213 protein-coding genes and 7 tRNA genes (1 of these 220 running past the window's edge) are annotated in these 226229 nt (G+C 59.9%); 101 read left to right on the top strand and 119 right to left on the bottom strand.

Annotated elements, in window-relative coordinates; translation table 11 throughout:
* Nucleotides 1-265: 265 nt before the first annotated feature.
* Together ACSQ3J_RS00005 and ACSQ3J_RS00010 are read right to left on the bottom strand one after the other, a co-directional pair.
* Nucleotides 266-339: transfer RNA gene (locus ACSQ3J_RS00005), tRNA-Gly, on the bottom strand.
* Between the two features lie 23 nt (nt 340-362).
* Nucleotides 363-447: transfer RNA gene (locus ACSQ3J_RS00010), tRNA-Tyr, on the bottom strand.
* Between the two features lie 218 nt (nt 448-665).
* Here ACSQ3J_RS00010 and ACSQ3J_RS00015 point away from each other — a divergent pair.
* Nucleotides 666-1547 (top strand): TrmH family RNA methyltransferase, encoded by an 882-nt coding sequence (locus ACSQ3J_RS00015; protein WP_060502072.1) that lies wholly within the window; start codon nt 666-668, stop codon nt 1545-1547.
* 7 nt (nt 1548-1554) lie between these two features.
* Here ACSQ3J_RS00015 and ACSQ3J_RS00020 read toward each other — a convergent pair whose 3' ends face one another.
* The 3 genes from ACSQ3J_RS00020 to ACSQ3J_RS00030 all read right to left on the bottom strand — a co-directional run bounded on the left by ACSQ3J_RS00020 (nt 1555) and on the right by ACSQ3J_RS00030 (nt 2866).
* A complete protein-coding gene (locus ACSQ3J_RS00020; protein WP_060502073.1) occupies nt 1555-1827 on the bottom strand; it encodes a hypothetical protein in 273 nt (90 codons plus the stop codon).
* Nucleotides 1828-1920: 93 nt separating this feature from the next.
* Entirely contained in the window at nt 1921-2085 is a 165-nt protein-coding gene (locus ACSQ3J_RS00025; RefSeq protein ID WP_060502074.1) for a PhnA domain-containing protein, read from the bottom strand.
* Between the two features lie 154 nt (nt 2086-2239).
* Nucleotides 2240-2866, bottom strand: a complete 627-nt coding sequence (locus ACSQ3J_RS00030; RefSeq protein WP_060502075.1) for an FMN-dependent NADH-azoreductase — start codon at nt 2864-2866, stop codon at nt 2240-2242.
* 160 nt (nt 2867-3026) lie between these two features.
* On the opposite strand from ACSQ3J_RS00030, the gene ACSQ3J_RS00035 reads away from it, so the two are divergent.
* The 6 genes from ACSQ3J_RS00035 (at nt 3027) to ACSQ3J_RS00060 (ending at nt 7799) form a co-directional block, all read left to right on the top strand.
* Nucleotides 3027-3971, top strand: coding sequence for a LysR family transcriptional regulator (locus ACSQ3J_RS00035; protein ID WP_060502076.1), 945 nt, complete (start codon nt 3027-3029; stop codon nt 3969-3971).
* A gap of 82 nt (nt 3972-4053) precedes the next feature.
* On the top strand, nt 4054-4785 hold the full coding sequence (locus ACSQ3J_RS00040) for a YoaK family protein (RefSeq protein WP_060502077.1): 732 nt from the start codon (nt 4054-4056) through the stop codon (nt 4783-4785).
* Between the two features lie 233 nt (nt 4786-5018).
* Nucleotides 5019-5094: transfer RNA gene (locus ACSQ3J_RS00045), tRNA-Thr, on the top strand.
* A 202-nt stretch (nt 5095-5296) separates the two neighbouring features.
* Nucleotides 5297-6142 (top strand): hypothetical protein, encoded by an 846-nt coding sequence (locus tag ACSQ3J_RS00050; RefSeq protein WP_060502078.1) that lies wholly within the window; start codon nt 5297-5299, stop codon nt 6140-6142.
* 148 nt (nt 6143-6290) lie between these two features.
* On the top strand, nt 6291-7064 hold the full coding sequence (locus ACSQ3J_RS00055; RefSeq protein WP_060502079.1) for an NAD kinase: 774 nt from the start codon (nt 6291-6293) through the stop codon (nt 7062-7064).
* Between the two features lie 303 nt (nt 7065-7367).
* Nucleotides 7368-7799: a hypothetical protein gene (locus tag ACSQ3J_RS00060; protein WP_244481900.1), complete on the top strand. Its 432-nt coding sequence runs from the start codon at nt 7368-7370 to the stop codon at nt 7797-7799.
* Nucleotides 7800-7880: 81 nt separating this feature from the next.
* Here ACSQ3J_RS00060 and prfB read toward each other — a convergent pair.
* The 4 genes from prfB to ACSQ3J_RS00080 form a co-directional block, all read right to left on the bottom strand.
* Nucleotides 7881-9012 (bottom strand): peptide chain release factor 2 gene (gene prfB / locus ACSQ3J_RS00065; protein ID WP_112834605.1). Its coding sequence is split into 2 segments (ribosomal slippage): nt 7881-8942 and nt 8944-9012, totalling 1131 coding nucleotides; the frame shifts between segments, so codons are not numbered across the junction.
* Between the two features lie 99 nt (nt 9013-9111).
* Entirely contained in the window at nt 9112-11565 is a 2454-nt protein-coding gene (locus tag ACSQ3J_RS00070; RefSeq protein ID WP_060502081.1) for a penicillin-binding protein 1A, read from the bottom strand.
* Between the two features lie 372 nt (nt 11566-11937).
* On the bottom strand, nt 11938-13161 hold the full coding sequence (locus ACSQ3J_RS00075; protein ID WP_060502082.1) for an N-acetylmuramoyl-L-alanine amidase: 1224 nt from the start codon (nt 13159-13161) through the stop codon (nt 11938-11940).
* A gap of 247 nt (nt 13162-13408) precedes the next feature.
* Nucleotides 13409-13708 carry a hypothetical protein gene (locus ACSQ3J_RS00080; RefSeq protein ID WP_060502083.1) on the bottom strand — a complete coding sequence of 100 codons (300 nt, stop codon included), beginning with the start codon at nt 13706-13708 and terminating at the stop codon, nt 13409-13411.
* A gap of 242 nt (nt 13709-13950) precedes the next feature.
* On the opposite strand from ACSQ3J_RS00080, the gene ACSQ3J_RS00085 reads away from it, so the two are divergent.
* Together ACSQ3J_RS00085 and ACSQ3J_RS00090 are read left to right on the top strand one after the other, a co-directional pair.
* The gene (locus ACSQ3J_RS00085; protein ID WP_060502084.1) at nt 13951-16830 is read left to right on the top strand and encodes an Rne/Rng family ribonuclease; all 2880 of its coding nucleotides are present in this window, start codon (nt 13951-13953) and stop codon (nt 16828-16830) included.
* Nucleotides 16831-16992: 162 nt separating this feature from the next.
* On the top strand, nt 16993-17208 hold the full coding sequence (locus tag ACSQ3J_RS00090; RefSeq protein ID WP_060502085.1) for a hypothetical protein: 216 nt from the start codon (nt 16993-16995) through the stop codon (nt 17206-17208).
* Between the two features lie 151 nt (nt 17209-17359).
* Here ACSQ3J_RS00090 and ACSQ3J_RS00095 read toward each other — a convergent pair whose 3' ends face one another.
* A complete protein-coding gene (locus ACSQ3J_RS00095; protein WP_436038957.1) occupies nt 17360-18472 on the bottom strand; it encodes a pyridoxal phosphate-dependent aminotransferase in 1113 nt (370 codons plus the stop codon).
* Between the two features lie 265 nt (nt 18473-18737).
* Here ACSQ3J_RS00095 and ACSQ3J_RS00100 point away from each other — a divergent pair, with 265 nt between their 5' ends.
* From ACSQ3J_RS00100 to aat, 5 genes are all read left to right on the top strand, one after another.
* Nucleotides 18738-19505, top strand: coding sequence for a DsbA family protein (locus tag ACSQ3J_RS00100; protein ID WP_060502086.1), 768 nt, complete (start codon nt 18738-18740; stop codon nt 19503-19505).
* 121 nt (nt 19506-19626) lie between these two features.
* A complete protein-coding gene (aroQ, locus tag ACSQ3J_RS00105; protein ID WP_060502087.1) occupies nt 19627-20073 on the top strand; it encodes a type II 3-dehydroquinate dehydratase in 447 nt (148 codons plus the stop codon).
* A 23-nt stretch (nt 20074-20096) separates the two neighbouring features.
* Nucleotides 20097-20561 carry an acetyl-CoA carboxylase biotin carboxyl carrier protein gene (gene accB, locus ACSQ3J_RS00110; RefSeq protein ID WP_060502088.1) on the top strand — a complete coding sequence of 155 codons (465 nt, stop codon included), beginning with the start codon at nt 20097-20099 and terminating at the stop codon, nt 20559-20561.
* Between the two features lie 9 nt (nt 20562-20570).
* The gene (gene accC / locus ACSQ3J_RS00115) at nt 20571-21914 is read left to right on the top strand and encodes an acetyl-CoA carboxylase biotin carboxylase subunit (protein ID WP_060502089.1); all 1344 of its coding nucleotides are present in this window, start codon (nt 20571-20573) and stop codon (nt 21912-21914) included.
* Between the two features lie 8 nt (nt 21915-21922).
* Nucleotides 21923-22537: a leucyl/phenylalanyl-tRNA--protein transferase gene (gene aat, locus ACSQ3J_RS00120; RefSeq protein ID WP_060502090.1), complete on the top strand. Its 615-nt coding sequence runs from the start codon at nt 21923-21925 to the stop codon at nt 22535-22537.
* A gap of 30 nt (nt 22538-22567) precedes the next feature.
* Here aat and ACSQ3J_RS00125 read toward each other — a convergent pair whose 3' ends face one another.
* The 5 genes from ACSQ3J_RS00125 to gatB all read right to left on the bottom strand — a co-directional run bounded on the left by ACSQ3J_RS00125 (nt 22568) and on the right by gatB (nt 26255).
* A complete protein-coding gene (locus tag ACSQ3J_RS00125) occupies nt 22568-22933 on the bottom strand; it encodes a DUF2155 domain-containing protein (protein WP_244481906.1) in 366 nt (121 codons plus the stop codon).
* Nucleotides 22934-23141: 208 nt separating this feature from the next.
* Nucleotides 23142-23537, bottom strand: a complete 396-nt coding sequence (locus ACSQ3J_RS00130; protein WP_037107890.1) for an NADH:ubiquinone oxidoreductase subunit NDUFA12 — start codon at nt 23535-23537, stop codon at nt 23142-23144.
* Between the two features lie 106 nt (nt 23538-23643).
* Nucleotides 23644-24117: a GNAT family N-acetyltransferase gene (locus ACSQ3J_RS00135; protein WP_060502091.1), complete on the bottom strand. Its 474-nt coding sequence runs from the start codon at nt 24115-24117 to the stop codon at nt 23644-23646.
* A gap of 87 nt (nt 24118-24204) precedes the next feature.
* Nucleotides 24205-24690 carry a GNAT family N-acetyltransferase gene (locus ACSQ3J_RS00140; RefSeq protein WP_060502092.1) on the bottom strand — a complete coding sequence of 162 codons (486 nt, stop codon included), beginning with the start codon at nt 24688-24690 and terminating at the stop codon, nt 24205-24207.
* A gap of 62 nt (nt 24691-24752) precedes the next feature.
* Nucleotides 24753-26255 (bottom strand): Asp-tRNA(Asn)/Glu-tRNA(Gln) amidotransferase subunit GatB, encoded by a 1503-nt coding sequence (gene gatB / locus ACSQ3J_RS00145; protein ID WP_060502093.1) that lies wholly within the window; start codon nt 26253-26255, stop codon nt 24753-24755.
* A gap of 148 nt (nt 26256-26403) precedes the next feature.
* Here gatB and ACSQ3J_RS00150 point away from each other — a divergent pair, with 148 nt between their 5' ends.
* From ACSQ3J_RS00150 to ACSQ3J_RS00165, 4 genes are all read left to right on the top strand, one after another.
* Nucleotides 26404-26712, top strand: a complete 309-nt coding sequence (locus ACSQ3J_RS00150) for a DUF1294 domain-containing protein (protein ID WP_200954933.1) — start codon at nt 26404-26406, stop codon at nt 26710-26712.
* A gap of 82 nt (nt 26713-26794) precedes the next feature.
* Nucleotides 26795-27247: an Rrf2 family transcriptional regulator gene (locus ACSQ3J_RS00155; RefSeq protein ID WP_060502094.1), complete on the top strand. Its 453-nt coding sequence runs from the start codon at nt 26795-26797 to the stop codon at nt 27245-27247.
* 78 nt (nt 27248-27325) lie between these two features.
* Nucleotides 27326-28231 (top strand): NAD(P)/FAD-dependent oxidoreductase, encoded by a 906-nt coding sequence (locus ACSQ3J_RS00160; protein ID WP_060502095.1) that lies wholly within the window; start codon nt 27326-27328, stop codon nt 28229-28231.
* A gap of 196 nt (nt 28232-28427) precedes the next feature.
* Nucleotides 28428-28685, top strand: a complete 258-nt coding sequence (locus tag ACSQ3J_RS00165) for a YjhX family toxin (protein ID WP_060502096.1) — start codon at nt 28428-28430, stop codon at nt 28683-28685.
* 47 nt (nt 28686-28732) lie between these two features.
* On the opposite strand, the gene ACSQ3J_RS00170 is transcribed toward ACSQ3J_RS00165, so the two are convergent.
* The 5 genes from ACSQ3J_RS00170 to ACSQ3J_RS00190 form a co-directional block, all read right to left on the bottom strand.
* Nucleotides 28733-29242, bottom strand: coding sequence for a GNAT family N-acetyltransferase (locus tag ACSQ3J_RS00170; RefSeq protein ID WP_060502097.1), 510 nt, complete (start codon nt 29240-29242; stop codon nt 28733-28735).
* 31 nt (nt 29243-29273) lie between these two features.
* A complete protein-coding gene (locus ACSQ3J_RS00175; RefSeq protein WP_156393934.1) occupies nt 29274-29762 on the bottom strand; it encodes a GNAT family N-acetyltransferase in 489 nt (162 codons plus the stop codon).
* Between the two features lie 23 nt (nt 29763-29785).
* Entirely contained in the window at nt 29786-31267 is a 1482-nt protein-coding gene (gatA, locus tag ACSQ3J_RS00180) for an Asp-tRNA(Asn)/Glu-tRNA(Gln) amidotransferase subunit GatA (protein ID WP_060502099.1), read from the bottom strand.
* A 49-nt stretch (nt 31268-31316) separates the two neighbouring features.
* Nucleotides 31317-31604 (bottom strand): Asp-tRNA(Asn)/Glu-tRNA(Gln) amidotransferase subunit GatC, encoded by a 288-nt coding sequence (gatC, locus tag ACSQ3J_RS00185; protein ID WP_060502100.1) that lies wholly within the window; start codon nt 31602-31604, stop codon nt 31317-31319.
* 86 nt (nt 31605-31690) lie between these two features.
* On the bottom strand, nt 31691-32395 hold the full coding sequence (locus ACSQ3J_RS00190; RefSeq protein WP_060502101.1) for a metal-dependent hydrolase: 705 nt from the start codon (nt 32393-32395) through the stop codon (nt 31691-31693).
* A gap of 95 nt (nt 32396-32490) precedes the next feature.
* On the opposite strand from ACSQ3J_RS00190, the gene ruvX reads away from it, so the two are divergent.
* On the top strand, nt 32491-32985 hold the full coding sequence (gene ruvX, locus ACSQ3J_RS00195) for a Holliday junction resolvase RuvX (protein ID WP_060502102.1): 495 nt from the start codon (nt 32491-32493) through the stop codon (nt 32983-32985).
* On the opposite strand, the gene ACSQ3J_RS00200 is transcribed toward ruvX, so the two are convergent.
* Together ACSQ3J_RS00200 and ACSQ3J_RS00205 are read right to left on the bottom strand one after the other, a co-directional pair.
* Nucleotides 32922-33266 (bottom strand): DUF6105 family protein, encoded by a 345-nt coding sequence (locus ACSQ3J_RS00200; RefSeq protein ID WP_060502103.1) that lies wholly within the window; start codon nt 33264-33266, stop codon nt 32922-32924. The genes ruvX and ACSQ3J_RS00200 overlap by 64 nt on opposite strands.
* Nucleotides 33263-33406 (bottom strand): hypothetical protein, encoded by a 144-nt coding sequence (locus tag ACSQ3J_RS00205; protein ID WP_156393935.1) that lies wholly within the window; start codon nt 33404-33406, stop codon nt 33263-33265. Before ACSQ3J_RS00205 ends, ACSQ3J_RS00200 begins: the two co-directional genes overlap by 4 nt.
* 185 nt (nt 33407-33591) lie before the next feature.
* Between ACSQ3J_RS00205 and ACSQ3J_RS00210 the strand changes: the two genes are divergently transcribed.
* Complete coding sequence (locus ACSQ3J_RS00210; protein ID WP_060502220.1) at nt 33592-34527, top strand: AEC family transporter; 936 nt, start codon at nt 33592-33594, stop codon at nt 34525-34527.
* On the opposite strand, the gene ACSQ3J_RS00215 is transcribed toward ACSQ3J_RS00210, so the two are convergent.
* Nucleotides 34509-36158, bottom strand: coding sequence for an acyl-CoA dehydrogenase family protein (locus ACSQ3J_RS00215; protein WP_060502104.1), 1650 nt, complete (start codon nt 36156-36158; stop codon nt 34509-34511). The genes ACSQ3J_RS00210 and ACSQ3J_RS00215 overlap by 19 nt on opposite strands.
* A gap of 199 nt (nt 36159-36357) precedes the next feature.
* On the opposite strand from ACSQ3J_RS00215, the gene ACSQ3J_RS00220 reads away from it, so the two are divergent.
* The 4 genes from ACSQ3J_RS00220 to dprA all read left to right on the top strand — a co-directional run bounded on the left by ACSQ3J_RS00220 (nt 36358) and on the right by dprA (nt 40513).
* The gene (locus tag ACSQ3J_RS00220; protein WP_037107845.1) at nt 36358-37299 is read left to right on the top strand and encodes an aspartate carbamoyltransferase catalytic subunit; all 942 of its coding nucleotides are present in this window, start codon (nt 36358-36360) and stop codon (nt 37297-37299) included.
* Nucleotides 37296-38585 carry a dihydroorotase gene (locus ACSQ3J_RS00225; protein WP_436038512.1) on the top strand — a complete coding sequence of 430 codons (1290 nt, stop codon included), beginning with the start codon at nt 37296-37298 and terminating at the stop codon, nt 38583-38585. The genes ACSQ3J_RS00220 and ACSQ3J_RS00225 overlap by 4 nt, the downstream gene beginning before the upstream one ends.
* 155 nt (nt 38586-38740) lie before the next feature.
* Entirely contained in the window at nt 38741-39355 is a 615-nt protein-coding gene (gene plsY, locus ACSQ3J_RS00230) for a glycerol-3-phosphate 1-O-acyltransferase PlsY (protein ID WP_060502106.1), read from the top strand.
* A gap of 6 nt (nt 39356-39361) precedes the next feature.
* On the top strand, nt 39362-40513 hold the full coding sequence (dprA, locus tag ACSQ3J_RS00235) for a DNA-processing protein DprA (protein ID WP_060502107.1): 1152 nt from the start codon (nt 39362-39364) through the stop codon (nt 40511-40513).
* Here the strand turns inward: dprA and ACSQ3J_RS00240 are convergent.
* Both ACSQ3J_RS00240 and ACSQ3J_RS00245 read right to left on the bottom strand, forming a co-directional pair.
* Nucleotides 40442-40699, bottom strand: a complete 258-nt coding sequence (locus ACSQ3J_RS00240; protein WP_060502108.1) for a hypothetical protein — start codon at nt 40697-40699, stop codon at nt 40442-40444. The two genes, dprA and ACSQ3J_RS00240, sit on opposite strands and share 72 nt — an antisense overlap.
* 153 nt (nt 40700-40852) lie before the next feature.
* A complete protein-coding gene (locus ACSQ3J_RS00245) occupies nt 40853-41002 on the bottom strand; it encodes a hypothetical protein (RefSeq protein WP_156393936.1) in 150 nt (49 codons plus the stop codon).
* Between the two features lie 57 nt (nt 41003-41059).
* Between ACSQ3J_RS00245 and topA the strand changes: the two genes are divergently transcribed.
* The 6 genes from topA to rpmG all read left to right on the top strand — a co-directional run bounded on the left by topA (nt 41060) and on the right by rpmG (nt 48809).
* The gene (gene topA / locus ACSQ3J_RS00250; RefSeq protein ID WP_060502109.1) at nt 41060-43756 is read left to right on the top strand and encodes a type I DNA topoisomerase; all 2697 of its coding nucleotides are present in this window, start codon (nt 41060-41062) and stop codon (nt 43754-43756) included.
* 2 nt (nt 43757-43758) lie between these two features.
* Entirely contained in the window at nt 43759-46134 is a 2376-nt protein-coding gene (gene rnr / locus ACSQ3J_RS00255) for a ribonuclease R (protein ID WP_060502110.1), read from the top strand.
* Between the two features lie 46 nt (nt 46135-46180).
* On the top strand, nt 46181-46642 hold the full coding sequence (locus tag ACSQ3J_RS00260) for a DUF983 domain-containing protein (protein ID WP_060502221.1): 462 nt from the start codon (nt 46181-46183) through the stop codon (nt 46640-46642).
* An 86-nt stretch (nt 46643-46728) separates the two neighbouring features.
* Nucleotides 46729-47349 carry an NUDIX hydrolase gene (locus ACSQ3J_RS00265; protein ID WP_060502222.1) on the top strand — a complete coding sequence of 207 codons (621 nt, stop codon included), beginning with the start codon at nt 46729-46731 and terminating at the stop codon, nt 47347-47349.
* A 13-nt stretch (nt 47350-47362) separates the two neighbouring features.
* Nucleotides 47363-48547, top strand: a complete 1185-nt coding sequence (locus tag ACSQ3J_RS00270) for an MFS transporter (protein WP_060502111.1) — start codon at nt 47363-47365, stop codon at nt 48545-48547.
* A gap of 94 nt (nt 48548-48641) precedes the next feature.
* Nucleotides 48642-48809, top strand: a complete 168-nt coding sequence (gene rpmG / locus ACSQ3J_RS00275) for a 50S ribosomal protein L33 (protein ID WP_060502112.1) — start codon at nt 48642-48644, stop codon at nt 48807-48809.
* Between the two features lie 721 nt (nt 48810-49530).
* Here the strand turns inward: rpmG and ACSQ3J_RS00280 are convergent.
* Nucleotides 49531-50898: a PleD family two-component system response regulator gene (locus ACSQ3J_RS00280; RefSeq protein WP_060502113.1), complete on the bottom strand. Its 1368-nt coding sequence runs from the start codon at nt 50896-50898 to the stop codon at nt 49531-49533.
* A gap of 114 nt (nt 50899-51012) precedes the next feature.
* Nucleotides 51013-51384, bottom strand: a complete 372-nt coding sequence (locus ACSQ3J_RS00285; RefSeq protein WP_003547430.1) for a response regulator — start codon at nt 51382-51384, stop codon at nt 51013-51015.
* Between the two features lie 158 nt (nt 51385-51542).
* On the opposite strand from ACSQ3J_RS00285, the gene ACSQ3J_RS00290 reads away from it, so the two are divergent.
* From ACSQ3J_RS00290 to ACSQ3J_RS00305, 4 genes are all read left to right on the top strand, one after another.
* Nucleotides 51543-51821, top strand: coding sequence for a DUF3572 domain-containing protein (locus ACSQ3J_RS00290; RefSeq protein WP_436038513.1), 279 nt, complete (start codon nt 51543-51545; stop codon nt 51819-51821).
* A gap of 2 nt (nt 51822-51823) precedes the next feature.
* Nucleotides 51824-52465, top strand: coding sequence for a hypothetical protein (locus tag ACSQ3J_RS00295; protein WP_060502114.1), 642 nt, complete (start codon nt 51824-51826; stop codon nt 52463-52465).
* Nucleotides 52466-52607: 142 nt separating this feature from the next.
* Nucleotides 52608-53897, top strand: coding sequence for a DNA polymerase IV (locus tag ACSQ3J_RS00300; RefSeq protein ID WP_060502115.1), 1290 nt, complete (start codon nt 52608-52610; stop codon nt 53895-53897).
* A 103-nt stretch (nt 53898-54000) separates the two neighbouring features.
* Nucleotides 54001-55224: a L,D-transpeptidase family protein gene (locus ACSQ3J_RS00305; protein ID WP_082511970.1), complete on the top strand. Its 1224-nt coding sequence runs from the start codon at nt 54001-54003 to the stop codon at nt 55222-55224.
* 10 nt (nt 55225-55234) lie between these two features.
* On the opposite strand, the gene dnaE is transcribed toward ACSQ3J_RS00305, so the two are convergent.
* Nucleotides 55235-58741, bottom strand: a complete 3507-nt coding sequence (gene dnaE, locus ACSQ3J_RS00310; RefSeq protein ID WP_060502116.1) for a DNA polymerase III subunit alpha — start codon at nt 58739-58741, stop codon at nt 55235-55237.
* A gap of 161 nt (nt 58742-58902) precedes the next feature.
* Here dnaE and ACSQ3J_RS00315 point away from each other — a divergent pair, with 161 nt between their 5' ends.
* Both ACSQ3J_RS00315 and ACSQ3J_RS00320 read left to right on the top strand, forming a co-directional pair.
* Nucleotides 58903-59136 (top strand): hypothetical protein, encoded by a 234-nt coding sequence (locus ACSQ3J_RS00315; protein ID WP_156393937.1) that lies wholly within the window; start codon nt 58903-58905, stop codon nt 59134-59136.
* A 67-nt stretch (nt 59137-59203) separates the two neighbouring features.
* Complete coding sequence (locus ACSQ3J_RS00320; protein WP_112834603.1) at nt 59204-59785, top strand: hypothetical protein; 582 nt, start codon at nt 59204-59206, stop codon at nt 59783-59785.
* A 38-nt stretch (nt 59786-59823) separates the two neighbouring features.
* Here ACSQ3J_RS00320 and ACSQ3J_RS00325 read toward each other — a convergent pair whose 3' ends face one another.
* From ACSQ3J_RS00325 to ACSQ3J_RS00435, 23 genes are all read right to left on the bottom strand, one after another.
* The gene (locus ACSQ3J_RS00325) at nt 59824-60507 is read right to left on the bottom strand and encodes an ABC transporter ATP-binding protein (protein WP_060502118.1); all 684 of its coding nucleotides are present in this window, start codon (nt 60505-60507) and stop codon (nt 59824-59826) included.
* Between the two features lie 18 nt (nt 60508-60525).
* The gene (locus ACSQ3J_RS00330; RefSeq protein ID WP_060502119.1) at nt 60526-61833 is read right to left on the bottom strand and encodes a lipoprotein-releasing ABC transporter permease subunit; all 1308 of its coding nucleotides are present in this window, start codon (nt 61831-61833) and stop codon (nt 60526-60528) included.
* Between the two features lie 11 nt (nt 61834-61844).
* Nucleotides 61845-63173, bottom strand: a complete 1329-nt coding sequence (gene proS, locus ACSQ3J_RS00335) for a proline--tRNA ligase (RefSeq protein WP_060502120.1) — start codon at nt 63171-63173, stop codon at nt 61845-61847.
* Nucleotides 63174-63859: 686 nt separating this feature from the next.
* Nucleotides 63860-64129, bottom strand: coding sequence for a DUF1467 family protein (locus ACSQ3J_RS00340; protein WP_060502121.1), 270 nt, complete (start codon nt 64127-64129; stop codon nt 63860-63862).
* Between the two features lie 129 nt (nt 64130-64258).
* Entirely contained in the window at nt 64259-64663 is a 405-nt protein-coding gene (gene mce / locus ACSQ3J_RS00345; RefSeq protein ID WP_060502122.1) for a methylmalonyl-CoA epimerase, read from the bottom strand.
* 20 nt (nt 64664-64683) lie between these two features.
* Entirely contained in the window at nt 64684-66351 is a 1668-nt protein-coding gene (locus ACSQ3J_RS00350; RefSeq protein ID WP_060502123.1) for a ribonuclease J, read from the bottom strand.
* A 35-nt stretch (nt 66352-66386) separates the two neighbouring features.
* Nucleotides 66387-67154: a biotin--[acetyl-CoA-carboxylase] ligase gene (locus ACSQ3J_RS00355; RefSeq protein WP_060502124.1), complete on the bottom strand. Its 768-nt coding sequence runs from the start codon at nt 67152-67154 to the stop codon at nt 66387-66389.
* On the bottom strand, nt 67151-68593 hold the full coding sequence (gene nuoN, locus ACSQ3J_RS00360; protein ID WP_060502125.1) for an NADH-quinone oxidoreductase subunit NuoN: 1443 nt from the start codon (nt 68591-68593) through the stop codon (nt 67151-67153). Before nuoN ends, ACSQ3J_RS00355 begins: the two co-directional genes overlap by 4 nt.
* An 18-nt stretch (nt 68594-68611) precedes the next feature.
* Nucleotides 68612-70123, bottom strand: coding sequence for an NADH-quinone oxidoreductase subunit M (locus ACSQ3J_RS00365; RefSeq protein ID WP_060502126.1), 1512 nt, complete (start codon nt 70121-70123; stop codon nt 68612-68614).
* Nucleotides 70123-72120, bottom strand: coding sequence for an NADH-quinone oxidoreductase subunit L (gene nuoL, locus ACSQ3J_RS00370; RefSeq protein ID WP_060502127.1), 1998 nt, complete (start codon nt 72118-72120; stop codon nt 70123-70125). Before nuoL ends, ACSQ3J_RS00365 begins: the two co-directional genes overlap by 1 nt.
* Nucleotides 72121-72127: 7 nt before the next feature.
* Nucleotides 72128-72436: an NADH-quinone oxidoreductase subunit NuoK gene (nuoK, locus tag ACSQ3J_RS00375; RefSeq protein WP_037169335.1), complete on the bottom strand. Its 309-nt coding sequence runs from the start codon at nt 72434-72436 to the stop codon at nt 72128-72130.
* 27 nt (nt 72437-72463) lie between these two features.
* Nucleotides 72464-73078: an NADH-quinone oxidoreductase subunit J gene (locus ACSQ3J_RS00380; RefSeq protein WP_060502128.1), complete on the bottom strand. Its 615-nt coding sequence runs from the start codon at nt 73076-73078 to the stop codon at nt 72464-72466.
* 140 nt (nt 73079-73218) lie between these two features.
* The gene (nuoI, locus tag ACSQ3J_RS00385) at nt 73219-73710 is read right to left on the bottom strand and encodes an NADH-quinone oxidoreductase subunit NuoI (RefSeq protein ID WP_037107770.1); all 492 of its coding nucleotides are present in this window, start codon (nt 73708-73710) and stop codon (nt 73219-73221) included.
* 64 nt (nt 73711-73774) lie between these two features.
* Nucleotides 73775-74818, bottom strand: coding sequence for an NADH-quinone oxidoreductase subunit NuoH (nuoH, locus tag ACSQ3J_RS00390; protein WP_060502129.1), 1044 nt, complete (start codon nt 74816-74818; stop codon nt 73775-73777).
* 21 nt (nt 74819-74839) lie between these two features.
* Nucleotides 74840-76921 carry an NADH-quinone oxidoreductase subunit NuoG gene (gene nuoG, locus ACSQ3J_RS00395; protein WP_060502130.1) on the bottom strand — a complete coding sequence of 694 codons (2082 nt, stop codon included), beginning with the start codon at nt 76919-76921 and terminating at the stop codon, nt 74840-74842.
* Between the two features lie 107 nt (nt 76922-77028).
* Nucleotides 77029-77715 (bottom strand): hypothetical protein, encoded by a 687-nt coding sequence (locus tag ACSQ3J_RS00400; protein WP_082511967.1) that lies wholly within the window; start codon nt 77713-77715, stop codon nt 77029-77031.
* A 5-nt stretch (nt 77716-77720) separates the two neighbouring features.
* Complete coding sequence (gene nuoF / locus ACSQ3J_RS00405; protein WP_060502132.1) at nt 77721-79025, bottom strand: NADH-quinone oxidoreductase subunit NuoF; 1305 nt, start codon at nt 79023-79025, stop codon at nt 77721-77723.
* 12 nt (nt 79026-79037) lie between these two features.
* The gene (gene nuoE / locus ACSQ3J_RS00410) at nt 79038-80141 is read right to left on the bottom strand and encodes an NADH-quinone oxidoreductase subunit NuoE (RefSeq protein WP_436038514.1); all 1104 of its coding nucleotides are present in this window, start codon (nt 80139-80141) and stop codon (nt 79038-79040) included.
* Nucleotides 80142-80156: 15 nt separating this feature from the next.
* Nucleotides 80157-80420 carry a hypothetical protein gene (locus ACSQ3J_RS00415; RefSeq protein WP_436038515.1) on the bottom strand — a complete coding sequence of 88 codons (264 nt, stop codon included), beginning with the start codon at nt 80418-80420 and terminating at the stop codon, nt 80157-80159.
* Nucleotides 80420-81610, bottom strand: a complete 1191-nt coding sequence (locus ACSQ3J_RS00420; protein ID WP_037107744.1) for an NADH-quinone oxidoreductase subunit D — start codon at nt 81608-81610, stop codon at nt 80420-80422. Before ACSQ3J_RS00420 ends, ACSQ3J_RS00415 begins: the two co-directional genes overlap by 1 nt.
* A gap of 56 nt (nt 81611-81666) precedes the next feature.
* Complete coding sequence (locus ACSQ3J_RS00425; protein ID WP_060502135.1) at nt 81667-82272, bottom strand: NADH-quinone oxidoreductase subunit C; 606 nt, start codon at nt 82270-82272, stop codon at nt 81667-81669.
* 17 nt (nt 82273-82289) lie between these two features.
* Nucleotides 82290-82868, bottom strand: a complete 579-nt coding sequence (locus ACSQ3J_RS00430) for a NuoB/complex I 20 kDa subunit family protein (RefSeq protein WP_037107732.1) — start codon at nt 82866-82868, stop codon at nt 82290-82292.
* Entirely contained in the window at nt 82859-83224 is a 366-nt protein-coding gene (locus tag ACSQ3J_RS00435) for an NADH-quinone oxidoreductase subunit A (protein WP_037107729.1), read from the bottom strand. Before ACSQ3J_RS00435 ends, ACSQ3J_RS00430 begins: the two co-directional genes overlap by 10 nt.
* Before the next feature lie 546 nt (nt 83225-83770).
* Between ACSQ3J_RS00435 and ACSQ3J_RS00440 the strand changes: the two genes are divergently transcribed.
* Nucleotides 83771-84034: a DUF982 domain-containing protein gene (locus tag ACSQ3J_RS00440; protein WP_060502136.1), complete on the top strand. Its 264-nt coding sequence runs from the start codon at nt 83771-83773 to the stop codon at nt 84032-84034.
* 261 nt (nt 84035-84295) lie between these two features.
* Here the strand turns inward: ACSQ3J_RS00440 and ACSQ3J_RS00445 are convergent.
* Nucleotides 84296-84372, bottom strand: a tRNA-Asp gene (locus tag ACSQ3J_RS00445).
* Between the two features lie 51 nt (nt 84373-84423).
* Nucleotides 84424-84500, bottom strand: a tRNA-Asp gene (locus ACSQ3J_RS00450).
* A 407-nt stretch (nt 84501-84907) separates the two neighbouring features.
* On the opposite strand from ACSQ3J_RS00450, the gene ACSQ3J_RS00455 reads away from it, so the two are divergent.
* A tRNA-Val gene (locus ACSQ3J_RS00455) sits at nt 84908-84983 on the top strand.
* A gap of 193 nt (nt 84984-85176) precedes the next feature.
* Nucleotides 85177-85434 (top strand): lipoprotein, encoded by a 258-nt coding sequence (locus ACSQ3J_RS00460; protein ID WP_060502137.1) that lies wholly within the window; start codon nt 85177-85179, stop codon nt 85432-85434.
* 62 nt (nt 85435-85496) lie between these two features.
* Here the strand turns inward: ACSQ3J_RS00460 and ACSQ3J_RS00465 are convergent, their stop codons facing one another.
* The 4 genes from ACSQ3J_RS00465 to ACSQ3J_RS00480 form a co-directional block, all read right to left on the bottom strand.
* The gene (locus ACSQ3J_RS00465; RefSeq protein WP_060502138.1) at nt 85497-85871 is read right to left on the bottom strand and encodes a hypothetical protein; all 375 of its coding nucleotides are present in this window, start codon (nt 85869-85871) and stop codon (nt 85497-85499) included.
* A gap of 146 nt (nt 85872-86017) precedes the next feature.
* Nucleotides 86018-86416 (bottom strand): (R)-mandelonitrile lyase, encoded by a 399-nt coding sequence (locus ACSQ3J_RS00470; RefSeq protein ID WP_060502139.1) that lies wholly within the window; start codon nt 86414-86416, stop codon nt 86018-86020.
* A gap of 121 nt (nt 86417-86537) precedes the next feature.
* The gene (locus ACSQ3J_RS00475; protein WP_060502140.1) at nt 86538-90011 is read right to left on the bottom strand and encodes an ATP-binding protein; all 3474 of its coding nucleotides are present in this window, start codon (nt 90009-90011) and stop codon (nt 86538-86540) included.
* The gene (locus ACSQ3J_RS00480) at nt 90011-91288 is read right to left on the bottom strand and encodes a metallophosphoesterase family protein (protein ID WP_060502226.1); all 1278 of its coding nucleotides are present in this window, start codon (nt 91286-91288) and stop codon (nt 90011-90013) included. The genes ACSQ3J_RS00475 and ACSQ3J_RS00480 overlap by 1 nt, the downstream gene beginning before the upstream one ends.
* Nucleotides 91289-91485: 197 nt before the next feature.
* Between ACSQ3J_RS00480 and ACSQ3J_RS00485 the strand changes: the two genes are divergently transcribed.
* Entirely contained in the window at nt 91486-91956 is a 471-nt protein-coding gene (locus tag ACSQ3J_RS00485) for a MarR family winged helix-turn-helix transcriptional regulator (RefSeq protein WP_060502141.1), read from the top strand.
* Nucleotides 91957-92053: 97 nt separating this feature from the next.
* On the opposite strand, the gene ACSQ3J_RS00490 is transcribed toward ACSQ3J_RS00485, so the two are convergent.
* From ACSQ3J_RS00490 to ACSQ3J_RS00520, 7 genes are all read right to left on the bottom strand, one after another.
* Nucleotides 92054-94246, bottom strand: a complete 2193-nt coding sequence (locus tag ACSQ3J_RS00490) for an esterase-like activity of phytase family protein (protein ID WP_060502142.1) — start codon at nt 94244-94246, stop codon at nt 92054-92056.
* 212 nt (nt 94247-94458) lie between these two features.
* Nucleotides 94459-94731 carry a DNA-binding protein HupB gene (gene hupB / locus ACSQ3J_RS00495; RefSeq protein ID WP_037107702.1) on the bottom strand — a complete coding sequence of 91 codons (273 nt, stop codon included), beginning with the start codon at nt 94729-94731 and terminating at the stop codon, nt 94459-94461.
* 230 nt (nt 94732-94961) lie between these two features.
* A complete protein-coding gene (gene lon, locus ACSQ3J_RS00500; RefSeq protein WP_060502143.1) occupies nt 94962-97382 on the bottom strand; it encodes an endopeptidase La in 2421 nt (806 codons plus the stop codon).
* Nucleotides 97383-97852: 470 nt separating this feature from the next.
* Nucleotides 97853-99130 carry an ATP-dependent Clp protease ATP-binding subunit ClpX gene (gene clpX / locus ACSQ3J_RS00505; protein ID WP_060502144.1) on the bottom strand — a complete coding sequence of 426 codons (1278 nt, stop codon included), beginning with the start codon at nt 99128-99130 and terminating at the stop codon, nt 97853-97855.
* A gap of 300 nt (nt 99131-99430) precedes the next feature.
* The gene (gene clpP / locus ACSQ3J_RS00510; RefSeq protein WP_060502145.1) at nt 99431-100063 is read right to left on the bottom strand and encodes an ATP-dependent Clp endopeptidase proteolytic subunit ClpP; all 633 of its coding nucleotides are present in this window, start codon (nt 100061-100063) and stop codon (nt 99431-99433) included.
* 271 nt (nt 100064-100334) lie between these two features.
* The gene (locus ACSQ3J_RS00515) at nt 100335-101894 is read right to left on the bottom strand and encodes a phospholipase D family protein (RefSeq protein WP_060502146.1); all 1560 of its coding nucleotides are present in this window, start codon (nt 101892-101894) and stop codon (nt 100335-100337) included.
* 18 nt (nt 101895-101912) lie between these two features.
* Nucleotides 101913-102761: an endonuclease/exonuclease/phosphatase family protein gene (locus ACSQ3J_RS00520; RefSeq protein WP_060502147.1), complete on the bottom strand. Its 849-nt coding sequence runs from the start codon at nt 102759-102761 to the stop codon at nt 101913-101915.
* A 213-nt stretch (nt 102762-102974) separates the two neighbouring features.
* Between ACSQ3J_RS00520 and ACSQ3J_RS00525 the strand changes: the two genes are divergently transcribed.
* A complete protein-coding gene (locus ACSQ3J_RS00525; protein WP_060502148.1) occupies nt 102975-104222 on the top strand; it encodes a cytochrome P450 in 1248 nt (415 codons plus the stop codon).
* Nucleotides 104223-104263: 41 nt separating this feature from the next.
* On the opposite strand, the gene ACSQ3J_RS00530 is transcribed toward ACSQ3J_RS00525, so the two are convergent.
* The 4 genes from ACSQ3J_RS00530 to ACSQ3J_RS00545 all read right to left on the bottom strand — a co-directional run bounded on the left by ACSQ3J_RS00530 (nt 104264) and on the right by ACSQ3J_RS00545 (nt 107422).
* A complete protein-coding gene (locus tag ACSQ3J_RS00530; RefSeq protein WP_060502149.1) occupies nt 104264-105109 on the bottom strand; it encodes an oxidoreductase in 846 nt (281 codons plus the stop codon).
* 71 nt (nt 105110-105180) lie between these two features.
* Nucleotides 105181-105525 carry a cupin domain-containing protein gene (locus tag ACSQ3J_RS00535; protein WP_060502150.1) on the bottom strand — a complete coding sequence of 115 codons (345 nt, stop codon included), beginning with the start codon at nt 105523-105525 and terminating at the stop codon, nt 105181-105183.
* A 55-nt stretch (nt 105526-105580) separates the two neighbouring features.
* The gene (locus ACSQ3J_RS00540) at nt 105581-106861 is read right to left on the bottom strand and encodes an O-acetylhomoserine aminocarboxypropyltransferase (protein ID WP_436038516.1); all 1281 of its coding nucleotides are present in this window, start codon (nt 106859-106861) and stop codon (nt 105581-105583) included.
* Nucleotides 106862-106993: 132 nt separating this feature from the next.
* Nucleotides 106994-107422, bottom strand: coding sequence for a CoA-binding protein (locus ACSQ3J_RS00545; RefSeq protein ID WP_060502152.1), 429 nt, complete (start codon nt 107420-107422; stop codon nt 106994-106996).
* A 233-nt stretch (nt 107423-107655) separates the two neighbouring features.
* Between ACSQ3J_RS00545 and ACSQ3J_RS00550 the strand changes: the two genes are divergently transcribed.
* From ACSQ3J_RS00550 to ACSQ3J_RS00560, 3 genes are read left to right on the top strand one after another with little or no spacing between them, the layout of a single operon-like run.
* Entirely contained in the window at nt 107656-108492 is an 837-nt protein-coding gene (locus ACSQ3J_RS00550) for an EamA family transporter (RefSeq protein WP_060502153.1), read from the top strand.
* A gap of 48 nt (nt 108493-108540) precedes the next feature.
* Nucleotides 108541-108807: a type II toxin-antitoxin system Phd/YefM family antitoxin gene (locus ACSQ3J_RS00555; RefSeq protein WP_060502227.1), complete on the top strand. Its 267-nt coding sequence runs from the start codon at nt 108541-108543 to the stop codon at nt 108805-108807.
* Entirely contained in the window at nt 108804-109073 is a 270-nt protein-coding gene (locus ACSQ3J_RS00560; RefSeq protein WP_060502154.1) for a Txe/YoeB family addiction module toxin, read from the top strand. Before ACSQ3J_RS00555 ends, ACSQ3J_RS00560 begins: the two co-directional genes overlap by 4 nt.
* Here the strand turns inward: ACSQ3J_RS00560 and ACSQ3J_RS00565 are convergent.
* Complete coding sequence (locus ACSQ3J_RS00565) at nt 109064-109891, bottom strand: enoyl-CoA hydratase (protein WP_060502155.1); 828 nt, start codon at nt 109889-109891, stop codon at nt 109064-109066. The genes ACSQ3J_RS00560 and ACSQ3J_RS00565 overlap by 10 nt on opposite strands.
* A 160-nt stretch (nt 109892-110051) precedes the next feature.
* Here ACSQ3J_RS00565 and ACSQ3J_RS00570 point away from each other — a divergent pair, with 160 nt between their 5' ends.
* The 3 genes from ACSQ3J_RS00570 (at nt 110052) to rpsI (ending at nt 111645) form a co-directional block, all read left to right on the top strand.
* On the top strand, nt 110052-110483 hold the full coding sequence (locus ACSQ3J_RS00570) for a PaaI family thioesterase (RefSeq protein ID WP_060502156.1): 432 nt from the start codon (nt 110052-110054) through the stop codon (nt 110481-110483).
* Between the two features lie 227 nt (nt 110484-110710).
* Nucleotides 110711-111175 carry a 50S ribosomal protein L13 gene (gene rplM, locus ACSQ3J_RS00575; RefSeq protein WP_060502157.1) on the top strand — a complete coding sequence of 155 codons (465 nt, stop codon included), beginning with the start codon at nt 110711-110713 and terminating at the stop codon, nt 111173-111175.
* 2 nt (nt 111176-111177) lie between these two features.
* The gene (gene rpsI, locus ACSQ3J_RS00580; protein WP_060502158.1) at nt 111178-111645 is read left to right on the top strand and encodes a 30S ribosomal protein S9; all 468 of its coding nucleotides are present in this window, start codon (nt 111178-111180) and stop codon (nt 111643-111645) included.
* A 63-nt stretch (nt 111646-111708) separates the two neighbouring features.
* Here rpsI and ACSQ3J_RS00585 read toward each other — a convergent pair whose 3' ends face one another.
* Complete coding sequence (locus ACSQ3J_RS00585; protein WP_060502159.1) at nt 111709-112170, bottom strand: Lrp/AsnC family transcriptional regulator; 462 nt, start codon at nt 112168-112170, stop codon at nt 111709-111711.
* A 122-nt stretch (nt 112171-112292) separates the two neighbouring features.
* Here ACSQ3J_RS00585 and ACSQ3J_RS00590 point away from each other — a divergent pair, with 122 nt between their 5' ends.
* From ACSQ3J_RS00590 to ACSQ3J_RS00605, 4 genes are all read left to right on the top strand, one after another.
* A complete protein-coding gene (locus ACSQ3J_RS00590; RefSeq protein WP_060502160.1) occupies nt 112293-113084 on the top strand; it encodes a phenylalanine 4-monooxygenase in 792 nt (263 codons plus the stop codon).
* Between the two features lie 81 nt (nt 113085-113165).
* Nucleotides 113166-114122, top strand: coding sequence for an agmatinase (gene speB / locus ACSQ3J_RS00595; protein ID WP_060502161.1), 957 nt, complete (start codon nt 113166-113168; stop codon nt 114120-114122).
* Between the two features lie 93 nt (nt 114123-114215).
* Nucleotides 114216-115148 (top strand): N-acetyl-gamma-glutamyl-phosphate reductase, encoded by a 933-nt coding sequence (gene argC, locus ACSQ3J_RS00600; RefSeq protein WP_060502162.1) that lies wholly within the window; start codon nt 114216-114218, stop codon nt 115146-115148.
* 63 nt (nt 115149-115211) lie between these two features.
* A complete protein-coding gene (locus ACSQ3J_RS00605) occupies nt 115212-116003 on the top strand; it encodes a sulfite exporter TauE/SafE family protein (protein ID WP_060502163.1) in 792 nt (263 codons plus the stop codon).
* Here the strand turns inward: ACSQ3J_RS00605 and ACSQ3J_RS00610 are convergent, their stop codons facing one another.
* The gene (locus ACSQ3J_RS00610) at nt 116004-117107 is read right to left on the bottom strand and encodes a COX15/CtaA family protein (RefSeq protein ID WP_060502164.1); all 1104 of its coding nucleotides are present in this window, start codon (nt 117105-117107) and stop codon (nt 116004-116006) included. It abuts the gene before it with no gap.
* Between the two features lie 176 nt (nt 117108-117283).
* Here ACSQ3J_RS00610 and ACSQ3J_RS00615 point away from each other — a divergent pair, with 176 nt between their 5' ends.
* Both ACSQ3J_RS00615 and ACSQ3J_RS00620 read left to right on the top strand, forming a co-directional pair.
* Nucleotides 117284-117496 carry a DUF2842 domain-containing protein gene (locus ACSQ3J_RS00615; protein ID WP_037107608.1) on the top strand — a complete coding sequence of 71 codons (213 nt, stop codon included), beginning with the start codon at nt 117284-117286 and terminating at the stop codon, nt 117494-117496.
* A 16-nt stretch (nt 117497-117512) separates the two neighbouring features.
* Nucleotides 117513-118256 carry a metallophosphoesterase family protein gene (locus ACSQ3J_RS00620; RefSeq protein ID WP_060502165.1) on the top strand — a complete coding sequence of 248 codons (744 nt, stop codon included), beginning with the start codon at nt 117513-117515 and terminating at the stop codon, nt 118254-118256.
* Here ACSQ3J_RS00620 and ACSQ3J_RS00625 read toward each other — a convergent pair.
* Nucleotides 118253-118903, bottom strand: coding sequence for a CatB-related O-acetyltransferase (locus tag ACSQ3J_RS00625; protein WP_060502166.1), 651 nt, complete (start codon nt 118901-118903; stop codon nt 118253-118255). The genes ACSQ3J_RS00620 and ACSQ3J_RS00625 overlap by 4 nt on opposite strands.
* A gap of 327 nt (nt 118904-119230) precedes the next feature.
* On the opposite strand from ACSQ3J_RS00625, the gene ACSQ3J_RS00630 reads away from it, so the two are divergent.
* The gene (locus ACSQ3J_RS00630) at nt 119231-120502 is read left to right on the top strand and encodes a GNAT family N-acetyltransferase (protein WP_082511971.1); all 1272 of its coding nucleotides are present in this window, start codon (nt 119231-119233) and stop codon (nt 120500-120502) included.
* 15 nt (nt 120503-120517) lie between these two features.
* Here ACSQ3J_RS00630 and ACSQ3J_RS00635 read toward each other — a convergent pair whose 3' ends face one another.
* Nucleotides 120518-122707 (bottom strand): GumC family protein, encoded by a 2190-nt coding sequence (locus tag ACSQ3J_RS00635; RefSeq protein WP_436038517.1) that lies wholly within the window; start codon nt 122705-122707, stop codon nt 120518-120520.
* A gap of 231 nt (nt 122708-122938) precedes the next feature.
* Here ACSQ3J_RS00635 and ACSQ3J_RS00640 point away from each other — a divergent pair, with 231 nt between their 5' ends.
* From ACSQ3J_RS00640 to ACSQ3J_RS00660, 5 genes are all read left to right on the top strand, one after another.
* Nucleotides 122939-123499 (top strand): polysaccharide biosynthesis/export family protein, encoded by a 561-nt coding sequence (locus ACSQ3J_RS00640; RefSeq protein ID WP_244481908.1) that lies wholly within the window; start codon nt 122939-122941, stop codon nt 123497-123499.
* A 4-nt stretch (nt 123500-123503) separates the two neighbouring features.
* Nucleotides 123504-124679: a glycosyltransferase family 4 protein gene (locus ACSQ3J_RS00645; protein ID WP_060502229.1), complete on the top strand. Its 1176-nt coding sequence runs from the start codon at nt 123504-123506 to the stop codon at nt 124677-124679.
* A gap of 57 nt (nt 124680-124736) precedes the next feature.
* Complete coding sequence (locus ACSQ3J_RS00650) at nt 124737-126299, top strand: undecaprenyl-phosphate glucose phosphotransferase (protein WP_060502169.1); 1563 nt, start codon at nt 124737-124739, stop codon at nt 126297-126299.
* A gap of 41 nt (nt 126300-126340) precedes the next feature.
* Nucleotides 126341-127567: an O-antigen ligase family protein gene (locus tag ACSQ3J_RS00655; RefSeq protein ID WP_060502230.1), complete on the top strand. Its 1227-nt coding sequence runs from the start codon at nt 126341-126343 to the stop codon at nt 127565-127567.
* Nucleotides 127568-127632: 65 nt separating this feature from the next.
* Nucleotides 127633-128799, top strand: coding sequence for a glycosyltransferase family 4 protein (locus ACSQ3J_RS00660; protein WP_060502170.1), 1167 nt, complete (start codon nt 127633-127635; stop codon nt 128797-128799).
* A gap of 111 nt (nt 128800-128910) precedes the next feature.
* Here ACSQ3J_RS00660 and ACSQ3J_RS00665 read toward each other — a convergent pair whose 3' ends face one another.
* A complete protein-coding gene (locus tag ACSQ3J_RS00665; RefSeq protein WP_060502171.1) occupies nt 128911-129588 on the bottom strand; it encodes a hypothetical protein in 678 nt (225 codons plus the stop codon).
* Between the two features lie 205 nt (nt 129589-129793).
* On the opposite strand from ACSQ3J_RS00665, the gene ACSQ3J_RS00670 reads away from it, so the two are divergent.
* A tRNA-Pro gene (locus ACSQ3J_RS00670) sits at nt 129794-129870 on the top strand.
* A gap of 188 nt (nt 129871-130058) precedes the next feature.
* Here the strand turns inward: ACSQ3J_RS00670 and ACSQ3J_RS00675 are convergent.
* The 10 genes from ACSQ3J_RS00675 to ACSQ3J_RS00720 all read right to left on the bottom strand — a co-directional run bounded on the left by ACSQ3J_RS00675 (nt 130059) and on the right by ACSQ3J_RS00720 (nt 137129).
* Nucleotides 130059-131357: a calcium-binding protein gene (locus ACSQ3J_RS00675; RefSeq protein WP_060502172.1), complete on the bottom strand. Its 1299-nt coding sequence runs from the start codon at nt 131355-131357 to the stop codon at nt 130059-130061.
* Between the two features lie 147 nt (nt 131358-131504).
* Complete coding sequence (locus ACSQ3J_RS00680; RefSeq protein WP_060502231.1) at nt 131505-131771, bottom strand: hypothetical protein; 267 nt, start codon at nt 131769-131771, stop codon at nt 131505-131507.
* A 5-nt stretch (nt 131772-131776) separates the two neighbouring features.
* Nucleotides 131777-132127 (bottom strand): hypothetical protein, encoded by a 351-nt coding sequence (locus ACSQ3J_RS00685; RefSeq protein ID WP_060502173.1) that lies wholly within the window; start codon nt 132125-132127, stop codon nt 131777-131779.
* A 122-nt stretch (nt 132128-132249) separates the two neighbouring features.
* Nucleotides 132250-132495, bottom strand: a complete 246-nt coding sequence (locus tag ACSQ3J_RS00690) for a DUF982 domain-containing protein (protein ID WP_060502174.1) — start codon at nt 132493-132495, stop codon at nt 132250-132252.
* A gap of 95 nt (nt 132496-132590) precedes the next feature.
* Nucleotides 132591-133124, bottom strand: a complete 534-nt coding sequence (locus ACSQ3J_RS00695) for a MerR family transcriptional regulator (RefSeq protein ID WP_060502175.1) — start codon at nt 133122-133124, stop codon at nt 132591-132593.
* Between the two features lie 155 nt (nt 133125-133279).
* Nucleotides 133280-133618, bottom strand: a complete 339-nt coding sequence (locus ACSQ3J_RS00700; protein ID WP_037107559.1) for an integration host factor subunit alpha — start codon at nt 133616-133618, stop codon at nt 133280-133282.
* Nucleotides 133619-133712: 94 nt separating this feature from the next.
* Nucleotides 133713-134684: a beta-ketoacyl-ACP synthase III gene (locus ACSQ3J_RS00705; RefSeq protein WP_060502176.1), complete on the bottom strand. Its 972-nt coding sequence runs from the start codon at nt 134682-134684 to the stop codon at nt 133713-133715.
* 5 nt (nt 134685-134689) lie between these two features.
* Nucleotides 134690-135748: a phosphate acyltransferase PlsX gene (gene plsX / locus ACSQ3J_RS00710; protein ID WP_082511968.1), complete on the bottom strand. Its 1059-nt coding sequence runs from the start codon at nt 135746-135748 to the stop codon at nt 134690-134692.
* Between the two features lie 202 nt (nt 135749-135950).
* On the bottom strand, nt 135951-136502 hold the full coding sequence (locus ACSQ3J_RS00715) for a YceD family protein (protein WP_060502232.1): 552 nt from the start codon (nt 136500-136502) through the stop codon (nt 135951-135953).
* A gap of 87 nt (nt 136503-136589) precedes the next feature.
* Nucleotides 136590-137129, bottom strand: a complete 540-nt coding sequence (locus ACSQ3J_RS00720; RefSeq protein ID WP_060502233.1) for a ubiquinol-cytochrome C chaperone family protein — start codon at nt 137127-137129, stop codon at nt 136590-136592.
* Nucleotides 137130-137260: 131 nt separating this feature from the next.
* Here ACSQ3J_RS00720 and ACSQ3J_RS00725 point away from each other — a divergent pair, with 131 nt between their 5' ends.
* The gene (locus ACSQ3J_RS00725) at nt 137261-137785 is read left to right on the top strand and encodes an outer membrane protein assembly factor BamE (RefSeq protein ID WP_060502234.1); all 525 of its coding nucleotides are present in this window, start codon (nt 137261-137263) and stop codon (nt 137783-137785) included.
* A gap of 119 nt (nt 137786-137904) precedes the next feature.
* On the opposite strand, the gene ACSQ3J_RS00730 is transcribed toward ACSQ3J_RS00725, so the two are convergent.
* The 4 genes from ACSQ3J_RS00730 to ribH form a co-directional block, all read right to left on the bottom strand.
* Entirely contained in the window at nt 137905-140043 is a 2139-nt protein-coding gene (locus ACSQ3J_RS00730; RefSeq protein ID WP_060508659.1) for a sodium-translocating pyrophosphatase, read from the bottom strand.
* A 219-nt stretch (nt 140044-140262) separates the two neighbouring features.
* A complete protein-coding gene (locus ACSQ3J_RS00735; RefSeq protein WP_112834532.1) occupies nt 140263-141498 on the bottom strand; it encodes an MFS transporter in 1236 nt (411 codons plus the stop codon).
* 9 nt (nt 141499-141507) lie between these two features.
* Entirely contained in the window at nt 141508-142002 is a 495-nt protein-coding gene (nusB, locus tag ACSQ3J_RS00740; RefSeq protein ID WP_037107532.1) for a transcription antitermination factor NusB, read from the bottom strand.
* The gene (gene ribH / locus ACSQ3J_RS00745) at nt 141999-142460 is read right to left on the bottom strand and encodes a 6,7-dimethyl-8-ribityllumazine synthase (protein WP_037107528.1); all 462 of its coding nucleotides are present in this window, start codon (nt 142458-142460) and stop codon (nt 141999-142001) included. The genes nusB and ribH overlap by 4 nt, the downstream gene beginning before the upstream one ends.
* A 207-nt stretch (nt 142461-142667) precedes the next feature.
* Here ribH and ACSQ3J_RS00750 point away from each other — a divergent pair, with 207 nt between their 5' ends.
* On the top strand, nt 142668-143171 hold the full coding sequence (locus ACSQ3J_RS00750; protein ID WP_060508770.1) for a cupin domain-containing protein: 504 nt from the start codon (nt 142668-142670) through the stop codon (nt 143169-143171).
* A gap of 42 nt (nt 143172-143213) precedes the next feature.
* Complete coding sequence (locus ACSQ3J_RS00755) at nt 143214-143732, top strand: GNAT family N-acetyltransferase (RefSeq protein ID WP_060502180.1); 519 nt, start codon at nt 143214-143216, stop codon at nt 143730-143732.
* Between the two features lie 110 nt (nt 143733-143842).
* On the opposite strand, the gene ACSQ3J_RS00760 is transcribed toward ACSQ3J_RS00755, so the two are convergent.
* The 5 genes from ACSQ3J_RS00760 to ACSQ3J_RS00780 form a co-directional block, all read right to left on the bottom strand.
* On the bottom strand, nt 143843-144463 hold the full coding sequence (locus tag ACSQ3J_RS00760) for a riboflavin synthase (RefSeq protein WP_060508661.1): 621 nt from the start codon (nt 144461-144463) through the stop codon (nt 143843-143845).
* Nucleotides 144463-145575 (bottom strand): bifunctional diaminohydroxyphosphoribosylaminopyrimidine deaminase/5-amino-6-(5-phosphoribosylamino)uracil reductase RibD, encoded by a 1113-nt coding sequence (gene ribD, locus ACSQ3J_RS00765; protein ID WP_060508772.1) that lies wholly within the window; start codon nt 145573-145575, stop codon nt 144463-144465. Before ribD ends, ACSQ3J_RS00760 begins: the two co-directional genes overlap by 1 nt.
* A gap of 70 nt (nt 145576-145645) precedes the next feature.
* Nucleotides 145646-146119, bottom strand: coding sequence for a transcriptional regulator NrdR (gene nrdR / locus ACSQ3J_RS00770; protein WP_037107514.1), 474 nt, complete (start codon nt 146117-146119; stop codon nt 145646-145648).
* A gap of 27 nt (nt 146120-146146) precedes the next feature.
* Complete coding sequence (gene glyA / locus ACSQ3J_RS00775; RefSeq protein WP_060502182.1) at nt 146147-147448, bottom strand: serine hydroxymethyltransferase; 1302 nt, start codon at nt 147446-147448, stop codon at nt 146147-146149.
* A 188-nt stretch (nt 147449-147636) separates the two neighbouring features.
* Nucleotides 147637-148962 carry a L,D-transpeptidase family protein gene (locus ACSQ3J_RS00780; RefSeq protein ID WP_060502183.1) on the bottom strand — a complete coding sequence of 442 codons (1326 nt, stop codon included), beginning with the start codon at nt 148960-148962 and terminating at the stop codon, nt 147637-147639.
* Nucleotides 148963-149424: 462 nt separating this feature from the next.
* Between ACSQ3J_RS00780 and ACSQ3J_RS00785 the strand changes: the two genes are divergently transcribed.
* The 4 genes from ACSQ3J_RS00785 to ACSQ3J_RS00800 are packed head-to-tail and all read left to right on the top strand — an operon-like array spanning nt 149425 to nt 163852.
* The gene (locus tag ACSQ3J_RS00785; RefSeq protein WP_436038519.1) at nt 149425-156996 is read left to right on the top strand and encodes a hypothetical protein; all 7572 of its coding nucleotides are present in this window, start codon (nt 149425-149427) and stop codon (nt 156994-156996) included.
* A 2-nt stretch (nt 156997-156998) separates the two neighbouring features.
* The gene (locus ACSQ3J_RS00790) at nt 156999-162626 is read left to right on the top strand and encodes a hypothetical protein (RefSeq protein ID WP_436038520.1); all 5628 of its coding nucleotides are present in this window, start codon (nt 156999-157001) and stop codon (nt 162624-162626) included.
* Nucleotides 162623-163579, top strand: coding sequence for a hypothetical protein (locus tag ACSQ3J_RS00795; protein ID WP_060502187.1), 957 nt, complete (start codon nt 162623-162625; stop codon nt 163577-163579). Before ACSQ3J_RS00790 ends, ACSQ3J_RS00795 begins: the two co-directional genes overlap by 4 nt.
* A 27-nt stretch (nt 163580-163606) precedes the next feature.
* The gene (locus ACSQ3J_RS00800) at nt 163607-163852 is read left to right on the top strand and encodes a hypothetical protein (protein ID WP_060502188.1); all 246 of its coding nucleotides are present in this window, start codon (nt 163607-163609) and stop codon (nt 163850-163852) included.
* Between the two features lie 75 nt (nt 163853-163927).
* Here the strand turns inward: ACSQ3J_RS00800 and ldtR are convergent, their stop codons facing one another.
* The 3 genes from ldtR to ACSQ3J_RS00815 form a co-directional block, all read right to left on the bottom strand.
* Complete coding sequence (gene ldtR / locus ACSQ3J_RS00805) at nt 163928-164440, bottom strand: transcriptional regulator LdtR (RefSeq protein ID WP_037107503.1); 513 nt, start codon at nt 164438-164440, stop codon at nt 163928-163930.
* A 131-nt stretch (nt 164441-164571) separates the two neighbouring features.
* Entirely contained in the window at nt 164572-165009 is a 438-nt protein-coding gene (locus ACSQ3J_RS00810) for a DUF6163 family protein (protein ID WP_060502189.1), read from the bottom strand.
* Between the two features lie 143 nt (nt 165010-165152).
* Entirely contained in the window at nt 165153-166094 is a 942-nt protein-coding gene (locus tag ACSQ3J_RS00815) for an adenylate/guanylate cyclase domain-containing protein (protein ID WP_060502238.1), read from the bottom strand.
* Nucleotides 166095-166287: 193 nt separating this feature from the next.
* Between ACSQ3J_RS00815 and ACSQ3J_RS00820 the strand changes: the two genes are divergently transcribed.
* Nucleotides 166288-166521 (top strand): hypothetical protein, encoded by a 234-nt coding sequence (locus tag ACSQ3J_RS00820; protein WP_156393789.1) that lies wholly within the window; start codon nt 166288-166290, stop codon nt 166519-166521.
* Between the two features lie 48 nt (nt 166522-166569).
* Here the strand turns inward: ACSQ3J_RS00820 and ACSQ3J_RS00825 are convergent, their stop codons facing one another.
* Nucleotides 166570-166908 (bottom strand): hypothetical protein, encoded by a 339-nt coding sequence (locus tag ACSQ3J_RS00825; RefSeq protein ID WP_060502190.1) that lies wholly within the window; start codon nt 166906-166908, stop codon nt 166570-166572.
* Between the two features lie 243 nt (nt 166909-167151).
* On the opposite strand from ACSQ3J_RS00825, the gene hemB reads away from it, so the two are divergent.
* Nucleotides 167152-168165 (top strand): porphobilinogen synthase, encoded by a 1014-nt coding sequence (gene hemB, locus ACSQ3J_RS00830; RefSeq protein WP_060502191.1) that lies wholly within the window; start codon nt 167152-167154, stop codon nt 168163-168165.
* Nucleotides 168166-168202: 37 nt separating this feature from the next.
* Here the strand turns inward: hemB and ACSQ3J_RS00835 are convergent, their stop codons facing one another.
* Complete coding sequence (locus tag ACSQ3J_RS00835; RefSeq protein ID WP_060502192.1) at nt 168203-169912, bottom strand: GGDEF domain-containing protein; 1710 nt, start codon at nt 169910-169912, stop codon at nt 168203-168205.
* Nucleotides 169913-170134: 222 nt separating this feature from the next.
* Here ACSQ3J_RS00835 and ACSQ3J_RS00840 point away from each other — a divergent pair, with 222 nt between their 5' ends.
* The 3 genes from ACSQ3J_RS00840 (at nt 170135) to ACSQ3J_RS00850 (ending at nt 172449) form a co-directional block, all read left to right on the top strand.
* A complete protein-coding gene (locus tag ACSQ3J_RS00840; RefSeq protein ID WP_060502193.1) occupies nt 170135-170599 on the top strand; it encodes an RDD family protein in 465 nt (154 codons plus the stop codon).
* A 170-nt stretch (nt 170600-170769) separates the two neighbouring features.
* Nucleotides 170770-171516: an arginyltransferase gene (locus ACSQ3J_RS00845; protein WP_060502194.1), complete on the top strand. Its 747-nt coding sequence runs from the start codon at nt 170770-170772 to the stop codon at nt 171514-171516.
* Nucleotides 171517-171543: 27 nt separating this feature from the next.
* Complete coding sequence (locus ACSQ3J_RS00850) at nt 171544-172449, top strand: DMT family transporter (protein WP_060502195.1); 906 nt, start codon at nt 171544-171546, stop codon at nt 172447-172449.
* A gap of 289 nt (nt 172450-172738) precedes the next feature.
* Here ACSQ3J_RS00850 and parC read toward each other — a convergent pair whose 3' ends face one another.
* Nucleotides 172739-175015, bottom strand: coding sequence for a DNA topoisomerase IV subunit A (parC, locus tag ACSQ3J_RS00855; RefSeq protein WP_060502196.1), 2277 nt, complete (start codon nt 175013-175015; stop codon nt 172739-172741).
* A 409-nt stretch (nt 175016-175424) separates the two neighbouring features.
* Between parC and ACSQ3J_RS00860 the strand changes: the two genes are divergently transcribed.
* Together ACSQ3J_RS00860 and ACSQ3J_RS00865 are read left to right on the top strand one after the other, a co-directional pair.
* Entirely contained in the window at nt 175425-176618 is a 1194-nt protein-coding gene (locus ACSQ3J_RS00860; RefSeq protein WP_060502197.1) for a hypothetical protein, read from the top strand.
* A gap of 511 nt (nt 176619-177129) precedes the next feature.
* Nucleotides 177130-177492 carry a hypothetical protein gene (locus ACSQ3J_RS00865; protein WP_060502239.1) on the top strand — a complete coding sequence of 121 codons (363 nt, stop codon included), beginning with the start codon at nt 177130-177132 and terminating at the stop codon, nt 177490-177492.
* A gap of 60 nt (nt 177493-177552) precedes the next feature.
* On the opposite strand, the gene aspS is transcribed toward ACSQ3J_RS00865, so the two are convergent.
* Nucleotides 177553-179346 (bottom strand): aspartate--tRNA ligase, encoded by a 1794-nt coding sequence (gene aspS, locus ACSQ3J_RS00870; protein ID WP_060502198.1) that lies wholly within the window; start codon nt 179344-179346, stop codon nt 177553-177555.
* A 304-nt stretch (nt 179347-179650) separates the two neighbouring features.
* Here aspS and ACSQ3J_RS00875 point away from each other — a divergent pair, with 304 nt between their 5' ends.
* The 4 genes from ACSQ3J_RS00875 (at nt 179651) to rnd (ending at nt 184714) form a co-directional block, all read left to right on the top strand.
* Nucleotides 179651-180601 (top strand): GGDEF domain-containing protein, encoded by a 951-nt coding sequence (locus ACSQ3J_RS00875; protein WP_060502199.1) that lies wholly within the window; start codon nt 179651-179653, stop codon nt 180599-180601.
* A 149-nt stretch (nt 180602-180750) separates the two neighbouring features.
* Entirely contained in the window at nt 180751-181983 is a 1233-nt protein-coding gene (locus tag ACSQ3J_RS00880; protein ID WP_037107441.1) for an MFS transporter, read from the top strand.
* 95 nt (nt 181984-182078) lie between these two features.
* On the top strand, nt 182079-183482 hold the full coding sequence (locus ACSQ3J_RS00885) for a multicopper oxidase family protein (protein ID WP_060502200.1): 1404 nt from the start codon (nt 182079-182081) through the stop codon (nt 183480-183482).
* Between the two features lie 86 nt (nt 183483-183568).
* Nucleotides 183569-184714, top strand: a complete 1146-nt coding sequence (gene rnd, locus ACSQ3J_RS00890; protein WP_060502201.1) for a ribonuclease D — start codon at nt 183569-183571, stop codon at nt 184712-184714.
* Between the two features lie 9 nt (nt 184715-184723).
* On the opposite strand, the gene ACSQ3J_RS00895 is transcribed toward rnd, so the two are convergent.
* Entirely contained in the window at nt 184724-185131 is a 408-nt protein-coding gene (locus ACSQ3J_RS00895) for a DUF2000 family protein (protein WP_060502202.1), read from the bottom strand.
* A 100-nt stretch (nt 185132-185231) separates the two neighbouring features.
* Between ACSQ3J_RS00895 and ACSQ3J_RS00900 the strand changes: the two genes are divergently transcribed.
* The 3 genes from ACSQ3J_RS00900 to ACSQ3J_RS00910 all read left to right on the top strand — a co-directional run bounded on the left by ACSQ3J_RS00900 (nt 185232) and on the right by ACSQ3J_RS00910 (nt 188657).
* Nucleotides 185232-186038 (top strand): AraC family transcriptional regulator, encoded by an 807-nt coding sequence (locus ACSQ3J_RS00900; RefSeq protein WP_060502240.1) that lies wholly within the window; start codon nt 185232-185234, stop codon nt 186036-186038.
* Between the two features lie 87 nt (nt 186039-186125).
* Nucleotides 186126-187193 carry an adenylate/guanylate cyclase domain-containing protein gene (locus ACSQ3J_RS00905; protein WP_060502203.1) on the top strand — a complete coding sequence of 356 codons (1068 nt, stop codon included), beginning with the start codon at nt 186126-186128 and terminating at the stop codon, nt 187191-187193.
* Between the two features lie 105 nt (nt 187194-187298).
* Complete coding sequence (locus ACSQ3J_RS00910; protein WP_060502241.1) at nt 187299-188657, top strand: esterase-like activity of phytase family protein; 1359 nt, start codon at nt 187299-187301, stop codon at nt 188655-188657.
* Nucleotides 188658-188738: 81 nt separating this feature from the next.
* Here ACSQ3J_RS00910 and ACSQ3J_RS00915 read toward each other — a convergent pair whose 3' ends face one another.
* The 5 genes from ACSQ3J_RS00915 to ACSQ3J_RS00935 all read right to left on the bottom strand — a co-directional run bounded on the left by ACSQ3J_RS00915 (nt 188739) and on the right by ACSQ3J_RS00935 (nt 195496).
* Complete coding sequence (locus ACSQ3J_RS00915) at nt 188739-189797, bottom strand: calcium-binding protein (protein ID WP_060502204.1); 1059 nt, start codon at nt 189795-189797, stop codon at nt 188739-188741.
* Nucleotides 189798-189886: 89 nt separating this feature from the next.
* Nucleotides 189887-191407 (bottom strand): exopolyphosphatase, encoded by a 1521-nt coding sequence (gene ppx, locus ACSQ3J_RS00920; RefSeq protein ID WP_060502205.1) that lies wholly within the window; start codon nt 191405-191407, stop codon nt 189887-189889.
* A 12-nt stretch (nt 191408-191419) separates the two neighbouring features.
* On the bottom strand, nt 191420-193606 hold the full coding sequence (locus ACSQ3J_RS00925; protein ID WP_060502206.1) for an RNA degradosome polyphosphate kinase: 2187 nt from the start codon (nt 193604-193606) through the stop codon (nt 191420-191422).
* 67 nt (nt 193607-193673) lie between these two features.
* Nucleotides 193674-194360, bottom strand: a complete 687-nt coding sequence (hdaA, locus tag ACSQ3J_RS00930) for a DnaA regulatory inactivator HdaA (protein WP_060502207.1) — start codon at nt 194358-194360, stop codon at nt 193674-193676.
* Nucleotides 194361-194365: 5 nt separating this feature from the next.
* Nucleotides 194366-195496, bottom strand: a complete 1131-nt coding sequence (locus ACSQ3J_RS00935) for an AI-2E family transporter (RefSeq protein ID WP_060502208.1) — start codon at nt 195494-195496, stop codon at nt 194366-194368.
* Between the two features lie 218 nt (nt 195497-195714).
* Here ACSQ3J_RS00935 and purM point away from each other — a divergent pair, with 218 nt between their 5' ends.
* Together purM and purN are read left to right on the top strand one after the other, a co-directional pair.
* Complete coding sequence (gene purM, locus ACSQ3J_RS00940) at nt 195715-196785, top strand: phosphoribosylformylglycinamidine cyclo-ligase (protein ID WP_060502209.1); 1071 nt, start codon at nt 195715-195717, stop codon at nt 196783-196785.
* Nucleotides 196786-196793: 8 nt separating this feature from the next.
* Nucleotides 196794-197414 carry a phosphoribosylglycinamide formyltransferase gene (gene purN / locus ACSQ3J_RS00945; protein ID WP_060502242.1) on the top strand — a complete coding sequence of 207 codons (621 nt, stop codon included), beginning with the start codon at nt 196794-196796 and terminating at the stop codon, nt 197412-197414.
* 31 nt (nt 197415-197445) lie between these two features.
* Here the strand turns inward: purN and ACSQ3J_RS00950 are convergent, their stop codons facing one another.
* Both ACSQ3J_RS00950 and ACSQ3J_RS00955 read right to left on the bottom strand, forming a co-directional pair.
* Nucleotides 197446-198060 carry an NUDIX domain-containing protein gene (locus ACSQ3J_RS00950; RefSeq protein ID WP_060502210.1) on the bottom strand — a complete coding sequence of 205 codons (615 nt, stop codon included), beginning with the start codon at nt 198058-198060 and terminating at the stop codon, nt 197446-197448.
* A gap of 6 nt (nt 198061-198066) precedes the next feature.
* Nucleotides 198067-200199, bottom strand: a complete 2133-nt coding sequence (locus tag ACSQ3J_RS00955) for a molybdopterin-containing oxidoreductase family protein (RefSeq protein ID WP_060502211.1) — start codon at nt 200197-200199, stop codon at nt 198067-198069.
* A gap of 67 nt (nt 200200-200266) precedes the next feature.
* Here ACSQ3J_RS00955 and ACSQ3J_RS00960 point away from each other — a divergent pair, with 67 nt between their 5' ends.
* From ACSQ3J_RS00960 to ACSQ3J_RS00975, 4 genes are all read left to right on the top strand, one after another.
* Nucleotides 200267-201133 (top strand): 23S rRNA (adenine(2030)-N(6))-methyltransferase RlmJ, encoded by an 867-nt coding sequence (locus ACSQ3J_RS00960; RefSeq protein ID WP_060502212.1) that lies wholly within the window; start codon nt 200267-200269, stop codon nt 201131-201133.
* Between the two features lie 90 nt (nt 201134-201223).
* Entirely contained in the window at nt 201224-201673 is a 450-nt protein-coding gene (locus ACSQ3J_RS00965) for a hypothetical protein (RefSeq protein WP_060502213.1), read from the top strand.
* Nucleotides 201674-201681: 8 nt separating this feature from the next.
* A complete protein-coding gene (locus ACSQ3J_RS00970) occupies nt 201682-202440 on the top strand; it encodes a ribonuclease T2 family protein (protein ID WP_060502243.1) in 759 nt (252 codons plus the stop codon).
* Nucleotides 202441-202480: 40 nt separating this feature from the next.
* Nucleotides 202481-203071, top strand: a complete 591-nt coding sequence (locus tag ACSQ3J_RS00975) for a glutathione S-transferase (RefSeq protein WP_060502214.1) — start codon at nt 202481-202483, stop codon at nt 203069-203071.
* A 77-nt stretch (nt 203072-203148) separates the two neighbouring features.
* Here ACSQ3J_RS00975 and ACSQ3J_RS00980 read toward each other — a convergent pair whose 3' ends face one another.
* Nucleotides 203149-203790 carry an outer membrane protein gene (locus ACSQ3J_RS00980; protein ID WP_060502215.1) on the bottom strand — a complete coding sequence of 214 codons (642 nt, stop codon included), beginning with the start codon at nt 203788-203790 and terminating at the stop codon, nt 203149-203151.
* A 333-nt stretch (nt 203791-204123) separates the two neighbouring features.
* Between ACSQ3J_RS00980 and ACSQ3J_RS00985 the strand changes: the two genes are divergently transcribed.
* Together ACSQ3J_RS00985 and uvrC are read left to right on the top strand one after the other, a co-directional pair.
* Nucleotides 204124-204912 carry an SDR family oxidoreductase gene (locus ACSQ3J_RS00985; RefSeq protein WP_060503499.1) on the top strand — a complete coding sequence of 263 codons (789 nt, stop codon included), beginning with the start codon at nt 204124-204126 and terminating at the stop codon, nt 204910-204912.
* Nucleotides 204909-206936, top strand: coding sequence for an excinuclease ABC subunit UvrC (gene uvrC / locus ACSQ3J_RS00990; RefSeq protein ID WP_436038522.1), 2028 nt, complete (start codon nt 204909-204911; stop codon nt 206934-206936). The genes ACSQ3J_RS00985 and uvrC overlap by 4 nt, the downstream gene beginning before the upstream one ends.
* Nucleotides 206937-206999: 63 nt before the next feature.
* On the opposite strand, the gene ACSQ3J_RS00995 is transcribed toward uvrC, so the two are convergent.
* The 3 genes from ACSQ3J_RS00995 to ACSQ3J_RS01005 all read right to left on the bottom strand — a co-directional run bounded on the left by ACSQ3J_RS00995 (nt 207000) and on the right by ACSQ3J_RS01005 (nt 208885).
* The gene (locus ACSQ3J_RS00995) at nt 207000-207686 is read right to left on the bottom strand and encodes an alpha/beta hydrolase (RefSeq protein WP_060503501.1); all 687 of its coding nucleotides are present in this window, start codon (nt 207684-207686) and stop codon (nt 207000-207002) included.
* Between the two features lie 108 nt (nt 207687-207794).
* The gene (locus ACSQ3J_RS01000) at nt 207795-208526 is read right to left on the bottom strand and encodes a helix-turn-helix transcriptional regulator (protein WP_156393790.1); all 732 of its coding nucleotides are present in this window, start codon (nt 208524-208526) and stop codon (nt 207795-207797) included.
* Nucleotides 208499-208885 carry a hypothetical protein gene (locus ACSQ3J_RS01005; RefSeq protein WP_060503503.1) on the bottom strand — a complete coding sequence of 129 codons (387 nt, stop codon included), beginning with the start codon at nt 208883-208885 and terminating at the stop codon, nt 208499-208501. The genes ACSQ3J_RS01000 and ACSQ3J_RS01005 overlap by 28 nt, the downstream gene beginning before the upstream one ends.
* Before the next feature lie 214 nt (nt 208886-209099).
* Here ACSQ3J_RS01005 and pgsA point away from each other — a divergent pair, with 214 nt between their 5' ends.
* From pgsA to ACSQ3J_RS01020, 3 genes are read left to right on the top strand one after another with little or no spacing between them, the layout of a single operon-like run.
* The gene (gene pgsA / locus ACSQ3J_RS01010) at nt 209100-209687 is read left to right on the top strand and encodes a CDP-diacylglycerol--glycerol-3-phosphate 3-phosphatidyltransferase (protein WP_060503504.1); all 588 of its coding nucleotides are present in this window, start codon (nt 209100-209102) and stop codon (nt 209685-209687) included.
* Nucleotides 209687-209947, top strand: coding sequence for a molybdopterin converting factor subunit 1 (moaD, locus tag ACSQ3J_RS01015; RefSeq protein WP_060503505.1), 261 nt, complete (start codon nt 209687-209689; stop codon nt 209945-209947). The genes pgsA and moaD overlap by 1 nt, the downstream gene beginning before the upstream one ends.
* A gap of 4 nt (nt 209948-209951) precedes the next feature.
* Complete coding sequence (locus ACSQ3J_RS01020; protein WP_060503506.1) at nt 209952-210416, top strand: molybdenum cofactor biosynthesis protein MoaE; 465 nt, start codon at nt 209952-209954, stop codon at nt 210414-210416.
* Between the two features lie 12 nt (nt 210417-210428).
* Here ACSQ3J_RS01020 and ACSQ3J_RS01025 read toward each other — a convergent pair whose 3' ends face one another.
* Nucleotides 210429-211325: a branched-chain amino acid ABC transporter permease gene (locus ACSQ3J_RS01025; RefSeq protein WP_060503507.1), complete on the bottom strand. Its 897-nt coding sequence runs from the start codon at nt 211323-211325 to the stop codon at nt 210429-210431.
* Nucleotides 211326-211390: 65 nt separating this feature from the next.
* Here ACSQ3J_RS01025 and ACSQ3J_RS01030 point away from each other — a divergent pair, with 65 nt between their 5' ends.
* Nucleotides 211391-211951, top strand: a complete 561-nt coding sequence (locus tag ACSQ3J_RS01030; RefSeq protein WP_060503508.1) for a CGNR zinc finger domain-containing protein — start codon at nt 211391-211393, stop codon at nt 211949-211951.
* Nucleotides 211948-212457 (top strand): hypothetical protein, encoded by a 510-nt coding sequence (locus ACSQ3J_RS01035; RefSeq protein WP_060503509.1) that lies wholly within the window; start codon nt 211948-211950, stop codon nt 212455-212457. The genes ACSQ3J_RS01030 and ACSQ3J_RS01035 overlap by 4 nt, the downstream gene beginning before the upstream one ends.
* Before the next feature lie 90 nt (nt 212458-212547).
* Here the strand turns inward: ACSQ3J_RS01035 and ndk are convergent, their stop codons facing one another.
* Nucleotides 212548-212970 (bottom strand): nucleoside-diphosphate kinase, encoded by a 423-nt coding sequence (gene ndk / locus ACSQ3J_RS01040; protein ID WP_037108924.1) that lies wholly within the window; start codon nt 212968-212970, stop codon nt 212548-212550.
* A 99-nt stretch (nt 212971-213069) separates the two neighbouring features.
* On the bottom strand, nt 213070-213759 hold the full coding sequence (locus ACSQ3J_RS01045) for a glutathione S-transferase family protein (RefSeq protein ID WP_060503510.1): 690 nt from the start codon (nt 213757-213759) through the stop codon (nt 213070-213072).
* 142 nt (nt 213760-213901) lie between these two features.
* Between ACSQ3J_RS01045 and ACSQ3J_RS01050 the strand changes: the two genes are divergently transcribed.
* Nucleotides 213902-214417, top strand: a complete 516-nt coding sequence (locus ACSQ3J_RS01050; protein WP_060503511.1) for a DinB family protein — start codon at nt 213902-213904, stop codon at nt 214415-214417.
* A 116-nt stretch (nt 214418-214533) separates the two neighbouring features.
* Nucleotides 214534-214755, top strand: coding sequence for a hypothetical protein (locus ACSQ3J_RS01055; protein ID WP_060503809.1), 222 nt, complete (start codon nt 214534-214536; stop codon nt 214753-214755).
* 11 nt (nt 214756-214766) lie between these two features.
* Here the strand turns inward: ACSQ3J_RS01055 and ACSQ3J_RS01060 are convergent, their stop codons facing one another.
* Complete coding sequence (locus ACSQ3J_RS01060; RefSeq protein ID WP_060503512.1) at nt 214767-215945, bottom strand: low temperature requirement protein A; 1179 nt, start codon at nt 215943-215945, stop codon at nt 214767-214769.
* Nucleotides 215946-216198: 253 nt separating this feature from the next.
* Here ACSQ3J_RS01060 and ACSQ3J_RS01065 point away from each other — a divergent pair, with 253 nt between their 5' ends.
* From ACSQ3J_RS01065 to ACSQ3J_RS01075, 3 genes are all read left to right on the top strand, one after another.
* Nucleotides 216199-217278, top strand: coding sequence for a GGDEF domain-containing protein (locus tag ACSQ3J_RS01065; RefSeq protein WP_060503513.1), 1080 nt, complete (start codon nt 216199-216201; stop codon nt 217276-217278).
* Between the two features lie 58 nt (nt 217279-217336).
* A complete protein-coding gene (locus ACSQ3J_RS01070) occupies nt 217337-219226 on the top strand; it encodes an ABC-F family ATP-binding cassette domain-containing protein (RefSeq protein WP_060503514.1) in 1890 nt (629 codons plus the stop codon).
* Between the two features lie 218 nt (nt 219227-219444).
* The gene (locus ACSQ3J_RS01075) at nt 219445-220464 is read left to right on the top strand and encodes a SphA family protein (RefSeq protein WP_060503515.1); all 1020 of its coding nucleotides are present in this window, start codon (nt 219445-219447) and stop codon (nt 220462-220464) included.
* Between the two features lie 181 nt (nt 220465-220645).
* Here the strand turns inward: ACSQ3J_RS01075 and ACSQ3J_RS01080 are convergent, their stop codons facing one another.
* Both ACSQ3J_RS01080 and ACSQ3J_RS01085 read right to left on the bottom strand, forming a co-directional pair.
* A complete protein-coding gene (locus ACSQ3J_RS01080; protein WP_060503516.1) occupies nt 220646-221551 on the bottom strand; it encodes a DMT family transporter in 906 nt (301 codons plus the stop codon).
* A gap of 134 nt (nt 221552-221685) precedes the next feature.
* The gene (locus tag ACSQ3J_RS01085; RefSeq protein WP_060503517.1) at nt 221686-222549 is read right to left on the bottom strand and encodes a DMT family transporter; all 864 of its coding nucleotides are present in this window, start codon (nt 222547-222549) and stop codon (nt 221686-221688) included.
* Nucleotides 222550-222631: 82 nt separating this feature from the next.
* Here ACSQ3J_RS01085 and ACSQ3J_RS01090 point away from each other — a divergent pair, with 82 nt between their 5' ends.
* Nucleotides 222632-224050, top strand: a complete 1419-nt coding sequence (locus tag ACSQ3J_RS01090) for a PLP-dependent aminotransferase family protein (RefSeq protein WP_060503518.1) — start codon at nt 222632-222634, stop codon at nt 224048-224050.
* 17 nt (nt 224051-224067) lie between these two features.
* On the opposite strand, the gene ACSQ3J_RS01095 is transcribed toward ACSQ3J_RS01090, so the two are convergent.
* The gene (locus tag ACSQ3J_RS01095) at nt 224068-225285 is read right to left on the bottom strand and encodes an MFS transporter (protein ID WP_436038523.1); all 1218 of its coding nucleotides are present in this window, start codon (nt 225283-225285) and stop codon (nt 224068-224070) included.
* Between the two features lie 119 nt (nt 225286-225404).
* Between ACSQ3J_RS01095 and gcvA the strand changes: the two genes are divergently transcribed.
* A protein-coding gene (gene gcvA, locus ACSQ3J_RS01100) for a transcriptional regulator GcvA (RefSeq protein WP_060503520.1) crosses the window boundary here: on the top strand, nt 225405-226229 show its 5' portion. The gene runs 90 nt beyond the window's last position; the window shows 825 of its 915 coding nt (coding positions 1-825); its start codon is at nt 225405-225407; its stop codon lies off the right edge, out of view.

Below are 226229 nucleotides of genomic sequence, written 5' to 3' on the forward strand. Positions count from 1 at the left end.
GGGGTCAAGTTTCCTGTGATCAATGAAAATGCACCATACCGGCGGCGCCGGTTTGGGGAGGCGTTTAAGGGTTTCGGGCGGAATGCGCAAGACTTAATTATTTTGCGCTCCGTCAGGCCCTTAAGGCCCGGATGATGCCTATGTGGGGATGACAGGATACATTTCCAATGGCCATCACGCCAAACGCGGAAACGCGATCAAATCAGCCATTTGCCGGCTTGTCTTAAAGCAGCACAACAAAGACCGGAGATATTGGGGCATTTAGTGGAGCGGGTAGCGGGAATCGAACCCGCGTATTCAGCTTGGAAGGCTGCTGCTCTACCATTGAGCTATACCCGCGGGTCAAGATCCGTGTGACAGAATGGTGGAGGGAGTTGGATTTGAACCAACGTAGGCTGAGCCAACGGATTTACAGTCCGTCCCCTTTAACCACTCGGGCATCCCTCCATTATTCTGTCGGGATCAATCGACCAAGTATTGCAGATCAAGGTGTTGTTTGCCGGGGCAATCCGTTCCCTCAATCTGCGCCGGGTATATGACGGCCCCGTTTCATCCTGTCAACACGGCGCCTCAGAAAAAGTTGGGAAAATCGCGATAAAGATTGCAAGCCGCCGATTTCGCGAAAAACGGTTCCACGCGAACGGCATCATCAGTATAAGACAAGCATGAGCAAAGATAATCCGGGCGACAAGAACGCCAAAGACACCCATTACGCCACTCTTCGCCGTGCGCATCGCGACGCCAAGCGCGAACGCGGCGAAATCCCGACCCCCGTACAGGACAAGCGCAAGAGAAGTGCTGCACCTGACTGGAAGGCGCCGCAACTGGCGCCCGACCAGGTGCTGCTCTACGGCATTCACACGGTGCGCGCCGCCCTCGACAATCCCGAGCGCAAAATCACCAAGCTTTCGGTGACGCAGAATGCGTTGGTGCGGCTGGAAACAGGCCCGGTCGAAGAACTGGATTTTCCGGTGGAGATCGTCACGCCGCAGGATCTCGACAAGATCCTCGGACCGGACGCCATCCATCAGGGCGCAATGCTGGAAACCGTTCCGCTGCCTGTGCGCCGTCTTTCGGCACTCAACGACAGCCCGTTGATTCTCGTCCTCGACCAGGTGACCGATCCGCACAATGTCGGCGCCATCATGCGCTCCGCCGTTGCCTTCAACGCCGGCGCCCTGATCACCACGCAGCGTCACAGCCCGACAGAATCAGGCGTCATGGCCAAATCGGCCTCTGGCGCCCTGGAAATGATCCCCTATATCCAGATCACCAATCTCGCCGATGCGCTGGAAGAACTGCACAAGCTCGGCTTCGTCTCGATCGGTCTTGATTCGGAAGGGCCGGCGCCACTTGAACAGACATTTTCTGGCGCAAAGATCGCGCTTGTTCTGGGAGCCGAGGGCAAGGGACTGCGGCAGAAGACCCGCCAGACCGTCAACGCGCTTGCCCGCCTCGACATGCCCGGCGCCATCAAGTCGCTGAACGTCTCCAATGCGGCCGCGATCGCCATGTATGCGGCCCGCGGTCACCTGACCAAGGCCTGACCGGCCGCTACTGCGTCAAAGGCAACGCGGCAACCGACAATCGCGCTTCGGGACATTCGTCCCGCAGCTTGCGCCAGGTCATGACATTGAGTTCTTTTTCGCACCGCGCCAGATAGGCGGTGTCGCCCACGCGGATGCACGCGGTCTGTCCAAGTTCGAGTTTCGAACCATCCTTGTTTCTGCAGGTGCAGATCGGATCGGCGGCAAAGGACGCGCCAGAAGACGTTCCGGCAAGGACCGGAACAAGCGCGACCATCAAAAGTGCCGGAACGCTTTTCATAAGCGAAGTGTAATACAAAAAATCCGGACGTCCAGCGGATTGGCGCCCGGTACGCAACGGCGCGCCGGTGCTAGTCTGCAGACCGACGGCAACTCAGGCCTTCTTCAGAAACTCCGTGCGCAACACCAGGCCCTTGATCATCATGCCGCGCTTCAAGGTCTCGGAAGTGCCCTTGACCTTGAGATCCTTGATCAGGCTGACATTGTCTCCCTCGGAGAGGATTGTGCCGTTGCTGTCCCTGACATCCGTCAGTGTCATTCCAATCTTTAATCTGAGGGCAAGGCCCTTCGGTGCGGCTCTATCCCCTCAATGCAGGCCTGTCCAGCCTCTGCTACCGTGGGTGCAGCGCGCAACGAAAAAGCCGGGCAAAGAACGGTGCCCGGCTTTCTATCACAGGGATCAGGATGAAGGATCAGGCGGCGATATCGAAATGGCCGCGGCCGGCAATGGCCTTTTCAGCCTCGGTAATCGCGGCTTCCTTGGAATCCGGGCTGATGGCAAGGCCTTCGGCGCGGACGAATTCGACATCAGTGATACCGATGAAACCGAATACCGTGCTAAGATAGGTTTCCTGGTGGTCCATGGCACTGATCGGCGAGGAACCGGAATAGTGGCCGCCACGGGTCGAAGCGACGATCACTTTCTTGCCCTTGGCAAGGCCTTCGACGCCTTCCGCGGTGTAGCGGAATGTGGTGCCGGCAACGAGAATGCGGTCAATCCAGGTCTTCAACTGGCTCGGAATGGCGAAATTGTACATCGGTGCGCCGATGACGACGACATCAGCGGCAAGAAATTCGTTGAGCGAGGCGCGGCCGGCATCAAGCTCGGAAACCAGCGTCGCATCGAGACCTTCCGGATTGGCGGAAGCGGCCATCAGGTGCGAACCGCTGAGATGGGCAAGTGGGGCGGCGGCAAGGTCGCGATAGGTAACAGTGTCAGAGGGACGCTCTGCCTTGATCCGTGCGACGATCGATGCGGTCAGGCGGCGGGAAACGGAATGATCGCCGAGAATACCTGAGTCGATATGGAGAATGTTCATGGTAGGCACCTTCGTTTGATTGTTTGGTGTACGCTCGGGTGGCGTTTGGTGCATCACATATGATTTTAAAACAATCGACTGATAAGCCGGCCCTTTTTCGACAAGCCGTTTCCTGATAGAAACAATGATGGTCAATTTTCGATGGACATGAAGGTGTGACATGCAGGACCTGAACGATCTCGCGCTGTTTGCCGCCGTGGTGAAAAACAAGGGTTTTTCCGCCGCTGCCCGTGCCCTCAACATTCCGAAGTCCAAACTCAGCAAGCATGTTGCCCGGTTGGAGCAGCAGCTTGACGTACGTCTTCTCGAACGGTCCACCCGCAAGCTGCGGGTAACCGAGATCGGGCAGGCCTTCTATGAACGTTGCGAAATGATCTTGTCTGGCGTCGAGGCTGCTGAAGCAGTGGTGGCTGCGGCCAAAAGTGAACCGGCCGGGGTAGTTCGCCTCGCCTGCCCGATCGGTTTCACGCCGATGGTCGCCGCCATCCTGCCGGCCTTTCATCGTCACTATCCGGGTGTCCGCCTGCTGATCACCACCACCAACCGCCGGATCGATCTGGTCGAAGAACGCATCGACATCGCGCTCCGCGCCCGCGCTCAACTGGACACGGACCACAACCTGATCATCCGCAAGCTCGGCGAAGCCAGCCAGTTTCTCGTGGCAAGTCCAGCGCTGATGGCGCGGATCGGCAATGTAACGATCGATACGCTGGGCAGCATGCCGACGCTGTCGATGAACGAGCAGCATCCAACCGATACCTGGCAGCTGAACCATACCGACGGAACGAAACGCGACATCAGTCATCAACCCGTCATTGGATGTGGCGATTTCGGCATTCTCGAACGGGCAGCCATCGAAGGCGTCGGCATTGCGCTCCTGCCAGATCATCTTTGCAATCGGGGGATCCGGACCGGTGTGCTGGTGCCGGTATTGCCGGAGTGGTGCTCGAACACCACCATCGCCCATCTGGTCTTCACGTCGCGCCATGGCTTGCTGCCGTCGGTCCGCGCGCTCATCGACTTCTTGGCCGACAATCTGCCGGGCGCAATGTCGCGCTGCACGGAAATCGACCCTAAACCGGCAATGCTCGACGCTGCGGAATAGATAGCGCCTCTCAGGCTGCCCAACATATGATGACGGACGTTTCAGACGACCGAATCAGAATTGACGGGGGAAAGTCATAGTCATGACTCGAGAGCGGCGGCGGGGCATCATCTTAAGACAGCGCACGGTCACCGGCATCATTCTCGTCGCAGCCATCTCGTTTCTGGCCGGCATGACGGATGCTGCCGGCCTGTTGATCGCCGGTAGCTTTGTCTCCTTCATGAGCGGCAATACCACCCGCGCCGCCGTGGCGCTTGTGGATGGGCAAGCAGTTGGGGCGGCTATTCTGGTGGGTGGTCTTGCCATGTTCGTCGCTGGCAACGCACTTGGGGTCGTCATTGCCCACAATGCAGCCCGGCGTGCGTTCCGCATCCTCATCGGCGCGGCCTTGCTTTTGGCGCTGGCTGCCATCATCACTGAACCGGGCCTTGCTACACTGCAATTCTACGCAATCGTGCTGGCCATGGGGCTGGTCAATGCCGCAGTCGAACATATGGCGGGATTGCCGGTCGGGCTGACCTATGTCACCGGCGCCCTCTCCCGCTTCGGCAAAGGCATCGGCAACTGGATAATCGGGACGGCACGGCCAGACTGGGGCCTGCAGATCGTTCCCTGGCTCGGAATGATATCCGGCGGCATCTGCGGCGCGTTTCTCGAACGGGCGCTAGGCGCGGATGCGCTGTGGATAATATCCGCCTTTGCGGCGGTATTTGCGATTCTTGCGTTCTTCATCCCACCGCGGCTGCAGAAACGCCTCGCCCTGCGTACGCCGCCCCAAGCCACAAATTTTCGGCCAGCAAGACCTGGCCTTTGACCACCAGTCCCACACGAGTGCAAAGACAACCAGGGCCGCACGGTATTCATGGCGTGCACGACGCGCCGCAGCGCTTTAGATTCGCTGCATAACTCCCAAAATTCACTTCGATTCAGGGTGCCGTGCAGCAGCCCACCGCGCACCAAACAGGTCAATCACTGGAAAAGCAGCCGCCGAGCCGTATTTTCGCTTTACACGCGATCAGAATATGGTAACTCCCTGCCGCAAGTGCTGCCCTTATAGCTCAGTTGGTAGAGCACCTGATTTGTAATCAGGGGGTCCCGGGTTCGAGTCCTGGTGGGGGCACCATTTTTTTCTGCTTAAATTTCCCGGCTATCGGACTTCTTTGGCAAGCTTGCTGTTTATTTTGCCAGATTTTCGCGCCTCTGCAGGATTTGCACCTCCCACTTAGAATCAGAGCGCTGTAAGCCTATATGCAATCGCGATATACCGCCGGTATGGGCTTGAGCGCGGATGCGGCAAGCCCGGCGCGAAATGAGGAATGACAAGCATGACGGCGGACGTTCTGGCTGCAAGCGGCGGCGTGAAGCAGATTATCTGCATCAATTGGGGTACAAAGTACGGCGCGCCGTTTATCAACCGGCTTTATGCAATGGTGGCACGCAACATCACTCCCCCTTTCACATTCACCTGCTTCACCGATAACAGGGAGGGCTTGCGGCCGGAAATTCACCTGGAGGACTTGCCGCCGCTGGACATCGAAAAGATGCCGGTCAAGACCAAGGGTATCTGGCCCAAGGCACGCCTTTGGGGACCGAAACTCAGCAACCTCAGCGGCCCGGTCCTGTTCCTGGACCTCGACCTGGTGATCGTCGGCTCGCTTGATGCCTTCTTCGAAACAGGCGGACCGGATGACGTGATGATCGCCCAGAATCAGACGACGCCATTCGAGCGTCTCGGCCAGACGTCGCTGTTCCGGTTCCCGGTCGGCAAACTTGTTCCGCTACAGGAAAAGTTCCGCGCCGACCCGCAGGGCGTCGCCGACAAATATGAATTTGAGCAGCGGTTCGTTACCCGAAACGCGCCGGGCGGCGTCAAGTTTTTCCCGCGCCGCTGGGTCCTGCATTTCAAACAGGATTGCCGCTGGCCGTTTCCTCTGAACTATTTCCTCGCTCCGCGTCTCCCCTCGGATGCCAGGGTCGTCCTATTCCCGCGCAACTTTTTCCCGCAGCATGCAATCGACGGCCAATTCGGCTTGAAGGGACGTGCCACAACCCCTCTCAACCACGTTTTGGGGGTGTTTGATGCCAGCCGAAGGAAAGGCAAGGCGCCGTTCAAATACCTGCGCCAGTATATCCTTCCAACGCCGTGGGTCGCCGATCATTGGCGGGAATAGCCTCAATCCTCCCTTCCCCATAATGTTCTTTTGTGCATGATAATGGCGGCATTCTCCGCAGCGACGCCTTCTGTCGGACTTACAGGTGGACCATATTTCGGGCCTCTCCTCATTGAGCGGCCCATTTTATAAAACAGACAGGCATTTCATGGCTCGCACGTTCAAAACCATCGCCTTCGCCGCTTCGGCAACCGACGAGGCACAGGCGGCAGAAGCGGCACTGATCGCTCTGTACGGCCAGGAAGACCCGGCGGAAGCGGATGTGATCGTGGCGCTTGGCGGCGACGGCTTCATGCTGCAGACGCTGCACAAGACGATGAATTCCGGCAAGCTGATCTACGGCATGAACCGTGGCTCGATCGGTTTTCTGATGAACCGTTACAGCACGGAAAATCTGCACGAGCGCTTGGCTGCGGCCGTCGAGAATACGTTCCGGCCGCTTGAGATGAAAACCACAGACGCTGACGGCAACACGTTCAAGGCGCTGGCGATCAACGAGGTCTATCTTTTCCGGCAATCCTATCAGGCAGCCAAGCTCCGGGTCGTCGTTGACGACCGGGTGCGGCTCGAAGAGCTTGTCTGCGACGGTGTCCTGCTTTCCACGCCCGCCGGTTCGACAGCCTACAATCTCTCCGCCCATGGGCCTATCCTGCCGCTGGAAGCCCCCCTTCTTGCCCTGACGCCGGTCAGTCCATTCCGGCCACGGCGCTGGCGCGGCGCACTTTTGCCCAACAAGGTCACCGTCGATATCGACATTCTCGAACCCGAAAAACGTCCGGTCAACGCGGTCGCCGATCATGTCGAGGTCAAATCGGTGGTGAAGGTTCGCATTGCTGAATCGGAAAACAAGACGGCGCACATCCTTTCCGATCCGGATTACTCCTGGTCGGACCGTATCCTGGCCGAACAATTTTCCAACTAGAAGCGATAGACGCGGTCTCCTGCCGCAATGCCTTGATTTCGAATCGATTCCCGCCAAAAATTGTGGCAGAGTTGAGCGTGCCTTGATGCCTGCAACGGATCGAGGTGAGAGCATCCAGCTGTTTACACGAACCTATCTAAGGCGACGAAGATGCTCCCTATCCAACGTTTCAACACGCCTGAGCTGCGTGTGTCTGGCGCCACGCCGCGCACAGCCTTGCTTTCCATTCAGTGTCTTGTAGCCCTTGTTCTGTTTCTGCCATTTGCTGAGGGATCCGCTGCCCGCGCGGATGAAACCGTCCTGATGCCTGCCAACATTATCTTCGTGACAAGCACGGGATATTGGGAGGAAAGCGGCGATCCGCTATCCGCCCTGGATCCAAAGGCCGGCACGGCTACAGACAATCAATCGGCAACGATATCTCCCACGCAACGGGGTTATTACAAGCTCGTTGCGGTGCGCCAGCCGGAGGGCAACGCGCACATATTCCTGCAGCAGGTGGTACTGGATGCTGCAGGTCCCAAGGTTATTTCCTCAGCGGAGCTTGAGGAATTTTCTGCGATGAAGGCCTATGTCACGGATATCAGGCCGGACACATCCGATGGCGTTGCCGCCCAGCCGGGATTGTTTGCCACGGTCTATCTGAAAACGGACCCGACCGCATTGGAACCCGAGACCTGGACCGTGCTGATCGATGATATCGGCGATATCAAGGTCGAGCGGGAGACGAACTGACCACACGGACATAACCAAAAGAAAAAGCCGGGCAATGGATGCGCCCGGCTTTTTTTATTTTTTTGGAGATGGAAACCCGGCTTAGGCCAGATCGTCGACCACGGCATCGGCGCCGCCGTTGACACGGTGTGCGAGTGCAGCTTCCATGAACTCGTTCAGATCGCCATCGAGCACATCGTCAGGCGCTGTGCTGGCGACGCCGGTACGCAAGTCCTTGACCAGCTGATACGGCTGCAACACGTAGGACCGGATCTGGTGACCCCAGCCGATATCGCTCTTCGATGCGGCTTCAGCATTGGCCGCGTCTTCACGCTTTTTCAGCTCCGCTTCGTAGAGGCGGGCACGCAACATGTCCCAGGCCTTGGCCTTGTTCTTGTGTTGCGAACGCTCCTGTTGGCACTGCACGACGATTCCGGACGGAATATGCGTGATACGCACGGCCGAATCGGTGGTGTTGACGTGCTGGCCGCCGGCGCCGGACGAACGGTAGGTATCGATACGGCAATCGCTCTCGTTGATATCGATCTGGATCGAATCGTCGATGACCGGGTAGACCCAGATCGACGAGAACGAGGTGTGGCGGCGGGCATTGCTGTCGAATGGCGAAATACGAACAAGGCGATGAACACCCGATTCGGTCTTCAGCCAGCCATAGGCATTGTGCCCCTTGACCAGCAGCGTCGCCGACTTGATGCCCGCTTCTTCACCGTCATGAACTTCGAGAAGCTCGACCTTATAACCCTGGCGCTCAGCCCAGCGCGTGTACATACGCAAGAGGATGTTCGCCCAATCCTGGCTCTCGGTACCGCCGGCACCGGAATGGACTTCGAGATAGGTATCGTTGCTGTCAGCTTCGCCGGAGAGCATCGCTTCCACCTGGCGACGGGCGGCTTCAACCTTCAGTGCGCGCAGCGCATCTTCGGCTTCCTTGATGATGTCAGCGTCACCCTCTTCCTCACCGAGTTCGATGAGGTCGATGGCATCCTGCATCTGCCGCTCGAAAGCACGAACGCCATTGATGCCGTCATCCAGCTGCTGGCGTTCGCGCATCAGCTTCTGAGCTTCCGACGCGTCGTTCCAGAGGTTTGGATCCTCTGCCTTGTTGTTCAACCAGTCCAGCCGTCTTACCGCCTGATCCCAGTCAAAGATGCCTCCTCAGCAGGCTTATGGCCTGCTTGATTTCGTCGACAATGTTCTCGATTTCAGTCCGCATGGTTCCGCTTCTTGCGTTCGTATGGAATGTGCGCCGTGAATAACGGCGCCCGCCGCTCGTGTAAAGAGCGGCGGGCGCCGGTGAATGGGAAGGGGCTGGTTAAAACAGGCCGCTGGAACCGCGATTGATCGCATCATTGGCCTGCGGCGACGCCTTCAGGATTTCTTCCGGCGGGATGTACTGATCGGCACCACCGATGACCGAGAAGGTATCGGCCGGGCCGGTGCCGGGCTTGAAGGCCTCGATGATCGTATCCGGATCGCCGTCTGCCGCCGCCATACCGGTCTTGCGGTTGACGGGGATGAGGCTCATGCCTTCCGGCACAACGAACTTGCTTGGGCGGGTACCCTGCGTTGCGGCCTGCATGAAATCATTGAACACGGGAGCCGCCAGACCGCCACCTGTTGCACCGCGGCCGAGCGGCGCCGGGCTGTCGAAACCGAGATAGAGGCCAGCCACCATGTCCGGCGTATAGCCGACGAACCAGGCGTCCTTTTCGTCGTTGGTCGTTCCGGTCTTGCCGGCAACCGGACGGTCGAGCTTGATCTTGCCGGCCGCAGTACCGCGGGAAACCACGCCTTCCATCATCGATGTGATCTGGTAGGCGGTCATCGGGTCAAGAACCTGCTCGCGGTTGTCGGTGAGAACCGGCTCTTCCTGATCTTCCCAATCAGCCGCATTGCAATTGTCACAGGTGCGCTCTTCGTGGCGGAAGATCGTCTTGCCGTAGCGGTCCTGGATGCGGTCGATCATCGACGGCTTGATCTGCTTGCCGCCATTGGCGAGCACCGAATAGGCCGACACCATGCGCAGAACCGTCGTTTCGCCTGAACCGAGCGACATTGCGAGCACCGGCAGCATCTTGTCGTAGATGCCGAAACGTTCGGCATATTCGGCCACCAAGTTCATGCCCATGTCGTTGGCAAGCCGCACCGTCATCAGGTTACGCGACTTTTCGATGCCGAGACGCAGTGTCGAAGGGCCGGCCGAACCGCCGCCATAGTTTTCCGGACGCCAGACCTGACCGCCGGTTACGAGTTCGAATGGCGCGTCGAGAATGACGGATGCGGGCGTATAGCCGTTGTCCAGTGCTGCCGCGTAAACGAAGGGCTTGAAGGACGATCCCGGCTGACGCATGGCCTGCGTTGCACGGTTGAATTCAGACTGGCCGTAGGAAAAGCCACCCGTCATGGCCAGAACACGGCCCGTATGCGGGTCCATGGCGACAAGGCCGCCCTGCACTTTCGGCGGCTGGCGCAGGCGATATTCTCCGGCAGCATCAGTCGGCTCGACATAAACGACATCGCCCGGACCGACGACGCCTTCCGGCGACTTTGCCGTCTTACGCTCACCGGTCGAAGAGCGGTAGGCCCATTGCATGTTCTTGGCGGTGATATGGCCGGTCACGCGGTCGGCGCCGATTTTGCCGCCGGCCTCTTTTTCCGGCTGGATGCCGATGTCGGCACCGTTACCGTCAACGGAGAGTACGACGGCCAGTTTCCATTCGGGCACATCAGACAAAGCATTCAGCTTGCCGAGCGGCTCGCCCCAGTCTCCACCAATTTCGATCGACTTCATCGGGCCATGGAAACCGCGGCGCTCGTCATAGGAAACCAGCGCGTTCTGCAGCGCCCGGCGCGCTTCCACCTGAATGCGCGGGTCGAGTGATGTGCGGACCGACAGGCCGCCCTCGTAAAGCGCGTTGTCGCCGTAGCGCTGGATGATCTGGCGGCGAACTTCCTCGGCGAAATAGTCAGACGCGAACAGATGCGATCCACCGCGACGAACACTGACACCCAGTGGCTGCTTCTTTGCCTCATCGCCATCGCTTTTGGCGACGTAACCGTTTTCGACCATGCGATCGATGACCCAGTTGCGGCGCTCGATGGCAGCTTCGGCCCTGCGGAATGGATGATAATTAGCCGGCCCCTTCGGCAGTGCTGCGAGATAGGCCGTTTCAGCAATGGTCAGCTCGGTGACCGACTTGTCGAAGTAAGTCAGTGCGGCGCCAGCGATACCGTAGGAATTCAGACCGAAGAAGATTTCGTTGAGATAGAGTTCGAGAATACGATCCTTGCTGTAGGCCTGCTCGATGCGGAACGACAGGATGGCTTCCTTGACCTTGCGGTCGATCGTCTGGTCGGAGGAGAGAAGGAAGTTCTTGGCAACCTGCTGGGTGATGGTCGAAGCGCCGACGGGACGGCGGCCGGAGCCGAAATTCTGCAGGTTGACGAAGATGGCGCGGCCAAGGCCGGTGATATCGACGCCTGGATGCTGGTAGAAGTTCTTGTCTTCGGCCGAGATGAAGGCCGCCTTGACGCGATCGGGAATGGCCTGGATCGGCAGATAGAGGCGGCGTTCACGGGCATATTCAGCCATCAGCGCGCCATTGCCGGCGTGGACGCGGGTTGTTACCGGAGGCGCATAGCTGTTGAGGACCTCATAGTCTGGCAGGTCCTTGGTCACATGGCCAAGATAGATGGCAGCGGCTGCGGCAACGCCGAGCACCAGAAATGCGCCAATGCCGAAGAAATATCCAATCAGTCTGATCATCAGCCAGGTACCGGTATCCAGTTATCGTTTATCTATGCGGAACATACGCTGCCGGTGGGCCTACCCCGCACCTTGCCCGAATGCAATCACGCCAACGCATTAAACAACGAATGAAATGCGTTCCGGATGGCCGGCGGCGCTTCCCCACGTTGCATGTTTACGGCCAGCGATCGTCTTTCGGATCACCGCCGTGCAATTCAGACTTCCGGATAGCGACCGGATTGTGAGTAAAATAGGGCTTGCAGCAGATTAAACATGGGTCATCCCGTTGAAAACGATATCGCTGTTACTCCGGCGACACAAATCACAACAGACGTTATTACCGGTTCACGCCATTGAGCGGCAACGGATGGAACTTCCTCCAAACCATGCTCAACCACCGTTTGCGACGGCCTCGCCGCGATAGCCGCGCACGGCAGCCGCAATAAGATCTGCAACCTTGCTGCGCCAGACCGGATCGACAAGGAGCTTTTCATCTTCCTTGTTGGACAAAAAACCCAATTCCAGCAGAATCGATGGCACATCCGGCGCCTGCAGAACCCGGAATCCCGCATGGCGGTGTGGATTGTTGATCAGGTTGATCTGCCCCTCGAAGGACGAAACGACGGAACGGGCGAGATTGACCGAGAACGCCTGCGTTTCGCGGCGCGTCAGATCGATCAGAATGTCGGCGACTTCGGCCGGTTCGCTCTTGAAGGTGACCCCGGCAATCTCATCCGACAGGTTTTCGCGGGCTGCAAGATTGGCTGCCAGATGGTCGGATGCCTTGTCGGAGATCGTGTAGACGGTGGCGCCACGAATATCACGCTGCTTCAGCGTATCGGCGTGAATGGAGATGAACAGGTTGGCGCTGTGCTGACGGGCAACCTGGACGCGTTCCGGCAAGGACAGGAACTCATCCTTGTCGCGCGTCAGGAATGCCTTGACGCCCTTCTCCTTGTTGAGCGTCTCGACAAGCTGCGCGGCGAAGGCAAGCGTGACGCTCTTCTCTTCCATCTTGGTCTCGCTGCCGATGGCGCCGGTATCGATACCGCCGTGACCAGCATCGACGGCAATAATGAATGCTCCGGGTGCGGCCGGCTCGACCAGCCTGTCGGTCTTTGCAGCGCTGACAGTACCGGTCCATGTCTGCTCTGCGATCAAGCTGGAAAAACGCGCCTCGGTCACCCGTTCCGCATCAAGCACCAGGCGAAATCCCTTGCCTTCCTCATCCGCCTTCACATCGGCGACCGTGACGGCGACGGGTTTGCTTGCAGTGAGCACCACGCGGGCGCTGCCCGGCCCCATCGCGCCATAGCGAATTTCGGTGAACAGACCGCGCGCTTTCAGATCCTCGGGTTTCAGACCAAAGGAGGTCTCAGGCAAATCGACGATGACACGGGGCGGATTGGCGACATAGTGGACGAAGAAAACGGGCTTGCGGTCGAAATCAATCACCACCCTGGTGCGGGCGTCGTCGCCGGCAATCCGCGCACCGTAAGCGAGCAATGGTGCATCGGCAGCATGAGCGACCGGCGCCGCCGAAAGAAGCAGGAGGCCCAGCAGGCACCGTCGTATCATCGCTGACAGGATCAAATCCGCTCTTCCTTGTTGCATACGCCCACCGGTACCGCGGTGGTAGCGTCGCCGACGACCAGGTCGCGACATCTCATTTCGGGACATGGCCCGTACACTTGGCGCGTTGCTGCCTGCAGTATCCATGACGCCATATGGTTAACCAAACCTTGCGCTCTCCATATTCAAGGGACGCCGCCTGCCCTTTTCCAGCGCCGTTAACGAGCCTCAAGACCGCAGCAAACCAGCACTTCGCCAGTACACACCCCGACAAGCGAATCAATCAATATTATGGCGCTTCCGGCTTTTCCCTTGCCATTGTGACATAGAAAACATAAAAGCCTTGCAGGGAGAAAGTGTTGACGGGATAGAATCGACGACCGGCAGCCAAAGGGTGTTTAAAACCCTGGCGCCAGAGCGTGATCGGGACGGGTAAAACCGCTTCAACGCAGATCACGTCTCGGACAAGCAGTCGCGCTTCATCCGCCGTCGCTCCACTTTTTCTTCGCATGCTGAATCGAGAAATTCCGGCGGTGGCCGGAGCGTTTATGGTGACGATCACCGCAGGCCCGTGACCGGGCACATTCATCGGGCCTTCAGGGCCTACTACATTGGCATTCTTGTTTGGTCATTAACGTTGTCCCAGCAGTATCGGTCAGAAGTAAACAGGCCCCGGAACGCAAGTGTTCCGGCTGCCGTCTGGCTGTTGGACGATCTCCCCAACCTTACAGGAACATTCACATCCGGCGAAAAACCTGAACTGCATGGAAAGTCTCCTCCGGGACGCTATTTTCCTGCTGTTTCCAGGGTGCGCCGAGGAGCACCACTTCCATGGCAGAGAAAATGCTTATCGATGCGTCTCACGCTGAAGAGACGCGCGTCGTTGTCGTACGCGGAAACCGCATAGAAGAATTCGACTTCGAATCCGAACACAAGAAACAAATCCGCGGCAACATCTATCTCGCGAAAGTAACGCGCGTAGAGCCGTCGCTGCAGGCGGCCTTTGTCGACTACGGCGGCAACCGCCACGGCTTCCTAGCGTTCGCTGAAATCCACCCCGACTATTATCAGATCCCGCTCGCCGATCGTCAGGCCCTCCTGCGGCAGGAAGCCGAGGAAGCGCGCCGTGACGACGACATCGAGCATGTCGAAACCGGCACGGATCTCGGCCCTGATTCCGAAGAGGAAACAGTCGAGGCGGTTGTAGAGAACGTCGTCGAGGTCATTGAAACGGCGGCCGAGCCGGTCGAGACCGTGGAAATGGCCGCTGAGACCGAAGAAGAAAAGCCGAAAGCAAAGGCCAAGCGTCCGCGCCGCACCAAGAAGGCTGCCGCCGCCGAAGCCGAAGCCGCTGCTGCCGACGCAGATGGCGAAGAAGGTAATGGCGGCGAAATGGCTGCCATGGTCGATACCGACAGCATTTCGGAAGACACGCGTGGTGGACGCCGCGGCCATGATGACGACGATGATGACGACGGTCATCACGAAGAAAAGGAAGTCATCGAATCCGTCGGCGCCGAAGACGCGATGGAAGAAGTGCCGGACCGGCAGGTCAACCGCCGTCCGCGCAAGCAGTACCGCATCCAGGAAGTCATCAAGCGCCGCCAGATTCTTCTGGTGCAGGTGGCCAAGGAAGAACGCGGCAACAAGGGCGCAGCCCTCACCACCTATCTGTCGCTGGCCGGCCGGTATTCGGTCCTGATGCCGAACACGGCGCGTGGCGGCGGCATTTCTCGCAAGATCACCAACCTGCCGGACCGCAAGCGCCTGAAGGAAATTGCCCGCGCGCTCGACGTGCCGCAGGGCATGGGCGTCATCCTGCGCACCGCCGGTGCCAACCGCACCAAGGTCGAAGTCAAGCGTGACTTCGAATACCTGATGCGCCTGTGGGAGAATGTTCGCACCCTGACGCTCTCCTCCACTGCCCCTTGCCTCGTCTATGAGGAAGGCTCACTGATCAAGCGCTCGATCCGCGACCTTTACAACAAGGATATCAGCGAGATCATCGTCGCCGGTGAAGAAGGCTACAAGGAAGCCAAGGGCTTCATGAAGATGCTGATGCCGAGCCACGCCAAGGTGGTTCAGCCTTACCGTGACGTCCACCCGATCTTCTCGCGCTCGGGTATCGAAGCCCAGCTCGACCGCATGCTGGTGCCGCAAGTAACGCTGAAGTCCGGCGGCTACATCATCATCAACCAGACCGAAGCGCTGGTCGCCATCGACGTGAACTCGGGCCGTTCGACCCGCGAGCACTCGATCGAAGACACGGCCCTCCAGACCAACCTCGAAGCTGCCGAAGAAGTCGCCCGCCAGCTGCGCCTGCGTGACCTTGCCGGTCTCGTCGTCGTCGACTTCATCGACATGGAAGAAAAGCGCAACAACCGCGCTGTCGAGAAGCGTCTGAAGGATCATCTGAAGAACGACCGCGCCCGCATCCAGGTCGGCCGCATCTCGCATTTCGGCCTGCTCGAAATGTCGCGCCAGCGGATTCGCGCCTCGGTACTCGAATCGACGATGCAGGTCTGCTCGCATTGCAACGGCACGGGCCACGTGCGTTCGCAGTCCTCTGTTGCCCTGCATGTCCTGCGCGGCGTCGAAGAATATCTCTTGAAGAACACCACGCACAACATCACCGTGCGCACAACGCCGGATATTGCGCTCTACCTGCTCAACCACAAGCGCGGCACGATCATCGATTATGAAGAGCGCTTTGGCGTTCAGATCATCATCGAGGCGGACGCCCATGTCGGTGCGCAGCATTTTGCCATCGATCGCGGCGAAGCTGTCGAGAACCCGGTCAAGATCGAGCAGATCATCCAGTTCGAGCCGGAAATCGATGAAGACGACGATATCATCATCGAAGAGGATATCGAGGACGATGAAGAACTCGTGGCCGAAGCCAAGCCGGAACGCGCAGAACGGGCCGAGCGCAGCGAACGGGCACCTGCCGCCGAGGGCGACGAACAGGGCAACCGCAAGCGCAAGCGCCGCCGGCGCCGGCGTGGTGGCCGCCCGGGCGGCGACCAGGGTGCTGAGGCCGGTGTGCGCTCCGAGGATGCCTCCGATGAGGATGGCGACGAGGACGAAGCTGATGACGTTGCAGCACAGGCGGGTGCCGAAGACGCACAGGACGCAGGCCTGAGCGAAGAAGAGCGTCAGAAGCGCAAACGCCGCCGTCGTGGCAAGCGTGGTGGTCGCCGCAACCGTCCGGACGAGGCAGAAGGTGAAAATCTGGCAGCCGACGACGAGACCGCTGGTGAAGAAGCCTCGGTGGATGCACCGGAAGCGGAGGCCGTGGCTACCGTTTCAGCCGAAGACGCTGTTTCAGTTGTAGCCGCCGAAGAAATCGTCGAAATCCCGGTTGTTGCCGTGGAAGAAGCCAAGCCCGCCAAGCCGAAGCGCAGCCGCAAGAAAGCCGTCGCTGCTGTTGAAGAGGCCGTTGCCGAACAGGCACCTGTGATGACTGCCGATGCGGATGCTCAGGCTGCAGTCGAAGCGAAGCCGGAAACGGTTGCCGCCATCGAGGAACCGGCTGTCGAGAAGGCTGCTGCCGACCTCGAAGATACCAAGCCGGTGCGCGCCAACCGCGACATCGACGCGATTGCCAGCGAGCCGGTCGTCAAGTCGTCCACCGTCAAGAAGGACGAAGGTGATACCGAGCCGGCAAAGCCCAAGAAGGGCGGCTGGTGGCAGAAGCGCGGCTTCTTCTGAGCCGAAACAGATATCTGAAAGATGAAAAACCGGCCAAGCGATTGGCCGGTTTTTTCATGTTTCGGCCTGTTACATCAGGAACTGTGAAAATACATCGGCTGCGGCAGAGTGTTCTCTGTTGGACGAGATGGGCTCGTCCAGTGCCAACAGGAGGAGGCAATCATGCGACGTTTCCTTGTCGCAGCCGCGCTCGTCGCCATTCCCACGATTTCGCTTGCAGCGACATCACAAGCTGACAGCACGAGCCGCCAGCGCTACAACGACTTTTACTACAAGAGTTATGACACGGCCTTTGAACCAGTCTGTGTGATCAGGACAGTCCGCAAGACGGACGAGTACGGTAACCGCGTCATCCGGAAGATTCGCATTTGCCGCTGAGCTAGCCCCTTAGACATCCATTGCCGGCATGCGCGTCCGCTGGGCGCGCATGAGCACGGGTGGATCGAAGTCAGGCCACTTCCCAATCCGATTCACAGCCGTGACAGACAGAATCCGGAAAGTCCGCTAACAGCCTGAAATTTCTACGGGATCACGCCAGCCAGCGGGCGATGCGATCCATCGCATCGACCATGTCGGCGCGTGCACCAGCATAGGAAAACCGCATCATGCGATGGCCTTCGACAGGATCGAAATCCAGCCCCGGCGTTGCCGCGACATTGATCTCAGCCAGCATCTTGCGGGCAAAATCCATGCTGTCATTGGTGAAACGGCTGACATCGGCATAGGCATAGAAAGCCCCGTCCATCGGCGAGGCGATGGTAAAGCCGATCTCCGGCAAGCGCTTCAGCAGCAGGTCGCGATTAACGCTATAGGACCCCTTGTAGACATCCAGTTCCGTCTCACAGCCGAGTGCCGCTTCAGCAGCGATCTGCGACAGTTCCGGCGGTGAGATGTAGAGGCTCTGGGCGATCCGCTCGAAGGCGCGGACCTGGGATTCGGGCAGGACCATCCAGCCGATCCGCCAGCCGGTCATGCAGTAGTATTTCGAGAACGAGTTGATAATCACGGCCTCGCCTGTCACCGCAAGTGCAGTCGTCTCTTCGCCGGCGAATGTCAGGCCATGGTAAATCTCGTCCGAGATGAAGGCGATATTATTGTCGTGGCAATAGGAGGCAAGTGCTTTCAACCCTGCCCTGCCCGTGACCGTGCCGGTCGGATTGGCCGGGCTGGCGAGCAGAACGCCGCTCAGCGGCCTTCCCGCCTTCTTGGCCGCAGCTTCCAGGTTCTGCGGCGTCAGCGTGAAACCGCTCTCGGCATCCGCTTCGACTTCCACAACAGTCAGGCCGAGGGCTGCCAGGATATTGCGATAGGCCGGATAACCCGGGCGGGCGATGGCCACGCAATCACCTGGATCGAACAGCGCCAGGAAGGCCAGATTGAAGCCGGCCGACGATCCCGTTGTCACGGCAACGCGCTGCGGGTCGATATCGACGCCATAGCGGGTGCGATAATGGCGAGCGATTGCCAGCCTCAATGACGAGGTGCCGAGCGCATCGGTATAGCCGAGGCGTCCGTGATCGAGTGCGGTTCGCGCGGCCTCCAGTGCGGCCTTCGGTGCGGGATGGCTCGGCTGGCCAACGGCCATCGAGATCACCGGATAACCCGCCTCGCGGCGTTTTGTAGCCTCGGCCAGAACGTCCATGGCATGGAACGGTTCGACGGAACTGCGAACGGAAAGGGGCTTCAACGGCACATCCTCGATATTTTTGACGTGACAGGCATGTGCCTGATCGCAAAGGGCTTCACAAGTGCGCGAGCGCCGCATTTCCGCCGATTTTGCGGTTTCGTTTGGCGCCGCGCCACCCTATGGTCGGCGGCGATATTCTGTTGTCCTTCAAACACGCCTGTTGACGTGGCCTTAGTACTTGAACGACAGACTGCAGCAACGAAAGACAACGAGGACCATCATGGCATTTAACGCCCGCAAGATCATCACCGCTTCGCTTATCCTGTTGACGGCAAGCGCCGCGACCACTCCGGTAGCTTACGCGCTGGATGCCAAACAGAAGCAGGAAATCGGTGACTTCATCCGGGAATACCTCGTCGCCAATCCGGAAATCCTGCTCGAGGCCCAGCAGTCGCTGAAGAAGAAGCAGGCCGACGAACAGTCGGCGCAGGCGCAGGCCGCCATCACCGACAATGAAAAGGCGATCTTCCAGTCGCCCTATGACGTGACGCTCGGCAATCCCAACGGCGATGTTACCATCGTCGAATTCTACGACTACAATTGCGGCTATTGCAAACGCGCCTTGTCCGACATGGAAACCATTCTCGAAAAGGACAAGAACGTCCGCTTCGTCTTGAAGGAGCTGCCGATTCTCGGACCGGACTCGATGGCGGCGCATAAGGTCAGTACCGCATTCCGCGCCATCGCGCCGGAAAAATACGGTGATTTCCATCGCGCCCTGCTCGGCGGAGAAGACCGCGCCAACGAGGAGACCGCAATGGCGGTGGCGACCGGCCTTGGCGTTTCCGAAGCGGATCTGCGCAAGAAGATGGCAGAAAACACGCAGGACGACGCCGTCAGGGAAGTTTATACGCTGGCCAACGATCTCGGCATCACGGGCACTCCGTCCTACGTGATCGGCAAGGAAGCCGTCTACGGTGCCGTCGGCGCCGAAGAGATTGAAACGAAAGTCACCAACGTCCGTACCTGCGGCAAGACCGTTTGCTAAGCCCACTTTGAGCAAAGCAGCCCGTTATGGCTTGTGGACAAATGCCGAGGGGGGTCAAAGGGCTTTTCCTCGGCTGTTCGCCGGTCTATAGGTAGCGCTCGACTATCGGACCGGATCCCATATGCCATCGACCATTTTCGTGCTGAACGGCCCCAACCTCAACGCGCTCGGCAAACGCGAGCCCGGTATTTATGGGGGCCAGACACTGGCCGACATCGAGGCGATGTGCGTCGAGCATGGCAATTTGCTGGGGCTCAATGTTGTCTGCCGCCAGAGCAATCATGAAGGCGACCTCATCGACTGGTTCCATGAAGCAGGCAGCGTCGCACAGGGCATCGCCATCAATGCCGGTGCCTACACCCACACATCGATCGCGCTGCACGATGCGGCCAAGGCGATCGGCATTCCGGTCGTCGAAGTACATCTCTCCAATGTTCATGCCCGCGAGGAATTCCGGCACAAATCGATGCTGGCACCAGCGGCGAAGGGCGTGATTTGCGGCTTTGGCGCCGACAGTTACATTCTGGCGCTCAATGCGCTAAAGACACTCACACAACAGACGAAATAAAAAGAACACGAGGCTCATATCCCATGGCTGACAAGAAACCCGGCATCGACCAGTCGCTGATCCGCGATCTCGCCAACATCCTGAACGAAACCGATCTCACCGAGATCGAAGTGGAACAGGACGATCTGCGTATCCGCGTTTCGCGCGCCGGTACGCCGCAATACGTGTCCGCTCCGGTTCCGGTCGCAGCACCGGCCCAGATCGCCTCCGCTGGCATTTCCGCGGTTTCGGCTGCGGAACCCGCACGGACCTCCAAGAACGCGGTTACCGCACCGATGGTCGGCACGGCCTACCTGTCGCCTGCCCCCGGCTCGCGTCCGTTCGTTGAAGTCGGCGCGACCGTCAAGGAAGGCCAGACCATCCTGATCATCGAAGCCATGAAGACGATGAACCAGATTCCGGCGCCGCGCTCCGGCAAGGTCACCGAAATCCTCGTTGAAGACGGCGCACCGGTCGAATACGGCGAAGCGCTTGTCGTCATAGAATAGGCCGCGCCGATGATTTCAAAGATCCTCATCGCCAATCGCGGCGAAATCGCCCTTCGGGTGTTGCGCGCCTGCAAGGAACTCGGCATCGCCACCGTTGCGGTTCATTCGACCGCCGACGCCAATGCGATGCACGTGCGCCTTGCCGACGAGAGCGTCTGCATCGGCCCGCCGCCATCGCGCGACAGCTATCTGAACATTCACCAGATCGTTGCCGCCTGCGAGATCACCGGCGCCGACGCCGTGCATCCGGGGTACGGTTTCCTGTCGGAAAATGCCAAGTTCGCCGATATCCTCGACGCGCACGGCATTACCTTCATCGGACCGACCGCCGATCACATCCGCATCATGGGTGACAAGATCACCGCGAAGGAAACCGCGAAATCGCTCGGTATTCCTGTCGTTCCGGGCTCTGCCGGCGAAGTGAAGCCGGAAAACGCGCTGGAAATCGCCCGCGAAATCGGCTTCCCCGTGCTGATCAAGGCGACTGCCGGCGGCGGCGGTCGCGGCATGAAAGTGGCAAAGAACGAGGAAGAACTTTCCGAGGCAGTATCGACCGCCCGTGCCGAGGCGCTTGCCGCTTTCGGCAATGACGCCGTCTACATGGAAAAGTATCTCGGCAAGCCGCGCCATATCGAGGTCCAGGTCGTCGGCGACGGTGAAGGCAATGCCATTCATCTCGGCGAACGCGACTGCTCGCTGCAGCGCCGCCACCAGAAGGTCTGGGAAGAAGCCAATTCACCGGCGCTCAATGTCGAGCAGCGGATGAAGATCGGCGAAATCTGCGCTGATGCCATGCGCAAGCTGAAATACCGCGGCGCCGGCACGATCGAATTCCTCTACGAAAACGGCGAGTTCTTCTTCATCGAGATGAACACCCGCCTGCAGGTCGAGCATCCGATCACCGAAGCCATCACCGGTATCGACCTCGTTCACGAGCAGATCCGCGTTGCTTCCGGCGGTGGTCTCTCGGTGACGCAGGACGAGATCGTCTTTTCCGGCCATGCCATCGAATGCCGTATCAATGCCGAGGATGCGCGCACCTTCGTGCCCTCGCCCGGCACGATCACGCATTTCCATGCGCCGGGTGGCCTTGGTGTTCGCGTCGATTCGGGCGTCTATCAGGGCTACAAGATCCCGCCCTATTACGACAGCCTGATCGGCAAGCTGATCGTGCACGGACGCACCCGCGTCGAGTGCATGATGCGCCTGCGCCGCGTGCTCGATGAATTCGTCATCGATGGCGTCAAGACGACCTTGCCTCTGTTCCAGGACCTGATCAACAATCAGGACATCGCCAACGGCGACTACGATATCCATTGGCTGGAAAACTACCTGGCCAAATCGGCCGAATGAGGTTTTGAATGAAAGGGACCCGCAGCAGGCAGCCGGACATTACACCGGATTTGCTGTTGCGGGCCTATTCCATCGGGCTGTTCCCGATGGCCGACAGCGCTGACGATCCCGAATTGTTCTGGGTCGAGCCCGAATTGCGCGGCATCATCCCGCTCGACGATTTCCACGTTTCCAAAAGCCTTGCCAAGACGATCCGCCGCGTACCGTTCGATATCCGTTACGACACGGCGTTCGAACATGTCATGGAAGGATGCGCCGCCCCTGCCCCGGATCGCCCGACCACCTGGATCAACGCCAAGATCCGCTCGCTCTACACGACGCTGCACAGCATGGGCCACGCGCATAGTGTCGAGGCATGGGAGAACGATGAGCTGGTCGGCGGCCTCTACGGCGTCTCGCTCGGCTCGGCCTTCTTCGGCGAAAGCATGTTTTCACGCCGCACGGACGCCTCGAAGATCTGCCTTGTGCATCTGGTCGAACGTTTGCGAAAGCGGGGCTTTCTCCTGCTCGACACACAATTCACCACCGAGCATTTGAAGAATTTTGGCGCGATCGACGTGCCGAAGGCGCGCTATGAAAAGATGCTGGCGCGCGCAATCGCAACGCCGCATCTGAAATTCTGACAATCGAAAACTGGGTTGCCGAAAACCGGTTTACTGCTTGGCTGCGGAATCCGGTGGCGGCAGGTCGGATTTTGCCTTGCAGCTGTTCAGCCAGACGTCGTAGACGGGGTGCTCGACGGCATTCAGGCCCGGGCTGTCGGCAAACATCCAGCCGGTGAAGATGCGGCGGATCTTGCGGTCGAGCGTGATCTCGTCGACTTCGACGAACGTGTCGGTCTTCGGCGCTTCGGTATCGTCGCGGCTATAACAGACGCGCGGCGTTACCTGCAGCGCGCCGAACTGCACGGTTTCGCCGATATAGACATCAAAGGTGGTAATGCGGCCGGTGATCTTATCGATGCCGGAAAAGACGGCGACCGGATTGGTAATTCGGGCTGCGTCGGCGGCCGTCACCATGGAAAGAACGGCGGTGCCGGCAATCGCGAACAGCGAGGCTGCCGCAAAAAACCGGCGCTTTAGAATTCGCTGACTTGAAACTACCATTCTAACGCCCGTCTCCCGCGCAATCCCCGGCCATATCACCGGGTATCAGGCGCTAAACATCAAATGTGGCCGCGGCATGATGCCTGCGGTGCAATCGCGAACAACTGTTTGCAGATCCGGTTCAGGAGCGTGGCGTCCAGGCATCATAGTCGCCGGTGACGCGCGGACGCTCGCCGGTGGCGTTGATCGAGCCCGGCGGCCGGTAGGCCTGAGCGGAGCCAGTGCCGTTCGGCTGGTGCGGCTTCTGCCACTCGCGCGCCTTGTAGCTTTCATCAGCCGGCGAAACGTCGGTGCGGTGATGCATCCAGCCGTGCCAGCCCGGAGGGATGGCGGAAGCGTCGGCATAACCGTTGTAGATCACCCAGCGGCGCGTGCGGCCTTCGGAGTCCTTGCCACCCTGATAATAGACATTACCGGCCGCATCTTCGCCCACCCTTTTGCCGAAGCGCCAGGTGTGAAAGCGGGTACCGATCGTCTGTCCATTCCACCAGGTAAAAATCTGCAGCAGAGACTTCATGATGTCCGTCCTTGACCGCGCCAAACAATGCGCGGAATGTCCTAGAATACTGCCCCGCTTATGCCGCGCAGGCCGCCGCTTGTCCAGCGTTTCCGTGGCAAAGCCGCTATTTCAACCGAATCTTGAAGGCCAGATGCGAAGGTTCGAACCCGACCCGCTCGTAGAACCGGTGAGCATCGACACGCGCCTTGTTTGAACTCAGCTGGATCTTGGAAAGACCCTGCTGACGGGCTGATTCGATGGCAAACCGCATCATTGTCTCTCCAATCCCCCTGCCACGCATATCCTTCCGGGTCTGCACCGCTTCGATCAGCAGGTTGGAGCTACCCCGGCCGGAGAGTGTCGTCAGCACCGTGGTTTGAAACGTACCGACCACCGCGCCATCAAGTTCGGCGACATAGAGCGACTCGTTCGGTGTGGCGATGATCCGGTCAAATGCTGCGAGATAGTCAGGGAAGGCATCTGGAGCGGTGGTATCGCCATGACCGCCGATCATGTCGGCAGCGAATAGGGCGATGATGTCGGTGAGGTCTTCGCGTTTGGCCAGCCTGATCGACACATTGAGCTTTGGTGCGTGCATGTCTTCCGATTCCCGATTTCTACCCGTGGCTTGCCAGCGGATGAAGAAGGAAATGTGACAAGGGCGCGGCCAGCACTCAGCTCAGCCTCAGTCGAGAGGCTTTTCCATCACGATCGTCGCAATGCCCCAGGTATCTGTTCCGGTCCCTGCCCTGACGAAGCCATGCGCCTCGTAGAACCCGATGGCTTTCGCGTTGTTCTCCTCGACTTCCACCAGCATCGTACCTGCATAAGGGAAACAGGTTTCGAGTTCGGCGAAGATATCGCGGGCAATTCCCTGCCGCTGGAATTGCGGCAGGACATAAAGTTGGTGCAACACGGCAGTTTCATGCAGCGTTTCCGACATGGAGGCAAAGCCCATACCGCCGAGCACCTTGCCGTCGTCGGCGACAAGGAATTCGCCGTTCTTGCGTTGAAGATTGGCCTTCAGCGCCGCCACGGAGTGCCACTTCGCCGTCATCTCGTTGATTTTTTCGGCACCGTATTGCGCATCATAGGTGGCGTGGGCAGTCTCGCCGAGAAGCGCCGAGACTTTCGCCAGATCCCGCTCCGTGGCTGTGCGGACGAAGAACATGTTTTGGGCCTTTCAATCGCAATTCCGGACGGAAAACCGCGTCACACTTTTCCTGGAATTGCTCAGTCCTCGATGCCGAGCTTGGCCTTGACCAGCGCCTGCACGGCCTGCGGGTTGGCCTTGCCACCGGTTGATTTCATCACCTGACCAACAAACCAGCCGGCCAGCGACGGCTTGGCCTGAACCTTGGCGACCTGATCCGGATTGGCGGCAATGATTTCGTCGACGGCCTTTTCGATGGCGCCAGTGTCTGTCACCTGCTTCATGCCACGGCTTTCGACCAGCTCGGCCGGGTCACCGCCCTCGGTCCAGACGATTTCGAATAGGTCCTTGGCGATCTTGCCGGAGATGACTTCCGACTTGATAAGGTCCAGGATGCCGCCGAGCTGGGCCGGCGAAACCGGAGTCTCTTCAATGGCTTTGCCAGCTTTGTTCAAGGCGCCGAGCAAGTCATTGATCACCCAGTTGGCGGCAATCTTGCCGTCGCGGCCAGCGGCTACAGCCTCGAAATAATCCGCAATCGCCTTTTCCGAAACGAGCACGGAAGCATCGTAGACGGAGAGACCGAGATCGCGGACAAACCGCTCCTTCTTGTCATCGGGCAGTTCCGGCAGATCGGCCTTCAGCGCCTCAACGAACGCATCGTCGAATTCCAGTGGCAACAGGTCCGGATCGGGGAAATAGCGGTAATCATGCGCATCTTCCTTGGTGCGCATCGAGCGGGTCTCGCCCTTGTTCGGGTCGAACAGGCGGGTTTCCTGATCGATCGAGCCGCCCTCTTCCAGAATGCCGATCTGACGGCGGGCTTCGTATTCGATCGCCTGACCAATGAAACGGATGGAGTTGACGTTCTTGATTTCACAGCGCGTGCCAAAGCCTTCGCCCGGGCGGCGCACGGAAACGTTGACGTCGGCGCGCATCGAGCCTTCGTCCATGTTGCCGTCACAGGTGCCGAGATAGCGCACGATCGAGCGCAGCTTGGTCATATAGGCCTTGGCCTCATCCGACGAGCGCATGTCCGGCTTGGAGACGATTTCCATCAGCGCCACGCCGGACCGGTTAAGATCGACATAGGACATGGTCGGGCTCTGGTCGTGCATCGACTTGCCTGCGTCCTGTTCCAGATGCAGGCGTTCGATGCCGATCTCGACATCCTCGAACTGGCCTTGGCGGTCCGGGCCGACCGAGATGACGATCTGGCCTTCGCCGACGATCGGATCCTTGAACTGGGAAATCTGGTAGCCCTGCGGCAGATCCGGATAGAAATAGTTCTTGCGGTCGAAGATCGAACGCTTGTTGATCTGCGCCTTGAGGCCAAGACCGGTGCGCACGGCCTGCTTGACGCATTCTTCGTTGATGACGGGCAGCATGCCAGGCATGGCGGCATCGACCAGCGACACATTGGAATTCGGCGCATTGCCGAACGTTGTCGAGGCACCCGAGAACAGTTTCGAATTGCTGAGCACCTGCGCATGGACTTCCATGCCGATGATAACTTCCCAATCGCCAGTGGCGCCAGGAATATAGCGTTTCGGTTCGGAGATGCGGACGTCGACGAGTGTCATGGAATGCTCTTCTTTAAGCTTCAATTCGTGTGTCTCTGGGTAGAACAATTGGCTATGGCGTGCAAGGCTTGTCACATCCGGTGTGACGGTTTGGGCCTTATCGCCGGGCGTTTGCGATCTGTTCAATTTTTTGCGGCACTCTATCGGCATGACCACCTGTCTCTCGCTCATCGCCCTGTTTCTTGTCTTGAACATCGTGACGTTCTGCGTCTTCTGGTGGGATAAGGCTGCGGCGCGCGGCGGAAAATGGCGCGTTCCGGAAAACAAGCTTTTAAGCCTGGCGTTTCTCGGAGGAAGCCTCGGCGCCTTTGCCGCCCAGCGGCTGTTGCGTCACAAGACGCGCAAGGAACCCTTCCGCACCCGACTGACGGCGATCCTCGTTCTGCACGCCGCCGTTGCCTCCGTGGGACTTCTGGCTCTGCCATGGGTGCTCGCCGGCCATGTTTTTCATTCTTGAAGGCTGCCTCACCGCTGACTGATTTCCCTCACCTGGCCATCGCAACTTGACTTACGCCTCGATTCGTAACTATTATTATTACATGAAAAGAAACAGCCGACTTTCCGCAGTGCTGCATGCGCTGCTCCATATGGCAGAACGCGAGCGCCCGATGACGTCGGACGAGCTGGCCGCCTGCCTGCAGACAAATCCTGTCGTTGTCCGGCGTACCATGGCCGGACTGCGCGAAGCAGGTCTCGTCACCTCCGGCCGCGGCCATGGCGGCGGCTGGACGCTTGCACGGCCGTTGGACGATGTAACCATGCGCGACATCTATACAGCACTTGGCGAACCGATGCTCTTCCAGATGGGCAACGCCATGGAAAACCCTGCTTGCCTTGTCGAACAGGCGGTCAACCACGCGCTTGACGACGCTTTTCGCGATGCCGAGGCCATGCTGATTGCACGGCTTGGCGAGGTGACGCTCGCAACCCTCGCCGCTGACTTCAAACGGCGCTTTGCCGAACATCGGGCCGCACTGAACCAGCCCGGCTGACATTCAACACCGACAAAAAGTCTCCCGCCCCCGGACTTCCCAAAACTTCCGGCGGGCGGAGCTATGGAAGGAACAAGCATGCAACAGGACGCAGTCATCATCGGTGGCGGTTTCGCCGGATTATCCGCCGCCTATATCCTCGCCCGAGCCCGGCGCCACGTCACCATCATCGACAGCGGTACGCCACGCAACCGTTTCGCAGCCCATTCTCACGGCGTTCTGGGACATGATGGCAAATCCGGCCTGGAGATACTGGCCGATGCGCGGGCTCAGCTGGCTGCCTACCCCACCGTAACCTTCATCGAGGGCGAGGCTGACTCTGCGGGAGGCAAGATCGATGACTTTCATGTCAGCATAGCCGGCCACGGCACGGTTGCCGCAAGACGACTGCTTCTGGCCAGCGGCATCGAAGACCGCCTGCCCGGCATCCCCGGCCTGGCCGAGCGTTGGGGCAAGACGGTTTTGCATTGCCCCTATTGCCACGGTTACGAAATCGGCGGCGGGCCGATCGGGGTTCTGGCGACCCAGCCGATGTCGGCGCATCAGGCAGCTGTGGTTGCCGACTGGGGCGATGTCACCCTGTTTACCAATGGCATGCCGGAGCCGGACGAGGAGGCACTTGCCCTTCTCGAACGCCGCAACGTCAGGCTCCAGCCCGGCACGGTCAGCGTGGTCGAGGCAGGCACCTGCGACAGGCTGCGCGTGCGGCTGGAGAGTGGCCGGACCTTCGACGTCAAGGCACTCTTCGTCGCGGCTGAACTGCATATCCGCGGTACGATCGCCGAATGCCTTGGCTGCACCCTGCAGGACACACCTGCCGGAAAGATCCTCACAATCGATGCCGTCAAGGCAACCAACGTCGCCGGGGTCTATGCGGCCGGGGATAATGCCCGCGCCTTCGGCAACATCACGCTTGTTTCCGCCGATGGCGTCATGGCCGGTCTTGGTATGCATCAATCGCTCATGTTCGCAGGGCATTCTTGACGGCATCGTTGTGCTTTGCTTAAAAGTGACCGTCCCTTTTGGAGTTTTGATGTTCTCGATATCCGAGATTGCCTGAAGGCCCCTGCGCGCAAGTTTGCTTGTGCGCTCGGGCCACGAAAACGAAGCCCTGACGTTCGACTGAACGGCAGACCCGTTTTCATGCGTTCATGCGAACGCTTTTCGGATCTCAACATCAATGGATATTTCACGCGACGAACAGCGTATTCTTCACCTTATGGCCCAAGGCGGCCGCATCGAAATCCTGCGCCTGGACGGTAAAACCATCGGCGGCGCCCGGTGCTTCACCCGTGACGGCTGGCTCTATCCCGGTTTCGGTTTGGAGATGTTTCGTAAATTGAAACGAAAGAAGGCGATCTCATCGTCCGGTGGCAAGCCCTATCGGATTACTGAGCGCGGCCTCCTTCTCGTGCGTGCGCAGTTAAACAACCGCTGACAAAACAAAACCGGCGGGGCCGTTCATTCGGTCTCGCCGGTTTCTCTTCAGAACCATTGCTGGCCCTGTTGAGCAGCCACCTCCACAAACATCTTCGTCATACCAACAGACTCGACATCGCGATCGAGCTTCGGCGCGTAGGCGGTCGACAGCGAGCTGATCGCGTATCCGTGCTTTTGGAAGAAACCGATAGCCTGGGCATTCTGCACATGAGTTCTGATCATGGCAGCCTCGAAACCACCGGTGAAAATCCTCTGCTCCAGATCGGCAAGCAGCGACGAGCCAAGGCCGTTTCGCTGCAGAGATGGCTCAACCCAGAGATCAGAGATCGTGCCGTCCTTATCTTCACGCGCGGCCCATCCCGCCACGGCACCGCCCGTTTCAATGACGCTCACCGAAAACCAGTTCGAACGCAGGAAGGACAGGAAGGACAATTCGGCGACGCGGCGCATGGCTTGCGCATCGGCAACACCGGAAACCGCCTTTTCCCAGGCATCAAGCCCGATCGCGGCCAGAGCCGGAACCTCATTTTCGCGCGCGAGGCGAACAATCATCATGCAGCGATCCCCTTCCGCCGCAAGTAGAGCATCACGGAAGCGGTTTTTCCAGACGCACCTTGGTCTGATCGAGACCGAGCGACGGAGAAAAATCGGTGCCGTGCCAGACCTGCATAAATCCCAGTCTTTTATAGAGAGACAGAGCCGCATCGTTGGACGCATCAGTCTCGATGCCGGCGACACCGAGATCTTCAACCCGCATCCGCGCAAGAAGTTCGCCAATCAGCGCCGAGCCGACTCCCTTGCCCTGCCAATGCGGAGCAATCCAGATGTCTGAGATATAATTCCAGCCGCGAGACCGGTCACCGGGATGTTCGCGGCTATCGCGGGCGCCCCAGCCGATAATCTCGCCTGCAGCTACAGCGACAATGACGTCAGCATCCGGATTGCCGGCGAAGGTCAGAAAACCATCTTCGACACGCGTTTCGACGTTGGGTTCAAACCAGCTCTGGTGAACACGGTTCGATTTCCAGGCTTCATATCCGATCCGCGCAACTGCCCCGGCGTCCGAGGCAGTCATGTTGCGAAGATGGAAGGCCGTCTTTACCACCACTTGGCAGGCTGGAACTTTCCCGCGGCCTGTTCGATGACATGCGCTGTCTTGAACAACGTTTCTTCCTCGAACGGCTTGCCGATCAGTTGCAGGCCGAGCGGCAGGCCCTTGTGGTCGAGACCGGCGGGGACGGCGATGCCCGGCAGGCCGGCCATGTTGACCGTCACGGTGAAGATGTCGTTGAGGTACATCTTGACCGGATCGGATGCCAAATCCTCGTCGGCAATGCCGAAAGCGGAGGACGGGGTTGCTGGTGTCAGGATCGCATCGACACCGGCGTGGAAGGCCAGCTCGAAGTCGCGCTTGATCAGCGTGCGGACCTTCTGGGCCTGCAGGTAATAGGCATCGTAGTAGCCTGCCGAAAGGACATAGGTGCCGATCATGATGCGGCGCTTGACCTCGGTTCCGAACCCTTCAGCGCGGGTCTTTTCATACATGTCGGCAATGTCCTTGCCATCGACACGCAGGCCGTAGCGGACGCCGTCATAGCGGGCAAGGTTGGACGAGGCTTCTGCCGGGGCGACGATGTAATAGGCCGGGAGCGCATATTTCGTGTGCGGCAGGCTGATATCGACGATCTCGGCACCGGCGTCCCTTAGCCAGGCAATGCCCTGTTGCCAGAGCGTTTCGATTTCGCCCGGCATGCCATCGACGCGGTATTCCTTCGGAATACCGATCTTCATGCCCTTCAGCGACTGACCGAGCGCGGCTTCGTAATTGGGGACCGGTAGATCGACGGAGGTCGTATCCTTGGCATCGACCGATGCCATCGACTTCAGCAGGATCGCCGCATCGCGCACGTCGCGGGCGATCGGGCCAGCCTGATCGAGCGACGACGCGAAGGCGACGATGCCCCAGCGCGAGCAGCGGCCATAGGTCGGCTTGATGCCGACGGTGCCGGTGAAGGCGGCAGGCTGGCGGATCGAGCCGCCCGTGTCGGTCGCGGTCGCACCGGCGCAGAGGAAGGCGGCCACGGCAGCAGCGGAACCACCGGAGGAGCCACCCGGAACCAGATCAAGGTTCGAGCCATTGGCGCGCCAGGGGTTTTTCACCGGGCCGTAATAGGAACTCTCATTCGACGAACCCATGGCGAACTCGTCCATGTTGAGCTTGCCGAGCATGACGGCACCGTCGTTCCACAGGTTCTGGGTGACGGTCGACTCATAGCGCGGCTTGAAGCCGTCGAGAATGTGGCTGCAGGCCTGGGTGTGGACACCTTCTGTGCCGAACAGATCCTTGATGCCGAGCGGAATGCCTTCGAGCGCGCCGGCCTTGCCGCTGGCGATACGGGCATCCGACGCCTTGGCCATCTCGCGGGCCTTGTCCGGCGTGGTGACGACATAGGCATTCAGCGCGCCATTGGCCGCGTCGATCGCGCCGATATAGGCCTCGGTCAGTTCGACGGCGGAGATTTCCTTGGAGCTCAGCTTGGTACGCGCTTCAGCGATGGTCAGGCGGGTCAGGTCGGTCATGGGCAGGCTTTCAAAATCGGGTGCGTTCGGGCGGCGGCAGCGGCAAAGATTACTCGACAACCTTCGGGACGAGGAAGAAATTGCGATCCTCGATCGGCGCATTGGCGACAATGTCATCCGCCTTGTTGCCGTCGGTTACGGCGTCCGTGCGCTTCTTCATTGCCATCGGAGTTACGGATGTCATCGGCTCGACGCCATCGACATTGACCTCGGAAAGCTGCTCGACGAAACCGAGAATGCCGTTCAGTTCGCCGGTCATGCGCTGCGCTTCCTCTTCGGTGACGGCAATGCGGGCAAGGCGCGCGACGCGCTTCACGGTGGCGAGGTCTACGGACATGGGTGTCTCCGGTCTTCAAGGAACTTTCCCCCCGCTATAATAGCCGCGGTGCGCCCACGCAACGGGGGAATGCATGCCGAGCCGTCTTAGACGGCAACAATGCCGCCAACAGCCGGCGCTTCCACCTTCACTGACGCGCCATCCATGCCGGCGATGAACAGATCCGGCGTCTGGTCGATGATGCCGAACGAACCATAGTGGCAAGGCAGAACCGTTGCGAACTTGAAAAAGCGCTGGCAGGCAAGGGCTGCCACGGCACCGCCCATGGTAAACCGGTCGCCGATCGGAACGAGACCGATTTCCGGCTGGTGCAGTTCGTGGATCAATCCCATGTCAGAGAAGATGTCGGTATCGCCCATATGATACAGCGTCGGTTCGTCCTCGAAATGCAGGACAAGACCGTTGGCGTTGCCGAGCGAATGTGAGACGCCATCTTCAGTCAGTTGCGCCGAGGAATGCAGCGCATTGACGAAGGTGGTCGAAAAACCATCGAGATGGATGGTGCCACCGGTATTGCCCATTTCGAGCGCATGGACGCCCTTCGAGCCCAGCCATGCCGCGAGATCAGCATTGGCAACGACGGTCGCACCGGTTTCCCTGGCAAGCGCAATCGTATCGCCGACATGGTCGCCATGACCGTGGGTCAGAAGAATGTGGGTCAGGCCAGCAGCCGCATCCTTGCGCGAAGATTCGTCAAAGGACGGATTGCCGGTGAAGAACGGATCGATGAGGATTTTCGATTTGGCGGTTTCCAGATGGAACGCGGAATGTCCGAGCCACTTGATCTTCATGACAATACTCCTTGATTTACAGCGGGGATGATTTGGCGGCAGGATAGGGATATGGATCACCCGAGTAATCCTAAAAGACCGAATCGGCAAATCACATGGCTGTTCTCAGCATCGAAGACCTCGCAACCGCCCTCCTGCCCAATCAGGCCATCGCCGGGCTCGACCTTGGCACCAAGACTATCGGCATTTCGGTTTCCGATCTCGGACGCCGCTTTGCAACGCCGCGTGAGGTGATCAAGCGGGTGAAGTTCGGGCTGGATGCGGAAGCGCTACTTGCCGTCGCGGAGAAGGAAAGGATTGCCGCCTTCGTCATCGGCCTGCCGATCAACATGGACGGCTCCGCCGGTCCCCGCGCCCAGGCGACCCGGGCATTCGTGCACAACATGGCGCAAAAAACCGCTATCCCGTTCATCTACTGGGACGAACGGCTATCGACGGTGGCGGCCGAGCGGGTGCTGATCGAGATGGACGTTTCGAGGAAGAAGCGGGCGGACCGGATCGATTCGGCCGCCGCCTCGTTCATTCTTCAGGGCGCGCTCGACAGGTTGGCATCCTTGGCAAAGGCTGCGGAACCCGATTCGTCCTTCTGAGCCGGCGGAAAACGCTTGTTATACCAGGCGCGGATGTCGCGGCGCTTGCGGTAGGCAATGATGGCAAACACCAAAAAGCTGTCGAAGACGATGGCGCGCGCCACCAGCGGCGGAATGGTTTCCGGCGGAATACCGAGCACATTGCCATAAATCGCAAACACCAGATCATGCGCCTGACGCGTCAGCATGAAGATGCCGAAGCTCATGTCGTAATAGGATAGCCCGTACCAGCCGGTGAGCAGGATGACCGGGCAGGCCCAGAGGATAAGGAACCACTTCATACTGTTCTCCCCTCCACGAATATGCCGTGCTTGATCTGCGCCGACAGCCAATCCAGAGCGAGCAAGCTCACGAGGATTAGAGCCGGAACCGCCAGATCGAGCGCAAGGCTTACAAAAAACATCGTCATGATGATGACCAAGCCAGTTCTCACCGAACGTGCTCCATTCCGAAAGCGTTAAAAATCTCTTCAGTGCCACTCTTGCCCGTTAACCCTGTCCGCGCAACGTAAACCAATTGTTAAGGTTAATTTCCGGGCGGCGCGGTTGCCGCTTTGTGAGCAAGCGGCTATCGGTGGGCTCCTCCCTTATTCAGGCCGCCTTTTTCATGACGATCATCTTCGAAAGCATCCTGCCGATCTTCCTGCTCGTCTCGCTGGGCGTCTGGCTGAAACGCTCATCGCTGGTCGACAACACATTGTGGGAAGGGCTGGAACAGCTCGGCTACTACGTCCTGTTCCCGGCCCTGTTGTTTTCGACGCTGGCGACGGCCGACTTTGCCGGTATGAAGACGGATGCGACAGCACTGGCAACAATCGGCAGCATCACGTTGATGTCGGCGTTTTTGCTGCTGCTCTGGCCGCTGCTGCGTGCCCGCCACGTCTCGTCCGCCGCCTTCACCTCGATCTTCCAGACGGCGACGCGCTGGAACGGCTTCATGGCGCTGGCGATCGCCCAGAAACTCTATGGGCCACTGGGCCTCAGCCTGACGGCGCTGGTGATGACCCTGGTGATCATCCCGATCAATCTCTACAATATCGGCGTGCTGATCGGCTTCAACGGCGGTCCGAAGGGCTTGCGATTCTTTGCCTTCAAGATCGCCACCAACCCGCTGATCGTCGCCTCGGTGCTGGGTATCGTGCTGAACTTCGTCCAGGTTCCCGTCTACGGGCCAATCTTGACCGCCGTCGAGATGCTGGCGAGCGCTTCGCTCAGCCTCGGCCTTGTGATGGTCGGGGCGGGTCTCAAGGTTTCCGACGCGCTGCGGCCAAGCATGACCGCCCTGCTCGCGGTCTTTCTAAAACTGATCGTCATGCCGGTGTTCATGGTCGGTGCCGCCTATTCTCTCGGCATTCGCGGCGATGCCCTGCTGGTGATCGCGCTTGGCGCCAGCGTACCGACGGCTATGAACGGATATCTGCTGGCCAAACAGATGGGTGGCGACGCGCCGCTCTATGCCGCTGTCGCCACCATCCAGACAGTCGTGTCGTTCTTTACGATTCCGCTCGTCCTGACGGTGACCGGTTATATCGCCGCCGGATAAAGCAGGTCGACGATATAGGTGGAATCAAAACGCGAATCGAGCATGCCATAGGTCGAGCGCCAACCGGCAGCCAACCGCGATTCCAGGAACGCGTCGGCAATCCGCCCTGCCCCCAGACGGTAAAGTTCTGCGGCCGCGGCAGCCAGTGCCAGCTGCTCGACCAGCATGCGGGCGGCCCCTTCGTCACGCTCGCAGAGTGATGCCGCCGCGCGCAGCACGTCGACGGTCTTCTTGGCGGATGGGCCGAGATCGCGGCTGATCACCTGGAACAGCAGTTCGAACAGATCCTTGCCGCGGGTGAGCACGCGCAAAACATCCAGCGCCATGACATTGCCGGAGCCTTCCCAGATCGCATTGACCGGAGCTTCGCGATAATGCCGGGCAATCGGCCGTTCCTCGACATAACCGCTGCCGCCGATGCATTCCATCGCCTCGGCGATCAGCCCGGGCGCAATCTTGCAGCTCCAGTATTTCGCAACCGGCGTCATGATCCGCGCATAGGCCGCGTCTTCTGCGCTGTCGCGCGCCTTGTCAAAGGCTTCCGCAAGACGGAACGACAAGGCGCTGGCGGCAGCGACATCGAGCGCCATATCGGCCAGAACCCGCGTCATCATCGGCTGAGCGACCAGCGGCTTGCCGGAGACCTTGCGGCCGCGCACATGATGCACCGCCTCGGCCAGCGACGCCCGCATCATACCGGCGGAGGCCAACGCGCAATCCAGCCGCGTCAGCGTCACCATGTCGAGGATGGTGCGGATGCCGGCATCCGGCGAGCCAAGCACGAAACCGAACGTATCGGAAAATTCCACCTCGGATGAAGCGTTCGAGCGGTTACCGAGCTTGTCCTTCAGGCGCTGGAAGCGGAGGCCATTGGCTGACCCATCTTCGAGAAGACGCGGAACAAGGAAGCAGCCGAGACCATCACGGGTCTGTGCCAGCATGACGAAGGCATCGCTCATCGGCGCCGACATGAACCACTTGTGGCCGTTGAGGCGATAGATCCCCTCGCCCACCCGTTCCGCCGTCGAGGTGTTGGCGCGCACATCCGTACCGCCTTGCTTTTCCGTCATGCCCATACCAACGGTCACGGAGGCTTTCTGCATCCACGGACGATTGGACGAATCATACTTTCGCGACAGGATTTTTGGAGCCCATTCCTTCTGAACAGCCGGCGACGCCGAGATCGCGGCGACCGACGCGCTGGTCATGGTCAACGGGCAGAGATGGCCGCATTCCAACTGCGCCGTCAAATAGAAGCGCATCGCCCGTGCCTTGTGCGAACGTCCGCGCTCATCGGCGATGTTTTCCCAGGCAGACGCATGCAGACCAGATGTTACTGACCGGCGCATCAGCGCGTGCCAGGCGGGGTGGAATTCCACCTGATCCAGCCGCTCGCCGCGCGGCCCATGGGTGCGCAGCTTCGGTACGCCCTCATTGGCCATGCGCGCCAGATCCTGCGCTTCCGGTGAGGTCACGTAACGGCCGATCGTCTCGAAATCGTCGCGCAAGGAGCGCGGCATCGACGCGGCAATGTCGACCAGCAGCGGGTCGGAGCGGAAGGCATTGATCCCCGACCAGGGTTTCGGCTGGTTCAGATCGGCGAGTTTCTGTTCGGTGCGGTTCAGAGTCATGCCGCGTTTCTAACCCAAGTCCACATGCTTAGGAACAGCATCGCGACGGGATAAATGCCGCTTCCCGCAACAATTTGCGCGCGGTGCGTTATGGCCACAAAAGCGTGGGTATGCGGCGGGTTTGCGCAGCCTTTGCCTTGCCGGGTGACGCCGCAGTCATTATAGACCCTCGCAACTTCACCAAATGAGGCGGCTCCCCATGGATTTCTTTCCGCATCGCCACCTGCTCGGCATCAAGGGCCTGAACGAACAGGATATCACCGTCCTGCTCGACCGGGCCGACGAAGCCGTCAAGATTTCCCGCCAGAGAGAGAAGAAGACAACGACTCTGCGCGGCCTGACGCAGATCAACCTGTTCTTCGAGGCCTCGACGCGGACACAATCCTCCTTCGAACTCGCGGGCAAACGGCTGGGTGCCGACGTGATGAACATGTCGGTCAGCAATTCCTCGGTAAAGAAAGGCGAAACGCTGATCGATACGGCGATGACGCTGAATGCGATGCATCCGGATGTGTTGGTGGTGCGCCATTCGTCCGCCGGTGCGGCAGCGCTGCTTGCCCAGAAGGTCTCCTGCTCCGTTGTCAATGCCGGCGACGGACAACACGAGCATCCCACCCAGGCGCTGCTCGACGCGCTGACCATCCGCCGCGCCAAGGGCAAGCTGTCGCGCATCATCGTCGCCATCTGCGGCGACGTCCTGCATTCGCGCGTTGCCCGCTCCAACATTCTTCTGCTGAACCAGATGGGCGCCCGCGTCCGTGTCGTTGCCCCGGCAACTCTCCTCCCCTCCGGCATCGCCGACATGGGTGCCGAGGTCTATCACTCGATGGAAGAAGGCCTGAAGGACGCCGACGTGGTGATGATGCTGCGCCTGCAGCGTGAGCGCATGGCCGGCTCCTTCGTTCCTTCGGTGCGCGAATATTTCCGCTATTATGGGCTTGATGCCGAAAAGCTGAAAGCTGCCAAGGAAGACGCGCTCGTCATGCATCCCGGCCCGATGAACCGCGGCGTCGAAATCGCCTCGGAAATCGCCGACGGGCCGCAGAGCGTCATCGAGCAGCAGGTTGAAATGGGGGTCGCGGTGCGCATGGCGGTGATGGAAACGCTTCTTCTTTCGCAGAACCAGGGGCCACGCACATGAGCAACGCCCTCGTCCTGAAAAACCTGCGCATCATCGACCCCTCCCGCAATCTCGATGAAACCGGCACTGTTATTGTCGAAAACGGCCTGATCGTTGCTGCCGGACAATCCGCCCAGAACCAGGGTGTTCCGGATGGTGCTGAGGTCAAGGATTGCACCGGCCTCGTTGCCGTGCCCGGCCTGGTCGATGCCCGCGTTTTTGTTGGCGAACCCGGCGGCGAATATCGCGAGACCATAGAATCAGCATCGCGGGCTGCCGCTGCCGGTGGCGTCACCTCTATCATCACCATGCCGGATACCGATCCGGTCATCGACGATATCGCGCTGGTGCAGTTCGTTCAGAAGACGGCGCGCGACAAGGCGCTGGTCAATGTCTACCCGGCCGCAGCACTGACCAAACATCTCGATGGCGAAGAGATGACCGAATTCGGGCTGTTGCGCGAAGCCGGTGCCGTCTGCTTCACCAATGGCCGCCGCCCGATGCACGACACGCTCGTCCTTCGCCGCGCCATGACCTATGCCCGCGAATTCGGCGCCGTCATCTCGCTCGAGACGCGCGACAAATATCTCGGTGCCGGTGGCGTCATGAACGAAGGACTGCTTGCCAGCTGGCTCGGCCTTTCCGGCGTGCCGCGCGAAGCCGAGATTATTCCGCTGGAGCGCGACCTGCGCATCGCCGGACTGACCAAGGGCGCCTATCATGCGGCAAAGATCTCGCTGCCGGAATCGGCAGAAGCGATCGCCACCGCTCGCAAGCGCGGCGCCAACGTTACCTGCGGCATCTCGATCAATCACCTGACCCTCAACGAAAACGACATCGGCGAATACCGGACCTTCTTCAAGCTCTCGCCGCCGCTGCGTGGCGAAGACGACCGTGTCGCTATGGTCGAGGCGCTGGCCAATGGCACGATCGACATCATCGTCTCATCGCACGATCCGCAGGACGTCGACACCAAGCGTCTGCCATTTGCCGACGCTGCCGACGGCGCGATCGGGCTGGAGACGTTGCTGGCTGCTGCGCTCCGCCTCCATCACAGCGGCTCCGTGCCGCTGATGCGGCTGATCGATGCCCTATCGACACGCCCAGCCCAGATTTTCGGGCTCGATGCCGGCACACTGAAACCCGGCGCCAAGGCCGACATCACGCTGATCGATCTGGAAGAGCCCTGGATTTTCGGCAAGGATGCGATCGTGTCCCGTTCGAAAAACACACCGTTTGAAAATGCCCGCTTTACCGGCCGGGCCGTTCAAACCTATGTTGCCGGAAAACTGGTTCATTCGCTTTAATTGAGCGCGTGGCTTGCCCCTCATCCGCCCTAACGGGCACCTTCTCCCCGCAGACGGGGAGAAGGAAAAACGGCAAGCTTCGTCGTTCCCTCGTCCCACTTGCGGGGAGAGGATGAGGGGCAATATCCGTCGCGGCGGAATTGGGGAGGCAATAGGTGTCTGACATATTTTCCTGGCAACTCGGGCTGGCGCTGACGGCCGGTGTTGCGATTTTCGGCTATCTGCTCGGCTCCATCCCCTTCGGCCTGATCCTCACCCGCATGGCCGGACTTGGCGACGTCCGCAAGATCGGCTCCGGCAATATCGGCGCGACCAATGTTTTGCGCACCGGCAACAAGAAGCTCGCCGCGGCCACGCTGCTACTGGATGCCCTGAAAGGAACTGCCGCTGCGGCAATTGCCTCACGCTGGGGGATCGAAGCGGGTATTGCCGCCGGCTTTGCCGCCTTCCTCGGCCATCTCTATCCTGTCTGGCTCGGCTTCAAGGGCGGCAAGGGCATTGCAACCTATATCGGCGTCCTGCTCGGCTTAGCCCCCATCATGGTTCTGGTGTTTGCCGCGATCTGGCTGACTATGGCCAAACTCACCCATTATTCCTCTCTTTCGGCACTGGTTGCAACCGTGATCGTTCCGGTTGTATTGTTAGCCTCAGGCTACGGAAAGATCGGCCTGCTGTTCGTGGTGATGAGCATCATCACCTGGATCAAGCACCGCGAAAACATCCGGCGGCTCCTGGCCGGGACGGAAGGCCGGATCGGCGAAAAGGGATAGGTCAGAATGTCGAACGGCAGCGCAGGACGAAACGGGATTGCGCTTTCGGAACGACAAAGAACGGCCTGGCTGAGGCTGATCCGCAGCGACAATGTCGGGTCTGCGACCTTTCGCGACCTCATCAACCATTTCGGCTCAGCCGAAACAGCGCTTGAAATGCTGCCCGAACTGTCGCGGCGCGGTGGTTCAACCCGTACGATCCGCATCGCCTCTGTGGCAGAGGCTGAGAAAGAACTCGCGGCCGCCCATCGGTTCGGCGCCCGTTTCATCGGCATCGGCGAGCCCGATTACCCCCCGGCCCTGCGCCAGATCGATGGCGCACCACCGTTGTTGGCGGTCAAGGGCAACGCGATCACCGGCACCGTCCCTTCCCTCGGCCTCGTCGGCTCGCGTAATGCCTCGATCAGCGGCACGAAATTTGCGGCTATGATCGCGCGCGATGTGGGACGGGCCGGATACTCCATTATATCGGGGTTAGCGCGGGGCATCGACACGGCAGCGCATCGCGCCAGCCTGGAGACCGGAACGATCGCAGCGCTGGCCGGTGGTCTGGATCAACCCTATCCGCCCGAAAATATCGGTCTTCTGGACGAGATCACGGATGGTAATGGCCTCGCGATCAGCGAGATGCCATTCGGCTGGGAACCCCGTGCCCGCGATTTTCCCCGGCGCAACCGGCTGATCGCCGGTGTCAGCCTCGGGCTTGCCGTCGTCGAAGCGGCCTCACGGTCCGGTTCGTTGATTACCGCGCGTTATGCCGCCGATTTCGGCCGGCTGGTCTTTGCCGTGCCGGGTTCGCCGCTCGATCCGCGCTGTCACGGTACCAACGGGCTTTTGAAGGATGGCGCGATCGTGACCACGGAAGCGGCGGACATATTGCAGGCGCTTGCACCGCTCAGCCGCATCGATCTGTTCACGCCACCGCAGGCGGAGGAGCCGGGCGAACATGATGCTGGACCGATGGCACCGCCGCCGAACGAGAACGATCGGGCGCAGATCACCGATGCGCTGGGACCAACGCCCGTCGAGATCGACGACATCATCCGCCACACCGGCCTTTCGGCATCGGCCGTCTATCTGGTGCTTTTAGAACTGGATCTTGCCGGACGGCTTCACCGGCATCCCGGCGGCCTTGTTTCCCTCAGCATTGGAGAATGACAACTGCCTTTTGCCGGACAGGATATCGCCGGCTTCGACAAACGCCATTTCGATCAGGTAGCACAGCATATCGGCGCGCTCGTTGGCGGCGACACCACGGAGTTCTCCGAGCATATGCCGGATATAGGCGACCTTTTCGCGAGCCTGTGCTTCTCGTCTGCCGGCCCCCGTTGAATTCGGAATCATCGGTTTTCCCTGTGGTGCATTCAAAATCCGCCCGTAGACAGGCACGCATTGGTCGAGCGGAACGCCATACAGCACCGTTCGGTCGTGTGGACTGCCACCGCGAGACAAGAGTGCAGAAGCATCGCTTTCTGCCAGTGCCCCGCGAGATGGAAATTACACTTCAAAGACGATATCGTATTTATCTTTAATTGCAATACGCACGTAATCACTTATAGGTTGCATCGCGTTGTGGCCGGTTATTTTGGGCGCAGCACTTGACCGCAGACGAATCCCTGTCCATGTCGGGGCATCGATATTTCCCATTGTGCCGCCTCTTCCCGGCCTGGCACAGCTTTGAACGGTTGCTTTGAGAATATGACCATGAATGTCGTCGTCGTGGAATCGCCTTCAAAGGCGAAGACCATCAACAAGTATCTGGGCCCCGGTTACAAGGTTCTCGCCTCCTTCGGTCACGTCCGCGATTTGCCGGCCAAGGACGGCTCGGTTCTTCCGGATGATGATTTTTCCATGCTCTGGGAAGTCAGCACCAAATCCGCCAAGCACATGAAAGATATCGCCGACGCCCTGAAATCGGCTGATCGTCTCATTCTCGCAACCGACCCGGACCGCGAAGGGGAAGCCATTTCCTGGCACGTGCTGGATCTTCTGAACAAGAAGAAACTGATCGCCGGCAAGCCTGTCCAGCGCGTCGTCTTCAATGCGATTACCAAAAAGGCCGTGCTCGACGCGATGGCCAATCCGCGCGACATCGATATCCCGCTGGTGGACGCCTATCTGGCGCGCCGGGCGCTCGACTATCTCGTCGGTTTCAACCTGTCGCCGGTCTTGTGGCGCAAGCTGCCGGGTGCCCGTTCGGCAGGGCGTGTGCAATCTGTCACGCTGCGCCTCGTCTGCGACCGCGAAGCCGAAATCGAGCGTTTCGTGTCCGAGGAATACTGGAATCTTTCGGCGCTTTTGAAGACACCGCGTGGCGACGAGTTCGAGGCCCGCCTGGTTTCCACCGGCGGCAACCGTCTGCCGCCCCGCGGCGTGACCAATGGCGAGGACGCCGGCAAGCTGAAAGCCTTGCTGGATGGGGCCGCCTATACGGTCGAGAGCATCGAAGCCAAGCCGGTCAAACGCAATCCGTCGCCGCCGTTCACCACCTCGACGCTGCAGCAGGCTGCGTCTTCCAAGCTCGGCTTTTCAGCGTCGCGCACCATGCAGGTCGCGCAGAAGCTCTATGAAGGCGTGGAACTCGGCGGCGAGACCGTCGGTCTCATTACCTATATGCGTACCGACGGCGTGCAGATGGCGCCTGAAGCGATCGATGCTGCGCGCAGCGCCATTGGCGACCAGTTCGGCAGCCGCTATGTGCCGGAAAAGGCCCGCCTCTATTCGACCAAGGCAAAGAATGCCCAGGAAGCCCACGAGGCGGTTCGCCCGACAGACTTCACCCGCACTCCCGACCAGGTGCGCAACTTTCTCGACGCTGACCAGCTACGACTCTATGACCTGATCTGGAAGCGCGGTATTGCCAGCCAGATGGCGTCAGCCGAGATTGAGCGTACCACGGCCGAGATCACCGCCGACAACAAGGGCGAGAAGGCTGGCTTGCGCGCCGTCGGATCGGTCATCCGTTTCGATGGCTTCATTGCGGCCTATACCGATGCCAAGGAAGATGGCGAGCAGAGCGACGATGAAGATGGCCGCCTGCCGGAAATCAACGCACGCGAAAACCTCGCCAAGCAGAAGATCAACTCGACCCAGCATTTCACCGAGCCGCCGCCGCGCTATTCGGAAGCATCGCTGATCAAGAAGATGGAAGAGCTCGGCATCGGCCGCCCTTCCACCTATGCCGCGACCGTAACGACGCTGCTTGATCGCGAATACATCGTCAACGACAAGCGCAAGCTGATCCCCGAAGCCAAGGGCCGGCTGGTCACGGCGTTCCTTGAGAGCTTCTTTGCGCGCTATGTCGAATATGATTTCACGGCGTCGCTGGAAGAAAAGCTCGACCAGATCTCTGCCGGCGAACTCGACTGGAAGGACGTTCTTCGCGATTTCTGGAAGGATTTCTTCGCCCAGATCGAAGACACCAAGGAATTGCGCGTCACCAACGTGCTCGATGCGCTGAACGAAGAACTGGCACCGCTGGTCTTCCCCAAGCGCGAGGATGGCAGCGATCCGCGCATCTGCCAGGTCTGCGGCACCGGCAAGCTGTCGCTGAAACTCGGCAAGTATGGCGCTTTCGTCGGTTGCTCGAACTACCCGGAATGCAACTTCACCCGTCAACTGTCATCCGACAGCAATGGCGGCGATGAAGCGGCAGTCTCGAACGAGCCGCTGGCACTCGGCAAGGATCCGCATACGGGCGAGGAAATCACCCTGCGCTCCGGCCGCTTCGGCCCCTATGTCCAGCGTGGTGATGGCAAGGAAGCCAAGCGTTCTAGCCTGCCGAAAGGCTGGACACCGGCCAGCATTGACCATGAAAAGGCACTGGCGCTGCTATCGCTGCCGCGCGATATCGGCGCGCACCCCGAAACCGGCAAGATGATCTCGTCCGGCCTCGGCCGCTATGGGCCGTTCATTCTGCATGACGGCAAGTACGCCAATGTCGAAAGCATCGAGGACGTATTCTCGATTGGTCTCAACCGCGCGGTCTCGGTGCTTGCCGACAAGCAGGCGAAGGGACCGGGCGGACGCGGCGCATCGGCTGCTCCTTTGAAGGAAGTCGGCGACCACCCGGATGGCGGACCGATTACCGTCAAGGACGGTAAATACGGCCCTTACGTCAACTGGGGCAAGGTTAATGCGACCCTGCCGAAGGGCAAGGATCCGGTGTCGGTGTCGATGGAAGATGCGTTGCTGCTGATTGCCGAGCGCATAGCCAAGGGTGGCATCAAGCCGGCCAAGGGCAAGGCAACCAAAGCCGCTGCCAAACCAAAAGCTGCAGCGAAAACCGACACGGCGGCCGCCAAATCGGCCAAGCCCAAGGCAGCGGCGAAACCGAAAGCCGCGGCAAAGCCTAAGGCTGCGGCCAAGCCCAAGACAGCTGCAAAAGCGAAGAAAGACTGAACGTGACCAGAAACCCGCGCGATCGAACCGAACGGCCCGGAAAACCCGCAGTCCGGATCGGACGCGCGGGCAAGAAGGTCATCATGCCCACAGACGACACCGTGATCATTCACGGCGCTGTGCCGCCGCGTGATGTGCTGATGCGGTTCATTTCGGAAAATCCGGACAAGGCGTCGAAACGCGAGATCTACAAGGCTTTTGGCCTGAAGGGCGAAACCCGCATCGAGCTGAAATCCCTTTTGCGCGAGATGGAGCAGGATGGGCTCCTGGAGAAGAAGCGTAATTCGCTTGTGCGCCCCGGCGCCCTTCCTCCCGTCACGGTTCTTGACATCACCACCCGCGACAAGGATGGCGAGCTGATTGGCCGTCCGGCCGAATGGCCGGATGATGCGGGCGTGGCACCCGCCGTTTCGATCCGTCAGTCGAGTGTCGGCCAGTCCAAGGGCAAGACGCCCGTCGGCGGTATCGGCGACCGGGTTCTGGCGAAGATTTTCCCGGCCAAGGATCGCGGCGGTCCGGCCTATACGGCGCGCATCATCAAGGTGCTCGACCGCAAGCGCAACAACAACGCAGCACTGGGCGTCTTCCGGGAAATGCCCGGCGGCGGTGGCCGGATCATGCCGATCGAAAAGCGCGGCGAGGAAATGCAGGTCGATGCCGAGCACCAGGGACCGGCCAAGGACGGCGACCTGGTCGAGGTCGAAATCGTCCGCTCCGGCCGTTTTGGTCTGCCGCGCGCCGCAGTCAAGAACGTCATCGGCTCCGTTGCTACCGAAAAAGCGATCTCGATGATCGCCATCCATGCGCATGGCATTCCCTACATCTTCCCCGACAGCGTCATCAAGGAAGCCGATGCCGCTGGCCCCGCCAGCATGTCGCACCGCGAGGACTGGCGTTCGCTGCCGTTGATCACCATCGACCCGGCCGACGCGAAGGACCATGATGACGCCGTACATGCCGAGCCCGACCCGTCGCCCGACAATGAAGGCGGCGTCATCGTCACCGTCGCGATCGCCGATGTCTCCTGGTATGTGCGGCCGAAATCGGCGCTCGACCAGGAAGCAGCCAAGCGCGGCAATTCGGTCTATTTCCCCGACCGCGTCGTGCCGATGCTGCCGGAGCGGATTTCCAATGAACTCTGCTCGCTCAAGCAGGGCGTCGATCGGCCGGCGCTTGCCGTTCGCATGCGGTTTTCCAAGGAAGGCCGCAAGGCTGGCCACACCTTCCATCGCATCATGATGAAGAGTGCTGCCAAGCTCTCCTACAACCAGGCGCAGGCCGCGATCGATGGCAATCCGGACGATCAGACCGGACCGCTGCTGGAGCCGATCCTGAAGCCGCTTTGGAACGCCTATGCGATCCTGACGCGCGGCCGCGACCGGCGCCAACCGCTCGAACTCAACATGCCCGAGCGCAAGATCGTCCTCAAAGACGACGGCACTGTCGATCGCGTCTTCGTGCCGGACCGGCTCGATGCCCACAAGCTGATCGAAGAGATGATGATCCAGGCCAATGTGGCCGCAGCCGAGACGCTCGAGATCAAGCGCCAGCCGCTGGTCTACCGTGTCCATGATGCGCCGTCGCTCGCCAAGCAGGAGACGCTGCGCGAGTTTCTGGCGACGCTCGACCTTTCGCTGGTCAAGGGCGGCAACCTGCGTTCCAACCATTTCAACGGCATCCTGTCGCAGGCTGCAGACAAGCCGTTTGAGACCATGGTCAACGAGATGGTGCTGCGTTCGCAGAGCCAGGCAATCTACAGCCCGGAAAATATCGGCCATTTCGGCCTCAACCTGATGAAATACGCCCATTTCACCTCGCCGATCCGCCGTTATGCCGACCTGATCGTGCATCGTGCGCTGGTCGGTACGCTGGGGCTTGGCGAAGGCGGCATCACGCCGGCCGAGGAAGCGGCACTCAATGATATTGCAGCCGAGATTTCCACGTTCGAACGCCGGGCAATGGCCGCCGAGCGTGATACCATCGACCGGCTGATTGCCCATCACCTGAGTGGCCGGGTCAACGAGGAATTCGACGGACGCATATCAGGTGTGACCAAGGCGGGACTATTTGTCACTCTTCCGGCCTATGGCGCAGACGGGTTCGTGCCTATATCTACGCTGGGACGCGATTATTTCATCTATGACGAAGCCCACCAGGCCCTTTCCGGCGAAAAAACCGGACTTGGCTATCGTCTTGGCGATCAGATCCGCGTCAAACTGGTGGAAGCCGTGCCGCTTGCCGGCGCGCTCCGCTTCGAGATGATCAGCGAAGGACGCAAGATGCCGACGGCAACGCGCTCCTTCCACAAGTCCGGCCGCAGGGATCGCAGCGGCGCTCGCAAGATGCCGGGAACGCGACCACCGCGCGGCAAGCGATAGAGGATGTGAGGGATGCGCCTTGCGTCCACAGGTTGAGGATATGGACATGCAGGCAACTGGCAGCACTCCGGAAACAGTCCGCTTCGAGCAGACACGCGAAGCCGATCGTCCGGTTGGACGATCGATCAAGCGCGGACTTCTGAACAAGTGCCCGGCCTGCGGCAGCGGCAAGCTGTTTGGCCGCTTCCTGAAGACCGTGCATGAATGCTCGGCCTGTGGCGAGCAGCTGGACCAGCATCGCGCCGATGATTTTCCGCCCTATATCGTCGTCACCATCATGGGCCACATCGTGCTCGGCGGCTTCATGGCAACCGAAATGCTGCTGCCGATGTCGAACTGGGGTCATCTGGCGATCTGGGTGCCGATCACGATCATCGGCTCGCTCGCGATGATGCAGCCGGTCAAGGGCGGTGTCGTCGGCCTGCAATGGGCTCTGAAGATGCACGGATTCGGCGGCCATGCTGACGAACCGGCAGACGCCCTGCCGGTCCCGGACCGGACTGCGTGACAGCCAGTAGTGGCGGGCCGGACGACGGCCCCTCCCTCGATAATGTCAAAATACGGTCGCCGCGGCCGCGCGATGCCGCGTCGATCATGCTGCTCGACCGCTCGCAGGCTCATGTGCGCGTCCTCGTCGGGCGCCGGCACAAGGCGCATGTCTTCATGCCAAACCTGCATGTCTTTCCCGGCGGCCGCCGGGACAGGGACGACCACAAGCTCCCCTTTAGCGGCGATATGCAACCCGCTGTGCTGGAGCGGTTGAAAACCGGTTACAAGCATTCTGCCTCCCATAGCCGCCTTCGCGCCATCGCGCTTGCCGCCATTCGCGAACTGCATGAAGAGGCGAGCATCGCAGTCGGTTCTTCAGGCTGCGGAAACACTCTGTTACCTTTCCTTCCCGATTTGACAAACTTGCGCTATATGGCACGGGCGATTACGCCGCCGGGACATCCGCGCCGTTTCGACACCCATTTCTTCGCCCTGTTCACGGACGAAGCGGGGATCGATCCGGGTGATATCCGCGACAGCCGGGAGCTTGAAGACTTGAGATGGATTGATGTGAACGATGTTTCGGCAGTGCAGTTGCCGGACATTACCGAAATCATCCTTGGCGACTTGAGGGCAAGCCTTCAATCGGACGCATCTCTGCCCTTCGGAAGACCGGTACCGTTCTATTACACCCGTCATGGGCGCTTTGTCCGCGACCTCCTTTAGGGAATTTCATTGCATGTCACAGCCGCCGTCCGGCACGCCTGCGCCGGTTGAGGAAATACACTGGCCATCGCTGGTTGCCGCCGTTGCCGCCATCACGGCCGTCGGCATCGCAATCGGCCTCGGCCTGCCGCTGCTCAGCATCATCATGGAAAAGCGCGGTATCTCCTCGACGATGATCGGCCTGAACTCGGCAATGGCAGGTCTTGCCTCGATGGCGGCAGCGACCGTCACGGCGAAGATCGCCCACCGTTTCGGCGTCGCCAATACCATGCTGCTCGCTATCGTCCTTGCCGCGATCAGTGCGCTCGGTTTCTATTACATCCAAAATTTCCTGCTGTGGTTTCCGCTGCGTGTCGTCTTTCACGGCGCGATCACGGTGCTGTTTGTCCTTTCCGAGTTCTGGATCAACGCCACAGCCCCACCGAGCCGCCGCGGGCTCGTCCTGGGGATTTACGGCACTGTCCTGTCGCTCGGCTTTGCCGCGGGCCCCCTGCTCTTCTCCATCCTCGGCAGCGAGGGCATCCTGCCATTTGCCTTTGGCGCCAGCGTTATTCTGCTGGCAGCCATACCGATCTTCCTAGCCCGCAACGAAAGCCCGGTTCTGGACGAAAAACCCGAACTGCATTTCATGCGTTACGTGTTCCTGGTGCCGACCGCCACCGCCGCCGTGTTCATTTTCGGTGCTGTCGAATCAGGTGGCCTGTCACTCTTTCCAATTTACGGAACCCGCAGTGGCTTCACCGAATCGCAGGCAGCCTTGCTCCTGACCGTCATGGGCATCGGCAATGTGATTTTTCAGATTCCGCTGGGCATGCTGTCCGACCGCATGAAGGACCGGCGCAACCTTTTGGCCCTGATGACCGTTGTCGGGTTGATCGGCGCGCTGTGCCTGCCCCTCCTGCAGGGCAACTGGTGGCTGATGGCTGTCGTGCTCTTGTTCTGGGGCGGCAGCGTCTCCGGCCTGTATACGGTCGGTCTCAGCCATCTCGGTTCGCGCCTGACCGGTGCCGATCTCGCCGCCGCCAATGCCGCCTTCATCTTCTCCTATGCGGTGGGAACGGTGGCAGGACCGCAGGCCATCGGTGCCGCCATGGATATTTCTGGGAATAACGGTTTTGCCTGGGCAATCGCCGGATTCTTCGGGCTTTATGTGGTACTTTCCGTGGTGAGAATCGTTTTCAACCCAAAACGGACTTGACTTTTCGGGTGCGATTTGTAGTTTCGCGCCAAGTTTGCCGGGACCCTTCCCTTGGAAGTCCGCGGCTTTGTTTTTTTATAAAGGCAGGACGACCATGGCGAAAGCTGCAAAAATCAAGATCAAGCTGCTGTCGACGGCCGACACGGGTACTTTCTACGTGACCACGAAGAACAGCCGTACGAAGACGGACAAGATGTCCTTCACGAAGTACGACCCGGTCGTACGCAAGCACGTTGAATTCAAGGAAACCAAGATCAAGTAAGATCTGGTTTTTCTTGTGGAGTTAAGAAGGCGTCGGCTGAAAAGCCTGGCGCCTTTTTCTTGTCGCCCAGTGTGGTACGGGTGAAACGGCGATACAGCCGGGATTAGGCCCTAAAACAAAAACGCTGCCCCCACGACAGGGACAGCGTTTTAATGGGCGTCGGCTGACCGCTACCGCGGCACGAGGAACCGCATTGGCAACAGATCAGCCGACAAACCCCACGACCCAGGAGATGCGGCGGACCTGACATCATGGGGTAACTGATGGGAGTTGCTTTCTCCCTTGCCCCAGAGAATTGACTGAAAACAAAAAAAAATCAATGAATTCTTAACTACGGCGCGCAAGAGCGCCCGGCCATGGTTAATTTAACCATTACCTAATGGACCATCCAGAGCTGATTCTGCGGTGAGCCGATCCTCGAAAGATTGTTTTTAAATGTAGTATTACTTTTTCATAGAATGACGAAATGGCAATGCGAAAAGCCTCATTAAGGCAATCGAAATGTTTAAATATTTGAATTGTATATTTTATTTCGTGATACTAGAAATCACCCGTGATTTTTCCCGTCTACATGGCAGAGATTACGGGCCAATCTGACTACTTTTGCGCGACAAACCATCCACGAGCACGCTTTCCGGTCAGCTTATCGCGCCGTCCGAACAAGCCCGTCTTTTTCCTGTGGAAAACCGCGCAAAAGGCCGATATCCCGCTCAAATCCCTCTCAGGCAGCAGCGGCTACTACCCGGTTGCGGCCATTGTTCTTGGCCTGATACAGCGCCGTATCCGCACGTTTCAGCAAAGCCTCCGCTGTATCGCCTTCCGGGTTTAGCGTCGCAATGCCAAGTGACGCCGTTATCGAGAGACGCCTATCGGAATTCGGCAGAACGAAGCTCCTGTCTTCGACAATGGAGCGCAAGCGCTCGGCGATCGCTGCGGCCGCATCCGCCGGTGTATCCGGCATCACGACAACGAACTCCTCGCCGCCAAACCGGCAGGCAAGGTCGGCGCCACGCACCGTCGAGCGCACACGATGAGCAAAATCACGCAGAACCTCGTCTCCAGCGTCATGACCATAGGTATCATTGACGCTCTTGAAGCGATCGATATCGGTGATGCAGATCGACAGCGGCCGGCCGCGCGCAAGAGCGCGATCGATCAGAAGCTTCAGATGATTGTCGAGATAGCGGCGATTGTGCAGGCCGGTCAGCCCGTCCGTGACCGCCAGCTCGATCGTCTGCTTGACGCTGGCGCGCAGCCGGTCATTGCAATGCTTGCGGCGGATCTGCGTCAGACTGCGGGCAACCAGTTCGTTCGGATCGACGGGCCGCATCAAATAGTCGGTGACGCCCAGATCGAGTGCGCGAACCACCATCTCGTCATGCCCCTGCTCGGCGATGATGAGGAGCGGAATATAGCGCGTGCGCTCCAGCGAACGAAGTTGCGAGCAGAGCCGCAACGGATCGTAGTCATCGAAATTCGAGTTGACGATGACGAGATCGAAACTGTTTTCGGCGGCCTCAAACAAGGCTGCCTGCGGATCCGACATCGCCGTCACTTCCGCAATCGGCTTCAAGGCCCGGATGATGCGCTCCTGCGAGCTCCCCCGGCCATCGACAAGCAGGACATTGCCGAACTCGTCGGGCCGATCCAATGCGGTCATATCCTGCAGGCCGACATTGTGGGCAGTTTCGGCGCGAAGGCGCAGTTCGTCGCTAACATTCTTCAGCCGGACGAGACTTTTGACCCGTGACATCAACTGCAGGTCGTTGACCGGTTTGGTCAGAAAATCGTCGGCGCCGGCTTTCAGCCCCCTCACCCGATCCGACGGCTGATCGAGAGCTGTCACCATGACGACGGGAATATGCGCGGTGCGCGGGTTCGACTTCAGCCGCTCACAGACCTCGAATCCATCAATGCCCGGCATCATGATATCGAGCAGGATGAGATCCACCGGCTGCTTCTCGCAGATTGCCAAAGCCTCATAACCATCGGATGCCGTCAGGACGTCAAAATACTCGGCGACAAGCCGTGCCTCGAGCAACTTGACGTTGGCCGGTATGTCATCGACGACAAGGATCCGTGCAGTCATGCAATCTTTCCTGCCTATAAGCGCTTGAAACAGAAAGCCGGTTCAACTTTCAAATTCGTCTCATGCGCAAGAATATCGTTAAGGGGCTTCTTATTGGAAGCCCCTGGCGCCGCATCAGGCATCGCCCAAATAAGTTTTGATCGTCTCAATAAATTTCGGCACCGAGATCGGCTTGGAAACGTAGGCTTCGCAGCCTCCTTGCCGGATACGCTCTTCATCACCCTTCATCGCGAAGGCCGTAACGGCTATCACGGGGATGACATGCAATTCGTCATCTTCTTTCAGCCATTTCGTCACCTCAAGCCCGGAAACCTCCGGAAGCTGGATGTCCATAAGGATCAGGTCTGGCCGATGTTTACGAGCAAGATCAAGGGCTTCCATACCATTTCGGGTCTGAATGGTCGTGTACCCCGATGCCTCGATCAGGTCACGAAAGAGCTTCATGTTCAGCTCATTGTCTTCAACAATCATAACCTGCTTGGGCATTTCGATCCCTTGATTTACGGTTCCGGCTTGCATGACCATCACATCGCTATAAGTTGCGGCGCGACTGAGCTCACGGCCCCGGAAGCTTGAAGCTACAGCGATTTGGTTGAAAAACCGGTAATATCCGGTAAAAAATTACCTCAATCCGACAAGGACGAATGCGCGTGACCTCATCCGAAGAAACAGCGATTGCCATCCTCGGCTGGCTTGCAAACGAGCCGGAACTGCTGGGGCGTTTCCTGGCATTGACGGGCACTGATCCATCGTCGCTGCGCCACGCCGCCGCCGATACAGGCTTCCTTACCGGCGTCGTCGATTTCCTGATGGGCCACGAACCGACGCTGCTGGCCTTTTGCGAGACAACCGGCACACGGCCCGAGGATGTGGTGCGGGCGCATCTCATGCTGTCGGGACCAGACAATCCCGGGGATTTCTGACCGTGACGGATATCCTCGATTTCGACCATATCCGTCTGACGGACAGGCCGCTGATCGTCTGCGATATCGACGAAGTCGTGCTCGAATTCCTGACGCCGTTTCGCAACTTCCTGCGCTCCTGCGGCCGTGATCTTTTGCCCCGCTCCTTCCGCCTGCATGGCAATGTCATCGACCTTGACACTGGTTTGCCGGTCGACGATGCGATGACGAGCGAACTGCTGGAGACGTTCTTTCGCCTGCAGGGCCAGTGGCAGACACCTGCCGATCTCGCAGTCGATACCTTGGCCGGGCTTTCCACCGATGCCGATGTCGTCTTTCTCACGGCGATGCCACCCCGCCACACCAGCGTGCGCCGGGCACTGCTCGACCGCCATGGCCTGAACTATCCCCTGCTTGCCAGCGAAGAACCCAAGGGCCCGATCATCAAGCGCCTGCACGATGCCAGGGATGTGCCGCTGGTCTTCATCGATGATATCCTGCGCAACCTGCAGTCCGTTCAGACCCATGCGCCTGATTGTCTGCTGATCAACCTGATGGCAAACGCCCAATTCCGGGCCATGGCGCCGGACCCGGGCGGCGGAATCGCCAAGGCGGACTGCTGGACGGATGCGGACAGGATCATCCGTGCCCATCTGGTGGGTTAAACGGCGGGCAACGAACCGATCCCGGGCAAAAGAACAGCCGCCGTTTATCTTTCCCTTGAAGCCCATCAAGATTGCCTCTCCATACCTTGAGACTCGTCAGCTTAGGGCGTATCGTGAAAATGTTCAACTTTTGTTCCGATCGATGCAAACAGACGCGCAGCAATTTCCGGGGTTTTGCCGAGACTGCCTCACAGGCCAACCGGCCGGCATTCGCCGGTGCCGGGCCTGCGGCAGCCCGCGCCTGCTCTATCATTCCGAACTCTATCAGCTGACACTCGCCCATATCGATTGCGATGCCTTCTATGCTTCGGTCGAAAAACGCGACAATCCCGAATTGGCCGACAAGCCTGTGATCATCGGCGGCGGCAAGCGCGGCGTCGTCTCTACCGCCTGCTATATCGCTCGCATTCACGGGGTACGGTCCGCCATGCCGATGTTCAAGGCGCTGGAGGCTTGCCCGCAAGCCGTTGTCATCAAACCGGACATGGAAAAATACGTGCGGGTCGGCCGCCAGGTGCGCACTCTGATGCAGGAACTGACGCCGCTGGTGCAGCCGTTGTCGATTGATGAAGCATTTCTGGAGCTCCAGGGCACCGAGCGGCTGCATCATGATCCCCCTGCCCGGACATTGGCCAGATTTGCCCGCCGGGTCGAACAGGAGATCGGCATTACTGTTTCGGTCGGCCTGTCCTATTGCAAATTCCTCGCCAAGGTGGCGTCCGACCTGCAGAAACCGCGCGGCTTTTCGGTGATCGGCGCTGCCGAAGCATTGGATTTCCTCAAGGACAGGCCGGTGACGCTGATCTGGGGCGTCGGCAAGGCCTTTGCGGCAACCCTGGAGCGCGACGGCATCCGCACCATAGGCCAGTTGCAGACAATGGACGAAACCGTCCTGATGAAGCGCTATGGCACATTGGGCCAGCGTCTCTACCGGCTGTCGCGTGGCCAGGATGAGCGCAGCGTTGAAATCAACGGCGAAGCCAAGAGCGTTTCCTCGGAGACCACCTTTAACGATGACCTGTGCGACTATGACGATCTGGTCACACATCTGCGCCGGTTGAGCGAACAGGTGGCCCACCGGCTGCGCAAGGCCGACATTGCCGGCCAGACGGTGGTGCTCAAGCTGAAGACCGCCGACTTCAAGAGCCGGACGCGCAACCGCCGCCTCGACAGCCCGACCCGGCTTGCCGACCGCATCTTCCGCACCGGCATGCAGCTTCTGGACAAGGAAACCGACGGGACAAAATTCCGGCTGATCGGGATCGGCGTCTCCGACCTTTCCAATCCCGATCTGGCCGATCCGCCGGATCTCGTCGATACGCAGGCGACGCGGCGCGCGGCTGCGGAAGCTGCGATCAATACGCTGCGCGATAAGTTCGGCAAGGCGACGGTCGAGACCGGTTATACGTTCGGCAAGGACCGGCGAAAGTAGCAGGCTTCACATTCTCGTGTTCCAGACGGAACGGCAAAGCTTCCTTAAACCTATCAAACTAGGCTCATCTTCTGTCTCTTGCGTCCGGATGTTCCTGATGGTTTTGCGTTTTACATTTGGTCTCGGCTTCGCCCTCGCCTTGTCTGCCAGCGTTGCGTTTGCAAGCGAGCAAGCTCCTCTGCAGATCGTGGTTTCCAGGGACCAGCAGTCACTCGTGGTCTATGACGGCGATACGGTGGTCGCCACCTCCAATGTCTCGACCGGTAAGGCCGGCCATTCGACGCCAACCGGCATTTTCTCGATCCTTGAAAAACGCCGCTCCCACAAGTCGAACATTTATTCGAATGCGCCGATGCCGTTCATGCAGCGGCTGACCTGGTCAGGCATTGCGCTGCACGCCTCCAACCACGTTCCCAGCTACCCGGCCTCGCATGGCTGCATACGGATGCCGGATGCCTTTGCCAAGCAACTCTTCAAGATGACCGGCCGTGGCCTGCATGTGCTGGTCTCCGATCGCCAGTTGACGCCGGCCGCCATCTCCGATCCGTTCCTGTTCCAGCCCAAAGGGAAAGAGCCGGAACTGCTATCGGACGCTACATTGCGGCTGAGCGTTTCGCAGGTCCAGACGCAATCCGTCGAAGTTGCCACGATCGAGCCCCCGCCGGAAAAACCGGCCGCCGTCGAGATGGAAAAGCAGCCGCCGATCCGGATGCTGATCACCCATCGCGGCACACGCGAAATCACCATGGACATCCAGAGCCTGCTCAACGAGCTTGGTTATGCAGCCGGGCTCGCCGACGGCTATGCCGGTATGCAGACCGCTGACGCCATCAAAGCGTTCCAGACTGCGGAACAACTAGCTGTCGACGGCAAGATGACCGCCACCTTCATCGATGCACTCTACGCCAAGGCGGGCAAGGGCAAGCCGCCAAACGGCCAGCTTCTCGTTCGCCGCGATTTCGAGCCGTTGTTCGAAACACCCGTGTTGATCGACCGGCCGGAAGTCGCACTCGGCACGCATTTTTTCCAGTTCCAGGATATCGACGCTTCCACCGGCAAGGGCGAATGGTTCGCCATGACGCTCGACAACACATTGCCTGGACCGATGAAAAAGCGCCTTGGCATCACCATCGAGGAAGACCCGATGGCCTTCAATGCAGCCCAGCGCACACTGGCCCGGATCACGGTGCCGGACGAAACTCGCGAACGGATCGAAGAACTGCTCGCCGAGGGTTCGTCCCTCACCATTTCCGACATGGGCCTTGGCCAGGAAACAGGCGCCGGTACGGACTTCGTGACCGTCACCCGAACCCGATCAAAATCTTGATGGTCCAGCGCTAGACCAGTTCGACATCGATGACGCCCGGCGCGGTCCTCAGCGCCGCCGCAATCTCAGGCGAGATGCGATATCGCTCGTTCAATTCCACCTCGATCTCGCGCTGGCCGTTGTCCTTGATGACGATGAACGACACCAGCCCCTCGCCGCGCGCATTCAGATGCGTGGCGACCGAGCGCAACGGACCGCTATCACGGACATAGACGCGCAGCGCCTTCTGCATCTGCAGCGACCGCTCTTCCAGCGACTGCAGCGTCTGGATGCGCATGCCGATGCCTTCCGGCCGCTCCTCGGCCTGCACCGTCATGACCAGCGATTTTCCGGGCTCCAACAGGTCGCGGTACTGATTGAGCGCCTCCGAAAACAGCACAGCTTCGAACTGTCCGGTTGAATCGGAGAAGGCAATGATGCCCATCTTGTTGCCGGTGCGGGTCTTGCGCTCCTGCTTCGACGTGACCGTTCCGGCCAAACGGCCCGCCGTTGCGCCTTTTTTTACGGACGCAGCAAAATCCGAAAATGTCTGAACACGGATCTTCGACAACAGGTCGTTATAGGTATCGAGCGGATGGGCCGATTGATAAAAGCCCAGAACCTGAAATTCGCGGTGCAGCTTTTCAGACGCCAGCCATGGCGAATAAGGCGGCAGGTTGATCTTTTCCGGACCAGTCGCCGCACCCGCGCCGAACATATCGCTCTGGCCGCTGATCTTGTTGGCCTGGGCGATCTGGGCGAAGCCGAGAATGCGATCGAGGCCGCCCACCAGTTCCGCCCGATCGTAGCCGAAGCAATCGAAGGCACCAGCGCAGATCAGGCTATCGAACACCCGCCGGTTCAAAAGCTTCGGGTCGATCCTCAGGCAGAAATCCTCAAGATTAGCGAAAGGCTCATCACCGCGCACGTCAACGATATGATCGACGGCCGCTTCGCCGACACCCTTGATGGCGGCGAGCGAATAGTAGATGCGGTTGTCGCCGGTTTCGAAGCGGCGGAATGAGGTCTGTACCGATGGCGGGATCACCTCGATATCGAGCCGGCTGGCATCCTGGCGGAAGTCGTTGATCTTGTCGGTGTTCGACATATCCAGCGTCATCGACGCGGCGAGGAACTCGACCGGGAAATGCGCCTTCAGGTAGGCCGTCTGGTAGGAGACGATGGCATAGGCGGCGGCGTGCGATTTGTTGAAGCCGTAGTTGGCGAACTTGGCGAGCAGATCGAAGATCAGATCGGACTGCGGCTTCGACACACCGTTGTCGACGGCACCTGTGACGAAACGGGCGCGCTGCTTGTCCATCTCCTCCTTGATCTTCTTACCCATGGCGCGGCGCAGAAGGTCGGCTTCACCGAGCGAATAGCCCGACAGGACCTGGGCGATCTGCATCACCTGCTCCTGATAGACGATAACGCCCTGGGTTTCCTTCAGCAGATAATCGATCTTCGGGTGGATCGATTCGATCTCTTCCTCGCCGTGCTTGCGGGCATTGTAGACCGGGATGTTTTCCATCGGGCCGGGACGGTAGAGCGCCACCAGCGCGATGATGTCCTCGATGCAGTCGGGCCGCATGCCGATCAGCGCCTTGCGCATGCCGGCACTTTCCACCTGGAACACGCCGACCGTATCGCCCTTGGACAGCATCTCGTAGGTTTTCTGGTCATCAAGCGGCAATGCTTCGAGATTGACCTCGATATTGCGCTTCCTGATGAAATCGACGGCGACCTTCAGCACGGTCAGCGTCTTCAGGCCGAGGAAGTCGAACTTGACGAGGCCGGCCTGCTCGACCCATTTCATGTTGAACTGGGTGACCGGCATGTCGGATCGCGGATCGCGGTACATCGGCACCAGCTGCGACAGCGGCCGGTCACCGATGACGATACCGGCGGCGTGGGTGGACGCGTGGCGGTAAAGACCTTCGATCTTCTGAGCGATATCGAGCAGACGGCCGATCACCGGCTCCTTGTCGACTTCTTCCTGGAAACGCGGCTCTTCCTCGATGGCCTTCGACAGAGGCGTCGGGTTTGCCGGGTTGTTCGGCACCAGCTTGCAGATCTTATCGACCTGGCCATAGGGCATTTCAAGCACACGGCCGACGTCACGGAGCGCCGCGCGCGCCTGCAGCGATCCGAAGGTGATGATCTGAGCCACCTGTTCGCGCCCATACTTGCGCTGCACGTAGCGAATGACTTCTTCGCGCCGGTCCTGGCAGAAGTCGATGTCGAAGTCGGGCATCGAGACGCGGTCCGGATTGAGGAAGCGCTCGAACAGCAGCGAGAAGCGCAAGGGATCGACGTCGGTGATGGTCAGGGCATAGGCAACCAGCGAGCCGGCACCCGAGCCACGGCCCGGCCCGACCGGAATATCCTGAAGCTTCGCCCACTTGATGAAGTCGGCAACGATCAGGAAGTAGCCGGGAAACTTCATCTTCTCGATGACGGAGAGCTCGAAATCCAGCCGCTCGCGATAATCCGTCTCGGTATAACCGGCCGAAAGGCCGAGCTTCTGCATCCGGTCTTCCAGGCCTTCGATGGCCTGACGACGCAGTTCAAGTTCCTCGGCGCGCTCGGCTTCCTTCGGATCATCGGTCGCGCCGGTGAAGCGCGGCAGGATTGGTCCGCGGGTCTTCAAGACGAAGGAGCAGCGTCTGGCGATCTCGATGGTGTTGTCCAGCGCCTCCGGCAGGTCGGCAAACAACGCCGCCATGTCCTTGCGGCTCTTCAGGTAATGATCCGGCGTCAGGCGGAAGCGGCTATCGTCCGAGACCATCGCATTGTGGGCGACAGCCATCAGCGCGTCATGGGCCTCGAATTCGGCCGGCGACGGGAAAAACGGCTCATTGGTCGCCACGATCGGCAGTTCGAGCTTGTAGGCGAGATCGATGACCCGGTTTTCCTGACGGCGATCATATTTGCCGTGACGCTGCAGTTCGACATAGAGACGGTCACCAAAAACCGCGGCAAGCGCCACCAGCCGCGTTTCCGCCAGCGCATGGTGTCCCGATTTCAAGGCCATGTCGACCGGCCCGCCCGAAGCACCGGTCAGCGCGATCAGTCCTTCCGCTCCGCCTTCCTGCAGCCAGGACAGAGCGATGCGAACCGACTGGTTGCCTTCGCCGCCGAGATAGGCCCGGCTGACGATATCGACGAGCCGGACATAACCGGCATCCGTCGCTGCGATCAGAACGATGGCCGGCAGCTTGGCCAGATGCTGGGCATGACCACGCTTCTCGCCCTCGCCTTCATCTTCCATGTCAATCGCAAGCTGGCAGCCGATCAGCGGCTGCAGACCATCGTCCATACATTTCTGCGAGAATTCGAGCGCGGCAAACAGGTTGTTGGTATCGGCAATGCCGATGGCCGGCTGGCCATCAGCGACGGCCTTGCCGATGATCTTCTTGACCGGCAAAGCGCCTTCGAGAAGCGAAAAGGCGGAATGAACGCGAAGATGCACGAACTGGGGTGAAGCGCCACCGGGGGCGGCACCATCCTGCCGCTTGTCGTTTACCGCATCTGCCATGGCACACCCCGATTCCTGTGAAGGCTTCAGGATATCCCGTTTCCATCCACAGAAGTCTAGTTTTCATCCACTATGCGGCAGTATTTTCGAACCGGGCTTGGCTTGTCCACAGTCCTAGCCCTCTTCATTTCCACACGGCAGCGAATGCGTGAAAATGGCCGGTGCCTGGCACCGTTCTACATCCCGATGACAATGATCGAAAAGCTGGCGATGAACATGGCGATGGAGGTCAAAGCGGCGAGATCACGAATGAAGTCAGTCATTGGTTGGCTCCCTTTCCTTTATGTTCTTATATTGTTCCATATTTGTTCATGCGTCAAGCAGCAACAGCAAATCTTCTGCTGCCAGGAAACAGAGATGGTAAACACTTTCTGACCGCCTTTGCGGCAAGGTAACCCGGCATCTGGACGTCAGCAGGCAGGCCAACTAGTCTGGCCGGCAATGCAAATCGGGGGATGATTGATGAAGATGTCACTGGCCGTCATGACGGCACTGCTCGGCCTATCTGCCACGACGGCGCAGGCTGCGGAAACCATCGACCCGGATCGGATCGCTTTCGCTGCGACGGGCGATTGGGACAAGGACGGCAGCTCCGACCTCGCCATGCTGGTGGCCCCGGCCGAAGGGAGCGACGAGGACCACGCAGTCTACATCTATCTCAATGACGGCGACACCGGCCGGCTGAAACTGAAGAGCGTTGTACCGAACAAGGTCTGGGGAGACCTGACCATGGTCGGACGGGCGCCATCGATCACTGCGCTTGCGAACGGCTCGATCCTGATCACCACCCACAACGATTCCGTCGGCCGCGACCGCTGGGAACAGAAGCTGACGATTGCCTATCGCAACTTCGATTTCGCCGTCGCCGGATATACCTATGCGTCCTATGACACGCTCAACCCGGATGATACCACGGACTGCGATTTCAACGTATTGACCGGCAAGGGTATGCGTAACGGCAAGCCGGTCGCGATCACCGGCGAGCTGATCTTCCTCAAGGACTGGACGGATGATCGAGGTCAAAGCATGTGCGGGCTTGAATAGAGCCAGCCCGGTGCCTGTCAAAGCGGGCAGCGGCTAGATTAAAGCTCGACGACCTTGCCGTCCTCGATTGTGACGCGGCGGTCCATGCGGGAGGCCAGTTCATAATTGTGCGTGGCGATCATTGCCGCCAGGCCCGACTGGCGCACCAATGCTTCCAATGCCTCGAAGACATAGCCGGCGGTTTCCGGATCGAGGTTACCGGTCGGCTCGTCAGCTAGGAGAACCAGCGGCGCATTGGCAACGGCGCGGGCAATGGCGACGCGCTGCTGCTCGCCGCCGGACAGCTCCGAGGGACGGTGTTCGGCACGGTGGCCGATGCGCATGTAATCCAGCAATGCGGCCGCGCGTTCACGCGCCTCGGCCTTGTTAAGACCGGCAATCAGCTGCGGCATCATGATGTTTTCGATCGCCGTGAATTCCGGCAGCAGATGATGGAATTGGTAGACGAAGCCGATGTCGTTGCGGCGGATTGCCGTGCGCTTCTCGTCGCCAAGCGCGCCGCAGGATTGGCCGTTGATCAGGACTTCGCCGCCGTCGGGACGTTCCAGCAGCCCAGCCAGATGCAACAGCGTCGATTTACCGGTGCCGGACGGGGCAACAAGCGCCACAGTCTGCCCGCCATAAAGCGAAAAGTCCGCCCCCTTGAGGATCGACAGGGTTTCGTCGCCCTGGCTGTAATGGCGTTCGACGCCGGAAAGCTGCAATGCCACGCGCGCATTCATCGTGTCTGAAATCCCCAATTATTCGTAGCGCAGAGCCTGAACCGGATCGAGGCGCGAGGCGCGCCAGGCCGGAAAGATCGTGGCAAGGAAGGAAAGGCCAATGGCCATGAGGACAACCGACGTGGTCTCACCCAGGTTCATATCGGCCGGAAGCTGACTCAGGAAATAGAGCTCGGGATTGAACAGCGTCGTTCCCGAAATCCAGGAAAAGAACTGGCGGATGGACTCGATATTGAGACAAACCACAACGCCTAGAAGGACGCCTGCAATGGTTCCGACAATGCCGATCGCTGCCCCCGTCATGAAGAATATCCGCATGATGGAGCCCGACGATGCGCCCATGGTGCGCAGGATCGCGATGTCGCTGCCCTTGTCCTTCACCAGCATGATCAGGCCGGAGACGATATTGAGCGCCGCCACCAGAATGATCAGCGTCAGGATCATGAACATGACGTTGCGTTCGACCTGAAGGGCTGAGAAGAAGGTCTTGTTGCGATCACGCCAGTCGCTGATCAATACCTGGCGGCCGGCCGCATCCTCGATCGGCTGGCGCAACTCATCGACCAGGTCCGGGTTGGTGACGAACAGCTCGATCGACTGCGCTATCCCTTCGGCATTGAAATAGAGCTGTGCTTCTTCCAGCGGCATGAAGATGATCGAGGCATCATATTCCGACATGCCGATCTCGAAGATCGCCGAGACAGTATAGGCCTTGATGCGTGGATTGACGCCCATCGGCGTGATGTCGCCTTCCGGCGACACCAGCGAGATCGTACCACCAACGGTGACGCCGAGCTGTTGAGCCATGCGCGAGCCGATCGCGACGCCAGTTCCCGCGGCATACCCGACGAGATCGCCCGCCTGAATGTGCTCGGAAATCGACTTCATCTTGGCAAGATCGTCAGCCCGCACGCCACGAACCAGCGCACCGGTACTGGCGCCTCCCTGGCCTGAGGCTAATATCTGGCCTTCGATCATCGGGATCGCCATGGTGACACCCTTGACGCCGGAAAACTTGGTCGCGAGGTCGGCATAATTATCGAGCGGCCCATCCAGTGGCTGGACGATCATGTGGCCGTTGATGCCGAGAATACGCGAGATCAGCTCCGTGCGAAAACCGTTCATGACAGCCATGACGATGATCAGCGTCGCCACACCGAGCATGATGCCGATGAAGGAAAACCCGGCAATCACCGAAATGAACGCTTCCTTGCGGCGCGAGCGCAGATAGCGCCAGGCCACCATGCGCTCGAATGTGGAAAACGGACGGCTCGACGGCGCCTGCGCGGTCGCTGCCTTTTCCTGTTCTAGCGTCGCGGCGCTCATTCCCTGGTCCCTTATTTCGAGGCAGTCAGCTTGTTGATGGCAGCCTCGATCGTCAATGTTTCGCGGGCGCCGGTCTTGCGGTCCTTGAGCTCGACCTCGCCGTTCGCCACCGAACGTGGACCGGCAATGATCTGCGTGGGAACGCCGATCAGGTCGGCGGTCGCAAACTTGGTGCCGGCGCGATCATCCTTGTCGTCGTACAGCGTGTCGAATCCTGCCTTGTTGAGCGAAGCATAGATGGTTTCGCACGCCGCGTCGCAGGCTTCGTCACCGGACTTCATGTTGATCACAACCGCGTCGAACGGTGCGATCGAGGCCGGCCAGATGATACCGTTCTCGTCATGCGAGGCTTCGATGATGGCTGGAACCAGCCGGGTCGGGCCGATGCCGTAGGAGCCCATGTGCACCGTGTGCTCCTTGCCGTCGGGGCCTTGAACCTTGGCGCCCATGGCTTCGGAATATTTGGTGCCGAAATAGAAGATGTGGCCAACTTCGATGCCGCGGGCCGAGACCTTCTGGGAATCGTCGATGGCGTTAAAGGCGGCTTCGTCGTGCATCTCCGAGGTGGCGGCGTAGAGCGACGTCCACTTGTCGAAGATCGCCTTCATCGCGGCTGCGTCCCAGAAATCGGTATCGTCGGCCGGAATGTCGAAATCGAGGAAGTGCTTGTGGCAGAAGACCTCCGATTCACCGGTATCGGCAAGGATGATGAACTCGTGGCTGAGATCGCCGCCGATCGGGCCGGTATCGGCCCGCATCGGAATGGCGCGCAGGCCAAGCCGTGCGAAGGTGCGCAGGTATGCCGCGAACATGCGATTGTAGCTGTCCACGGCGCCTTCACGATTGAGGTCGAAGGAATAGGCGTCCTTCATCAGGAATTCGCGCGAGCGCATGGTGCCGAAACGCGGACGGCGCTCGTCGCGGAACTTCAACTGGATATGATAGAGATTGAGCGGCAGATCCTTGTAGGACTTTACGTAGGAACGGAAGACGTCCGTGATCATTTCCTCGTTGGTCGGACCGTAGAGCATGTCGCGCTTGTTGCGGTCCTTGATCCGCAGCATCTCGTCGCCGTAAGCGTCGTAGCGGCCGCTTTCCTGCCAGAGTTCGGCCGATTGCAGCGTCGGCATCAGGAGTTCGACGGCGCCGGCGCGGTTCTGCTCTTCCCGGATGATCCTGGTCACCTTGTCGAGAACCCGCTTGCCGAGCGGCAGCCATGTATAGATGCCGGCCGACTGCTGGCGCACCATGCCCGCACGCAGCATCAGCCGGTGCGAAACAATTTCCGCTTCCTTCGGGGTTTCCTTCAGAATGGGCATGAAAAAGCGGGACAGGCGCATGAACAGGTTCCAGAAATTAAAAGCACTTCGCACTATCTTTGGAATCGGGCGAAATAACGTTGAGCCTGCAGGCCGCGCACGCGTCAAGCGCGCAAACCGGACACTGCCGTTTGACTGTTTGCCGCGACGATCCGGCCAGCTGATTCCAGAAGGGGATGCACCGCGCTCAAGCGTTCATAGACGCTTCGCGGCAGGAAGAAAACCCGTCATCTTGTTTGGCGTAACAGGTGAAGGGACGGAGGATTTCAAGGTCCGGAAAAACAAAAATACCTGCGTCAAAAAGGCACGGTAGTAACAGGATTTTGACAGAAGTTGTCAACGGAAAAATTTTACTAGAGTGTAGCAAAAATGCAAAAAAATCGGATGACAACGCATAATGTTTGGGCTAGTTTTGGCCCACAAAAGAGGCAGGGAGATTAAATTCTTGTCGATTTCGCGGTCAAGTCTTGGGAGGATAAGATCTTAGGCGCGGTTACACGCAGCCACCGGTAACGGATAAGGATCACGCGATACTTTAAAGAACAAGGCTTCTGGCCTTGTTTTTTTTTGACTTTTATACTGAAGACATCAGAAGAAAAAATTGATGCCGCCTGAATCGCGGCAATTCTGTGGCGCGCATATCGGGTCACCGGCCATGCAGGCGGTAAGCCGCCGCTATCACAGCCGCGGCAACGCCGGTTATCGCCTCAATAGAACTTCGGTGCAAATTGCGGAATAGAGTCCAGGCCGTAGCCCATTCGGACCGACAGGACGTACCATATGGCATGGATGACAGCAGCAAGCACCGAGGTCATCAAAAAGACCCGCAGTGCGCGAAAACGGGCGGGCGCACTTTCGATGCTGCCAGGAACCACCTCATTCTCCTCCGCCTGCGTCCGCAAGCCGATCGGCAAGACGATGAACAGCGACAACCACCAGATGATGAAGTAAATCGCGAAGGTGGAAAAGATCGGCATTGGGGTCTCTCGTTACGAAGGGAGATGGATGTCTCACCTCTTGGCATCGCGCGTGTAAGCGCCGTTATAACGCTTTCGCCTCTGCGCGACAAATACTGCGCCCGATAAATACAGGCACGCGGTCTTCTGTCACACCTGCTCGAGTTCGATCAGCGTGCCGAAGAAATCCTTCGGATGAAGAAACAGCACCGGCTTGCCATGCGCGCCGGTCTTCGGATTGCCGTCGCCAAGCACCCTTCCCCCGGCAGCAATCAGGCTATCGCGCGCGCTGAGGATGTCTTCAACCTCGTAGCAGATATGATGCATGCCGCCGGCCGGATTTTTCGCGAGAAAGGCTGCGATCGGCGAGTCTGTGCCAAGCGGCTCCAGCAGTTCGACCTTGGTATTTTCAAGCGTGACGAACACGACGTTGACGCCGTGTTCCGGCAGCGCTTCCGGTTCGGTCACCGAGGCGCCGAGCACCGAGCGGTATCGCTCGACCGCTTCGGCAAGATCCGGAACAGCAAGCGCGATATGGTTGACACGTCCAAGCATCGTACGCCGGCTCCTCGCTATCAGAGTTTATTGATAAACACGGTGACGACTGGCTTCTTGCCCCAGACGTCATTAGCCGTGCCACGGATGGCCCGGCGTACCGCTTCCGTCACCATGGCGATATCCTTGCGCTTGCCGCGCGGGATGCTTTCGACGGCACCCAGCACCGCGTCATAGAGCGTATCGTTCATGTCTTCGCCCTCATCGTCAAACTCGGGCAAGCCGATCGGAACGACGATCGGATCGGCGGCGAAATCGTAGCGCGCGTCAAGCTGAACGTTCACCGCGACATGGCCGGCGAAGGACAGCTTGCGGCGCTCGCCGATCCCCATCTCCTCGAAGTCACCGATCAGGCTGCCGTCCTTGTAGATCCGGCCGTGCGGCGCTTCGCCGATGACGGACGCCGGTCCCGGTGCAAGGCGGAGAATATCGCCGTTGCGAACACGCGGGACAGTCTTGATGCCGGACTGAAGGCCAAGCTCGGCCTGTGCCGTCAGATGTGCGGCTTCACCATGAACCGGCACCAGCATCTGCGGACGCGTCCACTGGTACATCTGCTGCAACTCGTTGCGGCGGGGATGGCCGGAGACATGCACCAAGGCTTCGTTATCGGTGACGATGTGGATGCCTTGTTCAATCAAACCATTCTTGATGTCGTTGATGGCCTTCTCGTTGCCGGGAATGGCCCGCGAGGAAAACACCACGGTATCGCCGGCCGTCAGCGCGACGTTGCGCATCTCGTCACGCGAGATCTTGGCGAGTGCCGCGCGGGATTCGCCCTGGCTGCCGGTCAGGATCACCACGACCTTGTCGCGCGGGATGTAACCGAACTCGTCTTCGGCGATGAACGGGTTCAATCCTTCCATCAGACCGACATCGCGGGCGACATCGCAGACGCGCTTCATCGAACTGCCGAGCAGCAGCACATCGCGGCCGGCTTCGGCCGAAGCCTTGGCGATCGAGCGGATGCGGCCGACATTGGACGAGAAGGTGGTGATTGCCACCCGTCCCTTGGCATTCTGGATGATCTTGGTGAGGCTGGCCGAAACCTCCTCTTCCTGGGGCGATACGCCATCGCGCATCGCGTTGGTGCTGTCGCACATCAGCGCCAGCACGCCCTCATCGCCGATGGCGCGGAACCGCGCCTCGTCGGTCAACGGGCCGAGCGACGGCTTATGGTCGATCTTCCAGTCGCCGGTATGAACGACATTGCCGAGCGGCGTGCGGATCACCAGCGACATCGGCTCGGGGATCGAGTGGTTGACGCCGACGGCTTCGATCTCGAACGGACCGACATTGATACGGTCACCTTCCTTGAAGATGGTGATCGGCACCTGGGCGCGGCTGCGCTCGTAGGAGCGCTTGGCTTCCAGCATGCCTGCGGTAAACGGCGAGGCATAGACCGGTACGTTGAGCCCCGGCCACAGGTCGGCCAGCGCGCCATAATGGTCTTCATGGGCATGGGTGATGATGATGCCCTTGAGGTTCTTGCGCTCTTCGGCAAGGAAGCGGATATCGGGAAGCACGAGATCAACGCCGGGCAGATCAAGGCCCGGGAAAGTCACGCCGCAATCGACCATGATCCACTGGCGATGGGAGGGCGAACCGTAGCCGTAAAGGGCCAGGTTCATGCCGATTTCCCCCACTCCGCCCAGCGGCAGGAAGACGAGTTCGTCTTGTTTGCTCATTGATTGATTGCGCCTTATGTCACCCGAAATGGGTTCTATCCAAAAAATACATCGCCCGCGGCGATGCGCTGAACCGTGCCTGCTCCAATATCGAGCATCAACCGGCCGTCTTCATCTATGCCTTCAAACCTGCCGGAAAGCGAGCGATCCGGCAGGTTGACTGTAATCTTCTGGCCGATGCCGCCTGCTGCGGACCGCCATTGTGCAATAATCTCTGCAATGCCTTCGCCGCGATTCCAGGTGTTCAGCACATCACTCATGCTACGGAACAGATGGGCAAAAAGCTCGTCCGGCGAAACGCCGGCGCCTTCCGCCTGCAAACTGGTCACCGGATAGAGCCCGTGATCCGGCGCCAGCGCGACATTGATGCCGCAGCCGATCACCAGCGCATGGTGCCCATCCGGCAGCCCCTCGCCTTCCAAGAGGATACCGCAGCACTTCTTGCCTGCAATCAGAATATCGTTCGGCCATTTGATCGAGACCGGGTTGGAGCCTGCCGGCATCACGGCCTGTATCGCGCGGTGCACCGCCACGGCGACCGCGAGCGGCAGTGATTGGAGCTTATCCATCGGTGCCGGATCGATCAGCAGCAGCGACGCATAGAGATTGCCCGGCTCCGAAGCCCAGCTACGGCCGCGGCGGCCGCGACCGGAAATCTGCCGTGCGGCGGTGATCCAGTGAAACCCCGGATCACCCGCACGCGCCCGGATCAGGCATTCCGTGTTCGTCGATCCGACATCGCCAAGGGCCGTATGCCGGAATTGATCGATCGAAACCCTGCCGATCCGGTCCTGTCCTGTCAAAAGAATGTCCGCGCTGCAACTTCAGCCGCCGTACCGATCGGTCCACCGATCAACACATAGGCGAGAACGAACAGACCCGAGAGCGTGTAAACCAAACGCAGCATGCCGGAGGGACGGGCAAACTCGCCTTTGGCTTCGTCGAACCACATCACCTTGATGACACGCAGATAATAGTAAGCACCGACGACGGAGGCGAGCACACCGATGATCGCCAGAGCATAGAGATGCGCTTCGATCGCCGCCATGAACACGAAATACTTGGCAAAGAAGCCTGCGAGCGGCGGAATGCCAGCCAGCGAGAACATCATGATGGTCAAAACCGTCGCCATCCAGGGATTGGTCTGCGACAGGCCAGCCAGGTCATCGACGCTTTCGACGTGATTGCCGTCCTTGCGCTTCATCGCCATGATGATGGCAAAGGTACCGAGCGTCATGACCACATAGACCAGCATGTAGATCAGCACGCCGCGTACACCGGCCATCGAACCGCTGGACAGGCCAACGAGCGCATAACCCATGTGGCCGATCGACGAATAAGCCATCAGTCGCTTGATGTTCTTCTGACCGATGGCGGCAAACGAGCCGAGCAGCATCGAGGCAATCGAGATGAACACAACGATCTGCTGCCAGTCGGTGACGATCGGCTCGAACGGCATGATCACCAGACGGATCAGCATCGCCATCGCGGCAACCTTCGGAGCAGCCGCAAAGAACGCGGTCACCGGTGTCGGAGCGCCTTCGTAAACGTCCGGCGTCCACATATGGAACGGAACGGCGGAAATCTTGAAGGCAACACCGGCCAGAATGAAGACGAGACCGAAGACCAGGCCAAGCGAGCGGCCCTCTGCCGACAGGGCAGCGGCAATGCCTTCAAAACCGGTATGACCAGTGAAGCCGTAGACCAGCGACATGCCATAGAGCAGCATGCCGGAAGACAGCGCGCCAAGCACGAAATACTTGAGGCCAGCTTCAGTCGAACGCAGGTTGTCGCGGTTCATCGCGGCAACGACGTAGAGCGCCAGCGACTGCAGTTCGAGCGCCAGGTACACCGAGATCAGGTCGTTGGCGGAAATCATCAGAAGCATGCCGAGCGTTGCCAGCACGATCAGCACCGGGAATTCGAACCGGTCGATACCGCTCGAACGCGCCTCGCCTGCCGACATGATCAGCGCCACGATGGAGCCGAACAGCGTCAGCACCTTCATGAACTTGCCGAACGGATCGGAGAGGAAAGCGCCGTTATAACCCTGACCGTCGCCCGTCTGCCAGACCAGCCAGGCGCCGGAAACGGCCAGCAGGCCAACCGCCAGCCACGTCACCATGCCCGACGATTTCTCGCCGGAGAAGACGCCGATCATCAACAACACCATGGCACCGACCGCAAGGATCAGCTCGGGGGTCGACAGGTGCAGGCTCAGAAGGAATGTTTCAGTCGTCATTTCAATCCCGTCCTGTCGTCAATTCGCCGAAAGCGCAACGTCATGCGCTGCCTGCACGGCCGCAGTGTAGTTGTTGATAAGCACGTCCACGGAGGCTGCCGTCGCATCGAACACCGGAGCCGGATAGACGCCGAAGAAGATGGTGAGCACGATCAGCGGATAGAGCAGCGCCTTTTCACGGCCGGAGAGATCCAGCAGCGATTTCAGGCTGTCCTTGTCGAGTGTACCGAAGATCACCCGGCGATAGAGCCAAAGAGCATAGCACGCCGACAGGATAACGCCGGTGGTGGCGAAGAACGCAACCCAGGTATTGGCCCGGAATGTGCCGAGCAGCACGGTGATTTCACCGACGAACCCGGACGTACCAGGCAAGCCGACATTGGCCATGGTGAAGATCATGAAGGCCACTGCGTATTTCGGCATGTTGTTGACGAGACCGCCATAGGCGCTGATCTCGCGGGTGTGGGTACGGTCGTAGACGACGCCGACACAGAGGAAGAGCGCGCCGGACACCAGGCCGTGCGACAGCATCTGGAAGATCGCACCCTGCACGCCTTGCGTATTGGCGGCAAAGATACCCATGGTCACGTAGCCCATGTGGGCGACCGACGAATAGGCGATCAGCTTCTTGATGTCGGACTGCATCATCGCCACCAGCGAGGTGTACATGATCGCGACGACCGACAGCGTGAAGACGAAGGGGGCGAAATAGTCGGATGCCAAGGGGAACATCGGCAGCGAGAAGCGCAAGAAGCCGTAACCGCCGAGCTTCAGCAGAACACCAGCCAGGATGACCGAGCCCGCCGTCGGCGCCTGAACGTGCGCGTCGGGAAGCCAGGTATGGACGGGCCACATCGGCATCTTCACCGCGAACGAGGCGAAGAAGGCCAGCCATAGCCATGTCTGCATCTGCGCCGGGAACTGATAGGCAAGCAGTTCGGCAATGTCTGTCGTACCGGCCTGCCAGTACATCGCCATGATGGCGAGCAGCATCAGCACCGAACCGAGCAGCGTGTAGAGGAAGAATTTGTAGGCCGCGTAGACGCGCTCCTTGCCGCCCCAGACGCCGATGATGATGAACATCGGGATCAGGCCGGCTTCGAAGAACACGTAGAACAGTACGATATCGAGCGACACGAAGACGCCGATCATGAACACTTCCAACAAGAGGAAGGCGATCATGTACTGCTTCAGGCGCTTTTCGACCGAAAGCCAGCTGGCCACGACGCAGAACGGCATCAGGAAGGCGGACAACACCACGAACAGCATCGAAATGCCGTCGATGCCGAGATGGTAGGAAATGCCAGTACCAAGCCAGGCATGCTTCTCGACCATCTGGAAGCCGGGGTTCGAATTATCGAAGCTCCACCAGATCCAGCAGGATAGCAGGAAGGTAACGATCGTCGTCAACAACGAGATGTTCAGGATATTACGGCGGCCGGAAGCGCTGTCTTCACGCGTCAGAAGCAGAAGAGCAACACCGACCAGCGGCAGGAAGGTGACCGCGGAGAGAATGGGCCAATCGGTCATCAGAAGGAGCTCCCGAGCATCATCCAGGTAACGAGCGCCGCAATGCCGATGAGCATCACGAATGCGTAGTGATAGAGGTAACCGGTCTGCAGGCGAACGACGCGGTCAGTCACGTCCATGACGCGAGCGGCGATGCCGTTCGGGCCGTAGCCGTCGATGATCCGGCCATCGCCTTCCTTCCACAGGAAGGTGCCGATGCGTTTGGCAGGACGAACGAACAGGAAGTCGTAGAGTTCGTCGAAATACCACTTGTTGAGCAGGAACTGGTAAAGACCACGATGCTGCTCGGCCAGGTACTTTGGCGTCTCCGGCGAGCGGATATACATGTACCAGGCAGTGACAAAGCCGAGGATCATCGCGATGAACGGGCTCAGTGCAACGAGAGCCGGAACGTGGTGGAAATGCTCCAGCAGTTCGTTCTCAGGCGACGTGAACAGCGCCCCTTGCCAGAATTCGGCATAGTCGTGACCGTAGAAATAGCCTCCGAACACCATGCCGGCGGCGATCGCGCCGATAGCCAGAATGAACAGCGGCAGCAGCATGACCATCGGCGATTCGTGCACGTGATGCATGACTTCGTGCGAAGCGCGCGGCTTGCCATAGAAGGTCATGAATATCAGGCGCCACGAATAGAAGCTCGTGAAGCAGGCAGCGATAACCAGCATCGTGAATGCAAAACCGGAAACCGGGGAATGCGATGCGTAGGCGGCCTCGATGATGATATCCTTGGAAATGAAGCCTGCAAAGCCAATCCCCGAGAACGGGATACCGACACCGGTAATGGCCAGCGTGCCGATCATCATCATCCAGAAGGTCCACTTGATGTGCGGACGAAGCCCGCCCATGTGGCGCATGTCCTGCTCGCCATCGACGGCATGGATGACCGAACCAGCGCATAGGAACAGCAGCGCCTTGAAGAACGCATGCGTGAACAGGTGGAAGATAGCAGCGCCATAGGCACCAGTTCCCAGTGCGACGAACATGTAGCCGAGCTGCGAGCAGGTCGAATAGGCGATAACGCGCTTGATATCGTTCTGAACCAGACCGACGGTCGCCGCAAAGAACGCGGTGATCGCGCCGATGACGGTAACGACGACCAGAGCCGTATGCGACAGTTCGAACAGCGGCGACATGCGGGCGACGAGGAAGACGCCGGCGGTCACCATGGTTGCGGCATGGATCAACGCCGACACCGGTGTCGGGCCTTCCATGGCGTCCGGCAGCCAGGTGTGCAGCAGGAACTGCGCCGACTTGCCCATAGCGCCCATGAAGAGCAGCAGGCAGACGGCGGTGATCGCATGGGCCTTGTCGAGATGCATGCCGAACAGATTGATGACGGCTTCGCCACCTTCAGCAGCGCCTTCGGCCGGCAGATAGCTGGCAGCAGCGGCAAACACGGTTTCGAAGCTGATCGAGCCGAACAGGTAGAAGACGCCGAAAATGCCGAGCGCGAAACCGAAGTCACCGACGCGGTTGACGATGAACGCCTTCATCGCGGCCGCCGAGGCGGACGGCTTCTTGTACCAGAAGCCGATCAGCAGATAGGACGCCAGACCAACGCCTTCCCAGCCGAAGAACATCTGCAGCAGGTTGTCCGAGGTCACCAGCATCAGCATGGCGAAGGTGAACAGCGACAGATAGGCAAAGAAGCGCGGCCGATGCGGGTCGTGATGCATGTAGCCGATCGAATAGAGATGGACCAGGCAGGACACAGTGTTGACGACAACGAACATCACGGCCGTCAACGTATCGACGCGGAAAGCCCATTCGGTATCGAAGCTGCCGGACTGGATCCAGCGCATCACGGTGACCTTGATCATTTCCGCCTCGCCGAGCGCGACGTGGAAGAACACGACCCAGGACAGGACTGCGACAATAACCATGAAGCCGGTGGTAACGTATTCCGAAGCCTTGGCGCCGATCGAGGTGCCGAACAGACCCGCGATCAGGAAGCCGATCAGCGGCAGGAAGACGATGGCTTGAATAATCGTATTCATTGGCCGCTCAGCCCTTCATCATGTTGACGTCTTCCACGGCGATGGAGCCGCGGTTGCGGTAGAAGACGACGAGAATTGCAAGACCGATGGCGGCTTCCGCGGCCGCGACGGTCAGAATGAACAGGGCGAACACCTGGCCGGTGATGTCGTTGAGGAACGACGAGAACGCAACCATGTTGATGTTGACCGCCAGCAGAATGAGTTCCACCGACATCAGGATGATGATGACGTTCTTCCGGTTGAGGAAGATGCCGAAGACGCCCAGCGTGAACAGGATGGCGCTGACGGTCAGATAGTGGGAAATACCGATTTCCATGATGAGTTCCTTGACCTCGCGTCCGTCTTAAAGGCCCTGCCCCGACTTCACCTTGACCACTTCAACAGCGGTCTTGGGCGAACGGGCAACCTGTGTGGGAATATCCTGGCGTTTGATGTTGTCGCGATGGCGCAGCGTCAGGACGATGGCGCCGATCATGGCGACCAGAAGAACCAGGCCGGCAATCTGGAAGAAGTAGACATAGTGCGTATAGAGCACGTCGCCGAGAGCAGCGGTGTTGGTTCGATCGGCAACCGCCGGGATCGGCATCGAGATCGACTTGGCGATTTCCGGCGAGAACGAGCTGCCGCCGACCACGATGATCAGCTCGGCTGCCAGCACCAGGCCGATCAGCGCGCCGACCGGCGCATATTCAAGCACGCCCGACCTCAGCTGGGTGAAGTCGATGTCGAGCATCATCACCACGAAGAGGAAGAGAACCGCGACGGCGCCGATATAAACAACCAGCAGGATCATCGCCAGGAACTCGGCGCCCGTCAAAAGAAACAGGCCGGCGGCGTTGAAGAACGTCAGGATCAGGAACAGCACGGAATAAACAGGGTTCCGCGAAGAAATCACCATGAACGCCGACGCAACCGCGACGAATGAAAAAAGATAGAAAAAAAGAGCCTGCAGACCCATGATCGGTGCCTTTTTCGTCTTCCCCGGGCAGGCATGGCAACCAGGCCATCCTTCCCACTGGCGCACCGGTTCATGCCGGCCACGCCCAAGATCAGTGTAACGCCAGCCTCAACCGGCTGGCGCAGTCCCTATGCAAAGTCTCAGCGGTACGGCGAGTCTATTGCAATGTTGCGGGCGATTTCACGCTCCCAACGGTCGCCGTTGGAAAGCAGCCGGTCCTTGTCATAGTAAAGCTCTTCGCGCGTCTCGGTGGCGAACTCGAAGTTCGGGCCTTCGACGATCGCGTCGACTGGACAGGCTTCCTGGCAGAAACCGCAATAGATGCACTTCACCATGTCGATGTCGTAACGGACCGTGCGGCGCGTGCCATCGTTGCGGCGCGGGCCAGCCTCGATGGTGATCGCCTGGGCAGGACAGATCGCTTCGCACAGCTTGCAGGCGATGCAGCGTTCTTCGCCGTTCGGATAACGGCGCAGCGCATGTTCACCACGGAAGCGCGGGCTGACCGGGCCTTTTTCAAACGGATAGTTCAGCGTCGACTTCGGTGCGAAGAAATAGCGCATCGACAGGAAAAACGCGTTGACGAATTCCTTGAGGAACAGCGAACTGACGGCTTGCGACAAACTTGCCATCATCAACCTCCAAACGTGCCGGCCTGGGAGGCGCCGGCTGATTTTGCGAAACGGTGAGTAAACATCAGGCCCACACCACCAGTTTCAGCACAACTGCAACAATGAAGACCATGGCGAGTGACAGTGGAAGGAAGACCTTCCAGCCGAGACGCATCAGCTGGTCGTAGCGATAACGCGGCACGAAGGCTTTCACCATGGCGAACATGAAGAACACCATCGAGGACTTCAGGATGAACCAGACGATGCCCGGAACCCAGTTGAGGAACCATACATCGACCGGAGGCAGCCAGCCGCCGAGGAAAAGGATCGTCGTCAGCGCGCACATCAGGCAGATGGCGGCATATTCGCCGAGCATGAACATCATGTACGGGGTCGAGCCGTATTCGACCATGAAGCCGGCAACCAGTTCCGATTCCGCTTCGACCAGATCGAAGGGAGGACGGTTGGTTTCAGCGAGCGCCGAGATGAAGAAGATGATGAACATCGGGAACAGCGGCAGCCAGTACCAATCCAGGAAGGATCCCGGCAGACCCATCATCGTGCCCAGACCATCACGCTGTGAATCAACGATATCCGTCAGGTTCAGCGAACCGGCGCACAAAAGAACGGTAACGATGACGAAGCCGATCGAGACTTCGTAGGACACCATCTGGGCGGCCGAGCGCAGCGCCGAAAGGAACGGATACTTGGAGTTCGATGCCCAGCCGCCGATGATGACGCCGTAAACCTCAAGCGAGGAAATGGCGAAAACATAGAGGATGCCGACATTGATATTGGCCATCACCCAGTTGTCATTCAGCGGAATGACCGCCCAGGCAGCGAGCGCCAGGGTCACGGAAACCAGCGGCGCCAGCAGGAACAGGATTTTGTTCGAGCCGGCCGGGATGACCGGCTCCTTGAAGACGAACTTCAAAAGATCGGCGAAGGACTGGAAAAGTCCCCACGGGCCTACCACATTCGGTCCACGGCGCATCTGCACCGCCGCCCAGATCTTGCGGTCAGCCAAAAGGATGTAGGCGATAAAGACCAGAAGCGCGACCAGAAGCAGCAGCGACTGGCCGATCATGATGGCCGTTGGCCAGACATAGGTCGAAATGAAAGCGTCCATTTTCGTCTTATTCCTTCGCGCTCATTCCGCCGCAGCTTTGAAGTTGTTGCGTGCCAAAGCCGAGCATTCGGCCATGACGGCGGAAGCTCGTGCTATTGGGTTCGTCAAATAGAAGTCTTTGACCGGAGACGCAAACACCGATTTGCCCATCTCACCGGCTTTTTGTGCAAGTGCGGCAATTTCACCGCTTGCACCCGTCTCGATCATGTCGATCGCAGCGAAATGCGGGTGCGCCGCATAGAGTTTCCCGCGCAATTCGCCAAGCGAATCAAACGGAAGCTTCTTGCCGAGCACGTCGGACAGCGCCCGAATGATCGCCCAGTCTTCGCGGGCGTCGCCCGGTGCGAAACCGGCGCGGTTGCCCATCTGAACGCGGCCTTCGGTGTTGACCCAGAGGCCGGACTTTTCGGTATAGGTCGCACCCGGCAGGATGACGTCGGCGCCATGAGCACCTTCGTCGCCATGCGAGCCGATATAGACGGTGAAGCCTGCGGTCTTGCCGGAGAAATCCATTTCGTCGGCGCCAAGCAGGAACAGAACGTCCGTCCCATCAAGCATCTCGGCGGCGCTCTTGCCCCCCTCACCCGGCACGAAGCCGAGATCGAGACCACCGACGCGCGAGGCGGCGGTGTGCAGAACGGCAAAACCGTTCCAGTCTGCAGTGACGGCGCCAACGGCGCCTGCGAGCTTGGCGGCTGCGGCCAGAACCGAAGCCCCATTACCGCCGGAGATAGCGCCCTGACCGATGATGATCATCGGACGCTCTGCCTTCTTCAGCACGCTCAGGAACTTGCCCTTGCCGCTCACCAGTTCGGCCAGCGATTCCGTGCCCGCGCCGAGATACTCATAGGAGTAACGCAGCTCGGCCGGCTCGCCGATCACGCCGATCGGGAAATTGGCCATCCGGAACCGCTTGCGGATACGGGCATTGAGAACCGAGGCTTCAAAGCGTGGGTTCGATCCGATGATCAGGAGCGCGTCGGCGCTTTCGATGCCCTGGATCGTCGGGTTGAACAGGTAGCTTGCGCGGCCAAACGAAGGATCGAGCGCAGCACCATCCTGGCGGCAGTCAATATTCTCCGAACCGAGCGAGGTGATAAGCGCCTTCAGCGCATACATTTCTTCAACAGACGCCAGATCGCCGGCAATCGCGCCGATCTTGTCGCCGCTGGTCTTGGCAACCGCGCCCTTAATGGCGGCGAAGGCTTCGTTCCAGCTGGCGGGCTGCAGGCGGCCATCCTTCTTCACGTAAGGGCGGTCAAGACGCTGCGTCTTCAGGCCATCCCAGATGAAACGGGTCTTGTCGGAAATCCACTCTTCGTTGATCTCTTCGTTGACACGCGGCATGACGCGCATGACTTCGCGGCCACGGGTATCGACGCGGATCGCGGAGCCGACAGCGTCCATGACGTCGATCGATTCGGTCTTGCCGAGTTCCCACGGGCGGGCGTTGAAGGCGTAGGGCTTGGAGGTCAGAGCGCCGACAGGGCAGAGATCAACGACGTTGCCCTGCAATTCGGACGTCATCGCCTGTTCCAGATAGGTGGTGATCTCGGCATCTTCGCCGCGGCCGATCAGGCCAAGCTCTGCAATGCCAGCGACTTCCGTGGTGAAGCGGACGCAGCGCGTGCAGTGAATGCAGCGGTTCATCACAGTCTTGACCAGCGGACCGATATACTTGTCTTCGACGGCGCGCTTGTTTTCGTTGTAGCGGGTCGAATCGACGCCGAAGGCCATAGCCTGGTCCTGCAGGTCGCATTCACCGCCCTGATCGCAGATCGGGCAATCGAGCGGATGGTTGATGAGCAGGAATTCCATCACGCCTTCGCGGGCCTTCTTGACCATCGGCGTGGTCGTGAAGACTTCCGGCGCTTCGCCATTCGGGCCGGGACGCAGGTCGCGCACGCCCATGGCGCAGGAGGCTGCCGGTTTCGGCGGCCCTCCCTTCACCTCGATCAGACACATGCGGCAGTTTCCGGCGACCGACAGCCGCTCGTGGAAACAGAAGCGCGGAACTTCAGCGCCCGCCTCTTCGCACGCCTGCAGCAGCGTGAAATGATCCGGGACCTCGATCTCTTTTCCGTCGACTTTCAGCTTTGCCATCTTAGTCTCAATCCTGTCTTTCGTTCACCAGCGTCAGCGGCGAACAGATATTATTAGGCACGCCAATCTTTGAGCTAAAACCACCGGTTTCCGCCCGAAACTCAATCTCAACCCTTTATCAGGGCCTTTGCCTGCGTGACCCAGCCGTCCCGCGCGATCCGGCCAGCAAAACCAAGCTGGTCGTCGATGCGCTGCACGTCCTTATCACTCCACAAAGCGACATCGGCATAACGCCGCACGCCCATTCCATTCAAAACCTGCTCCAGCTTCGGACCGATGCCGGAAATCCGCTTCAAGTCGTCCGTCTGCGTTTCGGCAACGCGGGCAACCGTCTGCCGCTTCGGCTTCTCGGCCTTGGCCGCAACAACCGCAACCGGCTCCGCAGCAACGGGCTTGGCCTTTACCGGCCGAGCCTTGCCCGGAGCCTTGGCAACCACCTTCGGCTTCACAACCGGCGCAGCCTTCACGGCAACCACCGGCGCTTCCGCTAGCTTGGCCACCTTTGCTACCGGCATTTCATCCGCCGCAACGCCGGTCTTCTGCGCCGTTTCGGCCAGCCCCTGCATCGCACCCAGCATGAAGCCGGCAATCTGGCTGGTCATACCGAAGCCGATCGCCGTTACCGCCGCCATTGCCGCCGCCGGGTGCTGCATCAGCGGATGCAGCTGCCCCATCGGCACGTTCTTCAGCCACTCAGCCATGCCAAATGGCTCGTTGCCAACCGGAGAGCCGGATGAGGTTGCGGCAGAACCTGTCTGCGTCCCCCTCCCCGTTTCGTTCCCCGGCCCGGCCATGCCGCTTACTCCGCTGCCGCCAGCACCGCGCCATGCGACGAGGCGTTGCGGGTGTATTCGTCGATGCGCGCTTCCATCTCGGGACGGAAGTTGCGGATCAGACCCTGGATCGGCCATGCGGCCGCGTCGCCGAGCGCGCAGATGGTGTGACCTTCAACCTGCTTGGTAACGTCGAACAGCATGTCGATTTCACGCTTCTGGGCGCGGCCCTGAACCATGCGTTCCATGACGCGCATCATCCAGCCGGTACCTTCACGGCACGGCGTGCACTGGCCGCAGCTCTCATGCTTGTAGAAAGCAGCGAGACGCCAGATGGCCTTGATGATGTCGGTGGAGCGATCCATCACGATGATGGCGGCAGTTCCGAACGACGATTTCACATCGCGCATACCGTCGAAATCCATCGGCGCGTCGATGATGTCCTCGCCCTTGACCACCGGACAGGACGAGCCGCCCGGAATGACGCCGAGAAGGTTGTCCCAGCCGCCACGGATGCCGCCGCAATGGCGTTCGATCATTTCGCGGAATGGTGTACCCATCGCGTCTTCGAACGTGCAGGGCTTGTTGACGTGGCCCGACACCATGAACAGCTTGGTGCCGACATTGTTTGGACGGCCGATCGCCGAGAACCACGACGCACCACGGCGCAGGATGGTCGGGGCAACGGCGATCGACTCGACGTTGTTGACCGTCGTCGGGCAACCGTAGAGACCCATATTGGCCGGGAACGGCGGCTTCAGGCGCGGCTGGCCCTTCTTGCCTTCGAGGCTTTCGAGAAGTGCTGTTTCCTCGCCGCAGATATAGGCGCCGGCGCCGTGATGGACGTAAATGTCCATGTCCCAGCCAAGCTTGTTGTTGATGCCGAGAAGACCGGCGTCATAGCATTCGTCGATCGCCGCCTGCAGCGCTTCGCGCTCGCGGATATATTCGCCGCGCACATAGATATAGGCGACATGCGCACCCATGGCGAAGCTCGCGATCACGCAGCCTTCGATCAGCGTATGCGGATCGTGGCGCATGATATCGCGGTCCTTGCAGGTACCGGGCTCGGATTCGTCGGCGTTGACGACGAGATAATGCGGGCGGCCGTCGCTTTCCTTCGGCATGAAGGACCATTTCAGACCGGTGGGGAAGCCAGCACCACCACGGCCACGAAGGCCGGAAGCCTTCATCTCGTTGATGATCCAGTCACGTCCCTTTTCCAGGATCTGCTTGGTGCCATCCCAGTGGCCACGGCTCATGGCGCCCTTGAGCGACTTGTCATGAAGGCCGTAGATATTGGTAAAAATGCGATCTTTATCGTCGAGCATGGTTCACCTAACTTATCGCGGCTTCTTGCCGAAAACTTTGATGTATTCGGCTTCGCCGCCCTTGGCCAGCGCCTTGGCTTGCTTGACCCAATCGTCGCGTTCAATGCGGCCCTTGAAATTCAGATAGCCGTCCACCCATTCGCGTTCGGCCTTCTTCCAGCCAGCAACCTGCGTGAAGGTGAAGATGCCGAGTTCGTGGAGCGTGCCTTCGATCTTCGGGCCAACGCCGGAGATCAGTTTCAGGTCATCCGGAGCATCCGGCTTTGCAATGCCGGCAGGACGGTTCTTGTCCTCGAGCGACGGCTTTGCAGAAACGCCGCCTTCAGCCTTGGTTTCGCCAGAAACCTTGTCGTTCGCAGCGGATTCGGACTTTGCCGTCACCGGTGTCTTCAATGTCGGATCGGTTTCCGGGGCATCGGTCTTGGCGCGGGCAGAGTTCGATGGCGGCACGCTGACGGCGGCGTCATCGCTGGCCTTCTTGGCGCGCGGCGCTGCCGGCTTCTTTTCCGGGGTGAGCAACGTGGTCAATCCACCGACAGGAGCCGAGAAGATACGGTCGATCTGCGGGCCTGGCTTGACATCGACGCCCTTGCCTGCGTCGAAACGGTCGATGATGTATTCCAACTGCGGAACCGTCAGGTCTTCATAGGTGTCCTTGAAGATCATCACCATCGGGGCGTTGACGCAGGTCCCCTGACATTCGACTTCTTCCCAGGACAGCGTGCCGGCTTCGTTCGGCGTCAGCGGATTGGGATGAATGCGCTTCTTGCACAGGTTGATCAGGTCTTCCGAGCCGCGCAGCATGCATGGCGTCGTGCCGCACACCTGGACGTGCGCGCGCGTGCCGACCGGCTTCAGCTGGAACTGGGTGTAGAAGGTCGCGACTTCAAGCACACGGATATAGGGCATGGTCAGCATGTCGGCGATGCTTTCGATCGCCGCCTTGGTGACCCAGCCATCCTGCTCCTGCGCCCGCATCAGCAGCGGAATGACCGCAGATTGCTCGCGGCCCTTCGGATATTTCTTGATCGTGGCCTTGGCCCAGACGGCGTTTTCCTTGCTGAACGCAAAGGCCGCTGGCTGGACGTTTTCTTCGGCTAGTCGACGAACGGACATTCTTCCCGCACCTTATCAGTTAATCGAACCGCACCGCGATGTCGTCAGGGTGACGAATTCGCAGGCATAGGCTGACTGGTCTTTTTGTAAAAATACGATGTAGCGCGTGCCGTTCGGCACTGCGGCCCTGATCTCATAGCCTTGGCTCAGAAGCCTGCCCATGCCGCTACCCGACGAACCGCTCATCGCAGGTTCGCCGGACTTCGGCGCGGTTTCCTGCGCAAATGCAGGCGCTGCAGCAAGCGTCGAGGCCAAAACTGTCAGGACCATTCTGCGCATCAACGATCAACCTCGCCGAACACGATATCGAGCGAGCCGAGAATGGCGGAAACGTCCGCTAGCTGGTGGCCGCGACAGATGTAATCCATGGCCTGAAGATGAGCGTAGCCCGGGGCGCGGATCTTGCAACGATACGGCTTGTTGGTGCCGTCGGAGATCAGATAGACGCCGAATTCGCCCTTCGGCGCTTCGACGGCTGCATAAACCTCGCCCTCCGGCACGTGATAGCCTTCGGTGTAGAGCTTGAAATGGTGGATCAACGCTTCCATCGACCGCTTCATCTCGCCACGCTTCGGCGGCACGATCTTGCCGTCAAGCGACGACACCGGTCCAACCTTGGCATCGCCAAGCAGGCGGTTGACGCACTGGCGCATGATCTTGGCCGATTCTCGCATTTCGATCATGCGGATCAGGTAACGGTCGAAGCAGTCGCCGTTCTTGCCGATCGGAATGTCGAAATCCATGTCGGCGTAGCATTCATAGGGCTGCGACTTGCGCAGGTCCCAAGCGGCGCCGGACCCACGAACCATGACACCGGAAAAGCCCCAGGCCCAGGCATCGTCCAGCGTCACGACGCCGATATCGACGTTGCGCTGCTTGAAGATACGGTTGCCGGTCAAAAGTTCATCGATATCGTCGACGGTCTTCAGGAATGGATCGATCCACTTGCCGATGTCCTCGACCAGCTCGTGCGGCAGGTCCTGATGGACGCCGCCCGGACGGAAATAGGCCGAATGCATGCGCGCGCCACAAGCCCGCTCATAGAACACCATCAACTTTTCGCGCTCTTCAAAGCCCCAGAGTGGTGGCGTCAGCGCGCCGACGTCCATGGCCTGCGTCGTGACGTTCAAGAGATGCGACAGGATACGGCCGATTTCCGAGTAGAGAACACGGATCAGTTGGCCGCGGATCGGCACTTCCGTCGCCGTCAGCTTCTCGACCGCCAGCGCATAGGCGTGTTCCTGGTTCATCGGCGCGACATAGTCGAGCCGGTCGAAATAGGGCACAGCCTGCAGATAGGTCTTGGTCTCGATCAGCTTTTCGGTACCGCGATGCAGAAGACCGATATGCGGATCGACACGCTCGACGATTTCGCCGTCAAGCTCGAGAACAAGCCGCAAAACGCCGTGCGCCGCAGGGTGCTGTGGTCCGAAATTGATATTAAAATTGCGGACGTTATGTTCGTTCATTGCCGCTTGCTCCAAGCCTGACAAGCCCGCATGTTCGCGAGCCCTCGGCCTTCATTTCACTTCGCGTTTGCTTTTTCATCGCCAGGCAGAACGTAATCCGTTCCCTCCCAGGGCGACATGAAATCGAAATTGCGGAATTCCTGCTTCAGTTCGACGGGCTCATAGACGACGCGCTTGACTTCATCATTATAACGAACCTCGACGAAACCGGTGGTCGGGAAGTCCTTGCGCAGCGGATAACCTTCGAAACCATAGTCGGTCAGGATTCGGCGCAGGTCGGGGTGGCCGGTAAAGAGAATGCCGTACATGTCGTAGGCTTCCCGCTCGAACCAGTCGGCGCCGGGATAGACGGCGCAGGCCGACGGCACGGGCTGATCTTCGCCGGTTGCAACCTTGACGCGGATGCGCAGGTTCTGCTTCGGCGATAGCATGTGATAGACGACGTCGAACCGATCCGGACGCTGCGGCCAGTCGACACCGCAAATATCCGTGAAGTTAACGAAGCCACAGCGGGCGTCGTCACGCAGGAACGTCAGAAGCGCGATAAGGTTGTCGGCCGTGGACGTCAGCGTCAGTTCGCCATAGCTGATGACGGCATCCGAAATCAACGCACCGCGTGTTTCGCGAATGTAAGTAGCAAGTCCGTTCAGGGCTTCACTCATGTTCAAGTCCCCTGCCCTTACCGTTCGATCGTGCCTGTGCGGCGAATCTTCTTCTGCAGCAGGAGCACACCATAAAGGAGCGCTTCTGCCGTGGGAGGACAGCCCGGCACATAGATATCGACCGGCACAACGCGGTCACAGCCGCGCACTACCGAATAGGAATAGTGATAGTACCCGCCACCGTTGGCGCAGGACCCCATCGAGATGACGTAACGCGGCTCAGGCATCTGGTCATAGACCTTGCGCAGAGCCGGAGCCATCTTGTTGGTCAGCGTACCGGCGACGATCATCACGTCAGACTGACGCGGTGAAGCGCGCGGTGCAAAGCCAAAGCGCTCGGCGTCGTAACGCGGCATCGACATCTGCATCATTTCGACAGCGCAGCAGGCCAGACCGAAGGTCATCCACATCAGCGAGCCGGTCCGGGCCCAGTTGATCAGTTCGTCGGTCGACGTGACCAGAAAACCCTTGTCGGCGAGTTCATTGTTGATCTCGCCGAAATACTTGTCGTTGCTACCGATCAGCTGGCCGGTCGAGGGATCCACGATCCCCTTCGGCTTTGGCGCAACGAGCGTCGTGCTGGATGTCAGTTCCATTCCAGCGCTCCCTTCTTCCATTCATAGATAAAGCCGATGGTCAGCACCCCGAGGAACGACATCATCGAGAAGAAGCCGAACCAGCCCATATCCTTGAACGATACCGCCCAAGGAAACAGGAACGCCACTTCAAGATCGAAGATGATGAAGAGAATCGACACGAGATAGAATCGGATATCGAATTTCATACGGGCGTCATCGAAGGCATTAAAGCCGCATTCGTAGGCCGAAAGCTTTTCGTCGTCAGGCGCCTTGTAGGCGACGGCGAACGGCGCGATCAGCAGCGCCAGCCCGATAACCAGCGATATACCGATGAAAATCGCGATCGGAATGTAGGAGCCGAGAAGATCTGTCATTGTATCCGTCCCTGCCTGCGAGGCGCGCTGGAGAAGCGCAAAACAAAGGCTCACAGGCCGAAAAATATGTTGCAACGCCAAAGTGGTTAGCGCAGCCAGCGCCGCTGTGCAAGCCTTGAGAACGGTTTTCACCCCCTTGTGTCGCGGGAATGAAGACCGCCCAAAAGCTAGCATCTCCAGTGAGCAGGCGCAAATACCAGGGAATCGCGGCAGCCCTTTGCAAGACAGAGCGCCAAGCCCTTGCGCCGCAACGCCGGGGACATATGGTCGCGCTCGCTAAAATCGATTGAAATCAGAAGGCAGAAACCCCGGACGGGAGCAATGAAAGCGTACCTGGCGGACCAACGGGAGCTGCAACAAGACTGCATGGCCCCTATCCGCGTTTTGCATGGGTGGCGATGGAGCCCGCCCCACTTCCGCCCGAAAATCCACGGCTGACCGCGCAACACCGAAGGCTGTCTTTAGCGCATTTCGCAACCCTGAAGAACAAACACAACCTTCACGCAAGCTTGTATAGGCAACATCACCCTAATAGAGGGACGGCTCATGGACGATATTCCCTGGCATGAGAGTGTTTTATTCGAATTGAACGACCGTCAAGACGTGATCACCGTCTCCAGCTCGCTGGAAGCCGCAGACCTTCTGCTCAACAAGTGGCCGAAGAAGCGTGGACCCAGCTACAAGCTGGCGGTTATGACCTGCCTCGATTCGTTTCGAGGGAAACAACCGCCCGAACTTGTCCGGCAGGATCTGATCGCCGCGGCGATCGAAGCGCATATCTATGTGAAGCCGCGCTCTATCAACACCTGATCACGATGGCCCGTCATTAGCATAGCGGGAGGCCGGCCTGCCCGATAGGCATCCGCCGCAAATTTCGTCATTACCCGCAAAGGTGCAGCGGAAGATTTGCGTACCGTGAAGGAATCGTGGGCTGCCCCTTCCCCCGCCGTCATGCGGAAATGCGAGCTTCATGCGGCCGCCCGCGCATGTCAAAAGACGGCAAGAACCGACCGGGACCTGAGGTCCCGTCGGCTTTCAAATCACACTTGCATTTGAAATCTTAGCGGAAAATGGCGCGAGTGACGGGGCTCGAACCCGCGACCTCCGGCGTGACAGGCCGGCACTCTAACCAACTGAGCTACACCCGCGCATTATAGTACAAACCACCCGGACATAAGCAGAAACTGCTATTCTTGAAATGGCGCGAGTGACGGGGCTCGAACCCGCGACCTCCGGCGTGACAGGCCGGCACTCTAACCAACTGAGCTACACCCGCGCATTTCATTTCAAGTCGTCCAGATGCTTTTGCATCCGCTCGAAGCGGCTAGGCCGTTTCGATGAGCGGCTAACTACGAGGTTCGTCTTTGGGTGTCAAGCAGGTTTGGAGACAAAACAGTGACAGCCATCGAATTGTTTCCACAGGCTCGAAAAAGCGTCCTTCAAAATTTCACAGGAGCAACCAACGCACCTCCGTTTCGATCATAATTTGTCCCGCCGCCCTTCCCCTTTTTGTCTCCACAGTAGCAATGCCGGTTTTCCACATCCGATTTGTCAGGCGACAGCCAGCGATACCGGGACTTTGAAAAAAAAACGAAAAAATCTTCCAATCCGCTCTTGCGGTTTTCCGCCGATACGCATAGATCACGGCCACCGACGCGGCAGACACTGCTTCTGCTTCGCGAAGGGCGATTAGCTCAGTTGGTAGAGCGCCTCGTTTACACCGAGGATGTCGGGAGTTCGAGTCTCTCATCGCCCACCATTTTCTTTTCATCTAAATTTGACAGCATCCCTCCATCCGGGTGTTTTTGCGCGTTTCCTTAAACAGCAGCATCAGAGCCTCTTGCCATATGGCAGAGGCGTTGCCATCTGTGGCGAGCAAAATTAAGGAGCCTGCCCCTCCACGGACTGGACAGCCGGGACTGGGTATCGAGGCGTTAAGAGGGAAATATCACATGAGGAAAGCAATTCTGGCAGCGACGCTTGCTGCAGGCCTTACTGCCTGTAACGCCATGCCCGAAATAAGCCCTATCCCTGGCAGCATCACCTATGGCGGCCAGCCGGCAACCAAGTTGACCAAAGCCCCGGTCGGCAGCGTCCTTCATCACCAGCTGAACGACCAATATGGCAAGCGCGCCGAGGAAACCTACATCATCCAGCCTGACCGCTCTCTGAGGCTCGTGCGCAGGGAGCAAATCGTCGACCCCAACTAAATCCGCCCGCCTTCGCGGACGAATTTCACGGCCTGAAATCCAAGGCGCGACGCTGTCGCTGGCTAAACCTCTTCCTTTTTCCGGACCGGCGCCTTGCGCTTGGGTTCTTCCGGAGCGTCCGGCAAATAGGGCTTTTCGCCCTTCGGCGTCGGCGCCAGGAGGTTTTTCAGCGCCGACAGACGGTCCCTGAGCAAGGGCCGAAACCGCGTCGCGCGATAGGGCATGTCGGCGGCGCCATACCCTTCCGGCCCGTCGTCATTGCCCCGGTGGATTTCGGCCAGTTTCACACCGATGAATTCCCCATCGATGTAATGCTTGTAAGGCCCGACCCAGCGAATCGTATAGATTTGGCCTTTGCGGATGCCCTGATCGATCGAGACGTTCTTGAACTTGTCGTCGATGCAGACGACCTTTTGCCCAACATGAAAATTGTACATCGGCGGAACCCTTCAGCGGCAGTCTGCGGGCGCATGCTCCCGCGACGTAAACCTTCGTCTTCAGATAGCTGTGTTCTCCCGCCTATTGCAACGCGGAAACGGCAAGAATCGTCGGCCTGGTTTTGTTCTGCGCGTGCCGGGACGCATCACGCCGATTGGTATTGTTCTTCGCTCACCAGTTCCATCCAGTCGACCGCCTTGCCGTCAAGCGCTTCCTGGATGGCGATATGGGTCATGCCGGTCGTGGCAGTGGCGCCGTGCCAGTGCTTTTCACCCGGCGGAAACCAGACGGTATCCCCCGCCTTGATTGCGCGAACCGGCTCACCCCAGGTCTGGGCAAGGCCACTACCGGATGTAACGAACAGCGTCTGACCGAGCGGATGAGTGTGCCAGGCCGTTCTTGCTCCCGGCTCGAAGGTGACGGACACGCAGCGCATGCGGGCCGGCTCCGGCGCATCATGTATCGGGTCCTGCCGAACGTTGCCGGTAAAATAATCTGCCGGTGGGCGAACGGATGGGCGCGATCCGCAAGCTTTGATCTCCATGGCGATAGGCTCCCTGATATTTGCCGCCATCCGGCGGACGTCACTAATAGGCGGAACATAGCGCGTTCCGGCCCAATGTCTCCCCGTCACATCCGAGACCACGCTTCAGCAAACTCCACAATCACAGCGTATGGATCGTTACGTCCGGGCAGGCCGTGCGGGCGATGTCGCAGAGATGCTGATGATGGGTCAGATAAATCACCTGCCCAACCCCTGCCATTTCCGCCATCAAGGAAAAGGCGTGCCCGGCACGTCCATCGTCGAAGGTCTCCATGATGTCATCGGCGATGAAAGGCAGCGATTCGCGTGTCGTGGCGATCTCGTGATAGCCGGCCATGCGCAGCGCCAGATAGAGCTGGAAGCGGGTGCCCTTGGAAAGATCGCGCGCCAGTTTCGATCCACCACCGGCAGCATTGGCGATCAAGAATTCCTCGCCCTTCTCGGCCTGTGTCGTCAGCCCTACATAGTCACCGCCGCTGATGACGCTGAACGCCGTTGACGCCCGGCGCATCATCGCGCTGCGATGACGCTCGCGGTAGAGCCTGAGCGCCGTTTCACCAGCCAGAATGCCCATGCGCAGCCGCAGATAGGCGGTCGCGCGCTCCTCGATCTCCGCCAGCACCGTGCGGCGCTTTTCCTCGATATGGGCCGCTGCATCGCCGCCACCGATGGCCGCCAGCGCCCTTTCGGCATCGCGCCGTTCAGCATGCAATTCGGCACCGTCGCGCTCGGCCTGTTCAAACCGGGCCTGCAAGGCCGCCATTTCCAGCCGTAGGCCGTCTGCGTCGACGGCACTCAGCAGCATTTCCGCTTCATCGGCACGTCCAACACCAAGCCGGGCGGCCAGATCGGCCTCAGCCTCGGCAATCCGCTCGCGCAGTCGCTGACGCGCCTTGACCGTTTCCAGATGGGCGCCGACTTCCAGCAGCGAGCTGCTGTCGAACAGATCCAGCATGCCGCGCTTCTGTGCGTCGTGGCGTTCGCGCGATTCGCCCAGCGCCCGCCTTTCCGCGATGCGAGCATCATTCTCGTCCGAAAGACGCCGGAACAACGTTTCCTGCCGCTCGGCACCGGCCAACCGGTCGCGAATCGTCTGAACAACGAGGAGCGGTTCATCCGATACTGCGATGGCAAGTTTTTCAGCCAGCGTCCGGACAATGGTTGCGAAGGCCAGTTGATCTTTTCGCATGCCATCGATTCGATGATCGAGATCAGCCTTGCGCTGGATCAGTTTGTCCAGATCCTGAAGGATTGTCAGGACAGGCGTAATCTCCTGTGGCGACAAGGGCGTTGTTGCCTCGGCGAGCCACGTGGCACCAATAGCCTCCTGCCAACGCGTGCTCCACTCCGCCATGTCCTCGGAAGCGGCCGACCATGCGGCCGTGCGCAAGCGCAGCGCAGCCCCGGCCCGCTCCACCGTTTCCGCAGCCGTGACATGCGCCCGGTGGGCGGATTGCAGATCGTGGATAATATGCTCGGCAAAAGCAATCGCATCCTCCAACCGCGCCGGCATGCCCTTCACCACACCGCCGTGCTCCAGCACCTCTGTCAGTCGCTGCATGGCCTTGGCTTCATCCGCCACGGCAAGCCGCGCGTCCTGCTGGGCTGTGCGCAGCTGGTTACGCACCTCAAGCGCCGCCACCCGCCGCCCAAGCCACGCCACCAGCTGGTTCAGCTTGGTATTCTCGGGCAATCCACATTCAACAGCTGCAGCCGAAATCTCCGACCTTAGCGCGGCAATCGCGGCATGCGCCGCCTCATGTTGCTGACGGAACGCCAAAAGCTTGCCGTTACGCTCGGCGACGGAGAGCGAAAGTCCCCTTGCCTGCGCAAGGTCCTGCGAATGCGCCAGCCTGAGGGCCGCTGCCTCGTCGTCCTTCTTGAGCACGTTTTCGAAAACGCGGGCGCTGTCAGCGTCCAGTTGTGCCGCATGCGCCTGCCAGGCACGGTCGCGCTCCTGGCGCAGCGTCAAGGCGGCATCGTCGGCAGTAAAGCCGCCTGTCCGTGTCAATTCGTGAAGCTTGGCTTCATCGCCAGCCGTCAGCGCCGCCTCTTCGGCAATACGGTCGTCAAGCCGCTTCAGCTGTTCCGTCAGCGTTGCCCGCCGCTCCGTCCATTCGGCAAGGTCGGTTTCCTCGGGGACGGAAATGACCGTCAGGCTATCAGCGTCGAACGAAGCGGGCGACAGCGTTGCAAGCTTGTCAGCCAGGAGGTCTTCCAGCGCTGCGATCTGACGGTTGGCCGTCTGCTGCCGCAGCAGGCAATCATTCTGACGCAGAGTCCGTAACATGTCAGTCAAAGCAGCGGGTTCCCCGCCCTGCGAAGAGCCGCCGGACACAAGTGCCGCCTGAACCTTGAGCGCTTCCGCATTTTCCGCCTCGGAAAGCGTCTTTTCCCGCAGGGCAGCATCCAGCCGCTCGTTCAGCGCGGCATGCTTCTGTGCCAGATCTTGCAGCCGGCCGGCGATCGCGGCGGGCAGGATGAGTGCAGCGGCATCAGGCATGTCAGCCCGCTCGAGGCGACCGACACGGACAGCAATGTCGGCGGCGATCTTGGCACGCTCGTCAAGCCGATTCGGCATATCGCTGGCAGCCGTCCGGTGGCGGGCTTCCAGACCTGAATTTTCCAGATCGCGGATATCCCCAGCCAGCGCCAGCACCGCCTCATCCCGCTCGATGGCAATGACTTCAGCGGCTCTGCGGTCGATATCGGCGTCCAGCTGCACCAACCGGGCGTCGATTGTGGTTTCCTCACGCTGCAATTGCGGCAAAAGGGCATGCCAGGCGGCTGGTGGCTCCGGCAGGTCGGCGAAAGCAGCAAGCTCGGAACGCTGGCCGCGCAATCGGGCGAGAATCGGCAGCGCTTCGATGCGGTCGCGGGCGTGATCGAGAGACACGCGCAGTTCAGCCCGTGCCTTTGCGGAGGCATCATGCCGCTCGGCAGCTGCGTCGCGCACCTTGCGCAAAGCGGCAAATTCGCGGGCGTTGATATCGATGGCGGCTTTCTCGTCCTTCAGTGCCTCAAGCTCAGCTTTCAACTCCGCCAGCTTATGTTTCCGGCCCTGCGGCTTGTAGAAAGCATCCGCCTGAGCTTTCAACCCGGATAAGATGGCGCTGCTGTCCGGCAAGCCGGAGCTGGCCGAAAACAACAGGGCGCCAAGCTCCCCTTCACTTTTCAGGATACTTTCGCCGCCCTTTTCGATGCTGTCGTCATCGAGCGAAAACATCATCTGATAGGTCGCCCGGTCGATCGAACCCAGGGCCGCTGAAAACAGGTTGTCCGGCAGCGGCTGGTCGTCAGGCCCCAACAGAGAGTTCTGATTGCGCTTTACCCGCGAGACGGAATGCACCCTGCCCCCGGTCTCGATGACGCCGCCGACCCGCATGGTCGCATAGGGATGCAGAAAACCGTAGCCGCTCAGCCGCTCGATGCCGAACAGCAGATCGAGGAAAGCGGAAAACAGCGTTGATTTTCCCGCCTCGTTCGGGCCGTAGACGAGATGAAAATCTGCATGTCCGGGGCGTGCGTCGCCGAAATTCAGACTGCGGCCGGTGAATTTTCCATAGCGAAGCAGATCGAGACGGTTAAGACGCATCAGAGATCGGCCCCCGCATCACTGCCATGCAGATAGGCAAGCACATCATCACTGCCGGCAAGAGCGACAGTTTCGGCCAACCGCACGGCCGCCTTCTCGTCCCCGGCCAGGCTTTCGCGCAATTCGCGCGGCAACTGCAGCAACAGTTCATCGAGCACTGCGCTGGCTTCCTGGCGAAAGGCGTGGGACGTCAGTACGTCGGTGCGGATCAGGCTGGCCAGTTCCTCCACCGGGTCAGGGCCGGTCAAGGTCGTTTCTGCGTCCATGCCCCGGCAATCGATATCGACTTTCTCAATCCAGCACCCATTGAGACCGGCGCCAAGATTGGTGATTTCGGCCAAGAGGAAATCGGGATCACGCCTGAGCTTCCAGACCAGCGGCGTTGTACCGGTCAGTGAGATTCTGAGGATGAGATGGTCAGCATCGGCCCCGTTCCGGAGCGACGGCAGAGTTTCGCCTACCCTCTCCAGCATTTGCCGCCAGTCCTGTACGCCGGTCAGGTCGATCGCAACACGCTCGAATACCGCCTGTCCGATTGGATGCTCGCGGTACCCCAGTACACCATCATCACCGATGGTAACCAGTGTCACTGTCTTCGGCCCCGCCTCGTTGATGTCACGCCCCTGCGGCATGCCAGGCATGACGACCAACGGGTTCTCACAGTGAACCTGCCGCATGTGGACATGGCCGAGCGCCCAATAATCAAAACCGTGTCGCGCCAGTTCGGCCACGTTTGTCGGCGCATAGGGATCATGGCCCGGCGTACCGGCAAGGCTGGTGTGCAGCATGCCGATATTGACGGCATCGGCAACCGGCGGCTGGAAGGATGGCAAGAGGCTGTCAGGCGCATGCGGATTGGCAAAACTGATGCCGTGGATATGGACGCCACGGCCATCGCCGAGAGATTTGGCAAGCACCGGCTTTGCCCGGCCAGCGAACACATGCACATTGGACGGAAAGGTCAGCTCGCGGGTCATTGCCGACTGCGAATCGTGGTTGCCGCGAATGAGGAACACGCTGATCCCCGCCGCCTCCAACCGGCGCAGTTCGCTCGACAAATAGAGCGCCGTGTTCATCGATGTCTGGGATCCGTCGTAGAGATCGCCAGCGATCAGCAGGGCATCGACACTCTCTGCCAGGCACAGGTCTACGATCCTTGCAAGGGCGGTGCGGGTCGCACCGCGTACCAGTGCCGCAAGTTCCGGATTTTTCAACGCAAGACTGCGCAAGGGTGAATCGAGATGAAGATCGGCGGTATGGACAAAACGAAAGGGCATGGCGGACCATGGCCTGCCGTCCGGCCTTGCGTCAATGCCACACATGCCTCGCCGCAGGGTCTATTCAGCGCTTTCAACACAGCAACATTATTGGGGAAATGCGGGACCTTGGCGCAAGGGTCCCGAATTAGACTTGACTATAACGCTAACAATACCGTCATTTGACATGGCCCCTCACAATATCCATATGAAACATCATGAAATCCACATTCGAAGTCTCCGACAAGCTCTTTGAGCTTTACCATCGCGTTCACCGCCTCATCAACGAATCGATGACGGAGGAAGGCGTGTCGTTGGCGCGCAGCAAATTCCTGTTTTTCCTCAGCAAGCTTGGTCCCTGCCGGTCGACTGATATCGCCGGCGCGCTGAATTTTGCGCCGCGGACGGTGACGGAAGCCATCGACGGGTTGGAACGCGACAAGCTGGTGGTGCGCAAACCGGATCCGGAAGACCGCCGGGCAAAGATCGTGTCGATCACCGATGTCGGACGCGTCGTTCTGGAAGCCGCCGAACATCCGCGCAAGCAACTGATCGAGGAAATCTTCTCGGCGCTTGACGATCAGCAGCTCGACCAGATGCACGACATCGTCAGCCGGCTTGTGGTCAAGGCGGAAGAGATTCGCAAACGCAAGGAAACCGAAGAGGCTGGCAGCAAGGCCGCCGAATAAACGTCCCGCTCGCCACAGCCTTTTGCCTGCGAACAGACCAAATAGAAAAGGCCGGAGCATCATGCTCCGGCCTTTTCCGTTTCCAGGACTTAAGCGATTACATCGCGTTCATCGTACCGATCGAGAAGAACAGGGTTTCGCCCGAGGAATCATCGACACCGTCATTGTCGGTGACCACGAAACCGTTGCCGGCCGCATCGACGGTAAAGCCTTCGACCTTGTCGACGACGTAACCGTTGGTGGCCTTCAGGTCAGGGATGAAGTCGCGAACCTCTTCCTTCTTGACGACCGGCAGGTCGCCGCCGAGCTTGGCTGGCTTCAGATCTGCAAGAGCCACGCGGTACAGCTTCTTCAGCTTGGCAGCCTGGCCGATCAGGTTGTCGCGCTCGATGATATAGGCATAGTCGCCATGAGCCGTGATTTCGGACAGGCCGACCCAACCGCTTTCCGTCTTTTCGAGCGGGTAGCGCACAGCGCCCCATTCCTTCGACGAAGGCTTGTAGGAAACCAGCTTCACAAAACCCTTCTCGTCATCGCCCCATTCGCGCTGCACGGCCATCCACAGCGTCATGTCGTCGCCTTCACCGACGCTGGTGATGCCTTCGAAGCCAAAGCGCTTTTCGTGAGCGCGCAGTTCGGCAGGAATGGCGATTTCCTTATCGATCTCGCCCTTCGCCGTCACATGAATGATGGCATGCGAGTAGAGCTTGTCGGCATCGCCTTCGTTGGCCAGCCAATAGCCGCCTTCGCCATCGGGCGTCACACCTTCGCTATCGAGCTTCTGAGCTGCAGCACCGTTGCGGGTGATGCGCAGTGCATCGACGATCTTCGCCGGCTTGGCGGTCGCGTCGATCGTGAAGATGGTCGGCTGCGAAGCGTAGAAAGAATCGTTGACGGCAAGGAGCATGCCCGGCTTGTCCTTGACCGGTGCGAGGCCCGAAAGCGCGCCAAAACCGATCAGCTCTCCGTCCTTTTCGGTGGAGACGATCTGCGGATAGGCCGCCTCGCCTTCCGCGCGCTCATAAAGCATCACATGCGAGCGTGCGCCGCCGTCTTCGACGAGGTCAACTTCGTTGGCGGTCGCCAGAAGATTGCGGCCCGGGATGGCCACGGCACCTTCCGGGCTTACGCCGGACGGCAGAAGCTGGAGAAGTTCAGGCTCTGCGCCGGTGTCCTTGTAGACCCCGACGATGGAGGCGCGCTCTGCCAGAACGAAGAACAGGTTGTCGTCACCGAACTTGGCGACTTCCAAGCCCTCCGGCTCGACACCCTTCTTGTTGCGCTTGTCCGGGTAATGGCCGATCTTGGCGATCTCGCGCTCAAAGCCCGCGCCGTTCTCATAGAGAACCTTGCCGTCCTTGCTGAAAATGGTGAAGCCGCGCGCGCCACCCTTCCAGTCACCTTCATTGGCAACGACGAGGCGGTTGTCATCCAGCCACTTCACGGCGTCAGGCTCGCGGGCAACGTCCTTCATCTCGCCGGTGAACTTCAGCGCACCGTCCTTCTTGGTGTCGACACCTTCGAGGCTGACGGTTCCGGCGGAGAAGTGCGACTTCACCGTACCGGTCTTGCCGTCGATGATGACGACATAGTTGTTTTCCTGCAGCGTGAGGGCAACTTCGTCGAGGTTGTTGAAGGAAACGAATTCCGGTTCCGGATCTTCGCCAGCCACGTCGGCGAGACCGGTCAGCGTGACATGCTTGATCGAACCGCAATCGACCATGCCATCCTTGAGCGACAGGAGAACAAGATCACCGGCCGGCATCTGCGGCAGGTCGCCGTCATTGACCTCTTCATCGCGCTCGTTCTCGATGGCGATGGCAGCGATCGTCCTGTCCTTGTTCAGCGCGATCGAGTCCGGCTGACCACCGAGATCGCAGGTCGTGTCGATCTTTTTCGAAGCGAGGTCGACCTGGGCGATGAGGCCCGACGGCTTGACGAAGCTTTCGCGCGTGTTGACGGCGACAAGCGCCTTGCCCGAGGCAACCGCGACTGACGTCGGCTCGCCTTCGAAGGTGACAGAACCGGCTGCCTTCGGAGCCTTGGCGTCGGTGATGTCGATGATGCCGATCGCCTTGTTCGGGCTGTCGGAGTAAACAAGCGTATTGCCGTCTTCGGAAGCGGCGATGATTTCGGCCGAAGTCGGCGTCGCCTTGTCCTTGCCCTCAGGCAGGTTGTCGGCGACCGCGAAGGACGCGATACGGTTGAAGACCGGCTCGGCGAGAGCCACGGATGCCGTCGAGGCGGCCAGCGCTGCGGCGAGTGCCGCAGTCAACGAAAATCTCTTCATGATAAACCCCCTTGGTAAATCGGATACCGGGGGGTTTTGATCGCGCTCTGTAACAGGCGCATGACAGGATGAACAGATTAGACATTGGGCACGAACCGATGGCGAAACGCGTCCGCAAATGAAAAGAGGCCCAGGAAAAACCCGGGCCTCAAATCAACCTGCTATCGAACCGTTGGCGTTTTCACCACGGTGCTGCAGACGAAACATGAAACTTAGTTCACGGCGTCCTTGAGACCCTTGCCGGCCGAGAACTTCGGCACGTTGCGGGCAGGGATATCGACTTCTGCGCCGGTGGACGGGTTGCGACCCTTCGATGCTTCGCGGCGGCTGACCGAGAAGTTGCCGAAGCCAACGAGGCGAACGTCGCCGCCGTTCTTCAGTTCTGCCTGGATAACGTCGAAGATTGCATCAACTGCAGAAGATGCATCTGTCTTCGAGAGTCCGGCCTTCTCGGCAACTGCGGACACGAGCTCATTCTTGTTCATGTTTCCACCCCTTTCAATACTGGTTCGAAACGACTCAATTTTCAAGCCGAGGGAAGCATACGCGCGCCCCCCGCCTTGGCAAACCCAATCGCTCCGAATCCCATGGAATGCAAGGCTTTGCGCGGAGTTTTACATAAAAAAGACCGGCAAAAATGCCGGTCTTCCACTGTTTCTGCTCCAAATCAGTACGCAACCTGCGGCAGGCACTGCTTGAAGTTCAAGTCAAGCCCTTAGTGGGCAATCGACACGCCGGCGTCATCGGCCGGATCGGCCGTTGCAATCGGTGCCGCCTGCTTGGAAGGATCCCATTCGATCGCAACCGGAACCCGTACCAGCGCGTGGCTCAACACCTCGCCGATATGGGAGACCGGAATGATCTCCATGAGGTTCTTCACGTTGTCCGGAATATCCGCCAAATCCTTGGCGTTTTCTTCCGGGATCAGCACCTTCTTGATGCCGCCGCGAAGCGCTGCAAGCAGCTTTTCCTTCAGGCCGCCGATCGGCAGGACACGGCCGCGCAGGGTGATTTCACCCGTCATCGCCACGTCCTTGTTAACGGCAATCCCGGTCATGATCGACACGATCGCCGTTGCCATGGCCACACCGGCGGACGGACCGTCCTTCGGTGTAGCACCTTCCGGCACGTGCACATGGATGTCGCTCTTGTCGAACAATGGCGGCTCGATGCCGAAGTCGATCGCACGCGAGCGGACATAGGATGCCGCCGCCGAAATCGATTCCTTCATCACGTCGCGCAGGTTGCCGGTCACCGTCATGCGGCCCTTGCCGGGCATCATCACGCCTTCGATCGTCAGAAGCTCGCCGCCGACTTCCGTCCAGGCGAGACCGGTGACGACACCGACCTGATCGGTACGCTCGGCTTCGCCGTGACGATAGCGCGGAACACCGAGATAGTCGTTGATGTTCTCGGCAGTGACTTCGACCTTGCTGGTCTTGCCCTTGAGGATCTCGGTCACAGCCTTGCGGGCGAGCTTCATCAGCTCACGCTCCAGGCTGCGAACGCCAGCTTCGCGGGTATAGGTCTGGATCACCGCAGACAACGCACCATCCGTCACCGAGAATTCCTTCGGCTGCAGAGCGTGGTCGGCGATTGCCTTGGGCAACAGGTGCCGCTTGGCGATCTCCAGCTTTTCCTCTTCCGTGTAACCGGCAATCCGGATCACTTCCATGCGGTCCATCAGGGGCGCCGGAATGTTCAGCGTGTTCGCCGTGGTGATGAACATCACGTTCGAGAGGTCATATTCGACCTCCAGATAGTGGTCCATGAACGTCGAGTTCTGTTCCGGATCCAGCACCTCCAGGAGCGCCGACGACGGATCGCCGCGGAAATCCTGGCCCATCTTGTCGATTTCATCGAGCAGGAAGAGCGGGTTGGACTTCTTGGCCTTCTTCATCGACTGGATGACCTTGCCGGGCATCGAACCGATATAGGTGCGGCGATGACCGCGGATTTCGGCTTCGTCACGAACGCCACCGAGTGCCATGCGGATATATTCGCGGCCGGTCGCCTTGGCGATCGACTTGGCAAGCGAGGTCTTGCCGACACCCGGAGGACCGACGAGGCACAGGATCGGCCCCTTGATCTTCTGCGAGCGCGCCTGCACCGCCAGATACTCGACGATCCGTTCCTTGACCTTGTCGAGACCGAAGTGATCGAGATCGAGAACCTGCTCAGCATGGTTGAGATCGGTCTTGACCTTGGACTTCTTCGACCACGGAATGCCCAGCAACCAATCCAGATAGTTGCGCACGACGGTGGCTTCCGCCGACATCGGGCTCATCTGGCGCAGCTTCTTGACTTCCGCATCGGCCTTTTCACGGGCCTCCTTGGACAGCTTGGTCTTGGAGATACGGTCTTCCAGTTCGGCCATCTCGTCGCGGCCTTCCTCGCCGTCGCCAAGCTCCTTCTGGATCGCCTTCATCTGTTCGTTCAGGTAGTATTCGCGTTGGGTCTTTTCCATCTGGCGCTTGACGCGCGAGCGGATGCGCTTTTCGACCTGCAGAACCGAAATCTCACCTTCCATGAAGCCGAGCGCCTTTTCAAGGCGCAGCTTGACGCTGGTCGTCTCAAGCATTTCCTGCTTTTCGACGATCTTGATGGAGAGATGCGATGCGACGGTATCGGCCAGCTTCGAATAGTCCTCGATCTGACTGGCGGCACCGACGACTTCCGGGGAAATCTTCTTGTTGAGCTTCACATAGCTCTCGAATTCCGACACCACGGAACGGCTCAGCGCTTCGATCTCGACCGGATCTTCTTCCGGCTCGGAAAGCGGATGTGCCATTGCCTCATAGAATTCTTCACGGCCTGTATAGCCGTCGATCTCGGCGCGCGCGCGACCTTCGACCAGAACCTTGACGGTGCCGTCAGGCAGCTTCAACAACTGCAGCACATTGGCGATAGTGCCGATCTGATAGATCGCACCTGGTTCCGGATCGTCGTCGCTGGCGTTGATCTGGGTGGCAAGCATGATCTGCTTGTCCGTGCCCATGACTTCTTCCAGCGCACGGATCGATTTTTCACGGCCAACAAACAGCGGCACGATCATGTGCGGGAATACCACGATGTCGCGCAGCGGCAGCACCGGATAGGTCGCGCTCTCGATTGCCGGAGACGTTTTGCTCGTCATGTCATTTCCTTTCCGTCCCGTTTCCGGGCCCGTTACCCGAAGCGTTCAAGGGCGCTTCCGGTCCTCATTCTTTCCACTGTCAAGTGGAGTGTGTGACGTCTGTTTTCAACCCTTTCGCCGACTACCGACCTGGGAGGCGGCGTAGCCGGATAGTAAACGGCATCTGACTGTTGCGGGCCTTGCCGCAGGAGTTAACGCACACGCTTCGTGCCGGACACATCGACACAGAATCGTTACATAATCGCGTTGTTATCCGCTTTTAGCAATCGCTGATTCTCGCGAATATTCCTCCCGCAGTGACATCCAGCGGTCAAGCTTTCGACCGATGGATATCCGCAGAATATGCAGGGCTGACCTGCACTTATTGCTTAGGCGCGCTGACCGGCAGGCACGGTGTACGCCGTACCGGAAACTCTACGCATGAAAAAGGCCCGCACATGGCGGGCCTTTTAAAAAAACTTCCGATCCGGTCAGGCCGAAACGTTGGCCTTTTCCTCGGAACGCTCCGAGTAGATGTAGAGCGGACGGGCAGATCCCTTGACCACCTCGTCGGAGATGACCACTTCGCGAACGCCTTCCAGGGTCGGCAGTTCGAACATCGTATCGAGCAGGATCTTTTCCATGATCGAGCGCAGGCCGCGCGCACCGGTCTTGCGGATGATCGCCTTGCGGGCGATTTCGCGCAGGGCATCCTCGTGGAAGGTCAGTTCGACGTCTTCCATTTCGAACAGGCGCTGGTACTGCTTGATCAGGGCGTTCTTCGGCTCAGACAGGATCTGGATCAGTGCCGGCTCGTCGAGATCCTCGAGCGTTGCCAGAACCGGCAGACGGCCGATGAATTCCGGGATGAGGCCGAACTTGACCAGATCTTCCGGCTCCAGTTCGCGCAAGACTTCGCCGACGCGGCGGTCTTCCGGAGACTTCACCGAAGCGCCAAAGCCGATCGAGGTCTTTTCGCCACGCGCCGAGATGATCTTGTCGAGACCAGCAAAAGCGCCACCGCAGATGAACAGGATGTTGGTCGTGTCAACCTGCAGGAATTCCTGCTGCGGATGCTTGCGGCCACCCTGCGGCGGAACGGAAGCGACCGTGCCTTCCATGATCTTCAACAGTGCCTGCTGCACGCCTTCGCCCGAAACGTCACGGGTGATCGATGGATTGTCGGACTTGCGCGAAATCTTGTCGACTTCGTCGATATAGACGATACCGCGCTGCGCCCGCTCGACATTGTAGTCAGCAGCCTGGAGCAGCTTCAGGATGATGTTCTCGACGTCTTCGCCGACATAACCGGCTTCGGTCAGTGTCGTGGCGTCAGCCATCGTGAACGGGACATCAATGATGCGGGCCAGTGTCTGGGCAAGGTAGGTCTTGCCGCAACCGGTCGGGCCAACGAGCATGATGTTCGACTTTGCAAGCTCGATGTCGCTTCCCTTCGCGGAATGCGCCAGACGCTTGTAATGATTGTGGACGGCAACCGACAGGATGCGCTTGGCCTGCTGCTGGCCGATGACGTATTCGTCGAGAACCTTGATGATCTCCTGCGGCGTCGGAACGCCATCGCGGGACTTGACCATCGAAGTCTTGTTCTCTTCGCGGATGATGTCCATGCAGAGTTCGACGCATTCATCGCAGATGAACACCGTCGGTCCAGCAATCAGCTTGCGGACCTCGTGCTGGCTCTTTCCGCAGAAGGAGCAGTATAGGGTATTCTTGGAGTCACCGCCGTTGCTACCGCTGACTTTGCTCATATCACTTTCCTTCCAGCACGCCGGACACCTCTGGCAAGGTGAAACGGACTACTCAACCCGCTCCGCACATTTTCCGCCTTCATGCGCAAAATGACGGCGCTTTCGGGAGTACGAACCGGCTTCAAACAACCATGTTTGATGTCCGGCAGCAACGAATCTCCCACCGAATACCGAATGCTAGGACTTCAAACTTCAACATAGCATTAACGGTCGATATTAACGGCTTTGGCCTGCGGATAAAGCCCTATGAGAGTTACAATTGTGTCACAAATGCATCTATCCGCACACAAAAGCTTGAATTTATGCGTCCGGCGTTGATTCCATGGCCTCACGCGACGTGATGACCTTGTCGACAACACCCCAGCTCAGGGCTTCGTCCGCCGTCATGAAGTGGTCACGATCAAGCGTCTGTTCAACCTCTTCATAGGTCCGGCCCGTGTGCTTGACGTAGACTTCGTTGAGGCGGCGCTTCATCTTCAGGATATCGCGGGCATGCCGTTCGATGTCGGAAGCCTGCCCCTGGAAGCCGCCGGACGGCTGGTGAACCATGATGCGGGCGTTCGGCGTGGCAAAACGCATGTCCTTGTGGCCGGCGGCCAGAAGCAGCGAGCCCATCGATGCGGCCTGGCCAATGCACAGCGTCGAAACAGCCGGTTTGATGAACTGCATCGTGTCGTAGATCGCCATGCCGGCGGTAACGACGCCACCCGGCGAATTGATGTAAAGGGCGATTTCCTTCTTCGGGTTTTCCGCCTCGAGGAACAGCAGCTGGGCGCAGATCAGCGTCGCCATGTGATCTTCGACAGGCCCCGTCAAAAAGATGATGCGTTCTTTCAGGAGACGCGAAAAGATATCGTAGGAGCGCTCGCCGCGATTGGTCTGTTCAACGACCATCGGCACCAGAGCCATAGCGGTATCAACGGGATTTCTCATGTCAAACCTTTGTCAATCTGGCGCGCAAACCCTTTTGCACACCGGGAATCATCGGGAATATCTCTTGTCCATACATAGAGTGTCCAAGTACCCGACTTCAAGTCGCGAAGTCTTCATAACGTTAATACACGCCCCGAACCGCAACGTTGCACGCCAAGCGCCTAGAGGATGGTTTAGCGAGTTCTAACGGTCAGGATAGAGTGCAGGCCGCCATTTCCGCTTTTCCACACAGGCTTTGGTGCATTCTGAGTGAAAAATCGGTAAATGCGGATCAAAGTTGCGATTCGATCGGCAGAATGCCGATGACGCCGGCAATCAGGCGGCGCCAGAAGCCGGCTTCCGGCTCGCGGCGAAGGACACGCACCTCATCGCCTTCGCGATCGTGCCAGCGCAGGCGTCCCTTTTCGAGCGACAGGCGAAAGCTGTTTTCCGGGCTGGTTTCGGCATCGAAAATTGCCTCGACCTCCCTGACCAAAGCGGGGTGAGTAAAGAGCACTCCCATTTCCGTATTCAGCGACGCCGAACGCGGATCAAAATTCATTGACCCGACGAACCCGGACTTTCCATCGACGGTAAACGCCTTGGTGTGAAGGCTGGCGCCGCGCGACCCGAACAGCGACATCCGCTGCTGATCGCCGATTTCGTGCGTGGCTTTCAATTCGAACAGGACCGCTCCGCTCCTCAGCAGAGCCTTGCGGTAATTGGCGTAGGCACCATGAACTGCAGCGACATCGGTGGCGGCCAGCGAATTGGTCAGAACCTCGACCCGGACCTGCCGCGCAACCATCCGCGTGATTTCGGCGATCCCCTGCACGCCGGGAATGAAATAGGGCGAAATCACCCGGACCCCATGCTGCGCCGATGTCAGGACCGGCATCAGCTCCCGCATGACCCAGTTGTTGCGCTTCTGCAGAAATGCCTTTTCCGGCGGGTCCGATACCAGCATGGCAGCGCTCGTCCAATGCAGCGCCGTATTGCCAGGCAACAAGACCCCGTCCGGTATCACGGCCTCGACATGGGCGAGATAATGCCGGCCGCCCGGCGTCGCCGCGACTGTTTCCAGCTTGGCTCTGAAGGCTGGCAGATAGTGCGCGCGCGGGGTGCGCAGCGAGCCGATCGGCACGACCACGGGACTGTTCCAGTAGCGGTCGAAGACCACAGCCGCATCGTCGGCGACCGGCCCGAGCATCCAGACATCGAGATCGCGGAAATTCGACTGTTCGTCGGCGTCGAAATAAGCGTCGCCGATATTGCGGCCACCAGCGATCACCAGCCGCCCATCGGCAATCCATTGCTTGTTGTGCATCCGCCGCGTGGCGCGAAAAGGCCGCATCATCATTTCGAGCCCGCGCTTGAAGCGGTCGGTGCGCGCTCGGCTTGGATTGAAGAGCCGCACCTCGATATTGTCGTGACCATCCAGCGCCAGGCACATGCGGTCATGCAGGCCGGCATTGATATCATCAAGCAGGAGCCGCACCCGGACACCGCGATCGGCAGCGGCCAAAACTTCGCGGATCAGCATCCGCCCGGTCAGATCGTTCTTCCAGTAATAATATTGCAGGTCCAGGCTGCGCCCGGCCCGGCGCGCCGAGGCGGCCCTCAATGCAAAGGCAGCGACATTGTCAGAGATCAGCGCAATTCCGTTAAGGCCGGCATGTTCCGCCAAAAGAGGCTCTGCCAGCCGATCGAGTTCCGTTTCAACGCCCTCTGGCTGCAGCGCGGACGAAGCCGGTCCCTGGAGCCGCCGCCCGAAACGGCCATAGGTATAGACGGCAACCAGCGCCAAAAAACCGAACACAGAAGCGGACAGAGCGACGATATGGGCGCGCATGTGACTACGGCCTGTCGATCATGGCTGAGCGGCGGAAACCGCTTCGACCGGATTCCCCTCACCCTGCGCCGCCTTGAGGTCGATATAGGCTTTGATCGGGAGATGATCGGACGCGACGCGTGACAGCGGCGTGTTGTGGACCTCGACAGCGGTGACCAGATTGTGCGGGCTGCCCATCACCCGGTCGAGCGCCAAGAGAGGAAAGCGTGACGGGAAACTCGGCACCGCCGTTGCCGCATGATCGAAGATTGGGCTGAGCGAACTCAGCGCCGAGCGGCGGCCCATGCGCCACTCGTTGAGATCGCCGATCAACAGCGTCGGCCGCTCGTCCGCCTCGCTGATGGCGGCAATGATCGCTTCCGCTTGGCGGGCGCGGGAATGCCGCAGCAGACCGAAATGGGCAGCAACGATGCGCAGCGGACCGGCCTTCAGATCAAGATCGACAACCAGCGCACCGCGCGGCTCGACGCCGGGCAGCTTCAACTGATTGACCTTGGCAACGGCACCCTCCCGAAGCAGCAGCACATTACCGTGCCAGCCGTGCCCCTTGGCGGAGAAAGCGGCAATCGGCACCGCAATCAGGTGGCAATCGCGATGCAGCCGCTCCAGATCAAGCAGCCCTGCCCGCTCGCCAAACCGCTGATCGGCTTCCTGAAGCGCAATGATATCGGCGCCGATTTCGCTGATCACGTCGGTGGTGCGGCCGGGGTCGAAGCGATTGTCGGTGCCAACGCATTTATGGATGTTGTAGGAGGCGATCACCGTATCGCCACGCTCGCCTGCCGGATCCCTGCCCGCCAGCGACACGCGCTTTCCGCGGATGGCGGCCAGAATGCCCCCTGAAAGGCTGGTATGCGACGAAGCCATAGTCTCTCTCTGGTCGTTGCCGTTCATCATCCAAGACATAGACATGTCGCTCAGCAAGGCAAGACGATATCCGGCGCGAGCGCGTTTTTCGCCATCCGGCCGGTGATTTTCCGCGTGGGGAAATCTGGCAGTGGCGTGACAATCTCCTTGTCGCCCCACCATCCTGGCCATAGATCAGAGCGTAGCACGCCATGACATCCAGTGAGAATGCAAATGCCCATACCTTCCGCCATTTCCATCACGCCCTCGACCCGCTCCGCCAGCATCGACGTCCGCGATCCGCAATTTTACAAGAACCCGCTCGCAGCGTATGCGCAGTTGCATGCGCAATGTCCGTCGTTCTTCTGGGAAGAGCAGCAACAATGGTATTTTGCGGGCTACGACCAAGTGAATAGCTTGTTGCGTGACCGACGTTTCGGCCGGCAGATCCTGCATGTGGCAACGCGCGAGGAACTGGGCCTGCCGGAACCCAAGCCGCATCTGGCGGATTTCGACCGGCTGGAGGCCAATTCCCTGCTTGAGCTTGAGCCGCCGGCCCATACGCGGCTGCGCACGCTGATCAACCGCGCCTTCGTCTCGCGCCAGATCGAGCAGCTGAAGCCTGAAATCGCAGCCCTTTCCCATTCCCTCATCGACGGGTTCGAGAAGGACGGTCAGGTCGAGCTTCTGAAAGCCTATGCCGAGATCGTGCCGGTCACGGTGATTGCCCGCATGCTCGGCGTGCCGGTGGAGATGGCGCCAAAACTGCTCGACTGGTCGCACCGGATGGTGAAGATGTATGTGTTCAATCCATCATTGGAGACCGAACACGATGCCAACGCCGCTTCGGCCGAGTTTGCCGATTACCTGAAGGGCATCATCGACTGGAAGCGCCAGAACCCGGCCGACGATCTCCTGACCCATATGATCACCACCGAAAAGGACGGCGAACGGCTGTCTGACGACGAACTGATCTCGACGGCGGTGCTGCTGCTCAATGCCGGGCACGAGGCCACCGTGCATCAGTTGGGCAACGCGGTGCGGACCCTGCTTGAGACAGGAACATCAGCAAAAGACGTGTTTTTCAGCGATACGGCCACCGAACGCACCATCGAAGAAACAATGCGTTATGCCGCCCCCTTGCACATCTTCCAGCGCTACGCCCTCTCCGACATCGAACTTGAGGATGGTATCAGCCTGAAGAAAGGCGACAAGATTGGCCTTCTGCTCGGGGCTGCAAACGTCGACCCGCAGAAATTCGCCGATCCCCTCGCCTTCCGCCCCGACCGGAATGAAGGCGCTCATGTATCGTTCGGCGCCGGCCTGCATTTCTGCATCGGTGCGCCGCTGGCACGGCTGGAGTTGAAGCTATCGCTGCCGATCCTGTTCGAACGGCTGCCGGGCCTTCGGATGACAGGCAAAGCGCAGATCAAGGACAGCTATCATTTCCACGGCTTGGAAAAGCTGCATCTGGAATGGTAGACGGATAGGGCGCGGCTCTCACGCCGCGCCATTCCCTCTCTCTACTCCGGAAAATCAGCCCCTTCGGTCACATCGGCCCACGCTTCAAAATCGCGGCGCAACGTCTCGATCTTGGCCCGGCCACCGGCCAGCGCCGCCTTGCCCAGGAGCAGGCGCAGCGGTGGATCTTTTGCCTCCACGGCCTTGATGATGGCTTTGACGGCGCGCTCGGGATCGCCTGCCTGCTTGCCACTGCGTTCACGGATGACCGAGGCATTCCTGCCCGCGGTATCGCGGTAATCGTCAATCGATTGCGGCGCCTCATTGGCCGAGCGCCCGGCCCAGTCGGTTCGAAAACCGCTGGGCTCGACCAGAAGAACCTTGATGCCGAGTGGTGCCACCTCAAGGGACAAGGCTTCGGACAGGCCTTCGACGGCAAACTTCGTAGCATTGTAGAAGCCGACGGCGGGGCCACCTCGAATTCCGCCGATCGACGATATGTTGACGACGGTGCCGGAGCGCTGCTTGCGCATGGCGGGCAAGACCGCTCTCGTCATTGCAGCGAGGCCCCAGACATTGATCTCGAACATGCGGCGGACTTCGTCCAGCTCGCTTTCCTCGACTGAACCGAAATAGCCAATCCCAGCATTGTTGACGAGCACGTCGATGTGGCCGAAGCGGGCAAGCGCCGCCTTCGTCGCGGCTTCGACCTCTTCCGGTTTGGTGACATCGAGCTTCAAGGCGAGCGCCTTGTCTTCATGGCCTTTGACGAGGTCTTCAACCTGCGCCGGATTGCGCGCAGTCACAACCGTCGGATAGCCCAGTGACAGCGTTTGCTGGGCCAGTTCCCGGCCAAAACCGGTTGAGCATCCGGTGATGAACCAGACAGGTTTGTCGGCTTGAGACATTGGATTTTCTCCTGACGATGGAAGAGACGGTGAGCACCGTCCCGGGATAACCTCCATCGGATATAGGAGAGCTAAATCCGAATGACATAGTCCTTGCGAGTCGTTTCAATCACTTCCCAGGTTCCCTTGAAGCCGGGTCGGAGAATCATGCTGTCGCCGGCCTTCAGATGCGTTGCGGCACCGCCGTCTTCGGTCACGATCGAAACCCCGGACAGGATGTGGAAATACTCCCATTCGTCATAGACGATCCGCCACTTTCCGGGGGTCGCTTCCCAGATACCGGCATAGATGCCGCCTTCGGCTTCCTCGAAATTCCAGGTGCGAAACGTGGGCGTGCCGGAGATCAGCCTGTCCGGTGCCGGGGCGCCTGCCTCGGGTTCAATGGACGCCGGGTCGAATGTCAGTGCGTGGGTCATGAATGCTCCGCAATGGACAAAGAGGTGGCCGGCGAACCGGCCACCTCTGGATGGATCAGGCTTTCGCCAGCGACTGCTCGAGATCGGCGATGATGTCGGCGACATCCTCGATCCCGACCGACAGGCGAACGACTTCCGGGCCAGCGCCGGCTGCCGTCTGCTGCTCCGGCGTCAACTGCCGGTGGGTGGTCGAGGCAGGATGGATGACCAGCGAGCGGGTGTCGCCGATATTGGCAAGATGCGAGACCATTTCCAGGCCTTCGACAAAACGCTTTCCAGCTTCGTAACCGTCCTTCAGGCCGAAGGTGAAGACGGCGCCGGCACCGCGCTTGGAATATTTCTGCTGCAGCGCGTAATTGGCGTCGCTCTCAAGGCCCGCATATTTCACCCACGCGACCTTGTCATGGCTGCTCAGCCATTTGGCGACGGCCAGCGCATTGTCGCAATGGCGCTGCATTCTGAGCGGCAGCGTCTCGATGCCGGTCAAAAGCAGGAAGGCGTTGAACGGCGAAATCGCCGGTCCAAAGTCGCGCAGGCCGAGCACCCGGCAGGCGATGGCAAAGGCGAAATTGCCGAAGGTCGCATGCAGCACCATGCCGGCATATTCCGGACGCGGTTCCGACAGGATCGGGTATTTGCCGGATTTCGACCAGTCAAACGTGCCGCCATCCACGATGACGCCGCCCATCGAATTGCCGTGCCCGCCCATGAACTTCGTCAACGAATGCACGACGATATCGGCACCATGCTCGATCGGCTGGATCAGGTAAGGCGTGGCCATCGTATTGTCGACGATCAGCGGCAGGCCGTGTTTCTTGGCAACGGCGGAGATGGCAGCGATATCGACGAAGGTGCCGCCCGGATTGGCAAGGCTCTCGATGAAGATCGCCTTGGTGCGATCATCGATCTGGCTTTCAAACGAGGCGATATCACCCGTATCCACCCAGCGCACCTGCCAGTCGAACGACTTGAAGGCATTGCCGAACTGGTTGACCGAGCCGCCGTAAAGCTGGCGCGCCGCCAGGAAATTGTCGCCAGGGCTCATGATCGCGTGGAACACCAGAAGCTGCGCCGCGTGGCCGGAGGCAACCGCCAGCGCTGCCGTACCACCTTCAAGGGCCGCCACGCGCTCTTCGAGCACGGCCTGGGTCGGGTTCATGATTCGCGTGTAGATATTACCGAAAGCCTGCAGGCCAAACAGCGAGGCGGCATGATCGGTATCGTTGAAGACGAAGCTGGTCGTCTGGTAGATCGGCGTTGCCCGCGCGCCCGTGGTCGGGTCCGGTGCGGCGCCCGCGTGAACCGCAAGCGTGTTGAAACCGGGTTTATTCGTCATGGATGTGTCCTCCCTTGAATCAAGTTCGGCGCACTATTTCAGAGGCGACACCGTGCGGTCAAAGACTGTTTTGCCCGATTTGCACGCCGGGCGAGCAAGGAATTCCAAAACGGCGTTGTGATGCCTCGAAAATCACCCGACCAGCCGTGGATATTCGATCGCCGGGCAACGGTCCATCACCACCTGAATGCCATTTTCTTCAGCTTTTGCGGCAGCTTGGTCATCACGCACGGCCAGCTGCGTCCAGATGAATTTGGGCCGGTTTTCCAGGGCAAGAATTTCGTCAACCAGGGCCGGAAGTGCATCTGCAGCACGAAAAACGTCTATCATATCGACCGGCTGAGAAATATCCGCGAGCCGGGCATAGACCTTTTGGCCGTGGATTTCCTTGCCCGCCTGCCCCGGATTGACCGGAAACACCGTGTAGCCCTTGCGCAGCAGGAATGCCATGACGCGATAGCTTGGCCGCTCGGCATTAGGCGACGCGCCAACCAGGGCGATGGTTTTCGTCGAGCGCAGAATGTCGGTCAGATAGTAGTCCGGATACACATCATGATTCATCGTCGAATTCCGCGGTTGCAATCTTTGGGCCGATAATTGGAACAGCATTTCACGGTGTCAACCGATCACATTCGCGATTGCACGTAAATGCGTGGGAGGCAACGGCCGCCGGGTGGCCAAATCTGGCTGTGTGGTCAAAATCACATTGCTTTTCAAGGTTCGCCGCCGCAAAACTCGGCGACTACACCTTTCTCTCGCCTATCTCCGTCTTCTCGCATTTCTGAAGGTTTCCCGTGCCTCTCGACGTCATCGCTCTCGTTCTGTTCGGAGCGCTCCTGCATGCAACCTGGAATGCACTGGTCAAGGCCGGAACGGAGAAATCGCTGGATGCCGCGATGATCGCGCTGGGGGCAGCCGTCGTCGCCCTGCCCTTCCTGCCCTTCATGCCGCTGCCGCATCCGGATGCCTGGCCGTTTATCCTGGTCTCGGCGCTGTTCCAGTTTGCCTATTTCCAGCTCGTCGCCGCGGCCTATCGCGCTGGTGATATCGGACTTGTCTACCCGCTGATGCGCGGCGTTGCTCCGTTGCTGGTCGCGGCAAGCAGCGGCGCGATCATCGGCGAAAACCTCTCCAGCGGCGCGCTCGCCGGCGTACTGACGATCTCGACCGGTGTGCTCACCCTCGCCTTCGAAGCCCGCAAAGGCGGCACACGCGCCATCCTGCTGGCCCTCGCCAATGCCGTCGTCATCGCCAGCTATACCTATGTCGACGGCATCGGCGCGCGGCTGGCTCTCAACCCGATTTCCTACACGCTGTGGATGGCGCTTTTGCCCCCAGTGCTGTTGTTTTCCTGGGCTTTTGCCAAACGTGGCTTTGCGCCGGTGCTGTTCCACGTCCGCCATCAATGGTGGCGGGGGCTGATCGGCGGCGGCGGCTCGATCGGCGCCTATGGCCTGGCGCTTTGGGCGATGACGAAGGCGCCAGTCGCGACGGTCGCAGCGCTGCGCGAGACTTCGATCCTGTTTGCCATCGTCATCTCGATCGTGTTCCTGAAGGAGCGTGTCAGCATCTTCCGCATCACCGCTGCTTGCCTGATCGCGCTGGGCGCGCTTATGCTGAAGCTGGCTTGAAAAACGTCGAAACGGCATATGTACAAGATCACGTACAGAGGACCGGTCATGAAAGTCATCAGCTTTTCCGAACTCCGCGCCAACATGGCCAAGCACTTCGACCGCGTCGAAGAAGATCATGACGAACTGATCGTGACGCGGCAAAACCGCGAGCCGATGGTCGTCATGTCGCTCAGCGATTTCGAAAGCTGGAAGGAAACGATGTATCTCACATCGAACCCCGTCAACAAAGAACGGCTACTGCGATCCATTGCCGAGCTTGACGAGGGCAAAGGCATCGAAGTCGATTTCGACGCACTTTTGTCCGGCAAATGAAAATCCAGTTCTCGCAGGATGCGTGGGAAGACCTGCAATACTGGATCGCGACTGACAGCAAAACCCTGCAGAAGATTCTGAACCTACTGAAAGAGTGCCAGCGGACCCCATTTTCCGGCACAGGAAAGCCTGAACCTCTACGAAATGAGCTTAAGGGCTGGTGGTCTCGCCGGATGACGCAGGAACATCGGATTGTCTACCGGGTTTCAGGCCCCACCGAAAACCAGACGCTTGAAATCGCGGCTTGCCGAAGCCACTATTCCTGATCTCCCTTCCACTCCGGCGTCCGCTTGCCGAGAACCGCCTCGATCCCCTCCTTCGCATCTGACTTCAGCATATTCTCCACCATCACCCCGGTGGCAAAGTCATAGGCCTCGGTGATGCTCATCTCGGCCTGCCGGTAGAACGCCCGCTTGCCGATCCGCAGAGCCTGCGGTGATTTCGAGGCGATGACGGCGGCGTATTTGTTGACCACCTGCTGCAGGTACTGTTTTGGCACGATGCGGTTGACGAGGCCGAAATCCTTGGCGGTCGAGGCGTCGATGGTTTCACCGGTCAGGAGCATTTCCATCGCCTGCTTGGGATGAGCCGCACGTGAGACCGCCACCATCGGCGTCGAGCAGAACAGGCCGATATTGACGCCGGGCGTGCAGAAGGTCGAACTGTCGGTGCAGATCGCCAGGTCGCAGCTTGCAACGAGCTGGCAGCCGGCCGCCGTTGCCAGGCCATCGATCTCGGCGATCACCGGCTGCGGCAGCCGGTTGATCTTCAGCATCAGATCGGCGCAGAGCCGCAGCGACTTTTCAAAGAAGGCCCTGCCCTCGTCTGCGTCAGTGCGATGCGCGGTCAATTCCTTCAGGTCGTGACCGGCCGAAAAGAGTAAGCCAGAGGCGGCAAGGATCACAACGCTAACGTCATCGGATTGAGAGGCAGCGTCCAGTTCCGCGCTCAGCGCTTCGAGGAGCGCAATCGACAGGACGTTGGCAGGAGGATTGTTGAGTGTCAGCCGGAGCACATTGCCAGAAAGCTCGCGCAGCACCGGGCCTTTGGGTTCTTCCTTGTGCAGGGGAACGATATCCGCCATCTCTCTTCTCCTTTGTAAGCTCTGCCATTGCGCTTGCCGGGTCAGCGTCTGGTACGCTGCCGCAGGCGCCGTTTCAAGCACCCTGAACTCGATAGGACTTTCGTCCGGCTTGCTCCCACGATCCCTCGCCTTCTAAAACGTTTATATATCAGGAGTGACCATGCCGCTGGAACCCATCCTCACCGTTGCCGATCTCAACCGTTTTCTCGAAACGGATTTTTCCGAGGTGCATACCGATGGCAAGATCTTCGAGGTCATCGCTACCGGCTCCGGTTTCGCGACGATGCGACTCGATCCGCAGGAAAAGCACCTGCGCCCCGGCGGCACCGTCTCCGGACCGACGCTTTTCGCTCTAGCCGATGTCACAGCCTACATTACGCTGCTTGCCCATATCGGCCCGGTGGCGCTCGCTGTCACCACCAATCTCAATATCAATTTCCTCAGAAAACCCAGGCTCGGGCCGCTACAATGCACCTGCCGCATCCTGAAGCTCGGCAAACGGCTGGCGGTGCTCGATGCCGCAATTTCAGAACTTGATGGCGTTGAATTAGTCGCTCACGCTACTGCCACCTATTCGATTCCACCGAGATAATTTGTGGTATAAAAATACCACAATCATAACCATTTGTTTTATAAAGACATTTTTTCAAACTGGCCCAAACGGCAATCTTGACCGCATTTCACGGTTTGCGTATAAGCCGAACCAGATCGCGGTCCCTTGGGGCCGCTTTCATTTTTGGCTGGCTGAAAGCCTGCCAAATTCAAGCAACAAGAAACGCCCGGCGGCAACGTATCGGGTTCCAACGAAAGAGTTTTAACATGTCAACCTTCGTTCAGAAGCCTGCAGAGGTGGAGAAGAAGTGGATCATCATCGACGCCGAAGGCCTCGTTGTTGGCCGCGTCGCCACTATCATCGCCAACATCCTGCGTGGCAAGCACAAGGCAACTTACACTCCTCACGTTGACGATGGTGACAATGTCATCGTGATCAACGCCGAGAAGGCAGTCCTGACCGGCAAGAAGTACACCGACAAGAAGTACTACTGGCACACCGGTTACCCGGGCGGCATCAAGGAGCGCACCGCGCGCCAGATCATCGAAGGCCGCTTCCCGGAGCGCGTTCTCGAGAAGGCTGTCGAGCGTATGGTTCCGCGTGGTCCGCTTGGCCGTCGCCAGATGAAGAACCTGCGCGTCTACGCAGGCACAAACCATCCGCATGAAGCACAGCAGCCGACCGTCCTCGACGTCGCCAAGCTGAACAGCAAGAACGTAAGGAGCGCCTAATCGTGGCTGATCTCTCTTCTCTGAAAGACCTCGGCACGGCTTCGGAAGCTTCGGCTCCGGTTCATGTCAAGAAAGTTGACGCTCAGGGCCGCTCCTATGCGACCGGCAAGCGCAAGAACGCCGTCGCCCGCGTCTGGGTCAAGCCGGGCTCCGGCAAGATCACCGTCAACGGCAAGGAGTTCGCTCACTACTTCGCACGTCCGGTTCTGCAGATGATCCTGCGCCAGCCGATCGTTGCTGCTGCCCGTGACGGCCAGTTCGACATCGATGCAACGGTTGCAGGCGGCGGTCTTTCCGGCCAGGCCGGTGCCGTTCGTCACGGCATCTCGAAGGCCCTCACCTACTTCGAACCGGGCCTGCGCTCGGTCCTGAAGAAGGGTGGCTTCCTGACCCGCGATAGCCGCGTTGTCGAGCGTAAGAAGTACGGTAAGGCCAAGGCCCGCCGTTCGTTCCAGTTCTCGAAGCGTTAATCGTTTCAGGAATTACGATTTGGAAAAGGCGGGCTTTGTCCCGCCTTTTTCTTTGTCCGGTGCTTAGAGCGGCAGTTCCGTCGAAAACTTCAATTCCCGCAGCACGAAGCTCGACACCACCGTGCGCACATGCGGATTGCGCATCAGATAGCGCGTCATGAACGCCTCATAGTTTTCCACATCGCTCGCCCGGATTTTCAGCATGTAGTCGAAAGCGCCGGAGAGCGCGTAACATTCCATGATTTCAGGCCGCTCCAGCACCACGGATGCGAACGAGGCAACCGCCTCCTCGTGATGATCTTCCAGCGTCACATGCGCGATAACGCAGAGCTTCAGATCGAGTTTACCGGGGTCGAGCAGCGTCACGCGCTTGCGGATGACCCCGTCGGCCTCCAGTTCCTGGATCTTGCGCCATGCCGAACTCTGCGACATGCCGGCCTTTTCCGCCAGATCGGCCAAAGACAGGCTGCCGTCGGCCTGGACAAGCTGCAGAAGCTTGCGATGGAAACTCCCAGATTCTTTCATTTTTGAAGATATCCCCGAAAAATCCTCCCAAGATTATGGAGATATCCAGCATGAAAGAAAGAAAAATCCTGTGATCCCGGAGCATAATTGCAGGGAAACGTGCATCTGGGAGGATCGACGCCATGACCAAGGAAAGCAGCTACACCGCCAAACTGCCCGGCCCGGACGGGATTTATCCCTATACCGCCGAAGAGGATGCCATCTGGGGCGAACTCTATGAGCGCCAGATGAAGCTGCTTGCCGGCATGGCGTGCCAGGAATATCTTGATGGGGTCAAAACCCTTGGGCTCAAGGCCGACAAGGTGCCGCAGCTTGCCGATGTCGACCGCCGCCTGCATGAGACGACCGGATTTGGCGTCGAAGGCGTGCCAGCTCTTATTCCACCCTCGCGCTTCTACGAACTGCTGAGCCAAGGCAAATTCCCGCTCGCCACCTTTCTGCGCCGCCGCGAGCATATCGACTATATCGAGGAACCGGACCTGTTCCATGAGGTCTTCGGCCACTGCCCGCTGCTCACCAACCAGAGCTACGCCAATTTCGTCCGCCATTTCGGTGAAGCCGCCGTCAAGCTGGGCAAGGGCTATTCCTGGCACCTGTTCCGCATCTTCTGGTTCACGGTCGAATTCGGCCTGATCAACACGCCGCAAGGCCGCCGCTGTTTTGGCGCGGGCATCGTTTCATCGCCCAGCGAAGCAAAGGCGGCGATGGACGGCACGGAATGCGAATTCCGGCCATTTGATCTGATGAGTGTGCTCAGAACCCCCTATCGCATCGATATTGTCCAGCCGATCTATTATGTCATCGACAGCTTTGCCGATCTGGAAGCGATCGTTGAGCAGGATATCGGCGCGATGATTGAAAAGGCAAAATCGCTCGGCGATTTCGCGCCGACTTACGAAGCCAAGGCCTCCTGAAAGATCGATTGCGATAATCCGGGTCTTGCCTTCCCGCCACCGATTGTCCAACGTCTGGCCACACAACAGACGGGACCGATCATGGCCAACAAGACGATAGACCACGCAATCACCGCCACATCACTGAAGAGTGCCGCAACGGATCCCACCCATGCCGGCATCCTGTCCTTCATGCGCCGGAAATACACGAAGAGCCTGAAGGGCGTCGATGCCGTCGTCTGGGGCATCCCGTTCGACGCGGCGACCTCCAATCGGCCCGGCGCCCGCTTCGGGCCGCAGGCCATCCGCCGCGCCTCCGCGATCTTCGACAATGATCCGCAGTACCCGTTCGAGCGCGACCTGTTCGAAGACATGGCGACGATCGACTATGGCGATTGCCTGCTCGACTACGGTCATCATGCCGCCACGCCGGAAACCATCCGTTCAGAAGCGGAAACCATTCTGAAAAGTGGTGCCTTCCTGCTGACGCTCGGCGGTGATCATTTCGTCACCCTGCCGTTGTTGCGCGCCCACGCCGCCGTGCACGGTCCCCTCTCGCTTGTCCAGTTCGATGCCCATCAGGATACCTGGGCGGACGAGAAGGGCCGGATCGACCACGGCTCCTTCGTCGGCCGCGCGGCACGCGAAGGCCTGATCGACACAGCAAGCTCGATCCAACTCGGCATCCGCACGCATGCGCCTGATGATTGCGGGATCCGCATTCTCTATGGCTACGATCTGGAGGAAATGAGTGCCGGTGACATTGCTGACGTCATCCTGCGCCATGTCGGTGACCGTCCGGCCTACCTTACCTTCGATATCGACTGCCTCGACCCCGCCTATGCGCCAGGTACCGGAACACCGGTCGCAGGCGGCCCGTCCTCGGCAAAGATCCTCTCGGTGATCCGCAAACTTGGCGCGCTGACGATCAAGGGCGCCGATGTCGTCGAGGTGGCACCCGCCTATGACCATGCCGATATCACCGCCATTGCCGGTTCAACCATCGCAATGTATATGCTCGGCCTTCATGCCGAACAGCTGGCGGAGCGGCGCGGATAGCGACTGGGGCCGCCCTGTTGTCAAACTGATTCAATTGCATGCCAAAGTGATTCCGGAAGACCCGATAATCCCTTGGCAGGACAGGATAAAACCATGAAACCGAAGATCTTTATCGATGGCGAACACGGCACAACGGGGCTGCAGATCCGCAGCCGCATGGCTGGCCGCTCGGATGTGGAACTGCTGTCCATTCCGGAAGCGGAACGCCGCAATGCCGCCATTCGCGAAGATCTCTTGAACAGCGCCGATGTCGCGATCCTCTGCCTGCCGGACGACGCCTCAAAACAGGCCGTCACCATGCTCGAAGGCAACAACAAGGTGCGCATCATCGACACCTCGACAGCCTATCGCATCGCGCCGGACTGGGCCTATGGCTTTGCCGAAATGGACAAGGCGCAGACGGCGAAAATCCGCGATGCCCGCCTCGTCGCCAATCCCGGCTGCTATCCGACCGGCGCTATCGGCCTTATCCGCCCGCTGCGCCAAGCCGGTATCCTGCCGCAAGACTATCCGATCACGGTCAATGCCGTTTCCGGCTATACCGGTGGCGGCAAGCAGATGATCGCGCAGATGGAAGACCCGGCCAATCCCGATCGGATCAGCTCGCCGAACTTCCTTTACGGCCTGACGCTCAAGCACAAGCATGTGCCGGAAATGCAGATCCACGGCATGCTCGATCGCGCGCCGATCTTCTCGCCCTCCGTCGGCCGCTTCCCGCAGGGCATGATCGTGCAAGTACCGTTGTTCCTCGATCAGCTGAACGGCAGCGCAACACTCGAGACCATCCACGCTGCTCTCTCTGCCCATTACGCAGGCCAATCAATCGTCGAGGTCGTGCCATTGGACGTCAGCACGAAGATGGCGCGCGTCGATGCCGTCGAGCTTGCCGGCAAGGACACGATGAAGCTGTTCGTGTTCGGCTCGGACGGCGGCGAACAGGTCAATCTGGTTGCCCTGCTCGACAATCTCGGCAAGGGCGCTTCGGGCGCTGCGGTGCAGAACATGGACCTGATGCTGTCGGCCTGAGAGACATAGCAGCACGGAGCGCCCATCGGGCGCTCGCTCGCGCGCAGGGGTATTTGAACTGACATGGGCGATACCGGCTTTTTCGCGACCCTTCTGGCAAGAATCGCCACCGCGTTGCCGGAGCACGGGCTCTATGCGCTGCTTGTCTGCACCTTCATTGCCGGTCTTGCCCGCGGCTTTTCCGGCTTTGGTGCCGCCCTTATCCTGATCCCGGTCGGCGGTTCAATCGTAGGCCCGAAGATCATTTCGCCAGTTCTGCTGGTGATCGATACGATTGCGGCAGCTGGTATGCTTCCAGCCGCCTGGCGCGGTGCCAACCGGCGCGAGGTCTTCACCATGGCATCCGGCGCACTGATCGGCGTGCCGCTTGGCACAGCGGCCTTGGCACTCGCCGATCCTCTGATCCTGCGCTGGGCGATCACGGTCGTTTCGGCACTGATGCTGATCCTGTTGGTCTCCGGCTGGCGCTATCACGGGCAACCGCGCGCGCCGCTGACGGCCGGTGTCGGCGGCATAGCCGGAGTTTTCAGCGGCGCGGCGCAACTCGGCGGCCCACCGGTCGTCGCCTATTGGCTGAGCGGCGCCAGCGACATGCTGGTGATCCGCTCCAACCTGATGCTCTATTTCGTCATTTCCTCGGCGCTGACAGCCGTAACCTACCTGATCGGCGGCCTGTTCGTCGAACAGGTCTTTGCGCTGACGCTGGTCGTCCTGCCGCTCTATGCCGGCGGTCTTTACGCCGGCTCCCGCCTGTTCGGCCTCGCCAAACCATCGACATTCCGCATCATCTGCTATGTCCTGATCGGCGCATCCGCCATTCTCGGCATGCCCGCGCTGGACGGGCTGCTGCGCTGATCAGGTGCGGACTTCGATTTCCAGCGGCCGCGGATATTCGCCGATAAACGCCCGCCAGTGAGCGATGGCAAAACCGAGCACGACCAGCGCGCCACCCTGATGGGCCACACCCCAGCCGACCGGCACCTGCAAAAGCAGCGTCATGATGCCGATCATCGCCTGGATCGTCACCAGTACGAACAGCAGAACGGACCGGCGCGCATGCGTCGTTTCCGGTGCGTTGCGCAACGAGGCGATCATGTGCATCAGAACGAACGCAAACAGCACATAGGCACCGATACGGTGGACGAACTGCACGGTCTTCGGATTTTCGAACAGGTTGAGCCAGGCGGGTTGTTGGATGAACAGGTCCGACGGCACGAATGCGCCGTCCATCAATGGCCAGGTATTGTAGGAGAGGCCGGCATCAAGTCCTGCAACCAGCGCGCCCAGATAGATCTGGAACAACGCCATGCAGGCGATGATCGCAGCCATCTTCTTCGAGCTTTTCGTCGGTGCCAGATCGTTGGCATGCGGCGCCAGTCCCCTGCCGATCCAGATGCAGGAGACGAAGATCAGACAGGCGATGATGAGATGGATGGCCAGCCGGTACTGGCTGACCTCGGTGCGATCGGCAAGGCCGGAGGAGACCATCCACCAGCCAATGAAGCCCTGAAACCCGCCCAGCGCCAGAATGCCGAGCAGCGGCAGTTTGAGCCGCGGCTCGATCTGTCCGCGAATCCAGAAGAAGGCCAGCGGCAGTGCGAAGATCAGACCGATCGAGCGAGCCAACAGCCGGTGCGCCCATTCCCACCAGAAGATGGTCTTGAACCCTTCCACGGTCATGTCGCTGTTGATCTGCTCGTATTGCGGGATCTGCTTGTAAAGCTCGAACTCCTCCTGCCATTCGGCAGCGGTGAGCGGCGGGATGACGCCGTGGATCGGCTTCCACTGGGTGATCGACAGGCCGGATTCCGTCAGCCGCGTCGCGCCGCCGACAAGCACCAGTCCGAACAGCACCAAAACGACGATGCCCAGCCAGATCCTGATCTGGATGCGATTGCGGCTTACCGTATCGATCTCGTTCAAAAGGCGCCGTTCCGTCGCCAAATCCGCGCTTGCCATCAAGGCCTCCACTTATCAAAATACATGGCCGGGCCGGTTAAAGGCACTTTGTCCTGGGGCGCATGCATCAAAGCCGTTGATTTGCACCAGAGCAGCATGCAAAACAAGGCTTACCCCTTTGCGGCATGCCGTCGCGGCAATTTGTCCTGCGAAACCTGCCAACCGGAAAGTCCTGAATGCCTGTTCGCCTGAGAAAACTGATCGGCACGGTCCTGATCATCATCCTCGTCATCGTCTATGCGCTGGCGGCCACCACTTTTGCCTCGCTTCTGCTTGGCACCTCGCCGTGGTGGATCCATCTCGCCTATTTCTTCTTTACCGGCCTGTTGTGGATTCTACCCGCGATGCTGATCATCAAGTGGATGGAAAAGCCCGCCAAACCACGCTGAACCGAAAGACGAAATCATGAAGATCGCAGTGATCGCCGATATCCACGGTAACGACCTTGCCCTCGAAGCCGTGCTTGCCGACATTGCGGCGCAGGGCATCGGCGACGTGGTCAATCTCGGCGATCACCTGAGCGGTCCCATGAATGTGGCCCGCACCGCCGACATTCTGATGGCACGCGATTTCCCGTCGATTCGCGGCAACCACGATCGCTGGCTTGTGTCGCTTGAAACGGCCAAGATGGGGCTTTCCGACAGCATGGCGCATGCGGAACTGCAGCCGCACCATCTCGACTGGCTGCGCGCCCTGCCCGCGACACTGGTTCACCGCCAAGAATTGTTTCTCTGCCATGCGACGCCCAAGGACGACCTCACCTACTGGCTTGAGGACCTGACGGCCGAAGGCGTGGTGCACATGTCCAGCCGGGAACGCATCGAAGAGTTAGCAAAAGGGATCGACCTTCCCGTCATCCTCTGCGGCCACACCCATATTCCCCGCGCCGTTCGGCTTGCCGACGGCCGGCTGATCGTCAACCCCGGCAGCGTTGGCTGTCCGGGATATGACGATGACGAACCGGTTTTCCACAAAGTCGAGACCGGCTCGCCCGACGCATCCTACGCCATTCTTGAAAAGACGGACGGTCACTGGACCGTTGCCTTCCGGCGTGTTTCCTACGATCACATGGCGATGTCGAAACTTGCTCGTTCACGCGGCCGCACCGCATGGGCAAACGCGCTCGCCACGGGCTGGGTCGGCGATTAAACGGCCTTTTCGAGCATCTCGATATCCGCGCCGGTGATTGCGGCAATGTGACGGGTGACCTTGTCAACCGGCCAGTTCCACCAGGCAACGGCCTGAAGGCGTTCGACTATATCGTCAGGAAAACGCTGTTTGATTACCCTGCCCGGATTTCCGGCGACGACGCTGTAGGGCGGCACATCCTTGGCGACCACCGCGTGAGCGCCGATGATGGCACCATTGCCAATTGTCACGCCCGGCAGGATCGTGGCCTTGGTTCCAATCCACACGTCGTTTCCAACCGTGGTGTCACCCCGGTAGCCGCTGGCATAAAGGCTAAGGTCAAAACCATCGCGCCATGCACCGGGAAAGACGCTGAAGGGATAAGTCGAAAACCCCTGCATGGCATGATTGGCACCGTTCATGATGAACGTCACACCCTGCGCCAGGGCGCAGTAACGGCCGATATCCAGCCGGTCGCCGATGAAATCATAGTGGTAGAGGACGCATTTTTCCTCGAAATGCTCCGGCCCGGCCGGATCGTCGTAATAGCTGAAATCGCCGGCGCTGATCAGCGGTGAACGGATGATGTTCTTGAGAAAGCCGACCTGCGGGAAAGCGGCAACGGGATGGACCGCGCCGGAATCCGGCGTGTCTTGATGTTCAGGCATGGGGATACTCCACCTTTATGTCCAACGGTCATGGTGACATAGAGCGGCCTGGAAACGCGCAGGGATTGCCGCGAATTGTCCAAACCTCGTTCAGTGGCGCATCGGTCTCTCCATGAAAACAGACATCGGTTGTAACAAGGATGGCGTCAAAAATCCAACGCTTCGGCAGCCCCGGTAGCGCGCCTACAGGTGCCGGTTGATCTTATCCATTCGGTAACCGCATTTGATGAAATCCGGGGTAGCTCGTCGGCTGCCCGTCCCATTTAAATGAAAATAAGCGCATGCTCGGTCTAGATGAGACGTCATCCCGGCCCGGAACCGCAAACGATCATGACCGACGTGGACTTCAACATCATGCCCGTGAGCAAGGCTCGCCGCCATGTCATGCATGGCCGGCGCGAGCAGGTCCGCGACATTGCGGTTGCCGAGGGGCTGACATTGAGCGTGCATGTCAACATGCACGCGCTGGAGGTGGACTGGCGCGCGCTGGAGGCCTCCTCCGCCGCATCCCTGCATCAGGGCTTCGACTGGTGCGCCGCCTGGGCTGCGACACATGCCAATCAGCTGCTTTTGGTACGTGGCAGGATTGGCCAGAAGACAGTCTTCATCCTGCCGCTGGAGCTTGTTCGCGGCCGGTTCTTCCGCACGGCCCGTTTCATCGGCTCACCGCACAGCAACATCAATACCGGCCTTTTCGCAGAGGATTTCGATCCGGTCACCTGCCCCAAGCTGGCGGCGGAGCTGATTGCCGATCTCTCAGCCAAGCTGTCGCGGGTTGCCGATATCGTGACGCTGGAGAAAATGCCGTTCGATTGGCATGGCACACGCCACCCGCTCGCCTCCCTGCCTGCGGTTCGCAACCAGAATGCATCGTTCCAGTTGCCGCTTCTTGAAAATTTCGAAGCGACGCTCGCGCAGCTGAATGCCAAACGGCGGCGCAAGAAATTCCGCGTTTCGGAAAAGCGGCTGGAGGCAATGGGAGGCTACGAGCACGTTGTTGCCACCACCTGCACGGAACGGCGGCAGATCCTCGACCTGTTCTTCGAACAGAAGGCCATCCGCTTCAAGGCGCTTGGCCTGCCCAACGTCTTTCAGGACATGGAAACGCAGGCCTTTTTCCATGCGCTCGCGGCCGTGGAGCCAACCGGTGACGGCCAACCGCTTGAACTCAATGCGATCCGTCTGCGTGGACACGGCAATGGCCGCATCGTTGCCATTGCCGGATTGTCACGCAAGGGCGATCACGTCATCTGCCAGTTCGGATCGATCGACGAGGATATCGCCGCGGACGCCAGCCCGGGCGAGCTGCTGTTTTACCTGATCATCCGCAAATGCAATGCCGAAGGGATCAGCCTGTTTGATTTCGGCATCGGCGACCAGGGCTACAAGCGCTCCTGGTGCACGGTCGAGACCATCCAGCGTGATATCGTCCTGCCATTAACGCTGCGCGGGCGCCTGGCCGCGTCAGTGCATCGCGCCGTTGTCCGAATGAAATCCGGCATCAAGAAAAACAGGAAGGCCTATGCTTTTCTGCAGCGGTTGCGCCAGCGCCGGCAAGCGCCGGGCGTGGCAGCTGTGCCGGACACGGACGGCGACTGAAACGATCGCTATCGATCAGGCCGCCCGGCGGCCTGAACTTCCCGGTTGCGGATAGCCCGTTCCCGTCATCAACACGATCTCGCCGAAACCCGCTTCGCCGAAACCGGTAATGAGGTCGATGATCTCCTCGTTGTCGACATCTGGCGCCGAAATGATGATCTGCGTATCGCGCGCGCGCGTCACCCTGCGGATCGCATTCACATCGGCCGGCCCGCATTCGATCAGCACCGTGTCATACGCGTTGGACAGGGCATCGATGATCATCTGCAGGCGCTCTATGCCGCGCATAGCCTGTAGCGGATCGGCATCGCCCTGAGGAATGATATGCGCATCCGACAACCGGTCGGCATGGATCGTTTCCGTGAAAGGAACTTCGCCAACCAACAGATTGGTGATCCCGGCGAGATCCGCCGTCTGGGTCATCAGGCGTGTCGGGCAAGCAGAGCCTGTCAGGTCGATCAGCACGATCTTGCGCCCCTCTTCAGCCACCATTCGCGCCAATGCCACTGCATTCACTGAGCCCTCGTCGCCCGCCGGCGATACGGAGATCGCGACACGCACGTCGTCGGCGCTCAGATGGCCGGCAACGGAGGCAATCGAAAAATCGTCCTCTTCCGGCGCTGTGATTTCAAGCTCTGCCGGTTCGGCTGCAACTGCCGCTGCGGGTATCGGTTCCCGCGCGACAACCGGCGCCGCCTGCGCAGGCACCGGACGGGTGACAGTTTCCGGCACCGGCTGGATTTCCGCCGGCTGGACTTCGAACGGCTCTTCGTCGAACATCTCCTCGCCCCTGCGGCCAACCGGACGCAAGGCCCTGCCACTGAACAGTTCGGAGAGCATGATGACGACGCAGCTGACGAGGAAGCTGGCAAAGGCAGCGACGATCGTGATCGGCAGGACTTTGGGAAAGCTGACTTCCGTCGGCTCAACCGCCTGCGAAATGACGCGCGCGTCGGCGGGGGCCGCATTTTCACCGCTGCGCGACGTCGCCTCGCGATAGCGCGCCAGGTAGGTTTCCAGCAGTTGCCGCTGTGCCGTGGCTTCCCGTTCCAGCGCCCGTAATCCGACTTCGTCCTCGCCGGCCTTGGCCGATCTTGCCTTCAACGTGTTGAGCTGGGCAACCAGCTGGCGTTCCCGCAACTGGGAAACCGTCGCCTCATTTTCGAGGCTGCCAAGGATTTTCTTGGTTTCACCGAGAATCTGCGTCCTGATTCCTTGAAGCTGGGATTTCAGCCCCTTCAGGCGTGGATGCCCATCAAGCAGTGTCGTCGACAGATCGGCAATCTGGCCCTGGATATTGGATTCGGTTTCCTTCAGCCGCTGGATCATCGGCGAGGCGACGACATCGTTCAGCGTATCGACGGCCCGGCCACTGGCAAGCGCAGTGCGGACGTTTTCCGCACGCGCCTCGGCATTGGCTCGCTCGCCGCGCACGCGGGCAAGCTCGGTCGAAATGTCGTTCAGTTGCTTGGTTGCAAATGTGCCGCCGGTTTCGCCGGTCAAAAGCAGATCGGACGAGGCGCGATAATCGGCAACCTTGGCCTCCGCATCGCGCACCTTTTCACGCAGATTGGCGATTTCCGGCTCCAGCCAGCGGCTAGCCTCCGAATTGGAATCGAGCTTGGCGCCGCTTTGCAGCGACAGGAAGACCTTGGCCATCGCATTCGGGATAGCGGCAGCCAGCTTCGGGTCTTCCGACGTGAACTGCACCGCGATTACCCGCGATTTCTCCACCTGATAGACCTGCAGTTTCTTTTGGAATTCCTTCAGGACGCGCTCTTCGGGCGCCATATCGAGCGGATTCTTCTTGATGCCGAACATCACCAGCACATCGGAGACCGCCGACGGCTTCGCGGTCGGGTCGAACTCCGGCAGCTCGTACAATTTCATCTCGCGGGCGACCTGTTTGATCAGATCGGCCGAGCGCAATACCTGCACCTGGCTGGAAATGCCGGATTCGTCGAACGGGCTATCGGCCGTCTGCGGCGGCGCCTGATTGGCGCCACTGAACTCGGCCTGACGCGATTCGATCAGAAGCCGCGCCTCACCCTCGAATTCCGGGCTCATCAGGCTGGCGCCTATAAAGGCCAGACCGCTGAACGCAACGGTTGCCAACAGCACCCTGCCCCGCCGACGCCAGATGGCGCGGAAAAGCCCGGCGAGATCGATATCTACATCCTGATGACCGTCGTTGACGCCCGGCATGCGTTTTACCTCGAACCTTCACAACTCTGCGCCACCGTAAACAAACATGGTAACGCAACAGTTAATGCGATTTCGGCAGTACAACTTATGCAACGCACCCGACGAAGGCGCAAACACATCTCCTCTCCTGAAAATCTTTGCGGCCTTTACCGGCTATTAACCCTAACGGATTGATAACATCAGTCCATGACATGGTTTCCGGAACGCGAGAGCCCGATGACATCCGCCCGCATGAAAACAGGCCCCGCCTTGGCCGTACTCTCGCTGTGCCTTGCAATTTCAGGGTGCAGCAGCTACCAGCCCGCGCCGAAGGCTTTCCATGAAGCAACCATCCAGCCCTATCGCGTCGATAGCGGCGACCGGCTGCGCATCAGCGTCTTCGAACAGGCGGGCCTCACCGGCAGCTACACCGTCGATCAGGCAGGCTATGTCGCCTTCCCGCTGATCGGCGCCGTTCCGTCGCGCGGGCATACCCTGCCCGAAATGGAAAAGACCATCGCCAGCAAACTGCGCGAAGGCTATTTGCGCGATCCGGACGTGACGATCGAGGTCGATCGTTACCGCTCCGTCTTCATCATGGGTGAAGTCGGCCAGGCCGGGCAATATTCCTATGTGCCGGGCATGACGGTTCAAAACGCCATCGCTGTTGCCGGCGGTTATTCGCCACGCGCCAACCAGGCCAATGTCGATGTTACCCGCAAGATCAATGGCCGCATCCTGACCGGCCGCGTGTCGATCTCCGACCCGATCATGGCCGGCGACACGATCTATGTACGCGAGCGGCTGTTCTGACGGCATGCCGGACCCACAGCCGCTGCGCATCATCCATTGTTTCAGATCACCGATCGGTGGAATCTTCCGCCATGTCCGCGATCTGGCGGAAGCACACGCGCGGCAGGGCCATGAGGTCGGCATCGTCTGCGACAGCACGACGGGCGGAAGCTATGAGGACGCACTTTTCGACGAGATAAGACCTTTTCTGGCACTCGGTCTCGTCCGTTTGCCGATCCGCCGGTCCATCGGCCCGGCAGATTTCGCAGCAATGTGGAAAAGTTACAAGGAAATCAGAAGTTTGCAGCCGGATATCCTGCATGGTCACGGCGCCAAAGGTGGCGCTCTGGCCCGGATAATCGGCTCAGCCTTGCGGGTGAACAGGTATTGCGTTGCCCGCCTTTATTCGCCGCACGGCGGCAGCTTGCACTATAGCAGAGCGAAGCCCTCGGGAAAGATCGTATTCCTGCTCGAGCGTCTCCAGGAATACCTGACGGACGCCATCGTCTTTGTCTGCGATTTCGAACGCCAGACCTACGAGGCCAAGGTCGGCAAGCCGAAAACCCGCAGCGAACGCATCTATAACGGTATCGACGACCGTGACTTCGAGACTGTCTATGCCCGCGCCGATGCGGTGGATTTTCTTTACATCGGCATGCTGCGTGACCTGAAGGGACCTGATCTCTTCATCGATGCCTTTGCCAGAACCGAGCGGGCTATCGGCAGGCCCTTGTCCGCGATGATGATCGGCGATGGCCCGCAAAAAGACGAGTATGAACAGATGATGCTGGAGCGCGGTCTTGGCCGCCGCATCGAGATGCTGCCAGCCATGAAGGCACGCGACGCCTTCGCCTTTACCCGCAACGTCGTCGTACCATCGCGCGCCGAATCCATGCCCTATATCGTTCTGGAGGCTCTGGCCGCCCGCAAACCGGTGATCGCCGCACGCGTAGGCGGCATTCCGGAAATTCTCGGTACCCAAAATGCTGCCCTTGCCACGCCCAGCGATGCGCAATCGCTTGCCGAAGTGATGACGGCGGCGATGACGGAGAAGAACTGGGCCACGAAGGTGATGCCGGAGGCCGGTATCTTTAAGGCCGCCTTTGCAACCTCGACGATGTCTGCCAGCATGATGCGGCTCTACCGCCAGCTTGTACCGGAAAAGGTCACCGGACGCGGAACACCCGCCAAAAACCCGTAAACGTTTCTTAGGGGCTTTCTGCTATCCCGAAGGGACACAACGGCCCGGGCGGATATCATGAACCAGATCGACAAACCGGAATCTTTCGACACCGACGCATTGCGCAAGAAGATTTCGGAGATCCGGACCATTGCGCCCGGAGAGAAACGCGGCGAGGAACCGAAGCGCGAACTCAACCCGCTGGCGCGCAGGATTGCGTCGCAGTTCCGCACCGATACCTATTCTCCCGCCATGATCATCGGCCTGATGCGGCTGTTCGAATTCACCGCACTGTTTGCCATCGGCTACGCCATCCACATGCTCTATGTCGCACCGCCGAGCGAGGAAATCCTCGCCTATTGCGGGCTGATTGCCGGAGGCGCGGCGCTGACTGTGATGTTCCTGCAGCTTTGCGACGGATATCAGGTCCCAACGCTCCGGTCCGCCGCCCGGGCCATCCCCCGGCTGATCGGCTGTTGGACTCTGGCCTTCGCCTCCATGACGCTGGTGCTGTTTCTGCTCAAGACCGGCGAGACTTTCTCGCGCCTCTCCTTCGGCGGCTGGTACGTGCTGGGCGCCGTCTTCCTGGCCGCGGAACGCGCCTTCATCGCATTCTCCATCCGCCGCTGGGCTCGTAACGGCATTATGGAGCGCCGCGCCGTCATCGTCGGTGGCGGTCAGCCGGCCAAGGATTTGATCCGCTCGCTCGAACAGCAGACTGACAACGATATCCGCATCTGCGGCATCTTCGACGACCGTGACGAGCGCCGCTCGCCGGGTATCATCGCAGGCTACCCGAAGCTCGGCACCGTTGCTGAACTGGTCGATTTCGCCCGTCTCACCCGCATCGACATCCTGATCATCGCCTTGCCGCTATCGGCAGAGAAGCGCATTCTTGAGCTCCTGAAAAAGCTCTGGATTCTGCCCGCGGACATCCGGCTTGCAGCCCATGCCAACAATCTGCGCTTCCGCCCGCGCAGCTATTCGCATGTTGGCCAGGTGCCGATGCTCGACATTTTCGACAAACCGATCGCCGATTGGGATTCGGTCGCCAAGCGCATCTTCGACGTTTTCTTCAGCATCGTCGCGCTGCTCCTGCTCTGGCCCGTGTTTATCGGTGCTGCAATTGCCGTGAAGCTTAGCTCGCCGGGCCCGATCATCTTCAAGCAGAAGCGCCACGGCTTCAACAACGAGACGATCGACGTCTACAAGTTCCGCTCGATGTATACCAACATGAGCGACCCGACGGCGCGCAATGCCGTCACCAAGGGTGATCCGCGCGTCACACGCGTCGGGCGCTTCCTGCGCAAGTCCTCGATCGATGAACTGCCACAGATCTTCAACGTGCTGCGCGGTCAACTATCGCTGGTCGGCCCACGCCCGCATGCGGTTCTTGCCCAAACCGCCGATCGCACCTATTCCGACGTCGTCGAAGGGTATTTCGCCCGCCACCGCGTCAAGCCGGGTGTCACCGGCTGGGCGCAGATCAATGGTTGGCGCGGCGAGATCGACAACGATGAGAAGATCAAGTTCCGCACCGCTTTCGACCTCTACTACATCGAAAACTGGTCGCTTTGGCTGGACCTGAAGATCCTGTTCCTAACGCCGATCCGGCTTCTCAACACGGAAAATGCCTATTGAACACGCCAGCCGCCACGTCTGCCGCGGGATTTCGCCCGCAGATGGCTGCCGTCGCCATGCTCGGCTCGGCCATGGTAACGTTTGGCGTCTTTCTGTCGGGCTTCGTCATCGCGGAGCCTGCGCCTTACGAAGTCTTCATGGCGGGCCTTATCGGGGTCTGGTTTATCTTCGGCCTGAAAATCTCGCGCTCGGTTGCGCCGCTTCTGGCCTTGCTCATCCTGTTTATGACCGGAGGCATTCTCTCCCTGACAGTGATGAGCGACCTCGCCACGGCACCGATGTATATGGCGGTGTCCGGCTTCCTCTGCCTATCCTCCGTGTTTTACGCCGCCATCATCGAAGCCCGTCATGAGCGGCTGAAGCTGATCTTCGATGCCTGGGTCGCAGCTGGCGTCATCACCTCGCTGCTCGGTATTCTAGGCTATTTCGGCGCCATTCCGGGCGCTGCGAATTTTACGCTCTACGACCGGGCCAAGGGTGCCTTTCAGGACCCCAATGTCTTCGGCCCCTTCCTCGTGGCGCCTTCGATCTACCTGATGTACCGCCTGCTGACGGAGCGTATAACCACTGCCCCCCTCAGGGCCGCCGCCATCCTGATCATGGCGCTCGGGCTTTTCCTTTCCTTCTCGCGTGCAGCCTGGGCGCTCTATCTGTTTTGCGCCTGCGCCCTCGTCCTCGTCATGCTCCTGAAGGAACGGACAGGCGCCTTCCGGCTGAAGATCCTTGTGCTTGCCCTTAGCGGTGCGTTGCTGATGGTCGTGGCTCTGGTTGTTGCGCTGCAGATTCCACAGGTTGCCGACCTATTTTCCAGCCGCACCCAGCTCGTCCAGGAATATGACGGCGGCCATCTCGGACGCTTCGCCCGCCACAAGTTCGGCTTTCTGATGTCGATGGAAAAACCGCTCGGCATCGGCCCGATGGTGTTCAGCACGATGTTTCCCGAGGACGAGCACAATATCTGGCTGAAGTCGCTAACCTCCTATGGCTGGCTCGGCTTCGTCTCCTATGTCACGCTGATAGCCTGGACCATATCGATGGGCTTCCGGTTCCTATTGCTCGACCGTCCCTGGCAGCCCTACCTGATGATCGCCTGGATCGTGCTGATCGGCCATGCCGCCATCGGCAATGTCATCGATACCGATCATTGGCGGCATTTCTTCCTGCTGCTCGGTGTTGTCTGGGGTTGCGGCGCGCTCGAATACCGCTACCGGCGCAGCCTGAACAAAGGGCAAACGCACCGTCCTGGTCCGTCGCCAACGCTGCGTTAACGTCAACCCTGTACACAGAGGGGAATGGATCGGCTCCATATCGGGACCGGCGGCGGATTGTCAGAATGAACATCGACCCCTTTATCCCCGGTGCTGCAAACGGCCTGCGCATCGTCCAGGTGCTTGAGCCGAGCGGCGGCGGATCAGGCCGCCATTTCCTCGATCTCTGCCGCGGACTGCATGAGCGCGGCCACCATGTAGAAGCGGTTTATTCGCCGCTCAGGGCAGAAGACGCTTTCGTCCGCGAATTGAAATCGCTCGCCCTGCCCGCCGTGCATGCTGTCGCCATGAAGCGGTCTCCGGGTCTGTCCGACATTGCCGCGCATCGCGCTCTGCGCCGTATCATCGATGGCGGCACGCCCTTTGACATCGTCCATGGTCATAGCTCGAAGGCCGGCGCGCTGACCCGCCTGCGCCTTCCCGGCGTCCACGCCCCGCGCGTCTACACCCCGCATGCCTTCCGCACCATGGACCCGACGCTCGGCAGGATCGGGAGGCTGATCTTCGGCGGCATAGAGACCATCCTGGCCAAACTGTTTACCGACCACCTGATCTGCGTGTCCGACGACGAGCATGCCCATGCCCTGTCGCTTGGCATGCCCGCGCGAAAACTGTCGGTCATCATCAACGGCGTGACAACGCCACCGCTCGACATGGCAAACACGGTGCGGGCGAGCTTCGGCATTTCGGCAGATACGTTCGTCTTCGGTTTCGTCGGCCGCCTGTCCTATCAAAAAGCACCCGAGCGTCTAATCGAGGCCTTTCGCAATGCCGCCTCACGGTTGCCAGGCGCCGAATTGATCATGGTCGGCTCCGGTGACCTTGAACCGGAAGTCCGCACAGCCATCGCCGAAAGTGGCGTGCAGAAGCGTATTCGCCTAACCTCGGCCTTCACCGGCCCGCAGGCTGTCCCCGCCTTCGACGTGCTGGTTATGCCGAGCCGCTATGAAGCGATGTCCTATGTCATGCTGGAGGCTGCCGCATCGGGAAAACCGATCATCTCCACCGATGTCGGCGGCGCATCGACCGCGATCGAAAAGGACAAGAGCGGCCTGATCGTGCCCAATGACGGCGACACCGCCAAGCTCGCCAATGCCATGGTGGAAAGTGCTGATCCGGGCCGATATCGCCAACTGACCGAGGCAGCGATTGGCCGGATGGCGAATTTTTCGATGAGACAGATGATCGACAGAACCGAAGCGGTGTACCGGCGGTTGGCCACAGCACGATAGGTCAAACCAACGGGACAATGGGCTGGGCAGACCGGCAGGCGCAGATGAGGCACCTGTATAAAAATTGAAAACGCTGAAATGCCCATCAACCACGCAGGGGACGGTATGATTTCACCCTTGAGCACACCAGCCCTGTTTGCCGCCGAACGTGCGCCGTGCAAGTCCCTCTGAGACCAGCATATCGCCGATTGAACGCCCCTGCCCGACCATGACCCGGGCATCCTGACCGGAGACGTTGGCCAACTGAATGTCACCGGCATTGAGAAGCTCCCAGAGCCGCTTTTTCGCCAGGGAGCCCAGCTTGCGCTCGTCGTCGCACTTGGCCTGTTTGATTTTTGGCGCCTGGATGCCGGCGATCTGAATTTTTTGCCGACCATACCAGAAGGTGCCGCCATCGACGACGCAGTTTTCCAGCGTTTCGGTGCAGAAATAGAAAGTCCCAGGCTTGCGGCCAGAAGCCGTCTGCTCACCAACAGTTTTCAGCGCAGCAACATCCACGGCTGCCTGCTCCACAGGCCGCACGGCCGGCATCGCAAGCGCAGGTTTTGCGGAAGGTAGTGATTTCTCTACCTGCCTTTCCACAGCGGGCTGTTTTTCGACGGGCCGCGGCTTGGCGATCGATGCCGTGTAAAACGGCGCCGTCATCGGCAAAAGTTGTGCCCGGTGATCGTAAGCAAGGACCGCGCTCACCGACAATACGCCGGCCAGGTACCATGGCCACATGCTCGTTTTGGCCTGTTTGCGGCCTGTGCGCCGCTTCTGGCCTTTTCTGACCGCCGTCTTCGCCATTACCCGAATCCCCTTTTCGCCCGCGTATTATCGCGGCAAGGGATTGCCGAAAACTTTAAGCATCAAGAAAATCAGCCGCCGTCCCGCATGTTCGCCGCAATTTTCCCGACAACAAAAAACGTGCCGCTTTTTCCGGAGATTTACGCCGTTTTCCGAAATCAACACTTGCGCGCCAAGTCCCGATTATATACGGCTCTCTTCGGTTCGGAGCGTAGCGCAGCCCGGTAGCGCACTTGACTGGGGGTCAAGGGGTCGTGGGTTCGAATCCCGCCGCTCCGACCATTTTCTCCTTGAAGCCCCTGTCGACACCGCCTTTCCATTTCTTCAGCTACCGGAAGAACGGAATGATAGGTGGCGGGGCATCCCTTCGGGAACCAAAGCGCCCACACCGATCCCGGACACCCGATATCCCGTCCGGCGCTCTTCCGGGCAATCCGCGCACACTGTGACGCCGCCGGCCGGCGTACCCGCTATACGATGAAGAAATCGGCGTTGGTCATCACCAGGTCATGGCCGACGGTGGCAAACTGAACGGCTGCCGCCACGCCTGTTCCATCCTTGTCATAGCTGAGTGCACCAGTCGCCGCGTTGTAGATGATACGATCTGACGCATCGGCGGCCGCGGTTCCGATATGAAAGGCAGTGGCGGCAAGCGTGCCCGTCACGCTAAGGGCGGTGAATATGGCATTCTCCAGCTGCACGGTGTCGTTTACAACGACGAAATCGCGGATCGTGTCGATGTTGGTCGAGCCAAGCGCGCTATTGAAGAAAAATGTATCGTTGCCCGCGCCGCCAATCAGGACATCCTTTCCAAGACCACCATTGATCAGATCGTTGCCCGCACCACCGGACAGCGTGTTGGCATGATTGCCGCCATAAATCGCGTCATTGAACTTGGTTCCGATAACGTTGGGTATGTTTTTCACCGTGTCGGTGTTTCCGAACCCGTCCTTTGCCGTATCGGCCGACAACCCGCCTTGCGCCCCGGTGCCGAGCAGGTTGACGATGACGCCCCGCGTCCCGCCGCTTGCGGCGTCCCGGCTGTAATCGACCGTATCCGAGCCGGAATTGCCATTCAGGGAATCGTTACCCCGGCCGCCGATCAGCGTATCAGCACCGCCCCCTCCCCACAGAGTATCATTACCGGCGCCTCCATTCAAAACATTGGCAAGGCGATCACCGGTCAATTTGTCGGCGCCCGATCCGCCGGTAACATTCTCGATATTACGGATCTTGTCTTCCGCTACGCCGCCAACGGTGACCTTTACGTTGGTGGCGCCTTTGAGGGTGACGGTAACGGCGGCAGTCTTGTCGGTATAGAGCGCCGTATCGGCGCCTGTCCCGCCATCAAGCACGTCCTTGCCGCCGCCGCCCTTGAGGATATCGTTACCGGCATAGCCGGAAAGAACGTCGGCCAATCGCGTGCCGTTCAATGTGTCCGCGCCGCTCAATGCCAGGCTCAAAAGCCCTTGCGTGTTGTTTTGCGATGCAAAGTCGCGAACCGTCGTCGCGGCGATGCTCAAGCCGGTAATCAGCAGTGCGGTGCTATTGTTGATGACATACTGTACCGATGTCACGGTGCCGCCTGTTGGCGCATTCGTGGTATCGAACGTGAACCCGCTGCCCTTAAACAGCGTGTAGTTAGTCGCATTATCAAAATACTTCGCCGACACCGGCGATACCGTCGAAAAATCGTAGTCAAAGAGTTTATCGACCTGAAGCGTATTGAACTTTATCGCAAATGCGGTTCCACCGCTTACAACAGCCATTTCGCCCTCCAGCGCCAAATGAATATTAGATTTACATCATATACATTTGGCGCTGACCAGTCGACCAAATTAAAGCGGTCGCGCTCCAAGTGTTGCGGTCTGGCCGCTCATCATCGAGCCAGCGCCGCACACAGCATCAGCCAGGTGTTAATGCACCGAAATATCGGTCTCCGGCTCTTCGAGAAAAGACTCGATGCCATCGCGCTCGACGGTCGCCAAAAACTCCTCGAAGGCTTCCTTGTCCGTGGCAAAAGGCTCTTCCCAGACGGTCAGGCCTTCGTCCTGATCGATCACTTCCATCGTCCAGCCGTCCGCGCTGCCCTCCTTGCGGAAGATATCGACAAGCACGGTGATGTCGTCTTCGGTAAACTCGCCGGAAAAATCGGAATGTTCGAGCTTCTGTTTCTTCGCCATGGTCATCATGCCTGTTTCGTGTTGGTGATAGTGGCCGTAAGGCGGCCCCTGGAACGTTCGCGCGTCGCGCCGCCCTCGAGCCGCTTGGCCGCTTCCTTGATTTCGAGCGGTGAAAAAAGAGTGCGGTATTCCGGCCGTGTCATCGCGGCCTCTATCGAGAATTCGGCTTTCCTGGCCTCGATCAGCCGTTCCAAGCCGGTCGTTCCGGGCTTGAACACCAGCTCCCTGGCAGCCTCGACGCCACCTTTCAGGATGACAAGACGGCGAAACAGCACTGGCCGGAAGCCAATCCGCGCACAATGATCGTAGAGCGCCAGCATCTCGCCGTGAAATTTTGCCTGAAGGGTCTCGCTCATCTCGCTCTTTTCTCAATCATATCCCGGACATATGGAGATGCAGGCAACGGACGCCAAGAGGCTTTTTACCGAACCAGTACGACAGACAAAAGACCCGGCAATCGCCAAGGTTTACGCTCCGGTCACTCCTGAACCGCAATCTCTGCTTCGGCAGCAGCGGCCAAAAACGCTTTTCGGGCGTCTTCGGCCGGGCGCTTGCCCTCGATCACCTCGGCGCAGATACCAAGCGCCCGGTCGAGCGCCGGCGCATCTTCCAGCGGCCAGTCCTCGATCATCGCCCACGATGCTTCGGTGGTATTGGATATCGTCACGTATTTGCCTGGTCCCTCCAAGGCGAGCGTCACGCTTTTCGTCCAGGGCTTTTCCATTGTCTCGCCTTGCTCAGAATGTCTGTCGCGGTCCTACCATGAACGGCATGGCGCCACGAGAGTAAAGGCCGGCAAACACAAGACCGACCGCAGTCTCAACGCACCTGATCGAGCAGGCGCTTGCATTCCAAAAGGTCGTAGAGCGCTTCCTGCAGCAGCGCCCTGTCTTCCTTGCCGACGGATGTCTTGCCCACCGAGATTTCAGGAGCCTCGTCATTACCGCCGACGAACGAGAAGAACCGGCGGCTGGCGGGCGCCTTGGCACGGCCGACGATCTGGTCTTCATCTGGATTGCCGAGCTTGGGCTGCGCAGGCTCCTCGATATTGGCGGCTGCGAGCGCCTCGACGGTCGCCAGATCGCCGCTGGCAATCGCCGCGACGAACTTGTTGCCGTTCATCTTCAAGAGCTTCTGCACACCCTTGATCGTATAGCCGTGATCGTAGAGCAGATGACGAATGCCTTTGAGCAGATCGACATCTTCAGGCCGGTAGTAGCGCCGGCCACCGCCGCGCTTCATCGGCTTGATCTGCAGGAACCGTGTTTCCCAAAACCTCAGCACATGCTGCGGCAAATCGAGATCGTCGGCCACTTCACTGATGGTGCGAAACGCATCCGGGCTCTTGTCCATGTCTTCCCCCACTCCGCGTCGAAGATACGCGGTATGCACCACGCGACTCTGGCTGCGAGCCTATATCGCAGCAATTGCTGATGATTACACGAATCATGCGCAATTCAACGGCTTATGGACGTGTTTTCAACCACTTTAATGGTGGACGGTAAGATTTAGGAGGCCGGCGATTGCGGTTTCAACTTGGCCTTGCGCTGGAGATGCGCCTTGAGGACGCGCTGTTTCAGCACGTTGGAAGCCTTGAAGGTCATGACACGGCGCGGAGAAATCGGCACTTCTTCGCCGGTTTTCGGATTGCGGCCGATGCGTTCGTTCTTGTCACGCACCTGAAACGTCGCGAAGGAGGAAAGCTTGACGCTTTCGCCCCGCACGATGGCGTTACAGATTTCGTCGATCACCGTCTCGACCAGTTCAGCCGATTCCGTTCGGGAGAGACCGACCTTGCGAAAAACCGATTCGGCCAGGTCTGCTCGTGTCACCGTTTTTCCGCTCATCTTCCCCCACCGATTTTCTTAGATTATCGATTAGCCCGGAAAGAGTATTGCCCTTGTCCATTCCGGTCAAGCGTCTGCACCATATCACATTTTTTTACCAGCGCAGCAGCACGGACCCCCAGGTGAAACCGCCGCCCATCGCCTCGAGCAGGACGAGATCACCCTTTTTGATGCGTCCATCCGATGCCGCGACACTCAGCGCCAGTGGAATGGAGGCTGCCGAGGTGTTGCCATGGAGATCGACCGTGACCACCACTTTCTCAAGCGGAATGCCAAGTTTCTTGGCCGAACCATCAATGATCCGGCGGTTGGCCTGGTGCGGCACCAGCCAGTCGAGATCGTCGGCCGTCGTACCGGTCGCCTCGAAAGCAGCCTCGATCACGTCGGTAATCATGCCCACGGCATGCTTGAAGACCTCGCGGCCCTCCATGCGCAGATGGCCGACCGTGCCGGTGGTCGAGGGACCACCGTCGACATAGAGTTTTTCCTTGTGGGCACCATCCGAGCGCAGCTGCGCCGTCAGGACGCCACGATCAGCCGTCGTGCCCGCGCCTTCCTGCGCTTCCAGAACAAGCGCGCCAGCACCGTCGCCAAACAGCACGCAGGTGGTACGGTCGTTCCAGTCGAGAATGCGCGAGAATGTCTCGGCACCGATGACCAGCACCCGCTTGGCGAGCCCGCCACGGATATAGGCGTCCGCCGTGGTCACGGCAAAAATGAAGCCGGAACAGACGGCCTGCAGGTCGAAGGCTGCGCCATGGTGCATGCCAAGCCGGTTCTGGATATTGACGGCGGTCGCCGGAAAGGTGTTGTCGGGCGTCGACGTCGCAACAATGATGAGATCGATATCGGCCGGCGTCAGGCCGGCATTGGCGAGAGCCGCGCGTGCAGCCCCCTCGCCCAGCGATGCGGTGGTTTCCCCCTCGCCTGCGATGTAACGTTGGCGAATGCCGGTGCGCTGCACGATCCATTCGTCGGACGTGTCGACCTTGTCTTCGATTTCGCGATTGGTCATCACCCGCTGCGGGAGCGATGCCCCGAAACCGCGAACCACAGAACGGATCATACTTTTCAAACCTCGTCTGCCGTGCCGGTCGCTGCACCTTCGGAAGGGCGCGAGGCATGGTATTTTTGCAAATCGTTTTCGATCTTGGCCTTTAGCCCGTTGCGGACCATGTCGTAGCCGACATCGATGGCTGCGGCGAAACCTTCAGCGTCGGTTCCTCCATGACTCTTGATCACGACACCATTAAGGCCGAGGAAGACGCCGCCGTTCACCTTTCGCGGATCCATCTTCTCGCGCAGCCGGTCAAACGCACCCTTGGCGAGGATGTAGCCGATCTTGGCCAGAAGCGTGCGTGACATCGCGGCGCGCAGATATTCGGCGATCTGACGGGCCGTGCCTTCGGCAGCCTTCAGCGCGATATTGCCGGAAAAACCTTCGGTCACCACCACATCGACCGTACCACGGCCGATATCGTCACCCTCGACGAAGCCGAAATAATCGATGCTGTCGATACCGGCTTCGCGCAGCAATCGGCCGGCTTCCTTGACCTGCTCCTGCCCCTTGATCTCTTCGACGCCGACATTGAGCAGGCCAAGCGTCGGACGTTCGACCTCAAACAGCGCGCGCGCCATGGCGCCGCCCATCAGGGCAAAATCCATCAGCTGCTGCGCATCGGCGCCGATCGTCGCACCGACGTCCAGCACGATGCTCTCGCCCTTCAGGGTCGGCCAGATGGCTGCGATGGCCGGGCGCTGGATGCCTTGCATCATCCGCAAGCAGAATACCGACATCGCCATCAGCGCGCCGGTATTGCCGGCGGAGACAACCACATCGGCCTCGCCCTTGTTGACGGCGTCGATCGCCTGCCACATGCTTGCCTTGCCACGCCCGCGCCTGAGCGCCTGGCTTGGCTTCTCATCCATGGCGATTGCCAGTTCGGAGGCATGAAACGTGCAGTTCGCCTTGAGCTTGGGATACTTTTCCAAGAGAGGAGCACATTGCTCTTCAAGACCATACAGCGCGAAACGGATATCGGGATGCCGTTCAAGCGCCTTGGCAGCGCCCGGAATGACGACCTGCGGACCGAAGTCGCCGCCCATCACATCAAGAGAAATTCTGACCACGCGTGCCCTATCCTTTTTTCCTGCCACACTGCATGTTTCGTTCCGGCGCAATCAGTGGGCGATGGAGACACACGTGTTTTCATAACGTTTGAGACGTAACGGCCCCACTCACGGAGCAAAACGGCCCAACGGGCTGGATTTCGGCCAAAATACCGTTTTTCACTGATGTGACAACCGATTTGTGCCACACCTCGCCGTTCACTCAGTCCTTTTTCCAATCCTTGAGGGCCGCAAAGGGATTTGGACGGACATCATCTTTTTCGCTGCTTTCGATCCGCTCGCCGAAGCTCGCGCCCTGCTTGCGCGGATAGGGGTCGATAGCAAGTGCAGCGTGTTCCGTAACGGCCAGACCGACATCGATGGTGTCACCGGTAAACATGTCGGGAAGATCGGGGCCTTCCGGATCGAGAATCATCTCGCCGCTGTCATTGGCGGCGATCCGCGCCAGCCGCGACCCTTCAGGCACGAAAATCGCTTCTATGGGTTCATCGATCAATGCTTCTACCGGCTCCAGCGTCACGACGCAGGCCTGAACGATCCTCGCCTCCACACGGCCCTTGACCTTGACGCCATCCTTTTTCCAGCGCGCGATCTGCAGCTCAGCTGTGAGCGACTGTACTTCCAGAACATCCCACAGTTCGCGCAGTGCCTCGCACTCGGCTTCGCTCGCTGCGAGACGAACCGTCACTGCATTGGCGGAAATATTGCCGACCTTGACCGGATAGGAAAATGCGGGTTTTTCGTCGTGGTTCATCGTCTGGTCCTTTCGGGCGGCGGTACCGCCCAAGATAGTGCTGCCGGCCATTATACGGCGCTACCCCCGCATCGTCTTGGACGGATATCAGGTGGCCGCTTGCGGCAGGTCGATCCGGCCGGTTTCTACGACATCCTCGGCCTCCAGCGCAAGCTGGGCCTCTGCAGCCAACAGATAGTCGGCCAATCCGAGCATCGACAGCGCTTGATCGTCCGTCTGCGGATGGAAATTGCGCTTCAATGCCGCAGCGAGTTCGTCACGGTCCCGGCGCTCAAGCGCTGCCGCGTAACTTTCTAGCCGGCCATAGAACATCGAGGCGAACTTCTTCATCCGCTTGGGCACGCCGACATCGCCAACGCCGAGTTCACGGATCGAATGATCGACGTCCTCGAAGAACGCATCGATGATTTCCTGGGCGATCTCCTGGCCGGCACGCTTAGAACTGCGGGTGCGGCGGAAATAGAGGATCAGCGATGCCGACAGCATCTCGAAACGGCCCATAACCGTGTCCGGCACGTCGAGGTCGGTATACAGATATGGACGCCGGGCGGCGGCGGTCAGAAGCGCATATTGGCGCTTAACAATGGCCGCATTGCCATTTTTTTTCCCGAACAGTCCAAATATCATCATAAAGCCCAAGTTTGCCTGCTTCAAAATGCGCTGGCCTGCGCATCCTGCTGTTGCATGATTGCGGAAGCTGGTTTACCGAAGCAGGCACGAAATGCAATGGCGCATCTGCCAGCGTTACCTTGGGGGAGATGTCGTTGACGAAACGGTATCTCAGATCAGACATGAAATTTCTGAATAACGTCGCTTTTACATTGGCAATTTGCGTAACCACCCTTTCCGGCTGCAAGACGGCCGATATGCTGAACACCAGCGAAACCATCAACCAGGGCTATGTCGTTGATCAGGAGACACTGGCGCTGGCGCCGGTCGGCTCCAGCCGCGAGCAGGTGCTTTTGTCGTTGGGAACGCCATCGACGACGGCCACCTTCGACAATGAAGTGTTCTACTACATTTCCCAGAAGCGTCAGCGCCCTGTCGCCTTCATGAAGGCAAAGGTGGTGGAGCAGAGCGTGCTCGCCGTCTATTTCGACAAGGACGGCGTCGTTTCGCAGCTGGCGCATTACACGCTGCAGGACGGCAAGGTCTTCGACATGATTTCCCGCACCACGCCGACCGGCGGCAAGGAGATGACCTTCCTCGGTCAGCTGCTCTCCGGTAATGGCATCGGCAAGAGCATGGCGAAATCGGTGCTGGGTAACAGCAACAACCGCTGATCTCCATGATCACGCCCTGATAAAAAAACCGCCGGCGCTGCACGCACCGGTGGTTTTTTCTTGTCTGCCAATCGCCTGTCCGCAACGCCCTGGCGGCGCTGCGGACCTGCTCTGGCACACTACCCCGCGAGAATTGCCAGAAGCAGCAACGCGACGATGTTGGTGATCTTGATCGCCGGGTTGACGGCCGGACCTGCGGTATCCTTATAGGGATCGCCAACCGTATCGCCGGTCACGGATGCCTTGTGGGCTTCCGAACCCTTCAAGTGGCGTGTGCCGTCCTTGTCGACGAAACCGTCTTCAAAGCTCTTCTTGGCATTGTCCCACGCGCCGCCGCCCGAGGTCATCGAGATGGCGACGAAGATGCCGTTGACGATGACACCGAGAAGCGATGCGCCGAGCGCTGCAAAGGCGGAGGCCTTGGAGCCGGAGATCAACAGCACACCGAAGTAGACGACGACCGGCGCCAGCACCGGCAGCAGCGACGGCACGATCATTTCGCGGATCGCCGCCTTGGTCAGCATGTCGACAGCGCGGCCATAGTCCGGCCGGTCCTTGCCTTCCATGATGCCCGGTTTTTCACGGAACTGGCGGCGGACTTCCTCCACCACGGCGCCCGCCGCACGCCCGACTGCCGTCATGGCGATACCGCCGAACAGGTAGGGGATGAGACCACCGAAGATCAGGCCGGCGACAACGTAAGGATTGGACAGATCAAACGAGATCGTTCCGATATCGGCGAAGTAGGGGTACTTGTCGCCGTTGGCGGCAAAGTATTTTAGGTCATTCGAATAGGCCGCAAACAATACCAGGGCGCCGAGACCGGCCGAACCGATCGCATACCCCTTGGTCACCGCCTTGGTGGTATTGCCGACCGCATCGAGCGCGTCGGTCGATTTGCGGACCTCCGGGGGAAGTCCAGCCATTTCGGCAATGCCGCCGGCATTGTCGGTAACCGGACCGAAGGCATCAAGCGCGACAATCATCCCGGCAATACCGAGCATGGCGGTCACGGCGATCCCGGTGCCGAACAAGCCCGCCAACTGGTAGGTGGCAACAATGCCGCCGACGATGACGATGGCCGGAAGTGCGGTCGATTCCAGCGACACGGCAAGACCCTGGATAACGTTGGTGCCGTGGCCACTGACGGAGGCCTGGGCAATCGAATTGACCGGCCGCTTGTTGGTGCCGGTATAGTATTCGGTGATCACCACGATCAGCGCGGTGACGACGAGGCCGAGAATACCGCAGATGAACAGGTTGGTGCCGGTAATGTCCTGACCGCCAACGGTGCCGATCGAGCCCCAGCCGATAGTCAGCGAGGTGGCTGCACCCAGACCGATGATCGACAGGAGGCCGGTGACAATCAGGCCCTTGTAGAGCGCGCCCATGATCGACCCATTAGAGCCGAGCTTGACGAAAAAGGCACCGATGATCGAGGTGATGATGCAGGCACCGCAGATGGCGAGCGGATAGGACATGACCAGCGCGAGATTGGCCCCACCGGCAAAGAAGATCGCCGCAAGAACCATGGTGGCGACGATCGAGACGGCATAGGTCTCGAACAGGTCGGCAGCCATGCCGGCGCAGTCGCCGACGTTGTCACCAACGTTGTCGGCGATGGTGGCCGGATTGCGTGGGTCGTCTTCGGGGATACCCGCTTCCACCTTGCCGACGAGATCGCCGCCGACATCGGCCCCCTTGGTAAAGATGCCGCCGCCGAGACGGGCAAAGATCGAGATCAGTGACGCGCCGAAACCGAGTGACACCAGCGCATCGATGACTTCACGCGACCCTTCGGCATGACCAAGGCCCGCCGTCAAAATGAGGTAGTAGATGGTGACGCCGAGCAATGCCAGACCTGCGACCAGCATGCCGGTGATCGCACCGGACTTGAAGGCGATATCAAGGCCTGCCGCAAGGCTGATGGAGGATGCCTGCGCGGTGCGGACGTTGGCGCGGACCGAAACGTGCATGCCGATGAAACCGGCCACCCCCGACAGGACTGCACCGATCAGGAAGCCGATGGCGGCTGTCGCAGAGAGAAGAATCCAGGCACCGGCAAAGACGACGGCACCGACAATGGCAATGGTCATATATTGACGTGTGAGATAGGCCTGCGCCCCCTCGCGTATGAAGCCTGCAATCTCTTGCATGCGGGCATTGCCCTGATCGGCAGACAGCACCGATTGCGTCGCCCAGATGGCATAGACCACCGAAAGCAACCCGCATGCGATAACGCCCAGAAGTATGGTCATTTCGCGATTTCCTCCATTTAGCCTGCAGGCTCACTCCGTTCCGCAGGCCCCCAAAAAGCGCAGCAGACCAAGCCTCCTCTTCAAGCATGGGCCGCATACGTGGCCGCAGAGTGCGGTGGCGAATCGGGATCGTCAAGCCGCCACAATCGGAAAAACCCACGTTTTTCGGTATGTTGGCGGTGGCTTACAGGTATGGAATACGGCTTTGGGAGATAAATCTCAGATTGTGCGCCGCCTTTCGGCGACAAACAGCGAAATGAGCAGCAAAAGGCAGAATGCCGTCACCGGCCAGACGGCAGCGCTCAGCATGTCCCAGCCATAGGCCGTCAGCACCTTGCCGGAACCAAAAGAGGCAAGCGCCACCGCGGTAAACAGGATGATATCGTGAAAGCCCTGCACCTTGTCGGCTTCCTGCGGCCGGTAGCTGGAGGCGACAATCGCCGTTGAACCGATGAAACCGAAGTTCCACCCGGCGCCAAGCAGGATCAGAGCACCCCAGAAATTCCACAGCGCAATTCCCGCATGCGCCACCAGCGCACACAACATCAGAATGACGAGGCCGGCGGCAACAACCCTCTCGGCGCCGTAGCGGCTGACCAGCATGCCGGTGAAGAAGCTGGGGGCAAACATCGCCAGCACGTGCCATTGGATGCCGAGCGTCGCCAGATCCTGCGAAAAACCACAGCCGACGACCATGGCGATCGGCGCGCCGGTCATCATGAAGGTCATCAGCGCATAGGTGGAGATGCCGCAGATCATGCCGGTGAGAAAACGCTGGTTGAGCACAATCTCGCGCAATGGCCGGACGGGACCGGCGGCAGTGCTGCCTGCGGCAGGACGGGGATCCGGCAGGCGCAGAAACGCAAGCACGGCAATCGCTACCAGGCAGGTGGGAACGAGCGCGATGAAGGCACCGGCAAAGAATACCGGCGCCAGCGCATCCTTGGTCAGGATGACCAGCTGCGGCCCGAGCACGGCCGAAACCATGCCACCGGCCAGAATCCAGGAAATCGCCCTTGGCTTGTAGAAGCGTGGAGATGCGTCGGCCGCGGCAAAGCGCAGTTTTTGGGTAAAGCCGCCAGCAATGCCGGAAATGCACAGACCGAGTGCAAACAGCCAGAAATCGCTTTGAAACAGCGCATAGGCGGCGACCAGCCCACCGCCTGCACCCAGAAGAGCGCCAACCATGAAGGCTGCCGTGCGGCCGAGCAATCGGGACATGATGGCGACGAAAACGGCACCGAGGGCGACGCCGACGTTGAAACCGGTCAGCGGCGCTGTTGCCAGCGACTTGTCGGCGCCGAGCAGCTGATAGCCGGCGACGCCGCCGACGGAAAAGACGATCGGGCCGATGGTGCCAAGAATGGCCTGGGCTGCCGTCAGCAGATAGACATTGCGGCGGGCGCCGCGCAGTTCATGATCCATGCCCTGCATCTCGCCTACCTGCACTGTCATTGCGTGACCTTACTTCTTGACGTCAGTTCTGATTGTGCGAGCGATCCGGTCGAGCACGGCGTTGACGAGCTTGGGCTCATCCTCTTCGAAGAACGCCTTGGCGATCTCGACATATTCGGTGACGATGACCGCGACCGGAACATCCTTGCGCTCGCGCAGTTCGAACGTGCCGGCACGCAGGATGGCGCGAACAGTCGAATCGAGACGCGACAGCGCCCAGTCGTCCTGCAGGGCCGTGCCGATCAATGGATCGAGCAGGCGCTGGTCGCGCACGACACCGGCAACGATCGAGCGAAACCAGGAGGCATCCGCCTTCAGATAGGTATCGCCGTCGATTTCCTGGCCGAGCCGGTGGGCTTCGTATTCGGCGACGATCTCGAGCACGCCAGTGCCGCCGACATCCATCTGGTACAGTGCCTGGACGGCGGCAAGACGGGCCGCTCCACGCTGGTTTGCCTGCTTGATCGGCTGGTCGGCCGGCGGGTTGGTAGGAGTGTCGCTCACTGTTCGCCGCCCAGCTTGATCTTCAGGTCGATCATGGTCAGCGCTGCACGGGCGGCAAAGCCCCCCTTGTCGCCTTCGCTCTTCTTCGCGCGGGCCCAGGCCTGCGCGTCGTTTTCAACGGTCAGGATGCCGTTGCCGATGGCAAGGCTTTCGCTGACGGCAAGATCCATCAGAGCGCGCGAGGATTCGTTCGAAACGATGTCGAAGTGGTAGGTCTCGCCACGAATGACCATGCCGAGTGCGACGAAACCATCATACTCGGTGCCGCCGTTATCGATGCCATCAAGAGCCATGGCGATCGCGGCCGGTATCTCCAGCGCGCCGGGAACGGTCACGACATCATAGGTCGCACCGGCATCCTTGAGCGCCGATGTGGCGCCGTCGAGCAAAGCATCAGCCATATCGTCATAGAAACGCGCTTCCACAATCAGGATATGTGGTTTTTCGGTATCGGACATTTGTCACCTGTCTGAAATTGGGGGCCGGACATCTCCAGCGCAGGCGGCGGTCAAACCACGCTCTAGCCCCGTTGGCAAGCATTTTTCGCTGCAGGGGTGGATTTGGCGAGGCGTTTGATGATCGTTCCATGCACAACAGCTGAAATTGCCGCCATCTTTTCAATCCGATGGCGTCTCTATACAAGTTTTGCCGAGGTGGAGAAAAACATGACAAAGATGCAGAAACCCGTGATCAACCCGGCCGAACTCGACCTCGAGCATTGGCAGGAAGGCACGTTCTTTGAATCCCGCGACGCCGCCTTCGGCGCCCAACTTGGCCTCAAGGATCTCGGAATAGGTTATAGTGAAGTTCCACCCGGGAAATCCGGTTGTCCGTTCCACAATCACCATATCGAAGAAGAGTTGTTCGTCATCTTGAGCGGCGAAGGTGAATACCGCTTCGGGCCGGATCGCTACCCTGTCAAACCCGGCGACGTGCTCGGCGCTCCCGCCGGCGGGCCGGAGACCGCCCATCACCTGATCAATACCGGCACCGCCCCCCTCACCTACTTGTCCATTTCGGCCAATGCGAAGGCAGAGATCGTCGAATATCCGGATTCCGGCAAGTTCCTGGCCAAATCGCGCGCAACACCCGGCGGCAAGGCCGTCTTCCGTTTCGTTGGACGCAAGGAAAGCGAAACCGATTATTGGGACGGCGAACCGGGAATCTGATCGAATAGCGAAATCAACATTTCAAACGGACTGAACAGCCTCATGCACAGCGTCCCCACCATCGAAACCGAACGCCTGATCCTTCGCCCCTATCGCCGCGATGACTTTCCAGCTTACGCCGCGCTCTTTGCCGATGCTGAAGTCACCCGCTTCGTCGGCGGCATCCCGTTTTCACGTGAGCAGGCCTGGACCCGCTTTCTGCGCCAGGTCGGCATGTGGCACTATTTTGGTTTCGGCTTTCTGGTCTTGCAGGACCGCGCAACCGGCCAGTTCATTGGCGAGGCCGGTTTTCACGATCTGCACCGTGGAATCAGCCCTTCGGTCGAAGGTACGATGGAAACGGGCTGGGCGCTGTCGCCGCGCTCCCATGGCCAGGGCCTCGCAACAGAAGCAGTCAGCGCGGCCCTGAAATGGGGCGATCAGCAATTTCCATCGCTAAAGAAGACCTGCATCATCGATATCGGCAACCTCCCATCGCTGAGAGTAGCCTCAAAACTGCAATTCAAGGAAACCGGACGGACAACCTATCACGGAGCAAATGTGATTTTGCTGGAGCGGTGACGTTCTGCGCAACGTTGCCGCAACGGCAAAATAGGCCACCAATGCCGCAGAATGACCTGATCCACTCCCGGACATCCGGGGTGGATCAGAATTGACATCGGTCCAGCCAGTTACTCGGCTTTCGGCGCCGGGAACTCTGCCAGCCGTGCGGCATAGCGGGCCATCGTATCGACTTCGAAATTGACGAAATCACCGGCCTTACGCTGCCCCCAGGTCGTCACATCAAGCGAATGACGGATGAGCAGCACGTCGAAATCCGTGCCGTTGACGGCATTCACCGTCAAGGATGTGCCATCAAGCCCGATAGAGCCCTTCGCCGCCACGAATTTCGCCAGATGTTCCGGCGCACGCAAGCGAAACCGGGTGGCCTCACCTTCCGCCTCGACGGAGAGAATTTCGGCTTTGCCATCGACATGGCCTGACACCATGTGACCGCCCAGTTCGTCGCCGATCTTCAGCGACCGCTCCAGATTGATCTTCTGGTTCGCGGTCCAGGACGAAATCGTCGTCAACCGCAGCGCCTCTTCCCACGCCTCGACCTCGAACCAGCGGCCATTGGCGCCCTCTTCCGGCAGCGTCGTAACTGTCAGGCAGACGCCGGAACAGGCAATCGAGGCGCCGATATCGATGCCCTTGGGATCATAGGCCGTGGCAATACGCAGCTTGATACCCTCGTCGAGGGGCGTAATGGTTTCGACGGTGCCGATATCGGTGATAATGCCGGTAAACATCAGAGGGTTCTTTCGTATTCGTAGGTGTCGAGGAGGTCGTCGCCAAAGGTATCTGTCCGCCGATGAACGAAGCCCACCGGGATCAGCTTCCGGTCAAGTGGGGATGGTACCCCCTCCTCGCCAAGGGTCAGCGGCGCGGTAAACAGCAGAATCCGGTCAACCAGCCCGTCATTGAGGAATTGCTGTGCCGTCCTGGCGCCACCTTCAACCAGAAGCGAGGACACACCTCGCGTTGCCAGAGCGGCGAGCAGATCGGCCGGCGCCGTCGGATCGCAGACAACGACCTCCGCACCGGCGGCTTCCAGTGCCTGCTGACGTTCTGAAAAAGCGACCGATCCATCGCTTTGGCCGGTAACGATCAGGACCGGCACGCTGCGGGCCGTCTGCGCCAACTTCGAGGTGACCGGCAGGTTGAGATCGCCATCGATGACGATGCGGAGTGGCGAGCGGTGCTCCAGCCCGGCGATACGGGAGGTCAATTCCGGATCGTCGGCAATCGCCGTGCCGATACCGACAAGGATGGCGTCGGTCTCGGCGCGCAGCCGGTGGACGATCTCCCGCGCCGGGGCGCCGGTGATCGGGACCTGCCCCTGCCCCTTTATACCGATCATGCCATCGGCCGAAACGGCAAGCTTCAGAGTCACATACGGCCGGTTGCTGCGCTTGCGCATGAGGTAACCCTCAAGCTCGCGCTCGCCCTCGTCTTCCAGCACACCGGTGACAACCTCGATACCGGCATCGCGGAGCATATCGATGCCGTGGCCCGAGACGCGCTCGTCAGGATCAACCACGGCGACGACGACCCGGGCAACGCCGGCAGCAATCAGCGCATCGGCGCAGGGCGGGGTCTTGCCGTGGTGGGAACAGGGTTCGAGCGTCACGTAGGCGGTAGCGCCGCGTGCCAGCGGCCCGGCATTGGCCAACGCCTGTGTTTCCGCATGCGGCCTGCCGCTCAGCGCCGTGACGGCACTGCCGACGATCTTTGCGCCATCGCCGTCATTGCGGACAATGATGCAGCCGACAGACGGGTTGGAGCCGGTGGCACCGAGATGTTGGTGTGCGAGGCGCAGCGCCTCCGCCATGAACCGCTTGTCTTCCGCCGCGTCTGCCATATCGATGCCCATCCCCAACCCTGAAACGTCAAACGCCGCCCTTTCGGGCGGCGCCAAGTCTTGGCGTCGATCAGGCGCCGGGATCCCGGGCAATCTTGGCGCTGATCTCGGCGATCACCTTTTCGAAATCATCCGCATGGGAGAAATCGCGGTAGACAGAGGCGTAGCGCACGAAGGCCACGTCATCGAGGCCTTTCAAGGCTTCGAGTACCTGCAGGCCGATTTCCTCGGACGGAATTTCCGTTTCGCCCGAACTTTCGAGGCGCCGGACAATGCCCGACACCGCCCGCTCGATCCGGTCGCGGTCTATCGGCCGCTTGCGCAGCGCGATCTCGAACGACCTGAGCAACTTGTCGCGGTCGAACGGCGCCTTACGGCCGGTCTTCTTCAGGATCATCAGTTCCCGAAGCTGCACCCGCTCGAAGGTCGTGAAACGGCCACCGCAATCCGGGCAGATGCGCCGGCGGCGGATGGCGGCGCCGTCCTCCGCAGGACGGCTGTCCTTCACCTGGCTGTCTTCCGATCCACAATAAGGGCAGCGCATTCGGGTTCCTTGACGAGAGCTGAAAGATTACATGTAGGGATACATCGGGAAACGGTCGGTCAGCTTGACCACCTTTTCACGCACACCGGCTTCGACCGTGGCATTGCCTTCGTCGGAATTGGCGACCTTCAGACCATCGAGCACTTCGACGATCAGGTTGCCGATTTCGCGGAAGTCGGCTTCCTTGAAACCGCGTGTCGTACCGGCCGGGGTGCCGAGGCGAATACCCGAGGTAACGAACGGCTTTTCCGGGTCGAACGGGATGCCGTTCTTGTTGCAGGTGATGTAGCCGCGGCCAAGCGCTGCTTCCGCCCGCTTGCCGGTGGCGTTCTTCTTGCGAAGGTCGACCAGCATCAGGTGGTTGTCGGTGCCGCCCGAGACGATATCGAGGCCGCCGGCCACCAGCGTTTCCGACAGAGCCTTGGCGTTCTTGACGATCTGGGCCGCATAATCCTGGAATTCCGGCTGCAGCGCCTCGCCGAAGGCAACGGCCTTGGCAGCGATGATGTGCATCAGCGGACCGCCCTGCAGGCCCGGGAAAACGGCGGAGTTGAACTTCTTGGCCAAATCCTCGTCATTGGTGAGGATGACGCCGCCACGCGGGCCGCGCAGCGACTTGTGCGTGGTGGTGGTGGCAACATGGCAATGCGGGAACGGCGACGGGTGCTGGTTACCGGCAACGAGGCCGGCAATGTGCGCCATGTCGACCATCAGGTAAGCGCCGACTTCATCAGCGATCTCGCGGAAGCGCTTCCAGTCCCAGATGCGCGAATAGGCAGTGCCACCGGCGATGATCAGCTTGGGCTTATGTGTGCGGGCCTTTTCGGCAACTGCGTCCATGTCGAGCAGGTTGTCGCCTTCGCGTACGCCGTAGGAGACGACGTTGAACCACTTGCCCGACATGTTAACCGGCGAACCGTGCGTCAGGTGACCACCCGAGTTGAGGTCGAGGCCCATGAATGTGTCGCCCGGCTGCAAGAGCGCCAGGAACACGGCCTGGTTCATCTGCGAACCGGAGTTCGGCTGAACGTTGGCGAAATTGACGCCGAACAGCTTCTTGGCACGCTCGATGGCGAGTTCTTCGGCGATATCGACGAACTGGCAGCCGCCGTAGTAGCGCTTGCCCGGATAGCCTTCGGCATATTTGTTCGTCATGATCGAACCCTGCGCTTCCAGAACGGCGCGCGAGACGATGTTTTCAGAGGCGATCAGCTCGATCTCGTGGCGCTGGCGGCCCAGTTCCTTACCGATCGCACCGAAAATTTCCGGGTCGGTGTCGGCAAGCGTACGGGTGAAGAAAACATCGGGATTGACGGCTGAAACGCTCATTGTGAAAGCTCCTCGAGAGACTGTGGCACGGTGTTTATCGTCCTCGCATGGCAAGGGCAATATGGGCTGTGCGATTTGCGCCATTTCCCCCATCTGCAGCGCCGGGAATGCGGCTGGGATCGGCAACGAAAAAGGCCGCGTCCCCTTTCAAAGGGACGCGGCCTCGGCATTATTCAATGCAGACCGGCTTATTGCGGCAGGTTGTCGCGCTCGACGGAACCGGCGGCCTGCTCGATGCCGGTGGTGGTCTGCAGCGCCAATTCCTGCTCGCCATCCATCTCGTAGATGTCGTCGCGGAACTGAACGATGCCGTCGGTTGCCGCCCAGGCGGTGATGTACTTGAAATAGACCGGAACCTCGACTGCGAGCTTGATCGGGGAGTTCTGGCCGGAACGGATCGTCGCCTCGATCTGCTGGCGCGACCAGCCGGGCGTGTCGCGCAGCAACCACGTCGTCAGGTCGCGGACGTTCTGGACGCGTACGCAGCCGGAGGATTCGAAGCGGGCGAGCTTGTTGAACAGGCCCTGCTGCGGTGTGTCGTGCATGTACTCGTTGTTCGGGTTGTGGAAGTTGATCTTCGTCGACGCCATGGCGTTGGTCTTGCCCGGATCCTGGCGGAACGTCAGGTTCGGCGCCTTCTCGGCATTCCAGTCGATCGTTTCCGGGGAAACCTCGTTGCCCTTGCCATCGATCAGACGGATGGAATTCTTCTTCAGATATTCCGGATCCTTGCGCATCAGGGGAACGATGTCCTTCTCGACGATCGAGCGCGGAGACGTCCAATAGGGGTTGATGATGACTTCGTAGATCTTCGAATTGATGATGTGGGTCTGGCGGCTGATGCGGCCAACAACGGCTGTATGGCGGGTCGCAACGCGGCCATTTTCGACGGCTTCGATATAGGCTGCCGGAATATTGACCAGAACGTAACGCTCGCCGAGATCGCCGGACATCGACTGGAGGCGGACGATGTTGGTGTTCAGCTGACCGAGGCGCACGTCGGCGGCAATATTCAGCGCCTTGATGGAATACTCGCCAAGCACGCCGTCGGCCGGCAGGCCGTGGCGCGCCTGGAAACGCTTGACCGCGCCATCAACATAGCTGTCGAATGAATTGGAAATGCCGGCGGATTGCGGCAGATCGCCCGAAATGATCAGGCGCTGGCGCAGAGCCTGCACGGAGGGATCGACAACGCCCATTTCCAGGCGAACCGACGAATTGACCTGCGGCCAGCCCCCGGCCGAAACGATCTGCTGGTACTGGCCAACGGCGTTCTGGGTATTGGCAAGTGTGTTCATTCCGAAGATCGGCGAATTCGACACGACCGCCGTGGCGCTGCGCGAAGCCTTGGCGTCGAACTGGTCATCCCAGGCGCCGCGGCGCGGTGCATTGATGATCTCGTCGAGCGCGTCCTGCGCAAAAGCGCCACCGGCGAATGTCGCAGCACCAAATGCTGCGGCCGAGGCCAGGAAGCCACGGCGAGAGACTGCATCAATTCCGGTTTTTTTCGTCATAGTTCCTACCATCCAATGCTGCGAAGCAAACCGCAGAGCTATCATGAATACGGTTAACAAACGTAAACTATACTTGCCGTTCCCTACGCCCAGTTCACATTTGTGAGAGTGCGAACGCAACGTGCGGCCAGTCACCGTTGGGCAACAGAAGCAACGCAAGGGCCGCATTTTCGTATCTCGTCGCTGTCACAGTAATATGGCCAATTCGTGTCGCCTTGCTATGGATGCCAGCAGAGGAAAGGACACGCTTCAACAGCGCTGATTTTAGGCAACACCACCGGTGCACGCCCGTAGCTCACGGAAATCCTTGAGACGGACAGGGCATAGCGACGCGCAACCGGCCACACCAAAATACAATCTTAGAGTTTAAATTTATTTACAACAAACACTTTACGTTGAAAAACAGATGTGAGTTAATGAGCCTTAAATCACCATGCCTTTGCTTCCCGGGGGATATGCAAAATGGTTCTGGCTTTTCGGCTCTACGGCAATTTTCATTGGCCGCCACACCCGAAGATCGACGCGCTTCCAGCCCGGACCCGCGACGGGGTTGTCGAAATCCACTACCTCGAAAAGGGGTCGGCCGGGACCTTCCGGCCCGTGCTGCGATGGACGCCTCGCGAACAGTTTTCTCAGTCAGGCCCTCTTCCAGAAATCACAGAAAACCTCTTTGATCTCACAGTCAAAGACGCCGTTGATCGGTTCAAAGACGATCAGGATTACGCAATCTGGATCGACGCCGGAAAACATACCAACGATACGGACTGGCTGGCATTTCGTGGCGCATTTCTGATCGAGCAGTACCGGGCGCCCGATGCTCTAGCGGAAGCAACGCTCGATCTCCGATGGCCGCTGGTGCGGTCCTGCGCCTATGCACCAGGCCACACGGTCTTTTCCGGATTGGACGTCGGACGCCGAGGTGGTCCACGCTATTGCCTGAACCTGCACTTGCCGTTGCCCGCCCGCCGCACGACGCTCTTGTCCGGCAGTCAGGCCGATCCCAGCGCGTTTCCGTTCTGCGTGGTCTATGAGCCCGGCAAAAAGGGTTCATTCGAGAGGATCCTTAATTTTACCACCCTCGTCGGCGGCTGGATCGAAGGTGATTCCGTCGACATTTCGGCCGCGCCGGTATCGGGTACCTCTTTCGTGTTTAGCGGTGGCAAGTATCCGGCGGACGCCTCTCTTGGATCGTTCGGATTTTCGGCACGTGGGCAACCCGGCCAGGGTGAATTCGCCGTCTACGATGGCAAGCAGAAATCAGCAACGATCGACGCCGCCAAATTCTGGCCGGAAAATTCGCGGCCATTCACCCAGGATATTCTAGCCCGTTTCGGTTTTTCGATCGATCCCGCTTCGACCAAATGGCCACGCCTGAAGGCCGGCGGCACGACCGCCGATCTCAGCCTTCGCTTTGGAAAAAACAAATCGGACGCGAGAAAACCCGTCTTCACCTATCGTATCGCCGTTTCAGCCAGCGATGGCGATCCAACCTCTGCCGACGATATCACGAGGAGCGGTGACGCCCTCAGCCTGCGGCTTTCGAAGGAGACGGGCGGCTGGGTCAAGACCGCCAGCGCGCTATATGCCGATTGCAGACTGTCATGGGACATAGGCGACGGCGATATCTGGAGCAAAGAGGCCCGGCGCTGGTCTCCGAAGGTTGATCTCAGCTTTCACTGGAAAAACAACATCCCGGCCGGTGAAAATTTCGGCGGCAGTCCGGCGGCGGAGGCAGATCTCGATTTTGGCCTGCTACGCCATGCGGCGCATACGTTCAGGCAAACCCGCGAGGCGCTGGCGCCGGTCGAGGCGGGCCAGCCGCGCTCCGTGCTTCCCGATCTGCAGGCGGATGGCAAACAGACGGTCTGCTTCTCTCTGTACGGCCCATCCCTGGAGGCGCGTTTCATCACCAATGGCACAGAAACGGAGCCCGATACCGGACTGCTTGCCTGGGGACGCGCCCTTCGAACAGGCGCACCGGAAACGCCGTTTATCCGGCCACGGCTGCGGCTGTCGTTGGCTCAGATGGCCGACCTCATCCCCGGTTCGGACGACACGGCGGGACTTGTAGACAACACGCTCAGGCTGATTGCCAGTAACCTGACATTCTTCAATGAGCAAAAACCTGCGGCAAAGATCAATCTGACCCTCTCGGGCGATGGGGACTGGGCGGTAGCCGGAAACGACGAAGTCGCCAACGATGAACCCTTCTTTGCGTCTTATGTCGTGGAAACCCTACCGGCTGGCACCGCATGGTCCGGGCGCCTTTCCTCGCTGGCATTCGATCTGAGCCCCGTTAAGGGACCACTGCCGGCCAAACCCGACGATTTGACCCTGACCTATCTGCGCGCCGGTGGTCCCGGCTCCCGCCAGGGGCTTAGCGATGGCGCTCCTCCCCTTGCCCTGAAATCCGGCCGGATCGCCGCCTCGATCCACCTGGTTCTCCCCGTTACAAATGTCAAGCCGGTCAGCATCGACGTTTCACGGCTGGACCGGTCAGGGCGCACAGCGCCACTTCTCATCCCCCAGAAAGCTGCCCCTGGCACGGAAGGCGGCCCGTCCGGCTACCGTTATTGGCTGAGCGTCCGCGAGACCGTCGCGCCGACACTGGACCGGCGGATCGAAGCCGATATCTATGAAAGCGCGCCTGACGCGGGTGAACAGAGCTATGTGGTGCTATCGCAGGAACCGTTTTCGCTGTTCCGCTACAGCCACCGGCCGCTTAGCGACCGCGGTGATGCCGGCTCGGCATCGGTCGCCTATTATTCCGGCGATGACCGGATCTGGCAGTATCGCAAGGTTGCCGATTACTACCACTATATCCTGCCAGCGCAGGCAGTCGCCGAGAGCGCCGACAAACCGCGCCGCCTGGAAATCCATGACTTAAAGGACACCGATGCAACGGACCCCTCCGACGCCTGGCGGCCCTATGCCGTGGGAGCGGACACCGGCAAAGACAAGACCGGTATGAAACGCCGCGCGGTGGAATTCCGCCTGACCCCTTCGACCGAATTCTGGATAAGTCCGAGCGACGTCGAGCGGGGCTATTTCATGCCGGAATCCAGCAGCCATGACATTTTTCGCCAGCACGGCGAGCATGGCCTGGGTGCTGCACTAACCTTCTTGCGCGGCGAATTTCTCTACGGTCTTTCGGTCGGCATCGACGTCTCGAAAGGAGACGCGATATCGCGCCAGGCGCGGGTCGCCGAGATCGAGGCCTTGACCGGCAAGATGACAGGCCCGACCCGGAATGCGGATGCCGCAAATGACCTCGAGGCACGGTGGAATGCACTTTGCCGCGCCGTCGACCGACGGCCGGAACGGCTGGAAATCTGGGCACGGGATCCAGATTCGACCATCGATTTTACCCCTGCCCGTTTCGTCGGCGGCGTCACCTATGCCCTGCGCGGTACAGCACTTCACCGCCCGCCTTTGGCGAAGCTGGAAAAGCCAGAGGACCACGCGCTTTGGCCGAAGGCCGGCCCATCGAGACCTCTCAACGGGTATCTGGACGAGACGAGCAGACAGGACCTCAGCAAGCCGCGTAGCCATCCGCAGGGCCTGAGTGGCGGCGTCCTATGGCCGGTCGAGTCCGTCAACCTTTTCAACCATCTGCTGGAAAGACCGGAGTCGAGCGGCGGTACGATCGAAGCCATCGCCCTCTCGCCAACCGGCGGCGACGCGGCACAGACTGCTGCCTTTCTCGGCGGGATCGTCACCATCATCAGCGAAACCCGCAACGGCCATGTGGAGCGGCAGAAGGTGGAAGTGCTCGGCCGCATCGGCGCCTTCTGGCACCGGGCAAAACATGTCGTTGTCTACGAGCGCAGCGTCAACGCCTCCGCGCAGTTTGCCCCGAAATTCGTGGAGGACCAGCAGCGCACCCGTTCCCGCCGGCCGATCCTGCGCAAGGTGGCGGAATATATCGAACTGCTGGAGCCCGAGCGCAGCTATCCGGACTTCGCCGAAGCTGCCCCCCGCTGCGCCGGCTTCCTGGAGCGGCTGCGTTTCAACTCGAAAATCATCAATGTCGACAGCGCCTGGAGCAGTGAGGTCGGTGATTTTGGCTGGAAGATCCCGCTATGGAACATGCTGAGTGCCCGCGAGCGGCCGCAGGTCTACCCCATGCCGGATATCGCCTTTGTCAGCACAGCCGAAGGTGACGGCGATAATCCCGTGGTCTCGCAGGAATGCCTCGATACAGACAACCTGTACTTCTTCTCCGACTTCAAACAGGACACAAGCAACACCAATGGCTGGCGACCGTATCTCGATATCGACTATGCCAACATGCCCATTGCCAAGGAGATCGCCGCTTGCGCCGACCCGAAGCCGGACGGTGCATCCAACGCTGGTCATCGCCGCCGCGCAGTAAGCCGTGTCCTGCCCGGCGTGCGCCGCTTCACCTGGCGGCTCGCGCCTGCCGCCCAAAAAACGACGATCAATGCCGGCCGGGCCGGAAAGCCCGTCTATGTCGGCCTCGACAGCATCAGCTTCATGCGCGCCGTGCATACAGCCAAGGAGCAACAGACATTACGGCCTGAACTGATCGCGGTGATGGGAAACGCCGGCATCCTGCGCAACCCCGAAGATGTGGAGAAGCTGAAAAAGATAGAATCACTCGCCTATTGGCAGGCCGATGGAACAGGCGCTCTCCTTCCAGCGGCAGCCGAATATTCCGGGGCGATCGGTTATCTGCTCGATCGCATCAGGGCAAAAGACAGGACCGGCGTCGAAGCCGCATTGAAGGATTTCCAGAAAAAATGGACTTCAGGCGGTCTCATCGAACAGCTCCGGCAAGCAATCCCGCAGGCTGCCGGTGACGGCGCAAGCGTGCTTGCCAAGCTAAAGCTGCTCGATAAGACCATCGACGATGGCCAAACGTACTGCACAAGGCTGAAATCAGAGGCTGCCGGGATGATCCGGCGCAAAGAGATGCTGCTTGCCACCGCCATGTCCGACTGGGCGGCCGATATCGAACACCGTCTGCCGGCGCTCGTCATTGATGGAAAACCGATCACGACGAAGACGCTTTTGATCGAGGTGCTGACCGGCCTTATCACGGAACATCTGCGCCCAATCTTCGCCGACGCGTCTCAGGATGTCGGCAATGCCGGACAAAGTGTTGAAAAGGCCAAATCCATCCTTGCCGGTGTCGATATGGAGATCGAAGCGATCCATGCGCGTGCTCGGCAGCGGCTCGAACAGTTTTCCGCCGGTTATGACCGTGAAAAACCCTGGTCGGCGGAACGGCGCCGCGCTTTCTCTTCCGGCTTGCAAGCCACAGTCAGCAATGTCGCTGGCGATATCACTGCTGCCGTGGACGAAGCCCGCCAACGTTTCGCCGCCGAACTGTCTGGAACGGGCCAAGCGATCGGCGGCCATCTGGCAAAATCGCTGACCCAGCTTGCCCACCTCGCGGACACCAAAATTGCAGGCGCGGGGATCGTCAAGGACAGTATCTCCCGGCTGCTTGCGCCGCTGACCTTGGCGATAGACGCCCTGTCTCCGGCCGCAGGATCAGGCCAACTCGATACAGCCATAGCCGCCATTACCACGATCAGCGACCAGATCAAGGCCGAGCCGGGCATCGACAAAAAGCTGGGCGACGATGCCATTCAGGCGCTGGATGCGTTGCAGGAAGCCGCCGATCAGGCGAAATCGATAATCCCGGAAACCCGCGTGCTTCTGGCCAATGCAAACACGTTGACGGACGAGACGCTCGCGGAATTTGCCGCGATCATAGCCAATTTAACAGCCCAAGCATCGTCTCTCGTTAAAACGCTTTCCGACAAAACCGACGGCATAGTGGCCCTTGCGACAGCTTTTCTGGAAAACGGTTTTGAAGCAATTGCAGCGGCATTGTCCAAGCTATGGTCAGATATCGCTGCGACTGCGAAGCTTCTCTCAGGATGGCTCGACGGTAAGCTTTTGAAAATCGCCATGCCGGTCGATTTTCTGGTGGCAGCAACCGTTGAGCACCTGGACACAACCATCGAAGCCCTCGCCGGCCATCTGCAAAAGACCCTTGCTGGAACCGCGTCCGTCATCGTTGACATCGAGAATGGGTTCAAGGCGGCCCAGCAAGCTTTGGCGCCGGAAAGGCTGCTCGAAACTGTCGTCTGCGACAAGGCGATCACGCCGGCGCTTCAACTCCTGCTGGCCCCGATCGACGAAAACCTTACGGCGTCAGACATTTTGCCGGCAATTCATGACCGGCTGACCGAATTGAGCCCTGCTGCGGTAACGGTCATCCGGACGATCAATGCCGACACGCTGGGAGCACTCGACGCGGTAACTGCCGCGTGTACCGCAGTGTTTGAAGGCGTCGACGATTCCAGGGATTACCTGTCCCATATTGCCAACGGCTTCAGTCCATATGTCGATGGAAAGCTCGAAGCCGTGCGAGCGCAATATACCCCGCTGGTGGAGCGCATCACCCAGTCGCTCGATGAACTGGAGACGGCGGCGCAGCCGCTGATCGATGCCGTCAACGCTTTTGACTGTTCATTGCGCAGCCTGCACAATAATCTGTCCCGCTCGGTGGAAACGGCGCGGATGTATGGCGACCGGGTGTTTGATGCCGCCAGCCGCCTGACCAGCGGCGGCGCCATGGCACTGCCGTCAAACCTGCTCAAGCTCTATTCCGCGGTCAGTTCGGCGCCCGAAATCGCTGCTTTGAAAGCCGATATCGACCGCATCCGCTCCGGCTTCGACGATATCAGCGACGTCATCGACACGACCGAGGCCAGCGCCCTGTTCAACCGGCTTGGCGACGAGTTGAAGGCGCTCGGCTTCGACATGGCCTTCGACAAGATTGCCGACAGGCTTCAGCCGAAAGGCTTGACGCTCGCCAACTTCGCCGGGCTGAACCTCGATCATCTTTTCAAGGGGCAGCCACTGGGGACCAGCCTCCAGGAGGGAGTCCGCGCCAGCCATGATTTCGACAAGGCCCAAGGCCGGGCCTGGGTGCAGATCGATATTGACGCTCGGATTCGTGGACGCCGAACATTGTTTTCACTGGGCGTCTTTCAGGTCGACTTCATCGACATGCATCTGACCGGCCGGGTCAAGCTTGAAGCGTCCAAGGACGAGGACAGAGTGACCCAGACGGGCTTCAGCCGCATCGAGACGACGATCGATCTTATCGCCGGTGGACAGTCGATGGTGAAATTCGAACAGTTCGGGCTGAATTTTACACGGGAAAAGGGTCTGAATGTCGAATTCGACCCGAAAAACATCCGTTTGAACCCCGCGTTCAAGTTCATCCAGGATTTTCTCTCCACGTTGTTTCCGGACGAGGCGGGTGGGCTGAAAATCATCAAGCAGGACAATATTCCTGTCGGTGTTGAGCATGATTTCGTTATCCCGCCGATGACGCTGAATTTCGGCACCAGCGGCGTCTCCAACATTTGCATCGAGAACCACTTCAAGCTGCTCGCCTTTCCGGACTTCTTGCTCGCCAACCGCTTCAACCTGTCGAGCATCGAGCGGCCCTTCATCTTCTCCATCTTCGTCATCGGCGGCACCGGCTATATCCAGATCGACGCGGAATACCGGCCCTTCGACGGCCGCCTGATGGTCTGCGTCGAGGCAGGTCCCGGCGGATCCGCGGCCCTTGCCTTCGCGGCCGGACCATTCGTCGGCCAGGTATTCATCACGCTCTCGGGCGTCATGACTTATCGCAAGATGATCGGACAATCCGGTGGCGGGCTTGCGCTGTCCGTCGTGGTGGTGATCGCCGGTCACGTCGAGGTCTGCGGCATGGTCTCGGTCGGTATCACGCTGATGCTGCGCCTGAGTTACCGCGAGAATGGCGAGGTCAATGGCCAGGGCAGTTTGGCGGTGAGCATCCGCATCTCCCGCTTCTTCACGATCAGCGCCCACGCCAACGTCAATTACACGCTGCGCGGCGGCAAGTCAGAAACCTCGGTCAGCACCGGCGTCAGCGGCGAGGTCAACGACACCAAACTCCAAGACAAAATTGACAAGGCCAAACAGGCCGTCGAGCAACTTCAGAAGGCGAGCAACTAGTCATGGCGCTGAAGTCCTCCATCCTCCACTGCGTCCTCGACGCCGAGCCGGACACCTATCATCCGGCAGACCCAGCCCTGAAAACGCTTGCCGTCAATCTCGGCTTCGAATGCGTCACGGATGTCCTTCGCAACGCAGTCATCGGAATGGATGATGGTGCGAAACAAAAACGGCAGGAACTTGAAGCGGATGAAAACCTGGCGAGGGACCAGTTCCGCCAATTCGCAAAGGCGGTGCAACAGGTTCGCTTTCATCTTTATGAGGCCGACCTGGGTATTACGGGCACTTGCACGCTCAGCCACAGGGGCGAAATCACCCGGCAGATTTCCGATGCCAGAGCACCGAATTCCGCTGACGACATCATCGCCTGGCTCAGCAAGGCCGCGCCGCCGCAAACAGATAGCCGCCATTACTGGACGACACCTGATGCCGGCGTTGCGATGGACAAGCCGGTCGAAGCAACCACCGCGCCTGCCACCTACCGGTTGCGCGCCGCCCATGCGTGGAACGCCCCCGTGGCGCACAGGCTCTCGCTCACCCATGTCCTGCGGCTTGAGGGAATCCCGCAGGATGGCTTCTATGTCGCTCTGCCTTCCTTCAGTGGCGCAGCTCCCTCTGCCATCCTCTCCGGGGCGCCGCACGGAGAGTTGTGGGACTTTACCTATGACGCTGGTGGCGGCCTTGGCGAGACCATCTACCGCGCGCAAGCGCTTGAGGTTCCTGCCGCCTTTACGGCTGTGCCGCAGGATATCAACGGGTTCCTCAGCGCCGACGGCTATCTCAAAGTTGATCCGGAGGCTGAAAACCTCTGGCGCCTCACCCAATGGTTCGAAGTTCGCGCCGCCTCTCTGATGGCACCAGTAACGGCGCTGGCCGGCCCAGGTACCGGATCAGCTGAAGACGCCGCCTACGAAGCCTTGTTTCAGTGGCACTACGGCAGCGAAAAGAAGCCTCCTCTTCTCGACATTCCCGCACCCGCCGCTGCTTGGCTGACCGCAGCCAGCCTGGGTGCCGCGCTCGATCCCATCATTATCGGCCTGATGAAACCCGTGTCCGGCAACACGACGATGGGCGATATCCTTGCGCCGTTGATGCTGAACCTTTTTGAGCGCTATCGGGACGACCTCGCCGGGGCTTTCGCGCTGCCGGAAGACTGCTACTCTCTTGCCAAGCTGACCGGCCTGCTGCGCAACACCCTGTCGCTGCACAATCCGCTGATGCGCACGACGGCCGACATGGCTGATGCCGGCGTGCGCCGCGCATTCTGCGAGAGCCTGAAACGGGTTCACGGCCTTCAGCCCACCGGGGCTGAAACGCCGCTGGAAATCCAGCTCCTCAATGTTCTGTTGAACGCATTCGCCAGCGGAACGGCCGTATCCCTTGATGAAAAGCTCCGGCAAAACATCAATGGCGACGGGCAGGCGATCCTGCACCGGGCGCTGGCGGACGCCGGACAGCGCTTACAGGACGAAACCGGCGCCGAGACGGCGATCATCCGAGTGTTCGAAACGACCGAAAAAACTGGAAACGGTGGCGAACCAGTGACCGGGCTGCCAGCCCTCTTTGCGGCTGCCTTTGCAGCAACCCTGAACCGCTCAGGGGATATTGCACTGGTGAATGCCGTGTCGGGCGCCTTCACCGAAGCCTGGCGGTCCTATCGTATCCAACTCGACGGCCCCTTCAACGGTGCCGAGGCAGTCAGGCGCGATTCAGCAAGCGAATTCACCAAGGCGCTGCTCCGGTTTGCCGGTGAGCACAAACAGACGGGAATGCCTGCAGTTCAGCGGTTGATTGCCGTCGCCACCGGCGCCGGCTATTTTGCCGAGCGCTTGCTCAGGCTGCCGGCGGATCCCAAAAAACCGGAGCCGTTTGCCAACGGTTTCCACCGCATTGCCGATAGCCTCGTCAAAGTGCCTTTTCCCACCACATGGCCCGATGGCATCACGCCGGTGACGCCCGCCCAGATTCTCCCGTTTTTCCAGGCAAGTTACCGGGCCTCGCTTGCCCCAATGACGCAGTTGGCGGCCACTTCCAGCCGCTTCGTCCCCGACCACGCCCCTGCCCCGCTGCCGATCCAGATCGCGGCCAATATCGACGGTGAAGAAATCGATGCGTTTTGCGACCATTTCAACGGCATTGCGGTCGCCATCCGCCGGATCGATACCGAAACCAGAACCGATCCATGGGCGCATGCGAGCCTCGCCGAACTGACCTGGCCCGTGCCGCTAACCGTGGACCCCAGTCAAACGGCACCAAAACCGACAGTCCCGGCGGCGCTTCATCCCATGCTACCCGCAACAAGCGACGGGCGTGGCCCGATGTTCATCCGCTATGAAGGTCTGCCCTTTGCAGCGACCACGTTTGGCAACACGGCGGCAGAAGCGCTCGCCTTGGCGCCGGAAGCCTTTGCATCCTTTTACAGCCATGGCGCCCACGATACCGAATCATCCGGCTTTGCACATGTCCCGCGCCTTGCCTATGGCCGGAATTTCGAGAGCTTCAGCTTCGCTACGACCAATGCCGGTTCCATGCCGCTATCTCTGCAGGCCGACCTGCCCTGGATGCCGAAGCCGGTGTTCGAGCCCCCAAGCAAGGGCGGCAAGCCGGACCCGCTGCTGGTCACCACAACCTGCTATCAGCGCCGCACCGCGATCGGTCAGATGGCCGTCAACGAGGTGGTGACTGCCAACAAACCGCGCCGCATTGCCATGCCGATCGACGGCGTGGCCCCACTGGCCGAAGACTATCCGCGCACGGTGATGAGTGCATTCACAGGTAGCCCAGCCGTCTGCGATATTTTTCGTGATCGCGACGGCAGCGGCACCCTCTCCATCCCCCAGTTGATCGCCCGGTCTACAATCCATCGGATCAGCAGCACCGTCCTCAGCGGCAAGCCCGCACGGCTGGTTGCCCGGCTTTTCAACACCGTGCCAGCAGGTCCGGATGACGACGGTGTCGCCAAGGCCACACTTGCCTTCCCGAAAGGGTTTGATTTCAGCGCCCTCGAAACAATCACCATCTCGCTGGACTCAGTAAGAGCGGGCACACCCACACATCAGCGTCAGCTCACCATCGAATGCGGCAAGGCCACCGCAAATGCAGCACTGACCACGACGAGACCTATCACTGTCGGCTGGATCCGGCTGTCGTTAGAATCCAACGAGCCCGCCTCTCTGAGCTTTGCCGTGGCGGACGACATCAAGCCACACGAGGTTGGCGCACCATTTCTGCTGCTCGCTCCGAGCGAGGCCCCGTGGAAGGAATCATTGCGCGGCGATGTTGCTGTATTGGTCGACACGCCGCGCGTCGGTTATCTCGATTTCGATCGATGGTTCGCCAATGCCACCCTGCGGGACGCGGTATTGGACGAGACGGCGGCCGCGAACCTGCGGCGAGCACTTCTGACCGCCTATGTCCTGCGCGATGCCGACGAGGGCCTATCGCGAGCACTCGATCGTCTGCCCGACCCGGCCTTCGAAGCTGTGCGCCTGGAGTTGACCGTGTCAGATCAACTCGACGGCAGCATCCATACCGCACAGGCTCTGATCCTGTCCTTCGGTTTCAAGCAGACCATGGCCGGCATCACCCAAAACCTTGCCGAACACGGTACGGGACAATGGAGCCCGGAGGCTCTGCATGACAAACTGTTCAAGCCGATCGAGCGCGCCTTCCAGTTCTCGATCGACATCGCTTCCGGCGCTTTAGGATTAAAGCAGCCGGATGTGTCCGCGCAGGTCAAGACATTGCAGGCCAGCATTCCGCCCGGCACCGTTGCCCGCTTGTCGATGGATGCCTTGGTCCCTGCCCGGCATTTCGCCCCCTCAGGCAAGCACCCGGCCGTTTTTCATCCGGGATTGAAACAGCAAGCCTCGCGCCGAATTGTGCCTCATGGTTTGACAGAAGCATTTTTTGCCTATCCGTCGGCAGCCATCCGGATCGAAACCATGCTGGATGGCATGCACGCCATCGATGCAGAAAGGGGCAAGGAACGGGACAAGCCCGCCATCCAGCTTGCCGCCAGTATGATAGCCGTGCGGCCGATCGAGCGATCCCGTCGCTACGATCTGCAGACACGTCCCGCGCTGCCTGATCCCGGCCAAAAGAACCACGCCCGGCAATGGCGGCTGCTCAGCGAGATCGATGTGACGACGCAGCGCTGGCGCCCAAGCGGCAGGCCGATCTACAACCACATCGCACCACTGCATTTCCGCGACGAGGACGCGCTTTCGCACCGGCCGCAATCTGCAACGGCCGCCATGCCGCTCAAGGAAATGCCCGTTAAAGAAAACGGCAAAGACCTCGGCTATCCCCTCTCCCGTTTCGAGCAGGAAGCCTTTTTCGACCGGCCGAATATCGATTCCCAGACGGTGACACAGCGTCTTTTGCCTTTGCCGGCCGTAACGGTGCTGGAACAACATTTATGGGAAGCACCGTCAGCAACCTATTTCCGCCACCGTTTCACCCTTCGCTCCCGCTATGCTGGTGCACTGAAGGAAGTGACCCGCCGCGAAGTCAAGGCGTGGATTACGGACCGGAAACTCCGCGTCCAGCCGGCCGAGGCATGGACGCTGCGCATTGCCATGCTGGTAGACCTTTCTCGAATGCTTCTGACCCGGCCGCAGCAGCGCGCCCTCATTCCGCTGACCAGCCCGCCGCGCGATGATAGCCACGTGCCAAGCACGCCACCCGTACTCGCCATCCTGCAGGAACCGCCCTTTTCACGCGGCGGACTGGCCGACCGGATAGCCGCCGAGATCAAAACCGGCTTCGGATATGGCTTTACCAAAGCCGATGCGCCCGTCGAAATTCTTGATTCACGCAAGGAGATCGGTCCCGATCCCCGCCTGACCTACCATGCCACCGAAGAAAATACCGCCCTCGGACTGGCGCTGAACGCCGAAGGGCCGATGGGATTGACCTTCGATGCGGTCAATGCGCCGGCGCCCGCCTTTCCGAATTCGATGTTCTCGCTGTCACCGCTCGATCTCAACGGCACCGAACAGAATCTCGAAGAGCATTTCCTCGGCATCTCGATGCGGCGCTATATCGATCCGAACTGGGCGGTTGAGGACGGCACCGGCGACCTATCGGGGCTGGATGCCGGTCGATGCTGGTGGATCGACAGCGACATCGCGCTTACTCCCACAAGCCTGCTCAACTGCGTCGCCGATGGCAATGAGACGCCTGTGCTCATGTTGGAGGCGGATGGCAATGGCCTGGTCATCAAGACCAGCAAGGCAGCCGTCGATGGCGGCATCGCCGGTTCCATGGAGAAAAACGTCGCCATTGCCCGCTGGAAACGGCTGTTTGCCAGCCGCCTGGCCATCCTGCACCAGCCCGTCGCCCCCGGCCGCCATTCGGCAGCGGTGTTCGTTCTGCCTGCGCAAAACCAGGGCAATGTCACGCTTGGCCATGGCAACGCGCCGCGTCTTGTCTGCAATATCGAATGGGGACCGCCAAAGGCGGAAACCCCGGCCAACCCAACATCCGTTACTCTGAAAGCCGACGGCACCCGGGCGCGTGCCACCATGGCCAGCGCACCGACCTTTCTTGCCTGGACGCGCACCGGCCGCAACTTCGACACAGTCCACACCCCTGATTTTCACGGCGCCCCCCGGCGCGGCCGATGATACCGATACGTGAGCTTCTTGCCAGGCTCGATCCGAAAACCGCCATGCTGAGCTTTGATCGCAGCGGCTTTGCGGAACGCACATGGCTTTGCGCCTCGACCTTTGCAAACTCTTTGCCGCTGCATGTGCAACGCCACCTCGCCGTTTTGACCACCGGCTACCTGAAGGAGCCCGGCCGTCCGGTCGAGCAATATAGCCGCTCGGCGCTGCTGGCCGGCAAACTGTCGGCGGCGTTGACCGGCGCAGGTGAAGAGGAAGACTGCGTCCGTATCATCGAGTTTGAAACGCCGGCTGCGATCCTGTGCGGTTCGGAAGCGAGCGTTCCCGAAACCTACCGGCGAGCCTATTTCGATCTCATTTCCACCGGCTTTGCCACCCGCGCCGATGCGGCCTCGGCGCGGCTGTTCCTCCGGTTCGCAGGGCCTCCGGCGCATCTGCAAAAATTCAGCCGCCTGACGGTCCGTCTGCGGTTTTCGGAAAACAGTACCGATCCGCATGAGGTCGCCATCGATCTGAAAAAGCATCCCGACGGATCTTTCGTGACCGCCCTTGAACTGTTCATCGAAAGAGCGACGGCAGCGAAACCACTGGCCTACCGGGCGAACCTGTTGTTTTCCAATGGAGAAACGGTGCCGGTCACATCGCTTTTTGCGACAATCCCCAACATGCTGGGCCTGCTCGCCACCGGCAACGACAATCCGGGCTTCTTCCTCGATATCGAGGCGAACGGCGACAAAGATGCGGGCGAATTCTGGGCCGATGTGTCGCTGCTACATTCGCCCGGCCCGGCCTTCATACCGCATTTTGATTTCAACTGGCTGTTTTCGAAGGCCGGTGGCGGCGAACCGGCACTCGATGTCACGCCGGCCGGACTCAATCAGATGGTCGAGGTCCAGGCGCGTATCGTCTCGGTCTCGCCGCCGATCCCGATTTCACCGACAAAATCCCAATGATCCAGCTCATTGCAACGGGAGGACATTATGGCGTTTAAAATTCTGGTAAGAAACGAGGGGGCAACGGCGATTTATGCTGTCGATCAGCAGATCGATCCGGCCATCCGCAAACTCGTTTTCGAAGACATGCTCCAAAAGGGCGATGAGGTCTGGGTGGACGCCCACTACACGGAAGACGATGAGGACAGCAAAGGTACCTTCATCTGGCGTCGAACCGGAGCCTCAGACTATGTCAAGGAAATCTGGGCAGATGGAACGTTGATCGTCGAATAGGCGCCAAACGCGCGAACGGGTGCGCCATGCGCACCCGTCGGCAATCATCACAAGCCTTGGCGATGGTCTTCGCGCTTAGAGCTTGTAGAGCATCGTGTCGTTCCAGAAGCGGTCGAGGCGCTGCAGGAGCTTGTTCATCTGGCCGAACTCGTCAGTGCCGATGCCGCCGACCTTCTGGATAGAGCCGATATGGCGCTCGTAGAGCTTGGCGACCGTTTCGGCGATCTCCTGGCCTTCTTCGGTCAGGCTGATGCGGACCGAGCGGCGGTCGACGCGCGAGCGCTGGTGATTGATGAAGCCGAGATCAACCAGCTTTTTAACATTGTAGGATACGTTGGAGCCGAGATAGTAACCGCGCGAGCGCAGTTCACCGGCCGTCAGTTCCGAATTGCCGATGTTGAAGAGGAGAAGTGCCTGGACGGCGTTGACGTCGGAGCGGCCCGAACGGTCGAATTCGTCCTTGACGACATCGAGCAGACGGCGATGAAGACGCTCAACCAGGTGGAGGGATTCCATGTAGAGCGAACGGATCGCGTCTTCGTGGGGATCTTTGGTGGAAACGACCTGCGGTTTCATTTTGGTGTTCATGATGACTGCCTCACTGTTTTGTTTGGCGGTGTATGTTTCTCTTCCCGCCTTGAGGTAGACACTATCGAATACGTATAAAATTCTACTTAAACACCAGCCTTAACAGCGCCTTACTATCCACAGCCCTTGTCTCAGGGTAAATCAATTCTTGCAGCACGTGCCTGTCGTGCCCGCTGATAGAAGATCGCAGCCCTGAAAAGCACGAAGGTAACGGCCACCGCGGCGTGCAGAATGACGAGCAGCGGCTTCTCCCCGAAAATCTGCGGATAGACCGCAAACATGACGATTTCCGCCCCTGCCGCTGCCACCCAGATCACCGGCCCCCAGGAGACCAACAGCCACAATCCAAGCGCCGCGACAGGATAGATGACGGCCAGTGCTGTCGCCGCCACCCGCCACGGAACAGGCAACAGGTCGAACCGTCCGCCCCCCCCGAAAGAGAAGCCGATCAGCATCGCCCAATAGTTGAGGCCGAACCAGAAACACGACACGGCCACCAGCCGCAGGAACAATCCGAACAGCGTTTCGGTGAGCGAGAGTTTGGGGATTTTCACAGAATCAAGGGCCATGGCGGCGAAGATAGGGCGCGGGCTGGCGCTTTGCCAGACGGATAATCCGCCTATCCTGTGGCACGATGCGTGCCCTGCCCTGCCCTGTCCGGAACGGCTGCCTCTTGTGTCCGGATGCAACGAATGATCAGCGCGCAGCTCTGTTACCGGCGGAGGATCTTGTAAAGGGCAGCAACAATGCCGATCCCGAGAAGCGGCCAAGCCGACCAGAAAATCCCGTGCCATGTCAAAATATTGATCCCGGCAATACCCAGGCTAATGACACCAAGACCTGCAACCAGCCGGTCGAAACGATTTTGAATGGCGATCCAGACCAGCGCCGACAAGACCGCAACTCCCAAAACCGGCCAGGCCGCCCAGAAAACGCCCTGCCACGACAGGATATTGATGACGATCAGCACAGCCACGCCCAGCGCGGCCAACCCGAATATCGGGCGGGTGATCGCCGGAAAGCCGTTGCTCGGCGGCCCGGCGCCATCCGGCGTCTGCCGGATGGCTGCGGTATCGGGCCTTGCCTCAGAGTGGCGCGGCGCGTCTGAAGGCGGCAATGACCCGGCAGTGCCCTCACCGATGCGCACGGCATAGCTCGGCACCCCATCAGCGATGTTCTTCACCGCCAGCGGGCCGAGGAAATCAAAACCGACCGCCACCTTGTTGCGCACCTGGTCGTAGACCGTATTGGAAATGACGATCCCGCCCGCTGTGGCCGACGCCTGCAGGCGCGCGGCAATGTTGACACCGTCGCCATAGATATCATCGCCATCGGCGATCACATCACCGAGATTGATGCCGATGCGGAACTGCATGCGTCCGTCTGCCGGCCGCGCGGCATTCTGGCCTGCCAGCTCATTTTGAACATCCATCGCTGCGCGCACACATTCAACGACGCTCGGAAACTCGGCGATCACCCCGTCCCCCCAGGTATTGATCACCCGTCCGCCATGCGCGTCGATCAACCGGGACATCGCGTCGCGGTAATGCTTCAGCATCGCCAGCGTGCCTTCCTCGTCCGCGCCCATCAGACGCGTGTAATCCTGTACATCCGCGCAGAAGATGGTCGTCAGCTTGCGCTGCGTCTCGCTCAATGTGTCGTCCATGTTTGCCTGCCTCCTCGCCTCTCAGGCTAACCCGATTGCATTCAAAAGCATATGGGGATTGCAACCTTGGGGAAAAGCCCTCCAACCGGCACGCGCGGCAAATCTCGCCGAAGAAAGCCCGCCATGGGAAAGATATTCCCCTACAAGGGGCGTTCGGCCGCATGTATTCCCGCTAACGCTTATGGCTGAAGTTGATTTTCATTCACCCGGCGCGGCGAAAAAGATTTTGGGATTAACAAAGTTAATTGCGAACGGCGGCCTAGCAGGAAACGATTTGAATGCCGGTCACTTGGCAGTCGATCCGGATACGCACCAACTTGAACATTTGGCCTCTCCTTTCGCGGAGAGGCCGTTTTTTTTGTTGCCGCAACGGAGCATCGGCAAGCCGCGTCCTCGCACACGCGGCACCGTCTAAACAGCAGAAGGAGCCCCGCAAACGGGGACCCTTTCAGACTGCGGATGATTATTTCGTATAGACCACCTTGCCGCCGTTCGCAGCCGTCTGGATGCCGATCACATTTTCGAGTTGGACATTCTTCGCCTCCAACGCCGCCATCAAGGCCGGATCATTTTGAATTTCCGCCTGGGCGTTGCTGATCGTTTCCGGCGACGGGTTGCGATAGGTCGCGGGAATCGACGACGTGTCGGTGCTGGCGTTGGTTTCCTCACCGACATTGACAATGGTCAGCATGTCGTCCGCCATCATGGACGTGGTGGAACTCGTGGTCTGCGCATAGGCGAAACCACCGAGCGAGGCCGCAGAAAGAGTAGCGGCAAGGGCAAGTGTAATGAAAGTTTTCATCGTCTTCTCCTCTGTTTGGAAGCCCCTCACCGCTCATCGGTGATTTTCATCAGGCTTTCCGCAGGATGAGTTCAGAACTGGACAGGGCCGGGATAGTTCCTTCACGGCCCACCTTTTCCACATAGGGAAACGCAGAAGCTCCGCAGATGGGATGATGAAACGCCGCACCTCAAGCATTTTCCTTTGATGAGCGCCCATGATAAACCGCGACGAACAGGACGAAGCTGACGAAAGACGATCGCCATGACCGACAAGACCGATACCGTTGACCTCATCACCGGCCACCGCCGCATGCGCCGCAACCGCAAGGCAGACTGGAGCCGCCGGATGGTGCAGGAAAACCGGTTGACAGTGGATGATCTGATCTGGCCGATTTTCGTCGTTCCCGGCACGAACATCGTCGAGCCGATCGATGCCATGCCCGGCGTCAACCGGATGAGCATCGACAAGGCCGTGGAAGCAGCAAAGCTCGCCGCCGATCTCGGCATCCCGGCGCTGGCGACCTTTCCGAATGTCGATATTTCGCTGCGCGACGACACCGGCTCCAACAGCCTTGCCGCCAACAACCTGATCAACGAGACGACCCGCGCCATCAAGAAGGCCGTGCCGAACATCGGGGTCATCACCGACGTGGCACTCGATCCCTTCACCAGCCATGGCCATGACGGTATCCTGCGCGGCGGCGAGATCGTCAACGACGAGACGGTGGCGCAGATTGCCAGGGCCGCGGTGATGCAGGCCGATGCGGGTGCCGATATCATCGCGCCTTCCGACATGATGGACGGACGGGTTGGCGCGATCCGCCGGGCTCTCGATGCGGCCGGACACCAGAATGTCGGCATCATGGCCTATGCGACCAAGTTTGCCTCGGCCTTCTACGGCCCCTACCGTGAAGCGATCGGCACCAGCGGCCTGCTCAAGGGTGACAAAAAGACCTACTATATCGACCCGGCCAACGGCACCGAGGCTATGCGTGACGCCGCCCTCGACGTCGAGGAAGGTGCCGACATGCTGATGGTCAAGCCCGGCCTGCCCTATCTCGATATCTGCTGGCGGATGAAGGAAAGTTTTGGCCTGCCGGTGTTCGCCTATCAGGTGTCGGGCGAATATTCGCAGATCAAGGCCGCCGCCGCCAATGGCTGGATCGACGGCGAGCGGGTCATGCTCGAAACGCTGCTTGCCTTCAAGCGCGCCGGCTGCGACGGCATCCTCAGCTATTTCGCGGTTGATGTGGCACGTATTCTGGCCAAGCGCTGATACCGGCCCGGCCGAAGAAGCCAAAAACACCGCGCGCTCAGACGGGCGCGCGCGAAGCTCTGACCCGGTTGCGGCCGGCATCCTTGGCTCGGTAGAGGGCGGCATCGGCGTGGGCGAGAATGTCGCTCCATGTCAGATGCGCTCCACCGGCCACGCCGAAGCTTGCCGTCACCGTCAACACTTCACCATCCGGAGCCTCAATCGGGCACCTCTCGATCGCCATCCTGAGCTTTCGCGCTTTGCAAGCAGCTTCAGGCGGCGAGCCGCTCTCCAGCAGGATCGCAAACTCTTCCCCACCGAAGCGGGCCAGATAACCTGATTGCCCAATAGAATGGCGCATCAGGTCGGCGATGGCGCGCAAGACGATGTCGCCAAAGGGATGGCCGTAGCGGTCGTTGATCGATTTGAAATGATCGATATCCAACAGGATCAGGTATTTCGCCCCGTCCATCGCCATCGCGGCCACTTGATCCTCCAGCGCGCGCCGGTTGAGAAGACCGGTCAATCCATCGGTCGTGGCAAGGATTTCGAGCTGCCGCGTCAGCAGCGTCCGCTCATTGAGCCGCTGTGCAAGAACGCCGATGGCGCCGTAGAGCCTTTTAATTTCCTGTACGTCGCCCGGCGACGTAACCAGACCGGCCGGGCGCTCGTCGGCAAGGGCGACAACGGCCTGTGCACCTCGAAGCAAAGGCCGCAGGATATAGATCTGAACTGCTGCAACGAGACCGAGCACAAGCATCAGCAACACGGCCGTGGTCAGTCCGTTGCGGTAAAGTGTCAACAGCGCTTCCCGCTCCCCCGCCTCGAACTGGCTGACGATCTCGGTCAGATAGATGTTTCTCATGTCGCCAAGCGGCTGCATCAGTGCGACATAGCGTTGCGTCAGGCTCACGCCATCAAGAGAGAAACGACCGCTCCTGCGGCCGATCGCCATCTGCTCGTCGATCAGCGCAAGGCCGTCCCGCATGAAGGTATCTTCCGCCTCCTGACGCTTCAGCCGGATCGGGTCCGATACCGGCAACGCAGAACGCGGGCCGACCAGATCCCAGACTTCAAGCAGCCTACCGCGCGCAGCGCTGCTTGCAGCGATATCCTGTGGCGTGACACCTGTTCCCGCTGCCATCGGTGCAATCAGGTAGGAGCCCAGACGCCCAGCATATTCGCGCAGATCGCTGAGCGCGATGCCCTGCACGACGATGGCGGAGAGGTCTGGATCTCGTCTCAGGATTTCTCCACTCTGCCACTCGATGATCCTCCGGTAGGAATCCCTCGCCACGAACATGGCGCCGATTGCCGCGTGGATTTCTTCGTAACGCCGGGCATGGCGCGGTTGTTGCCCGATCGCTCCGATCAGAGCACGCGCAGCGGCAAGCCGGGCATGGACGTCATCAATCATCGCATCCGGTATGTCGCGCCGCTCCAGTTCACGCAACGCGGCGTCGGTGTCCCTGACGAAATCACTCCATCTCCGGCGAGCCTCGGTCTGGCCCGTATCCGCTACGGTCATCAGGCTGTTGGCCGGCCCTCTCTCCGCAGAAATGAAATTTGCCGCATCGAAGATCGCCGTGAACTGGCGCATGTTTTCCGCGCCGGCCTGGGCCTTGCGGAACGCATCAATTGACGCCGATATCGTCGAGGTGGCCAGCAGCAGGGTGCAGACAACCGCCAGCAGCGCCATGCACCAGAGATGGGCCCGGAGACCGCCGAAACGGCCGGTATTGGTATCTGCATGGAGACTGAGGGGCATGATGAGGAACCGGTAACTGCGGATATATCGCTGCTATTCAACAAACTGGCTGGGAACCAGTGTCTTTTAGGAAGATGAGCCTCCCAGATTTGCAGCGCGCATCATCGTTAGCACACTCATATGAACGCAGACTGAAGGCCGCCCCATTACAGATTTGCCCGCCCGGCGGATTTGCATTTTTGATACCGCTTCCCATATCAGATAAGAACTGGAGACACAGACATGAGCGTGCAGGACGAAAACCTCAGAATCCCCACCAACGACTGGCGGGCCTATCAGGGCGTGCTGAGCCGTCGCGTTATGGCGTTCATCATCGACTATGCGATCGTCGGGCTTCTCTGGATTCCCGCCGCTGTCGTCGTGTTCTTTCTCGGCATCCTGACGTTCGGCCTTGGATTCCTGCTTTATCCGGTCCTGTTTGCCGGTCTTGCCATGCTCTATTTCGGCATGACCGTGGGTGGCCCGAAACAGGCTTCGCCCGGCATGAGCATGATGGGATTGGCGATCGCCCGCACTGACGGGCGGCCGATGGATTTTCTCACCGCCATCGTCCATCTGGTGATCTTCTGGATTGCCAACGCGATTCTGACGCCGCTGGTGCTGCTGGTTGGCCTGTTCACCGATCGTGGACGCCTGTTGCATGATCTGCTTATCGGTACGGTCACTGTCCGGCGCGAGACATTTTGATTCCTGCGCAGGAAGGGCTGTTGCTAAACTAGCCCTTCCCCGCCTATCCCGGCTAGATCACGCTTTATTGCCTCGCAACGCGACAGTTCAAAAAGTCGCGATTGACCTTTTCTAATCTTGCGCCATGCTAATGTTATCCAAGCGGCCAAGAAGAGCGATCTCCGCATCATATGAATACGCAAACTACACCGTCTCCACAATTTTACCTGACCGCACCGGCAACCTGCCCGTATCTGCCGCAGGAGATGGAGCGGAAGGTGTTTACCCACATGGTGGGTGAACGGGCCCCGGAACTCAACGATCTGCTCACCCAGGGCGGGTTCCGCCGCTCACAGAATATCGCCTATCGGCCGGCCTGCGAAAGCTGCCGGGCCTGTGTTTCGGTGCGCATTGTCGCCGGTGAATTCTCCCCCACCCGCTCGATGCGGCGTATCCTGGCTTTGAACAGCGACGTGGTTTCGACGGAATATCCCGCGGAACCCTCCAGCGAACAATACAGCCTGTTTCGCCGCTATCTCGACCACCGCCACCAGAAGGGCGGCATGTCAGACATGTCGGTGCTGGATTATGCGATGATGGTCGAGGATACCCACGTCAACACCAAGATCATCGAATACCGGCTCAAGGTCGAAGGCGACACAATCGGCAAGGCGAAGGGACCGCTGATCTCGGCGGCACTGACCGACAAGATGGGCGATGGTCTGTCGATGGTTTATTCCTATTTCGATCCTGATCTCGCCGACCGGTCGCTCGGCACCTTCATGATTCTCGATCACATCCGCAAAGTGAAGGAACGGGGCTTGCCGCACGTCTATCTTGGCTATTGGGTCAAGGGATCGCGCAAAATGGACTATAAAACAAAGTTTCTGCCGCAGGAGCACCTTATGGCCCAGGGCTGGGAGCGCTATACAGGGTAAAGTGCCCCCACCTGACAGGACGAAATCTTGAGTGAACCCATCGATGCCGCCCATCACCGCCGCGGGCTTCTTATCACCGGCATTGGCGGCCTTGCCCTCTCCTTCGACATCCCTCTGATCCGCTCTGCCGATGGCGAAGTCTGGTCGCTGCTGGCGGTCCGCAGCCTCTGCACTTTCGCCGTCGCGCTGGTCGCGTGGGTGGTTCTCAACAAGTTCCTCGGCCGCAAGATCGCCCTAGTACCCGGCAAGGCAGGGCTGCTCGCCGGTCTGTTCTACGGTCTCGGCTCCTTCACCTTCCTTCTGTCCGTCTTCAATACCGCAACGGCCAATGTCGTCTTCATCGTTGCCTTCACATCGATGTTTGCCGCCATCCTCTCCTGGGTCTTCCTGAAAGAACGCCCGTCCAATGCGACGCTGGTGACGATGGCCGTCATGGTCTGTGGCGTCGGGCTGATCGTTCAGGATGGCTTGAAGAGCGGTAATTTCTTCGGCGACGCCATGGCGGTCTGTTCCGCCCTGATGCTCGCCTCCGCTATCACCGTCAGCCGCGCCAGCGGTAAGGATATGGGGCTGGTGCCGCTGGCAACCGCCATCTTCCCCGCCATCATCGGTTATCTTCTGTCGCCAGCGGAAGGCCTTGCCATTGCCCATCCGGGCTGGATCATGTTCGACGGCCTGATCATGATCCCGCTCGCCTTCTTCTGCCTCGCCACCGGCCCGCGCTATCTGTCCGCGCCGGAAGTGGGCATGTTCTACCTGCTCGAAACCATCCTCGCGCCGCTGTGGATCTGGATCGTCTTCATGGAAGTCCCGACGTCGCAGACCCTGATCGGCGGCGCAGTGCTGATTCTGGCCTTGGTCGGGCATTCGGTCTGGCAAATGCGGAAGAAATCGGCCGTGGATGCGTCGAACGAGTTTCCGTTTACCGGGTGAAAGTCAAGATTGCCCTTAACTTATGGTAGTGCAATAATTGCCGACGGACATTTGAGCCTCGGCATGAAGGTCAAAAATACGAAAGATTGGCGCCGAAGAGGGGGGTATCCTCCCTAAGAGAATGCTGGCGAAGTTTGATTGGAAAGCAGGCGATAAACTTTCTCTTCAATCACCGACGGCGTAATTATTCTTCCGGCAGCCGGGACTGACATCGGAAGTCAATTGGAAGCAAAGCCGGAGGAGACAAATACAGGATTGCTTTAAGCAAACTTGCCGCCTCCGGAAGCCATCACCCCGTAAACTTGCCGCTCCGCGGAAAGCCCTTCGGCACCACCCTGCCAGCGGTGGCACGGTCGCCCAGCCATTCGGCCAGTTCGTCCTTGGTCTTGGTAAAGCTGCGGCCGGCGCTGTCGGCCCAAGTCAAGCCGTCGGCGATGGCGAAGCTGCGAATGTCGGAAACGCCGCCATCCTTGTAGCGCTGCAGGCGCACACCCTTGCCGCGGCCCATTTCCGGGATCTGCACCAGGGGGAAGACCAGCATTTTGCGGTTTTCGCCGACGATGGCGACATGATCGCCCTTGACCGGAATGACCAGCTTGGCCTCGTCCGGCATGGCGACGTTCATGATCTGCTTGCCCTTGCGGGTGTTGGCGGCCATATCGCCTTCCAGCACCACGAAACCATTGCCGGCCGCAGACGAGATCAGCAGTTTTCGCGCCGGGTCGTGAACGAAGGCGGTCAGCACGTCCTGATCGTTTTCCATGTCGACGATGATGCGCAGCGGTTCGCCATGGCCGCGCCCGCCCGGCAACTTGTCGCCGCCCAGCGTGTAAGCCTTGCCGCCAGTGGTGACGACAAGGATGCGGTCGGTGGTCGAGGCCGGGAACGACAGCTTCAGCCCATCGCCCTCCTTGAACTGCAGCGTCGAGACATCCGAGATGTGCCCCTTCAGCGCGCGGATCCAGCCCTTTTCAGAGATGACGACGGTGATCGGTTCCTTCTCGATCATCGCCTGCTGGATGGCTTCCAGATCGGCTTCCGGGGCATTCGAGAACAGCGTGCGGCGGCGGCCGATTTCGGTGGCCTTGGCGAATTTCTTCTTCACCTCGCCAATTTCCCAGGCAACCGTCTGCCACTGCTTTTCGTCCGACGCCAGCAGCGCCTCGATTTCCGCCTTCTCCTTCGACAGGGAATCGAATTCGGTGCGGATCTCGAACTCTTCCAGCTTGCGCAGCGAACGTAGGCGCATGTTAAGGATCGATTCGGCCTGCAGATCGGTGAGCGTGAAGCGCTCCATCAGGGCGGGCTTGGGCTCATCCTCCTCGCGGATGATACGGATCACCTCGTCGAGATTGAGATAGGCAACCAGATAACCGCCAAGGATTTCCAGGCGGCGGTCGATGGCGGCCAGCCGGAAGCGCGAGCGGCGCTGCAAAACTTCACGGCGATGATCCAGCCATTCGAGCAGAACCTCGTTCAGCGCCATGACCTTCGGAACGCGGCCCATGGAGAGCACGTTCATATTGAGTGGAATACGATTTTCCAATTCCGACAGCTTGAACAGCGATTCCATCAGGATCGTCGGATCGACCGAGCGGCTCTTCGGCACCAGAACGAGGCGCACGTCCTCGGCCGATTCGTCGCGCACGTCTTCGAGCAGCGGCAGTTTTCGGGCAAGCAGCAGTTCGGCGATCTTTTCGATCAGCCGCGACTTCTGCACCTGGAAAGGAATTTCGGTGACGACGATCTGATAGCCGCCACGGCCGGTATCCTCGACCTCCCATTTGGCGCGAACGCGAAAACCGCCGCGGCCAGTCTTGTAAGCCTCGATGATGCTTTCGCGGCTGTCGATGATGATGCCGCCGGTCGGAAGATCCGGGCCTTCGATGCCGCCGCGCTCCGGGTTGTTCGGATCGAGCATCAGCTCCTCGATCGTCGCAGCCGGGTTCTTGATCAGGTGCAGCGCCGCATCGCAGAGTTCGTGGGCGTTGTGCGGCGGGATCGAGGTCGCCATGCCGACGGCGATGCCGGAAGCGCCGTTTGCCAGAAGGTTCGGGAAAGCGCCGGGCATCACGACCGGTTCCTGATCTTCCTCGTTATAGGTCGGCCGGAAATCCACCGCGTCCTGGTCGATGCCTTCGAGCAGAAGGCTCGCCACATCGGTCATGCGGGCTTCGGTGTATCGATAGGCAGCCGCGCTATCGCCATCGATGTTGCCGAAGTTGCCCTGGCCATCGACGATCGGATAACGCTGCGAGAAATCCTGTGCCAGCCGCACCAGCGCATCGTAGACCGACTGGTCGCCATGCGGGTGGAATTTACCGATGACATCGCCGACGATACGGGCGCATTTCTTGAACGAGGAGTTGGAGCGCAGCCCCATTTCGCTCATCGCATGAACGATGCGGCGGTGCACCGGTTTCAGGCCGTCGCGCACGTCCGGCAGCGCCCGGTGCATGATGGTCGACAACGCATAGGCAAGATAGCGCTCTTCCAGCGCTGCCTTGAGGTCAACCGGCTGAATATGATCGTCTCCGCCCGACGGCGGCAAAAGGCTCTGTCCCATGGTTTCTTGCTACCGCAACAAACCCTGAACGGCAAGGATTGCAGGGGATTGCGCTGTGGAGAACCCTGCACGGCAACACCATGTGTAACATCAACATACGGGACCGCGAACGCCTCCAATGACATCAGGACGGCGGCCTGCGCGACAATCGCCGACTCAGGCTTTCAAAACGTTTCTGCAATCAGGCTTAATTTTGAGTGTTTTTGCAAAATCGAGGGGCCTTCTGCGCCTCCCACCCATCCGGAAAGTGCGTCTTTCTACGGAAATCGGGGCTCCCTCGAACTATTTTCATCCCAAAAATAGACAACGGCATGAAACATGACGTAGCGAAGCAATTCGAATATATTTCGGCCTTAATCCGTATTAGAAATGCCTTCGAAATTAGACCTTTACAACAAGGAACCACTCTATGATGCCTACCCGCAACCTCCGTCTGATGCTTGCCAGCGCCGCGTTTATTGGCCTTTCCGGTCCGGCCTTCGCGCTCGACGGCGCGGACCTCGTCACCAAGCTGAACGCAGCCTATGCGCTCAACGGTGCGACTGTCGCTTATGAGAACGTTGCTGTGGACGGCACGACCGTGACGCTGACCGGCGTCAGCGTCAAATCGACGGCCGCCCCCGGCAAGGATTTCAAGATCGGCGAGGTGACACTCGAGGGTGTCGAGGAAACCGAAGGTGGCGGCTATTATGCCGAAACCGTCACGCTGCCGGATGTCGACGTCAAGGAAGACGAAACCGCGATCTCCGCCAAGGACATCACCATCGGTGGCCTCAGCATTCCCGGCAATCCCACCGGCGGCACGATCAACGATATCGTTCTCTACGAAACCGCAGGCACCGGTCCGGTGACGGTCACCGCCAAGGGCAAGCAGGTATTTTCGATGGAAGAATCGGAAGCCAACCTGACGAAGCAGGAAAGCGATGCCGGTTTCGATTTCGACGCCACGATGTCCGGCATCAAGGCTGACCTGTCCGACGTCGAGGATGCCAAGTCCAAGGACGCGATCGAAAAGCTTGGCTTGAAGACCCTTGCCGGCGAGATGACGATCAAGGGCAGCTGGGAAGTGGCTACAGGCAATGTCTCGCTTGAGGAATATGCCTTCGACTTCGCCAATGTCGGCCGCCTCGCGATCGCCTTTGATGTTTCCGGCTATACCCTGGACTTCATGAAGTCCGTTCAGGAAGCCATGAAGGCCGTGGAAACCAACCCGAACAAGGAAGAAGCGAACCAGGCTATGGGCCTGTCGATGATGGGCCTCATCCAGCAGCTGACATTCAACAGCGCGTCGATCCGCTTCGATGACGCAACGATCACCAAGCGCGTGCTCGACTACATCGGTTCGCAGCAGGGCGTGTCCGGCGATCAGCTGGCGCAGTCGCTGAAGGGCATGGTGCCATTGATGATGGCGCAGCTCAACGTTCCGGAGCTGCAGAACCAGGTCTCGAGCGCCGTCAACGCTTATCTGGATGCGCCGAAGAGCCTGACGATTGCGGCCGAACCGGCCAATCCGGTTCCATTCCCGATGATCATAGGTGCCGCCATGGGCGCTCCGAACACGGTCCCGAGCGTGCTTGGCGTCAAGGTCACCGCGAACGATTGATGATCGACGTTTAGACAACAAAGAGCCCCGGCCATCTCAAGGGATGGCCGGGGCTCTTTTGTATGAATCGCACTATTCCGGAATATGGATAAGCGAGAGCAAGGCCACGGATCTGGCCAAGCTTACGTTGCGCATGCTCTCCCCTGACTTCCGCTTCCAAAACAGCAGAGCGGCAAGTGGAAAGCGCACTCAGCCGCTTCGCATATTTGCGCGCCTCGCGGAGGCAATCACCAGACCTGCGTCTTACAGCGCGTCTTACGACGCCGCCTCTCCCTCCCCGCCCCATAAAGCGAGCCGCTTATCTGCGCACGCCCTTCACGGCGTCCAGCAAACGCCGGCGCATGCCGTCGGCCAACGCCCAGAAAATTACGGTTCTGCCCTGGCTGCTTGACATGTTATATTTTTATAACATAATTTCTTTGGCGGCAGGATCGGCTGGGAGAACATGCCTTCCGAGCGAATGATCACGCCGCAGTGCAACAAACCCAATGTCCAGGAAAGGTGGCTCTCCATGTCAGTCAAAATCCAAGGTGGCTTGAACATCGCCATGAAAGTTCCCTCGCACCAATATGATGCGGTCATCGCCTTCTATCGCGATGTCGTCGGGCTGGAACCTTTCGAGGAAAAGGCGCCGGCAGTCGGCTTTCTTCTCGGACCGAACCGGCTGTGGATCGATGAAGCGCCGAATTTCACCCAGGCGGAGGTCTGGCTTGAACTGTTTGCGCAAGATCATCGCGGTGCGCTGGCCCGGCTTGAGGACGGCGGCGCCATTCGCTGCGATCAGATCGAGGATCTCGGCGAGGAATTCCAGGGCGGCTGGATCATGAATCCCGCCAATGTCGTTCACATGGTTCGCCAACCCGACGCCTGGTAAGAAGCGCAACAAAAAACCCCGGCGTTTCCGCCGGGGTTTGATAATGACAGATGCTTTCGCTCAGTCCTTCTTGAGCGGCGGGATGACGCGCAGCGACAGTTCCGCAAGCTGCTTCGGCATGGCCGGGGCCGGTGCGTTCATCAGCAGGTCCTGCGCTTGCTGGTTCATCGGGAACAGCGTGATCTCGCGCAGGTTCTTGGCGCCGAGCAGCAGCATGACCACACGGTCGATACCGAAGGCGCAGCCGCCATGCGGAGGCGCACCATACTGGAACGCACGGTACATACCGCCGAAACGCTCTTCAACGTCCGTCTGGCTCAAGCCCACCAGCTCGAATGCCTTGACCATCAATTCCGGCGACTGGTTACGGATCGAGCCCGAGGCGATTTCGAAGCCGTTGCAGACTGCGTCATACTGATAGGCCTTGATCGTCAGCGGGTCCTGCGTCTGCAGGGCCTCCAGACCGCCCTGCGGCATCGAGAACGGGTTGTGGGCGAAGTCGACCTTCTTGTCTTCCTCGCTCCATTCGTAGAACGGGAAGTCGATGATCCAGCACAGTTCGAACCGGTCGCGGTCGACGAGATTCAGGTCCTCGCCGGCCTTGGTGCGGGCTTCGCCTGCGAACTTGTAGAATTTTGCCGGATCGCCGGCGACGAAGAAGCAGGCATCGCCCGCTTCGAGGCCGAGCTGCGTGCGCAGCGCCTCGGTGCGTTCCTCGCCGATGTTCTTGGCAAGCGGACCGGAGCCGGCAGTCGTGCCGTCTTCTTCCTTGCGCCAGAAGATATAGCCGAGGCCCGGCTGGCCGGTCGACTGCGCCCAGGCATTCATGCGGTCGCAGAACGCGCGCGAACCACCGGTCTTGGCCGGGATTGCCCAGACCTCGACCTTCGGATCGCGTTCGATCATGCCGGCGAATACCTTGAAGCCGGAACCGGCGAAATGCTCCGTGACGGCCTGCATCTCGATTGGGTTACGCAGGTCCGGCTTGTCGGAGCCGTATTTGCGGATCGCCTGATCATACGGAATACGCGGCCATTCCTTGGTAACCGGCTTGCCTTCGGCAAACTGCTCGAACACGCCGGTCATGATCGGCGCCATCGTGTCCCAGACATCTTCCTGGGTAACGAAGCTCATTTCCAAGTCGAGCTGGTAGAATTCGCCCGGCAGGCGATCGGCGCGCGGGTCTTCATCGCGGAAGCACGGTGCGATCTGGAAGTAGCGGTCGAAACCGGCCACCATCAGGAGCTGCTTGTACTGCTGCGGCGCCTGCGGCAGCGCGAAGAACGTACCGGGATGAATACGGCTCGGCACCAGGAAGTCGCGGGCGCCTTCCGGCGACGAGGCCGTCAGGATCGGTGTCGAATATTCGGCAAAACCGGCCGAGTTCATGCGCAGGCGCATGTCGGAAATGATCTGCGAACGCTTGACGATGTTCTTGTGCAGCGTTTCGCGACGCAAGTCGAGGAAGCGGTACTTGAGACGGATGTCTTCCGGATAGTCCGGCTCGCCGAACACCGGCAGCGGCAATTCCTTGGCAGCGGAGAGCACTTCGATCTCATGTGCGTAGAGTTCGATCTCGCCGGTCGCCATCTGCTTGTTGACGGTCTCGTCCGAGCGCGCCTTGACGGTGCCGTCGATGCGGATAACCCACTCACCGCGCACCGTCTCGGCCGCCTTGAAGGCCGGTGAGTCGGGATCGACGACGATCTGCGTCATGCCGTAATGATCGCGAAGATCGATAAACAGCAGGCCGCCATGGTCGCGGACACGGTGGACCCAGCCGGAGATGCGGACGGTCTGGCCGACATCGGATTTGCGGAGAGCGGCACAAGTGTGGCTGCGGTAACGATGCATGATAATATCCTGGAACCGAGGGGCCGCGCGGCCACGCCAAAGCGCGCTGCGGCAGCGTCAAAATCGGGCGGAAAAGCGCATGGTGGGGCCGATTTGTCAAGGCCGGGACAACTCAGCTGTCCTATGCAAAGAACTGCTTGCCCCATAAACGGCGTCAGAACGGCAGGTAGTAACCTCGCCGGCAATTGCTCTGCGTTGAGTGTTTCGAAGGAATTTCAGACTACCATCACATTCAAGCGATACGATGCATCGCAAACACGATGCCCGGCAATGCAATGAACGACGAGCGTTGGAAGCAGGATTCATGAGTGCCTCACCGAGCCTTCTCTCTTTGGTCACACAGAAGGAAAGCGGCACGCTTTTCTCCCGCGAGCAACTCACGTTCATCCTGTCCGCCTTACCGGACCCCGCCTTCATCCTGACCCGCAGCGGCCGCTATGCGGCGCTATTCGGTGGATCGGACCACCGGTATTACCACGACGGCAGTTCCCTTGTCGGACAGACGGTGTTTGACGTTCTCAATGAAGACAAGGCCGAATGGTTCGCCGGGGAAATCCGGCATGCACTTGATTCCAGGGTTCTTCACATCGTCGAATACAGCCTGGCGGGCAGCGATGTGAAAGGCTTGCAGGACACCGGACCAAGCCATCCCATCTGGTTTGAAGGACGCATTCAGGCGCTCGATTTTCCGGTCGACGGAGAGGATGCGGTGGTCTGGGTTGCCAGCAACATCACCGAGAAGAACGCCATCGAGACCCGGTTGCGCCTGCAGAGCGAAACCGATGCCCTGACGGGACTTTTCAACCGGCGCAAACTGATGGATGTTCTCGACAGCCGCTTCGAACTGTTCCGGCAGGACCATCATCCCACCGCCGCCTTGATGTTCGACGTCGACAACTTCAAGCATATCAATGACGTCTACGGTCATCCGGCCGGAGACCAGGTCCTCGTGCTAATCGCCAACGCCTGCAAGGAGGTTCTGCGGGGTAGCGATTTTGCGGCAAGGATCGGCGGCGATGAATTTGTCATCCTGATGCCGTCGATGCGGCGTGACCACGGCCATCTGGTCGCCGATCGTCTGCGCCAGCGCATTTCATCCGAACTGACACGGACGCTGAACCTGTCCATCACGATCAGCGGCGGTCTCAGCGAATTTTCCCGCGCGGACAAGACCTGCGACGATCTCCTCAAGCGCGCGGACGACGGCCTCTACCAGTCAAAACGTGCAGGGCGTGACCGGTTGACAGCTGCCTGATGTGAACGCCTCGTTCTGTTTTCCCAAAATTCCGATCCGGCAGGGAAAATCGGTGAATCCATGCTGTCTTCGCCCCAGAGAGGCAGCTACAAGCGTATTCGGTGCTCAAAATGCATCCGAGTCGCCGCCGAAATCCGGATTTTTCTTCGATGTCGCAGCTTCGTCCCCTCATCCCCCTCCTCATCACGGCCGGCATCCTGATCGGCGGCAACGGGCTTCAGGGGACCTATATTTCACTGCGCGCCCTGCAGGAGGGGTTTTCGACCTCGCTGATCGGCCTCGTCGGCACCGGCTATAATATCGGTTTTGCTATCGGCTGCATCTATGTGACGCGCATCCTGCGCTCGATCGGCCATATCCGCACATTTTCAGCCATGGCGGCAATTGCGTCGGCCGCTTCACTGGCCATGGTGCTTTTGATCGATCCGTGGTTCTGGTTCCTGATGCGGCTGATTGCCGGCATCTGTTTTGCCAGCCTCTTTGCCACCGTCGAAAGCTGGCTGAATGCCCGCGTGACCAATTCCAACCGCGCCCGCACATTGTCGATCTACCGCCTGGTCGATCTCGGCTCGGTGACAGCGGCCCAATACCTGATCCCTACCGTCGGGATCGAGGGCTTCCAGCTGTTTGCCATCGTGTCGATGGCGCTCACCCTGTCGCTGGTGCCGATCTCCTTTGCCGACCGCTCCAGCCCCGGTGCGCCGGAAGCGATCAAGTTCGATATCAAGGCGCTCTGGAACATCTCGCCGCTTGCCACGATCGGCTGCATCGTCGTTGGCCTTACCAATTCGACCTTCCGCTCGCTTGGACCGATCTATGCCGAGGGCATCGGCCTGTCGATCACGGCGATTGCCACATTCATGAGCGTCGGCATCATCGGCGGCGTGGTGCTGCAATATCCGCTCGGCCTCTATTCCGACCGGCTGGACCGGCGACTGATCATCCTGTTCGCCACCTTCGGCTCGCTGCTGGCCGGGCTTTTTCTTGCCTTTTATGCCGGTAGCGACGAATGGCTGAACTTCATCGGTATCTTCATCTTCGGCGCCTTCGCCATGCCGCTTTACTCGCTCTGTTCGGCCCATGCCAACGACCATGCCGCGGAGGGGCAGCACGCGCTGGTCTCGGCCGGCATGCTGTTCTTCTGGTCCTGCGGCGCCATCATCGGCCCACTGTTTGCCTCTTTCATGCTGGACATTTTCGGGCCGCAGGCGCTGTTCATCTATACCGCGGCGGTGCTGGCGGCCTTCATGCTCTACACGCTGCAGCGCATGACCGCCCGGCGCGCCGTGCCAACCGGCGAGCGCTCCATGCGGTTTCGCAATCTCTTGCGCACCTCCTCTTTCTTCAACAAGCTGGCGGCAAAGCCCGGCGACAAGAAATAGAACCTGCGGGCTGCGGCAAGATGCGCGCAAATGCCAATTGATGAATGCCTTCATCAAGTTTAAACCGGGACATCTCAATCTCCGGAATCCTGTCCATGCCGATTATCAGCCGCCGTACACTTCTGAAAGGATCGGCTGCGGCCGCTGCCTCATTCGCCGTCGGCGGCGGACTTGCGGCGCGCAACGGCATTGCCGCCCCGGCACCGTTGCTGCTCAAGGCGCAATTCACCGAGGCACAGATTGCCAGCGACGGCATCACGCCGAAAATCATGACCTACGGAACAGGCGAAGCGCCGTCCACCGGCATGCCGCCGGTGATCCGCATGAAGAAGGGCCAGCCCTTCGCCGCCCGGCTGGTGAATGCGCTGGACGAACCGACAACGGTCCACTGGCACGGCCTGCGCATCGTCAACGCCATGGACGGCGTACCGGAGATGACCCAGCCTTACGTCTATCCCGGCGACGGCTTCGACTATGCCTTCACGCCGCCGGATGCCGGCACCTTCTGGTATCATCCGCATTGCAACACGCTGACACAGATGGGCCACGGGCTGACCGGCGTCATCGTCGTCGAGGATCCGGCCGATCCGGTGTTCGATGCCGAGATCGTGCTCAACCTACGCGACTGGCGGCTCGGCACCGGCGGTGCGTTCATCGCACCCTTCAAGCCGCGCGATGCCGCACGCGGCGGCACCTACGGCACCGTGCGTACCGCCAACTGGGAGCAGGCGCCGAGCTACGATGCGCCGGCCGGCGGCCTTGTCCGTATCCGGATCGCAGACACGGACGTAACGCGCATCTATTCGCTTGCCGCAGAAGGTGCGCCAGCCCTGGTCATGGCGCTCGACGGCAATCCGGTCGACGCGCCCTACCCGCTCGATCTCCTCGATTTCGGTCCCGGCCAGCGTGTTGAACTCGTCGTGCGCATGCCGGACGACGAAGGCGCTAAGGTCAGGCTCGGCAATCTCCGTGGCTCCAACCCCTTCACGATTGCCACGCTGCGTGCGACCGGCGCTTCGCTGAAACGCGATATCCGCGACGTAAAACCGTTGCCCTCCAATCCGATTGCCGAAGCCGATCTGTCAACGGCGACCCGCATCCCGCTCGATTTCACCGCAACGGCTGAACATGCACCGGTTCCAAGCATTTGCGGCACCATTGGATATACATTCTGGGCGATCAACAAGGTGCCGTGGCAGGGCGATACGCCGGATCCGGGCGCACCGGTTTCCGAGCTGAAGCTCGGCAAAAGCTATGTGCTGCAGGTTCGCAACCGTACCCCGCATGCACACCCGATCCACCTGCACGGACTGAGCTTCCGAATTCTCAATTCCAACAAGCGTACGATCCTGCCGCCACCGACGGACACGATCCTGCTTCTGCCGGATGAACAGGCTGAACTCGGTCTCGTCGCCGACAATCCCGGCGACTGGCTGCTCCATTGCCATATCATCGAGCACCAGAAGACCGGCATGTCGGGATATTTCCGCGTCGTCTGAGCTTTTTTCGTTGTGGCACCGGGCGCGAAGGGATACATCGGGTGAGTTTTTAACGGCCGCATTTCCGCCACAGTGATTGAAGTTTGATGATCGAGACAACCGCCGAACTTGCCGCCGCCTGCGAAACGCTGGCCAGCGGGGAATACCTGACGATCGATACGGAATTTCTCCGCGAAACGACCTTCTGGCCACAGTTGTGCCTGATCCAGATGGCCGGGCCGGACATTGCCGTCATCGTCGATCCGATGGCCAAGGATATCGATCTTGCGCCATTCTTCGAACTGATGGCCAATACGAATGTCGTCAAGGTGTTCCATGCGGCCCGCCAAGACATCGAAATCATCTACAATCTCGGCAAGTTGATCCCGCACCCGATCTTCGACACGCAGGTTGCCGCGATGGTCTGTGGCTTCGGAGACAGCGTTTCCTACGACCAGCTCGTCAGCCGGATCAAGAACGTCCATATCGACAAATCATCGCGCTTTACCGACTGGAGCCGCCGGCCGCTGACGGAAAAGCAGCTCGACTATGCACTGGCCGACGTCACCCATCTGCGCGATGTCTACCTGCACCTGAAGGCCGAGCTTGAGCGCGAAGGCCGCTCGCTGTGGCTGACAGAGGAAATGGCCATTCTCGAGGCCAAGGAAACCTACGACATCCATCCGGACGATGCCTGGCAGCGCCTGAAGATGCGGTTGAAAAAGCCGATCGAGCTTGCTGTCCTGCAGAAGGTTGCCGCCTGGCGCGAGCGCGAAGCGCGCAACCGCAACGTTCCGCGCGGCCGCATCCTCAAGGACGACGGCCTCTACGAGATCGCCCAGCAGCAGCCAAAGGACGTCGAGGCACTCTCGCGCCTGCGCACCATCCCCAAGGGCTGGGAACGGTCGGCGGCAGGCACCGCAATCCTTGAGGCGGTCAGTGCCGCCCTCGAACTGCCGAAGGCCGAGATGCCGAAGCTGCCGCGCCAGAACCAGGCGCCGGAAGGCGCGCAGGCCGCCGGTGAAATGCTGAAGGTTCTGCTGAAGCTGATCGCCGAAAAGCAAGGTGTTGCCGCCAAGATCATCGCCAACAGCGACGATCTGGAGCGGATCGCCTCGGAAGGCCCGAAGGCCGATGTCGGCGCCCTGAAGGGCTGGCGGCGCGAGCTGTTCGGCGACACCGCGCTGAAGCTGATCAACGGCGAAGTCGCCCTGCGCTTCGTCGATCGCAAGATCGAAGCCGTCGAGCTTTAAGCAATTTTATCAGGGGTGCATCCTTGCCCCCTTGGTGATCTTGTCGGCGATCTTCTTGTCGGCGTGTAGCGCAATGCCGACAACTTTGGCATCGTCCGGTCCGAACTGGGAAAACACCTCACGATTTGCCGCATCATGGCCGGTCGAAAACATTTCCTCGACATAGAGCGAGGTTTTCACTTCGCGCTCCAGCGCCCGGCGATGAATGGTGCTCATGGTCTTTTCGTCGGCGGAGAGCACGATGACCGGCTGAATACTCAGCGGGTTATAGACGTTGCCATCGGCATCGCGGTAAACTTCGCCGATAATGCCGGGCTTTTCGGCAATGATGCCACTGGTCAGGAACGCGGTGACGTTCAGCTTTTGCCAGACGGCCAGGTCCTCGCGCAGCACGATTGCAAATTTGGTATCGAACATGAATGCCAACTCCACTCTTGGGAACAGGACGCTTGAAACGTCCGGGGCCTCCTTAGCCTGCGCCGGCAAGGGCGATCTTGAACGTTCGTGCACATCGGCGATGTCCGACAGCATAAAGGTCGCTCCCGTCTCCGGCGGCATCGAGCGAATCGAGGCGCATTTCCATGGCAACGCCTTCGAACCGCATCGCCACGACACCTATGCGCTCGGCTTAACGCTGCAAGGCGTGCAGGCCTTCCGCTATCGCGGCATGGTCCGCTACAGCCAGCCTGGCAACATCATCGTGCTCCACCCCGACGAACTGCATGATGGCGGGGCCGGAACCGACGAGGGGCTGCGCTACCGGATGATGTACCTGCCGCCGGAAATGCTGGCAGAGGCGCTCGGCGACACGCCGCGCGGCCTGCCCTTCGTGCCCTCACCCGTCATCGCCGACCGCACCTTTGCTGCCCATCTGGCGGGGGTGATGCACGATCTGGATGGTGCCATCGGCGGGCTGCAGCTGGACGAGATGCTGACCGGCATTGCCGACGCCCTGCTGCGGCATTCGGATGGTGGCGGCAAGGCGCGGATGAAACGGGCGGACCAGACTGCCATCCGCCGGGCCTGCGACTTTCTGCAGGCGCATTCCGATCGCCAGGTGAACTCCGATGAGCTCGAGGCCATCACCGGCCTCGACCGGTTCACCCTTGCCCGGCAATTCCGCGCGGCCCTTGGCACCAGCCCGCATCGGTACCTGGTGATGCGTAGGCTCGAGCGGGCACGGGCAATGATCGGCAACGGCAAAAGCCTCGTCGAGATCGCGCTCGATACCGGCTTTGCCGATCAGGCGCATTTCACCCGGCATTTCAAGAAGACCCACGGAATGACACCCGGCCGCTGGGCGAGCCTGTGCGGCCGGACATGAAGCGCCACAAACCGTTACACGAAATTGCTTGACCCGACCTGCTCAAATGGAACAATGCCTGCAAGCCCGGGGGAGCGGAGCTGATTCATGAGAGAAATATCCCCGACAGAGAACTGGTTGCTGATCACGCTTGGCATGGCTTTGAGCGGTGTCATTTACGGCCTGATCGCCTTTCCGGGTGAGCCGATGATCATCGGCGCGGTCTTCGCCGTGTTCATGGGCGTGCCCATGATTGCCTTCGAGCGGCGGATCTTGTTGCGCCCACTGTACCGGCGGATCGAGCGGCTTCCCACAATCGCCTACATCGCCGTGGCGTTGGTGATCTATGAAATACTGATGAGCGCCGGTTATGCTGCAGCAGCTCTGTTGATGTGGGCGCTGAAATTTATCGAGCCGAGATCACTGGCAGACGTCCTTGTCATGCCGTTCCACGTCTTCCTCTATGCGCTGGCCGTCTGCGCGCTGATCGTCTTCATCCTGCGTGTCCGTGACCTGCTCGGGCGCGATGTTTTCACCAGCATGTTGATCAGCCGCTACCGCCGGCCGGTGAAGGAGGAGCGCGTCTTCCTGTTCATCGACCTTGCCGATTCCACATCCTTTGCCGAGAAGCATGGCGACCTGCGGGCGCAGGAGTTTTTGAAGGCCCTATTTGCCACGTTTGCCGAACCGGTCCGGCGTCACCGGGGCGCGATCGATGACTATGTCGGCGATGCCGCGATCGTCACATGGCCGCTGGAACGCGGCGTCAAATTTGCGCGCTGTGTTCGCTGCATCTTCGATATCCTCGATGATATCGAAGCCAATGCAGCCACCTGGCGCAAGAATTTCGGCCAGGTCCCGCGGCTGCGCGCCGCCCTGCACGGCGGCTTTATCATCACCGCCGAAATCGGCGTCGATCATCACAAGATCACCTTCTTCGGCGATACGGTGAATACCACCGCGCGGCTGGAATCCTTGTGCAAGTCGCTGGGCCGGCAGGTGCTGATTTCAACCGAACTCGCCCAGCGGATCCGGCTGCCGGCGACAATTGAAGTCGAGGATCTCGGTGATCACGCCGTCAAGGGCCGTGGTCAAACACTGGGCGTCATGGCCTTGAGACAACAGGAAAAACTTGAAATGGCGCCCGCGTTCGATCTGCGCGTTCCAGCGGAGTAACGGCTCGTTCCTCAGCCGTCACCAAAGCTTCATCCAGCCGTCAATTCGCCGACATCAATGCCCTGCTAAGCGGTACGCCTCGACCAACCGCTCAATGGGGATATGATGAAAAACGCTCTCTTCGCTTCCGTGGCTTTCAACCTTCTGATGACATCGGCCGCTCTTGCCGAAGACACCGTCTTCCCGGCCAAGCTCGCCGCCCACGCCATTCTGCCGGCCAACACGATCATTGCAGCGCCTGCGGATGCGGCCGACTACCTGAAGACATCGGGCAAGTTCACCACTGCAGATCGCAAGCGCACCGAGGCGCTCGGCACCGTTCCCGGCAAGGATGGTGTGCGCCTCACCGGTCTGTCGCTGCCCTTCGACGGCCAGCCGATGCAGGGTTTTTCCGGCATCAAGACCATGCCTGATGGCACCTTCTGGAGCATGTCCGACAACGGTTTCGGCTCGAAGCTGAACTCCTCCGACGCGATGCTGATGCTGCACAACATCAAGATCGACTGGGATGCCGGCAAGGTCGAAGCCGTAAAGACCCTGTTTCTTTCCGATCCCGACAAGAAGGCTCCCTTCCCGATCGTCATGGAAGGCGCCGAAAAGCGTTACCTGACCGGCGCCGATTTCGACGTCGAATCGATCCAGCCGGTCGCCGACGGTTTCTGGGTTGGCGAAGAATTCGGGCCTTACATCCTGAAATTCGACCTCGACGGCAAGCTGACCGACGTCATCGCCACCACCGTTGACGGCAAGGCCGTCATGTCACCCGACAACCCGACGCTCGCCGTTCAGGCCGATCCGTCCAAGCCGATGCCTGCACTCAACGTCAAGCGCTCCGGCGGCTACGAGGGCCTTGCCATGTCGAAGGACGGCAGCAAGCTATACGGCCTGCTCGAAGGTCCGCTCTGGACCGACGCTGAAACCGTGGAACAGGCCGAAGGCCGCCCGGCATTGCGCATCATCGAACTCGATGTCGCGTCGAAGGCCTGGACCGGCCGCAGCTGGCTCTATCCGCTGGCTGAAGGCGGCGAGGCGATCGGCGATTTCAACATGCTCGACGACACAACTGCGCTGGTGATCGAGCGTGACAACGGAGCAGGTACCGTCGACAAGGCCTGCGCCGATCCGAAAGCACCGGCAGCCGATTGCTTTGCCGTCGGTTCCAAGGTCAAGCGCATCTACAAGATCGAGATGACCGACGAAAACGCCGGCAAGGCCGTGCGCAAGATCGGCTATATCGACCTCCTGAAGATCGCCGATCCCGACAACAAGAAGCGTCAGGGCGGCGGCGAAGGTTTTTACGACATGCCGTTCGTCACCATCGAGAACGTCGATCGCGTCGATGACACCCACATCATCGTCGGCAACGACAACAACCTGCCGTTCTCGGCCGGCCGCTTGCTCGACAAGGCCGACGACAACGAGTTCGTGCTGCTCGAAGTGGGTGAACTCCTGAACGCCAAGTAAAATCACCATCTGCGACAGACGAAGGCCCCGCAAAATCAATTGCGGGGCCTTTCGCGCCTCACTCAGATGGGCAAACCTGCCTCAGAGGATAAAATAGCCCTTCGACAACGTCAGCACGTCGTCAAAACGGATGGCGAAATCTGCCGTCTTGTCGCCATTGATATCGCCGTAGACGAAGGTCTCCGAGCCCTGTTTGACATAGCGCAATTCACCCGCCTTGCCGTGAAATTCTTGAGTGCCGATATAGGTGAAGGCGTCGTTCTTGGCAGTATTGCTATTGGCGTCGATCGCCGACAGATCGATCCTGTCGCCGCCTGCGCCGGAAAAATCAAGGATCGTGTCACGGCCAGCGGCCGATAATGTCGAGTCGGAGGCTACACGGAACACAAATGTGTCCTTGCCCGAACCGCCGGTCAGCTTGTCCGCGCCTGCATCGCCATAAATTCTGTCGTTGCCGGCAGCACCATCGAGAACATCATTTCCTCCTGCACCCGCCAGGACATTGATGCCACTATCGCCAGTGAGCTTGTCGGCGAAACGGGATCCGACCAGATTCTCGATGGACGAATAGGTATCGCCTCTTGCTTCACCCGTGTTGACAGAACTCTTCGCGAGATTGGCGGTCACGCCGCTTGCCGCTGCAAAGTAATAGGCCGTGTCCTTGCCCGTTCCACCCACAAGTTTATCGGCACCGGCACCACCCATCAGGTTGTCGTCGCCACCATTCCCGTTCAACGTATCGTTGCCGCGGCCGCCGACGAGACCATCCGAATATTTCGTGCCATTGATCACATCGTTGCCCGACAGAACCAGATCGATGAATGCTGCATCATTACCGGCAAAAATCGTATCGGCCACCTTGGCGGCTGAGAGTTTGAGGCCGGTGACCGTCAATGCATCCTTGCCGCCGACCACGACCTTGATCCCGGTCAGCGTTCCAGCCGTTATGTCGGTAAGCCGTCCGAAACTCGACGTACCTTTGAAGCCCGTACCGATAAAGGAGGTGTAATACGAAGCGTTATCGTAGACTTTGATGTGTGTGGGGGAAATCTGTGAGAAATCATAGTCGAAAAGACCTGCAGTACTCGTCGCCAACATATCGACGCTACCGCCGAAGTCCGCATAACTAAACGTCGCCATCAACTTCCTCCATCACGCTTTCCAAAAACGGAAAACCGCTCCACAGCGGAGAAAATATACAGGCGGCGCTTGCAATTACAACGCGAATATTACTCGAACCGGAATGCAATCCGCTTGCCTGTCAGCTTGGCAAGTTGCTGCAGGCGGCCATCGAGCCGTTCGCCGGCAAATTCCGAGTAGGCGGATGGAACGATGAATTCCAGATCGAGGTCTGGCGAAGCGGATGGCCGGATATCGAGATTGCGCACGACGCCCGGCATGGACGCCGACAGCAGATAGACCACCCTCAGAAGGCCACCGAGAAGCTTGGCGAGTTCCAGCAGACGCGGCGTGGCGATCGCGGCCAACGGCTCGGTTGCGCCGTCGTCGTTCAGGCCCTCGAAACGATAATAATTGGCAAGGGCGACATAGGCGCGGCCTGCATGGGTGATGCCGGAAAAGGTGCTGTGGGCGATGATGTTGATCGCCTGCAGGCCGCGATAATCCGGATGGGCGCGCCAGCTGATATCGGCAAGCAGGCAGGCAGCCTGACGGTAACGCCCCTCTTCCTCAGTCTCAGCGATCCCGAAATGCGGCACCATCTTGCCGCTCCAGTCGGCCAGCTCGCGGGCATGTTCAGGCGAGCGGGCCCGCAGGATGGCAATTTCGCGCGCGGCAGCCAGCAGCGGATCGTGCGCCCGCACGGTGTCGGACAAAAGTGAATAGAGATAACCTTCGCGAACACCAAGCGCCGAAAATGAAATCACCGACGGCCTCATCTGGGCGATGACTTCCTGCAGGGCAACAGCGCCGAACGGCAGAAGCACACGGCGGCTTTTCGAAATATGCGAATAAGCCGGCGACTTCATATCCTTCGGCTCAATCACCTCGGGCAGAAAGGCCATGGCTTCGTCAAAGGAGATTTCATAGCCCTGCATCATGTGCAGCGGATAATTGCGCAGTTCCATATGCAGCTTGGCGATCGCCCGCCAGGTACCGCCAACCGCGTAGAATGTACGGCCGCTGGTGTTCTGCAGAACCTGGGCGCCCTTTACGTAGCGGCGCACGTGGCTGCGGGCCTTGACCACCGATCCCTCTGCATGCTCCGACAGACGGATACCGCCAAGCGGCAGGGTGATGCCCTTGCCGACCTTGGGGCCGAAGACATCGACGAGCTCCAGTGAACCGCCACCGAAGTCGCCGACAACGCCGTCCGGGTCGTGATAGCCACTGATGATGCCGAGGGCGGAGAAATAGGCTTCTTCCTCGCCGGTCAACACACGGACTTTCTGACCAAGGATAATCTCGGCCCTGCGGATGAAATCAGGACCATTCGAGGCATCGCGCGCGGCAGCCGTCGCCAGCACGAAAACCGTGGAGGCGCGCGCCTGCGTCGACAATGCCCTAAACCGATGCAGCGCCTTCAGCGCCCGCTCGACGCTTTCAGCGTCCATCCGGCCGGTCGCATCAATGCCCTTGCCGAGACCGCACATGACTTTTTCGTTGAACAGAATGGCCGGAGACCGGCTCAGCCCCTCATAGATCACCAATCGAATCGAGTTCGACCCAATGTCCACGACGGAGACGGGGGCAATACCAGGCAAACGCCCCTGGGCTTCAGACTCTACCATGCAATTCCAGTTTTATCTTCTGCGGCCGCTATCCCAGCCGGCAATTACCTTCGGCGTGCTGGATTTCAAGGCCTCGCCCCGCCCGGACAGGCTGGGATTGGTCATGAAATAGACCTGCGCATTGAACGGCTCGGAATCCTTGGCGACTTCCATACGCCGGGACGTTCCGTCAGGAAGAATCTCGTAGCTCTGCTGGTTATCGATGAGATTCCCCAGCATGATCTGCGACAGCACCTGTTCATGCACAGTCCGGTTGATGAGAGGCACAAGGGTCTCCACCCGCCGGTCCAGATTACGCGGCATCATGTCCGCAGACCCGATATAGACGAGCGCGTGCTCGGAGGGAAGCCCATGGCCGTTGCCGAAACAGAAGATGCGGGAATGCTCCAGGAACCGTCCGACGATCGATTTGACGCGGATCTTGTCGGATAGTCCGGGAACCTGCGGCCGCAAGCAGCAGATGCCGCGCACCACCAGATCGATCTCGACACCGGCACGGCTGGCGCGGTAGAGCGCATCGATGATTTCCGGATCGACCAGCGAATTCATCTTCATCCAGATCGACGCCGGGCGGCCAGCCTCAGCATGAACGATTTCCTCGTCGATATGCTGCAGGATGCGCGGACGCAGCGTATGCGGCGAAATCGCCAGTTTCATGCCCGCCTCCGGCTCGCCGTAACCGGTGATGAAATTGAAGATATTGGCCATGTCATGGGCAATCTTCGGATTGCAGGTGAAGAACGACAGGTCGGTGTAGATCTTCGCAGTGACCGGGTGATAGTTTCCGGTGCCGAGATGGCAGTAGGTTCGAAGCTTGCCCTCTTCGCGGCGCACCACCATCGACATCTTGGCATGCGTCTTCAGCTCGATGAAGCCGAACACGACCTGCACGCCGGCGCGTTCCAGATCGCGCGCCCAGCGGATATTGGCCTCTTCGTCAAAGCGCGCCTTCAACTCGACCAGTGCCGTTACGGACTTGCCGGCCTCGGCCGCATCGATCAGCGCCCGCACGATCGGGCTGTCGTTGGAGGTGCGGTACAGTGTCTGCTTTATCGCCAGAACGTCAGGATCGCGCGCAGCCTGAAGCAGAAACTGGACCACCACGTCGAAGCTTTCGTAGGGGTGGTGGACGACCATGTCCTTTTCGCGGATGGCGGCGAGGCAGTCTCCAGCGTGTTCGCGGACGCGCTCGGGAAATCGCGCATTGTACGGCTCGAAGCGCAAATCCTCGCGCGGCGCCTTTGTGATCTCTGAAAGCGTATTGAGGGCCAGAAGGCCCGGCAGCACGGCAACGCGATTTTCCGGCACGCCAAGTTCGCCGACAACGAACTGACGCAACCCGGCCGGCATTTCGGAATCGATCTCGATGCGGATGACCGAACCGCGGCGGCGGCGCTTCAGTGCCGTCTCATAGAAACGCACGAGATCTTCGGCCTCCTCCTCGACCTCGATATCGCTGTCTCGAATGATGCGGAACGTACCGGAGCCCTTCACCTCGTATCCCGGGAACAACCGTTCGATGAACAGGCTGACGGCATCTTCCAGCGTGATGTAGCGGATCACCGACTTTACGTCGGGCAAGCGAATGAAACGATCCAGCGCGACAGGCAGGCGCAACAGCGCCGTCATCGGTTCGCGGCCGCGTGTGCTCACCAGTTGCAGGCCCATCGTGAAGCCGAGGTTGGGAATGAACGGAAACGGATGGGCGGGATCGATCGACAGCGGCGTCAGGACCGGGAAGATCGACTGCTCGAACTCCATGGCAAGCCATCCGCGATCCTGTACCGACAGCGAGATCGGCCGGACGATCAATATGTCTTCCTTGGCCAGATATTGCTGCAGCACGGCCAGCGATGCCTGCTGTTCCATCTGGAGATTGTCGATCTCCTTGAGAATATCCTGCAACTGCTCGGCCGGCGTCTTGCCATCCGGGCTGCGTACGGCCACGCCCTGGCGGACCTGCCCTTCGAGACCGGCAACGCGCACCATGAAGAACTCATCGAGGTTTGCAGCCGAGATCGACAGGAAACGGACGCGTTCCAGCAGCGGATGGGCGGTATTGAGGGTTTCCTCGAGAACGCGGCGATTGAACTGCAGCCAGGAAAATTCGCGGTTTATGAAGCGCTCGGGACTGGTCAGAAGATCGATTTCCTCGGTCACCGGCACGTTTGCAGCCGTTGCAGATGTCGCAGTGTCCATGTCCCAGCCCGCCTTTTTTTGCTTTTCTCGAAGCAGCTAGCTCAGTTTGACGACGGAACTGTGACAGTCAATCGATTTCGCGTGTCTTTCCAAGGGTACTGAGCACTTCCAGAGCCAATGCCCGGTTGATGCGGCTGCCCCGCGCCAGCGCCAGATGATCCAGCCTTTCGACAATCGTCTGGGCGGATGCGAGCGAACGCTCCATGCGCGCAACGATATAGCTGATCAGCCGGTCATCAACAGCAAGCTGCCGGTCGGCCAGAAGCTTCACCAGAACCTGCGCCAGCAGCTCATCGTCCGGCTCGCCGATCTCGACGACGGTTGCCGCCTTCAGGCGCGAGCGCAGATCGGGCAGTTCCACCGGCCACGACATCGGCCAGAGCCGGCTGGTAATCAACAGACTGGTGCCGTTTTCGCGGACGCTGTTGATGACGTGGAACAGGGCGCGGTCATCAAAGCCTTGGCGGTCGGCATCCTCGAACAGAACCGGGCCGCCCGCCGCGAGCTCGGCAGCGTTGCTGCCAGCGGTTGGATGGATAGAAACCGCTTCGCTGTTTTCCCGCCAGATCGCCGCAAGATGCGATTTGCCCGACCCGACGGGGCCAGCCAGGATCACCACCGGCGATGGCCAGCGCGGCCAGCTGTCGATGATTGTCACCGCCGCCTTCAGGCGCTCGGATACGAGAAGATCGTCACGACCCGTCTGCGGTTCGTGCTCGAAAACGAGCGGCAATTGTTCGAACTTGCGGACCATACGCGTTACTCTGGAAGCTTGTGACTTTTGTGTTCGGGCTCGATCGTCAGAATATGACGGTGACCGTGGTAGAGCGTGCTGTCGAGATAACGGCCAATGCCAAAACGGACGAGCACACCGATGGCGGCAGCACAAGGGACCGCGACCAGCAACCCGACAAAGCCGAACAACGCCCCGAAGGCCAGCAGCGCGAACATCAGCCAGACCGGATGCAGGCCGACACTCTTACCGACCAGCCGCGGCTGTAGAATGTTGCCTTCCATGAACTGCCCGGCAAAAAAGATCGCTGCAATAATGACGATATGCAGGTAATCCGGCCAGAATTGGACAAGAGCCACACCAATGGCAAGCACAAGGCCAACCATCGACCCGACATAGGGAATAAAGCTGATCATGCCGGCAAACAGGCCGATCAACAGGCCGAAGTTAAGGCCGGCGAAGGATAGCGCGATACCGTAGAACAGGCCGAGAATGATGCAGAGCGATCCCTGCCCGCGCACGAAACCGGCGATCGTCGCATTCATGTCACGGGCGATCTGGCGCACGGTCGCGACGTGGTCACGCGGGATCCAGCTATCGACCCGCTCCACCATCCGGTCCCAGTCGAGCAGCAGATAAAAAGCGACGACGGGCGTGACGACGAATAGCGAGATGATGTCGAGCAGCGCCATGCCGGAGTTCCAGAGTTGCTGGAACAGTGTTCCCAGGAAACCTGCCCCCTGCTCGAGCAGCTTGGCGGAATTCTGCTTGATCGTATCCATCTGGCTGGAAATCCAGTCCGGCAGCCAAGCCGCGTCGGGACTGGTCAGGAAAGCCTGCAGCATCGAAATATAGCCCGGCATCTTCTGGATGAAGTCTGATGCCTGGGTGAACACGATCGGGATGATCACCACCAGCGACAAGGCGAAAACGACGATGAAGCCGATCAGGATGACGATCGTTGCCATCAGGCGGCTGAGGCCAATTCTCTCCAGCCGGTCGGCGACGGGATCAAGGAAATAGGCGAGCGCCATGCCGGCGATGAACGGCAGGAGAATGGTGGAGAACACCATGAGGAAAGCAATGAAGGCCGCAAGGAAAAGCAGCCAGAAGATGATCTGGCGCTGCAGCCCGCTGCCGCTCAATTTGTTGACCATACCGCTGTTCCGATGCCTTGCCGCCCGCGCCTCGCTGCGCCGCTTCTAGGGTTTGAGATAGGATGTGCCACCGACGATGGTCAAGCCTGCGGCGTAAAAGCCCGGCAATGGCGGGCAAAACATCAAAAAAGCGGGAGTAAACCGGGCAATATGCTTGCACTTGCGCCACCACCATGCCAATCGCAATCCAAATATGACGAGCCGGCGGAGATCAAGCCATGAGCGAGCCAGGAAAGAACGGTCTGACCTACAGCGATGCGGGTGTGGATATCGACGCCGGAAACCTTTTGGTGGAAAAGATCAAGCCGCATGTTCGCTCGACGCGGCGCCCCGGCGCCGACGGCGAGATCGGCGGGTTTGGCGGCCTGTTCGACCTGAAGGCCGCGGGCTTCAAGGATCCGGTCCTCGTTGCCGCCAATGACGGCGTCGGCACCAAGCTGAAGATCGCCATCGACGCCAACAAGCATGACACGGTCGGCATCGATCTCGTCGCCATGTGCGTCAACGACCTCGTCGTCCAGGGTGCGGAGCCCCTCTTCTTCCTCGACTATTTCGCCACCGGAAAGCTTGATCCCGACCAGGGTGCTGCCATCGTCGGCGGCATTGCGGCCGGTTGCCGAGAGGCAGGCTGCGCGCTGATCGGCGGCGAAACCGCCGAAATGCCGGGCATGTATGCTGGCGGTGACTACGATCTCGCAGGCTTTGCGGTCGGCGCTGCCGAGCGCGGCCAGTTGCTGCCGGCCGGTGATATCGCCGAAGGTGATGTCATTCTCGGCCTCGCCTCCTCCGGCGTTCATTCCAACGGCTACTCGCTGGTACGCAAGATCGTTTCGCTCTCGGGCCTTGCCTGGGACGCGCCAGCGCCGTTCGGCGAAGGTACGCTGGCTGATGTTCTCATGACGCCGACGCGCATCTACGTGAAGCCGCTGTTGAAGGCGATCCGTGAGACCGGCAAGCTGAAGGCACTCGCCCACATCACCGGCGGCGGTTTTCCGGAAAATATTCCGCGGGTGCTGCCGAAGCATCTCGCTGCCGAGATCGACCTTTCCGCCATCCAGGCCCCCTCCGTCTTCTCCTGGCTTGCAAAGACCGGCGGCGTTGCCGCCAATGAAATGCTACGCACCTTCAACTGCGGCGTCGGCATGATCGTCGTTGTGGCCGCTGAAGATGCCGATCAGGTCACGTCGGTGCTGAAGGCCGAAGGCGAGACCGTCTTTGCGCTCGGCCGCATGGTCGCCCGCGACGAAGGCGCCGCCGGCACGATCTACAAGGGCACGCTTACTCTATGAACGACACGGTGAAAGCGGCCCGCAAGCGAGCCGTGGTGTTCATTTCCGGCGGCGGCTCCAATATGCTGGCGCTGGTCAAGGCTGCCTCCGCACCGGATTACCCCGTCGAAATCGTTGCCGTCATTTCCGACAAGGCGGATGCGGGCGGGCTCGCCAAGGCCGCCGCTCTTGGTATTGCGACCTTCTCGTTTGTCCGGAAGGACTATGAAAGCAAGGACGCGCACGAAGCAGCGATCCTGTCGGCGCTGAAAACGCTTTCGCCCGACATCATTTGCCTGGCCGGCTACATGCGGCTGCTCACCGCCACTTTCATCAATGCCTATGAGGGCCGGATCATCAACATCCACCCGTCCCTGCTGCCACTCTTCCCCGGCCTGCACACGCATCAGCGGGCCATCGACGCCGGGATGACCGAGGCAGGCTGCACCGTGCATTTCGTCACCGAAGGCATGGACGAAGGGCCGGTAATCCTGCAGGCCAAGGTCCCGGTATTGCCGGGCGATACTGCCGACAGCCTCGCCGCCCGAGTGCTCGTCGAAGAGCACATGTCCTATCCGGCAGCGCTACGGCTGGTTGGCGAAGGCAAGGTGCGGATGGATGGTGATAAGGCGGCATCAGCGGCGGGCTGAGTTATCTCCGCCCGCGGCTTTATCCTGGCCCTCATGCACTGCTTGGATCTGCCGACTTCAATTTCCCTCTGTTCAGCATCGCCCACTGCAGCAGCATGATCGTCTTGCCGTCGCAGATCTCGCCACTGCCGATCATCGCCATGGCATCGGCAAGCGGGATTTCCAGGACCTCGATATCTTCGTCCTCATGCGCGGCACCCCCACCGTCTTCGGCGCGCACCGTTGCGTCGATGATGGCGACGAAGAAATGGACGGTTTCGGTGACCGCACCGGGCGACATGAACGCATGAAAGAGCGGCTGCACATCCGTCACCAGATAGCCGGTCTCCTCCATCACCTCGCGCTTGATCGCCTCGGCCGGATGGTCGCCGTCGAGCAGCCCCGCCGGTGTTTCCAGCAACCAGCCGGAATGAGCGTTGAGATATGCTGGGATGCGGAACTGCCGCACTAGAACGACGCTGTCACGCTTGGGATCGTAAAGCAGGATGGTGGCGCCGTTGCCACGGTCATAGACCTCCCGTTCCAGCTTTTTGGTGGTGCCGTTGGAGCCAGTATAGTTGAAGGTCACTTTGCGCAGGTGGTACCAGTTTTTCGATAGCGTCTCGTCCTTGAGGACGTCGACCTTCGCATTCTTAAATTTCGTCATTACCTGCTAATCCTTGCGCATCCATACGCGATTGTCATGAAAGGCCGCACCGCCATAAGGGGCTGCCGCATCGGCTCCGGTGAGAACGTTGATGCCCTCGCCATCCAGATGCGCATCATTGGGCCAGAGCCCTTCGGCAATGACGACGCCACGCCGTGCGCCGCCGCCAAGCTTGGCATGCAGGCGGATTTCGCCGCGCTCGTTGCCGATCCGCACGATATCGCCGTTAACAATGCCGAGGGCCTCGGCGTCATCGGTATGGATCATCGCTTCCGGGCGGACTTCCTTCTGCAGCGAGGACGGCGTTTCGGCAAAGGTCGAATTGAGGAAGGACCGGGCCGGCGAGGTCGCCAGCCGGAACGGATGGGTGGGTGTCGCAACCTCGATCAGGTCGACATGGTCTGGAAACTCGGGCAGCTCGGCATGCGGGCCGAAGACGCCGAGCGCCTTGGGCGGCCGGTTCGGCGCGGGTGTCCCGATCCAGTCTGCCTTGAAACGAAATTTTCCATCCGGATGGCCAAACCCTTGGACAAAATGCGCCGTCTCGAAATCCGGCTGGATATCCAGCCACTTGTCGCGCTTCAGCCCTTCGAAATCGGTGCCGTGGTTGACGAGGATATGGTCGATATGCTGACGCTCGGTAAGGCCGAAACCGGGCTTGTCCGCAACATCCAGACGCTTTGCCAGTTCCTCGATGACAAACAGGTTGGTGCGCACGGTCGATGGCGGCTCGACGACCTTGGGACCGAGCAGGATATGCTGATGACCGCCGCCGCGATAGAGATCGTCGTGCTCGAGGAACATGGTAGCCGGCAGCACGATATCGGCGACCTTGGCGGTATCGGTCATAAACTGCTCATGCACGGCAACGAACAGATCATCGCGCAGAAAGCCGCGCTTCACCAACCGCTGTTCCGGCGCGACATTGACCGGGTTGGTGTTCTGGATCAGCATCGCCGTGACCGGGCCGCGATGGCGCAACGCTTCCGCATCGCCGGTCAGCACCCGGCCGATCTGCGACTGGTCGAGCATGCGGATATCCGGGTCGAGCATGGCCGAGCCCATTAGTTCGCGCTTGTCGAATTTGAAGATATCGTTGTTGGTGTGGAACGCCCCACCGCCCTCGTATTGCCAAGAGCCGAGCACGGTCGGGACAGAAGCAGCCGCATGAATGGCGACCGCGCCATTGCGCTGACGGGTGAACCCATATCCCAGCCTGAAATAGGTTTTCGGGGTCGTGCCAACCAATTTGCCGAACGCCTCGATCTCGTCCACCGCAAGCCCGGTGATGTCAGAGGCCCATTGCGGCGTGCGCGTCTTCAGATGGTTTTCAAGCCCTGCCGGATCATCGGCGTATTTCGTAAGGTAGGCACGGTCGGCATAACCATCGCGGAAGGCAATGTGCATGACGGCGCAGGCGAGCGCCGCGTCAGTGCCGGGCTTCAGCACCAGCCCGATATCAGCCTGCTTGACGGTCGGGTTGTCATAGATGTCGATAACGACGATCTTGGCGCCGCGATCCTTGCGGGCCTTGATCGCATGGGTCATGACGTTGACCTGAGTCGCCACCGCATTGGTGCCCCAGATGACGACGCAATCGGATTTCGCCATCTCGCGCGGATCGGGGCCACGCAACGAACCAATCGCCATGGCCAGCCCGGTCCATGCCAGGTTGGTGCAGATCGAGCCGAAGAAACCGGAATACCTCTTGGCGTGACGCAGGCGGTCAATCGAATCGCGCTGTACCTGCCCCATCGTCCCGGCGTAGAAATAGGGCCAGACGGCCTCGGAGCCGTATTGCTGCTCGGCCTTGACGAACGCACCGGCAATCTCGTCGAGCGCATCGTCCCATGATAGCTGCTGCCAGTGGCCGTCGCCCTTAGCGCCCTTGCGGCGCTGCGGCACCATCAGACGGCCGGGATGATAGATGCGCTCCGAATAACGGGCGACCTTGGCGCAGATCACGCCGGCCGTATAGGTATTGGCGCTGGCGCCGCGCACCCGGCCGATCCGGCCTTCGGGAGACACATCGACCTCCAGCGCGCAGGCGGAGGGACAGTCGTGCGGACAGACAGTGTGGCCGACGGACTTTTCTGGTTTTATAGGGGTCGCAACGTTCATGGCTTTTCTATATGGCATCGCGAAAGGGTCTCACAGTCCCCTTGGCCATCCATTCCAATATTTCATCGGGACGTAAGGGACGCGAATGAATTACCGTCACATCTATCACGCCGGAAACTTCGCCGATGTCCTCAAGCATGCCGTGCTTGCCCGGCTGATCGTCTACATGGCGCAGAAGGACAAGGCATTTCGCGTGCTCGATACCCATGCCGGTATCGGCCTCTATGACCTGTCGAGCGAGGAAGCGCAAAAGACCGGCGAATGGGTCGATGGCATTGGCCGTATTCTCGACACGGACATTCCGGCCAAGGCAAAGGCCATTCTCGAGCCTTATCTCACTGCCATACGCGACCTCAACCCTGATGGCGGCCTGACGCTCTATCCCGGATCTCCGAAGCTAACCCGCATGCTGATGCGGCCGCAGGACCGGCTGTCGGCAATGGAGCTGCATCCCGACGACTACGAGACGCTGCGCCGCCTGTTCGACGGCGACTTCCAGAGCCGCATCACCGAACTGGATGGCTGGCTGGCGCTCGGCGCGCATCTGCCGCCCAAGGAAAAACGCGGCATCGTGCTGGTCGACCCGCCGTTCGAGATATCAGGCGAATATGAGCGGCTGGTTGACGGCCTGCACAAGGCTTACCGGCGCTTTTCCGGCGGCACGTTCTGCCTTTGGTATCCGCTGAAGCAAGGTGCGCCGATCGCCGAATTCCACACCGCGCTCAAGGCACTGGAAATCCCCAAGATGCTCTGCGCCGAACTGTCTGTCCGCAGCGACCGCGACACGACCGGGCTTTCGGGATCCGGTCTGATCATCGTCAATCCACCGTTCACGCTGAAGGGCGAACTGGATATCCTGCTCCCCTTCCTCAAGGACCGGCTGAAGCAGGATCGCCACGCCTCGGCCCGTGCCTTCTGGCTGCGCGGCGAGGAAGTGCTTGAACGAGACTGAGCAAGCGCGATTGAACAAGAGCGGGATTGAACGGGGCTTGACGGCCGGCGCGCAAGAGACGCAATCTGCGGTTCGCTGGGAGAGAGGATCATGACAGCCATGCTTGTGCGCACCGTCGTTTTCTCACTCGCCACGCTGGCATCTGGTGCAATGGTATCTGGTGCAACGGCGGCAAAAGCGTCCGATCATCTCAACTATGGCATGGCCCACGTCTCGGATGCCTGCGGAAGCCCCGGAGTACTCGACTTCATTACATCCGGCTTCGGCAGCCGGGCTGCAGATTATTTAAAAATGGATATCGCCATCGCCGAAATCCGCGACACCCGGCAAAAGCGCATTGAACTGCGCGACAAGACCCGACCGGTCCAGCGTGAATATTGCCGCGCCACCGCCATCACCAGCGACGGCGAAAAACGGGCGCTCTGGTATCTGATCGAGCGCGACTTCGGCTTTGCCGGTATCGGCTCGAATATCGAGTTCTGCCTGAGTGGCCTTGATCCCTGGTATGTTTACGGCGCGCAATGCGCGTCGTTGCGGTGACGGCTGCGATGCATCGTTTCCGTTGTGTGATTATTGCGCTTGCCGGCTTACTGGCACTTTCCGCGTGTAGCGGCGAGGAGAAATCCCCGCAGCCTAAAAAAGACGCGCCTGCTTCCGGCACTACTGCCGCCAACACGCCGATCATCGGCACGCCGGGCACCGGTACGCGTCAGAAAACGACTTCCGTACCGCTAGGCAGCGGTTTCGACTTCTATGTCCTGTCGCTGTCGTGGTCGCCAAGCTGGTGCCTGGACAACGATCCCTCGGGACGCTCGATGCAATGCGACCCGGACAACAACCACGGTTTTATCGTTCACGGGCTTTGGCCGCAGAACGAACGGGGATACCCGGAATTCTGCCGCACAAGGGAATCCGACCGTGTGCCGGATGCCCTTGGACGGCCCCTGTTCGACATCATGCCCTCAATGGGGCTGATCGGTCATGAGTGGCGCAAACACGGCTCCTGCTCGGGCCTGAGCCAGAAGGACTATTTTACCGTCCTGCGCGCTGCCCGCGAAAGAGTGGCGATACCGCAAAGTTTGCAGTCGGTCGGATCCAGCCAGCGAACAAATGCCGCGCAAATCGAGACGGCGCTGACATCGGCCAATCCGGGCCTGCGCAACGATGCGCTCGCTGTTACCTGCGCGTCCGGCCGCGTCGATGAAATCCGCATATGCTTCAACAAGGATTTGAGTTTCCGCGCCTGCGGCGAGATAGATCGGGCCGGCTGCAAGGCGAAAAACCTGGAACTTCCAGCTACCCCTTAGTTCACTCAAAAATTTGACTGTTCAACGAAAGAAAGCACGCATGAAAATCTACTCTTCCCCCACCTCGCCCTATTCCAACAAGGTGCGCATGGCTGCGCGCTACGCCGGTCTCGCTGCCGAAGGCGTCCTGACCGATACCAACGGCACCCCACAGGACCTGATCGCCAACAACCCGCTCGGTAAGATTCCGACATTGGTCACCCCCGATGGCAAGGCGATCTATGACAGCCGGGCAATCATGTACTTCATCGACCGCGAGACGAAGGGCAAGCTTTATCCGCGCAATGCGGAAAAGCGGACCGACGTGGAAATCCTGGAGGCGCTTTGCGACGGCATCTGCGACTGCCTGCTGGCGATCGTCTATGAAAAGCGCGTCCACCCGCCGGAAAAAATCCACCAGCCCTGGATCGACCGTCAGTGGGAAAAGGCAGGCCGCGGCCTCGACTATCTCAATGCCAACCTGCCGAAGACCGGCGCCAAGCTGCATGCGGGCCATTTCGCGCTTGCCGCCCTGTTGCGCTATATTGAAGTCCGGTTTGCCGGCGAGTGGCAGAAGGGCCGCCCGAAACTGAAGAACTGGCCGCAGAAATTCGAAAAGTTCTTCCCGGACTACGGACAGTTCAAAGCCTGACATGTCTACAAACTACTAATTTTAAATAACAAAAAGGCCGGATTTCTCCGGCCTTTTTGTCAGTCTTATCGCATGGATCAGAACTTGACGCCCATACCAACGCGAACACTGTGTTCGTCGTAGCCAGACGAAACCCGCCCGCCGCCAATACCGAAATCCTTCGAACCGTAGTCGGAGTAACGATACTCGACGCGTGCCGTGACGTTGTCGGTCACAAACGCTTCGGCACCGGCACCGGCCGTCCAGCCGATGAGCGTGTTCTTGTCCGAGCCGCCGCCATTAGCCGTTGCCTTGACGCTGCTTGCAGCAACACCGGCCGTACCATAGACGAGAACCGGGTTCAGGTCATAACCGACACGGCCGCGGACCGAACCGTTGACGCCCTGCTCCATGCGGCGTGCGCGGTTGCGGGTGTCGTTGTCGCCGTAGTTGATATCGGCTTCCGCACCGTAAACGATGTTACCGCTCTGCATGTTGTAACCGCCATAGAGGCCGCCGCCGAAGCCGGCAGCACCGCGTCCGCCGGTCGCGTCGTATTCGCCGCGGGCCCAGTTCGCCGTACCACCAACATAGGCGCCCGACCAGTTCTTGACGGCCGGTTCGTTGTATTCAGCAGCCGGAGCGGCCGGCACTTCGTCGATCGCATCAGCAGCCTGAACAGCGGAGAAGGCGATGAGGGATACGGCAGATGCCATGAGGGTGGTGATGAGAGTACGCATAAAAGTCTCCTTTACGAACCGATGTTCCGGACCCTCGCGGTCCTAAATTGATACATCGGGGAATTTGCAATTAACCCGCCCGGTTGACGGAGAAATTGACAATCAAATGCGGATTCTCAAGAGCCAAATTGTGAAATTTTAGTGGCACGACCATGGCTAAAATTCGATGTTGCTTCATCGCCACAGGGTAAATATTAACTAAAAAACAATATTAATAAAAAATATACTATAACATCTGAAAACAATTCAATTTAGCGCTTTTGCATTAATTTTTCCGAAACGAATGCGTGGGGCGGTTTCGCAATATTGGCGTGCCTCCTATATCCTTGCCGTATGCACACACACGAATCGCACGGCGGGACGCTGCCTTTGAAAACTGCATTGGTGACGGGTGGCGCCCGGCGCATCGGCAAGGCAATCGTTGAAGATCTGGCCGCGCACGGCTTTGCCGTGGCCATCCACGCCAATACGTCGCTTGCCGAGGCCGAGGCTCTGGCGGCGAACATCCGGGCGGCAGGTGGCAAAGCCGCGGCGATCGCCGCGGATCTGGCCGATACGGCCGCAGCGCAGACGGTCGTCGGCAAGGCAGTTGCCGCACTCGGGCCGATCGGTCTGCTGGTCAACAATGCATCCCTGTTCAAGAAGGACAGCCTCGACGAATTCGACGAAGCGGTCTGGGACCGGCATTTCGCCTTGCATGTCAAAGCACCATCGCTGCTGGCCCGCGACTTTGCCGCGCAACTGCCCGGCGGGAATTCCGGCCTGATCATTAATATCATCGACCAGCGTGTCTGGGCTCCAAATCCGAGATTTTATTCCTATATGTTGTCGAAATCAGCACTTCTGACGGCAACGGGAACGATGGCACAGGCTTTAGCACCGGCAATCCGCGTCAACGGCATCGGCCCCGGTCCGACATTGCCGAACGAACGGCAGGATAAGGAGGATTTCGACACACAGGTCGAGGCACTCATCTTGAAGCGTGGTCCCGCGCTCGACGAATTCGGCCGGACGATCCGGTTCCTGTTCGACACGCCGTCGATCACCGGGCAGATGATTGCGCTCGACGGCGGCCAGCACCTTGCCTGGGAAACGCCGGATATTTTGGAGATCGTGGAATGAACGGGCGCGTGTCCGGCGATGGCGGCATTCTCTATGATGAAAATGCCAGCGACGACGAAGACCTGATCGAGACGCCGGACGCGGCTGCGCCGGCGGCTATCGTCGACTGGGCGGAGACCAGCGCCATTCCCGACGGCTTGCGCGGCGCCGACCTGATCCAGGCCTTCGTCAAGCTTCTGCCCAACAGTCCCGGCGTCTACCGCATGTTCAACGAGGCGGGCGATGTGCTGTATGTCGGCAAGGCGCGAAGCCTGAAGAAGCGCGTCAGCAATTATGCGCAAGGCCGCCTGCATTCCAATCGCCTGACCAAGATGGTGCGCGAAACCGCCAATATGGAATTCGTCACGACGCGCACCGAGATCGAGGCGCTGCTGCTCGAAGCCAACCTGATCAAGCGCCTGCGGCCGCGCTTCAACGTACTTCTGCGCGACGACAAGTCTTTTCCCTATATCCTCGTCACCGGGGACAGCCGCGCACCGGCGCTGTACAAGCACCGCGGCGCCCGCAGCCGCAAGGGTGATTTCTTCGGTCCCTTCGCGTCGGCAGGCGCCGTCGGCCGTACCATCAACTCGCTGCAGCGCGCCTTCCTGCTGCGCACCTGCACCGACAGCGTCTTTGAAAGCCGCACCCGCCCCTGCTTGCTGCACCAGATCAAGCGCTGCGCCGCCCCCTGCACCCATGAGGTCAGCGACGCCGATTACGCAGAGCTTGTCACCGAGGCCAAGGACTTCCTGTCGGGCAAGAGCCAGGCGGTGAAGGCGACGATCGCCGCGGCGATGAGCGAAGCATCCGAAAACCTCGATTTCGAGCGGGCAGCGCTTTACCGCGACCGGCTGGCGGCGTTGTCGCATGTCCAGAGCCACCAGGGCATCAATCCGTCCGGCGTCGAGGAAGCCGATGTCTTCGCCATCCATCACGAAGGCGGCGTCTCCTGCATCCAGGTGTTTTTCTTCCGCACCGGCCAGAACTGGGGCAACCGCGCCTATTTCCCCAAGGCCGATCCGACACTCAGTTCCGCCGAGGTGCTCAGCGCCTTTCTGGCGCAGTTCTATGACGACAAGCCCTGTCCGCGGCAGATCCTGCTCTGTGAGACCGTCGAGGAACAGGAACTGCTGGCCGAGGCGCTCAGCGAAAAATCCGGTTACAAGGTCGCCATTCATGTGCCGCAGCGCGGCGAGAAGAAGGATCTGGTCGAGCATGCCGTTGCCAATGCGCGCGAGGCGCATGGCCGCAAGCTGGCCGAAACGGCCTCGCAATCGCGCCTGCTCGAAGGCTTTGCCACGACATTCAAGCTCGAGCGCATACCGCGCCGCATCGATATCTACGATAACTCGCACATCATGGGCACGAATGCCGTCGGCGGCATGGTGGTCGCGGGGCCGGAAGGTTTCGTCAAAGGCCAGTACCGCAAGTTCAACATCAAATCGACCGACATCACCCCCGGCGACGATTTCGGCATGATGAAGGAAGTGATGACGCGGCGGTTTTCACGCCTGCTCAAGGAAGAGGGAAAACTCGACCGCAACATCGAGATCGCCGAAGATGCGGCCTTCCCAGCCTGGCCAGACGTCATCCTGATCGACGGTGGTCAGGGGCAGATGACAGCAGTTCGCGCTATCCTGAAAGAATTGGATATCGAGGATTGCGTCGTTGCCATCGGCGTCGCCAAGGGTGTCGATCGCGAGGCCGGCCGCGAGCGGTTCTTCCCGCCGGGCGGCAGCCGCGACGGCTTCACTCTACCGCCGCGCGACCCCGTTCTCTATTTCATTCAGCGCATGCGCGACGAGGCGCACCGCTTTGCTATTGGCTCGCACCGGGCGCGGCGCAAGAAGGAGATGGTCAAGAACCCGCTCGACGAGATCGGCGGCATCGGCCCGACGCGCAAGCGCGCCCTGCTCCACCATTTCGGCACCGCCAAGGCCGTATCCCGCGCCGGCATCAACGACCTGATCGCCGTCGAGGGCATTTCGGAGGCGGTGGCACGGCTGGTCTACGACCATTTTCATGAGGATGGCACGAAGTAAGAATGGCGGGCGTGCTTGCCCGCTACCATTGCAAGTCCGGTCCGGGGATGAGGCCGGCCGGTGCTAGGCTTTTGCCGCCTCATCGATCAAGGCCGCGACTTCGACCGGCATCGACGCCAGCGAAGCATGGCTCGCCTTCAGCGTGATCACCTTCTTTGCGCCCAAACGGCCCGACATCCAGCGCTGGTTGTCGGGATGGATCATGTGATCCTCGCTGGAAATCTGGTACCAGCTGCTCTTGTTCTTCCATGCCGGATTGCTGATCTCGTTGCCGAATGTGCTGGCAAGCGGCGCCTTCTGGGTGATGCCCATGACCAGCCCTTCGTTGGCAGTCAGGTCCTGGCAGAAACTCTCGTGAAATTTCTCCGGCTTGACCCAGAGATAGCCGTCGCTGTCGGGTGCCAGGTTGGCGGCGGCAGCGGGCGGATTTTTGCCGGTGATGCCGCCGGGGCTCTCGCCGGCGTCAGGCGCAAACGCGGCAATATAGACAAGCCCTGTGACATTCGGCTGATTGCCCGCCTGGGTAATGACCGCGCCGCCGTAGGAATGGCCAACAAGAAGAACAGGCCCGTCGACCTGGGCAATCATCTTGCGGGTGCGCTCGGCATCGTCAGCAAGCGATGTCAGCGGCAACTCGACAGCCTTGATTGATCGATGGCCCAGACGGGCGAGTTCCACGATAACTTTGCTCCAGTGGGCCGCCCCGCCCCAGAAGCCGTGAACGAGAAGAATCGTCGGAACTTGTGCCATAAATTAATCTCCAGGTTATCGGATTGGAAATGACTGACAAGGATGGGTTATAGTCCCATCCCCATGCTCAGAAAATCCCTTTTCCATGACCGGATTGTGGCGCCGCCATCACGTCGCCAGCCGCCCCAGACCGGACAGCATCCGGGTCAACTCCGCCTGACGCCGTGTCCCCGTCTTGAGAAAAATACGCTTCAGATAGGTACGCACCGTTTCAAGCTTTAATCCAAGCTTGATCGACACGGCTTCCAGGCTTGCCCCGGAGGCCAGTTCACGCGCGACCCGCGCTTCCCCGGGGGTCAGATCGAACAGCCCGCTGAGGACGCGCATATCCGGCGCTCCGGCCGCGCAGACCGGCGTTGCGATCAGCACCGCAAAGCTTCGGGAAAAAATGTCGCGCGCATTTCTTCGAACAGGCATCAGGTGCAGGATCAGGGCCGGCGCGTTTCCCTCCGCAGCCAACGGGATGGATTGCACGTTTGACACCTGCGCGACGCTCAATTGCTCCAGCGCGGTGAGAACCAGTCCATTCGCCGCAAGGTTTTTCAACGAAATCCTGTTGCCGGCGCCAGTGCGGATGCGCGGTGCAAGCGCCTCCATATCCCCGTTCATGGCCAGAACCCGATTGTCGTCGCTGAGGACGGCGGCGGGAAGGCCAATCAATGACAGCGTCGATGTGATGCTCTGTGCCTGGCGGAAAATCATGCGCGACGAGATCAGCGCAGCGCGGGCGAGATCGCCTTTCAGGCTGTTGATGCGATCAAGCGCCTGACTTGAGAACGGCCCGTCTTCGCTGCGGGCAAGAAAATCAAAGATCAACGTGTGGCCCGAAGGTTCGGGCAAGACTGCTCCCAGCTCCAGCCAAGCCCGATCGGCCGCAGGAACGTGTTGTAGATGGCATCGTCTGCAATCTCGTCTGCGGTCATGATATCCACGTCGCGGGCAAAGGCCATCGGCGCCAACAACATGGAGCGTTCCGGGCGCGGATTATGCGGCCTCGCATCCGTCCCGGCATAGCGCTCCATTGCCTCTTCGATGTTTGGGGAACAGACCCACCGGATTGCCCCGCCGGTGTCGGCGGTCAGGATGCAGGCTGAAAAACCGCTCACCTCTTCCGCCAGACTGACGCAGACATCCGGCCAAAGCTCGGGAATGACCGCGGCTTCGTAGATTCGATCGATCAACGTCATGGCATCGGACATTATCTGCTCTTTGTTGGAGCATTTATTCGATTGTGCCTCATGGCCAACCGTTTTGCCAAGCGCAATGCGCAAACCCACCAAAAATGGGGGGATTGGTTCACCGTGCGTTCAGACGAATTCCGCCATAATTCGAGCCGATCTCTAATGACTGGTTGACGCCGCAGTCACAAAGTCCTTCATCTGTCACCAAAGAAATCGCAGAGAACCCGAATCGATGTCCACCACGCCTGCCGCCTACAACATTCCCAATCTCCTGACATATGCCCGTATTCTGGCCGTGCCGTTGATCGTCCTGTGTTTCTTCGTGGAAGGCAGACTGCAGAGTTCGGACTTCGCCCGCTGGACAGCACTGGGGCTGTTTGCCTTCGCCTCGATCACCGACTTCTTCGATGGCTATCTGGCGCGCATCTGGAAGCAGACCTCGAATATCGGCCGCATGCTCGATCCGATCGCCGACAAGCTGCTGGTGGCGTCCGTCCTGCTGCTCGTTGCCGCCGATGGCACGATTGCCGGCTGGTCGATCTGGGCTGCCATCATCATTCTCTGCCGCGAGATCCTGGTTTCGGGCCTGCGTGAATATCTCGCCGCGCTGAAGGTCAGCGTGCCGGTCACCCGCATCGCCAAGTGGAAGACGACGATCCAGATGGTGGCCATCGCCTTCCTGCTGGCAGGCCCCGCCGGCGACAAGGTCCTGCCCTACACGACCGAAATGGGCATCGGCCTGCTTTGGCTTGCCGCAGGCATCACCCTCTATACCGGCTATGACTACTTCCGCGCCGGCCTGAAGCACATGGTGGACTGATGACCAGCGTCAACCTCGTCTATTTCGCGTGGGTGCGTGAGCGGATCGGCAGGGACGAAGAAACGCTGGAGCTTCCCGACAGTGTGGTGACGGCGGGCGATCTGCTCGCCCACCTGAAGACACTCGGCGACGAATACGAGGCAGCGCTTGAGCATGAAAATGTCATCCGCGTCGCCATCAACCATGAACATGTCGAGCACGACGAAAAAATCGCCGGCGCACGCGAGATCGCTCTTTTCCCACCGATGACCGGAGGCTGAGGCCGTGGCTCCCGTCAAGGTTCGCGTCCAGCGCGACGATTTCGAACTTGCTGCGGAAGTACAGGCACTTTTGGCCGGCCGCCACGATATCGGTGCAGTCGTCACCTTTTCCGGACTTTGCCGCGACGAAGCCGGAACGCTGAGCGCGCTGGAGCTGGAGCATTATCCGGGCATGGCGGAAGCAGAAATCCGCCGCATCTGCGAAGAAGCCGTTGGCCGCTTCAGCTTGCAGGCCGCAACCGCCATCCATCGTTATGGCAAGATCGCGCCCGGCGAAAACATCGTGCTCGTCGTCACCGCCTCGCCGCACCGGCAGGCCGCGTTCGACGGCGCAAATTTCATCATGGATTTCCTCAAGACCGCAGCCCCCTTCTGGAAGAAGGAACATGCCGCCGATGGCTCCACGCGCGGCTGGGTCAGCGCCAAGGACGAGGATGACAGCGCCAGGGACCGCTGGACGAAGGATTGACTGGTCCAGCCGTCAGGGCTGAAACTGCTCCTTGCGCGTCAGCACCAAAAGCAGGACGAGGAACGAAAAGATCGCAAAATCCCGCCACAGCATTGGCCCATAGGCGCTCCAGAGCGTTTCGCTCAGGCCCATGGCGGCCGCGCCAACGGCCGCCAGCACCGGCGCCGTCTGCCCGCCGATCGCGGCAATGAACAGCACCTTGACCCCGAACACGATACCGGCGCCGAAATCCATCGTGCCATAATAGGCCGTGGCGAGAATGCCCGCGATCGCTGCCAGAAGCGAAGATAGGCCATAGGCGGCAATGAAGATGCGCCTGCCGTCGATACCGCAGAGTGCAGCCGCGCCCGCATCGTCCGACACCGCCCGCCAGGCACGGCCCCAGGCCGAGCGTGCCAGAAACAGATGCCCTGCCCCGACGAGCACTAGCATCAGCACCGTGTTCAAGAGCTGCACCACCGTCAGCGTCACCGGAAACTGCGGATCGGACCAGAGGGTCACCGGCGTATTGAGAAAAGGCGGCAGCCACAGGCTGCGCGTCTGCGCCGCGATCCGCGACAGCTCCATCAGCACCAGCGCAATGCCGAGCGAGACGACCACCACCGTATTGGCCGAGGTTGTCGCCAGCCGGTGCATGACCGAACGGCCGATCAAAAGGCCGGCCCCGAGCGTATAGACCAGCGCCGAAACAGCGCCGACAGCCAGGGCCGCTGGCAGAACCAGCCAGAGACAGTTCCAGGCAAAATCCGAAAACAGCAGAAACATCTGACCCGCAAAACCGAACAGCGCGCCATAGGTGAGGTCTGCCCGGCGGGTTACGGAAAAGGCAATGGAATAGCCGAAGGCGAGCAGCGCATAGAGAGCTGCGATAGGCAGGGCGCTGGCAAGCTGCTGCAGGAAATAGGCCATGACACATCCACTGATGACAAAATCAGTATAACTGGTAAAATACGTTTTACCAGTTAGGATATCGCATGACATTTTCCTGGACCCAGCATCGTTTTGCCGGTGGCGCGCTCGCTCTCGATGTCGCCAATTCGGTGATCCTGCGCTTTGACCCCGAGCGCCGGATCGACCGCTATGCCGATCCCGTTGCCATGCGCGACTTTGCCGCCGCGGCAAACCGGTTTTCGGTGGAGAAGGAACTATTCGGGACGCTGGAACCGGTGACGGTCGAAAACCGCGATGCGTTTCTCAATCTGCGCGAGACAACCGACCGGCATTTTCGCGCCAATGTGCTTGGCGCATCCACCGGAGCGGACCTTGCCGACCTGCTGGATGCGGCCTCCATCATCATCCGCAGGCATCCGGCAAAAACCGCACGTACGCCGCTTGATGCCGCCACAGCACGTTCGGCGCTCATGCTTGCCACGTTCACCGAACCGGAGCGGCTGAAAATCTGCCCCAATTGCCAATGGCTGTTTCTGGATCGCAGCCGCAACCGCAGCCGCACCTGGTGCGACATGACAGTCTGCGGCAATCGTGTGAAGGCAAACCGCCACTACCGGCGCCAGAAGAAGGAACTTGCCACATGACCAGCACACGCTTCGCCATGGTCCTTCTTGCCGCACTTGCGGGTCTTTCCGGCTGTCAACGCGAAACCGGACCGGACCCACTCGAACTCACCGGCAAGATGTTCGTCTTCAACTACCGCCTCGCCTATGCCACCTACATGATCACGCTGACGAAGACCGAACAGGTCGCCGATGGCAGCACGGTTACCGCCACATTCGAAGACCCATCGGGCGGCCCGCCCCTGACGCTTGACCGCAAGTTGTTTCCAAAACTCGACAAAGTGGTTCTCGAAAGTCCGGATGTCACCTGCGTGAAAAAGCAAAAACCCTATGCGGTGACCATCGAGGTCAAAGGTCCTGACGGCACTGTGCTGCAGACACTGAAGACCTCGGTCATCTCCAATCTCGACCAGGATATCATGCCGGCCGAAGCCCTGGTCGTCGGCCCGGCCTATGACAAGAACCCGGATGTCTTCAAGAACGGCAAGGCGCCAGAACATTTCCAGACGGCGAAATGCCCGGTTTGAAGCACCAAAACGTAAAAAGCCGGAGCGTTTCCGCACCGGCTTTTCTTCATTCATTTCAAGTCCTTCGGGCCAAAACCCTCAGGAATTGATTCAGCCGACGATTTCGGTGTCGGAGAACCAGTACTTGATTTCCTGGGCAGCGGTTTCCGGAGCGTCCGAACCGTGAACCGAATTTTCGCCGATCGACAGGGCGTGGGTCTTGCGGATCGTGCCTTCGTCGGCGTTGGCCGGGTTGGTCGCGCCCATGATTTCGCGGTTCTTCAGGATGGCGCCTTCGCCTTCGAGAACCTGAACGATCGTCGGGCCGGAGGTCATGCCTTCAACCAGTTCGCCGAAGAAAGGACGTTCCTTGTGAACAGCGTAGAAGCCTTCAGCTTCGCGGGTGCTCATCCAGACACGCTTGGAAGCGACGACGCGCAGACCTGCGTCTTCGAGCATCTTGGTGATGGCGCCCGTCAGGTTACGCTTGGTTGCGTCCGGCTTGATCATCGAAAATGTGCGTTCAATCGCCATTGTCTCAATTCCCTTGGTTTCCATAATCGGCGGCTTTTCCGCGAATTTGGCGGTTCAATAGCCGCCAAATCCGCGCAAAACAAGGGGGGCGGCGAAGTTTCACGCTGCTGTCACAGAGCGCCCGGCACCGTTATGGAGATCGAGGCAGCGCTCGAACCAGTCAAGGACCGGATCGCCCGGCTCAAGGATCGTCTTCGGCGAGACGATGCGCGACCATTGCAGCGGACCAAAGACGATATAGTCGGCAAACAGCGGCGTTTCGCCACCGATGAACGGCTGTTTCTTCAGTGTGGTGCGCAATGGCTCCAGCTTGGCGGCAAAGGTTTTCAGTTCACCGATCCCGGTTTCGGCGACCGCTTCCAGGCTCATCCCGAAGCGGGGTTCGCGCGAGGTGCGGAAAAATGCCTGGTCGGCCGGAGCAAGGCTGTCGTGGATATCCATCAGGATGATCCGGACAAGGGCCGGATGCAATGTCAGCTGCGACCAGCTTTCGACGAACCGTGCCATTGCCTGACCGCCCTCGCCGCCAAACAGCGATGGACGATCCGGATAGACATTGTCCAGATAGAGTGCGATGTCGAAACTGTCGCGAACCAACTGGTCACCGTCGCGCAGCACAGGCACCAGTGTCGTCGCGCCGTTTTCGATCGTCGGTATCTGCGTGAACCCGACCGCCTTGGTATAGTAGTCGAGCCCCTTGTGGGAGAGCGACAACATCGTCTTCCAGACATGCGGCGAAAACGGCCGGCTCTTGTCAGCGCCGCAGAGTGCGTAAAGGGTTCTATTCATGCCTGACCTCATCGATGGTGCGTGATCCGAGCCTTATTCGAAACCGGCAATCACGAACAATCAAATCAGTAAATTTCATGGGTCGCATCACCCACCGCGATGCGAATTGGCGCTAGACTGCAGAGAATCCTGGAGAACCGCGATGCTTGATCACTACAAGATGTTTGCCGACTACAACCGCTGGGCCAACCGCTTGGTCTATGAGGCCGCCGGCAAGCTTGACGACGCGCAGTATCGCGAAAACAAGGGGGCCTTCTTCGGCTCGCTGCATGCGACGCTCAACCATGTGCTATCGGCCGACCGGATCTGGATGAAACGCTTTACCGGCAGCGGCGAAGCGCCGAAAACACTCGACGGCATCCTGTTTGATAATTTCACCGCGCTATCGGCTGCTCGCGCTGCCGAGGACGATCGCATCGTCGCCTTCATCGCCGGTCTCAGCGAAGACGCGCTTGCCGGCCGCTTTACCTATACGCCGGTCAGCACCCCCGCTCCCGTCACCCAGCGCCTCGCCCCGCCACTTGCCCATTTCTTCAACCACCACACCCACCATCGCGGCCAGTGCCATATGACGCTGACGGCGCTTGGGGCACCGAGCCTTGGATTGGACATGAGCTATTTCCTGCGCACGCCGGAATTCCGGCATTACGCAGACTGACTCAACCAGCGGAAATCATTCGGCTCTTCGCGTCAGTCACATCAATGTCACAAGGCTTGAGCAAGTCAGCCGCGTCATAGTCCCTTCATATTTTAAGAATGGAGCAGGACAACACCATGGATTGGTATCCCATCGAAGCGCTTGAGGCCGGCAAACTGGCTGTTCTGCATTTTGAAAACCAGGGCGAACAGCGCTGGGTCGGATATATCCACGGTGACGGCATCTGCCATTGGCCGGAAAATGTGTCGGGCCGCCGCCCCGATGGCTGGCAGGATTTGTCCGCCCTGTTTGCAACGCTGCCCAAAAGCGCAAAGCAGATCGTCTCGGCATCCCTCTGACGCCTGCCCGGTTATGCGGCCCTGCCCTTGGCGGGCCGCAACGCCAGATATTCCCATATAGCGACAATGAAAAGAACCGCAGTCGCGGTGATCTGGATGACGTAATTGCTGCTGAACGGCACCAGCACGGCGCTTGCCGTCAGCAGAACCAGCCCGGCGATATGCGAGACCGGGATTTTCCGCGCAACCGCCATTTTCACCCAGATATTGCCCGCCAGAAACAGGATCGGGCCACCGATCATCGCCAGCGCATTTTTCAAAGAGCTATCCTCCTGCGCATGCGACAGGCTGAAATCCTCGCCGACTGCCGTCAGGATGATACCGGCAATGATCGGCAGGTGGCCGTAGGTGAACAGATTATGGGCCACGCTCTCCGGCCGCGAAGTGTTCTCCGCCTTGTCGGCCGCATCCGCCTGCCCGTGGTGGAAATAGATCCACCACATGAAACCGGTGCTCAGAAACGCGCTGCAGAACACGGCGAAGGTCGTGTTCGAGTTCATATGTTCAGCGGCGTTCTTGCCGGTCGTCAGGATCGCCTCGCCAAGGCAGATGATCACGAACAGGGCGCAACGCTCGGCCATGTGCTCGCCCGAAACATCCAGCGTTTCCGGTGGCGACTTTCCAAGCCCCGGCACGGCGTAGCGAAGTGCGGGCAACGCATAGTCGATGGCAACAGCCAGGCTCCACAAGGCGATCCGGCCTTCTAGGTCCATCATCGCGCCCGCCAGCCAGAAGACCGCCGAGGCCAGCGACCAGAGCGTGATCCGCACGAATGTGGTGAATGCGGCATCATCGACGCCGCGATAGGCGTAAAGCGTGAAGAGCGAACGGCCGGTCTGCATGGCGCAGTAGATCAGCGCAAACATCACCCCGTGCGCGCCAAAGGCTTCCGGCAGAGCAAGCGCTAAAAGCACGCCGCCGAACATCAGGCAAAACAGCATCAGCCGGACAGCCTCCCTGCCGGTGTGCAGCAAATTGGTCACCCAGGTAGTGTTGATCCAGACCCACCAGATCGCCAGCACCAGAAGCGCCGATTCAAAGGCGGCGGTCGGCCCGAAATCGGAAGCGAGCGTATGCGAGAGCTGCACGAGCGCAAAGACGAAGACGAGATCGAAGAACAGTTCTGGAAAGCTGGCGCTGGTCTGGTCCGGCTCTTCGGTGCGCAGCCAATTCGAACGTTTAAGCGGCATGAGACGCTCCGTGCTCGACGTTGACGCCGATTTTTTCACCGCTGCTTTTCACCCGACCATCCTGCGCAAGATATGTTCCCGCCTGCGGGGCATATAGAGCGCTGCCCTCTGCAGGCAACGGCGCAGTTCAAGGCGGCCCGGCAGTTGTGCCTGGGGTGAAACGCTCGCGCCTTTGACAGTCTTTTAATCCCGATGGTTTATCAGCAATGTCTTGCAACCACCGCGCATCAAGCGGTTTTGTGAAGGATAGGCTATGACGGACAAGCCCCAGCTCGATGGCAATCAGGCGCAGAATGCCGCGATCCTGCTCAAGGTCGCCCAGACCATGGCAAAGCTTGGCGTCGCGCCCTTTCCGCGCAATTACGAGCTGTTCTATGAGGCTCTGTCGGGCCACAATCCGCAGCTCAGCCGGGAATTTGCAGCCCTTGGCGCTCACCCCCAGCAAAACCAGATCGAACAGCTCGGCGTCAAATATCATCTCTCCGGGTTTGCCGCGATCGAGGCCGATACGATCCGCGCCGATACCGCCCGTTCGATCTCCGCGGTCAGCCATGCCTTGAAGGACAGCATCGCCAAGAAGGAGGTCTTTGCCGCGATGCTGCGTAGCTTCATCACCCGGCTGGAAACCGATCCCGTCGCCGGCATGTCCGATTTCGCCGACGATGCCGCGCGCCTGCGCGACGCGGTTGCGGTGTTCGAGCGGGAGGAAAAAGCTTTTGCCGCTGCCATGAACGAGACGGTGACGCAGCTTGGCGGCATCGACAGCGATATCGAAGCGATGCGCAAGGCCGCGACCCGCGATCCCATCACCGGCCTGCCCAACCGCATAGCCTTCTCGGCCAAGCTGACGGCGCTCTATGACGACGGCAAGGCTGTTGGCCCGGCAGCTTTGGCGCTTGTCACCGTTGAAGGCCTGCGCGAGATGGGCGAGCGCCATGGCGCCGCGGCCGTCGAGAAGGCACTGAAGAAGTTGGCGCCGGAATTCCGCAAGTCCGTCAAGAAGAACGATTTCGTCGCCCGCATCGGCACCGACGAGTTCGCCTTCGTCTTCCACGACGTTTCGGCCGATAACGCCGAAGCCATCGCCCAGCGCATCTGCGCCTCGGTCGAAGGCGTGCAGGTCGCCCTGCCGAACCGGGCGTTCACGACGCAGACCCTGTCGCTCTCCACCGGCATTTCCATGGCCTTTACCGCGTCGGGCGGCGTCGATCTGTTCACCCAGGCCGAGCTTGCGCTCAGAGCCGTACGCAGCGGCGGCAAGCCCGGTACATTGGTGTTCTCGGCCGCGATCGGCGGCCGGATAAAAAAAACCTACGCTCCACACGTCGCCTGATCAGTGTGCGGCGCGGCAAACCCTTGCCTTCTCGGCTGAGTTCGGCCAAAACGCCGCCATGATCACGCTCAATAACGTTTCGGCCCGCATCGTCGGACGCCTTCTCATCGACCAGGCCACGGTTGCGCTGCCGGCCGGCATCAAGGCTGGCCTCGTCGGCAAGAACGGGGCTGGCAAGTCGACCCTGTTCAAAATCATCACCGGCGACATGGAAGCCGAAACCGGCTCGGTTTCGATCCCCAAGAACGCCCGTATCGGCCAGGTGGCGCAGGAAGCCCCCGGCACCGAGGAGCCGCTGCTCGAGATCGTGCTGAAGGCCGACAAGGAGCGCGAGGCGCTGCTGGCCGAAGCGGAGACCGCGACCGATCCGCACCGCATTGCCGAAATCCATATGCGGCTTGCCGATATCCAGGCGCATTCGGCCGAATCGCGCGCCGCCAGCATCCTGGCCGGTCTCGGCTTCGATGCGGCCGCGCAGTTGCGGCCGGCCTCGTCGTTCTCCGGCGGCTGGCGCATGCGCGTCGCTCTGGCGGCCGTCTTGTTTTCCGAGCCGGACCTGCTTCTGCTCGACGAGCCGACCAACTATCTCGACCTTGAAGGCACGCTGTGGCTTGAGGATTACATCGCCAAATATCCGCACACGGTCATCATCATCAGCCATGACCGCGATTTGTTGAACACCGCGGTCAACGCGATCATCCATCTCGACCAGCAGAAGCTGACCTTCTATCGGGGCTCCTACGACCAGTTCGAGCGTCAGCGCGCCGAAGCCAACGAGTTGCAGGCCAAGGCAAAGGTAAAGAACGATGCGGCGCGAAAGCACCTGCAGTCGTTCATCGACCGCTTCAAGGCCAAAGCATCAAAGGCCCGCCAGGCGCAGTCGCGCGTCAAGGCGCTGGAGCGCATGGGGACGGTCTCGGCCGTCATCGAAGATCATGTTCAGGGCTTCAAGTTCCCTGATCCGGAAAAGGAAGCGGCCTCGCCGATCATCGCGCTGGAAAACGGCACCGTCGGTTACACGCCGGGCAAGCCGATCCTGCAGCATCTGTCGCTCCGGATCGATACGGACGACCGCATCGCGCTGCTCGGTTCGAACGGCAATGGTAAATCGACCTTCGCCAAGCTGATCTCCGGCCGTCTTCCCGCGACCGGCGGCTCGGTGCAGGTGGCACCGGGACTCAAGATCGGCTTCTTCGCCCAGCATCAGCTTGACGACCTGATCCCCGAACATGATGCAGTCGAGCATGTGCGCCAGCGCATGCCGGGTGCGACCGAGGGCAAGGTGCGCGCCCGCGTCGCCCAGATGGGGCTTGCCACTGCCAAGATGAGCACGCCTGCCAAGGATCTCTCTGGTGGCGAAAAAGCCCGCCTGCTGATGGGGCTTGCCGCGTTCGATGCGCCGAACCTTTTGATCCTCGACGAACCGACCAACCATCTGGATATCGACAGCCGCAATGCGCTGATCCAAGCGCTGAACGAATATACCGGCGCCGTCATTCTGATCTCGCACGACCGGCACCTGATCGAGGCGACGGCCGACCGGCTGTGGCTGGTGAAAGACGGCACCGTCTCCAACTATGACGGCGACCTTGAAGACTATCGCTCAACCATCGTCCAGAGTTCGCGCGGCAAGGGCAACAAGGACAAGGGCGCAGCCGTCGAAGACAACCGGTCCAAAGCCGAGCAACGCAAGGCCGCAGCCGACAAGCGGGCGGCATTTGCCCCCTTGAAGAAAAAGATCAACGATATTGAATCCTTGACGGCAAAGCTGGAGAAACAGATTCAGGTTCTCGACAAGGAGCTTGAAGACCAGGACCTCTACGAGAAATTTCCAGCCAAGGCAGCGGCCAAGGTCAAGGAACGCGCAGAGGTCGTCAGCAAACTGTCCAAGGCCGAAGAGCACTGGATGGAACTGTCGACCGAGTATGAAGAGGCGATGGCGAGCTGATCGACGGCCCCATCGGGGCGTGGACTTGCTATCAGGATCGGCGCTGCCTGCAACAGAGGCGCGACGCGCCTCAGGCCGCGAAGGTGTATTTTCAACGCGAATTACCACAAACACCACTTTGCGGCAATTCAAGCGGATCCCCTCATATTTATCGAACTGGCTAGCGGGCATCCGCCCGACTCGGTATATCTAGGCAATGTGCTTAGGGGGAAGATGACATGACAACGCCAAATAGACGCCACCGGTCAACTTCCCGGCTTCGTACACGCTCTGCCATCGGGCTGGGGCTGGCGGCTCTGTTGACACAAGTCTCTGCCGCTTATGCGGATGAAGGGGGCATCAGCGTCTATCTGCCAGGTTTCTATGGCAGCTTTGCTTCCGCGCCGACGGAACCGGGTTGGTCACTTGCAACCGTCTACTTCCACACGAGCGTCGATGCCGGGGCAGACGCGGCTTTCCCCCGCGGTGGCGGAGGTCAGGTCGACGTCGGCCTTGAGGGACGGAGCGATGCGGTGTTTTTCGTTCCGACCTACACCTTCGCGGAGCCTGTTCTGGATGGTGCGCAGGCCTCGGTCGGGATGCTGTTGCCCGTGCTGCGCAGCCGGGCACAAGTCGATGCGACGCTGACCGGCCCTCTCGGCGGGACTATTTCCGGAAGCCGCAGCGACACATTGACCGCATTTGGAGACATTGCGCCGTTCGGAACGCTGAAATGGAACGACGGCGTCAACAACTACATGGTCTACACGACTGTGAGCCTGCCAGTCGGGTCCTATGATGCCGATCGCATCGTCAATGCCGGGTTCGGGCATGCTGCCATCGATTCAGGCGTGGGCTATACCTATTTCAATCCCGCGTCCGGCAATGAATTCTCGATCACAGGCGGCCTGACCTACAATTTCGAAAATCCCGACACGGACTATAAAAACGGGATCGATGGCCATATCGACTGGGCTGCCTCGCACTTCCTCAATGAACAGCTCCATGTGGGGGTCGTCGGCTATGCCTTTCAGCAATTGAGTGGCGATAGCGGCGAAGGCGCTTCTCTCGGCGACTTCAAGTCGCGTGTGTTCGGCATTGGGCCACAGGTCGGATACAAATTCGCCGTCAGCGACGAGACGGCAGGCTATGTCAATCTGAAAGGCTTTTACGAGTTCGGGGCGAAGAACCGTCCAGAGGGTTGGAATACCTGGCTCACCTTGAGCTTTTCGCCCGCCAGCAAGCCCAAGGCGAATTAGCGTCCGCTGGATCAACCCGGCAATGCCCGATGATGGCGGCTTGCGGCGCGTTCCGGCTGGGTGATCGCAAAAGTCAGCCGGGCAATTTCACTGCGCAGCCGGCTTTGCGGCTGCATGCATTCCACGCCCAGGTTCTGAGGGGAACCAGTCCCGTCTCCTACCCGTGCGCGCATCTTGGCATTCACGCTGCCAACGGCCGTTTCCTGCCCGGGATGGTCATGGCCATGACGCCGGCGATCACGCAGGCAAGCCCCACCAAGGCTGTGCTGCTGATGCTCTCCCCCAGATAGATGACGCCGATCGCGACCCCGATGGGCACGCGCAGATAGGCCTGTGCGGTCGTGCCGACGGAACCAAGCGTGTGCACCAGCCGGAAATAGATGACAAAGGCCAGCGCCGTCGAAAACACCGAGAGGCACAGAAGCGCGAGAATGGAGGCTACGGAAGGCGCCAGCGTCCATGGCCGGTCGATGACAAAACTGAGCGGCATCAGGATGAAAGCACCGCAGATCAGCGATCCCGCCGCAGGCATCATCGGATCGAGAGCCTTGAAGCCGCGGCCGAAGATGGCGGCACCGGCATAGCAGATCGTCGCGGCGACGATCGCAAGCTGGGCCGGTATTTGTTCACCCGCCCCGTTCAACGCCCCGAGGCCAACGACCAGGGTAATTCCCGCGATACCCGCGACAACGCCAAAAAGCTTGCGTCCCGTCACCGGTTCGTGACGCGTCAACAGCGCCGTCAGCAGAAAGGCGAAGATCGGTGTGGTCGAATTGAGGATCGCCGCCAGACCGGCATCGACGGTTTTTTCCGCCCAGGCAATCAGGGTGAAGGGAATCGCGCTGTTCAGGCACGCCTGAAACAGGAACCGGCCCCATGTCGCCCTGTCCTTTGGCAGAGAGAGCCCCCGAAAATGCAGAACCACCAGCAGCAACAAGCCGGCGATCAGCGTGCGGGTGGCAATCAGCGTGATCGGGGGAATGGTCTCCACACCGATCTTGATGAAAGTGTAGGAAGCACCCCAGAGCGTTGCGAGCCCCAACAGCAGCGCCAGCTCTTTCCTCAGGTTTATCGTGTCCGCAGTCATGATCGTCTCGCCTCAGAGGAATTGTCAAATTCCATCCTGTTATAGCGACCGTAACGCCGGAATGCTTCGATGAACACCGAAGTGTAAAAGCTCGTTTGCGGGAACTCAATTAGCCACAGGCAAAGCCATCTTGTTTACCGGGCGAATTTTCGCGCACCGGCGACGCACAGAATGACCGCGACGGTGACCGCCAGCATCATGGAACTCACCGGCTCATGCAAAAGGGTTGCCGCCAGCGCCAGACCAAAGAACGGCTGCAGCAATTGCAACTGACCGACCGCAGCGATGCCGCCTTGTACAAGGCCACGATACCAGAAGATGAAACCAATCAGCATGCTGAACAGCGACACATAGGCAAGGCTGAGCCAGGTGGGCAATGCGACATCAGAGAATGTCGGTGGCATAAAGGCAATCGACAGGGCGATCATCACCGGCAGCGACAGGACGAGCGCCCAGGAGATCACCTGCCAGCCGCCGAGCGTCCGCGACAGTCTCGCCCCTTCGGCATACCCGAGCCCGCAGACGATGATGGCGGCAAGCATCAGTCCATCGCCTACGGGTGACGACGCGCCGCCCTGCAGCAGAGCAAAACCGGCCACCACTGCACTGCCGAGTACGGAGAATATCCAGAAGGCCGGCTTCGGTCGCTCGCCACCGCGCAGAACGCCGAAGATCGCCGTCGCCAATGGCAGCAGGCCGACGAAGACGATGGAATGCGCCGAGGTGACATACTGCAGCGCCAGTGCCGTCAGCAGCGGAAAGCCGGCGACCACGCCGAGGGCAACCACTATCAGCGAGATGATATCGTTTCGCGACGGCCGCTTCTGCCGGAAGACGACAAGCAGGCAGAGAGCCAGAACACCGGCAATCGCCGCGCGCGCCACCGTCAGGAATACCGGATCCAACTGCATCACCGCCACGCGGGTCGCGGGCAGCGAGCCACTGAAGATCACCACGCCGATCAATCCATTGATCCACCCGCTCGCCACCCGGTCCATCCGACACTCCTTCGTTTTCCCCTTATCGGCGGCGGTGGCTGGCAAAGCCAGCGACACTCCTATACAGTTTGGCAAAACTGTTATGGTATCGGATCACATACAGATGGCTGACGAAACGAAGAGCGGCACCCGGATAGCCATGGTCATCGCCACGATCAGGCAACGTATCGCGGGCCGCAGCCTGACATCAGGCGACAAGCTGCCGTCGATCCGTGCGTTTGCACGGACGTTGCAGGTCTCCACCTCCACCGTGGTCGAGGCCTATGACCGGCTCGCTGCTGAAGGAGTGATCCAGCCGCGTCCCGGCTCCGGGTATTATGTGGCAAGCCAGGCCGCCCCGTTTGCCGTGTCCGAAGCCGGGCCGAAGCTGGACCGGGCGGTCGATCCCTTCTGGGTGTCGCGCCAGTCGCTCGATGCAGCCAGCGATGATCTCAAGCCGGGATGCGGTTGGTTGCCGCCCTCCTGGCTGCCGGACGACGGCATGCGCCGCGCCTTGCGAACCCTGTCGCGCGCCGACGGCCCCTCGCTCGCCGACTATGGCACGCCGCTTGGCCTGCCACCGTTGCGCCAACTGATTGCGCGCCGAATGGGCGATCACGGCATCGACGCCTCGCCGGGCCAGATCATGCTGACGGAATCGGGAACCCAGGCGCTGGATCTCCTGTGCCGGTTTCTGCTCGAGCCGGGTGATACCGTCTTGATTGACGATCCCTGCTATTTCAATTTTCATGCGCTGCTGCGTGCCCATCGCGCCCGCATCGTCAGCGTTGCCTACACGCCCACAGGCCCGGATATCGAGCAATTCGCGAGGGTGCTGCAGGAGCACAAGCCGCGGCTCTACATCACCAATTCCGCCATTCACAACCCGACCGGGGCGACGCTGTCGCCGGTGACGGCGCACCGGGTGCTCAAACTCGCCGAACAGGCAGGGTTGACCATCATCGAGGACGATATCTTCGCCGATTTCGAGCATGTGGCCGCCCCAAGGCTGGCTGCCTTCGACGGGCTTGAACGCGTCATCCATATCGGCAGCTTTTCCAAGACGCTGTCGGCATCGGCGCGCTGCGGCTTCATCGCCACCCGCCCGGACTGGATCGAAGGACTGATCGACCTGAAGATCGCCACCACATTCGGCGGTGGCCCCCTGACCGCCGAACTGGTGCTGAATGTGCTGCGCGACGGCAGCTACCGGAAACACATGGAGGGGCTGCGCCTGCGCCTTTCCCGCGCCATGGCTGACGTCTGCGCCCGGTTGAAGAACCTTGGGCTCGTCCCGTGGATCGAGCCGCAGGCCGGGATGTTTCTATGGTGCCAGTTGCCGGATGGCCTTGATGCGGCAGAGATCGCCCGCGAAGCGCTGGCCGGCAACATCGTCCTTGCCCCCGGCAACGTCTTCAGCCTGTCGCAGTCGGCCACCAGCTTTCTGCGGTTCAATGTCTCCCAGTGCCAGGACGGCCGCATTTTTGAGGTCCTGCGAAAGGCAATCGCGCGGCAGCGCTAACCGGCCACCCGCAAATCTCAGGCGTCCTGCGATTGTGCGGCGGGCAGCTCCTCCTCGTCCGCGGCGGTTTTCTCTGTGCCGAAAATTTGGCGCGGAAAAAGCGGAACAATCAGCACCGGCAACAGCACCAGAAGATAGAAGAATGCCAACGGGCCGAAATGCTCCGCCATCAGTCCGGCGAGCACCGGTCCGGCGATGATTGCAAGCGACAGAACGAAAAACACCGTTCCCGCTCCCACCGACGGCCGGTCCCGGAAGAGCGATATGCCCCAGACGAGGAACCCGTTTCCCGGGGCGATGGACGAGACGCCGAACAGAATGGCTGACGTGAACACGGCAGCCGGATTGCCTGGCGCCACGGTAAGCAGCAAGTAGGATAGGCCGCAGACAGGCATGCTGATCGCAAGCAAGCCCCGGACACCAAACCGCCGCACCGCCTCCCCCGTGAACATCGCCGGCAGTCCGGCGACACCGAGCAGAACCCAGAAGAGCCGGTCGGCCGGGAAGGACATGCCGCCGGTCGAGACGATGAGGTCGACGGCGAAGGTCAGATAGGTGCTCAGAAGCAATCCATAGACAAAAAGCGACAGATAGAGCGGCAGACATATGGCGCGCAAAAATAGCCCCGGACGGAGAGGCAACCTTGCCTGCCCCCCTTCTCGGTGCAGCCGGTCCTCGGGAAGAAGCCAAGCCTGCCACAGCGTCACGGCGAGGCCAATGACGCCCATGGCGATCCAGACCTGCTGCCAGGACGATTGCAGCCAGTAGGCCGCCAATCCGGTGACAATCAGGCCGGGTGCCGCGCCAGCGTTGACCGCCGCAATGGCCCGCGTCTTCCATCGCGCCGACAGCCAGGCTTCGATTGCCTCGAACATCGCAGGCGACAGGATGCCAGCACCGATCCCGGCAAGGACGATGCCACCAGCCGCGACTTCAAAGCGTGTCGCAAGACCGGTTAGCAGCAGGCCGCAGGTGGTGATCAGGCCCGCCGCGACAATCACGGTCCGCGGCCGGAAATAGATGGCGCTCGCCGAAGCAATGACGGTTGCCAGAAGATAGACGGCGGTATTGAGGCTTGCGATCAGGGCAAGATCGACAGTGCCAACATCGAAGTCCGTGCGAATGGACGGCAGGAAGAGGCCATAGGCATATCGCCCCATGCCATAGGTAACGCTGACCATGGCCACACAGCCGGCGATGAAGGGGAATGAAAATCCGTCCGGTGCGCGCTGCATGCCCTGTCTTTCAAATCCATTTTGCCGTGATGGCTTGCAGTGGGATATTCAGCATTGTTTCGCTTCGTGAAAGCGCATAATTCTATCCGTAACTGTTAGTTTTATTTGAAGCTCCGCTCATGGTTCGACACATTCCCGGAACGCGCTCGCTGCAGGTGCTCGAACTGGCCGGGCGGCATCTCAACTTCACCCGTGCCAGCGAGGAATTAAAGCTCACGCCCGCGGCCGTCAGCCACCAAATCAAGGAACTCGAGGCGCAGCTTGGCGTGACGCTGTTCGTCCGCAAGGGACGGTCGCTGGAACTTACCCGGGCCGGAGAAATCCTCTGCGAAGCCGCCTCCGACGCGCTGGCAAGCCTTAGAAGTGCTGCCAGCCAGGCCCGGAAAAGCCAGGAGCAGCACAAATTCCGCCTCAACGTCACAGCACCGACCTCGATTGCGGCGAAGTGGCTGGTGCCGCGGCTGGATCGGTTCGCAGCGAAGGAACCCAACGCCGAAGTCCGCCTCAACGTCACCTGCGACGTGCAGGATTTCGACCGGGACGAGGTCGATGTGGCGATACGCTTCGGACCCGGCGTCTATCCCGGCCTGCAGGCCGGCCGGCTGTTCGAGCACGTCATCTTTCCGGTCTGCAGTCCCGCACTGCTGCAGCGCGGCGCGGCCGTCTCAACGCCTGAGGATATTCTCCGCTATCCGTTGATCCACCAGTCCTGGAGCGGACAGGGCGTCGTCTGGCCAGACTGGGGCATGTGGATGCTGGCGGCAGGCGTCGATGGTTTCGATCCGCAACCGGGTTTGCTCTACAAGGATACCCATCTTGCCCTTCAGGCGGCGATCGACGGCCGGGGCATAGCGCTTGGCGACGAGGCGCTGGTGGCGGACGATCTTGCTGCGGGCCGGCTGGTGCGTCCGTTCGCCTTGTCGATTGCAGGACCGCCCGGCTTT

The organism is Rhizobium sp. LjRoot98, assembly GCF_964252935.1.
In the GTDB taxonomy this organism is placed as follows: domain Bacteria; phylum Pseudomonadota; class Alphaproteobacteria; order Rhizobiales; family Rhizobiaceae; genus Pararhizobium.

Bases quoted from the DNA above. Each gene is read 5' to 3' on its own strand.
- ACSQ3J_RS00030 (WP_060502075.1), bottom strand. From the start codon at position 2,866: ATGAACATTCTCCATATCGACTCAGGTATTCTCGGCGATCATTCCGTT.
- ACSQ3J_RS00985 (WP_060503499.1), top strand. From the start codon at position 204,124: ATGCACACACACGAATCGCACGGCGGGACGCTGCCTTTGAAAACTGCA.
- ACSQ3J_RS00095 (WP_436038957.1), bottom strand. From the start codon at position 18,472: ATGGACGTTCTGGCCGAGGCTACAAAACGCCGCGAGGCGGGTTATCCG.
- rplM (WP_060502157.1), top strand. From the start codon at position 110,711: ATGTCAACCTTCGTTCAGAAGCCTGCAGAGGTGGAGAAGAAGTGGATC.
- dnaE (WP_060502116.1), bottom strand. From the start codon at position 58,741: ATGGCAGATGCGGTAAACGACAAGCGGCAGGATGGTGCCGCCCCCGGT.
- aat (WP_060502090.1), top strand. From the start codon at position 21,923: ATGAAAGGGACCCGCAGCAGGCAGCCGGACATTACACCGGATTTGCTG.
- ACSQ3J_RS00130 (WP_037107890.1), bottom strand. From the start codon at position 23,537: ATGAAGTCTCTGCTGCAGATTTTTACCTGGTGGAATGGACAGACGATC.
- ACSQ3J_RS00090 (WP_060502085.1), top strand. From the start codon at position 16,993: ATGCGACGTTTCCTTGTCGCAGCCGCGCTCGTCGCCATTCCCACGATT.
- clpX (WP_060502144.1), bottom strand. From the start codon at position 99,130: ATGAGCAAAGTCAGCGGTAGCAACGGCGGTGACTCCAAGAATACCCTA.
- ACSQ3J_RS00475 (WP_060502140.1), bottom strand. From the start codon at position 90,011: ATGCGTCTTAACCGTCTCGATCTGCTTCGCTATGGAAAATTCACCGGC.
- ACSQ3J_RS00170 (WP_060502097.1), bottom strand. From the start codon at position 29,242: ATGATGATTGTTCGCCTCGCGCGCGAAAATGAGGTTCCGGCTCTGGCC.
- ACSQ3J_RS00620 (WP_060502165.1), top strand. From the start codon at position 117,513: ATGAAGATCGCAGTGATCGCCGATATCCACGGTAACGACCTTGCCCTC.
- ACSQ3J_RS00695 (WP_060502175.1), bottom strand. From the start codon at position 133,124: ATGGACAAGAGCCCGGATGCGTTTCGCACCATCAGTGAAGTGGCCGAC.
- ACSQ3J_RS00490 (WP_060502142.1), bottom strand. From the start codon at position 94,246: ATGAAGAGATTTTCGTTGACTGCGGCACTCGCCGCAGCGCTGGCCGCC.
- ACSQ3J_RS00660 (WP_060502170.1), top strand. From the start codon at position 127,633: ATGAACATCGACCCCTTTATCCCCGGTGCTGCAAACGGCCTGCGCATC.
- ACSQ3J_RS00655 (WP_060502230.1), top strand. From the start codon at position 126,341: ATGGCTGCCGTCGCCATGCTCGGCTCGGCCATGGTAACGTTTGGCGTC.
- nuoL (WP_060502127.1), bottom strand. From the start codon at position 72,120: ATGAATACGATTATTCAAGCCATCGTCTTCCTGCCGCTGATCGGCTTC.
- ACSQ3J_RS00700 (WP_037107559.1), bottom strand. From the start codon at position 133,618: ATGAGCGGAAAAACGGTGACACGAGCAGACCTGGCCGAATCGGTTTTT.
- ACSQ3J_RS00420 (WP_037107744.1), bottom strand. From the start codon at position 81,610: ATGAACGAACATAACGTCCGCAATTTTAATATCAATTTCGGACCACAG.
- ACSQ3J_RS01025 (WP_060503507.1), bottom strand. From the start codon at position 211,325: ATGGCCTATTTCCTGCAGCAGCTTGCCAGCGCCCTGCCTATCGCAGCT.
- ACSQ3J_RS00135 (WP_060502091.1), bottom strand. From the start codon at position 24,117: ATGCACGCACCAAAGCTCAATGTGTCGATCAGGCTGGCCAAACGCGAA.
- ldtR (WP_037107503.1), bottom strand. From the start codon at position 164,440: ATGAACACCAAAATGAAACCGCAGGTCGTTTCCACCAAAGATCCCCAC.
- ACSQ3J_RS00865 (WP_060502239.1), top strand. From the start codon at position 177,130: ATGTCAGTCAAAATCCAAGGTGGCTTGAACATCGCCATGAAAGTTCCC.
- aroQ (WP_060502087.1), top strand. From the start codon at position 19,627: ATGCCATCGACCATTTTCGTGCTGAACGGCCCCAACCTCAACGCGCTC.
- parC (WP_060502196.1), bottom strand. From the start codon at position 175,015: ATGGGACAGAGCCTTTTGCCGCCGTCGGGCGGAGACGATCATATTCAG.
- nuoE (WP_436038514.1), bottom strand. From the start codon at position 80,141: ATGTCCGTTCGTCGACTAGCCGAAGAAAACGTCCAGCCAGCGGCCTTT.
- ACSQ3J_RS00055 (WP_060502079.1), top strand. From the start codon at position 6,291: ATGGCTCGCACGTTCAAAACCATCGCCTTCGCCGCTTCGGCAACCGAC.
- ACSQ3J_RS00075 (WP_060502082.1), bottom strand. From the start codon at position 13,161: ATGCAACAAGGAAGAGCGGATTTGATCCTGTCAGCGATGATACGACGG.
- ACSQ3J_RS00480 (WP_060502226.1), bottom strand. From the start codon at position 91,288: ATGCCCTTTCGTTTTGTCCATACCGCCGATCTTCATCTCGATTCACCC.
- ACSQ3J_RS00875 (WP_060502199.1), top strand. From the start codon at position 179,651: ATGAGTGCCTCACCGAGCCTTCTCTCTTTGGTCACACAGAAGGAAAGC.
- ACSQ3J_RS00800 (WP_060502188.1), top strand. From the start codon at position 163,607: ATGGCGTTTAAAATTCTGGTAAGAAACGAGGGGGCAACGGCGATTTAT.
- ACSQ3J_RS01075 (WP_060503515.1), top strand. From the start codon at position 219,445: ATGACAACGCCAAATAGACGCCACCGGTCAACTTCCCGGCTTCGTACA.
- ACSQ3J_RS00885 (WP_060502200.1), top strand. From the start codon at position 182,079: ATGCCGATTATCAGCCGCCGTACACTTCTGAAAGGATCGGCTGCGGCC.
- ACSQ3J_RS00735 (WP_112834532.1), bottom strand. From the start codon at position 141,498: ATGACAGTGCAGGTAGGCGAGATGCAGGGCATGGATCATGAACTGCGC.
- ACSQ3J_RS00320 (WP_112834603.1), top strand. From the start codon at position 59,204: ATGAAGATGTCACTGGCCGTCATGACGGCACTGCTCGGCCTATCTGCC.
- ACSQ3J_RS00675 (WP_060502172.1), bottom strand. From the start codon at position 131,357: ATGGCTGTTGTAAGCGGTGGAACCGCATTTGCGATAAAGTTCAATACG.
- ACSQ3J_RS00530 (WP_060502149.1), bottom strand. From the start codon at position 105,109: ATGTCTCAAGCCGACAAACCTGTCTGGTTCATCACCGGATGCTCAACC.
- ACSQ3J_RS00080 (WP_060502083.1), bottom strand. From the start codon at position 13,708: ATGAATGTGCCCGGTCACGGGCCTGCGGTGATCGTCACCATAAACGCT.
- ACSQ3J_RS00400 (WP_082511967.1), bottom strand. From the start codon at position 77,715: ATGGCCGGGCCGGGGAACGAAACGGGGAGGGGGACGCAGACAGGTTCT.
- nuoG (WP_060502130.1), bottom strand. From the start codon at position 76,921: ATGGCAAAGCTGAAAGTCGACGGAAAAGAGATCGAGGTCCCGGATCAT.
- ACSQ3J_RS00280 (WP_060502113.1), bottom strand. From the start codon at position 50,898: ATGACTGCACGGATCCTTGTCGTCGATGACATACCGGCCAACGTCAAG.
- ACSQ3J_RS00150 (WP_200954933.1), top strand. From the start codon at position 26,404: ATGACCACCTGTCTCTCGCTCATCGCCCTGTTTCTTGTCTTGAACATC.
- ACSQ3J_RS00425 (WP_060502135.1), bottom strand. From the start codon at position 82,272: ATGAGTGAAGCCCTGAACGGACTTGCTACTTACATTCGCGAAACACGC.
- hdaA (WP_060502207.1), bottom strand. From the start codon at position 194,360: ATGGTCCGCAAGTTCGAACAATTGCCGCTCGTTTTCGAGCACGAACCG.
- uvrC (WP_436038522.1), top strand. From the start codon at position 204,909: ATGAACGGGCGCGTGTCCGGCGATGGCGGCATTCTCTATGATGAAAAT.
- ACSQ3J_RS00635 (WP_436038517.1), bottom strand. From the start codon at position 122,707: ATGCCGGGCGTCAACGACGGTCATCAGGATGTAGATATCGATCTCGCC.
- ACSQ3J_RS00565 (WP_060502155.1), bottom strand. From the start codon at position 109,891: ATGGCGGATATCGTTCCCCTGCACAAGGAAGAACCCAAAGGCCCGGTG.
- ACSQ3J_RS00665 (WP_060502171.1), bottom strand. From the start codon at position 129,588: ATGGCGAAGACGGCGGTCAGAAAAGGCCAGAAGCGGCGCACAGGCCGC.
- ACSQ3J_RS00215 (WP_060502104.1), bottom strand. From the start codon at position 36,158: ATGACTCTGAACCGCACCGAACAGAAACTCGCCGATCTGAACCAGCCG.
- ACSQ3J_RS00900 (WP_060502240.1), top strand. From the start codon at position 185,232: ATGTCCGACAGCATAAAGGTCGCTCCCGTCTCCGGCGGCATCGAGCGA.
- topA (WP_060502109.1), top strand. From the start codon at position 41,060: ATGAATGTCGTCGTCGTGGAATCGCCTTCAAAGGCGAAGACCATCAAC.
- ACSQ3J_RS00610 (WP_060502164.1), bottom strand. From the start codon at position 117,107: ATGGCAAGCGCGGATTTGGCGACGGAACGGCGCCTTTTGAACGAGATC.
- gatC (WP_060502100.1), bottom strand. From the start codon at position 31,604: ATGTCCGTAGACCTCGCCACCGTGAAGCGCGTCGCGCGCCTTGCCCGC.
- ACSQ3J_RS00680 (WP_060502231.1), bottom strand. From the start codon at position 131,771: ATGGCGAAGAAACAGAAGCTCGAACATTCCGATTTTTCCGGCGAGTTT.
- ACSQ3J_RS00570 (WP_060502156.1), top strand. From the start codon at position 110,052: ATGCCGCTGGAACCCATCCTCACCGTTGCCGATCTCAACCGTTTTCTC.
- ACSQ3J_RS00350 (WP_060502123.1), bottom strand. From the start codon at position 66,351: ATGAGCAAACAAGACGAACTCGTCTTCCTGCCGCTGGGCGGAGTGGGG.
- ACSQ3J_RS00905 (WP_060502203.1), top strand. From the start codon at position 186,126: ATGAGAGAAATATCCCCGACAGAGAACTGGTTGCTGATCACGCTTGGC.
- ACSQ3J_RS01060 (WP_060503512.1), bottom strand. From the start codon at position 215,945: ATGCCGCTTAAACGTTCGAATTGGCTGCGCACCGAAGAGCCGGACCAG.
- ACSQ3J_RS00725 (WP_060502234.1), top strand. From the start codon at position 137,261: ATGTCGTTGACGAAACGGTATCTCAGATCAGACATGAAATTTCTGAAT.
- nuoK (WP_037169335.1), bottom strand. From the start codon at position 72,436: ATGGAAATCGGTATTTCCCACTATCTGACCGTCAGCGCCATCCTGTTC.
- ACSQ3J_RS00935 (WP_060502208.1), bottom strand. From the start codon at position 195,496: ATGGTCAACAAATTGAGCGGCAGCGGGCTGCAGCGCCAGATCATCTTC.
- rnd (WP_060502201.1), top strand. From the start codon at position 183,569: ATGATCGAGACAACCGCCGAACTTGCCGCCGCCTGCGAAACGCTGGCC.
- ACSQ3J_RS00460 (WP_060502137.1), top strand. From the start codon at position 85,177: ATGAGGAAAGCAATTCTGGCAGCGACGCTTGCTGCAGGCCTTACTGCC.
- hupB (WP_037107702.1), bottom strand. From the start codon at position 94,731: ATGAACAAGAATGAGCTCGTGTCCGCAGTTGCCGAGAAGGCCGGACTC.
- ACSQ3J_RS00910 (WP_060502241.1), top strand. From the start codon at position 187,299: ATGAAAAACGCTCTCTTCGCTTCCGTGGCTTTCAACCTTCTGATGACA.
- ACSQ3J_RS00715 (WP_060502232.1), bottom strand. From the start codon at position 136,502: ATGAACCACGACGAAAAACCCGCATTTTCCTATCCGGTCAAGGTCGGC.
- ACSQ3J_RS00545 (WP_060502152.1), bottom strand. From the start codon at position 107,422: ATGAATCATGATGTGTATCCGGACTACTATCTGACCGACATTCTGCGC.
- ACSQ3J_RS00540 (WP_436038516.1), bottom strand. From the start codon at position 106,861: ATGACGAATAAACCCGGTTTCAACACGCTTGCGGTTCACGCGGGCGCC.
- ACSQ3J_RS00340 (WP_060502121.1), bottom strand. From the start codon at position 64,129: ATGCCGATCTTTTCCACCTTCGCGATTTACTTCATCATCTGGTGGTTG.
- ACSQ3J_RS01095 (WP_436038523.1), bottom strand. From the start codon at position 225,285: ATGCAGCGCGCACCGGACGGATTTTCATTCCCCTTCATCGCCGGCTGT.
- ACSQ3J_RS01005 (WP_060503503.1), bottom strand. From the start codon at position 208,885: ATGTCCGATGCCATGACGTTGATCGATCGAATCTACGAAGCCGCGGTC.
- ACSQ3J_RS00300 (WP_060502115.1), top strand. From the start codon at position 52,608: ATGCAAACAGACGCGCAGCAATTTCCGGGGTTTTGCCGAGACTGCCTC.
- mce (WP_060502122.1), bottom strand. From the start codon at position 64,663: ATGCTTGGACGTGTCAACCATATCGCGCTTGCTGTTCCGGATCTTGCC.
- ACSQ3J_RS00965 (WP_060502213.1), top strand. From the start codon at position 201,224: ATGACAGCCATGCTTGTGCGCACCGTCGTTTTCTCACTCGCCACGCTG.
- ACSQ3J_RS00915 (WP_060502204.1), bottom strand. From the start codon at position 189,797: ATGGCGACGTTTAGTTATGCGGACTTCGGCGGTAGCGTCGATATGTTG.
- ACSQ3J_RS00525 (WP_060502148.1), top strand. From the start codon at position 102,975: ATGCCCATACCTTCCGCCATTTCCATCACGCCCTCGACCCGCTCCGCC.
- moaD (WP_060503505.1), top strand. From the start codon at position 209,687: ATGACCAGCGTCAACCTCGTCTATTTCGCGTGGGTGCGTGAGCGGATC.
- ruvX (WP_060502102.1), top strand. From the start codon at position 32,491: ATGGCTGTTCTCAGCATCGAAGACCTCGCAACCGCCCTCCTGCCCAAT.
- ACSQ3J_RS00365 (WP_060502126.1), bottom strand. From the start codon at position 70,123: ATGACCGATTGGCCCATTCTCTCCGCGGTCACCTTCCTGCCGCTGGTC.
- ACSQ3J_RS01070 (WP_060503514.1), top strand. From the start codon at position 217,337: ATGATCACGCTCAATAACGTTTCGGCCCGCATCGTCGGACGCCTTCTC.
- proS (WP_060502120.1), bottom strand. From the start codon at position 63,173: ATGCGCCTGTCCCGCTTTTTCATGCCCATTCTGAAGGAAACCCCGAAG.
- ACSQ3J_RS00690 (WP_060502174.1), bottom strand. From the start codon at position 132,495: ATGGAAAAGCCCTGGACGAAAAGCGTGACGCTCGCCTTGGAGGGACCA.
- nuoN (WP_060502125.1), bottom strand. From the start codon at position 68,593: ATGACGACTGAAACATTCCTTCTGAGCCTGCACCTGTCGACCCCCGAG.
- ACSQ3J_RS00155 (WP_060502094.1), top strand. From the start codon at position 26,795: ATGAAAAGAAACAGCCGACTTTCCGCAGTGCTGCATGCGCTGCTCCAT.
- glyA (WP_060502182.1), bottom strand. From the start codon at position 147,448: ATGAGCGTTTCAGCCGTCAATCCCGATGTTTTCTTCACCCGTACGCTT.
- ACSQ3J_RS00270 (WP_060502111.1), top strand. From the start codon at position 47,363: ATGTCACAGCCGCCGTCCGGCACGCCTGCGCCGGTTGAGGAAATACAC.
- ACSQ3J_RS00225 (WP_436038512.1), top strand. From the start codon at position 37,296: ATGAGCAACGCCCTCGTCCTGAAAAACCTGCGCATCATCGACCCCTCC.
- ACSQ3J_RS00790 (WP_436038520.1), top strand. From the start codon at position 156,999: ATGGCGCTGAAGTCCTCCATCCTCCACTGCGTCCTCGACGCCGAGCCG.
- speB (WP_060502161.1), top strand. From the start codon at position 113,166: ATGGCCAACAAGACGATAGACCACGCAATCACCGCCACATCACTGAAG.
- ACSQ3J_RS00025 (WP_060502074.1), bottom strand. From the start codon at position 2,085: ATGACACTGACGGATGTCAGGGACAGCAACGGCACAATCCTCTCCGAG.
- ACSQ3J_RS00980 (WP_060502215.1), bottom strand. From the start codon at position 203,790: ATGCGTACTCTCATCACCACCCTCATGGCATCTGCCGTATCCCTCATC.
- gatA (WP_060502099.1), bottom strand. From the start codon at position 31,267: ATGACCGACCTGACCCGCCTGACCATCGCTGAAGCGCGTACCAAGCTG.
- ACSQ3J_RS00015 (WP_060502072.1), top strand. From the start codon at position 666: ATGAGCAAAGATAATCCGGGCGACAAGAACGCCAAAGACACCCATTAC.
- ACSQ3J_RS01080 (WP_060503516.1), bottom strand. From the start codon at position 221,551: ATGACTGCGGACACGATAAACCTGAGGAAAGAGCTGGCGCTGCTGTTG.
- ACSQ3J_RS01090 (WP_060503518.1), top strand. From the start codon at position 222,632: ATGGTATCGGATCACATACAGATGGCTGACGAAACGAAGAGCGGCACC.
- ACSQ3J_RS00750 (WP_060508770.1), top strand. From the start codon at position 142,668: ATGACAAAGATGCAGAAACCCGTGATCAACCCGGCCGAACTCGACCTC.
- ACSQ3J_RS00755 (WP_060502180.1), top strand. From the start codon at position 143,214: ATGCACAGCGTCCCCACCATCGAAACCGAACGCCTGATCCTTCGCCCC.
- ACSQ3J_RS00845 (WP_060502194.1), top strand. From the start codon at position 170,770: ATGAATACGCAAACTACACCGTCTCCACAATTTTACCTGACCGCACCG.
- ACSQ3J_RS00100 (WP_060502086.1), top strand. From the start codon at position 18,738: ATGGCATTTAACGCCCGCAAGATCATCACCGCTTCGCTTATCCTGTTG.
- ACSQ3J_RS00125 (WP_244481906.1), bottom strand. From the start codon at position 22,933: ATGGTGACGGCCGCCGACGCAGCCCGAATTACCAATCCGGTCGCCGTC.
- ACSQ3J_RS00380 (WP_060502128.1), bottom strand. From the start codon at position 73,078: ATGGGTCTGCAGGCTCTTTTTTTCTATCTTTTTTCATTCGTCGCGGTT.
- ACSQ3J_RS00165 (WP_060502096.1), top strand. From the start codon at position 28,428: ATGGATATTTCACGCGACGAACAGCGTATTCTTCACCTTATGGCCCAA.
- ACSQ3J_RS00590 (WP_060502160.1), top strand. From the start codon at position 112,293: ATGACCAAGGAAAGCAGCTACACCGCCAAACTGCCCGGCCCGGACGGG.
- ACSQ3J_RS00265 (WP_060502222.1), top strand. From the start codon at position 46,729: ATGCTGCTCGACCGCTCGCAGGCTCATGTGCGCGTCCTCGTCGGGCGC.
- ACSQ3J_RS00175 (WP_156393934.1), bottom strand. From the start codon at position 29,762: ATGACTGCCTCGGACGCCGGGGCAGTTGCGCGGATCGGATATGAAGCC.
- accC (WP_060502089.1), top strand. From the start codon at position 20,571: ATGATTTCAAAGATCCTCATCGCCAATCGCGGCGAAATCGCCCTTCGG.
- hemB (WP_060502191.1), top strand. From the start codon at position 167,152: ATGACCGACAAGACCGATACCGTTGACCTCATCACCGGCCACCGCCGC.
- ACSQ3J_RS00520 (WP_060502147.1), bottom strand. From the start codon at position 102,761: ATGGCTTCGTCGCATACCAGCCTTTCAGGGGGCATTCTGGCCGCCATC.
- ACSQ3J_RS00825 (WP_060502190.1), bottom strand. From the start codon at position 166,908: ATGAAAACTTTCATTACACTTGCCCTTGCCGCTACTCTTTCTGCGGCC.
- dprA (WP_060502107.1), top strand. From the start codon at position 39,362: ATGTCGAACGGCAGCGCAGGACGAAACGGGATTGCGCTTTCGGAACGA.
- ribD (WP_060508772.1), bottom strand. From the start codon at position 145,575: ATGGCAGACGCGGCGGAAGACAAGCGGTTCATGGCGGAGGCGCTGCGC.
- ACSQ3J_RS00820 (WP_156393789.1), top strand. From the start codon at position 166,288: ATGGCTGAAGTTGATTTTCATTCACCCGGCGCGGCGAAAAAGATTTTG.
- pgsA (WP_060503504.1), top strand. From the start codon at position 209,100: ATGTCCACCACGCCTGCCGCCTACAACATTCCCAATCTCCTGACATAT.
- ACSQ3J_RS00640 (WP_244481908.1), top strand. From the start codon at position 122,939: ATGAAAACAGGCCCCGCCTTGGCCGTACTCTCGCTGTGCCTTGCAATT.
- nuoH (WP_060502129.1), bottom strand. From the start codon at position 74,818: ATGGACGCTTTCATTTCGACCTATGTCTGGCCAACGGCCATCATGATC.
- argC (WP_060502162.1), top strand. From the start codon at position 114,216: ATGAAACCGAAGATCTTTATCGATGGCGAACACGGCACAACGGGGCTG.
- ACSQ3J_RS00720 (WP_060502233.1), bottom strand. From the start codon at position 137,129: ATGATATTTGGACTGTTCGGGAAAAAAAATGGCAATGCGGCCATTGTT.
- ACSQ3J_RS00970 (WP_060502243.1), top strand. From the start codon at position 201,682: ATGCATCGTTTCCGTTGTGTGATTATTGCGCTTGCCGGCTTACTGGCA.
- ACSQ3J_RS00785 (WP_436038519.1), top strand. From the start codon at position 149,425: ATGGTTCTGGCTTTTCGGCTCTACGGCAATTTTCATTGGCCGCCACAC.
- ACSQ3J_RS00465 (WP_060502138.1), bottom strand. From the start codon at position 85,871: ATGTACAATTTTCATGTTGGGCAAAAGGTCGTCTGCATCGACGACAAG.
- ACSQ3J_RS00795 (WP_060502187.1), top strand. From the start codon at position 162,623: ATGATACCGATACGTGAGCTTCTTGCCAGGCTCGATCCGAAAACCGCC.
- ACSQ3J_RS01045 (WP_060503510.1), bottom strand. From the start codon at position 213,759: ATGAATAGAACCCTTTACGCACTCTGCGGCGCTGACAAGAGCCGGCCG.
- ACSQ3J_RS00515 (WP_060502146.1), bottom strand. From the start codon at position 101,894: ATGCGCGCCCATATCGTCGCTCTGTCCGCTTCTGTGTTCGGTTTTTTG.
- ACSQ3J_RS00040 (WP_060502077.1), top strand. From the start codon at position 4,054: ATGACTCGAGAGCGGCGGCGGGGCATCATCTTAAGACAGCGCACGGTC.
- ACSQ3J_RS00975 (WP_060502214.1), top strand. From the start codon at position 202,481: ATGAAAATCTACTCTTCCCCCACCTCGCCCTATTCCAACAAGGTGCGC.
- ACSQ3J_RS00950 (WP_060502210.1), bottom strand. From the start codon at position 198,060: ATGACGAAATTTAAGAATGCGAAGGTCGACGTCCTCAAGGACGAGACG.
- ACSQ3J_RS00535 (WP_060502150.1), bottom strand. From the start codon at position 105,525: ATGACCCACGCACTGACATTCGACCCGGCGTCCATTGAACCCGAGGCA.
- ACSQ3J_RS01055 (WP_060503809.1), top strand. From the start codon at position 214,534: ATGGATTGGTATCCCATCGAAGCGCTTGAGGCCGGCAAACTGGCTGTT.
- gatB (WP_060502093.1), bottom strand. From the start codon at position 26,255: ATGACACTCGTCGACGTCCGCATCTCCGAACCGAAACGCTATATTCCT.
- ACSQ3J_RS00210 (WP_060502220.1), top strand. From the start codon at position 33,592: ATGACGATCATCTTCGAAAGCATCCTGCCGATCTTCCTGCTCGTCTCG.
- nuoI (WP_037107770.1), bottom strand. From the start codon at position 73,710: ATGGCAAGTTTGTCGCAAGCCGTCAGTTCGCTGTTCCTCAAGGAATTC.
- ACSQ3J_RS00290 (WP_436038513.1), top strand. From the start codon at position 51,543: ATGCGCGTGACCTCATCCGAAGAAACAGCGATTGCCATCCTCGGCTGG.
- ACSQ3J_RS01035 (WP_060503509.1), top strand. From the start codon at position 211,948: ATGACCAGCACACGCTTCGCCATGGTCCTTCTTGCCGCACTTGCGGGT.
- ACSQ3J_RS00325 (WP_060502118.1), bottom strand. From the start codon at position 60,507: ATGAATGCGCGCGTGGCATTGCAGCTTTCCGGCGTCGAACGCCATTAC.
- ACSQ3J_RS00060 (WP_244481900.1), top strand. From the start codon at position 7,368: ATGCCTGCCAACATTATCTTCGTGACAAGCACGGGATATTGGGAGGAA.
- ACSQ3J_RS00880 (WP_037107441.1), top strand. From the start codon at position 180,751: ATGTCGCAGCTTCGTCCCCTCATCCCCCTCCTCATCACGGCCGGCATC.
- ACSQ3J_RS01030 (WP_060503508.1), top strand. From the start codon at position 211,391: ATGACATTTTCCTGGACCCAGCATCGTTTTGCCGGTGGCGCGCTCGCT.
- ACSQ3J_RS00960 (WP_060502212.1), top strand. From the start codon at position 200,267: ATGAATTACCGTCACATCTATCACGCCGGAAACTTCGCCGATGTCCTC.
- ACSQ3J_RS00050 (WP_060502078.1), top strand. From the start codon at position 5,297: ATGACGGCGGACGTTCTGGCTGCAAGCGGCGGCGTGAAGCAGATTATC.
- nuoF (WP_060502132.1), bottom strand. From the start codon at position 79,025: ATGCTCGACGATAAAGATCGCATTTTTACCAATATCTACGGCCTTCAT.
- ACSQ3J_RS00780 (WP_060502183.1), bottom strand. From the start codon at position 148,962: ATGACGAAAAAAACCGGAATTGATGCAGTCTCTCGCCGTGGCTTCCTG.
- ACSQ3J_RS00035 (WP_060502076.1), top strand. From the start codon at position 3,027: ATGCAGGACCTGAACGATCTCGCGCTGTTTGCCGCCGTGGTGAAAAAC.
- ACSQ3J_RS01085 (WP_060503517.1), bottom strand. From the start codon at position 222,549: ATGGACCGGGTGGCGAGCGGGTGGATCAATGGATTGATCGGCGTGGTG.
- accB (WP_060502088.1), top strand. From the start codon at position 20,097: ATGGCTGACAAGAAACCCGGCATCGACCAGTCGCTGATCCGCGATCTC.
- ACSQ3J_RS00485 (WP_060502141.1), top strand. From the start codon at position 91,486: ATGAAATCCACATTCGAAGTCTCCGACAAGCTCTTTGAGCTTTACCAT.
- ACSQ3J_RS01065 (WP_060503513.1), top strand. From the start codon at position 216,199: ATGACGGACAAGCCCCAGCTCGATGGCAATCAGGCGCAGAATGCCGCG.
- nrdR (WP_037107514.1), bottom strand. From the start codon at position 146,119: ATGCGCTGCCCTTATTGTGGATCGGAAGACAGCCAGGTGAAGGACAGC.
- ACSQ3J_RS00645 (WP_060502229.1), top strand. From the start codon at position 123,504: ATGCCGGACCCACAGCCGCTGCGCATCATCCATTGTTTCAGATCACCG.
- ndk (WP_037108924.1), bottom strand. From the start codon at position 212,970: ATGGCGATTGAACGCACATTTTCGATGATCAAGCCGGACGCAACCAAG.
- ACSQ3J_RS00220 (WP_037107845.1), top strand. From the start codon at position 36,358: ATGGATTTCTTTCCGCATCGCCACCTGCTCGGCATCAAGGGCCTGAAC.
- ACSQ3J_RS00860 (WP_060502197.1), top strand. From the start codon at position 175,425: ATGATGCCTACCCGCAACCTCCGTCTGATGCTTGCCAGCGCCGCGTTT.
- ACSQ3J_RS00140 (WP_060502092.1), bottom strand. From the start codon at position 24,690: ATGTTCTTCGTCCGCACAGCCACGGAGCGGGATCTGGCGAAAGTCTCG.
- ACSQ3J_RS01050 (WP_060503511.1), top strand. From the start codon at position 213,902: ATGCTTGATCACTACAAGATGTTTGCCGACTACAACCGCTGGGCCAAC.
- ACSQ3J_RS00705 (WP_060502176.1), bottom strand. From the start codon at position 134,684: ATGATCCGTTCTGTGGTTCGCGGTTTCGGGGCATCGCTCCCGCAGCGG.
- ppx (WP_060502205.1), bottom strand. From the start codon at position 191,407: ATGGTAGAGTCTGAAGCCCAGGGGCGTTTGCCTGGTATTGCCCCCGTC.
- ACSQ3J_RS00760 (WP_060508661.1), bottom strand. From the start codon at position 144,463: ATGTTTACCGGCATTATCACCGATATCGGCACCGTCGAAACCATTACG.
- ACSQ3J_RS00840 (WP_060502193.1), top strand. From the start codon at position 170,135: ATGAGCGTGCAGGACGAAAACCTCAGAATCCCCACCAACGACTGGCGG.
- ACSQ3J_RS00955 (WP_060502211.1), bottom strand. From the start codon at position 200,199: ATGCCATATAGAAAAGCCATGAACGTTGCGACCCCTATAAAACCAGAA.
- ACSQ3J_RS00895 (WP_060502202.1), bottom strand. From the start codon at position 185,131: ATGTTCGATACCAAATTTGCAATCGTGCTGCGCGAGGACCTGGCCGTC.
- ACSQ3J_RS00685 (WP_060502173.1), bottom strand. From the start codon at position 132,127: ATGAGCGAGACCCTTCAGGCAAAATTTCACGGCGAGATGCTGGCGCTC.
- ACSQ3J_RS00200 (WP_060502103.1), bottom strand. From the start codon at position 33,266: ATGAAGTGGTTCCTTATCCTCTGGGCCTGCCCGGTCATCCTGCTCACC.
- ACSQ3J_RS00070 (WP_060502081.1), bottom strand. From the start codon at position 11,565: ATGATCAGACTGATTGGATATTTCTTCGGCATTGGCGCATTTCTGGTG.
- ACSQ3J_RS00415 (WP_436038515.1), bottom strand. From the start codon at position 80,420: ATGCGCAGAATGGTCCTGACAGTTTTGGCCTCGACGCTTGCTGCAGCG.
- ACSQ3J_RS00160 (WP_060502095.1), top strand. From the start codon at position 27,326: ATGCAACAGGACGCAGTCATCATCGGTGGCGGTTTCGCCGGATTATCC.
- ACSQ3J_RS00995 (WP_060503501.1), bottom strand. From the start codon at position 207,686: ATGGCACAAGTTCCGACGATTCTTCTCGTTCACGGCTTCTGGGGCGGG.
- ACSQ3J_RS00810 (WP_060502189.1), bottom strand. From the start codon at position 165,009: ATGGCCCTTGATTCTGTGAAAATCCCCAAACTCTCGCTCACCGAAACG.
- ACSQ3J_RS00835 (WP_060502192.1), bottom strand. From the start codon at position 169,912: ATGCCCCTCAGTCTCCATGCAGATACCAATACCGGCCGTTTCGGCGGT.
- ACSQ3J_RS00730 (WP_060508659.1), bottom strand. From the start codon at position 140,043: ATGACCATACTTCTGGGCGTTATCGCATGCGGGTTGCTTTCGGTGGTC.
- ACSQ3J_RS00925 (WP_060502206.1), bottom strand. From the start codon at position 193,606: ATGGACACTGCGACATCTGCAACGGCTGCAAACGTGCCGGTGACCGAG.
- ACSQ3J_RS00020 (WP_060502073.1), bottom strand. From the start codon at position 1,827: ATGAAAAGCGTTCCGGCACTTTTGATGGTCGCGCTTGTTCCGGTCCTT.
- ACSQ3J_RS00470 (WP_060502139.1), bottom strand. From the start codon at position 86,416: ATGGAGATCAAAGCTTGCGGATCGCGCCCATCCGTTCGCCCACCGGCA.
- ACSQ3J_RS00240 (WP_060502108.1), bottom strand. From the start codon at position 40,699: ATGATTCCGAATTCAACGGGGGCCGGCAGACGAGAAGCACAGGCTCGC.
- ACSQ3J_RS00435 (WP_037107729.1), bottom strand. From the start codon at position 83,224: ATGACAGATCTTCTCGGCTCCTACATTCCGATCGCGATTTTCATCGGT.
- rpmG (WP_060502112.1), top strand. From the start codon at position 48,642: ATGGCGAAAGCTGCAAAAATCAAGATCAAGCTGCTGTCGACGGCCGAC.
- aspS (WP_060502198.1), bottom strand. From the start codon at position 179,346: ATGCATCGTTACCGCAGCCACACTTGTGCCGCTCTCCGCAAATCCGAT.
- ACSQ3J_RS00615 (WP_037107608.1), top strand. From the start codon at position 117,284: ATGCCTGTTCGCCTGAGAAAACTGATCGGCACGGTCCTGATCATCATC.
- ACSQ3J_RS00440 (WP_060502136.1), top strand. From the start codon at position 83,771: ATGGACGATATTCCCTGGCATGAGAGTGTTTTATTCGAATTGAACGAC.
- ribH (WP_037107528.1), bottom strand. From the start codon at position 142,460: ATGTCCGATACCGAAAAACCACATATCCTGATTGTGGAAGCGCGTTTC.
- ACSQ3J_RS00260 (WP_060502221.1), top strand. From the start codon at position 46,181: ATGCAGGCAACTGGCAGCACTCCGGAAACAGTCCGCTTCGAGCAGACA.
- ACSQ3J_RS00585 (WP_060502159.1), bottom strand. From the start codon at position 112,170: ATGAAAGAATCTGGGAGTTTCCATCGCAAGCTTCTGCAGCTTGTCCAG.
- lon (WP_060502143.1), bottom strand. From the start codon at position 97,382: ATGACGAGCAAAACGTCTCCGGCAATCGAGAGCGCGACCTATCCGGTG.
- ACSQ3J_RS00430 (WP_037107732.1), bottom strand. From the start codon at position 82,868: ATGGAACTGACATCCAGCACGACGCTCGTTGCGCCAAAGCCGAAGGGG.
- ACSQ3J_RS00650 (WP_060502169.1), top strand. From the start codon at position 124,737: ATGAACCAGATCGACAAACCGGAATCTTTCGACACCGACGCATTGCGC.
- ACSQ3J_RS00285 (WP_003547430.1), bottom strand. From the start codon at position 51,384: ATGCCCAAGCAGGTTATGATTGTTGAAGACAATGAGCTGAACATGAAG.
- ACSQ3J_RS00555 (WP_060502227.1), top strand. From the start codon at position 108,541: ATGAAAGTCATCAGCTTTTCCGAACTCCGCGCCAACATGGCCAAGCAC.
- ACSQ3J_RS00245 (WP_156393936.1), bottom strand. From the start codon at position 41,002: ATGGGAAATATCGATGCCCCGACATGGACAGGGATTCGTCTGCGGTCA.
- ACSQ3J_RS00625 (WP_060502166.1), bottom strand. From the start codon at position 118,903: ATGCCTGAACATCAAGACACGCCGGATTCCGGCGCGGTCCATCCCGTT.
- ACSQ3J_RS00605 (WP_060502163.1), top strand. From the start codon at position 115,212: ATGGGCGATACCGGCTTTTTCGCGACCCTTCTGGCAAGAATCGCCACC.
- purM (WP_060502209.1), top strand. From the start codon at position 195,715: ATGAGCGAGCCAGGAAAGAACGGTCTGACCTACAGCGATGCGGGTGTG.
- ACSQ3J_RS00190 (WP_060502101.1), bottom strand. From the start codon at position 32,395: ATGAAGATCAAGTGGCTCGGACATTCCGCGTTCCATCTGGAAACCGCC.
- ACSQ3J_RS00330 (WP_060502119.1), bottom strand. From the start codon at position 61,833: ATGAGCGCCGCGACGCTAGAACAGGAAAAGGCAGCGACCGCGCAGGCG.
- clpP (WP_060502145.1), bottom strand. From the start codon at position 100,063: ATGAGAAATCCCGTTGATACCGCTATGGCTCTGGTGCCGATGGTCGTT.
- ACSQ3J_RS00560 (WP_060502154.1), top strand. From the start codon at position 108,804: ATGAAAATCCAGTTCTCGCAGGATGCGTGGGAAGACCTGCAATACTGG.
- ACSQ3J_RS00085 (WP_060502084.1), top strand. From the start codon at position 13,951: ATGGCAGAGAAAATGCTTATCGATGCGTCTCACGCTGAAGAGACGCGC.